General features: G+C 69.3%; 150 protein-coding genes, 1 tRNA gene and 33 pseudogenes. 93 read left to right on the forward strand and 91 right to left on the reverse strand.

The window, feature by feature from the left end; genetic code table 11:
* Positions 1–785, reverse strand: a pseudogene (locus SSOG_RS36105) (PD40 domain-containing protein); the annotation flags it as partial.
* Positions 786–1,056: 271 nt separating this feature from the next.
* Between SSOG_RS36105 and SSOG_RS36110 the strand changes: the two are divergent.
* A complete protein-coding gene (locus tag SSOG_RS36110) occupies positions 1,057–1,998 on the forward strand; it encodes an alpha/beta fold hydrolase (RefSeq protein ID WP_009719213.1) in 942 nt (313 codons plus the stop codon).
* 9 nt (positions 1,999–2,007) lie between these two features.
* Here SSOG_RS36110 and SSOG_RS36115 read toward each other — a convergent pair.
* Positions 2,008–2,935, reverse strand: a pseudogene (locus SSOG_RS36115) (transketolase family protein).
* A gap of 53 nt (positions 2,936–2,988) precedes the next feature.
* On the reverse strand, positions 2,989–3,681 hold the full coding sequence (locus SSOG_RS36120; protein ID WP_039939493.1) for a thiamine pyrophosphate-dependent enzyme: 693 nt from the start codon (positions 3,679–3,681) through the stop codon (positions 2,989–2,991).
* A 55-nt stretch (positions 3,682–3,736) separates the two neighbouring features.
* Between SSOG_RS36120 and soxR the strand changes: the two genes are divergently transcribed.
* The 3 genes from soxR (at position 3,737) to SSOG_RS36135 (ending at position 6,190) form a co-directional block, all read left to right on the forward strand.
* Positions 3,737–4,210, forward strand: coding sequence for a redox-sensitive transcriptional activator SoxR (gene soxR, locus SSOG_RS36125; RefSeq protein ID WP_009719216.1), 474 nt, complete (start codon positions 3,737–3,739; stop codon positions 4,208–4,210).
* Positions 4,211–4,320: 110 nt separating this feature from the next.
* A tRNA-Pro gene (locus SSOG_RS36130) sits at positions 4,321–4,397 on the forward strand.
* Positions 4,398–5,077: 680 nt separating this feature from the next.
* Positions 5,078–6,190: an integrase core domain-containing protein gene (locus SSOG_RS36135; protein ID WP_039942249.1), complete on the forward strand. Its 1,113-nt coding sequence runs from the start codon at positions 5,078–5,080 to the stop codon at positions 6,188–6,190.
* Between the two features lie 18 nt (positions 6,191–6,208).
* On the opposite strand, the gene SSOG_RS36140 is transcribed toward SSOG_RS36135, so the two are convergent.
* The 3 genes from SSOG_RS36140 to rpmF all read right to left on the reverse strand — a co-directional run bounded on the left by SSOG_RS36140 (position 6,209) and on the right by rpmF (position 8,173).
* The gene (locus tag SSOG_RS36140; RefSeq protein ID WP_208867394.1) at positions 6,209–6,670 is read right to left on the reverse strand and encodes a class I SAM-dependent methyltransferase; all 462 of its coding nucleotides are present in this window, start codon (positions 6,668–6,670) and stop codon (positions 6,209–6,211) included.
* A 104-nt stretch (positions 6,671–6,774) separates the two neighbouring features.
* Positions 6,775–7,995 carry a GTP-binding protein gene (locus SSOG_RS36145; protein ID WP_009719219.1) on the reverse strand — a complete coding sequence of 407 codons (1,221 nt, stop codon included), beginning with the start codon at positions 7,993–7,995 and terminating at the stop codon, positions 6,775–6,777.
* A gap of 7 nt (positions 7,996–8,002) precedes the next feature.
* Entirely contained in the window at positions 8,003–8,173 is a 171-nt protein-coding gene (gene rpmF, locus SSOG_RS36150) for a 50S ribosomal protein L32 (RefSeq protein WP_009719220.1), read from the reverse strand.
* A 207-nt stretch (positions 8,174–8,380) separates the two neighbouring features.
* On the opposite strand from rpmF, the gene SSOG_RS36155 reads away from it, so the two are divergent.
* Positions 8,381–9,565, forward strand: a complete 1,185-nt coding sequence (locus SSOG_RS36155; RefSeq protein ID WP_009719221.1) for a GTP-binding protein — start codon at positions 8,381–8,383, stop codon at positions 9,563–9,565.
* A gap of 35 nt (positions 9,566–9,600) precedes the next feature.
* Here the strand turns inward: SSOG_RS36155 and SSOG_RS36160 are convergent, their stop codons facing one another.
* The 6 genes from SSOG_RS36160 to rpmB form a co-directional block, all read right to left on the reverse strand.
* Complete coding sequence (locus tag SSOG_RS36160; RefSeq protein ID WP_009719222.1) at positions 9,601–10,320, reverse strand: ATP-binding cassette domain-containing protein; 720 nt, start codon at positions 10,318–10,320, stop codon at positions 9,601–9,603.
* On the reverse strand, positions 10,317–11,327 hold the full coding sequence (locus SSOG_RS36165) for an ABC transporter ATP-binding protein (protein ID WP_009719223.1): 1,011 nt from the start codon (positions 11,325–11,327) through the stop codon (positions 10,317–10,319). The genes SSOG_RS36160 and SSOG_RS36165 overlap by 4 nt, the downstream gene beginning before the upstream one ends.
* A 56-nt stretch (positions 11,328–11,383) precedes the next feature.
* Positions 11,384–13,120: an ABC transporter permease subunit gene (locus tag SSOG_RS36170; RefSeq protein WP_009719224.1), complete on the reverse strand. Its 1,737-nt coding sequence runs from the start codon at positions 13,118–13,120 to the stop codon at positions 11,384–11,386.
* Positions 13,117–14,607 carry an ABC transporter substrate-binding protein gene (locus SSOG_RS36175; protein ID WP_009719225.1) on the reverse strand — a complete coding sequence of 497 codons (1,491 nt, stop codon included), beginning with the start codon at positions 14,605–14,607 and terminating at the stop codon, positions 13,117–13,119. The genes SSOG_RS36170 and SSOG_RS36175 overlap by 4 nt, the downstream gene beginning before the upstream one ends.
* 195 nt (positions 14,608–14,802) lie before the next feature.
* Positions 14,803–15,108 (reverse strand): 30S ribosomal protein S14, encoded by a 306-nt coding sequence (rpsN, locus tag SSOG_RS36180; RefSeq protein ID WP_009719226.1) that lies wholly within the window; start codon positions 15,106–15,108, stop codon positions 14,803–14,805.
* On the reverse strand, positions 15,108–15,344 hold the full coding sequence (rpmB, locus tag SSOG_RS36185; protein WP_009719227.1) for a 50S ribosomal protein L28: 237 nt from the start codon (positions 15,342–15,344) through the stop codon (positions 15,108–15,110). Before rpmB ends, rpsN begins: the two co-directional genes overlap by 1 nt.
* Positions 15,345–15,433: 89 nt before the next feature.
* Between rpmB and rpmG the strand changes: the two genes are divergently transcribed.
* From rpmG to rpsR, 4 genes are read left to right on the forward strand one after another with little or no spacing between them, the layout of a single operon-like run.
* Positions 15,434–15,598, forward strand: a complete 165-nt coding sequence (gene rpmG / locus SSOG_RS36190) for a 50S ribosomal protein L33 (protein WP_009719228.1) — start codon at positions 15,434–15,436, stop codon at positions 15,596–15,598.
* Positions 15,599–15,603: 5 nt separating this feature from the next.
* Positions 15,604–15,858: a type B 50S ribosomal protein L31 gene (locus tag SSOG_RS36195; protein ID WP_009719229.1), complete on the forward strand. Its 255-nt coding sequence runs from the start codon at positions 15,604–15,606 to the stop codon at positions 15,856–15,858.
* Positions 15,855–17,021, forward strand: coding sequence for a CobW family GTP-binding protein (locus SSOG_RS36200; protein WP_039939496.1), 1,167 nt, complete (start codon positions 15,855–15,857; stop codon positions 17,019–17,021). Before SSOG_RS36195 ends, SSOG_RS36200 begins: the two co-directional genes overlap by 4 nt.
* A 31-nt stretch (positions 17,022–17,052) precedes the next feature.
* Positions 17,053–17,295, forward strand: coding sequence for a 30S ribosomal protein S18 (rpsR, locus tag SSOG_RS36205; RefSeq protein ID WP_009719231.1), 243 nt, complete (start codon positions 17,053–17,055; stop codon positions 17,293–17,295).
* Positions 17,296–17,344: 49 nt separating this feature from the next.
* Here the strand turns inward: rpsR and SSOG_RS36210 are convergent, their stop codons facing one another.
* Genes SSOG_RS36210 through SSOG_RS36235 form a run of 6 tightly spaced genes read right to left on the reverse strand, consistent with a single transcriptional unit; the run spans position 17,345 to position 20,849 of the window.
* Positions 17,345–17,680: an ArsR/SmtB family transcription factor gene (locus tag SSOG_RS36210; protein WP_039942253.1), complete on the reverse strand. Its 336-nt coding sequence runs from the start codon at positions 17,678–17,680 to the stop codon at positions 17,345–17,347.
* A gap of 4 nt (positions 17,681–17,684) precedes the next feature.
* Complete coding sequence (locus SSOG_RS36215) at positions 17,685–18,122, reverse strand: hypothetical protein (RefSeq protein ID WP_009719233.1); 438 nt, start codon at positions 18,120–18,122, stop codon at positions 17,685–17,687.
* A complete protein-coding gene (locus SSOG_RS36220) occupies positions 18,119–19,150 on the reverse strand; it encodes a WD40 repeat domain-containing protein (RefSeq protein WP_039939497.1) in 1,032 nt (343 codons plus the stop codon). The genes SSOG_RS36215 and SSOG_RS36220 overlap by 4 nt, the downstream gene beginning before the upstream one ends.
* Positions 19,147–20,169 (reverse strand): CobW family GTP-binding protein, encoded by a 1,023-nt coding sequence (locus tag SSOG_RS36225; protein WP_009719235.1) that lies wholly within the window; start codon positions 20,167–20,169, stop codon positions 19,147–19,149. Before SSOG_RS36225 ends, SSOG_RS36220 begins: the two co-directional genes overlap by 4 nt.
* Positions 20,170–20,343, reverse strand: a complete 174-nt coding sequence (locus SSOG_RS56615; RefSeq protein WP_245606445.1) for a hypothetical protein — start codon at positions 20,341–20,343, stop codon at positions 20,170–20,172. It lies immediately after the preceding gene.
* Between the two features lie 47 nt (positions 20,344–20,390).
* Positions 20,391–20,849 (reverse strand): Fur family transcriptional regulator, encoded by a 459-nt coding sequence (locus tag SSOG_RS36235; RefSeq protein WP_039939502.1) that lies wholly within the window; start codon positions 20,847–20,849, stop codon positions 20,391–20,393.
* 177 nt (positions 20,850–21,026) lie between these two features.
* On the opposite strand from SSOG_RS36235, the gene SSOG_RS36240 reads away from it, so the two are divergent.
* Both SSOG_RS36240 and SSOG_RS36245 read left to right on the forward strand, forming a co-directional pair.
* A complete protein-coding gene (locus SSOG_RS36240; RefSeq protein ID WP_009719238.1) occupies positions 21,027–22,106 on the forward strand; it encodes a permease in 1,080 nt (359 codons plus the stop codon).
* Positions 22,103–22,864, forward strand: coding sequence for a TIGR03943 family putative permease subunit (locus tag SSOG_RS36245; RefSeq protein WP_039939504.1), 762 nt, complete (start codon positions 22,103–22,105; stop codon positions 22,862–22,864). Before SSOG_RS36240 ends, SSOG_RS36245 begins: the two co-directional genes overlap by 4 nt.
* A 71-nt stretch (positions 22,865–22,935) precedes the next feature.
* Here the strand turns inward: SSOG_RS36245 and SSOG_RS36250 are convergent, their stop codons facing one another.
* Positions 22,936–23,328, reverse strand: a complete 393-nt coding sequence (locus SSOG_RS36250; RefSeq protein ID WP_009719240.1) for an SCO5389 family protein — start codon at positions 23,326–23,328, stop codon at positions 22,936–22,938.
* 49 nt (positions 23,329–23,377) lie between these two features.
* Positions 23,378–24,361 (reverse strand): ATP-binding protein, encoded by a 984-nt coding sequence (locus SSOG_RS36255; protein WP_009719241.1) that lies wholly within the window; start codon positions 24,359–24,361, stop codon positions 23,378–23,380.
* A 244-nt stretch (positions 24,362–24,605) separates the two neighbouring features.
* Here SSOG_RS36255 and SSOG_RS36260 point away from each other — a divergent pair, with 244 nt between their 5' ends.
* From SSOG_RS36260 to SSOG_RS36275, 4 genes are read left to right on the forward strand one after another with little or no spacing between them, the layout of a single operon-like run.
* Positions 24,606–25,574, forward strand: a complete 969-nt coding sequence (locus tag SSOG_RS36260; RefSeq protein ID WP_009719242.1) for a metal ABC transporter solute-binding protein, Zn/Mn family — start codon at positions 24,606–24,608, stop codon at positions 25,572–25,574.
* A 14-nt stretch (positions 25,575–25,588) separates the two neighbouring features.
* Positions 25,589–26,497: a metal ABC transporter ATP-binding protein gene (locus SSOG_RS36265; RefSeq protein ID WP_009719243.1), complete on the forward strand. Its 909-nt coding sequence runs from the start codon at positions 25,589–25,591 to the stop codon at positions 26,495–26,497.
* Positions 26,472–27,398, forward strand: a complete 927-nt coding sequence (locus SSOG_RS36270) for a metal ABC transporter permease (protein WP_009719244.1) — start codon at positions 26,472–26,474, stop codon at positions 27,396–27,398. The genes SSOG_RS36265 and SSOG_RS36270 overlap by 26 nt, the downstream gene beginning before the upstream one ends.
* Complete coding sequence (locus SSOG_RS36275) at positions 27,395–28,273, forward strand: metal ABC transporter permease (protein WP_009719245.1); 879 nt, start codon at positions 27,395–27,397, stop codon at positions 28,271–28,273. The genes SSOG_RS36270 and SSOG_RS36275 overlap by 4 nt, the downstream gene beginning before the upstream one ends.
* Before the next feature lie 20 nt (positions 28,274–28,293).
* On the opposite strand, the gene SSOG_RS36280 is transcribed toward SSOG_RS36275, so the two are convergent.
* From SSOG_RS36280 to SSOG_RS58615, 4 genes and pseudogenes are all read right to left on the reverse strand, one after another.
* A complete protein-coding gene (locus tag SSOG_RS36280) occupies positions 28,294–28,593 on the reverse strand; it encodes a hypothetical protein (protein ID WP_009719246.1) in 300 nt (99 codons plus the stop codon).
* Between the two features lie 98 nt (positions 28,594–28,691).
* On the reverse strand, positions 28,692–29,207 hold the full coding sequence (locus tag SSOG_RS36285; RefSeq protein WP_208867395.1) for a class I SAM-dependent methyltransferase: 516 nt from the start codon (positions 29,205–29,207) through the stop codon (positions 28,692–28,694).
* A 94-nt stretch (positions 29,208–29,301) separates the two neighbouring features.
* A complete protein-coding gene (locus SSOG_RS36290; protein WP_039939507.1) occupies positions 29,302–29,952 on the reverse strand; it encodes a site-specific integrase in 651 nt (216 codons plus the stop codon).
* Between the two features lie 140 nt (positions 29,953–30,092).
* A pseudogene (locus SSOG_RS58615) lies at positions 30,093–30,542 on the reverse strand (tyrosine-type recombinase/integrase); the annotation flags it as partial.
* A gap of 419 nt (positions 30,543–30,961) precedes the next feature.
* On the opposite strand from SSOG_RS58615, the gene SSOG_RS36295 reads away from it, so the two are divergent.
* Positions 30,962–31,498 carry a 5-methylcytosine restriction system specificity protein McrC gene (locus tag SSOG_RS36295; protein WP_342634371.1) on the forward strand — a complete coding sequence of 179 codons (537 nt, stop codon included), beginning with the start codon at positions 30,962–30,964 and terminating at the stop codon, positions 31,496–31,498.
* Between the two features lie 31 nt (positions 31,499–31,529).
* Here the strand turns inward: SSOG_RS36295 and SSOG_RS36300 are convergent.
* The 3 genes and pseudogenes from SSOG_RS36300 to SSOG_RS54225 form a co-directional block, all read right to left on the reverse strand.
* Positions 31,530–32,559 (reverse strand): annotated as a pseudogene (locus tag SSOG_RS36300) (integrase core domain-containing protein).
* Between the two features lie 654 nt (positions 32,560–33,213).
* Entirely contained in the window at positions 33,214–34,110 is an 897-nt protein-coding gene (locus tag SSOG_RS36305; protein ID WP_009719251.1) for an alpha/beta hydrolase, read from the reverse strand.
* A 39-nt stretch (positions 34,111–34,149) separates the two neighbouring features.
* Positions 34,150–34,302 (reverse strand): hypothetical protein, encoded by a 153-nt coding sequence (locus tag SSOG_RS54225; protein WP_167542528.1) that lies wholly within the window; start codon positions 34,300–34,302, stop codon positions 34,150–34,152.
* 646 nt (positions 34,303–34,948) lie between these two features.
* Between SSOG_RS54225 and SSOG_RS36315 the strand changes: the two genes are divergently transcribed.
* The 4 genes from SSOG_RS36315 to SSOG_RS36335 all read left to right on the forward strand — a co-directional run bounded on the left by SSOG_RS36315 (position 34,949) and on the right by SSOG_RS36335 (position 38,490).
* Positions 34,949–35,671, forward strand: coding sequence for a flavin reductase family protein (locus SSOG_RS36315; RefSeq protein ID WP_009719253.1), 723 nt, complete (start codon positions 34,949–34,951; stop codon positions 35,669–35,671).
* Positions 35,632–36,888: an alpha/beta fold hydrolase gene (locus tag SSOG_RS55065; RefSeq protein ID WP_009719254.1), complete on the forward strand. Its 1,257-nt coding sequence runs from the start codon at positions 35,632–35,634 to the stop codon at positions 36,886–36,888. The genes SSOG_RS36315 and SSOG_RS55065 overlap by 40 nt, the downstream gene beginning before the upstream one ends.
* 65 nt (positions 36,889–36,953) lie before the next feature.
* The gene (locus tag SSOG_RS36330; protein ID WP_009719255.1) at positions 36,954–37,742 is read left to right on the forward strand and encodes an enoyl-CoA hydratase/isomerase family protein; all 789 of its coding nucleotides are present in this window, start codon (positions 36,954–36,956) and stop codon (positions 37,740–37,742) included.
* Positions 37,743–37,863: 121 nt separating this feature from the next.
* Complete coding sequence (locus tag SSOG_RS36335; RefSeq protein WP_009719256.1) at positions 37,864–38,490, forward strand: CGNR zinc finger domain-containing protein; 627 nt, start codon at positions 37,864–37,866, stop codon at positions 38,488–38,490.
* Between the two features lie 263 nt (positions 38,491–38,753).
* Here SSOG_RS36335 and SSOG_RS36340 read toward each other — a convergent pair whose 3' ends face one another.
* A complete protein-coding gene (locus tag SSOG_RS36340) occupies positions 38,754–39,230 on the reverse strand; it encodes a TetR family transcriptional regulator C-terminal domain-containing protein (RefSeq protein ID WP_009719257.1) in 477 nt (158 codons plus the stop codon).
* 14 nt (positions 39,231–39,244) lie between these two features.
* Here SSOG_RS36340 and SSOG_RS49360 point away from each other — a divergent pair.
* Positions 39,245–39,415 (forward strand): annotated as a pseudogene (locus SSOG_RS49360) (prephenate dehydratase); the annotation flags it as partial.
* 99 nt (positions 39,416–39,514) lie between these two features.
* Here the strand turns inward: SSOG_RS49360 and SSOG_RS36345 are convergent.
* On the reverse strand, positions 39,515–40,144 hold the full coding sequence (locus tag SSOG_RS36345) for a P-loop nucleotide/nucleoside kinase family protein (RefSeq protein WP_063631613.1): 630 nt from the start codon (positions 40,142–40,144) through the stop codon (positions 39,515–39,517).
* Positions 40,131–40,772 (reverse strand): bifunctional 4-hydroxy-2-oxoglutarate aldolase/2-dehydro-3-deoxy-phosphogluconate aldolase, encoded by a 642-nt coding sequence (locus SSOG_RS36350; RefSeq protein ID WP_009719260.1) that lies wholly within the window; start codon positions 40,770–40,772, stop codon positions 40,131–40,133. Before SSOG_RS36350 ends, SSOG_RS36345 begins: the two co-directional genes overlap by 14 nt.
* Before the next feature lie 168 nt (positions 40,773–40,940).
* On the opposite strand from SSOG_RS36350, the gene SSOG_RS36355 reads away from it, so the two are divergent.
* The 9 genes from SSOG_RS36355 to SSOG_RS36395 all read left to right on the forward strand — a co-directional run bounded on the left by SSOG_RS36355 (position 40,941) and on the right by SSOG_RS36395 (position 49,302).
* A complete protein-coding gene (locus SSOG_RS36355) occupies positions 40,941–41,936 on the forward strand; it encodes a Gfo/Idh/MocA family protein (RefSeq protein WP_009719261.1) in 996 nt (331 codons plus the stop codon).
* The gene (locus SSOG_RS36360; RefSeq protein WP_009719262.1) at positions 41,929–42,927 is read left to right on the forward strand and encodes a LacI family DNA-binding transcriptional regulator; all 999 of its coding nucleotides are present in this window, start codon (positions 41,929–41,931) and stop codon (positions 42,925–42,927) included. The genes SSOG_RS36355 and SSOG_RS36360 overlap by 8 nt, the downstream gene beginning before the upstream one ends.
* Complete coding sequence (locus tag SSOG_RS36365) at positions 42,924–43,463, forward strand: VOC family protein (protein WP_009719263.1); 540 nt, start codon at positions 42,924–42,926, stop codon at positions 43,461–43,463. The genes SSOG_RS36360 and SSOG_RS36365 overlap by 4 nt, the downstream gene beginning before the upstream one ends.
* Positions 43,463–44,374 carry a sugar phosphate isomerase/epimerase family protein gene (locus SSOG_RS36370; RefSeq protein ID WP_009719264.1) on the forward strand — a complete coding sequence of 304 codons (912 nt, stop codon included), beginning with the start codon at positions 43,463–43,465 and terminating at the stop codon, positions 44,372–44,374. Before SSOG_RS36365 ends, SSOG_RS36370 begins: the two co-directional genes overlap by 1 nt.
* Entirely contained in the window at positions 44,371–45,354 is a 984-nt protein-coding gene (locus tag SSOG_RS36375; protein WP_009719265.1) for a Gfo/Idh/MocA family protein, read from the forward strand. The genes SSOG_RS36370 and SSOG_RS36375 overlap by 4 nt, the downstream gene beginning before the upstream one ends.
* A gap of 243 nt (positions 45,355–45,597) precedes the next feature.
* On the forward strand, positions 45,598–46,926 hold the full coding sequence (locus SSOG_RS36380) for an MFS transporter (protein ID WP_208867397.1): 1,329 nt from the start codon (positions 45,598–45,600) through the stop codon (positions 46,924–46,926).
* On the forward strand, positions 46,923–47,687 hold the full coding sequence (locus SSOG_RS36385) for an SDR family NAD(P)-dependent oxidoreductase (RefSeq protein WP_009719267.1): 765 nt from the start codon (positions 46,923–46,925) through the stop codon (positions 47,685–47,687). The genes SSOG_RS36380 and SSOG_RS36385 overlap by 4 nt, the downstream gene beginning before the upstream one ends.
* 202 nt (positions 47,688–47,889) lie before the next feature.
* Complete coding sequence (locus SSOG_RS52710; protein ID WP_154686015.1) at positions 47,890–48,105, forward strand: hypothetical protein; 216 nt, start codon at positions 47,890–47,892, stop codon at positions 48,103–48,105.
* An 84-nt stretch (positions 48,106–48,189) separates the two neighbouring features.
* Positions 48,190–49,302 (forward strand): integrase core domain-containing protein, encoded by a 1,113-nt coding sequence (locus SSOG_RS36395; RefSeq protein ID WP_039939512.1) that lies wholly within the window; start codon positions 48,190–48,192, stop codon positions 49,300–49,302.
* A gap of 449 nt (positions 49,303–49,751) precedes the next feature.
* Here SSOG_RS36395 and SSOG_RS36400 read toward each other — a convergent pair whose 3' ends face one another.
* Both SSOG_RS36400 and SSOG_RS36405 read right to left on the reverse strand, forming a co-directional pair.
* Positions 49,752–50,057 carry a helix-turn-helix domain-containing protein gene (locus tag SSOG_RS36400; protein WP_009719269.1) on the reverse strand — a complete coding sequence of 102 codons (306 nt, stop codon included), beginning with the start codon at positions 50,055–50,057 and terminating at the stop codon, positions 49,752–49,754.
* Positions 50,054–50,437, reverse strand: coding sequence for a type II toxin-antitoxin system RelE/ParE family toxin (locus tag SSOG_RS36405; protein WP_039939513.1), 384 nt, complete (start codon positions 50,435–50,437; stop codon positions 50,054–50,056). The genes SSOG_RS36400 and SSOG_RS36405 overlap by 4 nt, the downstream gene beginning before the upstream one ends.
* Before the next feature lie 816 nt (positions 50,438–51,253).
* Between SSOG_RS36405 and SSOG_RS36410 the strand changes: the two genes are divergently transcribed.
* Positions 51,254–52,345 carry an integrase core domain-containing protein gene (locus tag SSOG_RS36410; RefSeq protein WP_009719271.1) on the forward strand — a complete coding sequence of 364 codons (1,092 nt, stop codon included), beginning with the start codon at positions 51,254–51,256 and terminating at the stop codon, positions 52,343–52,345.
* A gap of 30 nt (positions 52,346–52,375) precedes the next feature.
* Here the strand turns inward: SSOG_RS36410 and SSOG_RS56620 are convergent.
* A pseudogene (locus SSOG_RS56620) lies at positions 52,376–52,576 on the reverse strand (B/F/G family RNA polymerase sigma-70 factor); the annotation flags it as partial.
* A gap of 335 nt (positions 52,577–52,911) precedes the next feature.
* A complete protein-coding gene (locus tag SSOG_RS36415) occupies positions 52,912–53,793 on the reverse strand; it encodes a LysR family transcriptional regulator (protein WP_245606447.1) in 882 nt (293 codons plus the stop codon).
* Between SSOG_RS36415 and SSOG_RS36420 the strand changes: the two genes are divergently transcribed.
* The 9 genes and pseudogenes from SSOG_RS36420 to SSOG_RS36455 all read left to right on the forward strand — a co-directional run bounded on the left by SSOG_RS36420 (position 53,767) and on the right by SSOG_RS36455 (position 61,150).
* The gene (locus tag SSOG_RS36420; RefSeq protein ID WP_039939515.1) at positions 53,767–54,654 is read left to right on the forward strand and encodes an EamA family transporter; all 888 of its coding nucleotides are present in this window, start codon (positions 53,767–53,769) and stop codon (positions 54,652–54,654) included. The genes SSOG_RS36415 and SSOG_RS36420 overlap by 27 nt on opposite strands.
* A 44-nt stretch (positions 54,655–54,698) precedes the next feature.
* Positions 54,699–55,081, forward strand: a pseudogene (locus SSOG_RS56625) (DUF2267 domain-containing protein).
* A 137-nt stretch (positions 55,082–55,218) separates the two neighbouring features.
* Positions 55,219–56,313 carry an NAD-dependent epimerase/dehydratase family protein gene (locus SSOG_RS36425; protein ID WP_009719276.1) on the forward strand — a complete coding sequence of 365 codons (1,095 nt, stop codon included), beginning with the start codon at positions 55,219–55,221 and terminating at the stop codon, positions 56,311–56,313.
* Between the two features lie 984 nt (positions 56,314–57,297).
* Positions 57,298–57,564 carry a hypothetical protein gene (locus SSOG_RS57965; RefSeq protein WP_342634372.1) on the forward strand — a complete coding sequence of 89 codons (267 nt, stop codon included), beginning with the start codon at positions 57,298–57,300 and terminating at the stop codon, positions 57,562–57,564.
* Positions 57,561–57,901, forward strand: a pseudogene (locus tag SSOG_RS56630) (MBL fold metallo-hydrolase); the annotation flags it as partial. The gene SSOG_RS57965 and the pseudogene SSOG_RS56630, both read left to right, overlap by 4 nt.
* A gap of 399 nt (positions 57,902–58,300) precedes the next feature.
* Entirely contained in the window at positions 58,301–58,504 is a 204-nt protein-coding gene (locus SSOG_RS36440) for a cold-shock protein (protein WP_009719280.1), read from the forward strand.
* Between the two features lie 345 nt (positions 58,505–58,849).
* Positions 58,850–60,342: pseudogene (locus tag SSOG_RS36445) on the forward strand (DEAD/DEAH box helicase).
* Between the two features lie 46 nt (positions 60,343–60,388).
* Positions 60,389–60,835, forward strand: a complete 447-nt coding sequence (locus tag SSOG_RS36450; protein WP_009719282.1) for a CBS domain-containing protein — start codon at positions 60,389–60,391, stop codon at positions 60,833–60,835.
* A gap of 6 nt (positions 60,836–60,841) precedes the next feature.
* Positions 60,842–61,150: an SCO5918 family protein gene (locus tag SSOG_RS36455; protein ID WP_009719283.1), complete on the forward strand. Its 309-nt coding sequence runs from the start codon at positions 60,842–60,844 to the stop codon at positions 61,148–61,150.
* 101 nt (positions 61,151–61,251) lie between these two features.
* Here SSOG_RS36455 and SSOG_RS36460 read toward each other — a convergent pair whose 3' ends face one another.
* Both SSOG_RS36460 and SSOG_RS36465 read right to left on the reverse strand, forming a co-directional pair.
* Entirely contained in the window at positions 61,252–61,611 is a 360-nt protein-coding gene (locus SSOG_RS36460) for a hypothetical protein (RefSeq protein ID WP_009719284.1), read from the reverse strand.
* A 76-nt stretch (positions 61,612–61,687) separates the two neighbouring features.
* A pseudogene (locus SSOG_RS36465) lies at positions 61,688–62,172 on the reverse strand (helix-turn-helix domain-containing protein); the annotation flags it as partial.
* Positions 62,173–62,513: 341 nt separating this feature from the next.
* Here SSOG_RS36465 and SSOG_RS58620 point away from each other — a divergent pair.
* Positions 62,514–62,648 (forward strand): annotated as a pseudogene (locus tag SSOG_RS58620) (integrase); the annotation flags it as partial.
* 325 nt (positions 62,649–62,973) lie between these two features.
* Entirely contained in the window at positions 62,974–63,249 is a 276-nt protein-coding gene (locus SSOG_RS58625; protein ID WP_245606660.1) for an integrase core domain-containing protein, read from the forward strand.
* A 142-nt stretch (positions 63,250–63,391) separates the two neighbouring features.
* On the opposite strand, the gene SSOG_RS36470 is transcribed toward SSOG_RS58625, so the two are convergent.
* Positions 63,392–63,778 (reverse strand): ATP-binding protein, encoded by a 387-nt coding sequence (locus SSOG_RS36470; RefSeq protein ID WP_009719287.1) that lies wholly within the window; start codon positions 63,776–63,778, stop codon positions 63,392–63,394.
* An 875-nt stretch (positions 63,779–64,653) separates the two neighbouring features.
* Between SSOG_RS36470 and SSOG_RS36475 the strand changes: the two genes are divergently transcribed.
* The 6 genes from SSOG_RS36475 to SSOG_RS36500 all read left to right on the forward strand — a co-directional run bounded on the left by SSOG_RS36475 (position 64,654) and on the right by SSOG_RS36500 (position 71,038).
* Positions 64,654–64,992, forward strand: a complete 339-nt coding sequence (locus tag SSOG_RS36475) for a MerR family transcriptional regulator (protein WP_009719290.1) — start codon at positions 64,654–64,656, stop codon at positions 64,990–64,992.
* A 496-nt stretch (positions 64,993–65,488) separates the two neighbouring features.
* Entirely contained in the window at positions 65,489–66,613 is a 1,125-nt protein-coding gene (locus SSOG_RS57975) for an integrase core domain-containing protein (protein WP_039942269.1), read from the forward strand.
* A gap of 180 nt (positions 66,614–66,793) precedes the next feature.
* The gene (locus SSOG_RS36485) at positions 66,794–67,897 is read left to right on the forward strand and encodes a 4Fe-4S binding protein (RefSeq protein ID WP_009719292.1); all 1,104 of its coding nucleotides are present in this window, start codon (positions 66,794–66,796) and stop codon (positions 67,895–67,897) included.
* 75 nt (positions 67,898–67,972) lie between these two features.
* The gene (locus SSOG_RS36490) at positions 67,973–69,271 is read left to right on the forward strand and encodes an SNG1 family protein (protein WP_009719293.1); all 1,299 of its coding nucleotides are present in this window, start codon (positions 67,973–67,975) and stop codon (positions 69,269–69,271) included.
* A 110-nt stretch (positions 69,272–69,381) separates the two neighbouring features.
* Positions 69,382–69,951, forward strand: coding sequence for a TetR/AcrR family transcriptional regulator (locus SSOG_RS36495; RefSeq protein WP_009719294.1), 570 nt, complete (start codon positions 69,382–69,384; stop codon positions 69,949–69,951).
* A gap of 271 nt (positions 69,952–70,222) precedes the next feature.
* Complete coding sequence (locus tag SSOG_RS36500; RefSeq protein WP_106516510.1) at positions 70,223–71,038, forward strand: oxidoreductase; 816 nt, start codon at positions 70,223–70,225, stop codon at positions 71,036–71,038.
* Positions 71,039–71,258: 220 nt separating this feature from the next.
* Here SSOG_RS36500 and SSOG_RS55070 read toward each other — a convergent pair whose 3' ends face one another.
* The 4 genes from SSOG_RS55070 to SSOG_RS36520 form a co-directional block, all read right to left on the reverse strand.
* The gene (locus SSOG_RS55070; RefSeq protein ID WP_050800065.1) at positions 71,259–71,477 is read right to left on the reverse strand and encodes an alpha/beta hydrolase family protein; all 219 of its coding nucleotides are present in this window, start codon (positions 71,475–71,477) and stop codon (positions 71,259–71,261) included.
* Positions 71,478–71,981: 504 nt separating this feature from the next.
* Complete coding sequence (locus tag SSOG_RS36510) at positions 71,982–72,689, reverse strand: nitroreductase (RefSeq protein WP_009719297.1); 708 nt, start codon at positions 72,687–72,689, stop codon at positions 71,982–71,984.
* An 87-nt stretch (positions 72,690–72,776) separates the two neighbouring features.
* A complete protein-coding gene (locus tag SSOG_RS36515; protein ID WP_245606448.1) occupies positions 72,777–73,538 on the reverse strand; it encodes an NADPH-dependent F420 reductase in 762 nt (253 codons plus the stop codon).
* An 86-nt stretch (positions 73,539–73,624) separates the two neighbouring features.
* Positions 73,625–74,221, reverse strand: a complete 597-nt coding sequence (locus SSOG_RS36520) for a TetR/AcrR family transcriptional regulator (RefSeq protein WP_009719299.1) — start codon at positions 74,219–74,221, stop codon at positions 73,625–73,627.
* 199 nt (positions 74,222–74,420) lie between these two features.
* On the opposite strand from SSOG_RS36520, the gene SSOG_RS36525 reads away from it, so the two are divergent.
* The 3 genes from SSOG_RS36525 to SSOG_RS36535 are packed head-to-tail and all read left to right on the forward strand — an operon-like array spanning position 74,421 to position 77,196.
* Positions 74,421–75,122, forward strand: coding sequence for an SDR family oxidoreductase (locus tag SSOG_RS36525; RefSeq protein ID WP_009719300.1), 702 nt, complete (start codon positions 74,421–74,423; stop codon positions 75,120–75,122).
* 30 nt (positions 75,123–75,152) lie between these two features.
* Positions 75,153–76,184, forward strand: a complete 1,032-nt coding sequence (locus SSOG_RS36530; protein WP_039939517.1) for an alpha/beta fold hydrolase — start codon at positions 75,153–75,155, stop codon at positions 76,182–76,184.
* A complete protein-coding gene (locus SSOG_RS36535; protein WP_245606449.1) occupies positions 76,177–77,196 on the forward strand; it encodes an NmrA family NAD(P)-binding protein in 1,020 nt (339 codons plus the stop codon). Before SSOG_RS36530 ends, SSOG_RS36535 begins: the two co-directional genes overlap by 8 nt.
* A 40-nt stretch (positions 77,197–77,236) precedes the next feature.
* On the opposite strand, the gene SSOG_RS36540 is transcribed toward SSOG_RS36535, so the two are convergent.
* The gene (locus tag SSOG_RS36540) at positions 77,237–77,875 is read right to left on the reverse strand and encodes a TetR/AcrR family transcriptional regulator (RefSeq protein WP_009719303.1); all 639 of its coding nucleotides are present in this window, start codon (positions 77,873–77,875) and stop codon (positions 77,237–77,239) included.
* Between the two features lie 51 nt (positions 77,876–77,926).
* Here SSOG_RS36540 and SSOG_RS36545 point away from each other — a divergent pair, with 51 nt between their 5' ends.
* From SSOG_RS36545 to SSOG_RS36560, 4 genes are all read left to right on the forward strand, one after another.
* Positions 77,927–80,356 carry an MMPL family transporter gene (locus SSOG_RS36545; protein ID WP_245606450.1) on the forward strand — a complete coding sequence of 810 codons (2,430 nt, stop codon included), beginning with the start codon at positions 77,927–77,929 and terminating at the stop codon, positions 80,354–80,356.
* 896 nt (positions 80,357–81,252) lie between these two features.
* A complete protein-coding gene (locus SSOG_RS36550) occupies positions 81,253–84,975 on the forward strand; it encodes a DNRLRE domain-containing protein (RefSeq protein ID WP_009719305.1) in 3,723 nt (1,240 codons plus the stop codon).
* Between the two features lie 128 nt (positions 84,976–85,103).
* Positions 85,104–85,730: an SMI1/KNR4 family protein gene (locus SSOG_RS47085; RefSeq protein ID WP_154686016.1), complete on the forward strand. Its 627-nt coding sequence runs from the start codon at positions 85,104–85,106 to the stop codon at positions 85,728–85,730.
* Between the two features lie 315 nt (positions 85,731–86,045).
* Positions 86,046–87,158 carry an integrase core domain-containing protein gene (locus tag SSOG_RS36560; protein ID WP_039942277.1) on the forward strand — a complete coding sequence of 371 codons (1,113 nt, stop codon included), beginning with the start codon at positions 86,046–86,048 and terminating at the stop codon, positions 87,156–87,158.
* A gap of 210 nt (positions 87,159–87,368) precedes the next feature.
* On the opposite strand, the pseudogene SSOG_RS36565 reads toward SSOG_RS36560, so the two are convergent.
* Positions 87,369–88,467, reverse strand: a pseudogene (locus SSOG_RS36565) (integrase core domain-containing protein).
* A 124-nt stretch (positions 88,468–88,591) separates the two neighbouring features.
* Here SSOG_RS36565 and SSOG_RS36570 point away from each other — a divergent pair.
* Together SSOG_RS36570 and SSOG_RS36575 are read left to right on the forward strand one after the other, a co-directional pair.
* Positions 88,592–88,975, forward strand: a pseudogene (locus SSOG_RS36570) (transposase); the annotation flags it as partial.
* A gap of 281 nt (positions 88,976–89,256) precedes the next feature.
* Positions 89,257–90,456 carry a serine hydrolase domain-containing protein gene (locus SSOG_RS36575; RefSeq protein ID WP_039939520.1) on the forward strand — a complete coding sequence of 400 codons (1,200 nt, stop codon included), beginning with the start codon at positions 89,257–89,259 and terminating at the stop codon, positions 90,454–90,456.
* A gap of 244 nt (positions 90,457–90,700) precedes the next feature.
* Here the strand turns inward: SSOG_RS36575 and SSOG_RS36580 are convergent, their stop codons facing one another.
* Both SSOG_RS36580 and SSOG_RS36585 read right to left on the reverse strand, forming a co-directional pair.
* Positions 90,701–91,291: a transposase gene (locus tag SSOG_RS36580; protein WP_039939521.1), complete on the reverse strand. Its 591-nt coding sequence runs from the start codon at positions 91,289–91,291 to the stop codon at positions 90,701–90,703.
* Complete coding sequence (locus SSOG_RS36585; protein ID WP_167542529.1) at positions 91,288–91,779, reverse strand: winged helix-turn-helix domain-containing protein; 492 nt, start codon at positions 91,777–91,779, stop codon at positions 91,288–91,290. The genes SSOG_RS36580 and SSOG_RS36585 overlap by 4 nt, the downstream gene beginning before the upstream one ends.
* Positions 91,780–91,916: 137 nt before the next feature.
* Here SSOG_RS36585 and SSOG_RS36590 point away from each other — a divergent pair, with 137 nt between their 5' ends.
* From SSOG_RS36590 to SSOG_RS36620, 6 genes and pseudogenes are all read left to right on the forward strand, one after another.
* Positions 91,917–93,077, forward strand: a complete 1,161-nt coding sequence (locus SSOG_RS36590; protein WP_039939524.1) for an IS701 family transposase — start codon at positions 91,917–91,919, stop codon at positions 93,075–93,077.
* 341 nt (positions 93,078–93,418) lie between these two features.
* A pseudogene (locus tag SSOG_RS36595) lies at positions 93,419–94,555 on the forward strand (IS701 family transposase); the annotation flags it as partial.
* Positions 94,556–95,341: 786 nt separating this feature from the next.
* The gene (locus SSOG_RS36600) at positions 95,342–95,716 is read left to right on the forward strand and encodes an SPDY domain-containing protein (RefSeq protein WP_009719314.1); all 375 of its coding nucleotides are present in this window, start codon (positions 95,342–95,344) and stop codon (positions 95,714–95,716) included.
* Positions 95,717–95,800: 84 nt separating this feature from the next.
* The gene (locus SSOG_RS36605) at positions 95,801–96,091 is read left to right on the forward strand and encodes a hypothetical protein (protein WP_009719315.1); all 291 of its coding nucleotides are present in this window, start codon (positions 95,801–95,803) and stop codon (positions 96,089–96,091) included.
* 15 nt (positions 96,092–96,106) lie between these two features.
* Positions 96,107–96,926, forward strand: a pseudogene (locus SSOG_RS36610) (SPDY domain-containing protein).
* 861 nt (positions 96,927–97,787) lie between these two features.
* Positions 97,788–100,649 carry a tetratricopeptide repeat protein gene (locus SSOG_RS36620; RefSeq protein ID WP_245606451.1) on the forward strand — a complete coding sequence of 954 codons (2,862 nt, stop codon included), beginning with the start codon at positions 97,788–97,790 and terminating at the stop codon, positions 100,647–100,649.
* Between the two features lie 387 nt (positions 100,650–101,036).
* On the opposite strand, the gene SSOG_RS36625 is transcribed toward SSOG_RS36620, so the two are convergent.
* From SSOG_RS36625 to SSOG_RS36630, 3 genes are all read right to left on the reverse strand, one after another.
* A complete protein-coding gene (locus tag SSOG_RS36625; RefSeq protein WP_009719319.1) occupies positions 101,037–101,831 on the reverse strand; it encodes an integrase core domain-containing protein in 795 nt (264 codons plus the stop codon).
* Positions 101,774–102,100 (reverse strand): integrase, encoded by a 327-nt coding sequence (locus SSOG_RS56660; protein ID WP_245606662.1) that lies wholly within the window; start codon positions 102,098–102,100, stop codon positions 101,774–101,776. The genes SSOG_RS36625 and SSOG_RS56660 overlap by 58 nt, the downstream gene beginning before the upstream one ends.
* Positions 102,101–102,502: 402 nt before the next feature.
* Positions 102,503–102,946 (reverse strand): AAA family ATPase, encoded by a 444-nt coding sequence (locus tag SSOG_RS36630; RefSeq protein ID WP_009719321.1) that lies wholly within the window; start codon positions 102,944–102,946, stop codon positions 102,503–102,505.
* A gap of 46 nt (positions 102,947–102,992) precedes the next feature.
* On the opposite strand from SSOG_RS36630, the gene SSOG_RS36635 reads away from it, so the two are divergent.
* Complete coding sequence (locus SSOG_RS36635; protein WP_009719322.1) at positions 102,993–103,562, forward strand: hypothetical protein; 570 nt, start codon at positions 102,993–102,995, stop codon at positions 103,560–103,562.
* Here the strand turns inward: SSOG_RS36635 and SSOG_RS36640 are convergent.
* A complete protein-coding gene (locus SSOG_RS36640; RefSeq protein ID WP_039939532.1) occupies positions 103,548–103,811 on the reverse strand; it encodes a hypothetical protein in 264 nt (87 codons plus the stop codon). The two genes, SSOG_RS36635 and SSOG_RS36640, sit on opposite strands and share 15 nt — an antisense overlap.
* A gap of 1,052 nt (positions 103,812–104,863) precedes the next feature.
* Positions 104,864–104,992: a hypothetical protein gene (locus tag SSOG_RS57625; RefSeq protein ID WP_281048144.1), complete on the reverse strand. Its 129-nt coding sequence runs from the start codon at positions 104,990–104,992 to the stop codon at positions 104,864–104,866.
* A gap of 522 nt (positions 104,993–105,514) precedes the next feature.
* Between SSOG_RS57625 and SSOG_RS56665 the strand changes: the two are divergent.
* The 3 genes and pseudogenes from SSOG_RS56665 to SSOG_RS36660 form a co-directional block, all read left to right on the forward strand.
* Positions 105,515–105,724: pseudogene (locus SSOG_RS56665) on the forward strand (integrase); the annotation flags it as partial.
* Between the two features lie 204 nt (positions 105,725–105,928).
* A complete protein-coding gene (locus SSOG_RS36655; RefSeq protein WP_009719326.1) occupies positions 105,929–106,393 on the forward strand; it encodes a hypothetical protein in 465 nt (154 codons plus the stop codon).
* A 76-nt stretch (positions 106,394–106,469) separates the two neighbouring features.
* Positions 106,470–109,847, forward strand: coding sequence for a CHAT domain-containing protein (locus SSOG_RS36660; protein ID WP_106516513.1), 3,378 nt, complete (start codon positions 106,470–106,472; stop codon positions 109,845–109,847).
* A 6-nt stretch (positions 109,848–109,853) separates the two neighbouring features.
* On the opposite strand, the gene SSOG_RS36665 is transcribed toward SSOG_RS36660, so the two are convergent.
* Both SSOG_RS36665 and SSOG_RS49410 read right to left on the reverse strand, forming a co-directional pair.
* Entirely contained in the window at positions 109,854–111,026 is a 1,173-nt protein-coding gene (locus SSOG_RS36665; protein WP_039939539.1) for a serine/threonine-protein kinase, read from the reverse strand.
* Positions 111,027–111,303: 277 nt separating this feature from the next.
* The gene (locus SSOG_RS49410; protein WP_009719329.1) at positions 111,304–111,654 is read right to left on the reverse strand and encodes an integrase core domain-containing protein; all 351 of its coding nucleotides are present in this window, start codon (positions 111,652–111,654) and stop codon (positions 111,304–111,306) included.
* Between the two features lie 278 nt (positions 111,655–111,932).
* On the opposite strand from SSOG_RS49410, the gene SSOG_RS56670 reads away from it, so the two are divergent.
* Positions 111,933–112,145, forward strand: a complete 213-nt coding sequence (locus SSOG_RS56670) for a hypothetical protein (RefSeq protein WP_009719331.1) — start codon at positions 111,933–111,935, stop codon at positions 112,143–112,145.
* Between the two features lie 301 nt (positions 112,146–112,446).
* Positions 112,447–112,893, forward strand: a pseudogene (locus tag SSOG_RS36675) (IS5/IS1182 family transposase); the annotation flags it as partial.
* A 13-nt stretch (positions 112,894–112,906) separates the two neighbouring features.
* On the opposite strand, the gene SSOG_RS52715 reads toward SSOG_RS36675, so the two are convergent.
* From SSOG_RS52715 to SSOG_RS36715, 8 genes and pseudogenes are all read right to left on the reverse strand, one after another.
* Complete coding sequence (locus SSOG_RS52715; RefSeq protein ID WP_154686017.1) at positions 112,907–113,077, reverse strand: hypothetical protein; 171 nt, start codon at positions 113,075–113,077, stop codon at positions 112,907–112,909.
* A gap of 761 nt (positions 113,078–113,838) precedes the next feature.
* Positions 113,839–114,396 (reverse strand): hypothetical protein, encoded by a 558-nt coding sequence (locus SSOG_RS52720; protein ID WP_154686018.1) that lies wholly within the window; start codon positions 114,394–114,396, stop codon positions 113,839–113,841.
* A gap of 189 nt (positions 114,397–114,585) precedes the next feature.
* A pseudogene (locus SSOG_RS36685) lies at positions 114,586–115,683 on the reverse strand (integrase core domain-containing protein).
* A gap of 188 nt (positions 115,684–115,871) precedes the next feature.
* On the reverse strand, positions 115,872–116,180 hold the full coding sequence (locus tag SSOG_RS36695) for a helix-turn-helix domain-containing protein (protein WP_009719337.1): 309 nt from the start codon (positions 116,178–116,180) through the stop codon (positions 115,872–115,874).
* Positions 116,181–116,197: 17 nt separating this feature from the next.
* Positions 116,198–116,620: a PIN domain nuclease gene (locus SSOG_RS36700; protein ID WP_009719338.1), complete on the reverse strand. Its 423-nt coding sequence runs from the start codon at positions 116,618–116,620 to the stop codon at positions 116,198–116,200.
* Positions 116,617–116,820 carry a hypothetical protein gene (locus SSOG_RS36705; RefSeq protein WP_009719339.1) on the reverse strand — a complete coding sequence of 68 codons (204 nt, stop codon included), beginning with the start codon at positions 116,818–116,820 and terminating at the stop codon, positions 116,617–116,619. Before SSOG_RS36705 ends, SSOG_RS36700 begins: the two co-directional genes overlap by 4 nt.
* Before the next feature lie 671 nt (positions 116,821–117,491).
* Positions 117,492–118,395, reverse strand: a pseudogene (locus SSOG_RS36710) (integrase core domain-containing protein).
* A gap of 263 nt (positions 118,396–118,658) precedes the next feature.
* Entirely contained in the window at positions 118,659–119,888 is a 1,230-nt protein-coding gene (locus SSOG_RS36715; protein ID WP_009719341.1) for a glycosyltransferase, read from the reverse strand.
* Between the two features lie 572 nt (positions 119,889–120,460).
* Between SSOG_RS36715 and SSOG_RS55075 the strand changes: the two genes are divergently transcribed.
* Positions 120,461–121,198, forward strand: a complete 738-nt coding sequence (locus SSOG_RS55075) for a transposase (RefSeq protein ID WP_208867398.1) — start codon at positions 120,461–120,463, stop codon at positions 121,196–121,198.
* A 72-nt stretch (positions 121,199–121,270) separates the two neighbouring features.
* Here SSOG_RS55075 and SSOG_RS56675 read toward each other — a convergent pair.
* The 4 genes and pseudogenes from SSOG_RS56675 to SSOG_RS36740 form a co-directional block, all read right to left on the reverse strand.
* A pseudogene (locus SSOG_RS56675) lies at positions 121,271–121,517 on the reverse strand (hypothetical protein); the annotation flags it as partial.
* Positions 121,512–121,640, reverse strand: a pseudogene (locus SSOG_RS51545) (IS982 family transposase); the annotation flags it as partial. The pseudogenes SSOG_RS56675 and SSOG_RS51545, both read right to left, overlap by 6 nt.
* A gap of 129 nt (positions 121,641–121,769) precedes the next feature.
* Complete coding sequence (locus SSOG_RS36735; protein WP_009719344.1) at positions 121,770–122,267, reverse strand: FBP domain-containing protein; 498 nt, start codon at positions 122,265–122,267, stop codon at positions 121,770–121,772.
* Between the two features lie 53 nt (positions 122,268–122,320).
* The gene (locus tag SSOG_RS36740; RefSeq protein WP_009719345.1) at positions 122,321–123,880 is read right to left on the reverse strand and encodes an MFS transporter; all 1,560 of its coding nucleotides are present in this window, start codon (positions 123,878–123,880) and stop codon (positions 122,321–122,323) included.
* A 743-nt stretch (positions 123,881–124,623) separates the two neighbouring features.
* Between SSOG_RS36740 and SSOG_RS58630 the strand changes: the two are divergent.
* A pseudogene (locus SSOG_RS58630) lies at positions 124,624–125,038 on the forward strand (transposase family protein); the annotation flags it as partial.
* A 100-nt stretch (positions 125,039–125,138) separates the two neighbouring features.
* Here SSOG_RS58630 and SSOG_RS36750 read toward each other — a convergent pair.
* Positions 125,139–126,013: pseudogene (locus SSOG_RS36750) on the reverse strand (IS1380 family transposase); the annotation flags it as partial.
* A gap of 18 nt (positions 126,014–126,031) precedes the next feature.
* Between SSOG_RS36750 and SSOG_RS36755 the strand changes: the two are divergent.
* Positions 126,032–126,364 carry a hypothetical protein gene (locus tag SSOG_RS36755; RefSeq protein WP_050800068.1) on the forward strand — a complete coding sequence of 111 codons (333 nt, stop codon included), beginning with the start codon at positions 126,032–126,034 and terminating at the stop codon, positions 126,362–126,364.
* 141 nt (positions 126,365–126,505) lie between these two features.
* Here the strand turns inward: SSOG_RS36755 and SSOG_RS36760 are convergent, their stop codons facing one another.
* Together SSOG_RS36760 and SSOG_RS36765 are read right to left on the reverse strand one after the other, a co-directional pair.
* Entirely contained in the window at positions 126,506–127,183 is a 678-nt protein-coding gene (locus tag SSOG_RS36760) for a response regulator (protein ID WP_009719349.1), read from the reverse strand.
* Complete coding sequence (locus SSOG_RS36765) at positions 127,184–128,368, reverse strand: sensor histidine kinase (RefSeq protein ID WP_009719350.1); 1,185 nt, start codon at positions 128,366–128,368, stop codon at positions 127,184–127,186.
* A 287-nt stretch (positions 128,369–128,655) separates the two neighbouring features.
* Between SSOG_RS36765 and SSOG_RS36770 the strand changes: the two genes are divergently transcribed.
* A complete protein-coding gene (locus SSOG_RS36770; RefSeq protein ID WP_009719351.1) occupies positions 128,656–130,107 on the forward strand; it encodes an alpha/beta hydrolase in 1,452 nt (483 codons plus the stop codon).
* Positions 130,108–130,120: 13 nt separating this feature from the next.
* The gene (locus SSOG_RS36775; protein WP_009719352.1) at positions 130,121–130,774 is read left to right on the forward strand and encodes a hypothetical protein; all 654 of its coding nucleotides are present in this window, start codon (positions 130,121–130,123) and stop codon (positions 130,772–130,774) included.
* Positions 130,775–130,863: 89 nt separating this feature from the next.
* Here SSOG_RS36775 and SSOG_RS36780 read toward each other — a convergent pair whose 3' ends face one another.
* From SSOG_RS36780 to SSOG_RS36820, 9 genes and pseudogenes are all read right to left on the reverse strand, one after another.
* Positions 130,864–131,427, reverse strand: a complete 564-nt coding sequence (locus SSOG_RS36780; RefSeq protein ID WP_245606452.1) for a hypothetical protein — start codon at positions 131,425–131,427, stop codon at positions 130,864–130,866.
* Positions 131,428–131,557: 130 nt separating this feature from the next.
* Positions 131,558–132,514: an integrase core domain-containing protein gene (locus SSOG_RS36785; protein WP_039939550.1), complete on the reverse strand. Its 957-nt coding sequence runs from the start codon at positions 132,512–132,514 to the stop codon at positions 131,558–131,560.
* Positions 132,515–132,668: 154 nt separating this feature from the next.
* Positions 132,669–133,244, reverse strand: coding sequence for a hypothetical protein (locus SSOG_RS36790; protein ID WP_039939551.1), 576 nt, complete (start codon positions 133,242–133,244; stop codon positions 132,669–132,671).
* 222 nt (positions 133,245–133,466) lie between these two features.
* Positions 133,467–133,916: a hypothetical protein gene (locus SSOG_RS36795; RefSeq protein WP_009719356.1), complete on the reverse strand. Its 450-nt coding sequence runs from the start codon at positions 133,914–133,916 to the stop codon at positions 133,467–133,469.
* On the reverse strand, positions 133,913–134,785 hold the full coding sequence (locus SSOG_RS47095; RefSeq protein ID WP_154686019.1) for a hypothetical protein: 873 nt from the start codon (positions 134,783–134,785) through the stop codon (positions 133,913–133,915). Before SSOG_RS47095 ends, SSOG_RS36795 begins: the two co-directional genes overlap by 4 nt.
* Positions 134,786–134,846: 61 nt before the next feature.
* A complete protein-coding gene (locus SSOG_RS52725) occupies positions 134,847–135,929 on the reverse strand; it encodes a hypothetical protein (protein WP_009719358.1) in 1,083 nt (360 codons plus the stop codon).
* A complete protein-coding gene (locus tag SSOG_RS36810) occupies positions 135,930–136,271 on the reverse strand; it encodes a DUF6507 family protein (RefSeq protein WP_009719359.1) in 342 nt (113 codons plus the stop codon). It lies immediately after the preceding gene.
* Positions 136,272–136,716: 445 nt separating this feature from the next.
* A complete protein-coding gene (locus SSOG_RS56680; protein WP_009719360.1) occupies positions 136,717–136,908 on the reverse strand; it encodes a hypothetical protein in 192 nt (63 codons plus the stop codon).
* A gap of 299 nt (positions 136,909–137,207) precedes the next feature.
* Positions 137,208–138,108, reverse strand: a pseudogene (locus SSOG_RS36820) (integrase); the annotation flags it as partial.
* 592 nt (positions 138,109–138,700) lie between these two features.
* Between SSOG_RS36820 and SSOG_RS36825 the strand changes: the two are divergent.
* Together SSOG_RS36825 and SSOG_RS36830 are read left to right on the forward strand one after the other, a co-directional pair.
* Positions 138,701–139,072 (forward strand): hypothetical protein, encoded by a 372-nt coding sequence (locus tag SSOG_RS36825; RefSeq protein ID WP_009719362.1) that lies wholly within the window; start codon positions 138,701–138,703, stop codon positions 139,070–139,072.
* A gap of 237 nt (positions 139,073–139,309) precedes the next feature.
* Positions 139,310–139,507: a hypothetical protein gene (locus tag SSOG_RS36830; RefSeq protein WP_009719363.1), complete on the forward strand. Its 198-nt coding sequence runs from the start codon at positions 139,310–139,312 to the stop codon at positions 139,505–139,507.
* Between the two features lie 616 nt (positions 139,508–140,123).
* On the opposite strand, the gene SSOG_RS58635 is transcribed toward SSOG_RS36830, so the two are convergent.
* On the reverse strand, positions 140,124–140,366 hold the full coding sequence (locus SSOG_RS58635; RefSeq protein ID WP_167542441.1) for a hypothetical protein: 243 nt from the start codon (positions 140,364–140,366) through the stop codon (positions 140,124–140,126).
* A gap of 495 nt (positions 140,367–140,861) precedes the next feature.
* Here SSOG_RS58635 and SSOG_RS36835 point away from each other — a divergent pair, with 495 nt between their 5' ends.
* Positions 140,862–143,834 (forward strand): hypothetical protein, encoded by a 2,973-nt coding sequence (locus SSOG_RS36835; protein WP_009719365.1) that lies wholly within the window; start codon positions 140,862–140,864, stop codon positions 143,832–143,834.
* Between the two features lie 133 nt (positions 143,835–143,967).
* Here SSOG_RS36835 and SSOG_RS47765 read toward each other — a convergent pair.
* Positions 143,968–145,065 (reverse strand): annotated as a pseudogene (locus SSOG_RS47765) (integrase core domain-containing protein).
* A 497-nt stretch (positions 145,066–145,562) separates the two neighbouring features.
* Here SSOG_RS47765 and SSOG_RS51560 point away from each other — a divergent pair.
* A pseudogene (locus SSOG_RS51560) lies at positions 145,563–145,688 on the forward strand (IS5-like element IS4811 family transposase); the annotation flags it as partial.
* An 87-nt stretch (positions 145,689–145,775) separates the two neighbouring features.
* On the opposite strand, the gene SSOG_RS54255 reads toward SSOG_RS51560, so the two are convergent.
* The 3 genes from SSOG_RS54255 to SSOG_RS36855 form a co-directional block, all read right to left on the reverse strand.
* Complete coding sequence (locus SSOG_RS54255) at positions 145,776–145,976, reverse strand: hypothetical protein (RefSeq protein ID WP_208867400.1); 201 nt, start codon at positions 145,974–145,976, stop codon at positions 145,776–145,778.
* A 95-nt stretch (positions 145,977–146,071) separates the two neighbouring features.
* Positions 146,072–146,419: a transposase family protein gene (locus tag SSOG_RS54260; protein ID WP_167542602.1), complete on the reverse strand. Its 348-nt coding sequence runs from the start codon at positions 146,417–146,419 to the stop codon at positions 146,072–146,074.
* A gap of 105 nt (positions 146,420–146,524) precedes the next feature.
* Positions 146,525–147,667: an FAD-dependent monooxygenase gene (locus tag SSOG_RS36855; RefSeq protein WP_009719371.1), complete on the reverse strand. Its 1,143-nt coding sequence runs from the start codon at positions 147,665–147,667 to the stop codon at positions 146,525–146,527.
* A gap of 171 nt (positions 147,668–147,838) precedes the next feature.
* Between SSOG_RS36855 and SSOG_RS36860 the strand changes: the two genes are divergently transcribed.
* The 3 genes and pseudogenes from SSOG_RS36860 to SSOG_RS36870 form a co-directional block, all read left to right on the forward strand.
* Positions 147,839–148,174, forward strand: coding sequence for an ArsR/SmtB family transcription factor (locus tag SSOG_RS36860; RefSeq protein ID WP_009719372.1), 336 nt, complete (start codon positions 147,839–147,841; stop codon positions 148,172–148,174).
* Between the two features lie 318 nt (positions 148,175–148,492).
* On the forward strand, positions 148,493–149,257 hold the full coding sequence (locus SSOG_RS36865) for an IS5 family transposase (RefSeq protein ID WP_009719374.1): 765 nt from the start codon (positions 148,493–148,495) through the stop codon (positions 149,255–149,257).
* Positions 149,258–149,360: 103 nt separating this feature from the next.
* Positions 149,361–149,834 (forward strand): annotated as a pseudogene (locus tag SSOG_RS36870) (integrase core domain-containing protein); the annotation flags it as partial.
* 303 nt (positions 149,835–150,137) lie between these two features.
* On the opposite strand, the gene SSOG_RS56695 reads toward SSOG_RS36870, so the two are convergent.
* Together SSOG_RS56695 and SSOG_RS49460 are read right to left on the reverse strand one after the other, a co-directional pair.
* Positions 150,138–150,998 carry a hypothetical protein gene (locus tag SSOG_RS56695; protein ID WP_245606453.1) on the reverse strand — a complete coding sequence of 287 codons (861 nt, stop codon included), beginning with the start codon at positions 150,996–150,998 and terminating at the stop codon, positions 150,138–150,140.
* 420 nt (positions 150,999–151,418) lie between these two features.
* Positions 151,419–151,670 (reverse strand): annotated as a pseudogene (locus SSOG_RS49460) (beta-galactosidase); the annotation flags it as partial.
* 119 nt (positions 151,671–151,789) lie between these two features.
* Here SSOG_RS49460 and SSOG_RS36880 point away from each other — a divergent pair.
* The 4 genes and pseudogenes from SSOG_RS36880 to SSOG_RS36895 form a co-directional block, all read left to right on the forward strand.
* Entirely contained in the window at positions 151,790–152,533 is a 744-nt protein-coding gene (locus SSOG_RS36880; protein ID WP_106516706.1) for an SDR family NAD(P)-dependent oxidoreductase, read from the forward strand.
* Between the two features lie 68 nt (positions 152,534–152,601).
* The gene (locus tag SSOG_RS36885) at positions 152,602–153,357 is read left to right on the forward strand and encodes a FadR/GntR family transcriptional regulator (RefSeq protein ID WP_009719379.1); all 756 of its coding nucleotides are present in this window, start codon (positions 152,602–152,604) and stop codon (positions 153,355–153,357) included.
* 179 nt (positions 153,358–153,536) lie between these two features.
* Positions 153,537–154,177 (forward strand): annotated as a pseudogene (locus tag SSOG_RS36890) (bifunctional 4-hydroxy-2-oxoglutarate aldolase/2-dehydro-3-deoxy-phosphogluconate aldolase).
* Between the two features lie 22 nt (positions 154,178–154,199).
* Positions 154,200–154,388: pseudogene (locus SSOG_RS36895) on the forward strand (sugar kinase); the annotation flags it as partial.
* Positions 154,389–154,519: 131 nt separating this feature from the next.
* Here the strand turns inward: SSOG_RS36895 and SSOG_RS36900 are convergent.
* The 6 genes from SSOG_RS36900 to SSOG_RS36925 form a co-directional block, all read right to left on the reverse strand.
* Complete coding sequence (locus tag SSOG_RS36900) at positions 154,520–155,806, reverse strand: DUF4380 domain-containing protein (RefSeq protein ID WP_009719382.1); 1,287 nt, start codon at positions 155,804–155,806, stop codon at positions 154,520–154,522.
* Positions 155,799–156,887, reverse strand: coding sequence for a zinc-dependent alcohol dehydrogenase family protein (locus SSOG_RS36905; protein WP_009719383.1), 1,089 nt, complete (start codon positions 156,885–156,887; stop codon positions 155,799–155,801). Before SSOG_RS36905 ends, SSOG_RS36900 begins: the two co-directional genes overlap by 8 nt.
* A 50-nt stretch (positions 156,888–156,937) precedes the next feature.
* The gene (locus tag SSOG_RS36910) at positions 156,938–157,951 is read right to left on the reverse strand and encodes an ABC transporter permease (RefSeq protein ID WP_009719384.1); all 1,014 of its coding nucleotides are present in this window, start codon (positions 157,949–157,951) and stop codon (positions 156,938–156,940) included.
* A 7-nt stretch (positions 157,952–157,958) separates the two neighbouring features.
* Complete coding sequence (locus tag SSOG_RS36915) at positions 157,959–159,494, reverse strand: sugar ABC transporter ATP-binding protein (RefSeq protein ID WP_009719385.1); 1,536 nt, start codon at positions 159,492–159,494, stop codon at positions 157,959–157,961.
* 78 nt (positions 159,495–159,572) lie between these two features.
* A complete protein-coding gene (locus SSOG_RS36920) occupies positions 159,573–160,571 on the reverse strand; it encodes a substrate-binding domain-containing protein (RefSeq protein WP_009719386.1) in 999 nt (332 codons plus the stop codon).
* Positions 160,572–160,943: 372 nt separating this feature from the next.
* On the reverse strand, positions 160,944–161,675 hold the full coding sequence (locus tag SSOG_RS36925; protein ID WP_342634373.1) for a TetR/AcrR family transcriptional regulator: 732 nt from the start codon (positions 161,673–161,675) through the stop codon (positions 160,944–160,946).
* Positions 161,676–161,686: 11 nt separating this feature from the next.
* Here SSOG_RS36925 and SSOG_RS36930 point away from each other — a divergent pair, with 11 nt between their 5' ends.
* The 4 genes and pseudogenes from SSOG_RS36930 to SSOG_RS36945 all read left to right on the forward strand — a co-directional run bounded on the left by SSOG_RS36930 (position 161,687) and on the right by SSOG_RS36945 (position 164,908).
* Positions 161,687–163,612: a glycoside hydrolase family 5 protein gene (locus SSOG_RS36930; protein ID WP_039939565.1), complete on the forward strand. Its 1,926-nt coding sequence runs from the start codon at positions 161,687–161,689 to the stop codon at positions 163,610–163,612.
* 110 nt (positions 163,613–163,722) lie between these two features.
* Positions 163,723–164,112 (forward strand): annotated as a pseudogene (locus SSOG_RS36935) (ATP-binding cassette domain-containing protein); the annotation flags it as partial.
* 270 nt (positions 164,113–164,382) lie between these two features.
* Positions 164,383–164,685 (forward strand): annotated as a pseudogene (locus tag SSOG_RS51580) (beta-mannosidase); the annotation flags it as partial.
* Between the two features lie 37 nt (positions 164,686–164,722).
* Complete coding sequence (locus SSOG_RS36945; RefSeq protein ID WP_009719391.1) at positions 164,723–164,908, forward strand: hypothetical protein; 186 nt, start codon at positions 164,723–164,725, stop codon at positions 164,906–164,908.
* Here the strand turns inward: SSOG_RS36945 and SSOG_RS36950 are convergent.
* Together SSOG_RS36950 and SSOG_RS36955 are read right to left on the reverse strand one after the other, a co-directional pair.
* The gene (locus SSOG_RS36950) at positions 164,895–166,052 is read right to left on the reverse strand and encodes an acyltransferase family protein (protein WP_039939567.1); all 1,158 of its coding nucleotides are present in this window, start codon (positions 166,050–166,052) and stop codon (positions 164,895–164,897) included. The genes SSOG_RS36945 and SSOG_RS36950 overlap by 14 nt on opposite strands.
* Positions 166,053–166,300: 248 nt before the next feature.
* Positions 166,301–167,059 carry a 3-hydroxyacyl-CoA dehydrogenase gene (locus tag SSOG_RS36955; RefSeq protein WP_009719393.1) on the reverse strand — a complete coding sequence of 253 codons (759 nt, stop codon included), beginning with the start codon at positions 167,057–167,059 and terminating at the stop codon, positions 166,301–166,303.
* Between the two features lie 629 nt (positions 167,060–167,688).
* Between SSOG_RS36955 and SSOG_RS36960 the strand changes: the two genes are divergently transcribed.
* The 4 genes and pseudogenes from SSOG_RS36960 to SSOG_RS36975 all read left to right on the forward strand — a co-directional run.
* On the forward strand, positions 167,689–176,037 hold the full coding sequence (locus SSOG_RS36960) for an SDR family NAD(P)-dependent oxidoreductase (protein ID WP_078510491.1): 8,349 nt from the start codon (positions 167,689–167,691) through the stop codon (positions 176,035–176,037).
* Positions 176,038–176,052: 15 nt separating this feature from the next.
* On the forward strand, positions 176,053–185,262 hold the full coding sequence (locus SSOG_RS36965; protein ID WP_009719395.1) for a non-ribosomal peptide synthetase: 9,210 nt from the start codon (positions 176,053–176,055) through the stop codon (positions 185,260–185,262).
* Positions 185,263–185,288: 26 nt separating this feature from the next.
* Positions 185,289–193,542: pseudogene (locus SSOG_RS58640) on the forward strand (type I polyketide synthase).
* Positions 193,539–197,075: type I polyketide synthase (locus SSOG_RS36975; protein WP_425385472.1), on the forward strand; the 3,537-nt coding region annotated here is incomplete at its 3' end. The pseudogene SSOG_RS58640 and the gene SSOG_RS36975, both read left to right, overlap by 4 nt.

Raw genomic sequence — 197,075 nt, forward strand, 5'->3', positions numbered from 1 at the left:
CCTGGGCGCCCGTGGTCGCGTGGGAGCACGACGGTCACCGCCCCGGTGCCGTCCGCGCGTACGGAGGCCACCGTACGGGCGTCCAGCGCGGTGGCGCCGGGCACGCCGCGCACGAACAGCACGCGCTTGCCGTCCGGGGACCAGGTGGGGTCGAAGTCCTCCCAGGCGCCGCCCTGGAGCGGCCCGTCCTGGCCGGGGAGCCCGGTCAGCCGGGTCAGCTCGCCACTGGCCAGGTCCAGGACCCACACCCGGTACGGGCTGCCCGCCACCGGATCGCCGCCGCGCTCGGAGGCGAAGGCGATCCGGGTGCCGTCGGGCGACCAGGCGGGGCCGCGGTCGTCCCACGGCCCGTCCGTGCGCTGCCGCAGACCGGAACCGTCGGGGCGCAGCGTCCAGATATGGAAGCCGCCGCCCCGGTACGCGCACACGGCCAGCAGCTTCCCGTCGGGGGAGTGGACCGGACGGGTGGGCTCCAGATCGGGCGGGGTGAGCGCGACCGCGTCGCCGCCCTTGCGGGGAACGGACCACAGCACGTTCTGGACCTCGGCGATCAGCCGGTCGCCGGAGGGGGAGAGGGACGCGGCGCCGTTGGTGGCCGCCGTGAAGGAGAGCGAGACCCGCCGCGCCTCCGCCCGGGCCGCGGCCTGGGCCACCGCCTCGGCGGGCAGCGCGGCGGTTCCGGCGGCGACGGCGGTGCTCACGGCGGCCGCCTGGAGAAAGCGCCGTCGGGAGAAGGGGGACGGGGTCTCGTCGGACGCCTCGTCAGGTGCTTCGTATGTAGCCAACGATCCTCCTGGTACAGGGAATTGCACGGTTCAGGAGTTGCGGGTGGTACGGAAAGCGCTTGATCGTTACACACCGCCCGTGCTCCCGGTCAACACCCCGTCAGCACCTTGTCGGCGCCGCGTCAACACCGGCCCGTACCGGCGACGGCCGCCCGCCCGTACCGCCGACAACCCCCGTCCCTGGCCTTGGCTTGGCGGCCCGGCGAGGGGAGAGTGGGATTCCGCCCTCGCCACGAGGGCGCCATCCCCACGGCCCAGGAGACGGATACGCATGCCAGCTGGCGGCATCACCCACCGCACGGACCACCTGACCGCCCCGGACGGCGTGCGCGTCGCGACGTACACCTGGCAGCCGGAGTCGATCCCCGCGCGAGCGATCGTCCAGATCGCCCACGGCGCCGCCGAACACGCCCGGCGCTACGACCGGTTCGCCCGCTTCCTGGCGGGCCACGGCTACGCGGTCGTCGCCTCCGACCACCGCGGCCACGGGGCGACCGCCGAGTCCACCGGCGGCCTCGGGGTCGTCGGCGAGGCGGGCGACGGCTGGCGGGCCATCGTCGCGGACCTGCGCGCCATCGGCGACCGCGCCCGCGCCGACCACCCCGGACTGCCGCTGATCCTGCTCGGCCACAGCATGGGCTCCATGCTGGCCCGCGACTGCGCCCAGGAGTACGGCGGGGAACTGGCCGGGCTCATCCTCTCCGGCACCTTCCGCTCACTGCCGGGCGCGGAGATCGAGGACGCGATGGCGGAGATCGAGCGGGAGATCGCGGACCGCGGCCGTACCGCCCTGTCCACCTTCGTCCCCACGCTCTTCGCCTCGTTCAACGACCCGTACGAGTTCGGGACGGGCTTCGAATGGCTCTCCCGGGACCGGGCCGAGGTCGCCGCCTACGCCGCCGACGACCACTGCGGCTTCCCCTTCAGCGCCGGACTCTCGCTGGACTGGCTGCGCGCCGTCCGCAAGGTCAACGACCCGCGCCACCAGGCCCGCGTCCCGGACGCGCTCCCGGTCCACCTTGCGGTCGGCACCGAGGACCCCTGCAACCAGCGGATGACCCTGGTCTACGAACTCCTGGAGGACTTCCGCTACGGCGGCACCCGGGAGCTGACCTGGAAGGGCTACCAGGGCGCCCGGCACGAGATCCTCAACGAGACCAACCGCGACGAGGTACAGCAGGACCTCCTGGACTGGCTCGACAAACACCTCTGAGGCCGCCGGCTACCGCCGCCCGTCCAGGAAACGGGCGATGCTCTCACGCAACGACCCCGGATCGAGCCCCTGCCCCGCCAGATGCTCCTCCATCGTCCCGTAGCGCCGCAGCTCACGCCGGGCGATGCCGAGCCCGAGCACCCGGTGCGGAACGTCGGCGAGGGCGTCGTTCGCGGCCGCCGTCGACGTGCCCGCGAGGTACGGCTCGACGAGTACGACGTCCGTACGGGCGCCGTCCGTACCGGCGGCGGCCGCGCCGGTGGCGGCCCGTAGCGCGCGCCCCGTCGAAGGGGCGCACGGTGGTGGCGTACAGCACGGTCACGTCCAGCCCCTCGACGGCCGCGAGCACGCCGTCGAGCATCGGCCCGACCGCGACCACCACCCCGTCGCGCCCCTCCCGCACGGTCAGGAACCGCCCGGGGGCGACGTCCCGCGGCGCCGCGTTGGCGTGCGCCGACAGCCGTACGTACACCGAGTCGTCCCCGGCCGCGGCCGCGTCCCGCAGCAGCGCCTCGGCCTCGTCGGGGTGGCCGGGGACGTGCACCGTCCAGCCGTCGAGGGTGTCCATCAGGGCGACGTCACCGGGCGCCATATGGGTGAAGCCGCCCGCGGGCCAGTCGTACGACCCCGCCGCGCTCACCAGCACCCCGCCCACCCCCTGATGCCCGAAGTCCAGCTTCACCTGCTCGAAGGCCCGCTCGACCAGAAAGCTGGCGAAGGTGTGCACGATCGGTCGCATCCCGGTCAGCGCCAGTCCACCGCCCACGCCGACGAGCAGCTGCTCCCGAATGCCGACGTTGATCACCCGGTCGGGGTGGGTGCGCCCGGCGTCGGCGAACCCGTCCTTGCCGATCTCCGCCAGGACGACCGCCAGCCGGGGGTCGTCGTCGAGGAGACGGGAGGCGGTGGAGGCGAAGCGCTCACGCATGGTGTCCACGAAAGAATCCCCTTAAAAACAATTGGGCCGAAAGATACGGAACCGAACAGACCTCACCCCTCCTTGCCCTCGACCCGGGCGACGACGGCGCGCGGCCGCCCCGGATGCGGTGCGGTGAAGGCGTCGTACAGTGCGTCGTGGTCCCGCCCGTCGACCGTCGCCGTGGACCAGCCCGCGGCCTCGAACCGGGCGGCGATGCCGCCGGGGCGGCCGTAGGTGGCGGAGGCGTTGTCGACGACGAGCGTGTGCAGCCGCTCCAGCCCGGCGGCGCCCGCGTACGCGATCGCCTCGTGGTTGCTCCCCTCGTCCAGCTCGGCGTCGCCGATCAGCACCCACACCGCGGGCCCGCCGCCCCCGTCGAGTCCCTGCGCCCGCAGCCCCAGCGCCGTCCCCACCCCCAGCGGCAGCCCGTGCCCGAGCGAACCACTGCTGATCTCGGCCCCCGGCACCAGCACCCGGTCCGGATGGTGGCCGAGCGGCGAGTCGTACGAGCCGAACCCCGGCAGCAGCGAGTCGGCGAAGAACCCCTTGGCCGCGAGCACGGCGTAGTACGCCATGGGCCCGTGCCCCTTGGACAGCAGAAACCGGTCCCGCCCCGGATCGTCCACGCTCTCCGGCGAGACGCGCAGCACGCGGTCGTACAGCACCCAGAGCGCGTCGAGCGTGGAGGTGGCGGCGGGCCCGTGCTTCTCGTCGCCGGTCATCAGGCTCATCAGCCTCGGAAGGTCGGTGAAGGTCGAGGTCATACGGAGAGCCTGCAACTTCAAGGCGACTTGAAGTCAAGGGCTAGGCTCACCGTCCATGACCTCGTCCTCCGATCGCCTCACCATCGGCGAGCTGGCCGCCCGCAGCGGCCTCGCCACCTCGGCCCTGCGCTACTACGAGGAACTCGGCCTGATCCACTCCGAACGCACCGTCGGCCGCCAGCGCCGTTACCCCCGAGCCACCCTCCGCCGCGTCGCCTTCATCCGGGCCGCCCAGCACGTCGGCCTCACCCTCGACGAGGCCGCCGCGGCCCTCGCCCGCCTCCCCGCCGACCGCGCCCCCACGGCCACCCAGTGGAACGCCGTCGCCCGCACCTGGACCCACCGCATCGACCAGCGCATCGCCGACCTGGAACGCCTGAAGGCAAAGCTCACCGGCTGCATCGGCTGCGGCTGCCTCTCCCTGCGCAAATGCGCCCTCTACAACCCCTCCGACACCGCCTCCACCCACGGCCCCGGCGCCCGCTACCTCCTCGGCGACACCCCGCCACCCCCCGAGAACACCCCGTAACCCCGGGCCGCCCCGAGCCCCCGCCCAGGGGTGGAGGCGAGCACCCCCTGAGGTGCGGTATTGTTCTTCATGCGCGCCCGGCAAGGGGAAAACCCAAGCCGGACAAGCACCGGGACGTGGCGCAGTTTGGTAGCGCACTTGACTGGGGGTCAAGGGGTCGCAGGTTCAAATCCTGTCGTCCCGACCAGCGTTTTCGCAGGTCGGAGGCCGTTTCCGCGGGTAGCGGAAGCGGCCTTTGTCGTGTCTGGGCTGGGAGCGATGGGGAGCCCTCTGGGAGCCCTCGTGCTCCCAACTCGCAAACAGGTCAACGGTGTCCGATTCAATCGTCACCCGATCCGGTAGACCTACAGTGCCGTACCGCGCCCCTGTACGCTGTCGTCAACCGTAGGCCCCTGAGGTCACCCCATCGATCCGGATGCTCTCTGCATCGAGAGGCATAAGAACCCCTTGTCGGCTCCCGACCCCCTTTCCGGGTGGGAGCACGGCATCGTGCTCCCCATGCGACAGGGGTGGGGTGAACCACTGGTGATCCCTCCGGGCCGGTTTCCGCAGGCAGCTCGCGCGCGGGTGTCCTGGTCGCTATGGACGGCCTGCGTCAAGGCACGGCAAAGCCCCTTGGCGTCCGTCGGCAGATAGGGCACTCCCAGAGTGTGAGCGCCGTATCCGGCTCTGTAGCGCCGTAGCGAGACAGCCCGTGGAGATCTCACTAGAACAAAAAGTGTGCCAACCGAGCAAGGTCCTAGTAGGGCACCGGGCACTAGATGAGCGCGGTGCCGAGGTGGCCTCTGGCTGAAGGGTGTCTTTATTGCCGTACGGTGGTTGACTTGGGGCTTTGCGCTCGCCCAAGTGTGGGCATGATCAGTGATCGTGGGTCTGCGACTGCTGTACCTGATCTTCTGCCGCCTGCTGGGCTGCTTCCTGTTGCTGGGCGGGTCGGCCGCCGCGAACAACGCCGAGATCCTTGGCCTTCGTCATGAGGTCGCTGTGCTTCGCCGGCAGATCGGGCGGCCGCGGCTGTCATGGGCTGATCGTGCCGTGCTCTCCGCTCTCGCACGGCATCTGCCACCCGTCTTACGTCGCCATCGGCTGGTTACCCCGGGCACACTGCTGACCTGGCACCGTCGTCTGGTGCGCTGGAAGTGGCGCCAGACGGCGGTCGGATCCGGTCGTCCGCCGTTGCCGGAAGAGACAGTCGCGCTCATCCAGCGCCTGGCGAGAGAGAATTCGACCTGGGGCTACGTCAGGATTCAGGGTGAACTGCGACGGCTTGGCCATAGGGTTGCCGCCGCCACGATCCGGCGCGTTCTGCGCCGCTCCGGTCTGCCGCCCGCACCGCAGCGCGCCTCCCAGCAGACCTGGCGCTCCTTCCTCCGCGCCCAGGCCCACACGCTGCTTGCCTGCGACTTCATGCACGTGGAGACCGTTTTCCTTAAACGTCTCTATGTCTTCTTCGTCATGGAGATCGCCACCCGGCGCGTCCATGTCCTGGGTGTCACCGCGCGCCCTACAGGCGTATGGGTCACCCAGCTCGCCCGCAATCTGCTCATGGATCTCGAGGAGAGGGCTGGGTGCTTCCGGTTCCTCATCCGGGACCGGGACAGCAAGTTCACTGCTGCGTTCGATGCTGTCTTCGCCGGCAACGGCACAGCCGTCATCCCGACCCCGCCGCAAAGCCCCCGGTCCAACACGTTCGCCGAACGATGGATACGCACAGCCCGCGCCGAATGCACCGACCGACTCCTCATCACCGGCGAACGTCACCTGCGCACGGTCCTCGACCAGTACGCCGAACACTACAACGCAAGACGGGCCCACCGCGGCCTCGACCTACGAGCGCCCGACGACGACCCGAACGTCATCCCCCTGCCTGCTGCCGCGGTCAGGCGCCGACAGGTACTTGGTGGAGTGCTCAACGAGCACCACACCAGGCCACCCCTACCACCTCACCATCCGCAGGAAACGCCCAGCTCAGCAGCCTGATCGGAATATTGACACCCTTCAGGGGGCGGTCGGCGGGGCGAGGTTGAGGATCACGCGGCCCCCGGGGGCCAGGCGTGGGGCGACCCTTGCCCACAACTCCTGCCGCTGGCCCGGCGGAAGGTGGCCAATCATGTTCATCGCCAGCAAGGCGCGGATGCGGTCGGGGAGCGGGGTGTTCAGGGCGTCGCCCGAGTCCACGGTGACGCGTCGGCGTAGCCGCGCGTCCTCGTGGACCCGGGCGAGCAGGACCGCCCGCAGGGCCGGGGAGGGTTCGACGGCCAGGACCGGGGAGTCATCGGGGAGAGCGGCGCACACGGCGCGGACGCCCCTCCCCGAACCGGCACCCAGATCGACAATCGTCCCCTCGACGGCATCGACACCTCCGAGCGCCTCGGCCAGTGAGGGGTCGAAGGCATCCCATGCATCGGCGATCATGATGTCGATGTACTCGGCCGACCGTTCGTAAGGGTCGTTCATCATCGGCTCCTCGGTGGAAAGCGGTGGTGGATCAGTGCGAGGGGTGAACTGGACCCGGCCCGACCCCGCACGTGGCACCGCTCGGAGTGCGCCGAGTGTGCTGTACTTCAGTGCACCGGTAGGGGTTCGGTCTCGTGTGGACCGTGCTCGTGGTCACACGTCTCGTCGAGGCCGTAGGTCTCCCAGGCGGGGAAGGGGTCGTCCCAGGCCGACCAGCCCCGGGCGCCCAGTGCGTGCTCATCGTCGGTGAGTAGGCATGCGGACAGGGCGTGGTGCAGGGCGGTGGGGCGCAGTCCGGTGCCGATGAAGACGAGTTCCTGGCCGCGCTCGGCGGCTTCACCGGCCTCGCTGTGGCCCTCGCGTGCTCCGGAGGGTTCGAACCGGGCGACGGCGCCTGCCTGTGACCACAGTCCGGTCACCCGCGGGCGGGTGGCCAGCCAGAAGAAGCCCTTGGAGCGCAGGACGCTGCCGTAGGCCCCGGTGTCCAGGTCCGTGGCGACGAAGTCCCACAGCCGGGTGGGATGGAAGGGCCGGGTGGCCCGGAAGAGGGTGCTGGAGATGCCGTATTCCTCGGTCTCCGGCACATGGTCGCCGTTGAGTTCCCGCACCCAGCCGGGAGCTTCCTGGGCGCGTTCGAGGTCGAAGCGGCCGGTGCCGAGCACGTCCGTGGGGGAGACCCGGCCGTGGGTTGCGGGTACGAGATGGGCGGCCGGGTTGAGCCGGGACAGCGTGGCCGCCAGCCGTTCGGCTGTGTCGGGGGTGACCAGGTCGAGTTTGTTGAGGACGATGACGTCGGCGAACTCGACCTGGTCCATGAGGAGGTCGCTGACGGTGCGTTCGTCGTCCTCGTACTGGTCGAGTCCCCGCGCGACCAGCTCGTCGCCGCCGGTCAGCTCCGGGAGGAAGTTCGCGGCGTCGACGACCGTGACCATGGTGTCGAGCCGTGCGACCTCGTCCAGCGTTGCGCCGTCGTCGCGGGGGAAGGTGAAGGTGGCGGCGACGGGCATGGGCTCGGAGATGCCGCTGGACTCGATGAGGAGGTAGTCGAACCGTCCCTCTTTCGCGAGCCGGTCCACCTCCTCCAGCAGGTCGTCGCGCAGGGTGCAGCAGATGCAGCCGTTCGTCATCTCGACGAGGCGTTCTTCGGTGCGGGAGAGAGCCGCGTCGCCGTCGCGGACGAGTGCGGCGTCGATGTTCACCTCGCTCATGTCGTTGACGATGACGGCGACCCGCAGCCCGTCGCGGTTGTTGAGGAGGTGATTGAGGAGGGTGGTCTTGCCGGATCCCAGGAAACCCGACAAGACCGTCACCGGAAGCTGGTCGGCCATGGCGCGGTCAGCCCTCGGGGCGCAGCAGACCGCGCCGGTAGGCGGGGACGAGCCGTCGTGGCACCTGGTGTTCGAGGCCGTCGATGGTGATCGTCACCAGCTCCGGCGCGCTTGCCTTCCACTGCGCGCGGCGGTGGCGGGTGTTGCTCCGGGACATCTTCCGCTTGGGCACGGCCATGACGTACGGGTCCTTTCCTGCTCAGTGTCGCTCGACGTTGCCCCGCACCATACATGAAAATGGGTGCCGTTTTCATGTAGCGTTTTGCTGGGTGCTGTGAGGCCGTCGGTCAGGAGGAAAAATGCCGTTGGTGATGTTGCGGGTGCGCAGGAGCGCTTATGGGCTCGTCACCGCCCTCGGGCGGGGGCCGGAGTGAGGGGCCGCGGCTTGCTGGGTCTGGTGTCCGGCAACACCCCGGAATCCCGGGGCCGCGTCCTGGACCTGCTGCGGCTCGCCTCGCCCGACGCGCTGGTGCTCTCGGTCTCGGTCCACGGTGGCGGGGCGGGGCGGTACCCCTTCGTGCAGCGCCTCGTCGCGGGCGGTGACGAACAGCAGCCCGCCTCGCTGTCTCAAGCGGCCACAGGCGACCCTGCGGTGATTATCCGTCAGGACCTGGACACCATCGCCCGCACCGCCACATCCCCGCATGTCGTGCTCGCGCTCCCCGACAACGTCGACGCCGTGTCGTTTCTGGCCGAGCTGTGGCGGACCCCGCTGGGCAGGACCCCGCTGTCCGACCACTACGACCTCGCACCCCTCGCCGCCGGTGTCGACCCCGGTCGGCTGCTGAGCGACCTGCGCTGCGTGCACCGCTCCGCCCACGTTTTCGGCGACCGTCCGCAGGCCGTGCCCCTCACGGTCGCCGAGGCCGCCGCCCGGTTGGTGGAGGCCGCCCACATGATGGTCGTGCGGGACGGCCGGGGGGAGGACGGCAGCCGCCTTGAAGGCTCCCGCGCCCTGCTCGCCCATCTCAACCCGTCCGCGGAGATCCTCCTCGACGCGGGAGACCGTGACAGCGCTCCACTGACGACTCTGACGCGGTCCGATTCCACGTGGGCCGCGGGCGGACTGGCCGACCGGCTCGACCCCGTCGCTTCTGTCGTGCGCCGTCGCGGCATCGATCACGGCGTGGCCTCGGTGCTGTGGCGGTCCCGGCGCCCGCTGCATCCTGAGCGGCTGGCGGAGAGCCTGCCCCAGGTCATGCCTGCGGTGGTGCGCAGCCGAGGGCACGTGTGGATGGCCACCCACCCGGGCACGGTCATCTCCTGGCGCTCGGCCGGTCGCCACCTCGAACTGCGAGAGGCCGGACGCTGGCTGGAGGACGGCGATACGGAAGGCTGGCGCGCCGCCTCGCCCCAGCGCCGGACGCTGGCCTCGTGGTATTGGGACGACTACTACGGCGAGCGCCGCAACGAGATTCTGCTCACCGGCGCTGAACTGGACGAGGACCGGCTGCGGGCCGCACTGGACGCCGCCGTGCTCGACGACCGTGAACTGGCCCTCGGCGCCGAGCACTGGGCTTGCCTGCCCGATCCGTTGCTCGGCGCCGCGGCGCAGGACCCGGAAGGCTGACCGGTAGGAGGGGGGAACCCGGCCCACGACGGGGGCTACGCAGGACCGCTGTCGAGTGCGGTGAGGCTCAGCTCGCGGGCAGGCCGGGTATCGACGATCCGGCCCTGCCGCATGACGGCGACACGGTGGGCGAAGTGGCGTACGAGCGCGAGGTCATGGCAGATGAACAGGTACGCCAGGCCCCGGTCCTCCTGGAGGGCGGTGAGCAGGTTCAGCACGCCCGCGCGCACCGACGGGTCGAGTGCCGACACCGGCTCGTCCAGCACCAGCAACCGGGGCTCACCGGCCAGCGCCCGGGCGATTCCGACGCGCTGGCATTGCCCGCCGGACAGTTCGTGTGGCAGGCGGTCGCCCAGCGAGGTGTCGAGGCCGACGGTCTCCATCAGCGTCTCGACCTGGCCGGTTGCCGGTGGCCTCCGTTGTGCGCGCAGGGGTTCGGCGATCGCGTCGCGGATCCGCAGCCGGGGGCTGAGCGAGCCGTAGGGGTCCTGGAAGACCGGCTGGAACCGGGGCCGCAGCGGGCGCAGCTCGCGCTCCCGCAGGCCGGTGAGCTCGTGCCCCTCGAAGCGTACGCTCCCGCCGGCCGGGCGGCGCAGGGCGAGCGTGGCCAGGGCGGTGGAGGATTTTCCGCAGCCCGATGGGCCGATCAGCGCGAGTGTTTCCCCCGCGTGGATCTCGAAGGAGACCCGGTCGACGGCGGTGTGGCGGCCGTAGCGGACGACAAGGTCCGTCACCTTCAGCAGCGGGTCGCTCATGCTGTCGCCTTCCGTGAGAAGAGTCCGGTCGCCGGCACGGGAAGCTCCGTCGAGCGGTGGCAGGCGGCCAGCTGTCCCGGCTCCCCGGCGGGGGCCAGCGCGGGCTCCTCGTCCTCGCAGTTCTGCCGGGCCAGCGGGCAGCGCGGTGCGAAGGCGCAGCCACGTGGAAGGTGCGTCGGCGACGGCGGCGCACCGTCGATCGACGGCAGCCACCGGTCCACCGCGTCCACCTCGGCGGGCGGCAGTGAGGCGATCAGGCCCGCGGTGTACGGCGCTCGGGGTGCGCGGAACACCGGCTCCACCGGGCCCGATTCCACGGCCCGCCCCGCGTACATGACCACGACCCGGTCTGCGTGCCGCGCGACGATCCGCAGGTCATGTGTGATCAGCACCAGTGCCGCGCCGGTCGCTTCGCGGGCCGCCGCCAGGGCCTCCAGCACCTGGGCCTCGATTGCCGGGTCCAGTGCGGTCGTCGGCTCGTCGGCGATGACCAGCTCCGGCTCGTTCACCATCGCCATGGCGATCACCGCTCGCTGACGCATGCCGCCGGAGAACTCGTGCGGATACGCCCGCGCCCGCCGCGCGGCGTCCGCGATGCCCACGCGGTCCAAAGCTGCCACGGCGCGAGAGCGGGCCTCCTGGCGGGAGGTCTTCGCGACGGACCGCACGGCCGCGGTGATCTGGTCGCCGACCGTGTGGACCGGGCTGAGCACGGTCAGCGCGTCCTGCGGCACGAACGCCATCCGGCGGCCCCACACGCCCGCGTACGACTCTCCCATCAGCTCGCGCCCGCGCAGCCGTACGCTGCCGGTGACGCGGGCCCCGTGCGGTGGCATCCCGAGGACCGCCCGCGCGGTCAGGGACTTCCCCGCTCCCGACTCCCCGACGAGCGCGACGACTTCGCGTTGGTGCACTTCGAACGACAACCCCCGCACGGCGGGTACGGCGTGGCCCCCGCCTCTCAGGGTCACGTGAAGATCGCGCACTGCGAGGAGCGGTTCGGGCATGGGCGGTCACCTTCGGTGCGGAGGAATCGGACATGTATGCGGGGTGAGCGGAGACCTCACGGGCCGGTGTTGTGGCGCGTGCGCAGGCCCGCGGTCGACAGGGAGACCGCAAGCCCGGCCAGCAGGGCGAGTGCGAGTGCCGGCGCGAGGGCGGCCCATGGGGCCCGCTCGACGTACAGCCGTGATTCGTCGAGCATGAGGCCCCATTCGGGAGCGGGGGGCTGGGCGCCGAGCCCCAGGAAACCGAGCGAGGCCAGGGCCAGCGCGATTCCGGGGAGCCGCAGTACCGCGTGGCGGGCGACAGGACCGGCGACTGCGGGAAGTATGTGCCGGGTGAGGATCCACAACGGCCGTGCGCCGATGGCCCGTTGCGCGGTCAGATAGGCCGCTGCGCGCGTCTCCGTCACCAGCGCTGCCGCATGTGCGGCCAGAGGGGGCCAGGAGACGAGGGCGACGGCAAGCGATGCTCCCGCCGTGCCGGGGCCGAGGACGGCGGCGACGAGGATTCCGACGACGACCGGGGGCAGGGCGTTGGCGATGTCGGCGGCGCCGGTCGAGACGTTCGGCAGGAAGCCGAAGGCCAGGGCAAAGAGATAAGAGACCACGCACACGGCGATGGCCACGCCGACCGTAGCGGCGGCGCCGTGTCCCAGCCGGGCCAAGACGTCGCGGCCCAGTGCGTCCGTGCCGAGCGGGTGGGCGAAGGACGGCACGGCCAGGCGCCCATCCGTGTCCAGACGGTACGGATCACCGAGCAGCCCCCAGCCGATGGCGGCCGTCAGGAGCGCTGCCAACAGCACCGGCATCGCCCGGCGCAGCCGTGTCGGCTCGGCGACAACGGGCGCGGGCAGGGCCAGCGCCGCGTCCTTCAGCCCCGGTCCGAGCAGCCGGCCACGTACGAGATGTGCCACTGCGCCGGCAGCCAGCCCGAGCGTGAGCAGGGCGAGCACGGTGCCCTGCAGCAGCGGCAGGTCCTGGGACTTGGCAGCGCCGAGGGCGGTGCGCCCAAGGCCCGGCACGGCGAAGACGGTCTCGACGGCGACGGCGCCACCCGTGAGGCCGACCACTACCAGGCCGAGCTGCGGCACCAGCGCGGGCATGGCCCGGCGCAGTGCCGCGCAGGCGATCCGGCCTCCTGTGATCCCCGAGGCCCGCCACAGTCCTGCCCACCGCTCACCGAAGGCGGCGGGCAGCGCGTCGTCGATGAGCCTGCCGACGATGCCTCCCGCCGGGACGCCCATGGCGAGGGCGGGCAGCACCATGTTCACGGGTCCCTGCCAGCCGGAGGTCGGCAGCCAGCCACACCACACCCCGAGCACGATCAACAGCACCGTCGCCAGCAGGAATTCGGGCACGGCTGCCAGCATCGCGGCCATCGCGCCACCGCCCCCGCGCACCGTGCCCCGCGCGCCTCGCACCAGCGCCGGAGCACACACCGCGGCGGCGACCAGCAGCGCCACCATCAGCGACGCGCCCATCAGCGAGAGGGAGACGCCGAGCCCGGAGAGTACCGACGGCAGTACATCGGTGCCGGAGACCCAGGACTGTCCGAGGTCTCCGCGTACCAGCGCGCCCGCCCAGTCGCCGAGCAAGCCCAGGGCTCCGGCGTCCAGCCCGAGATCCCGCCGTACGGCCGCCAGCGCCTCGCGTGTCGGCTCCTGTTCAGCGGACCGGGCGCGCAGCACGGTGAGGGCCGGGTCCCGGCCGGACAGCCACGGCAGCAGTCCGACGGCGGCGGTGACGGCGGCCAGGGCTCCCGCCCGGGTCAGGCCGGCCCGTAGGGCGGCGCTCACTTGACGTACGTCTCGTTGGTGACGAGTTCACGCTCGCGCGGGTCCTTGGCGGAGCCCACGACGTCGGTGGCGTCTCCCTGGATGACCCGCTCGTGCAGCATGGGGATCGCGGCGTCGGTGTTGAGAATCGCGGTCTCGGCCTTCAGGATCGCCGCACGCCGGGCATCGCCGGCCGCGGTGGCCTCGGCCTTTCGTACCGCGCCGTCGACCGTTTCGTCGTTGAGCTGGGAGATGTTGAAGGAGCCGTCGCCGGCGAAGTCGCTGTGCAGGTATGCGGCCGGGTCACCGGAGTCCAGCACGGTCGCCCGGGAGAGGATGAAGGCGTCGAACTTCCCCTTGAGCGCGTCGGATTCGATGTTGGCGTACTCGCGCACCTCCAGCTTCACCTTGAAGCCCGCGTCCCGCAGCTGCTGCTGCAGCACGGTGGCGACCTCGGGCAGCTCAGCGCGATCGGTGAAGGTGCCGATGGTGATGGACCGGCCACCCGGGTCACCGGCCTTGGCCGTCTTGGTACGGCCGTCCCGCTCCTTGGCCGCCCAGGGCAGCGCCGGACCCAGCAGCCCCCGCGCGACATCGGCGCGGTTCTCATAGACGCCCTTGACCAGCGCCTTGGCGTCAATGGCCCGGCGTGCGGCGGCGCGCAGCGCCGGGTCGGCGAAGGGGCCGTGCTCGGTGTTGAGATAGAGGGTGTTGGTCCGGGGCATGGGGACCTCGCTGATCTGGCCCTCGTCCAGCAGCGCCGCCTGGGAGACGGGTACGGCCTCGACGATGTCGGCATCGCCGCTGCGCAGAGCGGCGGCGCGTGCGGCTCCGTCGGGCACGAAGGTGACGTCGATGCCGGCGGCCTTGGCCTTGCCGCCCCAGTAGTCCGCGTTGCGGTCGAGGGTGGCCGAAGTGGTGCCGTTCACCTTCTTCAGGACGAAGGCGCCGGTCCCGGCGCCGACCGGGCTGACGGTCTTTCCCCGGTACGCCTTGGCGGCGAGGATCGACAGCTGCGGGGAGGACAGCCGCTGTGGGACGAGCGGGTCCGCCTCGGCGGTGGTGACGGCGACGGTGCTGCCACCGCTCGCCTTCACCTTCATGTCGACCCCGTCCAGGATGCGCGGCTTGGGCGCGGCCCGGGTGGCGGCGTTCAGGGACCGTACGACGGCCTGGGCGGTGAGCGCTGACCCGTCGTGGAATTCCACGCCCTGGCGGATGGTGAAGTTCCACGTCTTGTCGCCGGTCCGCCGCCACTTCGTGGCGAGGGCCGGTTGCGCGTCGCCGTCCTTGTCGAGGGTGACCAGGGTTTCGGCGGTGCTCCAGCGCGACAGTTTGAAGGCGTCGTCGCTGAGCGGGGACAGGGCGGATCGCGGCGGCTGCATCATCGCGACGCGGATGCGCTTGCCCTCGGAGGCGGATGGTGCACCGGAGGAGAAACAGCCGGTGAGCAGAAGCGAGGAAGCCACGGATATCGCGGCGAGGGGCAGGGTCTTGGGCAGGTTCACAGGAGTCTTCCTGAGGGCGGCGAGCTGGGAATTTACCTGCCTTTGAACTTAGCACACGATAATCATTGTCAAATTTGCTGCCGGAGAGACCGCTGAAATATGGGCGAACGCCGGCGCGACGGGGGTCGCGGTGCGGACGCTGTGGGCCGGAGTGCGGCATATGGCGTCCGCCCGCGTCAAGCGCCCCGGCGGGGGCTACCAGCTGCTCTTGGTCACGCCGGGAAGCTCGCCCGCGTGCGCCATCTGGCGCAGCCGGATCCGGGAGAGGCCGAAGGCGCGCAGATGGCCGCGGGGGCGGCCGTCGACGGAGTCGCGGTTGCGTACGCGGGTGGCGCTGGCGTCGCGCGGCTGGCGCCGCAGTTCCCCCTGGGCGGCGAGGCGTTCCTCATCCGGGGTGCGGGGGTCGGCGATGATCCCCTTCAGCTCGGCGCGGCGCTCGGCGTAGCGGGCGACGATCGCACGCCGCTGCTCGTTCTTGGCGATCTTGCTCTTCTTCGCCATCAGACCTTTCCTCCCTTGGCGCGGATGCGGGTCACGGCGGCCTCGATGCCGATCACATCGACGGTCTTGATGCCCTTGGTGCTGAGGGTGAGCCGGACGTGGCGGCCCTCGCTCGGCAGCCAGTAGCGCTTGCGTTGGATGTTGGGGTCGAACCGGCGCTTGGTCCGGCGGTGGGAATGGGAGATCTTCTGGCCGAAGCCGGGCTGCCGGCCGGTGAGTTGGCAGTGGGCGGACATGGTTCCTCTCCAGGTGTCCAGGGGGTGGTGCGGGTGGCACAGTAGCAGCTTGATGAAAATGAAAACCAAGTTTATGTATGCTGTGGCTCATGGCACGCAACGAGCTACGCCCGATCATCAAGCTGAGGTCCACCGCGGGCACCGGCTACACCTACGTCACCCGCAAGAACCGGCGGAACGACCCCGACCGGATGACTCTGCGCAAGTACGACCCGGTCGTCGGCCGCCACGTCGACTTCCGAGAGGAGCGCTGACCGCCATGAAGCCCGGCATCCACCCCACTTACCGATCGGTCGTCTTCCGCGACCGGTCCGCAGACTTCGCCTTCCTCACCCGTTCCACGGTCACCAGCGACAAGACGGTCGAGTGGGAGGACGGCAACACCTACCCGGTCATCGATGTCGAGACCTCCTCGGCGAGCCACCCCTTCTACACCGGCACCCAGCGGATCGTGGACACCGCAGGTCGCGTGGAGCGCTTCGAGCGGCGCTACGGAGGGCGGAGGAGCCGGTGAACAGGGATGAGGCCCGGCTGCCCGTCGCGATCGTGGGCGGATTGCACGCCGACGCCCGCCGCGCTGCCGTCGAGGAGATCCTGCGAACGGTCCCCGGCTCCGTCGCCCTGCACCACGACCTGTCGGCCGCCACCGACCGTGCCGTGCGCCGCACCGTCCGGGACGCCACCGGCCCGCTCGACAGCGGCGAGGCGCCGCTGGTGAACGACTGCGCGTGCTGCGCGCTCCGTGAGGACATGGTCCCCGAACTGCTGCGCCTGGCCGCGGGCGGCGACCACCGGCTGGCCGTCGTGGAGCTGTGGGACTCGGTCGAGCCCCAGGCCATGGCCGCGGTCATCGCCGACGAGGACGCGCCTCTGCGGTTGACCGGAGTGGCCACCGCGATCGACCCGGCGCTGGTGTTGCCGTATCTGGCGAACGGCGACGATCTGGCGGACGTCGGTCTTGCCGCCGCCCCGACCGACCAGCGCACCATCGCCGACACCTTCGCCCGGCAACTCGAATACCCGACCGTGATCGCCGCCGTGGAGGGCACATCGGTCGACGAGCTCCCCGACGACGGGGACCACGCCCTGCTCGCCCAGCTCACGCCCGGCGCACGACAGGTACCTCTCGACGAAGGTGCCCTGGGGCCCGCCCTGCTGACCGGATTCGACGTGGAGGCCGCGGCCGCCCGTCAGCACCCGGCCTGCGCGCTCCTGCCCCAGGAGAGCGACGAGCACGGCGTGAGCACCCTCGTCTGGCGCCGGAGGCGCCCCTTCCACCCGGGGCGGCTCTACGATGCGCTGGAAGATCTGAGCTGCGCCGCCGCCCGCAGCCGGGGCCGCTTCTGGCTGGCGGACCGGGGCGACACGCTGCTGTCGTGGGACGCCGCGGGCGGCGCGCTGTGCGTGGAGTCGGCCGGACCGTGGCTGGCCGCGCTGCCCGACGCCGCCTGGGAGATGGTGCCCGCCGAGCGCCGCGTCGCCGCCTCCCTCGACTGGCACCCCGAACACGGCGACCGCTGCCAGCACCTCACCTTCACCTCACCCGAACTCGACCGCGACGGCCTCCTCGCTCTGCTCGACTCGTGCCTCCTCACCGACGCCGAGTACGCGGCGGGCCCGGACGGCTGGAAAGCGCTGTCGCGCGCTTTCGACGAACTGCTCGACCCGGTCGCCTGACCGAATCACCCCGTCCCGAAAGGATCCACTCATGGCCCGCCGCGCCACCTCCGACCGGCGGGGCGCCAAGCGCCCACGCGTCAATCCGCTCGACGCCGCCGGCATCACGTATGTCGACTACAAGAACACCGATCTGCTGCGGAAGTTCATCTCCGACCGCGGCAAGATCCGCAGCCCCCGGGTGACCCATGTGACGCGACAGCAGCAGCGACAGATAGCCCGTGCCATCAAGAACGCCCGCGAGATGGCCCTGCTTCCGTACGGCTCCCGGTAGCCGCCGCGCCCGGCCAGGGGGTCGTCACCGACGCCACCCCTGGCCGGGGTCAGTGCGGATCGTGGACGCCGAGGTGTTCGATGTGGTGGACGGCCTGGTCGAGGAGTTGGGCGACGTGATCGTCGTAGAGGCGGTAGACGATGCGACGGCCGTCACGGCGGCCGGTGATCAGGCCGAGGGTGCGCAGGAGACGGAGTTGATGGGAGACGGCGGACTGCTCCATACCGACCTCGGCCGCGAGTTGGGTGACGGAGTGCGGTGACTGCTGCAGCGTGGTGAGGATCAGCAGCCGGGAGGGCGTGGCCAGGGCCTGGAGCGTGGTGGCGACGGATGCTGCTGTGGCGTCGTCGAGGCGGACGGCAGCGAGGGCATCGCGGCCGCCCATGACCTCATCGGCGTGCACGGCCGCGTCCGCGGCCGCGTGCCCGCTTCCGGGCTTCGCCCGGTGGGCGGATGAACTGCAACTCGAGTGTGGCCGGTGGTTCGGCCAGACCCGGGCCGCCCGCGGCGGCCCAGCCGAGGATGTCGTCGGTGCAGTCGTCGTCCTTGGCCCAGCCGATCCACGTCGCGTGGCCGCCGCCCCGGCGTCCGGCGGCGGAAGGCTGCACCACGATGACGTTGGCCTGGTCGCACGGGCCGAGGCAGTCCGTTGTACGGACGGCGAGGCGACCGCCCGAGTCGGCGGCCGCGGCGCGCAGCCGGTCGAGCTGCCATTGGTGGTCGGTGCCGGGGTGCTTGCGAGGGTTGCCACAGCAGCAGCCACGGCAGACGACCAGGGTGCACGGCCGGTCGCGGGCGGCGCCGATCGTCGCCGTGCGGGGGCTCACAGAGTGGTCCCGGAGGGCAACTGGTGGGCCCGTACGCTGCCGTCCCGGTATGCCGCTACGAGTAGTTCCGGCCCGGCCCAGGCCAGTGATGCGACCGCCGCGTCGCCATCCAGGGTGCGGGCGGGCGAGAGCCGGGATCCGGGCCGACCGGCGGTGGCGGGCCACACCGCGACCGTTCCATCGTGGCCGCCGCTGGCGAGATGGCCGTCCCCGCCGGGCCGCCAGGCCAGTGCGGTGACGTTCTGGTGGCAGCGCAAGGAGCGGGGGGCCGTGCCGGCGGGGCCCTTGCCGGAGAAGTCCCAGACGGTCACGTCGGGTGCGCCGTCGGCGGCGAGCCAGAAGCCGGTGTCGTCGAAGGCGAGGCGGGAGACCTTTCCCGGGTAGCCGGACATGGTGAGTTCGCTCGCGTCGCGGGTGCGCCAGATGTGGATGGAGGCGTCTTGGTTGCCGCTGCATATCCACCGCCCGGTGGGGGCGACGGCGAGCGCGAGGTGCGAGCCGATGTAGGGGTAGGTCGCCACTGGTTTGGGGGTGTGCCGCTCGTGGCAGCGCACAGCCCCGTAGGCGGCGATGGCCAGTCGGCGTCCCTGGCGCAGCCAGGCGAGGTCGGTGACGGTGCTGGCAGCGGGCTCGGTCGCCCACCGTTCATCGCCGTCCGGGGTGAGGACATGCGCGCGGCGACCGGAGGCGATCGCGACCCGTTCGTGGTTCGCCCATACAGCGGCCGACGACCAGGCTCCGGTGTCGCGGACCGTTGTACGGCTGTCCTCCCTGCGCCACAGGGCGTAGCCGGTCGGTCCCGTGGCGGCCGCGTGCCGGGCGTCCGGGGCCAGGGCCACGCTCAGTGCCCCGCCGGGCAGTTCGAAGGTGTCGATGCCCGCCCCGGTGGCGGCGTCCAGGACCCAGACCATGCCCGAGGCGCCGGCGACGGCGAGCAGGCCGTGGCGTGCGCTGAGGGCGACGGGCGCGTCGTCGACGGTGGTGTCCCAGGCGGTGGCGAGGCCGGCGTCGGGAGCGGTGATGCTCATGCGGCGGCTCCGGCGGTGGCCAGACAGTCGGCGAAGCCGCGCTCCAGTGCGTCCCGGTCGAGGTTGCGGCCGATGAAGACCAGCCGGTTACGGCGCTCCTCTCCCTCGCGCCAGTCGCGGCCGAACTCACCGTCCAGCAGCATGTGTACCCCCTGGAAGACGTACTGCCTGGGCGCCCCGGCGAGGGCGAGGATGCCCTTGGAGCGGAAGATGTCGACGCCTTTGGTCCGCAGCAGGGTGCCCAGCCACCGGTTGAGACGTTTTTCGTCGAGTTCGCCGGTCAGGTCGATGCCGACCGAAGTGACGGTGGTGTCGTGCTGGTGCTCGGTCTCGGTGAGGAAGGCCGGGTCGTCGGCGAGGACGCGCTCGAGGTCGAAGGCGCCGACGTCCAGCACCCGGGGGAGGTCGACCGCGGCGTGCTGGGCGGGGATGATCTGCACGCCGCTGTTGATGGCGCGGATGCGTGCGGTGACCTCGGCGATGGTCGTCTCGTCCACCAGGTCGATCTTGTTGAGGACGATCCGGTCGGCGAAGGCGATCTGCTCGACGGCCTCGTTCTCCACTCCTTCGGGCTTGACCTCGTCCAGGTGCTGGAGGACGTGCGCGGCGTCGACGAGGGTGACGATGGCGTCCAGCCGGAGCTGGGCGGCGATCTCGTCGTCCATGAAGAAGGTCTGCGCGACGGGGGCCGGGTCGGCGAGGCCGGTGGTTTCGATCAGGATGTGGTCGAAGGTCTCGCGCCGCCGCATCAGGGCACCCAGGATGCGGATCAGATCTCCGCGAACGGTGCAGCAGATGCAGCCATTGTTCATCTCGAAGATCTCTTCTTTGGCGTCGAGGACGAGGGCGTCGTCAACGCCGACCTCGCCGAACTCGTTCTCGATGACGGCGACCCGCAGGCCGTGCTGTTCGGTGAGGATGCGATTGAGCAGGGTCGTCTTGCCGGAGCCGAGGAAGCCGGTCAGTACGGTGACGGGGGTGCGCTCGTCGCGGGGTTCGTCGGGTGGTTGCGCGGTCATTCAGGCTCCTTCGGGTGGCGGGGCGAGCAGGGCGGCTCGCAAGTCGTCCTCGGTGATCTCTTCGGCGGTGGTGTGCAGGGTCCAGCGGCGGGCCCGGCCGTTCATGGGAAGGACGGCGATGACCGTCTCCAAGGGCGGGCAGCCGGGCTCGGTGCAGGCGAGTTGCCGGACCACTACAGCGGTGTCGTCATCGAGTCCGAGTAGGCGCCGTATGGTCCGCCTCAGCTCGCGCAACTGCGGACTCGGCCCTGGGCGGGCTCCCAGCGGCATGGCGATGGTTCTCCTCCATCGGTGACGGGTTGGCAGTCGGCGCAGATGCCGGTGAGTTCGACGGTGTGCTCCACCGCCGCGAAGCCGGTGTCCGTGCCGATGCGGTCGGCCCACCGCTCCACCACCTCGGAGTCCACCGGCCGACTGCGGCCGCAGCAGCGGCAGATCAGGTAGTGGCGATGCCCGTCGGCGGGCCGCGGGCGGTACAGCCGTTCGCCGGTGTCGTCGCGTACGACATCGAGACCGCCGGCCGCTTCCAGGTCCCGCAGGGCCCGGTAGACCGTGGTCAGCCCGATCGGGACGTCGGTGGCGGCCAGCAGCGCGTGCAGTTCCTGCGCGGAGACGAAGTCCTGACAGCCGGTGAGGACGCGCAGGACGGCGGTTCGCTGCCGGGTCGTCCGACTGCTCACGGCGGATCACCTCACTGGCGCTCGGCTGAAAGCGGATACCTGAATCGTAGATGAAAATGAAAGCCATGTCCATATGAATGATGGCTCATGTTTGAATGACGCGTGGGCCGCTCATCCGTCGCCGCTAAGGTGAGCTCCGCAGACCGCCGTGGCGAAGGACCCTGTGGGGGAGACGTGATGGACAGCGATGTCGACATAGCGCCGCCGCTGCGCGAACGCGGCGACGGCGACCGGGCGTCGCCGCCGCGCCATGACGGACCCGACCGAGTCGATGGGCTGGGCACGGCGGTCCGAGTCGCCTCGCACTCGCTGATCGCGGGCGTTCCGGTGGTGGTGCTCGGCGGTGCCGCCCTCATGTGGGGGCCGGATGTCACCGCCGCGCTCGACCACCGTGCGGTGGCGGCGTGGCGGACGGTGTTCACCGCGATCGTCATCCAGGGCGTGCCGTTTCTGCTGCTGGGCACCCTGGTGTCGGCCGCCATCAGCGCGTTCGTCCCGGCCCGGGTCTTCACCCGGCTGCTGCCGAGCAACCCGGCACTCGCGGTGCCGGTGGCGGGCGCGGCCGGGGCGGTTCTGCCGGGCTGCGAGTGCGCCTCGGTGCCGGTGGCCGGCAGCCTGATGCGGCGCGGGGTGACCCCTGCGGCGGCACTGGCGTTCCTGCTGTCGGCCCCGGCCATCAACCCGATCGTGCTGGTCGCGACCTATGTGGCCTTCCCCGGCAACCCCGGGATGGTCGCTGCCCGCCTCATCGCCTCGCTGCTCACCTCCGTCGCCATGGGCTGGCTGTGGCTCCGGGCGGGCCGCGAGGAGTGGCTGCGCCTGCCGAAGGGGCCCACCGGGCACACCCCTGGTGCCGGCCGTGCGGAGGAGTTCCGGGTCTCCCTCCAGCATGACTTCCTGCACGCCGGGGGCTTCCTCGTGGTCGGCGCGGCGGCCGCGGCCACCTTCAACGTCGCGGTGCCGCACTCCGTGCTGCGGCTCTTCTCCGACTCCCCGTGGCTGTCAGTGGCCCTGCTCGGGCTGCTCGCGGTGCTCCTCGCGGTCTGTTCCGAGGCCGACGCGTTCGTCGCCGCCTCGCTCACCGGCTTCTCGCCCACCGCCCGGCTCGCCTTCATGGTCGTCGGCCCGATGGTCGACCTGAAACTGATCGCCCTGCAATCGGGCACCTTCGGGCGCGCCTTCGCGCTGCGCTTCTCGTCGGCCACCTGGGTCACGGCGATGCTGTGCAGCGCCCTGGTGGGGTGGTGGCTGCTGTGAAGCGCAACATCCAGGTACTGCTGCTCCTGTTCCTCGGCGTCGGTCTGCTGCACATCTCCCTGCTGAGCGATCTGTATCTGCGCTACGTCCGCCCCGGACTTCAGCCCGCGCTCATCGCATCCGGTGTGCTGCTCATCGTGCTCGGCGCGGTCAGCGCCGCCCGCGACGGCTTCCCTTTCAACCGCCCCCGCACGCACCACGATCACGAGCACGGCCACGGACATGCGGGCGGTCCGCGGGTCGCCTGGCTGCTGTACGTACCGGCCCTGACCATTTTGTTCCTGGCGCCGCCCGCCCTCGGCTCGTACACCGCCGCCCGCGACGACGCGAAGGCCCCCACCGCCCCGAAGCCCTCCGCATCAGGCAGCAGTCTCTTCCCCGCCCTGCCGGCCGGCCAGGCCGTCGAGATGTCGCTGAACGACTTCACTTCCCGTGCGGTCTGGGACACCAGTGGCACCCTGAAGGGCCGCACCGTCCGCCTCACCGGATTCGTCACCCCCGGCCGCCACGGCACTTGGTACGTCAGTCGCCTGGCCATCAGCTGCTGCGCCGCCGACGCGACGGTGCGCAAGGTGCGGGTACACGCGGCCGCGGCGCCGCCCGCCGACGCGTGGGTGACCGTCACCGGAACCTGGCACCCCACCGGCGAGGTCGGTACGGACGGTGCCGCCCCGGCGCTGGACGCCACCGCCGTCCGGCGCGTCACCGAGCCGAAGGACCCCTACAACGATGTGGTGGCCACCTGGGGGCGTGGCTGAAGGCGCAGCCACGCGTCAGCCCCAGGCTGGTGGCCTGGGGCTGAGGTGTGTCGATGGGCTTGTGGTGATTCTCAGCAGTCGCGGAATTCGGGGGACTGGTTGAGGATCTGGGAACGCGTGGAGACGAACTTCGCGTAGCTGCGGCCCTCTTCGGTGCCGGGCCGGAACGCCGCCACCCGGTGGCAGTTCATGAAGGCCAGAGTGATGCCGAAGTGACGTTCCAGGCTGCCGCGGATGGCGTCGCTGGCCAGCGCCCGCAGCAGCTGCCCGCGTTCGGCCTCCGACGGAGGCGGGGTCTGGTTGTCGGTGAAATCGGAGTCACCCTCGCGGAGCTTGTCCGCCAGACCGGCGATGAGGTCATAGGCGTACGGCAGTGACGCACGGACGGTGGCGACGAAGTCCTGTTCCTGGATCTCGCCCTGTTCGGCCTGGGCGAGGAGCTCCGGTGCGACGTTCAGCGACATGGCGGTGCGGTGTCCAATCAGTCGACTTGCGGATGGCCGGGCGCGGTGTTCAGTTCGATACCGTGGTGACGGCGGTGAGCGGCTCGGACAAGGCTGCCGGTCCGTGCTGGAAGCCGGGGTCGACCTGGGTGCTCAGGTCCTGTCCGGTGGCCCGGTCGGCCCAGGCGCGGGCGTTGCGCAGATGGAACTCGATCGCCTGCCGCTGGAATTTCTCCCAGTCCTTGGTGCGGAGGTCCACGGCGGTGCGCAGTTCCTCCAGCGCCAGGCGGTGTTCGGGTTCCAGGTCTCCGGTGTGACGGCCCTGTTCGCGGGCGCGGACCCAGTCGGAGTGGCCGAAGCAGGCCAGCAGGTCGCCGCCGACGTGTTCTTTGAGGAAGAGCCGGTCGTCCTCGCTGGTCACCTTGTTGCCGACCACGGCGAGTGGCACGCCGAACTCGGCGGCGTGGTCCTTGTACTGGCGGTAGACGGACACACCCTTGCGGGTGGGTTCGGCCACCAGGAAGGTCATGTCGAACCGGGTGAAGAGCCCGGAGGCGAAGGAGTCGGCGCCGGCGGTCATGTCGACCACGACGTACTCGCCGGGGCCGTCCACGAGGTGGTTCAGATAGAGCTCGACGGCGCCGAGCTTGGAGTGGTAGCACGCGACACCGAGGTCCTCTTCGGCGAACACACCGGTGGTCATCAGCCGGACTCCGTCGATGTCCCGGACGTGACGGGCGTGTACCGGGTCGGGGCCGACCGGCCGCAGCAGGCGGGAGCCGCGTCCCGGGGGAGTGGTCTTGACCATGGCGTCGGCGGAGGCGATACGGGGGTTGTCGCCGCGCAGATACTCCTTGATCTCGCCGAGGCGCGTGCTGAGCGGGACGACCTCGCGCACCTCGTCCTCGTCCAGCCCAAGGGCCGTCCCCAGATGCTGGTTGATGTCGGCGTCGATGGCGACGACGGGGGCGCTTGAGCGGGCCAGGTGCTGGGCGAACAGGGCGGAGAGTGTGGTCTTGCCGCTCCCGCCCTTGCCGACGAACGCGATACGCATGGCGGCGCATCACCTCCAGATGAATATGAATGTCATGTGCGAGCTTGCAGACTTTCTGGCTCGCGGCTGCCCTGTCAAGTCGCCGCAGCTGAAGGGGAGATGGGTGTGGGGTGCCGCCGCATGCGGGGAGGCGTCAGGGTCAAACTCTGGCAATGGTTTTCATTTCTGAGGGGCTGCGAGTGGTTGTGGAAATCATTTTCACTTAGTCTCGTGGCGTTCGTTCCGCCTCTGAGGAGCTCACGCCATGAGATCTGCCATAGCCCACCGCATACGCCCCCGTGCCCTCGCCGGAGGCGTCGCCGCCGTAGCCGTGCTCGCCGCCACCAGCGCCTGTTCCACCGCGTCCTCGGACACGGCCGATGGCTCCGCCTCCGGCAAAGGGGATTCCGGCAAGGTGATCCAGGTCGTGGCGGCCGAGAACTTCTGGGGCAGCATCGCCCAGCAACTGGGCGGCAGCCACGTGCACGTCAAGAGCATCATCGACAACCCCGCCGCCGACCCCCACGACTACGAGCCGACCGCGGCCGACGGCCGCGCCGTCGCCACCGCCCGCTACTCGATCGTCAACGGCATCGGGTACGACTCCTGGGCCGACAAGCTGCTCTCGGCCAACCCGGGGAGCGACCGCACCGGGCTGAAGATCGGTGACCTGGTCGGCGTCAAGCCGGGCGGCAACCCCCACCGCTGGTACTCCCCGGCCGACGTCCACAAGGTGGTCGAGAAGATCACCGCCGACTACAAGAAGATCGCCCCGGCCGACACCGCCTACTTCGACGCGCGGAAGAAAGCCTTCGAGGCCACCACCCTGGCCCCCTACAACCGGCTGGTGTCCGGCATCAAGTCCACTTACGCGGGCACGCCCATCGGCGCCTCCGAGTCCATCGTCACCCCACTCGCCCAGGGCCTCGGCCTGAAGACGCTCACTCCCGAGTCCTTCCTCGACGCCATCAGCGAGGGCACCGACCCCACGGCGAAGGACAAAACCGCCATCGACCAGCAGATCAAGAACAAGAAGATCAAGATCTACGTCTACAACAGCCAGAACTCCACCCCGGACGTGCGGGCCCAGGTGAAGGAGGCCAAGGCGGCCGGCATCCCGGTGGCCACGGTCACCGAGACCCTCACCCCGGCGGGTGCCTCGTTCCAGGACTGGCAGGTCCGCCAGCTGAAGGGCATCCAGAAGGCCCTGGCCCAGGCCACGGGCAAGAAGTAAGGGCCGTGAGGACGATGGCCCGGATACGGGAGGCGGTGCGGCATCGCGTACCGCCGCAAGCCACGACTACCGGACGCCGCGGCGGCGGTGAGGACACCATGTCCCTGCGCGGCGCGGCCGTACGGGTCGGCGGACGCACCCTGTGGTCCGGGGTGGACCTGGAGGTCGGCGCAGGGGAGTTCGCGGCCGTCCTCGGCCCGAACGGTGTCGGCAAGTCCACCCTGATCAAGGTGGCCCTCGGGCTCCTGCCGATCACCGCGGGCGAGGTACGGGTACTGGGCGAAGCCCCCGGCCGGGCCGGGCACCGGATCGGCTATCTGCCGCAACGCCGCAACGTCGACCCGTCCCTGCGGATCCGCGGCATCGATGTCGTGCGCATGGGCCTGGACGGTGACCGTTGGGGGGTGCCGCTGCCGCTGCCCGTACGGTTCAGCGCGCGGCGCCGGGCGGCTCGGGACCGTATCGCCGAGGTCATCGACCTGGTCGGGGCGAGCGCGTACGCACACCGGCCGATCGGGGAGTGTTCCGGCGGCCAGCAGCAGCGGCTGCTCATCGCCCAGGCGCTCGTCCGCGGTCCCGAACTGCTGCTGCTGGATGAGCCGTTGGACAGTTTGGACCTGTCCCACCAGGGAGCGGTGGCGGCGCTCATCGGGCGGATCTGCCGAGAGGAGGGCGTCAGCGTGGTGATGGTCGCACATGACGTCAACCCCATACTGCCCTGGCTGGACCAGGTGCTGTACCTCGCCGAGGGTGGTGCCGCCGCCGGGCCGCCCCGGGAAGTCATCACCACGGAGACTCTGTCGCGGCTTTACGGGACCCCGGTGGAAGTACTGCGCACGGGCCATGGGCGGCTGGTGGTCGTCGGAGGCGGGCACCGCGCGGCGGGAGGGGGAGGCCATGGTCACCACCCTGAGCTTGGCTGACACCTACCCGGCCTGGTCGTGGAACCCGGTGACCGATCTGCGGGCGATGTGGGCGTTCCCGTTCATGGTCAACGCCTTCCGGGCCGGCACCATCGTCGCCGTCCTCGCCGGCGTCATCGGCTGGTACATGGTCGTGCGCCGGCAGAGCTTCGCCGGCCATACGCTCGCCCAGGTCAGCTTCCCCGGCGCGGCCTGCGCCACCCTGCTGGGCATCACCCCGGTCGTCGGATACTTCGCCTTCTGCGTCGGCGCCGCCCTGGTCATCGCCGCCATCCCGCGCGCCGGGCAGGGCGGCAGCGGGCAGGAGGCGGCCCTGACCGGGACGGTCCAGGCGTTCGGGCTGGCCTGCGGATTCCTCTTCGTCACGCTCTACAAGGGCTTCCTCGGCGGGATCAACTCCCTGCTGTTCGGCAGCTTCCTCGGCATCACCACCACCCAGGTGACCGTGCTCGCGGCAGTGGCGGCGGTGACGCTGACTACGCTGGCGGTGATCGCACGGCCACTGCTGTTCGCCTCGGCCGACCCCGACGTCGCCGCCGTACGCGGGGTTCCGGTGCGCGTCCTGTCCGTGACGTTCCTCGTGTTGCTCGGCACGGCAACCGCGGCGACCAGCCAGATCACCGGCACCCTGCTGGTCTTCGCCCTGCTGGTGATGCCCGCCGCCACCGCCCAGCAACTCACCGCCCGGCCCGCCGCCGGACTGGCCGTCTCGGTGCTGATCGGGCTCGTCGTGACGTGGACCGGGCTGATCGCCGCGTACTACTCCCCGTACCCGATCGGGTTCTACGTGACCACTTTCGCCTTCGGCATGTACGTCCTGGCCCGGCTCACGCGCCTCCTCGCGCAGGCCCTCGCCCGGCGTGCCCCAGCACCCGCCCGCCTCTCCGGGGGCGCGGCATGAGCGTGTTCCGCGCGTTCGACCACCCGTACTTCACGCACGCGCTGCTGGCCGGGACGGGGATCGCCGCGGCGGCGGGTCTGGTGGGGTACTTCCTGGTGCTCCGCGCGCAGGTGTTCACCGGGGATGCGCTCGGCCACGTCGCCTTCACCGGAGCGCTGGCGGCGCTCGCGCTCGGATACGACCTGCGGCTGGGACTGTTCGTGGCGACCGTCGTGTTCGCCGTGCTGATCGGCGCGCTCGGCCGACGGGGCCGCTCCGACGACGTGGCCATCGGCAGCGTCTTCGCCTGGATCCTGGGCCTGGGGGCCTTCTTCCTCACCCTCTACAGCACCCGCGGCGCCGCCCACGGCACCGCGGGGGTGAACGTGCTGTTCGGCTCGATCTTCGGCCTGTCGGCGGGGCAGGCGCGGACGGCGGCGCTGGTGGCCGCCGCGATCTGCGCCGTCGTGGCTCTGCTCGCCCGGCCGCTGCTGTTCGCCTCGGTCGACGAGGCGGTAGCAGCGGCGCGCGGTGTGCCCGTGCGGACGCTGGGCCTGGTGTTTCTGGTCCTGGTCGGGGCCTGCGCCGCCGAAGCCACCCAGGCGGTCGGCTCCCTGCTGCTGCTCGGCCTTCTGGCCGCCCCTGCGGGAGCCGCCCACCGGTTGACCGCTCGCCCGCATCACGCCCTGGCCTTGTCGGCCGGCCTCGCGGTGGCCGAGATGTGGGCCGGTCTCGGACTGAGCTACGCCGCGCCGCGGCTGCCCCCCAGCTTCGCCATCCTGGCCGTCGCCACCGCCGTCTACCTCGCGACACTCCTCACCGTGCGGCCCCGGCGGGACCACACGGTGACATCGGAGGAGGAACGGGACGACGTGCCGACGCCGTCACGGCTCTGACCGGCAGGGGACGGAAGCGGTCAGTGGTCGTCCCAGTGGTCCGCGTGCTGGGCGTGGCGGTGTCCGTCATGGACGTAGTCCACGTGGTCGCCGTGCGGTATGGCGACGTGTCCGCAGTCGGCATTGTGCTGGTGGTCGTGGCCCTCGTGGATGGCGTGGCCGGTGGGCTCGCACTCGTCTACGTGGTCCTCGTGCGTCCGGTGCACGTGGCCGTCGTGCACGTAGTCGATGTGGTCGGCGTGAGGTACGGCGACGTGTCCGCAGCCGCTTCCATGCTGGTGGTCGTGGTCCGTGTGGGGAGTGTGGGTGCTGGTTGTCATGAGGTACCTACTTTCTCCCCCCTGCAACAGGGTGCGCCTGGGGCGCCGCTGGCGCCATACCTCGGCAGAGAACTGTGTGGCTCGTGGTGCGTGGCGGTCTATCGGACGGCGACGAGGACGTGGCTGTTCCCGAACTGCCAGACGGGGCCCGCCTGGGCGAAACCCGCCTGCCGCAGCAGCTCGATGTGCCGGGGCAGGCACAGGCCATTGTGGCCGCCGCCTTCGCGGGACGCGGGCGGTTGCTTTCTGCGGCGCTCGGCGAGGAGGCCGGACAGCTCCGGATCCTTTGCGGTGGCCGCCCACCAGGCCCCCCAGTCTTCGTGGGTGAATGCGCGCAGCCGCTCGGAGCGCCGGTTGCCGACATGGGCCGCGAGCTGCGTCGGCTGAGTGTCGTCCGAGGGGAAGTGGTCGGCGTTGACGAGGACGCCGCCGGGGCGCAGCAGGGCCGCGAGATGGTGATAGGTCCGCCGCAGGGAGCCCTCGGCGAGGTAGTGCAGCGCCGTCGTGGAGACGGCGGCGTCCAGTGGGCGGTCCAGGTCCAGTGCGTCGGTCCATCCGGGCTCGCCGATGACCGTCTCAACGTTGTGCTGGGGGCCAAGGGGTCGCAGGTTCAAATCCTGTCGTCCCGACAATGTGACCAGCGGGTTTGCCAGTGATGGCAGACCCGCTGATTGCGTTCGTGTGACACGTGATGGCGACGTGATGACATCACGTGAGCGCTGCTCTCTGGCTGCCGCGGCGCCCTTGGCCGGAGGCGTCGTGGCAGGGAGAGGCCGCGGCAGGCCCCGAAAGGATTGAGGTCTCAGGCCGCCTGCTTTTCTGACGTGCTGCCAGGATCGGTGGCGAGATTCGCGAGCTGATCATGATGGTGGCGGCCGTGTGCCGCAGATCGTGCACCCCGATCCGCGGCAGACCGAGCTCAGCGGCCCGCCGCCGCAGCTCGACCAGTACACCCTGCGGACGCAGCGGGGATCCGTCCGGGTGGCAGAAGACCAGCCCCTCCAGCGGCGTCCCCTTGGGCTGGCCGGCCCGGGCGAGCGCCGCCTGGCGCTCGAGGGCGGCAACCACGCGCGGGGCCAGGCTCACCCAGTTCCGGCTGGCCTTGGTCTTGGGATGGCCGAGGTAGAGGCGGTTGTTGTTCACCGCCGTCAGGCTCCAGCGCACCAGCAGCATCCGCTCAGCCAGATGCACATCCGTCCAGTGCAGCCCAAGGGCCTCGCCGTGCCGCATGCCGGTGCCCAGTAACAGCTCGAAGAGGTCGGCCAGCTGGTCGCCGTAGTGGGTGTGGTTGCGCCGCAGGAAGGCCGCGGCCTGGGTGGGGTTCCAGCAGATCCGCTCCGGGGCGACCGGCCGGGGCAACAGGACGTATCGGCACGGGAGGCCGCGATCAGACGGGTCCGCACGGCATGCGTCAGGGCGCTGGAAAAGGTGGCACCGATCCGGTAGACGGCGGTGCGCCCGCGCCCCCGGGCGAGCTCGGCCTCACTCCAAGCGGTGATATGCCGGGCTCGCAGATTAGCCAGCTCCAGTTGTCCGAAGGACGGGATGAGGTCGGCGTGCACGTGATCGCGGTACCGGGCGAATGTGGTGGGCTTGAGCGTTTTCTCCTTGAGACGCAGCCACTCGGTCAGATACGTGGCCAGGGTGCGATCCTCGCTGCAGTCCAGGCCGGTGCGCTCGGACTCCAGGGCGCGCTCGAGTGCTGTCTCGGCGGCCTTCCGGGTGGCGAATCCGCTACGGCACAGGGGATGGCGCTTGCCGTCGGCCGAGGGCAGGTCGACGGCAAAGGCCCAGGAGCCGTGCCTTGAACCGTCTCGGAGCTTGGGGCAGCTGGCACCGAACTGCCGCCCGTCCGGGCGACGGCACCCGCAACGCCGGTAGACCCGACCGCGTTCAGACGATTGCGAAGTCACTGCGTTCACCTCCGGTGGGGGAGTGCGTGACTCCACCGTGGAGGCGCCGGTGCCCGGCGTAACAGGTGGCTGATCATGGCGTAGCAAGGGCGACTGCCATCACCTCGCCGTCACAAGAATCCCATCATGCACGCTGGCCAGCAGCGACCCCTTTGGAGAGTCGGCGGTGCCTGCCCCGAAGATGACGAACCTGGTTGCTCTGGCGTGAGCTGTGGAGGCTGGGTGCTTGCCGGGGTGACGTCAGGGCTGGGGCGCCGGAAGTGCGGGTGAGCTATCTGTCCAGGCTGCGTCGAACTGCTGGCAGGCGATGAAGTACAGGAGTCCGGGCGTACAGGCACGGGGAGTTCCTTCCGTGGGCGGAGTTGCTGTAGAAGGCGATGTAGGCAGCGCGGTCGGTTGCGATCACTCGGCAGGCGTTGGGGAGGTTGAAGCTGTGGAGCGCGAAGTTGCGTTGTGTGCTGGCGACCCGTGCCGTGCTGAGCGGGGCCATGGCCGAGCACATGCCCGGCGAGTTGCACATCGACGGGTTCCTGTTCGACATGAACAAGCTCTTCGAGGACTTCGTGACGGTCGCCCTGCGCGAGACCTTCCGCGGTTCGGCCCATACAGCCCGCCTTCAGGATCCCTGCCACCTCGATGATGGGGCCACCACACGTATGAAGCCGGACTTTGTGCTATACGGGCCGCACGGCAGCCCCTGCGCGGTGGCCGACGCGAAGTACAAGGCGGAGAAACGGGGCGGCTACCCGGACGCCGACCTCTACCAGATGCTGGCGTACTGCACCGCCCTGGGCCTGCGCGAGGGGCACTTGGTGTACGGGAAGGGCAATGCCTCGCATGCGGCCCACCGGGTACGCCACGCGGGCATCGTCATCCATCAGCACGCCCTCGACCTGGACCAGGATCCGATGGGGCTCCTCGCCGACATCGCGGAGGTCGCCCGGCGCATGACGGGCCCTGACACGATGCGTTCGATGCCCCCGCTGTCGTAACGTGTGCCGTTCGGAAACTCGTCGTTCCTGGTCAGGCGGCGTATCTGTACTCGTTGATCACGCCACCGAGTATTCGGGTGCGCAGAACCCGGTGAGCGGAGGGGGCGACCATGGACGTCGGGTGCTCCTGGAGGAGGGGAGGGAGCTGCCCGCGAGTCTGATGGGGGCGATGACCGTTGTAATGCTGGGCGTAGGTATCGAGGACCTGCCGAGCGTGCGTCTCGTTCCAGATCAAGAGGTGGTCGAGGACCTCGCGCCGCAGGGTGCCGATAACACGTTCGCAGTGCGCGTTCATCCGAGGAGCCCGCGGCGCGGTCCTCATGACCTGGATGTCGTCGGCTTTGAAGACCGCGTCGAAGGCCTCGGTGTACTTCGCGTCCCGGTCGCGGAGCAGGAAACGTAGCGATTCCACCCGAACACCCAACTCGACTGCGAGGTTTCTTGCCTCCCTGCGCCGCCCAGGGCCCGGTGGGATGGGCGGTCACTCCCGCGATGTGCAGCCGTCGTGTGCCGTGCTCGAGGAACACCAGCGCGTACACTCGGCGCAGATCGACCAGGTCAATGTGGACGAAGTCGCAGGCGATGATGCCTTGGGCTTGCGCGGTCAGGAAGTCGCGACATGTCGGGCTGCTGCGGCGTGGGGCTGGATCGATGCCCGCCACGGTAAGGATGTCCCAGACCGTCGTCGAGCCGACCGGGTGTCCGAGCCGGGCCAGCTCGCCCTGAATTCGTCGACAGCCCCAACGCGGATTCTCCCTGGCGAGCCGCAGCACCAGAGCCTTTACCGCACCCGCCGTCGAAGGTCTCCCGGGCCTGCGTGTGCGCTTGCTGTAGTCCCACTTCCGGGCGACCAGCCTGCGGTGCCATGCCAGCAGCGTCGCGGGCGTCACCGGAAACACCTGCGCCCACCGGTGCCGGGGGATCAGCGAGGACAGTGCTGCGAACCACAGCCGGTCCGCATGCTCGTAGCGCACCGGCCTCGTGAGCTGCCTGCGCAGCACCGCGTTCTCGTGCCGCAGCACGAGCAATTCCGCGTTCTTGGCTGTGGCCCGGCGCAGCAGCACCGCCGGGACCGTGAGCAGCTTCCGAGTTGCCTGGTATACGAGCGAAAACGTTCACCCGAACAGGGTTCCAGCAGACTGTGATGGCGCGCCAGACCACCCGCGAGCAGGAGCGATGAGTTTCCGAACGGCACAGGTGGCTCGTTCGACTGAGGCGGCGAGTCTGGGGGGCAAGGGGTCGCAGGTTCTGGGCTGAGCGTCGGGGGAACCAGTGCCCACCCGGTGCGCCTGGATGTCCGCCGCCGTTATGCGGTCTGTCAACCTGTTCCAACCCGGGAGTGTCTCAAAGCTTCGTTGCTGCCTGGCCGCGTGACGGGCAGTCGTGGGCCAGGCTGAAGCCGACGTTTTGTCAGGGGCGGTGGCGATGGTTGCTTCGGTGCGTACGACTTCGTCAAAGACGCCGTCGAGGTTGTACTCGGTGAGGGCCTGGCGCAGGTCGCGTTCGAAGGCGTCCTCGTGGCCGCCGAGTTGGGCAGGGCTGGAGTAGCTGTGTCGACCAGCCGAGTGCTTGGCTCGCGCGGCGGGGCACTGGCGGGGCTCTCTTGCAAGAGTCTGGCGCCACTTGCAACGACGTGGAGGTCGCCGCCGAGCTGGTCTGTTTGACCATCAGGTCGGGTGCTGACCTGGCCGATTTCCGCCGCGGGTGCACTTGTTCTATGCCTGCAGATGCTTCCGGAACCACTCGAGTGCTTTCGTGCTGGCGTGCTCGAACTGGGCGCGGTATGGGTCGAAGTGGCCACCGGGGATGAGGATCAGCTTCTTGGGTTCGAGGGCGTCCTCGTAGGCCTCGAGAGCGACGTCGGTCACCGTGAGGTAATCGTCCTCGGCAACGATCATCAGCAAAGGCGTGGGTGACACCCTCCGGATGAACAGCCCGGGTTCGTACATGCGCGCCATGCGGGTGGAGCGCACGGTCACCCGGTTCTCCCAGACCCCGTCGGGTAGCTCCTGGAGATAGAAGTCGACCGCGTCACTGGAGTAGTAGGACGCGCGGACCGCGGGATCGGCGCTGACGATCTGCTGGTAGTCGAGCGGTTCCCCGCGGGCGCTTCTGCGCTCCTCCTCCGCGAACCCCTCTTCGAGGGCGGGAACAAGATGCGGAGGAACCCGCCGAAGTGCCTGCTGGTAGCCACTGATGGTCGGGACCTGCGCGACGACGGCCTTCAGGCGCCGGTCCGTGGCACCGAGTACGATGGCGTGTCCGCCGGCGTAACTGCTTCCCCAGACGCCGATTCGGCCCGGGTCGACCTCGTGCTGAGCCTCCAGGAAGGAGATCGCCCGGCGCCAGTCCTCGGCCTGTTCCCAGGGATTGACGTCCTGACGGGGTTCGCCGTCGCTGGCGCCGAACGTGCGGTGGTCATGGAGCAGCACCGCGAAACCCGCATCGGCGAACCGCCGCGCAAAGCCCTCCAGGGCGTGTTCCTTGACGCCCGCGTAGCCGTGGGCCATCGAGATGGCCGGATGCGGACCTTCGCCTTCTGGTACGAAGTACCAGCCGCGCAGGGTCACCCCGCCCTTGGCGGTGAACGCCACGTCTCGCCTGTCAAGCATGGTCCATCATTTCCTCTCTGCGGTGCCGCACGTGTGGGATCAGTGCGCCCGGCCGTTGGCGAGCCACGGCTCGATCTGCTTCCAGCCCTCGGGCCACCCCGCGTCGAGCATCGTGTTGTGCCCGACGCCGCCGGTTTCCCGGATCTCCGCCCCATAGCGCCGCGCGGTGGCCCGCACTGAGACGAGTGGCACGAGGCGGTCCTCGGTGGCGGCCAGCACCAGGACTGGCAGCGCCGGTACCCGCTTGGGCAGGTGGAACAGGAACTGGTACTGGACGAGCGGGATCAGGAGTCAGGCGCCCGCTCAGCTCGGCCGTCGCCGGGTCGTCCGGCCGGGCGAAGAGCATGTGGGGCCCGAGCCGGAGAGGTCCGCCGCTGTCGTGTCCCGCCGCAGCCGCCGCGGACATCCGGTCCTCCCAGCACCATGCCTCCTGCCCCAGACCGTGCACGAACAGCAGGCGGGCCGATCCGGGCATCGCGGGACCCGTTGGCGCGGCATGGACATCTGTGCCGGCTCGCCGACGAGACCAGGAAGCATCATTGCTCTCATACGGCGGACCTTAGCAGTCATGTACATAGGCGCCAACGATTTGGTTATGTCGCCGACGGGTATCGCGGAACGACCGCCACGCCTTCTTGCGCCGACCGCCGCCCCCTGTGCCACAATGCGGACCACGACATAGCCATAAGTTCTATACCTCTGTACAAAGCAAGCGCTCGCACTGGTCGCCCCTGGACACCCCGGCGCAGGCGGCGAGCCGAACCTTCCATCGTCGCGGACGCCGCGGACGGGCCAAGCCCGGCGGCACATCCGCTGAGGCATTCAAACGGAGAGTGAAATGATCATCGATACGGCATCACTCGACGCCAGGTCGAGCTACAAACTCCTCATCGGCAGTGTGCTTCCGCGCGCGATCGCCTGGGTCAGCACCCGGTCGACCGCAGGCGTCGGCAACGTGGCCCCCGTGTCGTTCTTCACCGTCGTCGGCCGCCTCCCTCCGACGGTGTCGATCTCCCTGCAGCCCCGCTCCGACGAGGTCACCCTGAAGGACACGTTCGTCAACATCCGGGACACCGGTGAGTTCGTGGTCAACATGGTGTCCCTCGGCCAGGTCGACGAGGCGCACCGCTCCGCCTTCGAGTTCGAGTCCGAGGTCGACGAATTCGAAGCCCTTGGCCTGGAGAAGGCCGAATGTGAGGTCGTGTCGGCACCCCGGATCGCCGGTGCCCCCATTTCCATGGAGTGCGTGGTCGACCGGATCATCCCCATGCCTCCGCTGCCGGACCACGTGGTATGGGGACGGGTGGAGCGCTTCCACGTCCGCGATGACCTCTACCTGCCCGGTGGGCGCATCGACACCGGTGCCCTGGGTGCCGTCGGGCGCCTGGCCGCCGAGTACTCGCTCGTCAACAACATCTTCACCACCCCGCTCCCCGAGGAACTCGTCGAAGGCCTGCTCGCCACTCGCAGCGCACGCCTCGATGAGCGTCCGACTGACTTCTCCCCCATCGACACGGCGGAATGGTCGCCTTCCGGATCAACGAAGACAGGACCGAAATGACCAGCGACTTTGTTCACATCGACCGTGCGGCCACCTGTGGTGGCGAGGTGCTCCCAGGTGCTCCGACACTGCTGCTCGTGCACGGGTTCCTGGACGACGCCACCGTCTGGGACGGCTTCGTCAAGGCCCTGGACGGCTCGGTGGCGACGGCGCGGCTGGATCTTCCGGGTTCCGGGGCCCGCGCGTCCGCCCCTGTGGACACGGAGAAGCTGAGCCTGGCCCTGTTGGCCGACGAGGTCGCATCCGTCATCGACGACATCGAGGGACCAGTCGCCCTGGTGGGCCAGAGTATGGGAGCCCAGGTCGCCGAGCTCGCGGTTGCCGCTAGGCCCGAGCGGGTCGCAGGACTGGTCCTGCTCACGCCGGTCCCACTCGGCGGCACCCGTCTGCCCGAAGAAGCCGTCGCGCCGTTCCGGGCCCTCGGCGGGAACGCGGAGGGCCAGCGCGCCGTACGCAACCAGCTCTCGCCGACGCTTGACGAGGAGGCGCTGGACACGCTGGGCCGTAGCGGCTTGCTGGTCCCTCCGCTCGTGGCCGCACGTTACGCCGACCTGTGGAACAACGGTGTCGACGCGGCACCGGAGCAGAGCGCGTACCCCGGCCCCGTCCTCATCGTCCGCGGCGACAGCGACGGCTTCGTCACCGAGGAGCTGATCACCGGAGCCATCGCGCCGCGCTTCCCCGGTGCGCGCCTTGCGACCGTTTCCGGCGGCGGGCACTGGCTGCACGTGGAGTACCCCCATGCCCTGGTCCGCGAAGTCCTCGGCTTCCTCCAGAACCTGAATGCCGACGCTGCGGCTTCGGGCTGGCGCAGCGGCTTCTCGGAGCATTCCGCGAGCACCTTCGCCGAGGGCTTCGCCGAGGACATCGTGCTGGAGGCCAGCGTTCTTGCCCGGCCGATCGCCGGTCGGGCGCTCGTCGCCTCGACTGTCGCGGCTGCGAGCACGATCTACGAGTCGCTGGAGTTCACGGCCGAGGCCTCCGACGCAACCACGACCTACCTGCAGTGGAAGGCGACGGCGTTCGGCGGAGTGGAGATCTCCGGCATCACCGTTCTGGAGAAGAACGCAGATGGCGATGTCGTCCGGGCGGCGATCCACCATCGTCCTCTCGGAGCAGCCCTGCGATTCTCCGCCACGCTCCGCGACCGGCTGGTGGGCATCGTCCCGTCCGATCACTTCTATGCCGGTGACCCGCAGCCCGTTCCGGGCGCATAGCCGAGTCCCCCGTCTGTCCCGCACAGGCCACCTTGAGTAGCCGTGTTCGAAGGAATGGAGTACCGATGAGCCATTTGGGCTTCGACATCGACGACCACGTCGCCGAGATCGTCCTGGACAACCCGACACAGAACCGCATCGATGAACAGATGGCCGACGAGCTGCTCGCAGCGGTTGAGAAGGCGGAGTCATCGGGGGCGCGGGCGATCCTTCTGCGCGCCGAAGGGCCTGACTTCTCTTTCGGCGGGGACATCGTCACCTGGCCCGATCTCGACGTGCGGCAGTTGCGGCTGCTGTTCGAGCGGTACATGTTCGCGTTCAACCGCTTCGAGCGGATTCCCGTGCCGGTGGTCGCAGCGGTGAACGGCCTGTGCTTCGGTGGGGGCTTCGAACTCGCGCTGCGCTCCGATGTGATCTTCGCCGGCGAGGGGGCCCGGTTCGGGCACCCCGAGCAGACACTGGGCCTCGTCACACTGCTCGGCGGCATCTACCGATCGGCCGCTCGTGCGGGCCGTGCCAGGGCCTACGAGTGGGCGCTGACCTCGGAACAGGTGCCCGCTGCCACCATGGCGCAGGCCGGAGTCGTCAACCACGTCCTCCCCGATGACGAAGCCCTCGAAGCCGCTCGGGCGTTCGCGCGCAAGGTGGCCGCGGGGCCCACCCGGGCGCATGCCGCGCACAAGGCGCTGTTGCGGATGTGGGAAGCCGGGGGTGTGAACGCTGCCGACGACTCGATGTTCGACATCGCCATCCCGCTGTTCGAGTCCAAGGATGCGACGGGCGGTCTCACGTCGGCCGTGGCGGCCTACAAGGCCGGACGACCCCGACCCACCGTCGACTTCGCCGGGGAATAGGCTCCCTCGCGGGGCCGTCATGCAGGCGGCCCCGCCCCCGCGGTCTGGCCATGGTCACAAGTGAAAGCGATAGGCTCTTACAGAGGCGATGCAAGTACCCTGAAGGCACCAGGAGGACGAGATGAGTGCGGCGGTCCAATGGCCGGCCTCGGCTCGCTTTAAGGAAGTCGAGCACAGCGCCCCAGGCGGGCTGGGATTCGTACAGGACCTCTTGAACACAGCGAGCATGGGCAAGCCACGCCGGCCTGACCTCCTGGAGTCCGTCGACGCGGCGGAACAATGGCTCCAGTCCTCCCTCGCAACGCTCAGCAGTATCGACTCCAGCGCTCCTCCCGCGCCATGTCCCCTCGACGCACGCGGCCTCAGTCGCCTCCGGTCGCTGCGCGACGACATCCGCGCCGCGCTGGCCACCAGGCATGCCGACGAACCCTCCGCCGCCGTCGCCGCACCGTCGATCGAGACGACGGCAGCCGTCAGTCTGGACGCCGGAGGCGCGCGGCTGCATCCGCGCGGCAAGGGTGTCGAACTTCTCCGCTCGTACGTCCTGATCCAGCTGGCCGCCGCCACCTATGCCGACACGATGCGGCGACTGAAGGTGTGTGCGAACCCTCGCTGCCGCGGCGCGTTCTACGACCGCTCCAAGAACTGCTCGCGTGCCTGGCACAACGTCACCACCTGCGGGAACACTCAGAACGTACGGGCCTATCGGACCCGTTTGAAGGAACGCGGGCTCTCCTCGTCGCGATGATCCGATGGCATCCGCAGCGGACGCCGCCGCGCGCGGTGCGGGCGCGGCCCCAATCGGGCCGCCAGCGGCCGTCTCGTCCAGCTCGCGCATCACCAGATTGCTCGCGTACCTAATCGCCCGGACCGTGCGCTCTGTCAGGACAAAGGCCTGCCAATCTCGCTCAGGGGAGGATCAGGTCCCCCTTGGCGGGCCGCATATGCGTGTCGCGCGACACATTAGTCACACCACTGAAGGCCACGCGAACCGGCCGGTGACGCGCCCGGTCAGGGCGCAGGAGCGCTCGGGGCCGGCAGGAACGCGAGGTTGTCCCCGGACTGCCTCAGCCGTTCGAGGAGACGGGCGTTCTGGGTCTCCAGTTCAGCGTTGCGCAAGGTCAGGATCTGGATCTGGTTGGCGTAGGTGGCCAGAGTGTCCTTCAGCTCACGGATTGCCCGGCCGAAGAAGCGGTCGCGCAGCATGACGAGCGGCAGCGCGAAAACCTCCGGCGCGAGAGGTTCGGGGCCGAGCTCGCCACGTGCGCACGCGGGCTCGATGATGTCGCGGTCAAGCTCGACGCCTGCGGCTCCGCCGATCGCGCCGATCTCGTGCAGCAGCTCGGGGTCAGCCTCGCCCAGGAGAGCGCGGTAGTTCGGCTCGCCGACCTCTGTGGCGCGCGACTGCGCGGCCTCCAGCCAGGCGATGGCGTCCCCCTCAGGTTTCCGGTGCGCGGCGCCGGACCCACCTCGCCGAGTTTGGCCCACAGGGAGGCGAGGACGAGATGGGCGCGGGCCTTAACCCGAGCTGCTTCTACGTCGAGATCGAGGGTCATCTCGACGAACCCCGTGCCGCACTCGCGCTGCACGAGCTGCGCTTCTTCTCCTCCGAGGTCCGCGTGCTCGGCGTCTATCCCGCACATCCGCACCGGCTGCGGCAGCGGAGCGCGTGACGCTTGGCGGGCCGTCTCGGCCCGTTGGTGACAGCAGGAGGTAGCCACCTTGGTCGCTGGCGGGTCCTGCTGAGCCGTCTGCGCCTCTGCGACACCTCATTACACGGCGTGAACGGACTCCCGCTCAGCATTGCCCGCGAGCCCCACAACACCATCGAGGTCCGGTTCCCCGTCGTTGTCCACGACGATGTGCCGAGCGCCGGACCAGGTGCAGTCCTGGGTCCCCAGCTGTTGCCAAAATGCGGGCCAGTCGGCCAGTTTGGCCCGGTCGCGAGGCAGGCCTCGTTGGGTCAGTCTCGTGCGAACGGTCTCCGCGGAGGTCCGTACCTCGACCACGACGACGGGTGTCCCCGTGGGCCAGGAAGCTTGGTCGGCGGAGGCGGTCAAGAAGTCGGGGTCGGCCAGGTACGCCGCGAACGGTGCGTCCAGGACGACAGGGAGACCCAGCCGCAGGTTGTCCGCCGCCGTGGTGAACAGGGCTGCGTACTCGGTCGGCATCAACCGTTCGATGTACGTCGGGTCATCCTCGCGGCCCCCGGCCCGTCGACCGACCAGTTCGAGCGCGGCGTCCACGAGGTCGCCGGTCAGTGAGTCCTTGTCGAGGTAGACCGCGCGGAGCCGGCGTGCGAGCTCGCGGGCGACATGGGACTTTCCCGATCCCGCAGGCCCGATCGCGACGAATACCGGTGGCGTCCCGGAGGCGGGGGGCAGCGGGTCAGGCGCGGGCATCGGCCACCGCCTCGAGGAATGTCCGGGCCGCCGCACCGACCGGGTGCCGCTCGGTGCTTTCCCGCTGTGCCGCCTTGGTGATGAAGCTTCCGACTCCGACCGCCGCGACTCCGGCGTCGAACCACTCCGCCACGTTGTCCGGGGACACACCCCCGGCCGGGACCAGGGGGATGTGGCCGAGTGGTTCGAGGACCGCACGGGCGTAGTCGCGGTTGAGGACCGACGAGGGAAACAGCTTGACGAGGTCGGCTCCTGCCGTGGCCGCCTGGACGATCTCCGTGGGTGTCGCGGCTCCGCAGATGCTGGCGGCCTGGTAGCGGCCCGCGGTCTCCAGCATGCCGAGGTCGACGTGGGGGCTTACCAGGAAACGCGCGCCGGCCTGGATGCTCGCGTACGCCGATGTCGCGTCGAGCACGCTGCCGGCGCCGATCTCGGCCTCGGGGTACTCCGAGCCCAGCCGGCGGATCACGTCCAGGGCCCCCGGCGTCGTGAGTGTCACCTCGACCGCTCGTATCCCTCCCGCGATGGCCTCGCAGGCCACTTCGTACGACGCCTCGGCGGTGGGAAGGCGCACGATCAGCACCGTCCCGGTCTCGTACACGGCATTCAGGGTGCGCAGCTTGCGCATCGGTCACCTCAAGGGAAATCGGTGGGCTGGGGGTGTTGACGGAGCTTAGGACCCTCTGCTTCGGTGATGCAACCGATCTCAGCAATCGATCTCAGCACTTGATTGCAGTCCGGCTTCGGAGAGGGAGATCGGCAGTAGTTGCCCCATACCGAAGTTGGGAGGCGCGTCGTGAGACGTCCGCTCACAGCAGTTCTAGGCGCCCGCCACTGGCACGTACCCCTGTATGTCAGTGCCTGGGCGGATACTCACGATGTCGTGCTGGTCCAGGACGGGGAGCCCGATCAGATCACGGACATGGCCCGACGGCTCGACGCGTCCGTGTATGGGGACATCGAGGCAGCTCTGGACGCCGGACCCTTGGACCTGGCCTACGTTTTCGGGCCACACGACCGCATGGTGGACACCTGTCTGTCCCTGGTCGAGCGCGGCATCCCCTTCGTGGTCGAGAAGCCGGGCGGTCTGGGGGCCGAAGACGTGGAGCGGATTCGGGATGCCGCCGCTTCGGCAGGGGTCGCGGCGACCGTCCCGTTTGTCCAGCGCGGCGGCCCCGTGGATCACGCGCTGTCCCTGGCCGGCGCGCCGACGTACCAACGGGCGAGCTTTGTGGCCGGCCCGCCGGAGCGCTATCACGTGGCAGGCTGCTCCTGGATGCTCGTGCCCGCCCGCTCCGGCGGGGGGTGTCTGGTGAACCTGGCGCCGCACTTCGTCGACCTCTTCCTGCAGCGAAGCCGGGCCCGGCGCGTGGAACTGGTGGCGGCCAATCTCTCCGCAAGCCTGCACCGCGAGGCCGTCGAGGACCATGCAACGCTGGTGCTCGCGGGCGACGACGGCAGTGAGGCCATCATCGAGGTCGGCTATGCCTTCCCGTCGAGTCCCGCCAAGCGGTACTGCTCCTACACCAGCGCCGGCGACGGGGGATACGTCGACGTGGGTACCTCCGGCGACGTCTCCTGCACGCGCGCGTCGGACGGTGTCACCGTGTCGAACTCCATCGACGTGGACAGCGACCCGCTGTACGACGTGTTCGTCCGACAGGTGGCCGACACCTGGGCGGACGGCTTTCCCGGGCTGCCTACCTTGGCCGACCTTGCCGACACAATGAGCCTCATCTGGGCCGCGTACAGGCGGTCCCCCATTGCGTCTGTGGAGGTCAGCCATGGCTGAGGTGAGCATCGACGACGTCGCCGCCCGAGCGGGCGTGCATCGCTCCACGGTTTCCCGCGCCTTCTCCCGGCCGGAAGCCGTGAATGCCGCGACCCGGAAGCATGTCCTGGAGGTGGCGGAGAGTCTCGGGTACCGGGTAAACCCGCTGGCGCAAGCCCTGCGCCGTCGTGCGAGCAAGCTTGTCCCGCTGATCGTCCCGGACATCACCAACCCCTTCTACGGTGAGCTGGCGAGGACCATGGCGGCAGCGGCGGCCGACCGGGGTTACCAGTTGGTGTTGTGCGTGACCGGCGGTGAGGTGGCTCAGACCAACGCGTATCTGACATCCCTGCAGGAGATGTACGCGCCCTTCGGGATCGTCGCGCCGTCGACCACCGTGGACCTCGACGAGCTGCAGAACGTCGCGCTCGGCAGCAAGGTCGTCGTCGTCGACCGCGTCAAACAGGCACGGGTGCCGACCGTGACGGTGGACAGCGCCGAGGGCATCGCACTCGCCGTCGACCACCTGCACGGCCTGGGGCACCGGCGCATCGCCTACGTGTCCGGCATCTCCGGGGCGTACACATCCAGGGACCGCCTGGCCGCCTACGAGGGGCTGGCCGCGGAGCTGGACATGCCGGCGATGATCCTGGACGGGGGCACCGGGCCCGATGTGGGGGAGCGGGCCGCCGAGCGCCTCGTGCACATGACACGCGAGGAGCGCCCGACAGCGGTCATCGCGGCCAATGACATGGTCGCCTTCGCCCTCATCTCCGCTCTTGGTGTGCGAGGTGTGTCCGTCCCGGACGAGGTGTCGGTGATGGGCTTCGACGGCCTGGAGTTCGGCGCCCGGTTCAACCCGCGACTGACCACCGTCCGCCAGCCCATCGCCGACATGGGAGTGATCGCCATCGACCTCGCCGAGAAACTCCTCAAGGACGGGGAGACGGGACATGTCGTCCTTGCCCCCGATCTGCTGATCCGTGAGTCGACCGCGGAGGTGCCCCGATGAGCCTGCCCGCAGGGTTTCAACACGTCGACCATGTCGCCTTCACCGTGCCCGACCTCGGCGAAGCGGTCGCCTTCTTCGTCAACGCCCTGGGCGCCGAGGAGCTCTACCGCTCGACGCGCGGGCCCGACGCCCACTTCATGCCCGCACATTTCGAGGTCCCGACCGATGCCCGTCTGGAACTCGCCATGTTGCGCATGCCGCCCAACCTCAACGTGGAGCTGTTCCAGTGGTGGAGCACGGACCAGCGGCGCGACTACCCGCGCCACTGCGATCCCGGCGGCCACCACCTGTGCTTCACCGTGGCGGACGTCGACACGGCCGTCGAGCATCTCCGGTCGCACGGCGCCCGTGTCCTGGGCGGGACGAAGGAGGTCGGCCCGGACAGCCCGCTCGTCGCCGGAAACCGGTGGACCTACCTCCGGGCGCCCTGGGGCCTGTTGATCGAACTGGTCGACCGCTCCCGCGTCCACAACCCGCCACCACTGGTCGGGCCTGCTGACTGGACCGACCCCTCCCGAACTGGAAAGGACCTGTAGTGCGGATCATTGGCCACACCCTCGGCACGCCGGAACAGACCCTCCCCGAGGCGCTGGAGCTCTTCGCCGTCGCCGGTCTGGAGGGAGCGGAGGTCATTTACCAGAACGACTACCGCAGCGGACTGCCGGTCGGGGACGACGTGGCAGCGGCCGAGGCGGCCCGCGTGGCGGACGATCTCGGCGTACCGGTGGTGGGGCTCGCTCCGTACACCACGGGGCTCAACCACGAGGACCCGGCGCAGCGCCGCGCCGCGCTCGACGAGCTGCGGGCGACGGTGGACTGCGCTCATCGCGTGGGAGCGACCCGGATCCGCGTGTACGCGGGTTCCTGGGGAGCCGATCGAACCGACCACGCCGGACACTGGGAGCGCCTACGCGCGAGCCTTTCGGAGCTGGCGCCGCTCGCCGCCGACGCCGGAGTGCGCCTGTGCGTGGAGAACCACTTCGGAACCATGACGCAGTCGGCCAAGGAGACCGCTCGGCTGATACGCGAGGTGGACTCGCCTGCCGTCCGAGTGCTCTACGACCAGGCGAACCTCACCTTCACGCACGACGAGGCATGGCCGGAGGCGCTGCGGGAGCAGGGCGACCTGATCGGGCACGTCCACGTGAAGGACCTCGTCTTCACCGACCCGGACGCCCCCTTCGTCGCTTCTGAGACGGCCCGGGTGAAGGCGGACGAGCGGGCCGTGCGCTCGCGCGTCGTCGGCGACGGCATCGTGCCCTGGTCCGACATCCTTCGGGCGGTCAAGCAGCACGGATACGACGACGTCCTCAGCCTCGAGTACGAATACCGCTGGCACCCGCAGGATCTCCCGGCTCCGGCTGAGGGCTTCGCCCGGGCCGCCCGCGTGCTGCGTTCACTCCTCGACGAGGCCGCCGGCCTCACGCCCGCGGAGGTGTCCCGATGAGCTGGCCCCCGCTGCGCGTCGGTGTAGTCGGCGCCGGGAACATCGCGCACATCGCGCAGTTGCCCACCCTGGTGGCGCGGGACGACGTCGACCTCGACGTCCTGGTGTCCCGGCGCGAGGACCCCTCCGAACTGGTCCGTCGATGGGGATTCTCCACCGCGGTCCCGACGATCGAGCAGGCCCTCGAACGTGACCTGGACGCCCTGTTCGTCCTGACCCCGAGGTCGGAGCATTTCGCCGGTGTGAGCTGCGCGTTGGAGGCGAGCGTCGACGTCTTCTGCGAAAAACCCCTCGCGACCGCGACCAGCGACGCGGAGCGGCTCGCCGACCTCGCCGACGAGCGCGACCGCGTGCTGATGGTGGGGTTCAACCGCAGGTTCGCGCCGTCCTACGTCGCCGCTCGTGACGAGTTCGGGGACGCCGGCGCCGCCTTCTGTATCGCGCAGAAGAACCGTCGCGGCAGTGAATACCGCGCGACCTTCGAGAACGCCATCCACATGGTGGACCTGCTGCGCTGGTTCTGCCCGGGCGAACCGGTCGACGTCGCCGCCCACGCCGCCGGTGACGACCCCTGGCAGGAGGACGGCGTCTCCGCCCTGATCCGATTCGCCGGCGGCGGCACCGGCGTCCTGACGGCGGCACGGACCGCTGGCGCGTGGGCAGAAAAACTGGATGCCTACGGCGCCGAGCGCTCGGCCGAGGTGGTGGCTCCGGACACGGTGACCCTCACGCGGGACGGTGTGAGCACCGTGCGCTCGATGAGCCCCGAGGCATTCGGCTGGGCCACGGCGACGAACACCTTCGGGTTCGCCGCTGCCGTTCACCACTTTCTCGACCGCGTACGAGACCGTGGCGCGCCGCTGACGTCGGGGCGGGAAGCCGCCCGCACGCAGGCGCTCCTCGACGAAATCCTGCAGGCCGCCGGTCTCCCCGTGAAGGAGCAGGAGGGCCGCACCTGGTCCAGCCACGCGACGCGCTGAGCCTCGAACGGCCCCTCACCGCGGCTGGTGTCGGCAGCATCCACTCTCGAAGAAGGCTTCCGGAACCGCCGACATCGTCGACCGTAACAACCTGGTCCGCGGCGCCCTGACCCGCCGACTGTTCGCACAGATCCCATCCCTCACTGCACTGAGGAGCGCTCAATGGCGAACGCACCAAGAATAGCCTCACCGAAGTCCCCCTCCGCCACGAACAAACGGGACGTCCCACCCCGCAGAAGGCGGTTGAACATCCTGGCCGGTACTGTCGGCCACTTCATCGAGTGGTACGACTGGTACATCTACGGCCTCTTGGCCGCCGTCTTCTCAAGCCAGATCTTTCCCGGTGGCAGTTCGGCGATGTCGCTGATCAGCGCCCTGCTGACCTACGCGGTCGGGTTCGTGGTGCGTCCGCTGAGCGGCATCATCATCTCCCCCCTGGCCGACCGCTACGGCCGCCGTGTCGTCCTGGCCACCACCATCGGTGGCATGGCCGCGGGCAGCCTGATCCTCGCGCTCACCCCGCCGTTCTCCGCAATCGGATACGCGGCGCCGCTGCTGTTTCTGCTCGCTCGCGTACTGCAGGGCATCTCGGCCGGCAGCGAGATGCAGAGCGCCATCGCCTACATGGTGGAGAACGGCTCGACCGACCGGCGCGGCCTGTTCGGCTCGTTGTCGAATGTGGCCAGCGGCCTGGCGACGCTGGCCGCCACCGGCATGGGGGCGATCGTCACCTCGACGCTGAACACCCATGACCTGGAGACGTGGGGCTGGCGCATCCCGTTCGCCATCGGCGGCCTCCTCGGCGTGGTCGGTCTGCTGCTGCGATCGCGCGCCGACGAATCCCCGGAGTTCGAGGCCGCTGTCGACTCCGCCGCCGACCGGCAACCTGAGAACCTGCGCCTGCGGGAACTGCTGCGCAGGCACCCCAAGGCACTGCTGCAAACCGCGGCTCTGTCCGCCCCGGCAGTCGCCTACTACACGTGGGCCACCTTCCTGCCCACCTACGCGCACCTGACCACCGGTCGTGACCTGGACTCCGCCTTGGTCGGTAATACCATCGGGCTGGGCCTGCTGGTGATTATCGTGCCGCTGTGCGGCGCCCTGTCCGACCGCATCGGCCGTCGCAAGCCCTTCCCCATCATCGGGGCCGCCGGCATGGTGGTGCTCTTCTATCCGCTGCTGTTGTTGCTGCAGCGCCCCGGATTCGGCGTATACGTGACGGTGACCGTCAGTGGCTGGGTGGTCCTGGCGATCTGGCAGGGCGTTTACCCGACGATCCAGGCCGAACTGTTCCCCGCTGCCGTCCGTGTGTCCGGCATCGGCGTGGCCCACCAGATCGTCATCGCGGCCCTCGGTGGGACGGCACCGCTCATCGCCAGCGCCTTCATCGAGGCCGGCCACCCCATGGGCGTGGCGGTGTACATGACGGTCATCGTCCTTGTCTGCCTCATCGTCTACCTGACCCTGCCGGAGACGGGCCGCTCAGGCACGCACACCACCACACCACCCGCTGCTGCATCCGACGCCGAGAACAGCTCTACATGCATGGAATCTACGGAGGGCACCCCATGACCGCCCCATCCCAGATCGCGATCGTCACCGGATCCAGCGGAGGCATCGGAGCCGCCACCGCCGAACGCCTGCACGCATCGGGCGCGCTGGTCGTCGGCTGCGACCGCACGACACCGGAAAGCCGCCCGAAGTGGCTCGCGGACTTCCGAGAGCTCGACGTCACCGACGAGCAGGCGGTGCACGACACCGTGACCGGGATCAAGGCGGAGTTCGGGGCGATCGACGTCCTGGTGCACGCTGCCGGAGTCCTCGGCAACGAGCCGGACCTGCTCACGACCCCGAGCTCCGAGTTCGCCCGGGTGATGGCGATCAACGCCACGGGGGCCTTCTCCGTCCTGCGCGAAGTCGGCCTTGTGATGCAGGCCCAGCGCTCCGGCTCCATCGTCGCGGTGGCCTCGGTCGCCGCGAAGGAGGCCCGTCGCGCGTACGTGCCCTACAACGCCAGCAAGGCGGCCGTGTTGAACATCTGCTGGTCGCTCGCCCTGGAACTCGGCCCAGACAACGTTTCGGTCAACTGTGTGTGCCCCGGCCCGGTCAACACCGCCATGTGGGACCAGCTCGCCACCCGCGCCGCCGGCGGCCACCTCGAGGGAGACCAGCGCGCCCGCCAAGCCCGGGCCGCGCAGATCCCGATGGGCCGATTCGCCGAGCCAGAGGAGGTAGCGGCGACCATCGCCTTCCTCAGCGACCCGGCAAACCGTTACCTGACCGGTCTGAGCCTGGATGTCGCCGGCGGCGCCCGGCTCGGGATGGGGAGTTGAGGGGGCGATTGTGCCTGAGGGGTGCCTGTTGAGTCGGCACGGAGCGCGGTGCCGGTGTTGCCACCGGTCCGTTTCTCCGTGCCGCTCGCCGAACCCGGCGTACCCGTCTCCGAGTACCGGGCTCTCCCACGGACTCTGCCGTTCAGGCGTGATTGGGTGCCGGGTGACGCCGGCGATGTGCACGCGGCGGGTGCCGTGGTCGATGAAGAACAGCACGAACCAGCGCCGCAGGAAGACCGTGTCGATGTGGAAGAGGTCGGTGGCCACGATGGCGGAGGCCTGGGCTTTGAGGAAGGCGGGCCAGGACTGGTTGGTGCGCTGGGGTGCGGGGGCGATCCCGGCCTTCTGCAAGATCTCCCAGACGGTCGAGGTGCCGAGTTTGCGTCCCAGGCCGAGCAGTTCGCCGTGGATTCGTTGATATCCCCTGAAAGATGTCTTTATTGCCGTACGGTCGTTGACCTGGGGCTTTGTGATCGTCCACGTGTGGGCATGATCACTGATTGTGGGTCTGCGACTGCTCTATTTGATCTTCTGCCGACTACTGGGCTGCCTTCTTTTGCTGGGCCGGTCGACCGCCGCGAACAACGCCGAGATCCTCGCGCTTCGCCATGAGGTCGCTGTGCTGCGTCGGCAAGTAGTGCGGCCGCGGCTTTCATGGGCTGATCGTGCCGTGCTCTCCGCTCTCGCCCGGAACCTGCCACCCGCCTTGCGCCGCCATCGGCTGGTCACCCCGGGCACGCTGCTGACCTGGCACCGCCGTCTGGTGCGCTGGAAGTGGCACCAGACGGCGGTCGGCCCCGGTCGGCCAGCGTTGCCGGGAGAGATGGTCGCGCTCATTCAGCGTTTGGCGCGAGAGAACTCGACCTGGGGGTACGTCAGGATTCAAGGTGAGCTGCGGCGGCTTGGGCATAGGGTTGCCGCCGCCACCATCCGGCGCGTCCTGCGCCGCCTCGGTCTACCGCCCGCACCGCAGCGCGCCTCCCGGCAGACCTGGCGTTCTTTTCTGCGCTCCCAGGACCACACGCTGGTCGCCTGCGATTTCATGCACGTGGGGACCGTCTTCCGCAAGCGCCTCTATGTCTTCTTCGTCATGGAGATTGCCACCCGGCGCGTCCGTGTCCTGGGCGTCACCGCCCACCTGACCGGCGCATGGGTCACTCAGCTCGCCCGCAACCTGCTCATGGATCTCGAGGGCAGAGCCGGGTGCTTCTGGTTCCTCATCCGTGACCGGGACAGCAAGTTCACCGCCGCATTCGACGTCGTCTTCGCCGGCAACGGCACAGCCGTCATCCCGACTCCGCCGCAAAGTCCCCGGTCCAACGCGTTCGCCGAACGATGGATACGCACAGCCCGTACCGAGTGCACCGACCGCCTTCTGATCACCGGTGAACGGCACCTGCGTACTGTCCTCAACCAGTACGCCGAGCACGACAACGCGGGGCGGGCCCACCGCAGCCTCGGCCTACGTGCCCCTGACGACGACCCGAACGTTATCCCCCTAGCCGCTGCCGCTGTCAGGCGCTGCCAGGTACGTGGCGGGCTGCTCAACGAGTACCGCACCATGTCACCCCGGTTGCCTCATCATCCGCAGGAGACGCCCAGCTCAGCCGCCTGATCGGAGTATTGACACCCTTCAGGGTACGTCCACTGCAACGAGTGCAACACCGGTTCGGGTACTACCGAAGAGGGCTACGTAAAGGACATGGATGCCGACGGCCAGTGCGCCTACGTCTACACGACCCTCAATGGGAGCGGCACCATCCGCAACCAAGCTAAGGCGTGCCCCAAGGGCACGGAGACCTGCTTCAGCTGGAGCTACCCCGGCTACGCGCCCGTGCAGTGCAGGTATACCTCAGGGAGGCCTGAGCCAGTAGCACTGGGATGAATACGGCCGGGCAGCCACGAGACCCTTCTGTGGCTGTCTGGCAAAAAGGTCTGACGATGGCCCGGCAGTGCGTTCAGGAAGCGGCCGGCCAAGGCGCAGGTCAGCTGCAACCGCCAGTCCCACCCCAGTAATGCGTTCTATTGCTGACCCATGCAGGCGTCAGCAAACCGCCGGTGGGGTCAGGCCGCGTGGCCGATGGTGATGTGGAGGGGCTGGCCCAGGGCGGTGGCTACGCGTAGCAGGGTGCGGGTGGAGGGGAGGGTGAGGCTGGTTTCCAGGCGGGCGATGGCGGGCTGGGTCATGCCGGCGCGGCGTGCGAGTTCGGTCTGGGACCAGCCCAGTTCGGTGCGGCATCGGTGGACGGTGCGGCCGATTTCGATGGCCAGCCCGGTTTCGTCGTAGATCTGCTGGGCCTGGGGGGTGAGCCCGGTCTCCTCGTCGGCCAGTTCCTTGGCGCGGCGGGTCTTCCATGCGGAGTGGTTCATAGTTCCTCCTCCTTCACGTTGCGGTCGTAGATCTCGTGGTTCTGGGCAGGACGGTGTTTGGCTTCGCAGTGTTGCTGGGCGGTGTGGGCGCGGTCGACCTCTGCTGTTTCGCGCATGCGGGTTTTGTGGAACACGGTCAGCATCACGACGCGCCGGGCGGGGGCGAGCCAGTACGTGATGCGTTGTTCCCGGCGGTGCAGGGAGAACCGTAGTTCGCGTAGCTTGCCGCCCAGGTGGCGGGTCTGGGGTTCGCCGAGTGTCTCGGCGTGGTCGGCGAGGAGGTCGGCCAGCTTCATTACGCGCAGATAGTCGGCGGGTGGGAGCGTGTCCAGCCATTGCTGGACTTCTGCTTCAAGCTCGATGTCATACCGCTCACCCATACCAAAAATCATATACCGATGCCGTGAGTAGATCCACCGGCCGACTCGACATCGGTCTCTGCGGGAATGGAGTGGCGAGCGAGGTGAGGACCGGGCGCCGATATCGGTCGCGTGTCGGCCCTGCGACGCGCTGATCTGTTGGAACTGCCGCAGGCGACGGATCACGTTCGTTCGGGTACTCCCTCGCGGGTGGAGGCATACCGCTTCGTGCTGGGGCGTACTGGCGGCTACGATGCGATACGGATCGTCGCGGAGAGTTGCCACGCTGCTGGGGGTCAAGGGGTCGCAGGTTCAAATCCTGTCGTCCCGACCAGCGTTTTCGCAGGTCGGAGGCCGTTTTCTCAGAGATGGGAAAGCGGCCTTTTTCGTGTTGCTGAGGCTGGTGGTCGCATTGTGGTCGCAGTCGCTTGTTGAGGTCGGGATGCGGTGGGTGAAGTAGCGGTGATGGTGGGGGAGTAGGTCCGTTTCGTGGGGCGGTGGGGTCGGTTTCGGTGGTCGCGGTGTGGTCGCGGTGTGGTCGCGGCCGGGGTGGCCAGTGTCGGCGGATGCCACCCGTGTGGCCGGTGTCGGCTTTGGTGAGTGCTTTGTCGATGGCTTCTACGGCATCGCGGGCGGCTTGCCGGGTGAGGTGGGAGTAGATGTTGGCGGTGGTGGAGACGGTGGAGTGCCGCAGGGTCTTGGAGACGGTGAGGAGTGGGATTGCGGGTGCCGATAAATCGTCCACGCAGGTCGGGAGCCTGATCACGGATCTTCGGTTCTCCTCGACATTCGCCCAAGTGCCTTCACCCGCAAGGGGGGGCGGCATCATGATCTGTCGTGCTGCTGCGCCTGGCCTACCTCGCCGCGACCAACGCCCTGGCGTTCCTACGCCTCCTGCCGATGAGCGACAGAGAAAAGGACGTCGAGATCCTGGTGCTCCGGCACCAACTGCTGGTCCTGCGGCGTCAGGTGGGCAAGCCGAGCTTCACCGACAGCGACCGTGCCGTCCTCGCCGGCCTGCTCCACCACCTCCCCAAAGACAGACTGCGGCACCTTCTGCTGCTGGTCCGCCCCGAGACCGTCTTGCGCTGGCATCGCGAACTGCTCAGGCGGCGCCATGCCGCGCCCTGCGTACCCAGGCGACGTGGACGCCCGCGCACCCTACGGTCAATCCGCTCCATGGTCCTGCGCCTGGCCAGGGAGAATGCCTCGTGGGGGTATCGCCGGATCCACGGCGAACTCGCAGCGCTGGGGATCAAGGTCGCCGCCTCCACCGTCTGGGAGATCCTCCGCGAGCACGGCATCCCACCCGCACCCGAACGGCAGAGCACCACCTGGGCCGACTTTCTCCGCAGCCAGGCCAAGGCTCTTCTCGCCTGCGATCTTTTCGAAGTCCGCACGCTGACGGGGGCGCGCCTGTACGTCTTCGCCGTCATCGAGCACACCACCCGTCGTATCAGGGTCCTCGGCGCCACGGCACACCCCACCGGGGAGTGGATCGTGCAGCTCGGACGCAACCTCCTCATTGACCTCGAAGATGCTGGCAGCAGGGCACGGTTCCTGATCCGCGACCGCGACTCGAAGTTCACAGCCGCCTTCGACGCCCTCATGATCGATGCCGGTCTCAAGGTCGTCACCACCGGCATTCGGATACCGCGGATGAACTCGCTCGTGGAGCGCTGGATACAGACCTGCCGCAGGGAGCTGCTGGACCGGACCTTGATCTGGAACCAGAGCCACCTTCTCCACGCCCTGCGCGAGTACGAATCCTTCTATAACGAGCACCGCCCGCACAGGGCCCTGGAGCAGGCGGCCCCATGCCGCCCGCTACCCACGCCCATCACCCAACAAGCCCAACTCGCCCACCTGGCAGTCCACAGACAAGACCGACTCGGCGGAACCCTCCACGAATACCAGCACGCGGCGTGAACTGCACGGATGATTTATCGGCACCCGCACATCCAGGTTCTCTCCGCGGTTGCGGTAGCGGCCGGCGAGGCGGTGGGCCATCGGCAGCCACGCCCGGACCAGCTCCTCGGCCAGGAGATCTCGCTCGGGCCCGTCGGAGGCCGCGGCCAGTCGCTCGAAGTCGGCCGCGGTGTCGGGGGCGTCGTCGTGACGGCGGCGGGTGCGTGCGGGTGCGGCGCTCATCATTGTCATGTGCTCTGCTCCCTGCTCGTTGCTGTTCAGCAGCGCGGGAGGCCAACACGGCACATCTGGGGCCCACAGCGCGTACGCGCGTGGCTCCCGCCAGGTGTGCCTGCTTTCCGAAGCACCTCAGTCCCTGACTCTTCTAGCCCGGCTCACTGACGTCAAACCGTCGTCTTCCAGCTCTTGGCATCTCCTCTCGCATCTGCCACCCCTTCGGAGCCCGATGCGGGTGAGTGGCAGTACGGCACGGCGCTCAGTGCCATCCGGGGGACCGCGCAGTCTCACGTCAGCCCCCCGGCAGCGCTAAATTCCCCGCCACCTGCTCAGGGGCTCAGCAGAGTTACTCACCGACTCCCCACGCGCCAGCAGTCGTTGGCGGTGCGGGCCGACGCCGCCTCGCGCAGCGCGTCCAGTCCGGCCGTTACAAGAGGGTGTGCGGCGCTGCCGCGCCGTACGGCGGTCAACAACCGCCGTGCGGGAATCGGCTCGCCCCGCAAGGGGACCCGTGTGACCGCGTGCTGGGGAAGTGGCACGATCCTTGGTATGAGGCAGACGCCGAATCCTTCGGCGACGAGCGACGAGACCGCGTACCACTCTTTGAGCTGGTGGGCGATGCGGGGACTGAACCCGGCCGCGGCACACGCCGCCGTTACCAGGTGGTAGCTGTCGTTGTTCTGTTTCTTCACGATCCACGGCTGTCCGGCGGCTTCCGCGAGTTCGACTCCCTCGGGCCGGGCGAGCGGGTGCCCCTCGGCGACCAGCAGATCCTGGCGGTCGGTCAGCAACGGTGTCTGCTCGAAACGTGCGTCGGTGACGGGCGGCGCATCCGGGCCGGGCAGTACCAGGGCTACGTCCGCTTCGTCGGTGAGCAGCAGCCGGTAGCACTCGGCGCTCTCCTCCTCGAGGATCAGCGGCTCCACCAGCGGGTGCGTCCGCCGCAGTCGGGAGACGGCCGGGGCGGCGAGCGCGGCCAGCGCGGAGGACACCCCGCACAGCCGTAGCGTGCCCCGGGTGGCCACGCTCTGCTGGGCGAGTTCCGCCTGGGCGGCTTCCCACTGCGCCTGCAGCGTATCGGCGTGCCGGAGCACGATGTGGGCAGCCGGCGTCAGATACACGCGCCGCCCTTCCGGCCGCAGCAGCTCCACCTCCAGATCGCGGGCCAGTAGACGCAACTGCTGAGAGACGGCCGAAGGAGTCAGGTGCAGCGCGGCGGCGGTCGCCGTCACCGTGCCGTGCTCGGCGAGGCCATCGGCAAGCAGCTCTCCAGCACGGTCGGCGCGCCGGGAGCCGTGGCGCTGCGCCTCGGGTCGGCCGCGGTGATCCTGCTGCTTGTGTACCGGCCCTCGCTGCCGCGCAGCCGTACAGACGTAGTCCTGGTACTCGGCTTCGGAACGGCCATCGCCGGAATGAACCTGATCTATCCTGCACTGCTCCTCTTGCCGATGGGCCTGGCCAGCGCCCTCCAGCTCCTCGGTCCGATCACCCTCTCGCTGCTCACCTCGCGCCGCCTCCGTGACGCGGGCTGCGCCATCGTGGCCGGATGCGGGGTGTGGCTCTTCCGCACCCCGCACGGCGCCCGCTTTCCGCTCTCCGGTGTGCTCCTCGCCCTGGCTGCGGGGGCCGCTATGGCCGCCTACCTGCTGCTGAGCAAGAAGGCGGGAGCTCGCAACACCGGAGGCGGCCCGCTGGCCCTGGCAGTGGCATGGGCGGCCGCGCTGATGGTGCCGCTGGGTGTAGTGGATCAGAGGACAGAGTTGCTCGCCCCCCGGGTTCTGCTGGCCGGGGTCGCGGTAGCGGTGCTTTCGGCGGTGCTCCCGTACTCGCTGGAGCTCGCAGCCCTGCGGCGGCTGCCGACGCGGACGGTGGGGGTGCTGACCAGCTTGGAGCCCGCGAACGCGGGCCTGGCCGGAGTACTGGTTCTGGATGAACACCTGAGCGGGGTGCAGTGGGCGGCTCTGGCGTGCGTGGGCGCGGCGAGCGCCGGGACGCTGGTCCGGCCGGAGAGGAATCGCGGCCGGGCGGCTGCGAACACGAAGCCATCGACGAGCACCGCAGACGACAACGCGAGGGGGCATGGAGCCGCATAGAGGTGGGCGCGGGCGTGGCAGTGGCTTGGGCGGGCCAGGGAGCGCTGCCGCGGGCGCGGTCGGTGGGTTCATGGTGGCCGGAATGGTGGTGGGCGCGGTCATCCGTCCGCGCCGTGCTCACCGGCCTGGGTCGGCAGCTCACCGGCGACGAGCGGGTCGACCTCGCCGCCCGTCTGCCCTAGGAAGCGGCCCGGACGCTCGCCGACCAGGTTCCCCACCGTGAACCCCCCACCGACTGGGGCTATGTCAAGGACCTCGCCACCCGGGCGGGCGGCACTCCTGCCACCGCTCGCTGGGACACCGGCTCCGTCCTCAAGGTCGTCACACAACTCGCAGGAGACCGCCTGGTGGACCGCATCCTCGCCCAGCTTCCCTCCGGCTACGCGCCCTCCTGTTCGGCCGCATCGAGCTGACGCGCGCGGCCTGACACCCCTCTGCCCGGGCACCGTATTGACGCAGCCCGCTCCGGGTACTCGGGCGGTGAGTGGGGCAGAGCGGCGGACCGGGGCAGCAACGCCTTCGCGACGCTCCTCTCCTGCCCCACCTACCACGAAGGAGTGGCCGATGTCTGCTGATCGCCAGACACGGGAGCCGGGCGCGTCCGGGCTGCGGGTAGTCGTGGTGGGTGCAACCGGCAACGTCGGCTCCGCGGTGGTGCGGGCGCTGGGCGAGGAGGCGGCCGTCTCCTCGGTCGTGGGGCTCGCGCGCCGTGTTCCGGACTGGACGCCGGAGAAAACGGCGTGGCGTGCCGTGGACCTCGGTGACCCGGACGTGGACCTCGTACCGTACTTCCGTGATGCGGATGTGGTGGTGCACCTGGCCTGGCTGTTCCAGCCCACCCATGAGCCGGTCACCACCTGGCGCAGCAATGTGCTGGGCAGTGTCCGTGTCTTCGAGGCCGTGGCCGCCGCGGGTGTTCCCGCCGTGGTGTACACCTCGTCGGTGGGTGCGTATTCGCCGGGGCCGAAGGATCGCGCGGTCGACGAGTCCTGGCCCACCCATGGCTGGCCGGAGGCCGCGTACACCCGGGAGAAGGCGTATCTGGAGCGTTTCCTCGACGGCTTCGAGCGGCGCCATTTGGACCTGCGTGTGGTGCGGATGCGCCCCGGCTTCCTGTTCCAGCGGCAGTCCGCATCCCAGCAGCGGCGGCTCTTCGGCGGACCGCTGGTGCCGGGCAGCCTGGTGCGGCCGGCGCTCGTGCCCGTCGTCCCGGAGGTGCCGGGATTGCGCTTCCAGGTGCTGCACACCGAGGATGCCGCCGCGGCCTACCGGGCCGCGGTCGTCCGGGACGTACGCGGCGCGTTCAACATCGCGGCCGAGCCACCGGTGGACGCCGGCGTCCTCGCGGAGATCCTGGGCGCTCGGGTGCTGCGTGTGCCACGTCCCTTCCTGCGCGGCTGTGTCGCGGCCGCCTGGAAACTGCATCTGGCACCGGCCTCCGCGGAGCTCTTCGACGCGGTGCTGCGGATCCCGCTGATGGACACCACGCGCGCCCGCCGGGAGCTGGGGTGGGACCCGCGGCACACGGCCACCGAGGCCATCGGGGAGTTCCTGCACGGGCTGCGGCGGGGAGCGGGCGGCCCCACGCCGCCGCTGGCCGAGGACTCGCCCGCGGGCCGTGCCCACGAGGCGGCGACCGGAGTGGGCGAGCGGCCCTGAAACAGCCGCTGCCGAGGCCCGGCGGACTTCGCGCCCCGCCGGCAGGAGGGTGGTGGACGGCCCGCGCATTCGGGCCCGGGGGCGCTACGCGGGCCGCCGACCGGCGTCTGCGCCCGGGGACGGGCACGCCCACCAGGCGAGGAGCCATCCCGCTTCGACCACCGCGTCGAGGCCGTGAGCACGACGTGCCCGGCCGGCGGGTACGGAGATGACGTCGGCCACGAGCAAGGTGGCGCCCGTCCCCAGGCCACTGCGCCGGGCCTCAGCCAGGGAATCGGCGGTCGGACGCGCCCGCAGCTGACCCCACCCGGTGGTGACCAGCAGTCCGGCCACCGTCCTCACCAGCCAGTTCTGCTCCGGATCCGGCTGTGTGGGACCGAAAGAAACGCCTGAAGCCGGTCATGTGCAGCAACGGCCAAGCCCCGGAAGCGAGGTTGAACAGACCATGTGCCCTGGTGAGGAACAGCGGGGACACCATCGGTCTCGACCTGTGTTCGCGCCGTCGGGTCATGGCTCATACCGATCACTTCCCCTTGCCGTACGACTCGGTTTCCCCAGCGCGGCACGCGCTTTCCAGCCTAGTGGCATCCGTGTTCCGCGCACTCGGCGGCGGCGACGGACGAGGGGGAGGCTGGTTGAGGCGGCGGTGGCTGGGCACCCCGTAGGAGCACGTTGCCCGGTACGACCTTGCCCGATCCGGGAGGGCGATCATGAACGAGCCCAGCACATTCCCCCGCGTGCTCGGCATCTACCTCAACGACCATGCGGCGGGAGCGACGGGCGGAGCGGAGCTCGCTCGCCGGACGGCCCGCGAGCACCGGCAGTCGGCCTTCAGCGGCGACCTGGAGGACATCGCCGCACAGATCATGGAGGACCGGGAGGCGCTCCTGGACATCATGGCCGACCTTCGAGGGTGCCCGTACGCCCGCTACAAAGCTTCTGTGGGGGGCTGGCTAGGCGAGAAGGCCGGGCGACTGAAGCCCAATGGGCCGGCTGCGCCATCGTTCGGGGCTGAGCACGCTCGTCGAACTGGAGGGCCTGCGTATCGGAGTGGAGGGCAAGGCGATGCTGTGGCATTCGCTGCTGGCCGCGGCCGACCAGGACACCCGCTTGGACCCGGATCGGCTCACCGAGCTGCTGAACCGGGCGCGGCGGCAGCGCACGGTGCTGGAGTCGCTCCACCATGCCGCGGCCGCCGCGCTGTTCGCCCCCGGTCGGCCGGAAGCGCAGGAGACGGCGGTCGTCCCATGACGCCTCCGCCGGACGGGGCCGCGGACTTCCTCTTCGTTGGCAACGCCACTCTCCTCATCCGCTACGGGACGCTCACCCTGCTCACCGATCCGAACTTCCGCCACCGGGGCCAGTACGTCTATCTGGGCAAGGGGTTGGTGTCCCGACGGCTGACCGAGTCCGCCCTGGCCGTCGAGGACATACCATCTGATCTCGACGCCGTGGTGCTCTCGCATCTGCACGGCACCACTGGGATCGTGTGGCCCGTCGTCGGCTGGACCGTTCACTGCCCACCATCACCACTCCTCACGCCTCCCGGCGACACGGGTTCAGCCGGGCGATACCCCGACGCCACTGGCTCAAGATCTTCCCCTTCACCCCCGGCACCCTGCTTGCCTGGCACCGCAGGTTCATCGCCGCGAAATGGGACTACACCGCGCGGCGACGCGCAGAACGGCCACCCACCCCGGCAGCGATCAAGAAACTCGTCCCGCGGCTGGCGAGGGAGAATCCCACGTGGGGGCAGGCGTCTTACGGAAAGCCGCGTACGTCGTCCGACGCTGGGAGCTCTGGTGCCGTTGGCCACTCTTCCTGAAACGTTGCGCTCCGAGTGAATTAATATCTGTGCCCGGGGGATCAGATTTTGACGGACCGCGCAGTGGGAGTTTTTGTCGCGAACAGCGGCGGGGTAATCATCGCGGCGACACGGCGTCCGCGCAGTGCGGATGCCGATGCACTGCCCCAAAGGAGATATGACATGGCAGCTGGTACCGTGAAGTGGTTCAACGCGGAAAAGGGCTTCGGCTTCATCGAGCAGGACGGTGGCGGTGCCGACGTGTTCGCCCACTACTCGAACATTGCGGCGCAGGGCTTCCGTGAGCTGCTCGAAGGCCAGAAGGTGAACTTCGACATCGCGCAGGGCCAGAAGGGCCTGACGGCCGAGAACATCGTTCCGGCCTGACGCTCACGCACCATCTGTAGCTGGGGCCCGCATCCTTCGGGGTGCGGGCCCCAGCTGCACGTATCTCCCGCAGCGGTTTCACCCGCGGGACGACGCTGCGAAATCCGCAGTCTTACCACACGCGGCTCCTCCTTCAGGGATGCAGGCGCATCCTGACGAGCTGCACCGCAGCCGACGCCCGGATCTCAAGGTTTCCATCGCGTCACTCATTTCAGCACCTGCGCCCCGGAGATCTTCCGCCGGCCAGATCTGCTTTCTTTTGCCGCTGGTCCATACTTGTAATTCTCCATGTCGCTCATCGCTGCGGGAATTCCTTGATATGTGCCACATCGAGGAAGGCTCCGCATGAACCACACATACACGAACGACCGCCCCGCCCGCGCCCGTAATGGCAATGCCGACGCCGGAAAGGGCGGCAGCCGCAGGGCCTCGCAGGCACCGCGCTGTTCCGGCGGGCCTGCCCGTTCCGGTGGTTACGGCCGCCGGCCCGCCGCAGCGCAAGGTGAGTTCGCGCCGCCCAGGACGATCACCCCCGCGCTGCCCGCCGTTGAAGGCTTCGCCGACCTCGACCTGCCCGAGCACCTGCTGACCGAACTCGGCAGGCAGGGTGTGACCGCACCGTTCCCGATCCAGGGAGCGACGCTGCCGAACTCCTTGGCGGGCCGTGACGTCCTGGGCCGCGGCCGCACCGGTTCCGGCAAGACCCTGGCCTTCGGCCTCGCCCTGCTCGCCCGCATCGCTGGACAGCGTGCTGAGCCCCGCCAGCCGCTGGGGCTGATCCTCGTACCCACGCGTGAGCTGGCACAGCAGGTGACCGACGCGCTGACCCCGTACGCCCGCTCCGTGCGGCTGCGGCTGGCCACCGTGGTCGGCGGCATGTCGATCGGCAGGCAGGCCAGCGTGCTGCGCGGCGGAGCCGAGGACGTCGTCGCGACGCCGGGGCGGCTCAAGGACCTCATCGACCGCGGCGAATGCCGGCTGAACCACGTGGGCATCACCGTGCTGGACGAGGCCGACCAGATGGCCGACATGGGCTTCATGCCCCAGGTCACCGCGCTGCTCGACCAGGTGCGCCCGGAGGGGCAGCGAATGCTGTTCTCCGCCACCCTGGACCGTAACGTCGATCTGCTGGTGCGCCGGTACCTGACCGACCCCGTCGTGCATTCGGTCGACCCGTCGGCCGGTGCGGTCACGACGATGGAGCATCACGTCCTGCACGTCCACGGTGCCGACAAGCACGCCGCCACGACCGAGATCGCCGCCCGCGACAGACGCGTGATCATGTTCCTGGACACCAAGCACGCCGTCGACCGGCTGACCCAGGACCTGCTCAACAGCGGGGTACGCGCCGCCGCGCTGCACGGCGGCAAGTCGCAGCCGCAACGCACCCGCACGCTGGCGCAGTTCAAGACGGGCACGTCACTGTGCTGGTGGCGACCAATGTCGCGGCGCGCGGCATCCACGTCGACAAACTCGACCTGGTCGTCAACGTCGATCCGCCGACCGACCACAAGGACTACCTCCACCGGGGCGGCCGTACCGCCCGCGCCGGCGAGTCCGGCAGCGTCGTCACCCTCGTGACACCGAACCAGCGCCGAGGTATGGTCCGCCTCATGTCGGACGCCGGGATCCGGCCGCAGACCACGCAGATCCGCTTGGGCGACGAGGCCCTGAGCCGGATCACCGGCGCCCAGGCCCCGTCCGGCGTCCCGGTCGTCATCACCGCACCGGTGGCCGAACGCCCCAAGCGCAGCGCCTCCTCGCATGGCCGGCGCCGCCCCGCTTCGGCGAGCCGGCGCACCCCCGTACGCCAGTCCGGCTTCGGCGCGGTGGCCTAGAACTTTCGTGATCAGGAAGCTGACTCATCTCTGCAGGAGGCACCCTTTGACGCTGGTTCAGACGCAGCCCGGCCCGGCGGGCGCCAAGCCCGTGCGCAGGACGGTGGTCGAGGTCATGGACGCGGCCGGGCCGCAGGTCTGTGACGACATGAGCGTCGAGGTGGCGCTGGCCGTCATGGCCGCCGCCCGCACGGGCCGACTGGTCGTCTGCGACCTGGACGGCCAGTGCACCGGCCTGGTCACCCGGACCGAACTCGCCGCCGTCCGTGACAGCTCCGACTACACGGACCGTGTCCGCCTGCGCGACATCCTCGGCGACCACGGCTCGTTCACCTCACCCGTGACCACGATGGCCGAAGCCGAGCACGCGATGCGCGCCCGTCGGCTCGGTGTCCTGCCGGTGGTCGACGAGCAAGGCAGCGCCCTGGGCATCCTCCCTCTCCCGCTGAAACGCCTCGCCCCTGGTCGGACCGTTCTTCCCTTCTCTCTGTGAGGCCACATGCGCTGCGTCATCGCCCGCTTCCCCTTCGAGCTCACCAAGGGCGGCGTGCTGGAATCGATGAAGGGCGTCAAGCCCGAACCGGTCACCGGTGAATCGGTGATCATCGGCCGCCGCCACTACCCCGTCAAGCAGGTCGGCCAGGTCATCACGCGCCAGGACCGCCGTGACTTCAGTGCCGCCGAAGTCCTCCGGGCCATGGCTCAGCTCGGCTTCACCTGCCGCGCCGTTCCCAAGCCAGCGCCCCTGGGCATTCTCAGCCCGATGCAGCACGCCTCCGCGATGCTCGGCACCCCCGTCACGGTCTGACCGGGTAGACAGACACGAGCCGACACCTGGCCAGCAGTGTGGGTCCGACCGGTACGCCGGTCGGGCCCACACTGCGTGCAGCCGGTTTCCGTCGCCGTCGCTCAGTGGTCGGAATAGCTGAAGTCGCCCACGGTCCAGGCGCTGACGTCCTCAATCGCGACACGGTACATTCCGCCCGTCTCCGGGATCCCCACCGTGCCCTGCAGGATCCGGGCGACATGGAAGTGCAGATGCGTGGGTGGCCCGTCCTCCTTCACGGGGGCGTCGAAGACGGCGGCGAACTCGCCCAAGCGGTCCGAATCCGTCAGCACCTCCGACACCCTCTGCCTCCACACTGCTTCGGAAGCCAGCCGACCGGTGATGACAGCACCGCCGGTGACCACGGTCAGGGACATCTGATTGCTCCGCCCGGACTCCACCAAGGCGGCGACGTGAACCAGGAGCTCGTCAGGCTTTGACATGAGGCAGATTGTATTCACCGGCCATCCGGCTGCTCGAGCGGTGGCGCTACCGGGCAAGAAGGGCACTCACGGTCTTGCCGCCGGAGGCCCGGCAGGTGACTGCGGTGGGCCGGATCCCGAGGGGACCGAACTCGTCGAAGGCGAAGACCCGGTCCGGGAAGCGTTCCAGCACCTGCTCGATGCGGTCGAGCTTGGCGTCGCGTTCGGGGTCGGGGGACTCCTTCCAGGTCTTGGTGCGCTGGAAGGTGATGCCGCGGCGCAACAGCAGGCAGCGTAAGGCTTCCCGGCCGATGCGGATGACGCGTCCGTGCACGCGGCGCAGGTAGGCGGCGAGTTTGCGGAGCGACCAGCGGGTGAAGGGCTGGCCGAGCTTGGTGGGGCGGGTGGTGGCCGTTTGGATGACGACGTCCTCTCGTCAGTGCTGAGCAGGCGGGGACGGCCACCCGCCCATTGAGGGTCCAAACAGGCCAAACCGATCTCATTGAACCGGTGGATCACATCCCGCACCGTGTCCTCGTCGGCCTGCACCAGCAGCGCGATCACCGGCACCCGGTTCCCGCCCTGAAGAGTGTCTTTATTGCCGTACGGTGGTTGACCTGGGGCTTTGCGATCGCCTGAGTGTGGGCATGATCAATGATTGTGGGTCTGCGACTGCTCTACCTGATCTTCTGTCGACTACTGGGCTGCTTGCTCCTGCTGGGCCGATCGACCGCCGCGAACAACGCCGAGATCCTTGCCCTTCGTCATGAGGTCGCTGTGCTTCGCCGGCAGGTCGAGCGGCCGCCGTTTTCGTGGGCTGATCGTGCCGTGCTCTCCGCTGTCTCGCGGTACCTTCCCTCCGTCTTACGTCGCCATCGGCTGGTCACCCCAGGCATGCTTCTGTGACCTGGCACCGCCGTCTGGTGCGCCGGAAGTGGCGCCAGACGGCGGCCGGACCTGGCCGGTCGCCATTGCCGGAAGAGACGATCGCGCTCATTCAGCGTTTGGCGCGGGAGAACCCGACCTGGGGGTACGTCAGGATTCAAGGTGACCTCCGGCGGCTCGGTCATCGGGTCGCTGCCGCCACGATCCGGCGCGTCCTGCGCCGTTCCGGTTTACCGCCCGCACCGCAGCGAGCATCCCAGCAAACCTGGCGCGCGTTCCTCCGCGCGCAGGCCCACACGCTGCTCGCCTGCGATTTCATGCACGTGGAGACCGTCTCCCTCAGACGTCTCTATGCCTTTTTCGCTTCTTCCGGTTCCTCATCCGTGACCGGGACAGCAAGTTCACCGCCGCTTTCGACGCCGTCTTCGCCGGCAACGGCACAGCCGGCATCCCGACTCCGCCACAAAGTCCCGGTCAAACGCGTTCGCCGAACGATGGATACGCACAGTCCGTACCGAGTGCACCGACCGCCTCCTCATCACCGGCGAACGACACCTGCGCACCGTCCTCAACCAGTACGCCGAGCACTACAACGCGGGACGGGCCCACCGCAGCCTCGGCCTACGAGCACCCGACGACGACCCGAACGTCATCCCCCTGCCCGCTGCCACGGTCAGGCGCCGCCAAGTACTTGGCGGACTGCTCAACGATTATCACGCCATGTCACCCCGAGTGCCTCATCATCCACAGGAAACGCCCAGCTCAGCAGCCTGATCGGAAATTGACACCCTTCAGGCGTGTGCGGCGGGTTCACCGCGCAGCAGGTCGGGGTCCGCCGCAGGTAGAGCCGACGCGGCGCTGATGCGAAACTCTCGCATCGGGATGCGATGGATGAAGAGTGATCGTGGGTGGGTGACTATCGGGCGAGGAGGGCGCTTACGGTCTTGCCGCCCGCTTGGCGGGTCACGGCGGTGGCGCGGGCGAGGCGGTTGACCATGGGCCAGCCGAATCCTCCGGTGCCGTCGTTCAGGTCGGGGGTGCGCATGCGCGGCGCCTGCGGGCTGCGGTCGTGCACGGCCGTCTCGATGCTGTCCGGGTGCGCGGTCAGGCCCAGGGTGCAGGTGCCGCCGCCATGGCGCAGGGCGTTGGTGACGAGCTCGGAGACGACCAGGACCACCGTGTCGGCGGTCTCGGCCGCGATCGCCGGTACGAGCCCGTCGAGGAAGTCCCGGGCGCTCTCGCGTGCGCCGGCGGCGGATGTCGCGGAGCGGAGGGTCGCGACGTTGACGCTCATCGTGTCCATCAGGTCCCCCTGTCACTGGATCATCAATGCCCGGTCCTGCTCTGCCCGGGGCTTGTGCCCGGCCTGCGGCCCGCTAACCCGGGTTGCTCCCGCCCTCCTTCCTTGCTCGAGGTCGATTACCTCTCCGTCGACCGCGCGGAAATCTGTGTCGGCTGGAGTAGACATTGGGTGGCGGTGTGGTTATGGTTTCTCTCGTAGCCGAGATCAACGGGGCCTGGCAGAGACGAACTGCCGGCCAGCAGTACCCGCAGTAGCAGTTCGCAGGACGGTGCGGTGGTGGAGTTCCGAAGCCAGGGTTGTTGCAGGACGGCGACGGGACTGACGACCGGACCGGGTGGCCCGCAGTGCTCAGGGGCCGCCGTGAGCAGTACCGCAGTTCGGTAAGTGCAGTGCGCAGTACCCAGCAGTGAAGTTAAGTGAGCAGCACCTCGGTGAAGGCGTCGGCTGCGGACGCGCGCACCGGGAAGTTCGGCAGTGGGGTGCTAAGCCAGAGCAGACGCAGGACGGGCGACGGGGCTGGCTGCCGAAGAGTGGCGCTACGACAGGCCACCAAGCAGTTCGCATCACCAGCAGTACGCAGGACAGCAGTACCAGCAGTAGGTAAGTGATGGATCCCAGAGGGAAGAAACGGAGGAGCCAGGCGCCATCAGGATCGCCCGGGCGGACGTCTTGAGCCCGGGTACCGCAGGACATCGATAGTGAGGTGGTCTCCGGTCAAGCAACCGCGATCCCCGCACCCCCGACAGCATCTCGGTCGGGTCTGCGGAAACAGAAGGCCGGCGCAGTACCAGGGCCGGCAGATGGTGTAGCAGTTCCTTCGGGGCCCTGGTGCCAATGGCACCAGGGCCCCTCCACGCGTTCCACAGAGAGGTGCGATGACAGCAGACGACTCCTTCGGCCGTCTCGACGACGACGACTACCCCGCCTACACCATGGGCCGGGCCGCTGAAATGCTCGGCACCACCCAGGGCTTCCTCCGCGCCATCGGAGAAGCCCGCCTCATTACCCCGCTCCGCTCCGAGGGCGGCCACCGACGCTACTCCCGCTACCAGCTGCGCATCGCCGCCCGCGCCCGGGAACTCGTCGACCAGGGCACCCCCATCGAGGCCGCCTGCCGCATCATCATCCTCGAAGACCAGCTCGAAGAAGCCCAGCGCATCAACGCCGAACACCGCCGCACCGCCGGAACGGCAAACCCCCCGACCGCGGCCTGAGACGGCTGAGACCAACTCCCCCAGGAGCTTGCGGCTGCCGCCCACGCATGCTGCCCGGGACGCACAGCGTTCCGGGCAACTTCGCCTTCTACACCCCTGGGCCGAGAGTGACCCACGCACGGAGCGTCACCCTCATGGGCCGTCGGAGAAGGGCATCGACTGGGACCGTTGACCTTGCCCTTGCCGGAAACCTCATCCGTGCAGGTCACGCCGCATGCCGGTATTCGTGGAGGATGCCGCCGAGGCGATCGCGCCGACGTATGTTGAGGCGGGCTAACGTGTCCGGGTCGTCGCTCGGGGGGGCAATGGGTGCAGCGGTCTGGCGTTGGCGATGCCCTGGTGTGGTCGGTGTCTGCTGTAGTACTGCTCGAACTCGCGCAGGGTGTGGAGGAGTGTCGCTGGTTCCAGATCAAGGTCCGTGAAGGGTGTCTTTATTGGCGTACGGTGGTTGACTTGGGGCTTTGCGGTCGTCCAAGTATGGGCATGATCAGTGATCGTGGGTCTGCGACTGCTCTACTTGATCTTCTGCCGACTCTTGGGCTGCCTCCTCCTGCTGGGCCGATCGACCGCCGCGAACAACGCCGAGATCCTCGCGCTTCGCCATGAGGTCGCCGTGCTTCGTCGGCAGATCGAGAGCCCGCGGCTGTCATGGGCCGATCGTGCCGTGCTCTCCGCTCTCGCCCGCCAGCTGCCACCCGTCTTACGCCGTCATCGGCTGGTCACCCCGGGCACCCTGCTGAACTGGCACCGCCGTCTGGTGCGCTGGAAGTGGCGCCAACCCCCAACCGGCCCCGGCCGGCCACCGCTGTCGGAAGAAACTGCGGCGCTCATCCAGCGCCTGGCGCGAGAGAGCCCGACCTGGGGGTACGTCAGAATCCAGGGTGAGCTCCGACGGCTCGGCCATAGGGTTGCCGCCGCCACGATCCGACGTGTCCTGCGCCGCTCTGGTCTACCGCCCGCACCGCAGCGCGCGTCCCAGCAGACCTGGCGCTCGTTCCTCCGAGCCCAGGCCCACACGCTGCTGGCTTGCGACTTCATGCACGTAGAGACCGTCTTCCTCAAACGTCTCTACGTCTTCTTCGTCATGGAGATTGCCACCCGGCGCGTTCACGTCCTGGGCGTCACCGCCCACCCGACCGGCGCATGGGTCACGCAACTCGCCCGCAACCTGCTCATGGACCTCAAGGGCAGAGCCGGGCGCTTCCGGTTCCTCATCCGGGACCGGGACAGCAAGTTCACCACCGCATTCGACGCCGTCTTCGACGGCAACGGCACTGCCGTCATCCCGACTCCGCCGCAAAGCCCACGGTCCAACGCGTTCGCCGAACGATGGATACGCACAGCCCGCGCCGCATGCACCGACAGATTCCTCATCACCGGCGAACGACACCTGAGTACGGTCCTCACCAGGTACACCGAGCACTACAACTCCGGACGAGCTCACCGCAGCCTCGACCTACGTGCCCCAGACGACGACCCGAACATCATCCCCCTGCCCGCCGCCACGGTCAGGCGCACGCAGATACTCGGCGGACTGCTCAACGAGTACCACACCACGCCACCCCGACCACCTCACCATCCCCAGGAGGCGCCCAGCTCAGCAGCCTGGTCGGAATATTGACACCCTTCAGGGGCGACAGGTGCGGGGCAGGGGCAGGGACCATCACGGGACCACACGCCCTGCGGTCGGAGGACGGTCGGCCGCTTGGGCTTGCGTGCTGAAACTGATCGGTTTACCGTATTGGAAACTGATCGGTTTCTCGCTGTGGGAGATCGAAAACTGCACTCACCAGGGGATCGGATGACTACCGCGCACGACGCCGATCGGCAGAGGCCGGATCCGGAGCTTCCGGCGAAGCTGGCCGCGCACCCGTCGGTGCAGGCCGTACTCGCCCGGCGCAGGGCCGGTGACGCGGTGAGCCCGCCGACGGTGATCGACGCGGCCTGGCTGCGCGAACTATGCCTGGCGGCCGGTGCGGACGACGCGGCCGTGGTCAGCCTGGACCACCCCGACCTTGCCGGCGAGCGCGAGTACGCGCTGGCCGCGTTGCCCGGCACGCGCACCCTCGTCTCGATGGTGGTCCGGATGAACCGCGACAACTGCCGCTCCCCGGCCCGCAGCGTGGCCAACCGGGAGTTCCACCAGGCCGACGAGCAGGCCAACCACGCCGCCCGCAGTGTCACCCGAGCACTGCAGGACGCCGGCTACCGCGCGCTCAATCCTTCTGTCGGCTTCCCCCAGGAGATGGACCGCTTCCCCAGTGAGCGGATCTGGGTGGTGGCGCACAAGACCGTCGCGGTGGCCGCAGGGCTCGGCGTGATGGGCTTGCACCGCAACGTCATCCATCCCAAGTTCGGCAGCTTCGTGCTGCTGGCCACCGTCCTGGTGGATGCCCAGGTGAGCGAGTACGGGCAGGCGCTGGACTACAACCCCTGCATCGACTGCAAGCTGTGTGTCGCCGCCTGCCCGGTCGGTGCCATCAGCAAGGATGGAGACTTCGACTTCTTCGCCTGCACCACACATAACTACCGTGAGTTCATGAGCGGGTTCACCGACTGGGCGCAGACCGTGGCCGACAGCCAGGATGCCGCCGACTACCGCTCCCGGGTCACCGATTCCGAAAGCGCGTCCATGTGGCAGAGCCTGGCCTCTCCCCCCGGCTACAAGTCGGGCTACTGCCTGGCCGTCTGCCCCGGCGGAGAGGACGTCCTGGGCCCGTACCTGGAGGACCGCAAGACCTTCATGGACACCGTGCTGCGACCGCTCCAGGACAAGAAGGAAACCCTGTACGTCCTGCCGGGCTCCCATGCGCAGGAGTACGCGCAGCGCCGCTTTCCGCACAAGCCCGTCAAGGAAGTCACCGGCGGCTGGCAGCCCCCGGCGAAACGCCCCTCATCCTCCTGACCCGAGGGTTCTTCGGTGTACGACGCCTACGAGGGCTCTGTGCTCGCGCTCACGACGAACCCCTCGGAGTAAGTCATGAAGGAAATTCACCCCTTCCGCGTCCTGCGGGCCAAGCCGCTGTGGATCGTCAATGGCGTCATCACAGGTGTCCTCGCGCTGCTGTTCACCGTGTTCTACGTCGGTGCCAACATCGATCCGGTCGATCACATGAAGAAGTTGCCTGTGGGTCTGGTCAACGTCGACACGGGGGCCGCTGTCGGTGGCAAGCAGGTCAACCTGGGGGCGCGGATCACTGAGTCGATCAAGAAGTCCACTACGAGCGGGGACAAGATCGACTGGAGGGTGATGGACGAGAAGGAGGCGAAGGAGGAGCTCGGCGAGGGCAAGCTGTACGGCGCGCTCGTCGTGCCCGACAACTTCACGTCCTCCGTCACCGCACTGACCGGCACCGCAGCGACCAAGAGCCCGGTTCGCCCGACGCTGAAGGTGCTGACCAACCAGTCCGCCGGCAGCCTGGGCTCCAGCCTGGCCCGGACGGCTTCGACCGCGGCGGCCGAGAGTGCCTCGCTCCAGGTGGGCAAGGAACTGACCGCGCAGAACGGGGCCGGGCAGGCGAAGCTGCCCGCCGCGGCGCGCGTCCTGCTGGCCGACCCGGCCGCCGTCACGGTTGAGGACGGTCATCCGCTCCACTCGCACAGCGGCCTGGGCCTGACCGCGTTCTACTACGCGCTCGTCCTCGTGGTCTGTGGCATGCTCTCCGCCAATGTCATCAGCGGCCAGGCGGACCACGCCCTCGGCTACACACACAACGACATGGGCCCACTGCGCCTGCACCGCCCGCTGATCCGGGCGACCAGGGTACAGACCCTGGCCATCAGCAGCACGCTCATGATCGGTCTGTCGCTGCTGATGGGGACCCTGGTCATGGTCGGCGCGGTCGGCATCATGGGCATGGACGCCTCCCATCTACCGCTGCTGTGGCTGTACTCGGTGTGCGCCATCGCGGTCTCCGGGATCGGTGCGCTCGCCCTCCTTGCCGTGTTCGGCACGCCCGGCATGCTGGTCGTCACGCTGGTCTTCATCGGGATGGCGGTGCCGACGGCTGGTGCCACCACCCCGATCGAGGCGTTGCCGGGCTTCTACCGCTTCCTCGCGGAGTTCGAGCCGTTGCGGCAGATCGCCGACGGTGTCCGCTCGATTCTCTACTACGACGCCCAGGCCGACGCCGGTCTGGCCCGGGGGTGGGTGATGATGGCCGCCGGTCTCGTGGTGGCCGCGCTTTTCGGCTTCGGTGTGACGGGCTGGTACGACCGCAAGGGGCTGCACCGCATCCCCGCCGAGGCGAAGCCTGATGGGATCGCCGTCCCGGTGTAGCGGAACGTCGCCCCGGACGGGCTCGGCTGTGCGCGATGCCGGATATCGCCCCGACACACCCTGGAAACCGATCGGTTTTCATTTCAATGAAATCGAGTTACCCTCCGAGTATGACCACCGAGGCGAAGCCAAGTTCCCGAGAGCGGCTGCTGGAGGCGGCGGCCACGCTCACGTACCGAGACGGTGTCGGTATCGGTGTCGAGGCGCTGTGCAAGGCGGCGGGGGTGTCGAAGCGCTCCATGTACATGCTGTTCGACAGCAAGGAAGAGCTGCTGGCGGCGAGCCTGGAGGAGCGCGCCTCCGCCTTCGTGGCGAGGCTCCTGCCAGCGGCGGACGACGGCCACTCACCCCGCGAGCGGATCCTCCACGTCTTCGGGAATGTGGAATCGCAGGCGAGTGCTCCCGAGTTCCGTGGCTGTCGGTACCTCGCGGTGCAGATCGAGCTCAAGGATCAGAGCCACCCTGCGAGTCGGGTGGCGCACCGGATCAAGGGAAACCTGACGGCCTTTTTCCGTGCCGAGGCCGAACAGGGGGGCGCGAGCGATCCGGACCTGCTGGCCCGGCAGCTCAGTCTGGTCTTCGACGGCGCCAGTGCCCGTGCGGGGATCGGAGCCGACAACCTCACGGGGCTCATCGCGCCCACTGTGGTCACTCTGCTGGATGCGGCAGGCATGCGCTGACGCGTCGGCTCTTCGAGCGGGCTCGGTGACTGATGTGCTCCGCGGTTGGATTGGATACCCGTCCCTGGTGGCCCGAGTAGCTCCCACGGCTTCACACCTCCCGGTGTCCGGGAGGGAGCCCGAGGGGGCGTAACAGCGTGGATCACCCTGCCCTCCGGTGCTTGCCGCGATGACATGTCCCGGTGCGTGCCCTCCTTGGGCTTGCGCATGGAAACCGATCGGTTTACGGTGAGAAAACCGATCGGTTTTTCAATGGTTTCGGGAGTCCATGATGAGGAGACATCGGCCGGTGGCGCTCGTGACGGGTGCGTCATCCGGTATCGGGAAGGCGGCCGCGCTCGCGCTGGTCGAAGCGGGTTTCGACGTGGTCGGCACGAGCCGCGACACCTCACGCGTCGCCCCCCTTGACGGCGTGACCTTCCTCGACCTCGACGTGGCCGGTGACGCGTCGGTCACCGCCGTGGTCCAGCAGGTGGTCGACCGGTTCGGGCAGATCGACGTCCTGGTCAACAACGCCGGTATGGGCTTGATGGGTGCGGCCGAGGAGAACTCCGTCGCACAGGCCCAGGGCGTCTTCGACGTCAACGTCTTCGGCGTGATGCGTATGGTGAAGGCGGTCCTGCCGCACATGCGTGCCCGGGGACGCGGACGCATCATCAACCTCTCTTCCGTGCTCGGCTTCCTCCCCTCGCCTTACATGGCCGTCTACGCCGCGTCCAAGCATGCGATCGAGGGGTACTCCGAGTCCCTGGACCACGAGGTCCGCGAGCACGGTGTCCGGGTGCTTCTCGTCGAACCCGCCTACACCAGCACCGGATTCGAGGCCAACAGTCCGCGGCCCGACACGCCCCTGCCGGTCTACGCGGACCAGCGGCGCGCCTTCGACCGCATGATGGAAACCGCGATCAAGGACGGCGACGACCCCGGCATCGTCGCCAAAGTGATCGTCGCGGCGGCGACCGATCCGAAGCCGAAGCTGCGCTACACCGCCGGTCCGACGGCCGGACGCGCAAGCGCACTGCGCCGCTTCGCTCCTGCCGGTGTCTTCGACAAGCAGATCCGCAAGCTCAACCGGCTGGTCGGCTGACACCTGCCCGCACCCCAGCACACCCGCAAGAGTTCGACGTTCCGGCGCAGACGCATGACGGCACCGTGCCCCCAGCCGTCAGCCGAAGCCACGCAGCAACTGAGCTGCTTGGAGGTCTTGCGGGGGATCAGCGTGGCTCAGCCGTGCCACTACAACCTGCCTGGTCTTCCCGGCCGGCGGGCTCGTCGGAATGTGTCTGCCGGGTCCGGCCGATCGGCTGTCAGCCGAGGCCGAGGATGGCATCGACCAGTAGGTCCGGCTGCTGCTCCTGCAGGAAGTGACCGGCGTCGGGCACCGTCACGTGGTCCCGCCCCTGCGCGCCTGGGACGCGGGCTTGGAAGATCCGCTCAAATGCGAGCGTGACGTCTTCGTGTTCGGCGAAGGCGGTCAGGAAGGGTTTTTCGAAGGCTGCCAGTCCGGCCCAGGCGCGGTTCAGCATCGAGGCGGGCGGGTCTGTGGCGTCGAGTGGTACGAGCTGCGGGAACTTCCGTACTCCGGCGAAGTGCCGCTCGGACGGGAAGGGAGCGTCGTAACCGGCTGTGTCCTCCTCGGTGAGGACGTGGGCGGTCTGGTTGAGGGCGCTCTCGGGGCTGCCGACGGCCTACGAGGCGGTCAGGTCGGGCGACTCGGACTGCTCCCGCCAGCGCAGGAGTGCGCTGGCCGCAGGCGCGAACTGCTGCGGGGTGAACGCGGCCATGACGTCCGGGGCGGCGGTCATGCGGTCGGGCCCTGAGTGGTGGACGTCATCGGGGTCGTCCAGGATCCCCTTGGGCTGCGGCCCAATCGCGTAACCGAGGGACGCACGCTCTGGCGGTCTGCGCTACTCGTGGTGGGGTCGGGGGCTGTTGCCCGCACGACAGCCCCCAGCGGTGTGGACGCCTCGGCCGGCCGGTCGAGGCGTCGGCCCCGGCTTACGTGCCAGTGTCCCTTGTCGGTGGAGGATCTACTGCTCGTCGAGGACTCCGGGGGTCTCGTGCAGGACGACGCTGTGCTCGAGCGGCACTCGTCCCATGCGGAAGCTGTTCGCCGGTGCGGCCGGGTCCGCTGTGCCGAAGGAGATGCCGAACAACAGCTTGAGCTCCTCGGGAACGCCCAGGAATTCGCGGATGGTGTCGGCGTAGAACCCGAGCATGGTCTGCGGGATGCCGTCGAATCCCCGGGCGGTCAGCGAGAGAAGGAAGTTCTGCGCGTACATGCCGATGTCACCGGCCGCCCGCACTCCGTCTCCGAACACCGGCATGAAGAGAAGGGCGACATGGGGTGCACCGTAGAAGTCCAGGTTCTCGCGGGCCGCTGCCTTCCTGGCTGCCCGGTCCGAGCGCGGTATGCCCATGGCCTGATAGACGGTCGCGGCGTGGTTGTGCGCACGGTCGAGGTAGGCGCCGTCGCCGAAGTCGGCGTAGTCGAAGGTGAAGTCGTAGGAGAACCGCTCCTCCTCATCGGCCTGGAGCAGTTCCTTGCTCAGGGCATCCCGTGCCGCGCCCGAGACGACATGCACCGTCCACGGCTGGGTGTTGCAGTTCGACGGGGCAGCTTGAGCATCTTCCAGCACGCCACGGATCTCCGACGGGGACAGCGGGTCGGGCAGGAACTTCCGAACGGAGCGCCGGGACCGCACGATGTCGGTGAAGGGCGAAGCCGTGGTGGGCAAAGCGATTCCTCTCAAGTGTGCTCAGCGCGCGTGATCGCGGCTGTGCCTCATGGGGTTGGTTGCGGCCGGGTGGCGGCGCAGCGTGTGTCAGCGGTGGACGGAGCGGTTGAGCTCGACGACCTCCTCCAGCGTGGGTGCGGATGCGAAGGCGGCGAAGCGCTCCATCATGCGGTCACGGTTGCGCGGGGCCTCGGCCCGGTCGGCCGCCTCCAGGGCCGGTCCCAGGTCCTCGAGGGTCAGCTCGGTGCAGTAGGCGGGCGTCATCGGCTGCTGGCGCCAAGAGGCGGCCAGTACCCCGGCGTCGAAGGGATCGAAGCCGCTCTCGTCCACCAGGCGCATGCCCACACGCCGTGCCTCATCGGAGTCGGCTGCGACCGGGAGCGCGACGCGGCCCGGGGTCCCCGCCGGAACGCCCTTGGTCTGCAACGTGCCGGCCAGGGCCGCGTTCCACGCCTTCACCACGGGCCGCCCCAACTGCTCGGCAACCCACAGGCTCTCCACCTGGCCGCACTCCACCGCGTCGATGGGACCGCCCAGGTGGGGGAAGTAGTTGGAGGTGTCGATGACCACGGTCTCGCTGGGCACGGAGGCGAAGAGCCCTGCCACCGTCGGGATCCGCCCGAAGGGGATGGAAAGGATCACCACGTCCTTGCCCTGCACGGCATCGGCCGCAGTCGCCGCGTGCGCCTCGAATTCCAGCGCAGTGGCATCGATCGTCTCCGGTCCCCGGGAGTTCGCCACCTGAACGTCGTGGCCGCCCGCGCTGAACGTGCGCGTCAGCGTCTTGCCTATCGGCCCTGTACCGATAACGCCAATTCTCATGATTTGTCCCTCTTGAAGTTGCGCCACCCCCGAGGAAGGGATGGCGAGGTGTGATGACGGTGCGGCGCCGCGAGGTGTCCCGGCAGTCCGCTGTGAGGTGAGCGGCTGGTGGCCTACTCCTCGTTGTCCCGCTCGCGGTATCCGCTTTCGATGAGTGCGCGGAGGCGGTCGAGTGATTCCTCGTCGGTGGCGCCGGTGCCCTTGATCCAGGAAACGGACACGGTCGCGAGGAACAGGTCGTATCCCTTCACCGACGCTCTCGCGTGGCCCGCGAGCTGCGCGGCCCGCACGTACTCCTCGGTGGCGGTGATCAGGTAGTCGCAGGGAAGGGTCAACGGGTTGTCCGGCTCCTGCTCCCTGGCCGCGGCCATGAGCGGTTCCGGCAGCCCGCTGAAGGCGCTGAAGTACTCCTCCATGGCCCGCAGCCACTGCCGCAGCGCCTCGGAGGCGTCACCGAGTGGCGCGATCTCCGCCCGGCGGGCCACCAGCTCCTCGGAGCGCGTCTGCAACACGGCTGCCAGCAGCGCCTCCCGGGTGGGGAAGTGCCGGTACAGCGTGCCGGGCCCGACGCCCGCCTCCTTGGCCACCGCCTCCAAGGAGGCACCAATCCCAGACCTCAAGAAATGACGCTGCGCTGCTTCCAGGAGGGCCGCACGGTTGCGCTGGACGTCCACGCGCGGTTTGCGCCCCTGTTGCCCCTTGACGCTCATGCGCCCTCCTGCCTCACGTGATGTTGCGGTTCTGAAAAAGCGGAGGGTGTCTCCGTGCAGGGTCGAGCGTAAAACGGAGGCAGTGTCCGGTCAACTCGACCCAACGCCCCCGGCGTGGCAGCGCTCGGCTGCCTTGCGTGATGAAACCGATCGGTTTACGGTGAAGGAAACCGGTCGGTTTCTTGCTTTGGAGGTAGCCGTGACAGCGATCAAGGGCGCCACCGTCTTCGTCACCGGAGGCGGCCGCGGTATCGGCAAGGAGCTGGTCGAGGAGCTCTACGCGCGCGGTGCCGGCAAGGTCTACGCCACGGCCCGTGACCCGCGCACGGTGGCGCACCCCCATGCCGTTCCGCTGGCGCTCGAGGTCACCGATCCGGCGTCCGTGGCGGCAGCCGCCGAGCAAGCCCAGGACGTCACCATCCTGATCAACAACGCCGGCGCCTCGGTCGGCGCTTCGTACCTCGACTCCGCGATGGAGGACGTGCGCCGGGATCTGGAGACCAACTTCTACGGGCCGCTGCTGGTCACCCGGGCTTTCGCGCCGATCATCGAGCGCAACGGCGGGGGCCACATCCTCAACGTCCACTCCGCCCTGTCCTGGCTGGCTGACGGAACGCCCTACAGCGCGTCCAAGGCCGCCCTGTGGTCGCAGACCAATTCCTTGCGCCTGGAGCTGCAGCCGCGCGGCATCGCGGTGACCGGGCTCCACGTGGCCTATGTGGACACGGGCATGACGTCGGCTGTCGACGCGCCCAAGGCCGACCCCCGCGAAGTCGCCGTGGCCGCGCTGGACGGTATCGCGGCGGGGGCACATGAGGTGCTGGCCGACGACACCACCCGCCGGGTCAAGTTGCAGCTCGCTGCTGACCTGGAAGTGATGTACGCGCAGTTGGCCCAGTAGCACGCACTTACTGATGCAAAGGAAATTCTTGTGGAAGGTCCGCTCACCCACCGCTTCGTCGACGTGAACGGCGTCAGGCTGCACATCGCCGAGCAGGGGCAGGGGCCGCTGGTCCTGCTGCTGCACGGCTGGCCGGAGAGCTGGTACTCCTGGCGTCACCAGTTCGGGGCGCTGGCGGCGGCCGGGTACCGGGGCGTCGCCCCCGACCAGCGCGGCTACGCCCGCAGTGAGCAGCCGCCGGACGTCAGCTCGTACACCCTGCTCCACCTCGTCGGCGACGTGATCGCCCTCATCGAGGAGCTGGGGGAGGAGCGGGCGGTCGTCGTTGGTCACGACTGGGGAGCACCCGTTGCCTGGACCGCGGCGATGCTGCGCCCGGACAAGATCCGTGCGGTGGCCGGGCTCAGTATTCCGCCCATTCTGCCCGGCGGGATGGTCCCGCCCTCGATCACCCGCACCCAGTACGGCCAGGGCTTCTACCAGATTTACTTCCAGCAGCCGGGAGTCGCTGACGCGGAGCTCGCCAAGGACATCCCGGACTCCTTCCGTCGACTGTTGGTCGGTGCCTCAGGCGACAACCCGCTCGGCAGGGAACCCCGCCCGCTGGTCATACCCGACGGTCTGGGCCTCCTGGACACCATGCCGGAGTCGCCCGCCCTCCCCGCCTGGCTGACGGAGGAGGACATCCAGGTATATGCCGATGACTACTCCCTGCACGGCGCTCAGGCATTCACTGGTGCTTTCAACTGGTACCGGAACATCGAACGCAACAACGAACTACTCGCGCCTTTCCGCGGGCGCGGGATCGACGTCCCCGCACTGTACGTGGTGGGAGACCGTGACATGGTCACCGCGTTGCGCGGGCCGGAAGGAGGCGGCCCGCTGAGCGATCTTTTTCGTGGCCAGGGCGAGTCGGGCAACACGCTGAGCGCTCTCGCGCCACGACTGCACGACCCGGTGGTCCTGACGGGATGCGGGCATTGGACGCAGCAGGAACGTCCCGCCGAGGTCAACGCCGCGCTCCTCGACTTCCTCGCCCGCATCGATGGCTCGAATGTCTGACCAGCTGACCCACCCCAACCAGACAGAGGACACGACGATGCCAGAGCGCAATCCCATCCTGATCACAGGTGCCGCCGGTGAAATCGGTGGCGTGAGCAGAACGATGGTCGAGATGCTGCTTGAACGAGGGCACCCGGTACGTGCGTTCGTGCGACGGGACGACGAACGCGCGCACGCGCTCCGCCAGGCCGGGGCCGAGGTCTTCGTGGGTGACCTGCTGAACATCGCCGACGTGACCGCCGCGCTGCAGGGTTGCCGACGCATCTACTTCAGCATGAGCCTGTCGCCGTACTACACCGACGCCGTCAGCCTGATGGCCGCGGCGGCGAGGGCCCACGGCGGCATCGAGGTCTTCGTCAACATTTCCGAGTTCGAGCAGTCGTTCATGACGTTCGAGAAGATGACCGCCCCGGACGAAGAACGGCGTTCGTGGCTTGGCGGGCTCATCGCGGACTGGTCGCCACAGCAGCGGGCCCACTGGGTCGCCGAGCAGGTGCTGGACTGGTCCGGTATCCCGACCGTCAATGTGCGGGCGGCCATGTTCGTCGAGAACCCCATCCTGACCTGGCTGGCGCTGGGCCCGCTGAGCAACGGTGAACTGCGCCTGCCCTTCGGCCGCCGGCGGCTCGCGCCCATCGCAAGTTACGACGTGGCGGAACTGTGCGCGAAGATCCTGGTCGACCCGGCGCCGCACATCTCGAAGTCCTATGAGCTCAACGGTCCGGAACTGAAGGACATGCACGGGTTCGCGGAGGACTATGGGGCCGCGCTGGGACGACAGGTCACTTACGTTGCCGAAGAGGTCGAAACCTGGAACGAGACCTTCGTGGACAGCGCCCTGGCCGACCTTCCGCACACTGCGGAGCACTTGAAGACCCTGACCCGGCTGGTCGCGGGCGGGGGCTACCGCGGCGTCACCGACCAGCTGGAAACCCTGCTCGGGCGTCCGCCGAAGACCGTGCTGTGGGCGCTGGAGAACCATCCGCGCATCCGGAAGCTGGCGTCTGCCTGAAGCGCAGTCCCTCACGCCGCCGAGGGCCGGGGCTGGTGGATTACGAGCGTGCGACGTTACTGACCGCGGCACGCAGGTCGTCCTCCCCGGCAAGCAGCGGGGGCAGGGGGGTTGCGTTGGCGGGGTTGAGCGAGTCGAAGAGCAGGGCGATGAAGCGGGCCCGCAGAGAGGGCGCGGTACCGGGGAGGGCGAGACCGGCGACCGCCATGACGAGGAAACGCGGGATGTCTTCCGCGGTGAGGTCGGAGCGGATCTCCTTCTGTTGCTGCGCGCGCAGCAACAAGGGGTGGAGAGAGTGGCTGAGGCGCTGGAGAGCCTCCACGGCCACGTCGGTGAAATTGCTGGCGAAGGTGACCAGCCCCCGTTCCTCGGTGATCAGGTCGAGCAAGTGCGTGGCGATGTCCTGGAGGGACCGGCGCGGGTGGGGGGCATCGGCGGCACGGTCGATGCAGGGCAGAAGGTCCGTCTCGAGGATGTCGTCGAGGACGGCCCGGACGATCGCCTCCCGGTTGGGGAAGTGGCGGTAGAGGGTGGCGATGCCCACGCCGGCCTCGGCCGCGATCTGCTCCAGGGATGCCTCGCCGGTGGCGAGGACGGTCCGTCCGGCAGCGGTGATGCGCTCGGCGCTGGTGCGCGCGTCGACCCTGCGTCGGCGGGCGCGGTCCTTCGTAGTTGCCATCGACAGCTCCTCCCTGCTCTGCGATGAAGGCTATCCTCCCCCGCTTTGATAGTGTCCTATCACTTTGATAGGAGACTATTACTTCGCGTCTGGTGTGGTCTCGACGCACGGAAGAGGGAGAGAGCTGTGTCCGTTCTGCTGTACCGGCTGGGAAGGTTCGCCTACGGCAAACCCTGGTACGTCATCGGGGGTTGGATGGCCGTGGTGACGGCCGTGGCGGGCCTCCTCCTGGCCAACCCGGTCAAGCTCAGCAACGAGGTCCGTATCGACGGCACCCCGTCCCAGAAGGTCATCGACGAACTGGCCAAGTCCCTGCCGGAGGCGTCCGGCGGGCAGGGCATGCTGGCCTTCAGGGCGCCGGACGGTGCCCGGATCGACGACGCGAAGGTCCAGGCCGCTCTGGCCTCGGCAGTGGATGCCGTCTACCGTCACGACCACGTCATCGACGCCCGGAAGGTCATGGCTCAGCAAGCCGCCCAGGGGAAGAACAGCCCACTGATACGGGGCCAGGCGGCGGTGGCTCAGGCTGCCGGACGGCCGTCCTCCGGCAAGGCGCCCGTCCCGTTACAGGTGGACGGCCGACCGGTGCCGGGGGTCACTGTCTCCGCCGATGGCTCGACAGCACTGATGCAGTTCCAATTCGACGAACAGACCTACGAGCTTCCCTCCGGGACGATCGACAGCACCGTCAAGGCCGCCGAGCGTCAGGCCGCACATGGCGGCCTCGAAGTCCTGCCGTCCGCGGCGATGATGGAGATCCCCGAGATCGTCGGCATCGGAGAGATCGTGGGTGTCGTCGTCGCGGCCATCGTCCTGCTGGTCACCCTGGGGTCGGTCGTGGCGGCGGGGCTACCCCTGGTCATCGCCCTGGTCGGTGTCACGGTGGGGGTGGGGGGAGCCTTCACTCTCTCCGCCGTCTTCGAAATCCACTCGCTCACCGCGGTCCTGGCTCTGATGCTGGGACTGGCCGTCGGTATCGACTACGCCCTGTTCATCGTCAATAGGGAACGCCGGCTGATCCTGGAGGATGGCCTGGACTCGCGCGAAGCGACCAGCCGCGCCGTCGGCACAGCCGGGAGCGCGGTCTTCTTCGCCGGCTGCACTGTCATCATCGCCTTGATGGGGCTCCTGGTCGTCAGGATCACCCTGCTCAGCACGATGGCGATCGTGGCGGCTGCCACGATCGCCCTGGCCGTCCTGCTCGCCCTGACCTTGCTGCCGGCGCTGCTGGGGCTGATCCAGGAACGCATCGCTCCCGCCCGGACCCGGAACAGGGTGCGGCAACAGAAGGCTTCCGCCGACCACGCTCGGGCAAGTCGCTGGGCAGCGCGCCTGATCCGCCACAAGTACCCGGCCCTCGCGTCCGCGCTCCTGATCCCCGTGATCCTGGCCGTGCCTGCCGCAGACATGAAGATGGGCCTGCCCTCCGGGGCCAGCTACAACACCGACACCGCGCAGCGACAGAGCTACGAGCTGGTCAGCGACGCCTACGGGCCCGGCTACAACGGCCCGCTCATGGTCGCCGTCACCTCTACCGCCAAGGGACAGCCCCTCACCCCGGCAACTCTCGCCGCAATCACCTCCGGCATCAAAGGCATCAAGGGCTCGACCTCGGTGTCCCTGGCCGGAATGAACAGCACCGGCACCACGGCCATCCTCAGCCTCATTCCCGGCAGTGGCCCGAACGACGACGCCACCAAGGACCTCGTCACCGCCATACGGGACAAGAGCGCACAGATCGGCGAAGCGCACGGTGTCACCATCGGTATCTCCGGCTTCACCGCCCTCGCGATCGATGTCTCCGACCGGCTCGCCGACGTCCTGCCCATCTACGTGGCAACCGTGCTCGCGCTCTCCCTGATCGTCCTGCTCCTGGTTTTCCGCTCCCTGATGATCCCGGTGATGGCCACCCTCGGCTTCCTGCTTTCCATCGGCGCCACCTTCGGCCTGACCACGGCTGTCTTCCAGTGGGGCTGGTTCCAGGACCTGATCGGACTCGATGCCAGGGCCCCTGTGGTGAGCCTGCTGCCCATCATCATCACCGGCGTCCTGTACGGGCTTGCCATGGACTACCAGATGTTCCTGGTCACCTCCATGCGGGAAGCCCACGTCCACGGCGCCACTCCGCTCAACGCCACCGTCACGGGATTCGCACGTGCCAGCTCCGTCGTCGTCGCGGCGGCCACCATCATGGTCTCCGTCTTCGCCGGATTCATCTTCAACTCCCAGCCCATGATCAAACAGGCCGGCTTCGCCCTGGCCGCCGGCATCCTCATCGACGCCTTCGTCATCCGCATGACCCTCATCCCCGCCACCATGGCAATCGCGCAGCAGAAAGCCTGGTGGCTACCCGCCCGGCTGGACCGCCTACTGCCCGACCTCGACGTCGAAGGCGACAAGCTCACGCAGAAGATCCCGCTGACCCATCCCGCGCCCCACCAACCGCACCCCACCGCGCAAAAGACCGAGACCACCGACTGACCTAACAGAGGAGGGTTCAACGCATAGCCTTTCCTCACGCACCCAATCGGTCATCCACGGGATGTTTCTGCAGACCCTGAGTTGTACGTCGGGCCGGTCGGCCTGGTCGTCAAGAGCCGCTCGTGGAGGGTGGTTAGATACGGGCAGACATGTGCGAAACGTCTTGACTCTCCTGGGACCAGTTTGGGACCACGCGATGTGCGCGCACCTGAACAACACCCCCGTGGATACTGAGGGTCAAGGGGGCGCAGGTTCAAATCCTGTCGTCCCGACGATGTTATTGCAGGTCGAAGGCCGTTTCCTCCGGAAGGCGGGGGCGGCCTTTTCGGTTGGTGGTCATTGGGTGGTCGCAGATCGGGTCCGTGCGCTTCTGATGGTGAGGCCAGTGGGTCCGGCCGTACCGTCAGTGACGGCCAGGCCGCCCGGGGCATGTTGACCCTGCCGCCTCAGTAGCGTTCGGCTTTCGCGCCGCAAGATGCTCTGGCCGCCCGCAGTATCAAGTGCTCCGGAGGCACAGTCAGCGTCATCGCCGGCGAACTCGGCCGGTCCATCGACCGTACGGCGACCGAAGCCGCCACCCGGGCGCGGCAAGCCGACCTCGCTGATCGCCGCTCAGTTGCGGCTTCGTTGGCGCGTACAGGAACTGCTAGAAACAGGCCAGATCTTGGCTTATCTATGCCGTAACCTCGGGTAAACGTCACAAGAGTCATATCTGATCTGTGACTTACAGCCGGATCACACCAATTTGCGGCCCTTGCCTGTCGGTGGTCGCCGTACAAAGGTTCCCGACGTAATAGTTCGAACATTCGATCTATCAGCCCACTCCGTGACTTGGAGTAGGTAGAGGGGGACATTTCAGGTTGTCTGGGTTATCCAGAACAAGACGCAGACTGTCCATGGCTTTAGGCACGATTCTGCTGACCACCAGCGGCGTGGCCGTAGTGATCGTCCCGGCGGCAGATGCCACCCCGTCGGTGACTGGCAAGGCACCTGGCCATGCTCCGGAGCCGAGCGAGGCCGATGTCCGAGAAGTCGACTTCGCATGGGCGGCCAAGCACAGCAAAGGTGGCATCCCCTGGGCGCTGACCCGGGCGAAGAGTACGGGGAAGAAGACGCTCGTCCCTGACGAGACCACGGCGACGTCCGTCACCTACGCGCACGCCGACGGCACGCTCACCTCCGAGCTCACCTCCGGCCCGGCCCGCATGCAGCAAGACGGCCGGTGGGTGGACGTGGACGCCAGGCTGACAACGGCCGCGGACGGCGGCGTGAAGGCGAAAGCACACCCGAACGGGCTGGAGCTCAGCGGCGGGGGCGGCACGCCCGCGAAGTCGTTGAAGGCCGCCGAGGAGGCCACGGCCCGCGATCTGGTCACCCTCGGGGAGGGCAACGAGCAGGTCATCCTGCAGTGGAAGGGCGGCCTGCCCAAGCCCGACCTGGACGGCACCCGCGCCACCTACAGGGACGCGCTGCCCGGCGCCGATGTCATCGTCGAGGCCACCCGCACCGGCTTCGAGCAGTACGTGAAGCTGGACCAGCGCCCCGCCGGTACCTACAGCTACACGATGCCGCTGAAAGCCAAGGGTCTGAAAGCCGCTGCGCGGAAGGACGGCTCCGTTCTCTTCACCGACGCGAAGACGGGCGCCGAGCGGGCCGTGATGCCCGCTCCGGTGATGTGGGACGCGGCCGTGGACAAGACGTCGGGCAAGCACGAGAACCGGCACCCGGTGGACATGAAGGTGGTCGACAAGGGCAACGGCGACGTCGATCTCGTCGTCACCCCCGACAGGGCGTGGCTGGCCGACCCGGCCACCCGGTATCCGGTCACCGTCGACCCCTCGACGGCGAACCTGACGAACGTCTTCGATACCTACGTCCAGCAGGGCGAGGCCGGGGATCTGTCCACCGACGTCGAGCTGGACTTCGGCAACCCCGGCACGACCAACAGCGATGGCACGCCACGCACCGCCAGGTCGTTCATCACCTGGAACACCGCGGCGTTCAAGGACGCGCTCGTCACGAAAGCGGACGTCAGCCTGTGGAACTTCCACTCCGGCAACGATGATTGCAAGGCGTATGAGTGGACCATCTGGGACACCACCGCCTCCTCCACCGCCTCGCGGTGGACGAAGCAGCCGACATGGCAGCAGCAGTACCATTCGTCCACCCAGACCAAGGGCAACCCTGCCTGCACTGCCGCCCCGGATGGCTGGATCAGCGCGGACGTCACCACGCTCGTGCAGAGCTGGGCCTCTGCCCAGGACGGCAAGGGCCACATGGGTCTGCGTGCCACCACGGACGACATCAAGGCGTGGAAGCGCGTCAACTCCGCGAATGCCACGTCGAATCCGCCGAAGCTGACCGTCACCTGGAACTACCGCCCCGGAGATGGCACCGCGCAGCAGGCCGGCGCGCCGTTCAAGTCCTACGCCGGGGTATGGGCCGTGAACACCACCACTCCCACGCTGCGGGACAAGTTCTCGGATGCCGACGGCGACACTGTCAACGGCACCTTCCAGGTCTATGACGCGGCGACGAACAAGCCCATCACCACCCCGGCCGGAGAGGGCCTGATCGTCTCCGAGTTCGTCAAGCCCGGCGAGTGGGCAAGCGTGAAGGTGCCAGCCGGGCAACTGGTCGACGGCAAGACTTACAAGTTCCGCACGAACGCCTACGACGGCACCCACTACAACCTGAACTTCTCGCCGTGGCGGGAGTTCGTCGTGGACACCACCGCCCCCGGTGTGCCGAAGAGCGTCGCGTCGGAAACGTACCCCGAGAACCTGCCGGGCGGCGCCGTGGGCGAACAGGGCCGGTTCGATGTGGATACCGGCGTCGATGACGCCCGCGACGTGGAGTACCGGATCGGGCCAGCCGACACCGACGACGACGGAAACAGCGGTAACACCAGTGCTGATGGGTGGCAGCGCGCCCCGACGACCAACAACGGCTTCGCCGCCAAGGCATCGTTCTACGCCGCCCCTGCCCAGGACGGCAACCTTCAGGCGGAGGTCCGGTCAGTGGACCGGGCCGACAACACGGGCGCGACGCGCGTCTACGGGTTCGCCTCGCCGAGGCGCACCGACACGGGCCGCGCCAAGAAGATCGACATCAACCTTCCCACGCCGAACATCGGCGCGACCGCGCCGGGGTATCACGATGAGCCACAGCCCGCGTGGGATTGGGCGACCGTACAGCGTGACGGCACGGTCAGGGACGGCAAGCCGAAGGTGTACCGCAGCACCGGTCCGAAGAGCAGTTCAACGGTGACATTGACGCCGCTGGCGGAGATGAAGCGCAGCCCGGCGGAAGCGAAGGCGGCGCGGCGGCAGGTGCGACTGCCCGAATACCCGGACCCGATCATCAAGGGGGCGTGGTGTGACCCGACGCTGGTGAACATCGAGATGCAGATGACGCGGACCGAGGCGTGTCTGCCGATGCAGGTGAGCTTTGAGGTCACGGACAAGACGTCCCAGCCGCCGAAGGTGTACCAGCAGATGTTCGACGTGCTGTACATGGTGAAGACCGACCCGGAAGGTAACAAGATAAGGACGTGGATGCAGATCGACCCGAAGGATTGGTCGATCCCTGCTCCCAAGCTGCCGTTTCCCGGCGGAGCCAACGGGATGATTCTGCTCGATGTCCAGTCGTGGTGCCAATCCGATGGCTGCAACAAGCAGGCCCAGGACTGGGACTTCTACGGTGGGCGGTCCCGGTGGAGCGGCAACCAAGACCAGCACATCATCACCGGAGTCGCCGACTTCGAGTGGAACGGCAACGTCAACAACTCCTCTGGGAGCAAGGACAAGGACCTGTCCAAGGAGCTTCCACTGCGGTGGTGGATGGACTGGGATACGACCATTCCAGGTATCCCTGATTCGACTGGTCAGGACGAGGGGCCGTCATTGCCGGTGATGGCCCGCTGCGACAAGGTGATCTCCGGCAAGGACCCGGGGTGTGTCCTCCCGTCGTACAAGCCGGGGTACACCATCAACTCCGAGGCGTTCCCGGGCGCGGCGGCACACATCTGGCTGATCCAGAACAAGCACGCGAAGAAGCTGGGCAAATCCCCGCTGACGCCGCTGCACTATCTGCCGTCCAAGGCGCGCAACGCCCCCGGCCAGGAGCCGGAGAACAAGCTGGACAACGGCAAGCCGGGTAACCGTAAGGCGGTGTGCGGGCGCGCGTTCCGCAAGCACAATGACACCGCCACGATTGCGACCCCCAACGGTAGGCCCGATCCGATCTCGTGTGACGAGTTCCCGTTCGCGGCGACGTATGAGTCTCCCGGATTCCCCGCCGCCAACGGCGGCCTGAACCCGGCCAAGAACATTGACTACGCGGGTCTGGAGTGCGTGCAGACGGTAGTGGCGAAGGGTGACGGAACTCGCGAGCACCTGTACAACGACACCACCTACGACGACCCCAAGTGGCCGGCGCTGTGCGGCCGGTCGTCGATGTCGAACTACATCAACACACAGTCGATGCAGCCATTCGGCGTAAGCTTCGCCAAGCAGTTCCGGCTCCTGGACTACGACGAGTACTGGGTCGACCCGGCCAACCCCCGGTTCGCGGACTGCGACCCGTCCAAGGCTGAGGTCAAGTGCAAGATGAACTGACTGGCCGCTGAGCTGTGAAGGTTCTGATGGCCTGGCTTGTGTAGTCCGGCATGCGGGGGCACGACTACCCGGTGGACATCGGGTAGTCGTGCCCCTCTTCCCTCTCGTCTACGCCAATGGAGGACACCATGAGTGACGTTCTGCCCGCCTGGACCGCCATCGCTGACTGGCTGGCGGTGCACGCGCCTGCCTCGCACGCCACCTTACGGCCGGGCGCTGCCGTGGCAGACGTTCGATCCGCAGAGAACGAGTTGGGCATGGGTCTGCCCGCCGACTTGGTGACGCTGCTGTTGGTGTGCAACGGAACGGTCGACGCCTCAGCCCTTGACCGCGACCCTGACGAGTACGATCCGGGCTTGTTTCTCGCCCAGCACCATCTGCTGCCGCTTGAAGAGATCGCGCAAGTCCGGGGTGGCGAAGGAAACACCGATCAGTTCTGGGGTTTCTGGGTTCCTTTCGCCGTCACCGACTACTCCCTCTCCCCGTGGGGCGGCCTGGCAATCGACGCCGAAGGCCGCCTCGCCACATTCAGCCAGGACAGCGGTGAGCCGTCGTCGGCACCGCTCACCACCCCCGGGTACGGATGCCTCAGCGATTTCCTGGACTCCGTGGCTGAAGCCTTAACCCAGGGCACCGGCCCGTTGATGGCCGAGGCCACACCCGGCATCCACCGGGGCGCGCTCGTATGGGGGCCGTTGCCAGGTGACGGCGCTCCGTGGACGCCGGCGCACCCGGAGCACGGCTCCATAGCCTGAAGGACGGCTTTCAGACTGCCGGCGATGGAGGAGAAGTGCAGGTCGGAGAGTCCGGGACAGCCGCTCTTCCATCCCAAAGACGTCGAGCTGCTCGTGCTAGGCCACGAGAGTGCTGTGCTGCGCCGCAGCGCCCCGAGACCACTGGTGGACTGGGCCGATCGCGAAATCTTACGGGGTTGGAATATTACGGGGAGCAGTCGGTGGTGGTTTGATGCAGCTCGATGCCCGCGCCGAGGCCTGAAGGGTGTCTTTATTGGCGTACGGTGGTTGACTTGGGGCTTTGCGATCGTCCAAGTATGGGCATGATCAGTGATCGTGGGTCTGCGACTGCTCTACTTGATCTTCTGCCGACTCTTGGGCTGCCTCCTCCTGGTGGGCCGATCGACCGCCGCGAACAACGCCGAGATCCTCGCGCTTCGCCATGAGGTCGCCGTGCTTCGTCGGCAGATCGAGAGCCCGCGGCTGTCATGGGCCGATCGTGCCGTGCTCTCCGCTCTCGCCCGCCAGCTGCCACCCGTCTTACGCCGTCATCGGCTGGTCACCCCGGGCACCCTGCTGAACTGGCACCGCCGTCTGGTGCGCTGGAAGTGGCGCCAACCCCCAACCGGCCCCGGCCGGCCACCGCTGTCGGAAGAAACTGCGGCGCTCATCCAGCGCCTGGCGCGAGAGAGCCCGACCTGGGGGTACGTCAGAATCCAGGGTGAGCTCCGACGGCTCGGCCATAGGGTTGCCGCCGCCACGATCCGACGTGTCCTGCGCCGCTCTGGTCTACCGCCCGCACCGCAGCGCGCGTCCCAGCAGACCTGGCGCTCGTTCCTCCGAGCCCAGGCCCACACGCTGCTGGCTTGCGACTTCATGCACGTAGAGACCGTCTTCCTCAAACGTCTCTACGTCTTCTTCGTCATGGAGATTGCCACCCGGCGCGTTCACGTCCTGGGCGTCACCGCCCACCCGACCGGCGCATGGGTCACGCAACTCGCCCGCAACCTGCTCATGGACCTCGAGGGCAGAGCCGGGCGCTTCCGGTTCTTCATCCGGGACCGGGACAGCAAGTTCACCACCGCCTTCGACGCTGTCTTCGCAGGCAATGGCACTGCCGTCATCCCGACTCCGCCGCAAAGCCCACGGTCCAACGCGTTCGCCGAACGATGGATACGCACAGCCCGCGCCGCATGCACCGACAGATTCCTCATCACCGGCGAACGACACCTGAGTACGGTCCTCACCAGGTACACCGAGCACTACAACTCCGGACGAGCTCACCGCAGCCTCGACCTACGTGCCCCAGACGACGACCCGAACATCATCCCCCTGCCCGCCGCCACGGTCAGGCGCACGCAGATACTCGGCGGACTGCTCAACGAGTACCACACCACGCCACCCCGACCACCTCACCATCCCCAGGAAACGCCCAGCTCAGCAGCCTGATCGGAATATTGACACCCTTCAGGGCTGTCGACGGCGGTGACGACGAAGATGTCGACGTCGGAGGAGGGCGGCAGCTCGGCATCGTCCGGCAGGCCGACGGTCGAGCCGCTAAAGTACGCGCCCCGATAGCCGGCATCGGGTTGGGCATGCTGGGCGACCCACTGGACCGCGGCGGAACGTTGCGCTTGCCGAATACCTCATCCGTACAGGTCACGCGGCATGTCTGTATTCGTGGAGGATGCCGCCAAGGCGGTCGTGGCGTCGTATGTCGAGCTGGCTTAGCTCGTCGGGATCGTCGATTGGTGTGGGCAGTGGGTGTAGTGGTCGGGCGTTCGCGATGCCCTGGTGCGGTCGGTGGGAGTTGTAGAACTCTTCGAACTCTCGCAGGGCGTGGAGTAGGTGGCGTTGGTTCCAGATCAAGGTTCGGTCCAGGAGCTCGCGGCGACAGGTCTGTATCCAGCGCTCCATGACCGAGTTCATTCTCGGCATCTGGATGCCTGTGAGGACGACTTCGATCTCCGCGTCCTTGAGGACGGCATCGAACAGCTGGGGGAATTTCCCGTCCCGATCGCGGATCATGAATCGCGTCCGGCAGGCGACGTCCTCGAGATCCATGATCAGGTTCTTCGCAGCTTGCGTTATCCAGGAGGCGGTCGGGTGTGCGGTGGCGCCCAGGATCCGGATGCGGCGACTGCTGTGTTCGATCACCGTGAGTACGTACATCCGCGCGCCGGACAAGGTGACCGTCTCAAAGAAGTCGCAGGCCAGGAGGGCGTCGGCTTGGGAGCGCAGGAAGTCGGCCCACGTGCTGGAGTTCCGGTCGGGCGCTGGATCGACGCCAGCTTCCTTCAGGATCTTCCAGACGGTCGATGCGGCCACCTTCACCCCCAGCGCGAGCAGTTCGCCGTGCAGACGACTGTACCCCCAGTCCGGATTCTCCCTGGCCAGACGCAGCGCCAGAATCCGGATGGAGCGCACTGTACGAGGTCGACCAGGTCGCTTGGGTCGAGATAAGGCTGCATGGCGGCGTGCGGCGAGGGCACGATGCCAGCGCAGCACCGTATCAGGACGCACGAGCAGCCGCACACGCCGCAGGGCGGGCAACGGCAGCCGGTGCAGCAGCGCTGCCAGAAAGGCTCGATCGCTCGGGCTGAACCGAACTTTTTCCTTGCCGAGTTGGCGTTCGAGCACCGTGATCTGATGTCGAAGGGCCAGAATCTCCGCATCCTTAGTCCCGGTCGCTCATCGGCAGCAGACGCAACACCGCGAACGCATTCGTCACACCCAGGTAGGCCAGTCGCAGTAGCACGATCGATCATCATGACGCGTGGCCCACCGACTACGCGAGAGCGCCGACTCGAGCGACCGAGGACGGTGACTGTGGGGCGTGGTGCAGGCCTCCGATCAGGGCGGATGACATTCTCGGCAAGCGCAGGGCCGACGGTCGTAAGGGCTTCTCCTGGAAGGACTTACGGGACTTGCTCACAGCCGCCCACACCCAGCTCGGCGGACCGATCGTGCTGGTCTGGGACAACGTCGGCCTGCACCTCAGTCGCGCGATGCGCGCCTGGATCACGGCTCGGGACTGGCTCACGGTGTTCCAGTTGCCGGCCTATGCACCGGACCTCAACCCCGTGGAGGGGATCTGGTCCAGCCTGCGGCGCACCAGCCTGGCCAACATCGCCTTCGCCGATTACACGCACCTGGTCACCGCAGTCCGCCGGGGCCTACGCCAGATCCAGTACCGGCCCACCATCATCACCGGCTGCCTCATCGGCACCGGCCTCGCCATAGGCCCTGGCGACATCACGCATTAATCCTCAGTATGTCTTCTGAGGAGTCAGTTGTCGCACCTCAGTGATGAGTCAATGACCGTCGCGGTCTCTCCTCTTCCGACGGGCAGATGGCTGCCTTCGAAGCTGTACTTGGCCTCACCCAGGGGGTCGGCACCACTACCAAGCGGGGGTTACCCCCATTACCTGCCGTGCCTCCACTGCGTAGCGTGATCGTCGTTCCCAGTTCTGTTCGATTCGATGGAGGAATAGCGACAATGAGGTACAGGCTTCGTCGGCGGGGTGGTCAGCAAGGGAAGCGCCTCGTGGCCCTGGCGACGTTCACCGCGGCGATTGTTTCGGGGATGATGGTGTCGGGAAGTGGGCCGGCCGTCGCGCACGCAGTGGTGGAGCCATCCGTTCGCAGTGCCACCGCGTCACTGCGAAGTGACCTCAAGAAATATCTGGACGCTCAGGGCACTAAGGATCATTTCTCAGCGGTCTCCCTTCGGGTGACCTATGCCGATCAGCGACCTGATATCTCGGTCGATGCGGGGACGTCCCGCTACGGCGGTGGTCGACCGGTGAACAGCAAGGCGCTGTGGCAGATAGGCAGCAACGCCAAGGCCTTCACGTCCGTGCTGCTGCTTCAACTGGAGGCCGAAGGAAAGCTGTCCATACGGGACAAGCTGGGAAAGTGGCTTCCCCAGTATCCGGCGTGGCGCGATGTCACCATCAAGCAATTGCTGTCGATGACCAGCGGCATCCCCAGCTACACCGAGCAGAATGCGTTCCTGAAGGATTTCGACGCCAATCCCTCCACGCGCTTCACGCTGGAGCGCCTGATGTCCTATGTGGAGGGCCTGCCACTGGGTCCCGCGAAGTACGAGTACTCGAATACGAACTACCTCCTCGCGCAGATGATTGTCGAACGAGCGTCGCACGATACTTACCATGAGCGGCTCGCCGAGCGCATCATCGAACCTCTCGGAATGAACGACACCTGCCTCCCCCCGGACTGCCCTCCGGACACGGCCTCGCGCATGCCGACGCCGTACTCCACCCATTCCGTCCTGCCGAAGCATCTCAACAAGTCACTTCCTCGGCTCCGCCTGTCCTGGGCGCAGGGGGCGGGTGGCCTGGTGAGTTCACTGAGAGACATGACGGCTTGGGACAGGGCGCTGTACAGCGGTCGACTGCTGCCCTCAGCGCAGCAGCGCGAGCTGGAGTCCCTGGTCTCGGCGAAGACGAGTAAGCCCATCAAGAGCGTCACGGCCGACGATCCCATTGGTTTCGGGCTCGGTGTCGTGAAGTTCGTCCATCCTGTGGCCGGGACGGTCTGGGCCTATGAGGGGGCCACTTTTGGAAACCGGGTGCTGCACATGTACTTCCCGAAGACTGGCATGATCATTGCCATTGCTGTCAACAGCGCCGTTGGCGAAGGGGACACGCTGCCCGACCTCGCCGGTACCGTCTACAAGACTCTTTCGGCGCAGAAGGCACAGGCTCTCCCACGGCACCAGTAGCCCCGGAGCCAGCTGCGTGACTTCCAGGTAGCTGCACTGCGAGGTCTGAGCTCCCTTCTTCCTGAGCTTGGCCTTTAACGTCGCAGGTCACTCGGCCTGCTGAGGCCCCGGGAATCGGCAGGCCGTGATGCGGCCATTCTTCGCGGTGGCGACGAGGTACGACAAGCTCGCCGTCCGCTATGAGACGACCGTGCTGGTCGCGGCCATCAACGAATGGCTGTGACCAGCACTTTCGAAACACGCCCTACTGAGCTTTTCGTAAGTTCGGTGGGTGTGGTGGGTGGATGGTCAGGCCGGTGTGGGCGAGGAAGGACCAGGGCAGTTGCTGGATGCGGTTGATGCGGTGGATGCCCTGTTCGGTGGCATCGGCAACGTCGGCGAGGTGGTCGCCGGCGAGGTTGGCGAGTTCGCGCTTCTTGAGCGAGGACCACAGTAGTTTCACCGGGTTCAACTCCGGTGCATAGGCGGGTAATCGCTCCAGGGTGAGCCAGTCCTGTTCGGCGACCCAGGCTCGCATCGCCCGACTCCAGTGGGCGGACAGACGGTCCCAGACGAGGACTACCTGTTCTCCGCGGTAGAAGACCTTCACCTGTTCCAGGACCTCGATGAGGGCGGGAGTGTCGTAGGTTCCGGGCTTGAGGTGAAAGCACAGACGGGGACCGCGATCGGGGTCGCCGGCGTGGTAGCCCAGGGCCGCGGCCATCGACGCGCGTTTCCAGTTCAGTCGGTGTCGCAGGACAGGTGTGCGACCGCGGGGTGCATAGGTGCGGCGGACCTGTGGCAGCAGCGAGACGCCTGATTCGTCGAGGAACACGATCCAGGCACGTGTGTTCACCGCCCCTTTTTGATACGCGGCCACTCGTGCGCGATCCAGCGGGCGATCTCGGACTCCTCCCGCTCCCGGGCGCGACGCTCGGGCCGCTGCAGGCTCCACCCCAGCCGGCCGGTCAACAGCCGCCACACCGAAGCCCGCGACAACGACACCCCCGTCACCCGATCGACCACCACGCCGACCCGTTCCAAGGTCCACAGATCGGCCTCGAAACCATGGGCTCGGGCGCCCCGCTCCAACGCGGCCCGGACCGTCTCGACCTGGTCGTCGTCCAGCTTCGGCGGGCGGCCGGTGGCCGCACGGCGACGCAGGGCCGAAGCACCTTCTTCCTCCCACACGCGCCGCCACCGCCGCACGCTCTCGGAACACACGCCCACCGCCCGCGCGATCTCTGCATTCGAGGCGCCCTCCTCGAACAACTCGACCGCCCGAACACGACGCGCCTCCGCCAACTGCGGCCGCGACAAAGGAGGAACGGAAGAACCGGCCACGGAGGACGAAGGTCGATAAGCCACCCGGACAGCCTCTCACCGACGAAGACACCACACCCACCGAACTTACGAAAAGCTCAGTAGTACTGCAACGGTGCTTGCCGTGACTGGTGGCCAGTTGGCTCGTTGAGGCGGTTATGGGTGGGGACCTTGCTGATGTCAGGTTGTGGGCGGGTGAGCTCGAGGCGGTGCATGAGCGGTTTGTGCACCGGTTCAACAGGTCGGAGCCGCGGGAGTCGGCGTTGGCGTATATGCGGGGGCTGGTCGCGCCGCTGGAGCGGAAGAACGGCTGGACGCTGGCGGAGGAGGCCGGTCATGGCAGTCCCGATCGCATCCACCGGCTGCTGAACCGGATCGAGTGGGACGCCGACGAGGTCCTGGATGACGTGCGGGACTACGTCGTGGAACACCTCGGTGACCGTGAAGCCGTTCTGATCGTCGATGACACCGGCTTTTTGAAGAAGGGTGTCCGTTCGGCCGGGGTCCAGCGGCAGTACTCCGGCACCGCGGGACGCACCGAGAACTCCCAGATCGGGGTCTTCCTCGCCTACGCCACTGGCCGCGGACGCACGCTGATCGACCGACGGCTGTACCTGCCCACGTCGTGGACGGATGACCGTGAGCGATGCCGGCGGGCGGGCATCGAGGACAGCGTCGCCTTCGAGACGAAGGGGGCGATGGCCAAGGCGATGGTCCGCCGGGCCACCGCGGAGAAGATCCCGTTCGGCTGGGTGACGGCGGACGCCGCCTACGGCTTCAGCAAGGGCTGGCGGTTCGAACTGGAGCAGGCCGACGTCTTCCACGTCATGGCCACCACGCGGCACGACACCGTGGTCACCCGCTGGGCACTGGACCACCCCGTCCACGACCTGTTCCCCGCTCTGCCCCGGCAGAAGGGGAAACGCCGCTCCTGCGGTGAGGGAGCCCACGGCCGGCGGATCTATGACTGGGCCCGTGTCGAGGTCAGGCCCTGGCACCGCGAGGACCGCCGGCACTGGGTGATCGCCCGCCGCAGCGTGAGCAGGCCCGAGGAGATCTCCTACTACATCGCCTACTGTCCCGCCGACACCACGCTGGACGAGCTGATCCGCATCGCGGGCAGCCGATGGGCGGTCGAGGAGTGCTTCCAAACGGCGAAGCAGGAGTGCGGCCTGGACGACTACCAGGTCCGCCGCTATCCCGGCTGGCACCGTCACATGACCCTCGCCATGGCCGCCCACGCCTGCCTCACCGTTCTGCGGGCTCGCCAGCTGGACACGGAGAAAGCAGAAACGGATCCTCCCAGCTCGTTCGCCTGAGCCTCGCCGAGATCCGACGACTGATCACCCGGCTCACCGACCGTCGTCCCACCCCGGTCGGTCACATCCTGCACTGGTCGACATGGCGCCGCAGGCGCCAACACCAAGCTCGCCTCAGTCACTACAAACGGCGTGGCCACAGCCCCTGAAAACTGCCCAGCGATCAGAACAAGCACCGTTGCAGTACTAGTACTCCAGCAGCGTTTCGCTATCTGGCCTAGTCAGAGGCATCGTCGGGAGTGTAGTTGGCTGCTGGCATGTCAGGGGCGGTCTTGCCGGACCGCCCCTCCAACGAATGACATCGAGAACTGTCTGCGCGGTGATGAGGGCAGCCTCCCCGTGTGATCGACGACCTTGCCGACGCGACCTGGGACCGTGAACTCGACGACCTCTTCCTGCGCATCGGCCACCGTTTCGGCCGCGCCGACCTGCGACGCCGCATGCGTGACTACGTCCGCGCCCTGCTTGGCCCGGTCGGCCGCAAAAACAGCTGGCAACTGGCCGAACACGCAGGCCACTGCACCCCCGACGGCCTGCAACGGCTACTGAACGGAGCCACCTGGAACGCCGACGACGTCCGCGACGACCTGCAGACATACGTCGCCGACAAGGTCGGCGAGGCCGACGGAGTCCTCATCCTCGACGACACCGGCTTCATCAAGAAAGGCACCACCTCCGCGGGCGTGCAGCGCCAGTACTCCGGCACCGCCGGCCGCACCGAGAACTGCCAGATCGGCGTCTTCGCCGCCTACGCCACCACCCGCGCACGCGCCCTGGTGGACCGCGAGCTGTATCTGCCCAAGTCCTGGACGGACGACCGCGAACGCTGCCACGCCGCCAAGATCCCCGACGAACGGACCTTCGCCACCAAACCAGAGCTGGCCAGGGCAATGGTGCTGCGCGCACTCGCCTCCCCGCTGCCGATCGCCTGGGTGACTGCGGATGCCGCCTACGGCCAGGAGTGGCGCTTCCGCCAGATGCTGGAAGAAGCCGCGGTCGGCTACGTGCTCGCCGTCCCGAAGTCCCAGCCGGTGCCTCGCTTCGGCCGGATCGACTATCTCTTCAGCCAGGCGCCGGATGAGGCATGGGAGCAACGTTCGTGCGGCGACGGCGCCAAGGGCCCGCGCGTCTATGACTGGGCGGCCGTCCAGCTCCCGGTGACCGAGGACTTCGACGGTGAGCGGCCCACCCATCACCGCTGGGCGCTGGCCCGGCGCAGTATCAGCAGACCCGATCAGATCGCCTACTACCTCGCATACGCGCCGGTGGGCGCCGGCGTCGACCGGCTCGTGCGCGTTGCCGGGCGCCGGTGGGCGATCGAGGAATGCTTCCAGGCCGCGAAGAACGAGTGCGGCCTGGACCAGTACGAAGTCCGCCGCTACGTCGGCTGGATGAGGCACATCACCCTGGCCATGCTCGCGCACGCCTTTCTCGCGGCCACGGCGGCACAGGCAGCGGCAAAAGGGGGTGCAGAAACGATTCCACCATGGTCCCGCTCACCGTGGCAGAAGTCCGCCGGCTCCTGGCAACTGGCCTCGCACACCGACCCGCCCACCGCTTCGCACCCACGCAATGAGCTGGTCCCAGTGGCGGCGCAGACGTCAGGCCGTCGCCAGGCACTGCCACTACCGGCGACGATGTCATTCGTTGGAGGGGCGGTCCGGCAAGACCGCCCCTGACATGCCAGCAGCCAACTACACTCCCGACGATGCCTCTGACCAGGCCAGATAGCGAAACGCTGCTGGAGTGCTAGTTACTGTGCCTCGACACCGGCCCTCCCACAGGAGGCGCAGGCGCTGCTCGTGTGTGCGGCGGAGCCCACCGCGCCGACGTAGCCGACGGGCAGCGTGAGAGCCCGGCGCAGGAGAGGGAGTCGAACTTGGCGTCGTTGGTGAGGACGCAGATGGCTGTAGGGGCACTGACCATCGTGCGTTCCAGGTAGCGGTGGGGCCAGTCGACACGGACGCTGCTGACGCCCACCTGCGCTCTGCTTGCACGGTAATACCTCGACGTACGGCACGGCCCCGTCCGCCCCAGCAGGTACGGCCATACAAAACCCCAGCGCGCTCACCCCTCACGACTAGATTCACTGTCAGAGAAGCCGAGACGACTGGGTTCGATGTCAAACGACTCGATTGGATGACAGAGGACAGCAGTTCGCCGGGGGCAGAAAGGGAAGATCGCGGAAAGACTGGCAAGGCGGGCGGGAGCATGTCAACGTAGACGACCTTGCAAGAAACCCCAGGTCAGAGAGGTGATTGCCCGTGACCGTGGCGCCAGTGAGCCCCGGTTTCTCCACCACGATCGAGGCCCTGCGGCTTCGGGAGTGGCAACTCGGCCCCGGCCAGCCCACGCTCGTGACAGATCAGTTCTCTGCGGACGACTTCCACCTGATCGTGGACGACCGCGCGGACGTGCATGTCAGCTCGAAGGATGGGCGCTTCTACCTCGGGTGGTTTCCGAACGGCCGTCCCGGCACGGACGGAGAGGGATGGACGATCGCCGTCACCGGCACGGCCAAGGTGCGCGGCTTCCACATGTCGTTCGATACCGAGACGCCGGCCGATATCGTCGCGGCCGCTGTAGCGCGCGTGCTGGAGACCTCACGCCGCGTACGACAGCCAGGCACTCACGAGTAGTCCTCGCTTGGCGGTTGGCCGGCTGGCTGCCGGTCACCCGCTCCATTCATGGTTCACCGTTCCCTTCACCCCAGGAGGCTGTTCGTGACGTCCCCGGAGATGACCGTCGGCGATCTCATCGACTTGCTGTCCGCCTGCGACCGGAGCGTTCCGGTCCGTCAGGCCATGAACCCGTTCTTTCCGATGGCGCACTGCTTGGCGCAGGTCGTGCAGTCGGTGGACGAGACCGGCCGGACCGTCGTCTACCTCGCCGAAGGGCGGGACGAGGACGCGCAGCTTGGCCATCTGCCGCCCGAGGTCGCCGTCGCCCTGACCTGGCAGGGCCCGGTCCAGGCGCCCCCGCGCCGCCCCCGCCGCCGTGCCGGCGGCAACTAGACCCGCACCGAGCCCTTGGAGGCGCCCCTGTACCCCGACTTCCCGCTCGACCCGTCCACTCCGCGCGGCGGCCAGCCCGCGTTCTGGGTCGGTCCCCGGCACCTGGCCGGTGATGATGGGCGCCTCTACGACGCCGTCGCCGACACGCTTTCCGGTCTGGGTTGGACGAGCCTGACGATCGTCCGCGGTCGGCACGAGCCGGACGAGGAGCCGGAGGACCGTCAGGTCCTGCGCAGCACCGTCCTGCACATCAGCCCCGACACCCTCCGATGGGCGCAGTGGAGCCTTGCGGACGAGCCGTTCCACCTGGGGGAGCTGCCGATCGCCTGGCAGATCTCCGCCCGCGCCGAGACGAGCAGCCCGCTCGCTCAGTGGTCGGCCTACTTCACCCTTGATGTCCCCGGCGAGGCCGTGTCCGACTTCCTCGTCGCGCTCGACGCCCGCGACCAGCTCGCCATGCCGCTTGTCGGCCCCGAGCTGGTCCTTGACGCCGTCGCCGCACACGGGTGGCTCCGCGACATCGACCTGTCCCAGGAGGCAGCGACGGACCCGACGTTCACCTCGCACCTCAGCCTCGGCGAGGTGCCGCCGCTCATCCAGGACGCCGACCCGCGCGCCCTGACCACCGGGGCCGACGAGGCGGGACCGGCCGGATGGCAGGCATGGGCCGAGCCCGCGCTCGGCGCACCCTGTCTGTGGGCGGGCCTCCTTCGCCGCAAGCGTCCCGCACGACCTCGTGGCCGCCTTCGCCGCCTCCCTTAGCTCGCCCGCGCCGGTGCTGCGCCGCGTGCTGCCCGAGGCCACCCGAGAGCGACTGCTGCGGGCGCCGGCCTAGCGCTCGGCAGTGCCCTTCAGCTCGACGTTAGATGCCCGGTCCTCCCGAATGGGGGCCGGGCTTCTGGCATCTCCCTCCGGGGCTCGGGCAGGCCAAGGCGTTGGAGAACGACCTCGGCGACGAGCGCAAGGCCAAGATCACTGCAAGGACGCAACGGCGTAAACCACACGCGCGGCCGAGCAACAGGGCGCTACGCGCCGTCCCGGGAAACGCCCGATTCCGGGGCGGCATTTCATACGAATTGGTGGGCCGACAGCCGATCGGCGGGCATGCTGTAGGGAGAAGGGGAGGGCAGCATGACGCGGGGATGGAAGATTACGGTCATTGTGCTGGCGGCGGCGGGAGTGGTCTCCACGCCGCTGTTCTGGCTGCTGGGCAGTCCCGGTGCGGGCGATCTGGCCGGGGCCTCTATTCAGGCCGCCGTCGGTATCGCGGCCCTGGTCTGGGCGCTGTTCCAGCCCGCGGGAATCCGGACAGAGGATACGGCTATCCGGACCGGACCGGCGCGCGCGAGCAGTGGGGGCAGGGCGACCGCGGGGATCAGGCGCCCCCAGGGCCGTGGCAGCGGATCAGCGAGGGCGGAGGACACTGGGAACGCCACCGCGACCGGCGACGGCAGCAGTGCCACTAGCGGCATCGACTACACCTGATCGGCCCGTCCACAGCGCAGGCGGTAAGGACGAGGGAAGTGACGATCGCATGAGCCGAGAAGACGCGCGCCGGCCCGGTCGCGACGACGCCGGCCCACACATCACGGTGACCGGCACTGGGGACGCCACGGCCACTTCCGGGGGCATGGCGGTGACCGGATACCGCGGCCCGGCCCCGGGAACCGGCCGCGATCCTCTCCTCTCGGCACACGTGTCCCACACTGGGGACGGGAACGCCGCCACGGGCGGATTCGTCAACACCGGCTACATCGGTGCGCTGACCATGCAGCAGCGTGGACCCCAGGAACCGGCCGACTGGCCGCACCAGGTAGGCGTCATCCCGCCCGCGGCGCGGTCCTTCCTGCACCGTGCCGAGGCCGACCGCCTACGGGCGAGGGTCGACGGTGGCGGCACGGCCGTGCTGACCCAGCTGCTGACCGGCATGGGCGGGGTGGGCAAGACCCAGCTCGCCGCCGACTACGCCCGCACCGCCTGGGACGACGCCGGGGAGATGGGCGGTCTGGACGTCCTGGTCTGGGTCACCGCGAGCGCCCGCTCCCCCATCGTGACCGGATATGCCCAGGCTGGCGTCGAGCTGTGCCGGGCCGACCCCAACGACCCCGAACGGGCAGCGCGGACGTTCCTGGCCTGGCTGGCCCCGAAGGCCGGAGCGAAGCCATGCCGGTGGCTGATCGTGCTGGACGACGTCATCGACCCCGCCGACCTGCACGACCTGTGGCCCCCCGCCAGCCCTCACGGCCGCACCCTGGTCACCACCCGCCGTCGGGACGCCGCCCTCGACCCGGACGGCCGCCACACCATCACGATCGGCCTGTTCACGAAGGACGAAGCCCTCACCTACCTCACCACCTCCCTGACCGGCCGCGATGAACCCACCGACGAGCTCACCGCCCTGGCCGAAGACCTCGGGCACCTGCCCCTGGCACTCGCCCAGGCCACCGCCTACCTCATCGACACCGGCGAGAGCGTGGCCGCCTACCGCCGCCTGCTGGCCGACCGAACCACCACACTCGGCGCCATCGCTCCTGGCGCTTTGCCCGACAACCAGGTTCTCCCCCTGGACGCCGCCTGGTCCCTGTCCATCGACCGCGCGGACACCCTCCGCCCCGCTGGCCTGGCCCGCCCCATGCTCCAGCTCGCCGCGATGCTGGACCCCAACGGCATCCCGCACACGGTTCTGACCAGCGAGCCCGTCCTGACCTACCTCACCGCGCACCGCACGCGGGCCGGTGAGGGCCCCGTCGGGGAGCAGGCCCCGGTCTCCGCCCGGGACGCGGTGCATGCCCTGCGGGCCTTGCATCGGCTCAGCCTCATCGACCACACCCCCGACACTGCGCACCAGGCCGTCCGTGTACACCAGCTCATCCAGCGCGCCACCCGCGACGCCCTCACCCCTCACCAGCACGATCAGCTCGCGCGTACCGCCGCCGACGCCCTCGTGGCCGCCTGGCCCGACATCGAACGCGACACCGAACTCGCCCAGACCCTGCGCGCCAACACCACCGCCCTCACCGGCCACGCCGAAGACGCCATGTACCCATCCGACGGTGTCCATGGGGTGCTCATCTACGCCGGCTACAGCCTGGGCCATGCTGGCCAAGTTGCTGCCGCCATAGAGTATTTCCACCGCATGGCCGATGTCGCCCACGGCCGTCTGGGGCCGGACCACCCCGTCACCCTCACCATCCGGGGTGAACTTTTCCGCTTCCGGGGTGAGGCGGGGGATGCCGCCGGGGCCGTTACCGCCTTCGCCGAGCTATTGGAGGACGTGGTGCGCGTCCTCGGCGATGACCACGCTTACACCCTCGCCACCCGGCACCATCTCGCCCGCTCCCGGGGTGAGACGGGGGATGCCGCCGGGGCCGTCACCGCCTTCGCCGAACTGCTGAAAGACGTGGTGCGCGTCCTCGGCGATGACCACGCCTACACCCTTGCCACCCGGCACAACCTCGCCCGCTTTCGGGGGGAGATGGGGGATACTGCCGGGGCTGCGACTGCCCACGCCGAACTGCTGGAGCACAAGGTGCGAGTGTTGGGCCCGGACCACCCCGACACCCTCACCGCCCGGGGTGAACTCGCCCGCGTTCGGGGTCAGGCGGGGGATCGCGCCGGAGCCGCGGCCGCCTTCGCCGATCTGCTGGAGGACATGGTGCGGGTGTTGGGCCCGGACCACCCCGTCACCCTATCGACGCGGGGCAACGTTCTTCACTTTCGGAGTGAGGCGGGGGACGCGGCCGGAGCCGCAGCCGCCTACGCCGAACTGCTGGAGGACATGGTGCGGGTATTGGGCCCGGACCACCCCGACACCCTCACCACGCGGCACAATCTCGCCTACTGGCGGGGGGAGGCGGGGGACGCGGCCGGAGCTGCGGCCGCCTACGCCGAGGTTCTCGCCGATCGGGTGCGCGTGCTCGGCGATGACCACCCCTCCACTCTCACCACCCGGGGCAATATCGCCTACTGGCGGGGGGAGGCGGGGGACGCGGCCGGAGCTGCGGCCGCCTTCGCCGAGCTTCTCACCGACCGCGTGCGCGTGCAGGGCGACGACCATCCCGACACCCTCGACACCCGGCGCTACGTCGCCCGCTGGCGGGGAAGGGCGGGGGACGCGGCCGGGGCCGTCACCGCCTACGCCGAACTGCTGAAGCACATAGTGCCAGTGCTCGGCGATGACCACCTCGACACCCTCACCACCCGGGGCAATCTCGCCTACTGGCTGGCGGAGGCGGGGGACGCGGCCGGAGCCGCGGCCGCCTTCGCCGAGCTCCTCACTCACCGCGTGCGCGTGCAGGGCGACGACGATCCCAAAACCCTCACCACGCGGCACAATCTCGCCCACTGCCGGGGAAGGGCGGGGGACGCGGCCGGAGCTGCGGCCGCCTTCGCCGAGCTCCTCAGCGACCGTGTGCGCGTGCAGGGCGATGACCATCCCGACACCCTCGACACTTGGCGCTATGTCGCCTACTGGCGGGGAAGGGCGGGGGATGCGGCCGGAGCCGCGGCCGCCTACGCCGAGATGCTGAAGCACATAGTGTCAGGTGCTGGGCGATGACCATCCCGACACTCTCACCACCCCGCCCTATGTCGCCTACCGGCTGGGGACGCGGCCGTTGATGAATCGACCGAGTCCGGGACAGTCGCCCTCCAAGGCGGCCCGGCGGCGAAAGCCGTCTCGGAAGGCGTCCCGAAACCGCGGGAGGCCGGATGGAAGCGGTCGGGGTATTCGGGACGGCCGCGCGGTGGCCGGACGGGAAAGAGAACACGTGAACGGCTACCTGGACGAGAGCGCCCGCGCCGAGCTCATCGAACGCGAGCCCTGCCCGCGCCGCGGGACACCGCAGGGATCGGCGTGCCGGGCCAACTCCGGCCGTCGCCATCGACTACCCCCGTAGCGCTTCAGAATGGCTTCAGTGGTTGTGAGCTGGGATTTTTCCTATGGTCAGCTGGCTCGGTGGTACTCGTTGATGAGGCCTGCGACGGCTTGTCGGCGTTTGATCCGGGCTGCAGGCAGGGGGATGACGTTCGGATTGTCGCTGGGCGCGAGTTGGTCACGGCCTTGGTGCGGTCGGTGGCTGTTGAAGTGGTGTGCGTAGTCGTGGAGGATCTTCTCGGCGTGGCCACGGTCGAAGAGCAGGACACGGTCGGTGCACTCTTCCCGTGCTGAGCGGATGAAGCGTTCTGCGTGTGGGTTGCAGTTGGGGCTGCGTGGAGGGACCTTGGCCACGGTGATGTCCTCACTGGCGAACACGGCGTCGAAGGTGGCGGTGAACTTCGTGTCCCGGTCGCGGATGATGTGAGTGAATTCGGCGGCTCGATCGCCGAGTTGCCACAGAAACTGCCGGGCCTGCTGAGTGGCCCATGCGGCGCTGGGGTGGGCGGTGACGCCGAGGATATGGACGGTGCGGGTGCGCACCTCCATGATGAATAGCGCGTAGAGCCGCTGCAGGTCGATGGTGTCGACATGGAAGAGATCGGTGGCGAGCAGGCCGCTGGCCTGGGCTTTGAGGAACGCTGCCCACTCACCGCGCGCCGGCTGGCGGCGCGGCGCGGGACGGAGACCGGCGGCGCGCAGCACCCGACGGACGGTGGCGGGGCTGACCTTGTGTCCGAGGCGGCGCAGTTCGCCGTGTGCGCGTCGGAATCCCCATCGGGGGTTCTCGGTGCCGAGCTGGATGATCAGGTTGCGGATTTCCTTCGGCGGGGCGGTCGCCCGGTAGGCGGCGGCTGCTTCCACTTCTGCTTCACCAGACGCCGGTGCCAGGCCAGCAGGGTGCGCGGGGAGACGATCCGGCGTTCGCGCAGGGTTTGGGGGATCAGCCGGGTCAGAACGGCGAGCAGCGCGCGGTCCGGCCATCCGGGCTTGGGCGCGGTGACCTGTCGACGCAGAACCGCGAGCTCGTGCCGAAGGATCAGTATCTCCGCATTCTTGGCCGCAGAAGATCGAGACATCAGGAGCAGCCACGCGAAGATTCGCGTGCCGATGAGGTAGACAAGTCGAACCATCACGAGGGCTGATCATGCCGGGTACCTGCTGGTCAGTTGCGTTGCCTCAGGTCAAACCCGGTGAAGCCATTTTGGAGCCCTACGGCCTGGCCGATCACGGCGGAACCCGGCGAACGCTCAGCCGCAACTTCACGTGCGCGGAGAGGGTGCCGTGGGCGGCCATGTCGTCGATGGGTCGCCCGGTAGTCCCGATTTCTCGATGCCCCGAAGCCCCCCTCCCCTGGGGGACCCGTGCTGGTCGAACGCCTCGCGGACCAGTCGCCTACGCGGTGCGGTCACAGTGTGAGGTCGGTCCGGGGGAAGGAGACGCCCTGGACGTTGCGCTGACGATCGATGAGCCGGGGTGGCCTGAGTGGTCGGACGCGTACCCGCGGCTGACGGGCAGGGCCCTGTGGCTGCGGGTCACCAGTTCCGTGACGCTTGAGTTGTGACGGTGTGTGTACACGACTGGCGTTGCTGCTGTCGGTACCAGCGTGTGACTACGGCGTCCATGCCGGGCTGCCGCATGTCCCTGACCCTCTGACGTACTACCTGCTCGCCGGGGTCGACCACGATGACCTTGGCCTTGAGCCGCTTGTACTTCGCGAGAGCTTTGGCGCTCGGCTGGATGTGGTTGACGTACACATCGGTGGTGTCGAGGTGTTGGTACGCCTCGTTGAGGGCGGCGAACCTGGCGCGGTGCACGACCTTGAGCAGGGTCTCGCTGTGCGCGTGATGGTCAGCGCCGGGCCCGGCCATGGCGAGGGCCATCAGGTCCAGGTCGATGACTATGTCCTGGGGCTTGGCGTGCGCGCGGATCCAGCTGGATTTGCCAGCGCCGGGCGGGCCGGTGACGACGTAGAGCATCAGTTCACCTCGCCGCCTTGCGCTCCCCTGGTGTTAGATCGCCGTCATGGACGTGAGTACGGGGACCGCCGCCATGCGCGCCACAATGAAGGCCGCAAGCCTGCTCAAGCCGCATGCTGGGGGCGGCGCGAAGCTAGGGAGCCGCGCGGAGCGCCGGGAGGTCTACGCCCGGTTCATCGCTGCGTCGATCAGTTCGGTAGGGCTGGCACAGCACGCAGAGTTCCAGAAGACGCGCTATCCGTTCCTCATGCGGGACCGGGCCATAGACAAGCTGGAAGATCTGAAGCGGTCGGTCGGGGTGGAGATGATGCAGTCGTACGCCGAGGTGCGCCTTGTGGCCAACCCTGTGCCGCTGGAGGCAGCTGGACGGGTCATGGCCGATCTTGACCTTGTATTCCGTTGCGTGGACCGCAGCCAGCGGGAAATGGATGCGGCGTTGGATCGGCTCGCCCGGGCACAGGATACGTTCATCCAAGCCAGCCGGGATGACCTGTGGTACCTGCCGAGGTGGTGGCAGGTGTGGCGACCGGCGTGGTGGGGTGCTCGGTGGCGGGCGGTACGGGGCCCGAAGCGCATCGTGCTTGGTACGGAGGGGCAGTGGTCACCACCGTCGTGAGGTTCGGGGCTGGCGGACGGTGAGCCGGTTGCCGCGCGCGCTGTTGCACCGGCGGTGCGCGCTGCGGGGGTCGAGGAGGCTGCCCCCCTTGGACAGCGGCACGGCGTGGTCGAGGGTGAACGACCAGCGGTCGCGTGCGTCGAGGGTGGGGTCGATGTCGCGCCCGCAGACCCAGTACGGGAGGCCGAGGGCCTTCTGAGCGACGCCGAGGCGGCGGTAGCGGCGGCCGTTGCGGGGGTTGCCTGCCACGGCGCGCCTCCCTGCTGGGGGCGGTGTCACCCGGGCCGCCGCGGTCCCGGGTGACCCTTCACCGCCCCACTCGCCCGTGAGTGGTCTGGAACGCACTGCGGCCCCGCCTGGGGGTGGGCGGGGCCGCGGGGTGCGTCTGTGTCCGGGCACGCCGGACTTGCCGCCCACTGCGGGGCATGGGTGGGCTGGCGTGCAACTACATCGGCAGTGAGGGGATCGTGCCGCCGCCCCGCCGATGGTCGGCGGGGCGGGTGTCCGAGTCGTGATTGCGATGGAGCCCTGCTCGCGCTGCCGTAGTACAAGATGTGCCGATGGATCCGACTCTCGAAGGCGCGCTCATAGGCGCGGGTGCAACTGCCCTGGGCTCTGTCATCGCCTGGTTTGGTTCGCGAGCTCAGGCTCGGGCACAGCTGCGCTCGGTGACGTTGCAGTTTAGGGCGCAGCGATTCGACGTCCTGCAAGGGGCGCGGCGAGCGGCGTACGCCGAGTTTTTGCAGGCGGTTGAGCGGACTCGCGCATTGATCGGGGAGGCACACCAGGCCGAGTTGGACGACCGTGCCGAAGGGGTGCGTGGCGGTCGAGTTGTCAGGGTGCGCGCTGACGCGGCGCGCGAGTTGCTTGAGGACGCAATAGGTGAGCTACGCCGCCAGCAAGCCATGCTGAGGCTTTCTGTTACTAGGCAAGAGGCTGCTATTACTGACGGCCTGACCAGTCTGGTGCTTGGCGCTGTTTCGACTCTGGATGGGTGGCGGGCCGCTGAGTGGTCGAATGAGCCGGATCGATATGCATCGGATTGGGCAGACCCCCGCCTAGCTGTGCCGCAAGCCTTGGAAGAGATTGAGGAGAGAGTGGAGTACTTCGTCCAGGGGGCTCGCAGTTATCTGGAGGTCATCCCGGACCTCGAAGTACCGAGAGAGAGCACCTTGCAACGGTGGCGTGCGCGGAGGCTGGATCGCGAGTGGCGGCGTCAGGTTGGGGGGTAGGCCGATGCCCTTCGCGTGTGCTGAGGCCCTGCCGCGACGGGGGTGCGCGGCGGGGCCTCAGACCGGACGTTACTCGGCGTGGTCGCGCAGGGCGAGTACGACGGCGGTGGCGTCGTCCCGATAACCGTCCGCGTCCTCCCGGGCCGCGCTGACGAGGGCGGACGCGAGGGCCTGCGGATCCGCGGCGTACTCATGCACCAAGCGGACCAGGGCCCCGCGTCGTCCACCGCATCATGGACGCCCTCGCTGGTGAGGATGACGAGCGGGTCGTGCAGCTCGGTCTCGTACACCATGGCGACAGTCGCGTGAGCCAGCGTCGTCCGGACCCAGTTGGCATGCGCCTCGGCAACGTCCCACGGTGCGCCGTTGCACAGCAGGTGCTCCCGCATGCTGTGGTCCTTGCCGTACTGGCGGAGCCGCCGCCCGTTCCAGCCGTACGCGCGGCAGTCTCCCACCCAGGCGATCGTGGTGGTGCCGTCCGGGTAGCTGCGGGCGGCGATCCCCACCGCGTTGGGGGTGCTGTTGTCCGGGCCCGGGTCGGCCACGAGCTGGGCGGCGGACGGGAGCCCGGCGAGCGGGCCGCGCTGGGGGCGACGCCACGCGAGAGCGCCTACTCGAGCGACGAGGCCGACGACCGCCAGTCCAAGTGCAGGCTTCCGACCAGGGCGGATGACATTCTCGGCAAGCGCAACGTCTTCGCCGTCATCGAGCACACCACCCATGATCTGGAACCAGAGCCACCTTCTCCACGCCCTGCGCGAGTACGAATCCTTCTATAACGAGCACCGCCCGCACAGGGCCCTGGAGCAGGCGGCCCCATGCCGCCCGCTACCCCCACCCATCACCCAACAAGCCCAACTCGCCCACCTGGCAGTCCGTAGACGAGACCGACTCGGCGGAACCCTCCACGAATACCAGCACGCGGCGTGAACTGCACGGATGACTTATCGGCACCCGCAGAGTTCGGTGTTCTTCGGGATCGCCATCAGGTAGGAAATTCTGCGCTTCTCCAGGAAGGAGCGCAGTCCGGGTTCTGGCCGACCCCCTCGTCGGCAGCGAACAGACGCAGCACCCGTGGTGACAAGTCACCCGTAACCTACCCCCGCACGCCCCGCGGAGGAGCAGACTTGGCTCATGTCGCAGCGAGATGAGCAGGTACGCGAGATTCGTGAGCTCTCCGACGTGGAGGCCGTGCGGGCGTTGACGGTGCTGGTGGAGGACAGGGGGTTGCTGTCCTCGGCCATGAAAATCGCTTTAGCAGACGAGGAGTTGGGGGACGCTCTCAAGACTGCGGGAGTCGATTCTGGCGGTGGTGAAGGAGAAGGCGACGTCGCGCGGGCTGCGTTGGAGTATGTCGCGCTGAGCGGGGACAGCGTCGTCGGTGAGGCCGTGGAGTATGTGCGGTCGCCGATGGAGCGGTTCGACCCGGTGTCCGTGTCCGTGGGGGTGCTGGCCATCACGTTGTTGCAGACCGAGGTCGTGGTCAAGCGGGACGCTCGGGGGCGGTGGAGTGTGACCGTGCACAAGCGGGCCCTGAAGGACGCGGCTCTCGCGAGGGTGCTTACGGCTTTGCTCTCCCATCTCACCGACGGCAAGTAGGCCGGCGGTGACGGTCTCCACGAGGGCACCGTACGAGTGGTGTTGTGATCAGTGCGGCCGGCACCGTCAGGCGCCGGTGTGGCGCATCGTCGACAGCCGTGAGCGTGCCGATGTCCTCGAAAGTCGTGATGGGCCGGACGGGTTCGGGCCCGGGCTGCACTGGGTGGGCTGCCCCGGCTGCGGGACCCGGGCGCATATCGAGGCGCCGGTGCTGGTGCTGCGGGCCGGGGCGCTCGTACCGTCGTTGTTCGCCACCTCCGTCGCGGAGCTCCAGCACGATGCCACCGCGAGCGCGACCGCGCTGGTGGAGGAGGCGCGGCTCGCTGGGGCCTTCACCAGTGGGCGGTTCGGCGGGAACGTGGTCGTGCTACCGCGCAGGCTGCTGCCGTTCGTGCTGAGCCGGGACACGGAACGGGATCTGGCGGATCCCGAGGCGGCATGCGCGGAGTTGACGTCGTACGGGGCTCCGACGGTGGACAACTACCGGATCTTCCTGGGCAGTGTGGCGGCGGAGTCGGCGGGATCCGATGTCCGGAAGCTGCTGTACGCCGTCACCGTGACCATGCCGGACCGGCTCGCCGAACTGGTCCGGGCGCACCCCCGGCTCACCGAAGACACCCTGGTGCGCGACGCCGGGACGCTTGAGCTGCGCGAGGTCGCCGGCACCCCGCTGGAGGCACCGCTGCGGCTGCGGCAACGGTTACTGGAGGATCTGTGCGGGGGGCGTACGCCCGTGAGTACGGCGATCGAGCGCTACGCGGCGGCGCTGGCCGCCTTCGGGCAAAGGCTGCGGGCCCGGCTGTACGAGATGTGCGAGCAGGTTCGGGGCGCGGATAGCCCGGAGACCATCCCGCTCGCGCGTGAAGCGCTCGAACTCGCAAGGCAGACGGGTGACATGGGAGTGGAGGGCGAACTCGCCGCGCGGCTGGGTGGGTTGTTGGTGTCTTCTCTGTATACGGCCCATCCTGCCGATCCCGCCGAAGCGGTGAGCGTGCTTCAACTCGCCCTCACGCGAATGCCGGAGGGCACCGTCCAGTGGGCCGAGGTGGCCACCAATCTCGCCTCCGCCCAGTACTTCCGTGACGACGGCGACCACATCGAGCACTGGGAGTCCGCCCGCGATCTGCTCGCCCGCGCCGCCGCCACGGTGGACCGCCACGCCCACGGCGAGTTCTGGGCCCGGGTGCAGACCAACTGCGGGCTGGTGCTCGGTCAACGTCCGGGTGGCGGTCCCGCCGATCTGACCCTTGGTATCGAACATATCCAGGCTGGCCTGGGCGAACGTTCCCCCGAACGCAACCGCGTCGACTGGTCCTACTCCCTGATCAACCTCGGGCTGTTTCTGTTCCGGCGCGGCGAGACGGGCGACCTCGAGCGGGCTGAGCGGTGCTACCGGGACGCCCTCGGTCGGCTGCGCCCGGAGGACGACCCCGTGCTGTGGTCGCAGCTCCAGTGCAACTTGGCCGACCTGCTGCTCGCCCCCGAGCGCGATGCCGCCGACCCGCGCGGCGCCCATGCCGCGGCGACCGCCGTCGTCGCTTTCGACGCCGCGCACCCGGGGCTCCTCGACATCAGCCGCGCCACCTGGCTCCTGGCCCGGACCGCCGATCTGCTCGACGGTCCGGGGAGCGCCGAGGGCCTACGGCTGCGGCGCGCGGCGCTGGCCGCCGTACCGCCGCGTGTCTTTCCGTTCCTGCATCTGTCCATCGCCAGGGAGGCGGTCGACGCGCTCGCCGCGGCCGAGGGCTGGGGCGGCGCGGCCGATGTGGCGTCGGGCATGCTGACCGCCGTCCACGCACTCTACGACGCCCAGATCACCGCCGCCGGCCGCCGGGGCGTGCTCCTGCTGACGCGCGGAACCGCCCGCCAGGCCGCGTTCCTGCTGGCCCGCGCGGGGCGCCCGGAGCGTGCGGTGGAGGCAATCGAGCGGGGGCTCGCCTGTGAGTTGTCGGCGGTGGCCGGGCGGGACACGGTGGATCTGGCGGCGCTGGAGGGGGTCGATCCGCTGCTGGCCCGCCGGTACCGGGAGGCACGGGAGCGGTACCGGGTGGTGGTCGCCGGGGTCGAGGGGGCGGGCGCCGAGCCGACCAGGGGGTTTGCCGCCTTGGACGGGGGAGTCGTCACCTCGGACGGGGGGTCCGCCGCCCCGGCCGGTGGATTCGTCCCTGCGGCTGGAGGGTTCGTCGCCTCCGTGGGCGTGCAGGCTGCAGCCGAGCGCGGTGTGCGCACCGTGGTCGAGGAGATCCGGGCGATCCCCGGCTTCGAGGGATTTCTGCGAATGACCGAGGTAGCGGATGTCGTCCGGGCGGCGGCCGGGATGCCGCTCGCCTATCTGGTGAACTCGGTCTGGGGCAGCTGTGTCCTCGTGGTGCCGCGGGACGCGCGGGCCGGGGTGCGCGCCGTGTTCGTCCCCGAGGTGACCAGCTCGTCGATTGTCCGGCTCCTGACGCTGGACCTAGAGGTTCCGGAGGCGGGGCTGTTCCTGGTTCAGCAGGCCGGTGCGCTCAAGCGGCGGCGCGAACTGCCGGGCGCGGTGGACCGGTTGCGGGCGCTCGCCCCGTTGCTGCGGCCCCTCGCCGGGCTGCTGGCGGAGGATCCGCGGCACAATGTGGTCGTCGTACCGACCGGGCTGCTGGGGCAGGTGCCGTTGCAGGCCGTTCCGGTGGGGGAGGGTGGTGAATTGCTTGATGACCTGGGGACGTTGACGCTCGCTCCGTCGGCCGGGGTGTACGCCGCCTCCCGGGGCGCCGCCGATCGGCTGCCGTCGCCCGTGCCGCGGCTGGTCGCCGTCTCGGATCCCGACGGCTCGCTGCCCGGCGCGCGCAGTGAACTGGCCGAAATCCGGGGGCTGTTCGAGGTGGGCGGGGAGACCGTGTCCGCCGTGGGGGACGATGCCACGGTCGAGTGGCTGCTCGGGCATCTCGCGGAGGCGTCCTATCTGCATCTGAGCTGCCACGGGAACGCGGAACTCATGGGACAGGGCGGCAAGTTGGCGCTCGCGGACGGCATCCTGGATCTGGACGCGCTCATACGACGCCAACTCCCGCACTGTCGACTGGTGGTGGCAGGAGCCTGTCAGTCCGGGCGGTACGAGGTCATCGACGCGCCTGACGAGTTCACCGGGCTGCCGGGCGGCTTCCTCCAGGCCGGGGCCGCCTGTGTGATCACGAGCCTGTGGCAGGTGAACGACCTGGCGACGGCGCTGCTGATGACCCGCCTGTACGAGCTGCTCGCCCCCGTCGGCGGTGCGCACGGTGAGCCTCCGGTGTCCGCGCTGCGCGTGGCGCGGACCTGGCTGCGGCGGCTGACCTGGTACGGTCTCGCGCGGTACACCGACGCCCACCCCCACCTCGCGACCCTGGCCGGACGGTACGCCCGGCCCGAGCGCGACGCCGACGAACGTCCCTTCGCCTCCCCCGTGCACTGGGCGGCGTTCACGGCTTGGGGGGTGTGAGCGGGGTCAGCCCCGGTAGGTCGGGCCGAGCCGGTCGAGCGTGTATTGGGCGTCGGGGCCGGTGGGCGACTGCGGGGCCCTGATCTCCATGAGGGTGTAGCGGCCGCTGGTAAGGCCGGAGACGACGACTGTGGCGGCTGAGGTGACCTCCCGGCCGTCGGCACAGCTCGGCTGGCAGACCACCTCCGAGACGACGCCCTGCGCGGTGGCCGTGGCGCTGCCCCAGTCGGTCCAAATCAGGTCGTGCAGCGTGGCCTTGCCGTCCCCGCAGAACAGCAGGAGCGAGACGGGCTCGGTCAGGGGCTTGCCCGAGCAGTCGTTGATCGTCCCCGTCTGCCGGGTCCGCTGGGGGGTCGGGGCGGGTGGTGCCTGGCTGGTGTGCCTGGCGGGCTGGGTGGCCGGATCGGTGGAGGGGGTCTGCTCCTCGCTCGGCTCCTGCTGCGGGGTCGTCCGCTGTTGCGGTGTGTCGTCCTCGGTCGGTTGGAGCCGGGTCGGTCTGCTCGTCACCGGGGCGTCGGCAGTGCGGGTGCCGCCGTCGCGGCCCGGCACCAGGAGCAGCAGCGCCGTGACGACCACGCCGACGAGGACCGCGGCCACGACCACGAGGGCGAGCCGCGCCCCGGACAGACCGTGTGGCTCCGGGCGCGGCGGCGCCTCGACCGGGGTGTCCGAGGGCGGGGCGGCGTCGACGGGGCCGTCGGCGGGAGTGATCAGGTCGCCGACCTCCACCGTCCAAACGGGAACCTCGGGCTCTAACGCCCTTATCATGGCCAGCAGTTGGGCGGGCGTCGCCCGCTCCTCCGGATCCTCGGCCAGGCATACGGCGACGACCTGCCGCAGCCGCACCGGCAGATTGTCGAGGTTGGGCCGTCGGTTGCTGACGCCGGTGTACGCGGCGACCAACAGCATCCCCAGCGCGACCATGTCGGCCGCGGGCACGGACGCCCCGCCGCCCCGCCCCGGCGCGTCACCGGTCAGTCGCGGCCCGCCTCGCGTCAGCAGCACGTTCCCGGCCCGCACGTCCCCGTGCGCCCGCCCGGCCCGGTGCAGCACGGCAAGCGCCCCGGCTAGCCCCGCCGCGATCCACAGCACCGCGTCCTCCGACAGCCCTCTGGTGGTCCCGACGACCTCCGCGAGCGAGGGCGCGGGCCCGGCACCGACGGCATCCTTACGCGCCAACTCCCCACCGGACCACGCCCCCACATGCTCCGACCCGCCCCCTGCCGGATCACTGCCTGCCGAACGCCTCATCCCGCCCCCCTGGCTAGAAGAAGTTCCAGGACGAGTCTGGCCAAATCCGGCCTGGCCTACAAGGACTTGGACACCGGGGCCCAGCCCTTCACCACACCAACACGCACCGAGAGATGCCTCGACAGCGCCCCACCAAGATTAGGCCCACCAGTTGGAGAGCAACCGAAATCACCGGTACTGGATCTATCCCTGTAGTCGTAACGCTTCAGAATGGTTTCACTGGTTGTGAGCTGGGGTTTTCCTTATGGTCAGCTGGCTCGGTGGTACTCGTTGATGAGGCCTGCGACGGATTGTCGGCGTTTGATCCGGGCTGCAGGCAGGGGATGACGTTCGGATTGTCGCTGGGCGCGAGGTGGTCACGGCCTTGGTGCGGTCGGTGGCTGTTGAAGTGGTGTGCGTAGGCGTGGAGGATCTTCTCGGCGTGGCCACGGTCGAAGAGCAGGACACGGTCGGTGCACTCTTCCCGTGCTGAGCGGATGAAGCGTTCTGCGTGTGGGTTGCAGTTGGGGCTGAGTGGAGGGCCCTTGTCCACGGTAATGTCCTCACTGGCGAACACGACGTCGAAGGTGGCGGTGAACTTCGCGGGTCATGGGAGCAGCAGGAACGACACCGGAACCGGAAGCTCCAACGCAGAGTGGCCTCACGTTTCTGGGTGAGGTGGCGTGCCGTTATCAGGCGGATGAGATCGGCCCGGAGGACCTGCCGATGTTTGCTGCCGAGGCTCTGGCGACAGGGCTGGACACCCCGGCGTGGGCGGCCGAGTTGCGGATCGCCGCCCTCGCCTTGACATCGTCTCCGCCGATCGGCCCCGGCTGCTGACTCCGTCCTGACGGCATGAGCGAGCAGCACACGGCCCAAACCGGGCAAGCCGCACCCGCGCCATGGCCGGACCGGCTACCCCAGCTCTCCGTCCGCCCGCTGGACGGCGACGGGCCAGAGCGAGGGGATGGCCGCGATCCGCAGGGCTTCGCGGCCGTGCTCCAGGGGCTGATGGCCGATCGGGCCTGGGAGTTCCCGGCCGCCGGCGGCACGGTGGTGGACCGGTAGTCTGAGATCGCGGCCACGGTCGCCGAGCGCCCTGGCGCGGCTGCGGCGGCACCCGGAGGAAGGCGAATACGCGAAGCGACGACGCCGCGGCCCTCTTGGGCAGGGGGCGTCCCCGGTAGCCACCATGCTGGGCGCTCTACCCGCGCTCGTGCTCGTTCTCCCAGGGCCTGCTGGCACCATCAGGCGCCGCCAGGTACTCGGTGGACTGCTCAACGAGTACCACACCACGCCACTCCGATTGACTCACCATCGACAGAGAACGCCCAGCTCAGCAGCCTGATCGGAATATTGACACCCTTCAGGCACCCTGCTGCCGATCGACCGCGTCGCCGCCGACACTCCGTACTACTCGGGGAAACACAAACGCCACGGCATGAACGTCCAGGTCCTCACCGATCCGTTCGGACGGCTGCTCTGGGCCTCGCCCGCGCTGCCCGGCTCCACGCACGACCTCACCGCCGCACGACAACATGGCATCATCGAAGCCTTCGCCGATGCGGGGCTCAGATGCTGGGCCGATAAGGCGTATCAAGGCGCCGGCGACCTTGTCCGGGTGCCGTTTCGAGGCCGCCGTCTCAAGCGATGGAAGCGCCGCCACAACACCACCCACGCCAAGATCCGCTGTGTCGGCGAGCAGGCGATGGCCACCCTCAAGGGCTGGCGCCTCCTGCGGAAACTCCGCTGTAGCACCAACCGCATCACCGACGTCGTGAAAGCCGTCCTGGCCCTTCACCATGCATCAGCGTGAGGTTGGAAAACGCTCACTGGTCGGGGCAGGTGGCGAGGATGCGCCAGGGTGGGCCCTCGCCGAACTCGAGGGGAAGGCCCAGCATGGGACGTTCGGAGAACTCCCATTCCTCGTGCTGGCCGGGGGGTTTGCAGAAGGCGGGGCGGGTATCGGCGATCGGGAAGGCCCGCCTGAGCACTTCCACCAGCACTCGGTCGATGTGGTAGGCCCGAGCCCGCTTGTCCCGCTGGAGCAGCCGGGCCGAAGCTGTGGGCCACTGGCCCCTTCCCGGCCACAGCCCGGGCGGCTGCCAGTTCCGGACGGCGGGCGGTCACCACACAGCAGCTGCACCAGGACGTGACAGCCAGGGCATGGGCCCGCGAGCGTTGTGCTGGTCCCGGTCAGGTCGACCGGGACCAAGCACCGCTTCGCCGGTCCCGCGGAAGACTGTTTGACGAAGCTGACCTTCCACTGGGCAGCTCAGGCAGAAGGCGAACTGCCGGTGATCGGTCCGGGGTAAGCACCGACTCGGCATTGCCAGGTGCCTGATTCATGAGGGTCTTCCCAGATGACTTCGTTGTGCGTCAGGCGAGGTCTGGCTGGGCGGTGGCTACCAGGAACCACTGGAAGGCCCACGGAGCAGAGTTGGACATACGCCTCCGGGATTCTGTCGGCGAGCTGGTAGAGGATGCTCGCGTCCGTTCCACGGACGTCGACGGCGAACCCGAGACCCATCCCCGAGCTGTCGGAGACCAGTACGTCCACGTACCCTTCCCCTTCCCTGCTCGACTCGGAGTATGTAGTAGTTGGTTCCTCTGTGACGCCTGCCCAATGAAGGTCGTGCAGCACCTTCTCGGCGAGCGCTTCGATGCGGGACATCTCGTCTCCCATTCATGTTGGTACCGCACCATCTTCACGGGCCGGGACACGGTCGTCCCAAGGATCGAGCGCATGACCGCCGATTGGTCAGATCAGCGTGATCGTGAATTCGAACTCTGTGTGGATGGTGCGCGTTCGGTTGCCGGCCATGGGGAATTTATCGGTCGACTTGAGAACATAGTGCGCGGTCTTTGCCTTGAAGGATGAATGGACCAGGTAATTGGCCGCGATGTCTGGATGGGTGTCATGGTAGCCGAAACGCCGGCCGTTCTGCGTCGCCGTGGCGACTTCATCCATCAGACCGGTAGCAGTGGCTGCTGTCCTGCGGTTGAGCTTGTGACTCCACATGAACCGGATGCTGGAGGACCCGTACTTCACCTGCGCAGTGAAATGGCCATACTGGCTGTTCGCCCTGTAATCGGGGTTCTGTGGAGTGAAGAAATGAGTTGCCGCGCTTGTCGACTTCGTTGCGGGATCGGTCTTTCCCTTCGAAGTCACCCAGCTCTTGGAATGCTCGGCGATGGTCACTTGGTAAGCCCTGAGCGGGGAATGCTTGGACGACTCGGAAGCGGACGCTGTGCCGGTCAGCGGCAGTAACGTGAGCGTAGCGAGAGCGATGCTGGAAATGACTCGAACGTGCTTCACGGTTCCCCCTTGCGTGTTGCGGTCAAATGTCTCGTTCCTTGATTCACCCAACCGCAGGCGGGGAGTGGAGGGGATCGTCCCGGGTACTCAGATCCCCTAGGTAGCCGGGCCTACCCAACGTCGAGGAACGGCCGTCCAATCCGTGATCCGGCGCAGCACTGCCCTTGCCGGAAACCTCATCCGTGCAGGTCACGCGGCATGCCGGTACTCGTGAAGGATGCCGCCGAGGCGATCGCGCCGACGTATGTCGAGGCGGGTTAACGCGTTGGGATCGTCGATTGGCGGGGGCAAGGGGTGCAGCGGTCTGCCGTTCGCGATGCCCTGGTGTGGTCGGTGTCCGTTGTAGTACCGCTCGAACTCGCGCAGGGTGTGGAGGAGATGCCGCTGGTTCCAGATCAACGTCCGGTCCAGGAGCTCGCGGCGACAGGTCTGTATCCAGCGCTCCATGATCGAGTTCATTCGTGGCATCTGGATGCCGCTGAGCACGACGTCGATTCCCGCGTCCTTGAGGATGGCATCGAATAGTTCGGGGAACTTCCCGTCTCTGTCTCGGATCATGAACCGTGCCCGGCAGTCGAAGTCTTCGAGGTCCATGGCAAGGTTCTTCGCCGCTTGCGCTACCCAGGAGGCGCTCGGATGCGCGGTGGCGCCCAGGACGCGGATCCGGCGACTGCCGTGTTCGATCACCACGAGCACGTACATCCGCATCCCCGACAGGGTGACTGTTTCCATGAAGTCGCAGGCCAGCAGGGCATCAGCCTGGTTGCGAAGGAAGGTGGCCCAGGTACTGGCGTTCCGCTCGGGCGCCGGGTCGATGCCTGCGTCCTTCAGGATTTCCCAGACAGTGGAGGCGCCCACCTTCACTCCCAGCACGAGCAGCTCGCCGTGCAGGCGTTTGTACCCCCAGCTCGGGTTCTCTTCCGCCAGGCGCAGCACCAGGATGCGGATCGAGCGCACCGTGCCTGGTCATCCCGGGCGTTTGGGCCGGCAGGAGGCGGCATGGCGGCGCGCGATGAGGGTGCGGTGCCAACGCAGTATCGTGTCGGGGCGTACGAGCAGCTGTAACTGTCGCAGGACGTGCATCGGCAGCCAGTGCGGCAGCGCCGACGGGAACGCCCGATCGCTCGGCGTGAACCGGATCTTGTCCTTGCCGAGTTGGCGTTCCAGCGCGGTGATCTGGTGGCGCAGGGCGAGGATCTCGGCGTCCTTGTCTCGATCGGTCATCGGCAGCGGGCGCAGCATCGTGAACGCGTTCGTCACACCCAGGTAAGTCAGTCGCAGCAGCACGATCGATCATCATGACGCGCTGACGGCAACTGCGCGAGAGCGTGAGCTCGAGCGACCGCGGCCAGATTTCGGGAAACCCGAAGAACCTTTCCCACCAGGGCGGATGAGGTTTCCGGCAAGGGCAGGGTGCGAGGGCCGTCAGCGTGGAGAGTGACACCGTCACGTGAAGAAGCCTGCCTGTGTGCGTGTCAGCTTTCTGTGGGGTGTTGTTCGGGCCATGTGGTCTGGGTGACGTGGTCGTGGAAGTCGGCTCGCAGGGTCAGCTCGCCGCCGAGGGCGGTGATGTAAGCGGCCATGGTGTCGATCTGCGGGGTGCTGGCTCCGTTTTCGATCTGTGCGATCCGGGCCTGGCTGACGCCCAGTTCCCGGGCCAGCGCGCGCTGGCTCATCCCGCGGCTGCGCCGGGCTCTTTTCAGGAATGCCCCCCAGGTGTGGGTGGTGGTTTTGTCAGGCGGTGCCGCGTCGGTGTGCTTGGCCGGGTGTGTGGTGTAGTCCATGGTGGCCGTTGTCCTTGTCAGTCGATGCTGCCGCGTGGGGCGATCCACTGGTGGGGTTGTCCGGTCACTTTGGCGATGGTTTCGAAGTCCGCGTCGTAGTGCAGCAAGGTCAGTCCGCATAGTTCTGCGGTGGCGGCGGTCATCAGGTCGACTGCTCCTGGTCCCTGGTGCCAGCTTGTGGCGACGAGGAGATCTTGCACCTGCCGGGCCCGGGTGAGTGCACGGTCGGGTACGGGGGTCCAGCCGAAGGCGTCGTGGAGGTAGCGCTCCAGTACGGCCCGCTCGTCGCGGCCGCCGGTGGCGCGGACCAGTTCGAGTTCGGTGATCTCGCACACGGCCACTCGGCCCTCGTCCAGGATGCCCGCCCAGTGTCGTTCCACGGCGGGGCTGCGGAAGAGGCGGTTGCAGGCGCTGGTGTCGATCAGATAAGACTCGCTCACGCCGGGCGGGCCTCGCCGAAGGCGCCGCCCTCACCCGCGAGCTCGCTCAGTCGCTGCCGGGCCGCGCGACGCTGGTAGATCGCACCGACCGCAATATCCACCGCCTTGGCCACGACCTCGGTGTCATCCTCGGTGTGCAGGAGTTGCTTGGCCTCGGCGAGGCGCTCCTCGTCGATCTCAATGGTGATCTTGGCCATCATGTCCTCCCTGAATGCCTGGGCACCTTACCAATGATAACAAATCCCTTATCGGTGGTGCTGGCGCAGGTGTCGCGCGGTCGACGTCAAGGCGCCTCGGCTGGGATGCCCCGCGTCGGCTCCCATGAGCGGGGGGAGGGGGCTCGGGCCCACGCGGTCGAAGTCGCCGGACCGTGGTCCGCGTCATTTGAAGGAGAGACGCGTCGCCCGACTGCGTCCCGGGCGACGCCGGCTGGCGCGTAGTGTGCGGGGTGCGTACTTCTCGGGCTTCGTGTGGCGGCGTATGGCCCTGAACGGACTGCTGCAGAGTGGTACGGATGGTTGCGGAGAGTTGCCGCGCGGCTGGGGGTCAAGGGGTCGCAGGTTCAAATCCTGTCGTCCCGACCAGCGTTTTCGCAGGTCGGAGGCCGTTTCCGCGGGTAGCGGAAGCGGCCTTTGTCGTGTCTGGGCAGGGAGCGATGGGGAGCCCTCTGGGAGCCCTCGTGCTCCCAACTCGCGGACGTGTCAACGGTGTCCGATTCGTCCGCCACCCGATCCGGTAGACCTGCTGCGCCGTACCGAGCCCCTGCATGCCGTCGTCAACCGTAGGCCCCTGAGGTCACCCCATCGATCCGGATGCTCTCTGCCTCGAGAGGCATAAGAACCTGTGCCGTTCAGGAATCTGTCGCGGCAGGTCAGGCCGCGTGTCTGTACTCGTTGATCAGGCCGCCGAGAACGCGAGTCTGGAGCAGTCGTCGCGGAGTACTCGAGTCGGTCAATGGTGCGGTCCGGCTGTCGGTAAGGGGCGGACGTTGCCCTCGAGCCTGATGGGGGCGATGGCCGTTGTAGTGCCGGGCGTAGACATCGAGGACGTGGCGAGCGTGGGTCTCGTTCCAGATCAGCACGTGATCGAGGAGTTCACGCCGCAGTGTCCCGATGACTCTCTCGCAGTGCGCGTTCATCCGTGGGGCCCGCGGGGCGGTCTGGACGGTTTCGATGCCCTCAGCTTCGAAGACCGCGTCGAAGGATTCTGTGTACTGGCTGTCCCGGTCGCGGATCAAGAAGCGCAGCGACTCGAGGTGCACGTCCACCTCAAGAGCGAGGTTGCGGGCCTGCTGGGCCGTCCACTGCGCGGTCGGATGAGCGGTGACGCCGGCGATGTGGAGGCGGCGCGTGCCGTGCTCGAGGAAGACCAGCGCGTAGCCCCGGCGAAGGCTTGCCAGGTCGATGTGCAGGAAGTCGCAGACGATGATGGCCTCGGCTTGGGATGTCAGGAACTCGCGCCATGTCGGCCCGGCGCGGCGGGGAGCCGAGTCGCCACCAGCTGCCATCAAGATCTTCCAGACGGTGGAGGCGCCGATCCTGTGGCCCAGCCGGGCGAGTTCCCCCTGGATCCTGCGGCATCCCCAGCGCGGGTTCTCCCGCGCCAGCCGCAGCACCAACTCCTTCACGGCTTCCGCTGTCGCTGGCCGGCCCGGCCTGGTCCGGCACTCGCTGTAGTCCCACCTGCGTGTAACGAGACGCCGATGCCAGCGGAGCAACGTCCCTGGCGTGAGGTAACACCTGCGCCCAGCGACGCCGGGGTGTCAGCGAGGACAATGCCGCGAACTACAACCGGTCCGCCCACTGGTACCGCACCGGACTCGCAAGTTGCCTGCGCAGTACCGAGTTCTCGTGCCGGAGCACGAGCAATTCAGCTTCTCTGGCCGTCCGTCGACGCAGCAACACTGCTGGAACCGAGAGCAGCTTCCGTGTGACCTGGTAGACCAGTGAGACGATCACCTGGACATGGTCCCAGCGCGCCCGCAAACCCCGCCAGACCGCCTACGACCTGCAGTGACGTATTCCTGAACGGCACAGGTTCACGCTGACATGGCCGTTTCCTCTCGGCTGACCGTGTCGAGCAGCAGCTTCGCGGCCACCGTCGTTCCGTCGGAGCGGATCGTGCCGGCTACGGCGGTCGCTCGTGCGCGGGTCTCGGGTGTCAGGGCCGTCCTCAGCGCGGCCGACAGGGACTCGAAGGTCGGAGTCGGACCGTCATGTGCCGCGCCGATGCCCAACTCAGCCACCCTGCCTGCCCAGAACGGCTGATCCGCCAACTGGGGCACCACCACTTGGGGGGCACCGGCCCGGGCGGCCGTCGTCGTCGTACCCGCGCCGCCATGATGCACGACAGTGGCCACCCGGCCGAACAGTGCCTGATGGTTGACCTCGCCGACTGCGAAGCAGTCCTCCCGGCCGTCGATCAGCGTCAGGTCCGCCCAGCCGCGCCCAATGACGACGCGGCGGCCCTGCGCGCGGACCGCCTCGATGGCTACCTGGGCGACGTCCGTCGAGGCGTGCATCGGCATGCTTCCGAAGCCCACATACACCGGTGGTGCGCCGGCGTTCAGAAACGCCATCAACTCGGCCGGGAGCGGGCGTTCGTCCGGCACGATCCACGCGCCGGTCTGAACGACATCGAGGTCGGGTGTCTCCTGCCACGGGTCCAGAATCGGATCCGTCGCCAGCCATGGCCGGTCCCCGATGACGTAGTCGCGGACGTGCTTCACCGGAGGCAGACCGGCCGCCGCACGGTTCGTGTTGAGCGCCTCGCCGAACAGCGCGTCAATGTTCTGGGCGTCCAGATCCCACAGCGCCCGGATGTCGGTCACCTCCGGCGGGAACGGCCGCCCCGCATACGCCAGTGGCCGGCGGTGCGGCGCCGGCAAGGTGAGCTGCTGGAAGGTCACGGACACGGACCGGATGCCCAGCATCTCGGCCACCGACAGCGCACCGGCCGCGGCCGGCATCATCCCAGTCGCCACCAGCACATCGCATCCCTCGGCCGCCGCAGGTACTGCTTCGAACTGCCCGGCGATGACCTCGGCTGCGCTCTGCGGCAGGCTCGACGCCGGCGGGGCCTCCTTCGTCCACGCCCGCGCAGACCGGCTGACCGGCACCAGCGGCACGCCCACACCGTCCAACCGCCGCGCGAAGTCCTCGTCCGGCGGCGCGCACACCCGCACCTCCGCGCCGAGTTCCCGTAGCCGCACCGCGAGTCCCACCAGCGGTTCGACGTCCCCACGCGACCCATACGTCGACAACAGCATACGCACTTCGCGACACCCGTTTCCCCATAGATTCTGGCTTCGCCGGCGATTCTGCGGCACGACGGGGGCCTTGCCGCAAGCCCCCTGGTGCGCTATACGTTGAACATGGCAAGGAGTGGGCAACCTCCTTGCCTTCGCCTTTTGCAGTCCGTTGTGGACGGACTGTGTTCTTGCGAAGCGGCGGGATCACAACCAAGCCGCTTCCCCGGACCACCCCGCCGCAAGGCCGACGGTCGGCGGCGCACATCACCGGACCCGGCGGGCGGAGAAGCCGGACCAGCCGTGGCCCGGGGCATCTGAGCACAGCGGCCCATACAGCTGAGCCGCCCCCTCATGCCCCACTGCTGGCTGCGGGTCAGGATCAGGGCATGGGACCCCCGCGCGTACGACGCTCTCTACCGGCCCACCTTGAACCCTTCGGACCACCCGACCATCACCCGACGTCACTCACGAGCGAGGTCAACACCGCCAGCCTTCAGAAACAAGTTCTACTGAGCTTTTCGTAAGTTCGGTGGGTGTGGTGTCTTCGTCGGTGAGAGGCTGTCCGGGTGGCTTATCGACCTTCGTCCTCCGTGGCCGGTTCTTCCGTTCCTCCTTTGTCGCGGCCGCAGTTGGCGGAGGCGCGTCGTGTTCGGGCGGTCGAGTTGTTCGAGGAGGGCGCCTCGAATGCAGAGATCGCGCGGGCGGTGGGCGTGTGTTCCGAGAGCGTGCGGCGGTGGCGGCGCGTGTGGGAGGAAGAAGGTGCTTCGGCCCTGCGTCGCCGTGCGGCCACCGGCCGCCCGCCGAAGCTGGACGTCGACCAGGTCGAGACGGTCCGGGCCGCGTTGGAGCGGGGCGCCCGAGCCCATGGTTTCGAGGCCGATCTGTGGACCTTGGAACGGGTCGGCGTGGTGGTCGATCGGGTGACGGGGCCACTCGTGCGCGAAACCTACGACACTCCCGCCCTCATCGAGGTCCTGGAACAGGTGAAGGTCTTCTACCGCGGAGAACAGGTAGTCCTCGTCTGGGACCGTCTGTCCGCCCACTGGAGTCGGGCGATGCGAGCCTGGGTCGCCGAACAGGACTGGCTCACCCTGGAGCGATTACCCGCCTATGCACCGGAGTTGAACCCGGTGGAACTACTGTGGTCCTCGCTCAAGAAGCGCGAACTCGCCAACCTCGCCGGCGACCACCTCGCCGACGTTGCCGATGCCACCGAACAGGGCATCCACCGCATCAACCGCATCCAGCAACTGCCCTGGTCCTTCCTCGCCCACACCGGCCTGACCATCCACCCACCACACCCACCGAACTTACGAAAAGCTCAGTAGGCGGTTTCGTTTGGATCAGCGTGCTGACCAAAGGAAGATGCCTGCGACGTGGAATCCGGCCAGGTAGATGGTCGCGGAGTACGCCTTGTCGGCCAGGACCATGTCCGGCCTGAAGCGGGACCGTCCTCGTTGCCGGGGAACGCGCAGGCGGGCCTCACCTCCGCGAAGGCGGGCGCGTCACCGATGGCGTGGTTGTCCGGTTCGCCTGCCGGGGCCCCTTTTTGCGGGCCCCGGCCGCGCACTGGTGGGCGCGCACGATCGTGGAGTCCACCGAGACGGCCCAGTTCAGGTCCTCGTCCGCGCCGGTCTTGTGGTTGCGCCAGATAGCGGCGGCCATGGCGAGGATGCGCTGGGCGACACGGACGGCGACGCCCTCCAAGGTCCGTCCGCCGTGCTGCTCCAGGTCCAACTGCCCCTTGAAGGTGTCGTTCAAGGACTCCATCAAGGGCAATCTGCCTACTTCAAACGCCCTCTGAGGTCCGGCGCGTAAGGCCGGAGGAGCCGCGAGGAGACGGCGGTTCAAGGAGTGGACAGGGGCTCGGCGACGATGGCCGTCGAGCCCCTGTCGGCCTCAGTGGAAGACCCGCTCCACGAACGCGTCGAGGTTGCCGCGCAGGCGCTCGATCTGCTGCTCGACCGTGAGGGACTCCTCGATGCGCCCGCCCGGTGCCGCCTTCTTCCTGCCCCGTACGTACAACGAGCAGTCCAGGTCGGCGCAGATGTAGAGGCCCACCGAGTTGCCTTCGCGGCCGGCCGGGCCTGCCTTGGGGGCGGTCATGAGGGAGATGCCGCTGCCGGGATGCGTGGTCAGGCACGGCGAGCACAGGCTGCGGCGCAGGAAGCCGCGGTTGCCGGAAGCGGAGCGGAGGGACAGGCCGACGAGTTCATCGGCGCGTTCGATGATGAGATACCTGCGATCGGGCGCGGACAGATCGAACCAGCCCAGGAAGTCCAGGTCGTCCCAGTGGTCGAGGTCCGCCAGGTTCTTGGGCAGGGGGAGGCGTTTGGCCTCGCCCTTCGAGCAGTTGACGAACGAGGTACGGATGTCGTGCTCGGTCAGGGGTTTCATGGAGGATCCTTCGAGGGGTGAGGTGGGCGGTGGCGGGACTCGACCCCGGCTCGCTAGGCCGGTGCGTGGTTTCCGGCGTGCTTCGGCGTCTTGTGCCGTACGGTGAGGCCCGCTACCAGGGCGGCGAGCAGCAGGACGCCCGCCGAGCACCAGTAGGCGACGGAGAAGCCGTGCACCATGCCTTCGTTGAGGGTCGCGCGGCCGTGGGCCGGATCGTGCACGTGCGAGTGGACGTAACGGCTGGTGGCGCCGGTGGCGATGGTATTGAGCAGTACGGTGCCCAGCGAAGCGCCCATCTGCTGAATGGTGTTGAGGGCAGCCGAGGCCACACCGGCGTCCTGTGCGGGCACGCCGGCGGTGGCCGTCGCGTAGACCGGCATGAAGGTCAGGCCCATGCCCAGACCGAGCAGCAGCAGGGCGGGCAGCACGTGCGGGACGTACTGCGCGTGCACGGTCAGGCTGCTGAGCAGCACCATGCCGGCGGCGGCCAGCACCATGCCGGACGACATCAAGGTGCGCGGCGCCGTGCGTGGCAGCAGGCGGGCCGCGATCTGGGTCGCGCCGATGACGATGCCAGCCGAAATCGGCACGAAGGCCAGGCCCGTCCGCACCGGCGGGTAGCCGAGGACGACCTGCAGGTAGTACGTCAGGAACAGGAAGACACCGAACATGCCGATAGTCGCCAAGCCCATCGTCGCGAGCGATCCGGCCCGGACACGGTCCTTGACGATGCGCAGCGGCAGTAGCGGGCTCGCCGCGCGGCTCTGCCACCACACGAAGGCGACGAGCAAGATCACGCCGGCGGCGAGCAGCGTGAGCACCGACGGGCTGGTCCAGCCGCGAGGTTCGGCCTCGCTGAAGCCGTATACGAGGGCGACGAGCCCGCCGCAGCCCAGCAGCGCGCCCGGCACGTCCAGGTGCCCGCCCCGGCGGCCGGAGCGGTCGCGCAGGAAGGCCGGTGCGCCGAGCAGGGCGGCCAGCGCGATGGGCACGTTGACGTACAGGGACCAGCGCCAGTTCAGGTACTCGGTCAGCAGACCGCCCACGATCAGCCCGACCGCGCTGCCGCCGCCGGCCAGCGCACCGTAGACCCCGAACGCCCTGGCCCGCTCCTTGGGGTCGGTGAACGTCGTCGTCAGCAGCGACAGGGCCGAGGGCGCCAGGACCGCCGCGAACGCACCTTGCAGGGCCCGCGCCGCGAACAGCATCCCGGGACCGGTCGCCGCGCCGCCCAGCGCGGAGGCCGCGGCGAACCCGGCCAGGCCGATGACGAAGGTGCGCTTGCGGCCCACCAGATCGGCGATCCGGCCGCCGAGCAGCAACAGCCCGCCGAAGGCCAGCGTGTAGGCGGTGATCACCCACTGCCGGTCGGCGTCCGACATACCGAGAGCGCGCTGGGCGGAGGGCAGCGCGATGTTCACGATGGTGCCGTCAAGGATCACCATCAGCTGGGCGAGGGCGATGACGGCCAGCGCCCACCAGCGCTTCGGATCCGGTGCCGGTGCCGGTGCCGGTGCCGGAGTCGCGGCGGGAACCTCGCGGTCCGGGGAACGGTCGGTGGCCGTGGAAGGGGCGGACGGGAGGGATTCCCCTCCAGGACGTTTCTTGCTCATGGCGATCACGCACGTTTCGTGTCGAAGTGCTGTCGAGACAGCCGGCCAGGGACGGTCGCAGTGGTGACGACGGGCCGGTGTACGCAGCACGGGGACACGGCATGGCGGTGGGCAGCGGGAACCGCGGACAGCACCCGGGGCCTGCCTCACCAGCTGCGTGTCACTCACGCCGGCGCTCTTGCTGGTCGTGAGGCGGAGAGTGCCGAGATCACGGTGACCAGCAAAAGAAGGGCCCGTCTTCGGGCACGCGCCCCCGCGGCCCGCGCTGCGACGAACCGCGCAGGCCAGGACATCTCGTGACGCGGCATCTCAGGAAGATGCCGAAGACAAGAGACAAGAAGGGGGAAGAGTTACCGCGCGCCGCAGAGGAGGGAGGGCACACGGCCGGAGGCAACTATGGCCGCAACGCATTCGGCACGGTCCATGTCTCTCGCCTCCTTCCGGGCAGGGCACGCGGTGCGTGTCGACGCCGAGCGCGCCGAGCGGGGCGGCAGAGAACCTGCCGCGCGAAATCCCGGACAGGATAGCCGATCGACGCCACCGCGCGACCGGAATTGCCGACCGCCCGCACACAGGCGGGAAGCCGTTGACGATGTCTGACAGCTGCTGGTGCAGCCCCGACACGTATGCGGCCTGGCCACCGCGGGGCTTGATGTCCAGCACGACCCAGGTGCCGAGTAGTCCTGCTGCTCTCGCTCGACCAGAGCGCGGCGTTCCTCTGGGGTGACGTCGTCAGACAGGACGTCGACGAACGCGAAGTGCTCCAGGCCATGCTCGACGTCGATGAAGACCTGGTCGCCGACCGGCCCGGACTGCTGATCATCGCGGACAAGGGCTTCGCCTCCAAGGAGTTCGAGAACCTGGTCATGCGTGGGGCCGAACTGCTGCGGCCCTCGTTCAAGCGGGGAAGAAGCGCATGGGCGAGGGCCTGCTCAAGTCGGTGCGGCAGCTGATCGAGTCCGTGAGCGACACCCTCAAGGGGCAGTAGGACCTGGAGCAGCACGGCGGACGGACCTTCGAGGGCGTCGCCGTCCGTGTCGCCCAGCGCATCCTCGCCATGGCCGCCGCTATCTGGCGCAGGCCATGGCCGCCGCTATCTGGCGCAACCACAAGACCGGCGCCCCGAGCACGCGGTCGCTGGTCGCATTCGATCACTGAATACATCGGACTTTTGAGTGCCCGGCTGTCGCGTCGGGTGTGCGCCGGGTTCCACGACTCCGGTGGGCTGGTGCTGCTCGCAGGGACGGGAAGGTGCTGGTCAGCCAGGGTTCGGGAGGGCGGGGAGGGCGTGGAGCCGGTCCAGGGCATCGGTGATCACGTCGGTCCAGGGCCAGTGCTGGGCAAGGCGGAGGTAGCGGCGGCCAGTGGTGACGAGCTGGGCGGCGGTGGAGAGCAGCCGCAGGCGGCGGGGCTCCCAGAGCCGGGCGGCGCCGGTCAGGGCGAGCAGAGGCATCCAGGCCAGCAGGTCCAGGGCGATCTGGACGATCTCCAGCCAGACCTGGTTCTGCGCGGCGTCATGGAGGGGGAGGTTGCGCAGGCCGGTGGCGCGGGCGGCGCGGATGCGGTCCTCGGCACGGGCCCGCTGGCGGTGGCGCAATTCGAGGGCGGCGATTGCCTCGCTGGCCGTGTTGGTGGCAAAGCAGGTCAGCCGCATGCCGTCAGCGTCGGTGAAGCGCAACTGGGCGCCGGGGTGCGGCCGTTCCTTGCGCACGATCAGCCGCAGCCCTTCGGCCAGCCGGTCAGGCAGTCGCCGGCGAGTTCGGCGACCCAGGCGCCGTCGCGGATCTCGCCGTCGGGTTCCACGGCCGGTGTCCAGGCCGAGGCCGGGACCTTCAGGACGGCTTGGTGGATGGCATCGGTGATGGTCATCCCGACCGAGTACGACAGCCACCGCCCACGCTTGGTGAGCCAGGCGACGAACTCGTGGGTGCCGCCGCCGGAGTCGGTACGGATCAGCGTCTGCCGCCCCCGCCGGAGCCGCTTCGGCAGCTGGGCCAGGGCCGGCCTGGTGGCCTCGATGTGGTCGGCGGCGGTGTTGGAGCCCGCGTTGCCGGGCCGCAGCAGGCCCACCACCGGCTCACCGGACCCGCCGCGGCCGTGGTCGACGACCGTTGCAGTACTAGGGCCGATGCCGAGGAAGCCCAGCACCAGATGATCGAGGCTTCCTGGCGTGAGCGCGCGCTGAACACCGAAGATGCCCTCAAAGCCGCCCACGCCGAGATCGCCAACCAGCGCGAGCGCATCGCCGAACTCCTGGGCCAGATCGCCGAGCTGCAGCAGGACTGGACAGATGCCGACGTCGTACGCATCACCACCGCCAACGTGGCCCTGCGCCGTGAGATCAGCGCGTTGACGAACGACAACGAACGCTTCAGCAAGCGCCTCACGGCCGCCCGAGACAACGCTCGCTTCGCCGACCGGCGCATCGCTGCACTGGAGGCCAGCATCGCCGAGCAGCTCATGGCGCCGCCCGCCGACGGCTGAGAACGGCACGTCGCACCAGATGGTGCCCACGGCCCCGTCCGCCCGCGTAACCGCGCGGGCGGACGGGGCCGGCGCCTCACGCTGCCGGAGCGCATGAACATGCACGCTTCCGTGGTTCGCAGACGGCCGGCCACAGGCTGGTCATTCCTCTGCGTCGCGGACCAGGAGTGCGATCTGCACCCGGTTGTCGACCGTCAGCTTGGCGAACAGGCTGCCTGTGTGCGCCTTGACGGTCGCGATGCTGATGTGCAGCCGCTGGGCGATCTCTGGGTTGCCCAGTCCGTCCGCGATGGCCCGAGCGGTGTCGAGTTCTCGTTCGGTCAGGGTGGACAGCTGTTTCCGTGCGGCTTCGCGGGATGAGCTGCGAGCGTGAGAGGACTGCGGGCCGGTGGCTGCGGCGATCACCCGTGCCGTGGCTGCTGGAGACAGCACGGGGTTGCCGTCCGCGACTGTCCGCACCGCGTCGAGGATCTGCGGCGGTTGGGTGTCTTTGAGTACGAACCCGAGGGCTCCGGCGCGCAGGGCGCCGAGCACCAGATCGTCGGAGTCGAAGGTGGTCAGCATGAGCACCCGCGGCGGCGCCGGCCGGGTGAGGAGTTCCCGGGTCGTGCTGAGACCGTCGCGGCCGGGCATGCGCACGTCCATCAGGACGACGTCCGGCCGCTGCTCGTCCACCACGGTGAGCGCGGCGTCCCCGTCGGCCGCCTCCGCGACGACGGTCAGGTCCGGTTCGCCGTCGATGACGAGCCGCAGCGCCATTCGCACCAGCTGTTCGTCGTCGACGATGACGACGCGCACCGGCTCCCGCTCGCTGTCCACTCAGGTTCTCTTTTCGTGGGTGGGGTCCGGCCAGGGTAGTTGTGCGGTCAGGAGGTATCCGTTGTCGGGTGTGGGGTGGTGGTTGAGTTCTCCGCCGGCGAGGTTGACTCGTTCGGTGAGGCCGAGCAGGCCGAATCCCGATGCCGGTGATTGTGCGTTTTTTGTGGTCCCCGGGGAGTTGCGGACGCTGACGTTGAGTTTGTCGCCGGCCGTCCCTTCGAGGGTGATGTGTACGTGTGTGCCCGGGGCGTGTTTGGCGGCGTTGGTCAGTCCTTCCTGGACGATCCGGTAGCAGGTTCGTCCGACGACGTCGGACGGTTGTCCCGCCACGGTTGTGGTGAGCGTGACGTCCAGTCCGGAGGTGCGGGCGTCGGCCACCAGTTCGGGGATGCGGTCGAGGGAGGGTTGGAGTGGTTCCGGACGGCCCGAGTCGACCCGGAGCACACCGAGGACATCCCGTAGTTCTTCCAGGGCTTGGTGGGAGCCGTCGGCGATGCCGCGGACCAGCACGCGGTTTTCCTCTGCTGTGAGGTCGCTGCGGTGGTCCAGCACTCCGGCCTGCATGGCGACCAGGGAGATCCGGTGCGCGAGCACGTCGTGCATCTCGCGGGCGATCCTGTTGCGTTCCAGAGCCCGTGCCTGCGCCGCTCGCGCGGTCTGCTCCCGTTCCGCGCTCTCCGCCCGCTCCCGCAAGGACCGCACTTCGACACGCCGCGCGCCGACGGCCATGCCCACGGCCACCGCGATGCCCGCGGTCAGTGCCGGGAACGCGAGCTGAAACCACAACGAGCCGGGCGGGCTCCGGACCGGGTGGAGCCCGACGGCGAACTGTGACGCGGTCACGTAGGCCAGCCCGACGACCCCGATCTCCATCGGACGGCGACGGGTGGCGAGCGAGGCCAGCGCCAGCAGCGCAGCGCCGGTAGCGAGTGCCGACGCGGGCGAGGCGATCGCGACCGTCATGGCGACGGCGAGCGGGAACCGCCGTCGCCACACAAGCGCCGTCAGGCAGCCGAGAGCCACCAGCGGATCACCGGTGACGAACCAGGAACACGTATCGGTCGCGCACCCACGCGGCAGCAGCACACCGAGGGAGAGCCAGGTCGGTATGCCCACTGCCGCAGCCGCCACCAGCCGCCAGGTCTGCTGCCATCCCCCGAGCCGTGGCGCGACGTCTGTATACACCTGGCCATTGTCGCGAAGCCGTACGGCCGTTGGGTCAGACCGGGGGCTGATGTGTCCTTAGACCAGAGTCGAACCACCGTCTCGACTCTGGTCGAAGGCGATCCGAGCCGCCGGGCCGATGTGCCGGCGGCGCCGCACGGACAGACTCGTCGAGGCGGTCGGGATGGTGATCACAGCACTGTCCGCCCCAGCGGTGATCGCCCTCGGCGATCCCCCGCGGGGCCGTCCCGAGCACGCCCGTTCCGGCGCCCCCGTGCGCCCCCATGCACCCCTCAGGAGGACATCAGATGCACCGAACCTTGTCCCTAGCCCTCGCCGCCACCGCGGTGGCGGCGGCGACCGCGATGCCGGGAGTGTCTGAGGCGGCGACGCCGGACACCGTGCGGTGGGGCCCGTGCTCGGAGAAGGCCGCCTTGCCCCGTCTGGAGTGCTCGACGCTCGAAGTCCCCCTGGACTACCGGGATCCGGACGGCCGGCAGATAGAGATCGCGATCTCCCGGCTGGCGAGCAAGGAACCCTCGCAGCGCCGCGGCGTGCTGCTGACCAATCCGGGCGGCCCTGGCATCGCGGGACTCGGCTACCCGGCCGTTCTCGCCGGCTCAGGGCTGCCGCAGGAGGTGCTGGACTCCTACGACGTGATCGGCTTCGACCCGCGTGGCGTCGGCCGCAGCACGCCGGTGACCTGCGATCTGACGCCGGAGCAGCAGGCACGCGGCAACGTCGCGCCGTACGCGCACACCGCGGCCGATGTCGCGCGGGAGGCGGGGAACGCGCGGATCGTCGCCGAGCAGTGCGCCACCTCGCGGACGGCGTGGATGCTGCCGTACACCACCACCGCGAACATCGCGCGCGACATGGACCGGATCCGGGCGGCGCTGGGCGAGCCGACGCTCTCGTACCTCGGTGCCTCCTACGGCAGCTACCTCGGTGCGGTGTACACGACGATGTTCCCGAAGCGCAGCGACCGGGTCGTGCTCGACAGCAATCCGGGCCCCGGCGGCTACGACGTCACGGCCATGCGGTTGCTCGCCCGTGGAATGGAGGACCGGTTCCCGGACTTCGCGGCGTTCGCGGCCGCGCACCCCGAGTACGGTCTGGGCACCACACCGGAGCAGGTGAGGGCGAAGTTCTTCGATCTCGCCAAGCGGCTGGAAGCGAAACCGGTCCACGGCTTCGATGGGACGTCGTTCCGATGGATGACGTTCGAGGGCCTCTACAGCGATGCGGGCATGCCCCTGGTGGCCAAGACCTGGCAGGCACTCGACACGAACCAGCCGCCGCCCAGCCCGCCGTTTCCGAACATGGAGAGCCTCATGTCCGCCCGCTTTTCAGTGATATGCGGCGACGATCGCTGGCCGGAGACGGTCCGGGAGTATCAGCGCAACGTCGCGGTCGACCGGCTGAAATACCCCATGCTGGGCGGGTCCACGGCCAGCATCGGACCGTGCGCCTTCTGGCCGGACAAGCGGGTCGAATCGCCGGTGCGCATTGGTGACCGGGGCCCGTCGAACGTGCTCATGGCGCAGAACGAACGCGACCCGGGGACACCGCTGGCCGGCGCCCAGAAGCTGCGGCGGGCGTTCGGGAAGCGGGCCACGATGGTGACGGCCGACCAGGGCGGGCACGGCGTCTATCCGTCCGGCCCCAACGCCTGCGCGAACGACGCGGTGACCGCGTTCCTGACCACCGGGCAACGCCCGCCGCAGGACCTCGCCTGCGCAGCCGAACCCAGCAAGTAACAGGAGTGCGGGCATGCTCAAGGAACGGCGGCACCGTCGGGCCGTGCAGCGGGTCAAGCCCGGGGACGGGCGACCGTTGAAGCCTTTCCGCTGGTGGCAGATGCTCACCCGCGCACTGTTCCATCTTCGGCTGACGGACGATGCCGGCCGACAGATGGTCTACGCCGTCGACGTCAGGCACCAGAATCAGTCGGAGGGCTACGTCAAGGCCCACCTGTACCTCGACGGCAGGCATCACGCCGAGTCCAAAGTCCCTGCCGTCTTCCCCGTCCAGGGCGGCACCGTCGAAGTAAGGACGAGCGCCTTCGGGCTCAAGCGCTGCCACTACGTCACCGCCGAGGGGGCCGAGCACCAACTCGTCCCGGACCCCGCCTCCGCAGAAGGGCGCCGCGCGCGCCTCGACCGCGCGCACCCCGCACTGAGCCGCTGGATCGGTTTCCTCTCGTCGATCGTGCTCGTCATCGGCCTGGTTCTCCTGATCCTTCAGCTCGCCGAACAGGTCACCCGGGCGCCGGAGGGCGTCGCCCAGTACGTCGGGACCTTCACCTCGCCCATTGATCTATCGGCATGGGGCAACGTCGTGGTCGGGCTCGTTACTGTGGCAGCCAGCACGGAGCGGGCGCTGCGGCTGCGCTACAACTGGCTGCTCGACGGCGGGGCGGGCTGACCCGCTTCTTCGGACCGGTCGTTATGAGAGTCATTCCGTCGCTATGACGACCGCGATTTCAGCGGCCGAGGACTTGAGCACGGAGAACTTCACCTTTCAGGAGTCTGCTGGTCGCACGACGCACCGACGAGGACGCCCGATCGAGTGGAACGACGCAGAAGGGCGGGCGTCATCGCGAACATGTCCGCTACGTTGAGAGGGATCCGCGGACGGCGGCGTTCGTCGAGGGTGACGTGGACCTGGAGGTGTCCGGGATTGCTGCGCCGGATCGGGGTGGGGGCGGAGAGGCGGTAGTCGGTCAGCAGCCGCCGGTGCAGCAGGGCCGCGGCGGGGACGGGGTCGGCGGGGACGGCGATGCCGCGCGGGGCTTTGAGGCCCGTCACGTGCTGGTGGCTGGTGTTGGCGGGCAGCATCGGCAGCGCCAAGTACTCGCCGGGGCGGTGGGGGCGGGGCATAACGTACAGCTGCAGGCCCCAGTGGTGGGTGAGCACGCTGCGCTGGATGTTGTCCGTTTCGAACGCGGCGTATGGCAGGGGGCCGCTGTCCCAGATCAGGTCGCTGGCCGGGTCGGTGGCGATGGGCACCGTGGCCAGGTCGGGCTGCCGGCCGGGCAGGCGGTTGGCGAGTGCGCGGGTGAACTCCGTTATGTGCAAGGGCGATTCCTCAACCGGCGAGGCGTCGGGGCGGCTGGTCGCGACGGGGTCATGCATGGGCGTCGGTGCGCCGGCAGGTGTAGCCGATCAGTGTCGACTTTGTCCTTGCCGGAAACCTCATCTGTGCAGGTCACGCTGCATGTCGGTACTCGTGGAGGATGCCGTCGAGGCGATCGTGTCGGCGTATGTCGAGGCGGGTTAACGCGTTGGGATCGTCGATTGGCGGGGGCAAGGGGTGCAGCGGTCTGGCGTTGGCGATGCCCTGGTGTGGTCGGTGTCCGTTGTAGTACCGCTCGAACTCGCGCAGGGTGTGGAGGAGATGTCGCTGGTTCCAGATCAACGTCCGGTCCAGGAGCTCGCGGCGACAGGTCTGTATCCAGCGCTCCATGATCGAGTTCATTCGTGGCATCTGGATGCCGCTGAGCACGACGTCGATCCCCGCGTCCTTGAGGACGGCATCGAACAGTTCGGGGAACTTCCCGTCCCTGTCCCGGATCATGAACCGTGCGCGGTAGCCGAGGTCTTCGAGGTCCATGGCGAGGTTCTTCGCCGCTTGCGCTATCCAGGAGGCGCTCGGATGCGCGGTGGCGCCCAGGACGCGGATCCGGCGACTGCGGTGTTGGATCACCAGGAGCACGTGCATCCGTATCCCCGACAGGGTGACTGTTTCCATGAAGTCGCAGGCCAGCAGGGCATCAGCCTGGTTTCGGAGGAAGGTGGCCCAGGTACTGGAGTTCTGCTCGGGCGCCGGGGCGATGCCTGCGTCCTTCAGGATTTCCCAGACAGTGGAGGTGCCCACCTTCACCCCCAGTACGAGCAGCTCGCCGTGCAGGCGTCTGTACTCCCAGCTCGGGTTCTCCTTCGCCAGGCGCAGCACCAGGATGCGGATCGAGCGCACCGTGCGTGGTCGTCCTGGGCGTTTGGGTCGGCAGGAGGCGGCATGGCGGCGTTTGACGAGGTTGCGGTGCCAACGCAGTATCGTGTCGGGGCGTACAAGCAGCTGTAACTGTCGCAGGACGTGCATCGGCAGCAGGCGCAGCATCGCGAACGCGTTCGACACACCCAGGTAAGTCAGTCGCAGCAGCACGATCGATCATCATGACCCGCTGACGGCAGCTGCGCGAGAGCGCCAACTCGAGCGACCCGGCCAGTTTTCGGGAAGCCCCATGCACAGGCTCCCACCAGGACGGATGAGGTTTCCGGCAAGGGCAGTACGGGCTCGGGCAGCTGGGAAGCAGTACTCAGCCGGGGAAGCTGCGCAGGAGCAGGCGCCACGCCGCGGTCGACGAGACCGGCGTCAGGGTGGCCGTCCGGGCGTCCGCCCCGGTCACGGCCCACAGCCCGTCGGCGGTGTCGAGGACCCGCAGGGTGCCCGTGCAGGTGTTGCCCGACGCATCGGGCCACCGCGTCGCCGCCTCCCACCACCGCGCGCCGTCCGCGGTGGACGCGCCGACCGCCGCCAGCACCCGGAGCCCGGCCGGCGGACCGTCGTGCGGCGCGGCACCGGACAGCTCCTCGGGTGCGGCACCGAACAGGCCGTCGACCTCGGCGGCAGGCAGCGGCACCGGCACCGCGCCGGGCACCGGCCGCGGCCCGAGCCCGACGACCCGGGCCACCGCGGCCGGCACCGAAACGGGCACCAGGCAGGCCAATTCCACCAGGCCGTCCGGGGCGTCTTGCGCCTTCGAGGTGTCCGGGGGCTCCGGCGTGTCCGGGACCTCGGGGGCGTCCAGGAGCAGTGCCGCGGACTCGGCGCCCAGCCAGCCGACGCCGTGCACACCGCTGCCGTCCACCGCGGCACCACGGACGGACACCATGCACACGGGGTCGGCGATGGCTTCCGCCAGCGGCGCGACGGCCGGGGCGCCAGGTCAACTGGTCGGACGACACCGCGAGCAGCGCCCGCAGCCCCGCGCCGTCGGCCCGCTCGCCCTCCGCCCAGTCGTAAAAGGCCTCGAACAGCTCCGGGGACAGCCGCAGCCGCCCGCTGTCACGGTCGAAGTACGCAGTGGCCGTGCCGGCCGTACCGGCCCTACCGGTCACGCGGCCCCCTCCCGGAGCCGGAAGCGGCCCGCGACCGAGGCGAACAGCTCCGCCTTCGCGTCGTAGTCGAAGGTTGCGGCCGAGGCGGTCACGGTGAAGCCGCGCCGCCCGCTCGTCCACGCCCACTGTTCCGCGGTGATGGCCCCGGCCTCGGGGAGAACATGGTGGAAGAGCCGCCGCGTACCGGAGCCCGCAGGCTGCTCGTCCAGCAGCAAGTAGTCCTGGAGGTGGTCCGTCAGCGTCTGGCCCACGATCCGCTGCCACTGGTGCCCGTCGGCGACGTCCTCGGCCGTGACGACGACGTTCGCACGGAACGCCGCGCCGTCGCCCGGCTCCACCGCGATCAGGGCGACCGGCGGCCCCGGTGACTCGACCTGCTCCCAGTGCGCCGGCAGCGCGATGCGGAACTCCCGCTCCTCGTAAGGGCGCAGTTCGGTACTGGTCATGTGAGCTGCCCCGCCTGCTCCTTGATGAACGCGGCCACCTGCGGTGCCCTGCCCCTGGCCACGTCGAATACGTGGGCGTCGCTCGCGGTCCGCACGACCAGCCGGCGGAAGGGCGACCGCATCCAGAACCCCCGGCGCCGGCGGCCGTCCGCGCCCGCCCGCGCGGGCACCACCTCGACCCCGGTGATCTCCCCCGCGGGAACCGTCACCACAGTCGTCTTCCCGCGCAGCGAGTCCTCGCGCTTGGTGGCGGCAAAGCCGAGGCCCTGCGGGTACCAGGCCAACGTGCCCTCGACGGTTCCCTTGCGGGCCAACGCGTGATCCTGCTCGTCGGTGTCCGGATCACGCACCCACCCGCCCTTCCACTGCACCACGGGCTCGGCCACATGCCCGAACTCCCGCCGGACCTCTTCCTGGCTGAGCACGGCGGGGGGCGGCGCGGCGTAGGACTCGGTCAAGGTCGCCAGAGCGTCCTGCGGCTGCCTTCCCTTGCGGTCTTTCTTGTGCTCGCCCTTGCGGAACCATCGGGGGCCCCACCATTTCGGGGGGTCCTTCACGCCGATGAAAATCAGCACGAGGCAGAAAACGCTGACCAGGCCGAAAGGGAGGGCGATCACCATGGGGAGTCCGAAGAACGCAGCCGCCCCCACTCCGAAAAACGGGAATGCGAAGGCAGGGATACCGATGAGCGCGAGGGCGGGGCCGCGATTGATGGCTGCCCAGGCCCGAGCCGACGGTGTCCGGCCTGCCCAGCACCAGGCGAAATATGTGATCCCCACGCCACCGGTGATGGTGAAGAGCAGTCCGCTGATGCCCCAGGATTTGCCGTACTCGGCTTCCAGATAACCACCGAGGAACATCAAAGCCATCACGACGACGGGTGACCGGGGCGAGAAGACCGAGGGGGTTCGCTGTCGTGCCATCGCGCTATCACTTTCCAATCAAGCTGTTGAACCCGTCCGCGATCTTGCTGCCGACCCCGGAACCGGCCGCGGCACCGACGAGGCCGCCGACCACCGCGCCCACCGGCGCGCCGACTCCGCCGAACGCGGCACCCACCGCGGCACCGCCCGCAGCTCCGGCTTCCGCGCCACCCCACGCGCCGAGGGTCGCCCCGGTGGCTTTGGCCCCGGTGCGGGCGACACGCTTCCCGGTCGACATGTTGGGGTCCTGGGAGTCCTGGCCCCACTGACTCAGCCCTGAAGTGACGGCAGTGAGCCCCAGGCTCGCCCGGCCGCCCCACTTGCCGACGGTCAGCCACTTGCTCCGGCTTGCGGCGGCATAGGACTTGGCCTCCCAGTTACTGCTCCACATACGCCGGAAGGTGTTCTTCCACAGTGGTTCGTTCTTCCACGGCAGAAAGCGTCCACTACCGTTCTGCCACGGCAGATAGCCGGCTCTGGGGGCAAATTTGCCGTGCCTGTAGTAGCTCGCCCACGACACACTGGCACCGAGCCCAGTCGTCCCGAAACCACCCCACCCCAGGTACTGGCGCCCCTGCTCGGCCCAATTCGTGCCGGCGCCGTCGTTCGTCGCGTTGATCTTGTCCACCGCGGTCTGGCGCGCCTCGTCATGGGCGGCGGTCTTGATGCGTACGGCCGAGGCGATGCGGTCGTTCTCCTCGACCAGGTGCGGCTTGTTCCGCCAGCCTTCTCCCAGCGGCTTGGCCTGGGCGACGAGGCTCTCGGCGTCTCGCTTCAGCTGCTGGAGCGACTTCTTGACCGGCGCGCCGGCGTGGGCGTACTCCTGCAGAGCATCGGCGGCGGTCCGGGCGGCCTCGGCGAGCTTGCTCGCCTGCTGCTTCACGGGCACTGCCTTCTCGGCGAGGAACGCACCGTGCGGCGCACCGTAGTTCAGCGCAATGCCCTCGGCCCACGAAACATCGATTTCCCCGCCGCGGCGCTCCAGCCCGGAGGCGTTATAGCGAATTTTCTTGACCGCCGCCCCCAGATCATCGAAGTGGACGTCGTCCAGCGTCGGAATTTCCTCGGGATCGACCAGTGCATCCGTCATTCACCGACCACCCGGCCCGAGCCAGCCGGTTTCCGGGGAGTTCGTCCGGTCGATTCCCTGATGCGCGTTCCCCCGCATTTCGTGATCCCCGTCGTCGAATATGCCGGTCGCCTCGGCGGCGCCGTCCACCGTGCGCGTCACCCGGGACGACATGATGCCGGTCTTCTGCTGGACGTCTCCCGAGAGCCTGGTCAGGGCGCCGGCGACGGGAGCGTCGCTCGCCAGCCCCGCTTCGTCGAGGGCGTCGAGCAGCATCCGGACGTCCGTGTCGATGTCGTCGCCCTGCCTGGTGGCCTTCCGGCCCGTCTCATGCATCCCGGTCGGCGAAATGTCGAATTTCATGACTCGCCCTCAGCGAATTCCGTTCGACGCACTCTCGAATAGCCGTGCGCCAACGATTCGCTCCCCCGGCATCCCGCGGCCGCCCTCGGCAGCGGCAGGGACCGGCCGGCAGAGCGCGGACAGCGTCTCGCTTCTCCGGTTGAATTCGAGGCTCACCCCGTTGTCCTCTCGCTCGGGTATACGGATGCGTCCACCCGCACCGACCCCAGTGAACCCGACCGCGCGGCGCCCGGACAACCCCGGCCCGAAGGGCGCGCCTGCTATTGCCGGGGATGTCGGACACCGCCGGATGAAGTGCCCTGCGGACCCTGGACTACCGTCTCCAGCGGGTGCGGCGGCTCACCGATGTCGATCCCGGGTCCGCCCGTGGCGTCCGCATCCTGAGCGCCGTGGCCGCCAGGGACTCCTCCGGCGCCTGGACGACATGAGCCCGTTGCGCCGAGCCTCAGAGCTCGCAGTTGATCTCGACTTCGGCATCACGCCGGTCGATCCCGGGACCGCCGTTGGCGGCGTCGTAGCCGGGGCCGCCGACCAGGGTGTCGTTGCCGGAGTGTGAGGCGTTGTCGGGGCTGTCGCCGAAGAGGTAGTCGTTCCCGGTGCCGCCCGTGATGTTGTCGTTGCCGTTCTGGCCGCTCACGCCGAGCGGCGCCGGTGGCGGCCGCGGTGCAGGCCAGCAGCGCGGTGAGGCGTCTGATCCCGTGCCGGGGCATTCGGTGTTCCTCCTCGGAAAGGGTCGAGGAGCCTGAAGAAGGCGGCGTATGGGGACAACGGAGGCTCCCGCGGACTTCCAGCCGTAGCCCGAGCGGACCCTGTCCGTTCGGGCGCCTGCTGGCCGAAGCTGGACCGGGTCCCGGGTATGCGCGACAGGGCAGGCCGGGCCGCTGCAGACTGGTTCGCGTGAAGATGCCCTGAGTTGAGTGCAGTTGCTGCCATCGGCAGGATGCCGCCGAGGCGATCGTGTCGGCGTACGTCGAGGCGGGGTATCGCGTCCGGGTCGTCGATCGGCGAGGGCAAGGGGTGCAGCGGTCTGCGTTGGTGATGCCTTGGTGCGGTCGGTGGAAGTTGTAGAACTGCTCCAACTCGCGCAGCGTCCCCGCGTCCTTGAGGACGGCATCGAACAGGTCGGGGAATTTCCCGTCTCTGTCCCGGATCATGAACCGTGCCCGGCAGCCGAGTCTTCGGGGTCCATGACGAGGTTCTTCGCCGCTTGCGCTATCCAGGAGGCGGTGGGATGCGTGGTGGCGCCCAGGACGCGGATCCGGCGACTGCGGTGTTGGATCACCACGAGCACGTGCATCGGCATCCCCGGCAGGGTGACTGTTTCCATGAAGTCGCAGGCCAGCAGGGCATCAGCCTGGCCGCGAAGGAAGGTGGCCCAGGTACTGGAGTTCCGCTCGGGTGCTGGGTCGATGCCAGCCTCCCTCAGGATTTCCCAGACGGTGGACGCGCCCACTTTCACCCCCAGCACAAGCAGTTCGCCGTGTAGGCCTCTGTACCCCCAGCTCGGGTTCTCTTTCGCCAGGCGCAGTACCAGGGTGCGGATGGAGCGCACGGTGCGTGGTCGTCCCGGGCGTTTGGGTCGGCAGGAAGAGGCGTGGCGGCGTTTGACGAGGTCGCGGTGCCAACGCAGCACCGTGTCGGGGCGGACGCGTAGCCGTAATCTTCGCAGGGCGTGGGGTGGCAGCCGGTGCAGCAGCGCCGCCAGGAACGCTCGATCGCTCAGTGTGAACCGGATCTTGCCCTTGCCGAGTTGGCGTTCCAGCACGGTGATCTGGTGGCGCAGGGCGAGGATTTCCGCGTCCTTGTCCCGGTCGGTCATCGGCAGCAGGCGGAGCATCGCGAGAGCGCCAACTCGAGCGGCTGCGGTCAGATTTCGGGAAGCTCGATGCACCGGCTCCCACCAGGACGGATGAGGTTTCCCGCAAGGGCAGGCATGGTGAAGACCCACCGCGGTTCCGGCGACGGCGCGCGTGACGGTGGCTCGGCAGCCTCCCCGCCAGAGTGCCGCAAGCGGCCGAAAAGAAGCAGGGAATCAAGGTCGCCTTGATCCGGCGGCCAAGCCCGTGGCGCCGGGAGCAGTCGGCAGGATGTGCAGGGCCCGCACAGCAGCGGGCCGCCGACGAGCCGCGAGTTGTGTTGGCGTTGCAGGTTTCGGGCTCACCGAGCTTCGGCAGTGGCCGTGGACGTCCTGGACCAGCGGCTCGGCCGCGCGGCTGCGGCACGTTAGCCACACGGCAGCGAACGTTAGGTGCCGGTTAGTCAGTCATTACTGCCATCAGGCAAGGTGGGAATTGAGTTCACCAGGTCAGCAGCCGTTCTGGCCAGTGCCGCGGCGGCCACCGCCATCGGCATGGGGTCGGCGCAGGCGGGTGCGGCTTCGGTGTCTGCTCAAAACGGATACATCCACTTTCCGACACGATGGAGATGCTGTGAGTAACCACTTCGCTCGGCGTATCGCTTTCGGTGCGATGAGTCTGGCTGGTATTGCCAGCGCGGTCGCCGTGACCGCTCCAGCCGCCTCGGCCGCGCCGGCGGCCGACGGTAAGGTGCGTGTCTGCAACCACGCGAGTGGCTACCGTTCGTTCGTCGCCTTCACCACGAGGAAGCACACGACCGCGGTCGGTCCTGGCCACTGCTCTGCTTGGCGGCCTTCGATCAAGGTCGGCGAATTGGCGTATGTCCAGGGCCTAAAGAAGGGCGACGCTTTCCAGATGGGGTCGTACAAGGTGCCCACTGGTAGCTATCAGGTGGACACCCGCGGAACCCCCGGAACCGCGACGTTCCGCATCGTCCACAAGTAATCCACTGCCCGACAGTCGGAACACCGTCCTGCCGGGTACGTACCCGGCAGGACAGTTTCGGTCGTGGTGCCGTCTGCCAACAGGTCCTGCGCAGATTCGACCTGGAACACTGCGCCTGCCGAAAAACCCGTCCGCCCTGGTGGGAGGTGCTGTGCGAGGGTGTAGGGCGTCTCGTTGGAAGGCGCTCGCCCCGTGCCGTCGCGCGGCTATCGAGGCGTTGCGGGATGATGGTCGACCGTGCTGTCGCGACTGGGCTACCTGGCTGTGACCCACGCGTTCGCCGCGCTGCGGCTGCTACCGATGAGCGACCGCGGCAAGGACGCGGAGATCTTTGCCCTGCGCCTGAAGGGTGTCAATATTCCGATCAGGCCGCTGAGCTGGGCGTTTCCTGTGGACGGTAAGGCGGCCGGGGTGGCGTCGGGTGGTACTCGTTGAGCAGTCCGCCGAGCACTTGGCGGCGCCTGACCGTGGCTGCGGACAGGAGGATGACGTTCGGGTCGTCGTCTGGGGCACGTAGGTCCAGGCCGCGGTGGGCTCGTCCGGCGTTGTAGTGCTCGGCGTACGTGGTGAGGACCGTACGCAGGAGTCGTTCGCCGGTGATGAGGAGTCGTCGGTGCATTCGGTGCGGGCTGTGCGTATCCAACGTTCCGCGTAGGCGTTGGACCGTGGGCTTTGTGGTGGAGTCGGGATGACGGCTGTGCCGTTGCCGGCGAAGACGGCGTTGAATGCGGCGGTGAACTTGCTGTCCCGGTCCCGGATGAGGAACCGGAAGCACCCAGCCCTGTCGCCGAGGTCCATGAGCAGGTTGCGGGCGAGTTGCGTGACCCATGCACCGGTCGGGTGGGCGGTGACGCCCAGGACGCGCCGGATCGTCGCGGCGGCGACCCGATGGCCAAGCCTCGGAGTTCGCCTTGGATTCTGACGTATCCCCAGGTGGGGTTCTCTCTCGCCAGGCGCTGGATGAGCGCGACTGTCTCTTCCGGTAACGGTGGCCGACCGGATCTGACCGCCGTCTGCCGCCACTTCCAGCGCACGAGACGACGGTGCCCGATCAGCAGCGTGCCTGGGGTGACAGCCGATGGCGACGTAAGACGGGTGGCAGGTGCTTGGCGAGAGCGGTGAGCACGGCACGATCAGCCCATGAGAGCCGTGGCCGCTCGACCTGCCGACGCAGCACAGCGACCTCATGACGAAGGGCAAGGATCTCGGCGTTCTTCGCGGCGGTCGAGCGGCCCACCAGGAGGAGGCAGCTCAGTAGTCGGCAGAAGATCAGGTAGAGCAGTCGCAGATCCACGATCACTGATCATGCCCATACTCGGGCGATCGCAAAGCCCCAGGTCAACCACAGTAGGGCAATAAAAGACACCCTTCAGGAGCATCGCGAACGCGTTCGTCACACCCAGGTAAGCCAGTCGCAGTAGCACGATCGATCATCATGGCGCGCTGACGGAAGCTGAGCGAGAGCGCCAAATCGAGCGACTGCGGCCAGATTTCTGGAAGCTCGATGCACCGGCTCCCACCAGGACGGATGAGGTTTCCCGGCAAGGGCAGCGATGTAGTCGATACCGATGTTGCCCAGAAGCCGGCAGCATCCTGCGACGGCCACCTCGGCTTCCAAGCGCCTTCCCGCCGGTGAGGGTGCCCCCAGGCGGCCTCAATTGCCGTGAGTGCACAGGGATTGACGTAGAAATCGCTTACTGCGTACGGTCCTTCCGGAATTGCGGACACCTTTCGGTATTTCGAACGTCTGGCGTCGGTGCGCGCTACGAGAAGAAGGAGTCGGGGCGGGATGGGCACACAGCGAAGACTCGGCTGGATGTCGTTTGTCGCGGCAACCACCATGGCACTCGCGGCCGGAGTGATCACCGCCCCCGCTGGCCACGCCGCGGACGATCCGGTAGAGGTCGTGGTCAACGGGGACGACGTTCGCGCCGACAACGTGAACGGTCTGACCTACAAGGGTCTCGGCGTGCTCAGCTGCAACAGCACGAGCAACCTCCTGATGGACTACAAGGCGGAGCACCCCGGCCGGTACTGGCAGCTCATCCGAGTGCTGTTCGGTGGAAAGAACCCGCTGATCAACCATGTCAAGATCGAGATGGGTTCGGACACGAACACGTCGACCGGTTCCGATCCGGCGACCATGCGCACAGCGGAGGAACTCGCCGACGCGTCGCGTTCCCCGGGCTTCCAACTGGCAGCGGACGCCAAACAGGTCAACCCGAAGCTCAAGGTCTCGATTCTCCGCTGGGTCATGCCCCAATGGGTTCAGAACGAATGGAACAAGGGCGCCGGCGCCGACGAGATGTACAAGTGGTACAAGGAGACGATCCTCGACGCCTACGAGAAATACGGGTACATGGTCGACTACGTCGACCCGGACACGAACGAGACGCGGGATCCGAACGAGGCCTTCATCAAGTGGTACAAGAACGCGATTCTGGCCGACACGGACTTCGCTGATCCCCGCTACGGCATCCCGGCGGCGGAGCGCGAGAAGGCCGAGAAGGCCTACCACGACATCAAGATCATCGCCGCCGACGAGAACAACACCCTGAATATCGGGCCGTCCATGCTCAGCGATGCGGAACTCTTCGGCATCGTCGACGCGGTCGGCTACCACTACACCACCGAGGACCGGCACGACGGGGCCGCCGGCAGTGACACCGACTTGCCGTACACCAGGCTGGCGACCGGTGAGAACAAGTACGACGAGGACAAGGAAGTCTGGTACAGCGAGGGAACCGCCTCCTTCGGCTACACCGACTACCGCGTCAACAACACCGAGGGCGCGAACGGAACGAGCACCGGCATCGGCGGCGTCCAAAGTGCCCTCGATCTCGCGAACCGCTCTGTCAAGAGCTACGCCAACTCGAAGCGGACGCACTACATCTTCCAGCCGGCGATCGGCTCCTTCTACGAAGGCGCTCAGTACAGCCACAAGGAACTCGTCAGCGCGCGTGACCCGTGGTCGGGCTACCTCCACTACGACGCGGCCCTCTATGTGATGCAGCACTTCACCCAGTTCGCGAGGACCGGCTGGGAGAACGACACGAACACGGCGGGCATCTGGCGCACCGTGCCGGAGGCCAGTTACAGCGGGGTGAGCGGCACCGTCGACCTCGACGGCTCCAACGGGGCCCCCAGTTATATGACGCTCGCGGATCCCCGTAAGAAGGATTTTTCGACGATCGTCGTCAACGACAGCGACCAGCCCAAGACCTACCGGATCAAACCCCAGAACATGCGACTCGGTTCCGACCCGACCATGGAGACCTGGGAAACCCGCGGGCCGGACGCGGGCCGGCCCTACGACGCGAACTTCAAGCGCCTCGTCGACGAGATCCGGCCCGGCGGTGACGGGTATTACACCTACACGGTCAAGCCGCGGTCGATCGTGACCTTGACGACGCTCGACAAGAGCCACGACAAGGCGACGAAGCAACGCCTGCCCGAGTCCCGGGACCGTACGGTGCTGGACACCGACGCGACCGGCAAGAAGCACAACACCCGCGACAACGTCCTGTACGCCGACGACTTCGGGTACGAGGAGGAGGGCAAGGTCCGGGTCGGCACCGGCAACGGCGCGCACAAGGCGTCCCAGCCCTACCTGAGGTCGCGCGGCAATCAGCCTCGCTACATGGTCGACCAGACCGGCGCCTGGGAGGTCGGTGAGGACACCAGCGGCAACAATGTCCTGTACCAGTACATGGACCAGTCCATGAAGGACACCGGCGCCTGGAACCGCAACACCCCGAACACGACGGTCGGCGACTTCCGCTGGGAGAACTACCGGGCCACGGTCGACGTCTCGTTCCCGGACCCGGACGGCGGACTCGCCGCCCTGGGCGTCCGCCAGCAGAAGGGCATGGCGATCAGCGACGCCGCCTACAACGTGCGCATCAAACCGACCGGCGCCTGGACGTTCTACGAATACGGCACGGCCGTGGCGTCGGGAACGGTCGCGGCATCCGACAGCTACCGCCTCGCCATCGAGGCGAAGGGCGCGACGATCACGACCTACATCGACGGCAAAGCCGTCTCCACGTACCAGGACCCGACTCCGCAGGCCGAAGGCCGCGTCAAGCTCGGCACCGACTTCCACAAGACGGCGTTCGACAATCTGAAGGTCGAGAAGATCGACGGGTACACGCCCTACGCCCGCGCACAGCTCGACAACATGGACAGCTCGGTCACGTACGGCGGGACGTGGAACAGGAACGCCGCTCTCGGCGACGCGATGGACTGGTACCGGTCGACGTCGACCAGCACGACCGCCGGCGCGTCGTTCACCGTCCCGTTCACCGGCGCGGGCATCGATGTCATCGGCGGCAACAACGGCACCGCCGTCCTCGACGTCTACGTCGACGGGAAGCTGATCGCACGGGACGCGAAGACGGCCGCGACCGACAAGCGCCTCGCGACATACGCGCTCCGCGGTCTGCCCGACGGCGCGCACACGGCGAGGTTCGTCCTCAAGTCCGGAAAGATCGTTCTCGATGCGTTCAACGCCATCTCCGGGGACGTGGACAGTACTGTGGACACGACACCGATCCGAGGCGCCCTGGAGAAGATCGGACGTCCGGCGCGGGCGGACTACACGGCCGACTCCTGGGCCCTGTTCGACTCCGCGTCGTCGGCGGCGAAGGCTGCCGTGGCGGGACAGAAGGGCCTTGACGCGATCGGCGTCGAGCAGATCACGGACAGGCTCGAAGAGGCTCACGACCGGCTGGTGCGCAAGGACGGCACCGCCGCCCAGTAGGCGCCCTGGACCCGCAGGCCCAGTGCGTTCACCGTCAATGATCAAGGGGCCGTATCGGATTCCTCCATACGGCCCCTTGCCTGGGCGATCGGCGAGAGGGATGCTGCGCTTGCCGAATACACGTCCGTGCAGGTCACGCCGCATTCCGGTACTCGTGGAGGATGCCGCCGAGGCGATCGCGCCGACGTATGTTGAGGCGGGCTAACGTGTCCGGGTCATCGATCGGCGGGGGCAAGGGGTGCAGCAGTCTGGCGTTCGCGATGCCCTGGTGTGGTCGGTGTCCGTTGTAGAACTGCTCGAACTCGCGCAGGGTGTGGAGAAGGTGCCGCTGGTTCCAGATCAACGTCCGGTCCAAGAGCTCGCGGCGACAGGTCTGTATCCACCTTTCAATGATCGAGTTCATCCTTGGCATCTGGATGCCGCTGAGGACGACGTCGATCCCCGCGTCGTTGAGGACGGCATCGAAGAGGGCGGGGAACTTCCCGTCCCTGTCCCGGATCATGAACCGTGCGCGGTAGCCGAGGCTTCGGGGTCCATGACGAGGTTTTTCGCCGCTTGCGCTATCCAGGAGGCGGTGGGATGCGTGGTGGCGCCCAGGACGCGGATCCGGCGACTGCCGTGTTCGATCACCACGAGCACGTACGTCCGTATCCCCGACAGGGTGACTGTTTCCAGGAAGTCGCAGGCCAGCAGGGCATCAGCCTGGTTGCGAAGGAAGGTGGCCCAGGTACGGGAGTTCCGCTCGGGTGCTGGGTCGATGCCGGCCTCTTTCAAGATCTCCCAGACGGTGGACGCGCCCACGTTCACCCCCCAGCACGAGCAGCTCGCCGTGCAGGCGTCGGTATCCCCAGCTGGGGTTCTCCTTTGCCAGGCGCAGTACCAGGGTGCGGATGGTGCGCACGGTGCGTGGTCGTCCTGGGCGTTTGGGTCGGCAGGAGGCGGCATGGCGGCGCGCGATGAGGGTGCGGTGCCAACGCAGCACCGTGGCGGGGCGTACAAGCAGCCGTAACTGTCGCAGGACGTGCGGTGGCAGCCGGTGCAGGAGCGCTGCCAGGAATGCTCGATCGCTGGGCGTGAACCGGATCTTGTCCTTGCCGAGTTGGCGTTCCAGCACGGTGATCTGGTGGCGCAGGGCGAGGATCTCAGCGTCCTTGTCCCGGTCGGTCATTGGCAGCAGGCGAAGCATTGCGAACGCGTTCGTCACGCCGAGGTAAGCCAGTCGCAGCAGCACGGTCGATCATCTTGCCGCGGTGAGCGCCAGCCTCGCGAGAGCGCCTGTTTTGGCGACTTCGCCGGTCGACCTCCGGTACACCGCGCGCACCACCTCCCAACAGGGCGGATGACATTTTCGGCAAGCGCAGGCATGAAGACGCGCCGCCGGCACGTCCGTATCTGCAAGCAGACGAAGGACGTCAGCTTCACGCGAGAGCAGCCCCAGCGAGGCCTTCAAGAAGAACGGCTTGACGAACGACCGAAGCACAAGGGAGTACGGCTCCCCATTCCCCTCGACATCGAGGCGACGCATCCATGATGTCCAGCCCCTCGCAGCCTTGTCACAGCACAGACCCGGTCTCCGGGGCCCAGGCTCCGCTCCACCCACGCCCGGGTATTGGACCAGCCCAGGTCATCGACATCAGCCTGAACAACCGCCGTACTCTCGCCCTCAGCCATGACGACAGCCTATTGATCACGAAGGCGCGGACCGCGGTGAGCGTTCAAACAGACACTGAGAGGTCGCTGGCCTGGATCATGCACGCCCGCCGTCACGCCCGGGACTACGAACGGCTCGTCCAGCACTCCGAGAGCCTGATCACCTGGGCCGCCATCACCCTGATGACCAGGCGCCTCACGCGGCGCCGTCAGGTGAAGCCGCTGGCGCCGCCCTTGCCAGCACAAGCAACCTGACCACAGCGCTCCCGAGCGAACCGTCTTACGGAGAGCTCAAACGGACTGCCGCGAACGCCGAACCGCCGGGAAAGTAATACCCAAAACTCCGCCTACGCCACTGCCCAGCACCAGACCGATCCCTATGTTGTCGAAGACAGACAGCCCGAGAACGACCCCAATCGGAACGCCCACCAGCATGCCTACAACAAACCCTGTGGCAGTAGATGGCGTCCCGCCTTCGTCATTGTTTGTCACACGCTCATTGTGCCGAGCACCATGAGAAGCGGGTCCGTCACCGTCCCGATAGGGCCAACCTCCGAACACAGGTACTTACTGAGCCTTTTCCAACCTCAGGTTGAGGCGTGACGAAGGGCGGGGATGGTCTTCACGATGGCGGTGACTCGGTTGGTGCTGCAGCGGAGTTTCCGCGGGAGGCGCCAGCCCTTCAGGGCGGCCATGGCTTGCTCGCCGAGGCAACGGATTCCGGCCTGGGTGCTGTGGTGCCGACGTTGCCGCAGCTTGAGACGCCGACCGCGGACGGGCGCCCGGGTGGTGCCGCCGGCGCCTCGATACGCCTTGTCCGTCCAGCACTTCACCTCCGCGTCGCGGGGGGGGGAGTCACCGGCAGCACCCGTGTCGTGGCGAGCGCCGGGAACGGTGGGTGAGGCCGACAGCAGTCGACCTGCCGCATCGGCGATGACCTACCACGCCGAGCCGGGCTCGTCGGACATGGCGGCGCCGACCCGGTTGGGAGCTACAGGGGAGCTGCGCACCGACCGGTGACCGGTCGGTGCGGGCTCGGTCTACCGGTTCGCGGCTTCGCGAGAGGCGATCCGGTTCGTGCGACCGACCGCGCGGCCCACGGCGTTGCGCACCGCGAGGCCCGGCCGGGTGCGGGGCACCATGAGCCTGGAGAGCAGGCCGACGCGTCGCTGCCGCGGGCCTACCTCACGGCGGAGCCGCGACTCGTAGGCGGCGAAGGCGCGGGCGTGATCACCGGGATGGGCGGCGAGCTCTTCTGCGAGGGCGTACGCGCCCGCCATCGCCATGCTGGACCCGTCGCCCAGCAGGGCTGTCGCCGCCGCCGCGTCCCCGAGCAGTACGACCCGTCCGCGGGACCACGAGGGCACCCGGACGGTGGTCAGGGGGTCGAAGAACGGAGCCGGGTGGTCGAGGAACGCCGCCACGAGTTCCGGTGCCCGCCACCGCACGTCGGCGTAGGCGTCGGCCACGGTCTGCTTGTGAAGGGCGATGTTCTTGCGGTCGTGGGGCGCTAGCTGTGCGGCCCGAAAGGTGAAGATCGCGAGCGGAGTGGTCCGCGAGGGGTGGAGGACCAGCATCCGGTTCGGCACGGTCAGCATCGTCATCTCGGTCGGGTCCTCGATGGCGTCGGGTTTCAGCGGGACGGTCGCGCCGTACAGGCCCAGGTCGCTCGCGAACTGCCGCTCGGGGCCGAAGACCAGGCGCCGTACGGTGGAGTGCATCCCGTCGGCACCGACTACCAAGTCGAAGCGCCGTGGCGCGGACCGCCGGAAGGTGACATCGACCCCACCTTCGTCCTGATCGAGAGCGGTGACCGTGTCGTCGAACAAGAACTCGGCCTCGGTCTGCGCCGACCGGTGGAGCACCTCGGACAGGTCGGCTCGGGTCACTTCGACCGTCGGAGTCTTGTCCGAGGTGAGCGGGAGTTGCAGGATTCGCCTGCCGCCGGGGTCGAGCAGGGACAGTGACCGATTGCGGGTGGCGAGCCCGTGGAGCTGCGGGAGGATGCCCATGCGGTCGGCGACCGGGATCGCGGGCCCCTTCACGACGATCGCGCTACCACCGGAGCGCAGCTGCCGGGCGTGTTCGACGACCGTTGGCCGGTATCCATTCCGGGAGAGCCAGTAGGCGAGTGCGGGCCCTGCGATTCCGGCACCGACTATCAGCACCTCGGGTTTCTTCATGACGATGACCTCTCGGAGTGTCGATGACCAGGCCCCCGGTGAGTGCCGGGGCCGGGGCTCAGGGCGCGGCGGCACGGGGCAGCACAACCCGGGCAAGGTACGAAAGATTTCGTACCTAAGTGGAGCACGCCCTTCAGGTACGATGCAAGTCGTACTTGAAGGAGGTGCGGCGTGGCCGGGAGGAACCTGGTCGGCCCGGAGGCCGATGCGCTCGATCTGGGTGCGGTGTTTCGTGCCCTCGCCGACGAGCACCGTCGTTCGGTGTTGACGGAGTTGGCCGCCGACCGCAGCGACAGCGAGCGGGGCTGCAACTCGTTCGATCTTCCGATCTCGAAGCAGACCCAGACCCACCACTTCCGGGTCCTGCGCGAGGCAGGTCTCATTGACGAGATCGACTACGGCAACCGCAAGGGCATCCGACTACGACGCGCGGACATCGAGAAGAGATTCCCCGGGCTGCTCACGCTCCTGGGCGCAGAGTCCCCGGGCGGTACTGCTCCTCGCTGAGCACAGCTGAGCACACCGGAAGGAGTCCGAGTCGGCCCTGAGCCGCGAGCTCGGCCGAATCCAGCTCGCGCCCGGCGCGCAGGTAGCCGAGCACGACGCGGACACGAATGGGTCGGTGTCGCTTCGACCACCGTCCCGCGCTCGTGATCGGCGCCGAGCACTTCCGCGCGCGCTCCCTCACGCCCACACCCACTGACGTTTCCTCAACCTGCGTGCGGAGCAGGGCCACTGGGGGGTGAGGGTGGGGTCCGGGCGTGGAGAAGCTCCTGGTAGACGGGTGCGTGTCGAGTCCAAGCCATCCTGCCAGGAGCTTTCCGCGTGCTTGTCTACCCAGCCGGGGTCGATCTGTCCACCTCCGCTCTGCGCTTCCTCGCCCGTGAGTTGACCGCACGTCGTCTTGCGCAAGGGACACGATGGCGCCAGCTGGCCGCCGGACGGCAGGCACTGCTCGTGCTGGCTCATCTACGATGCGGCCATACCTACGCCCAGCTCGCCGCCGGATTCGGTGTGGGCACCACCACCGCCTACCGGTACATCGCCGAGGCCGTCGACATCCTGGCCGCTCTGGCTCCAACCCTCGCCGAGGCGGTGAGGACAGCCTCCGGCAAGGCCTTCGTGATCCTGGACGGCACGTTGCTGCCGATCGACCGGATCGCCGCCGACCGACCCTTCTACTCCGGGAAACATAAGAAGCACGGCATGAACGTGCAGGTGATTGCCGACCCGGCGGGACGGTTGCTGTGGGCCTCGGCCGCGCTGCCGGGATCTGTCCACGACATCAAGGCCGCGCGAACCCACGGCATCATCGGTGCCCTGGCGGGGGCCGGGGTGGATTGCTGGGCCGACAAGGGCTACCGGGGCGCCGGCGGCACCGTGCGAGTTCCCTACTGGGGACGCTGGGAGACTCTCTCCCCTGGTCAGCGGGCCGTCAACTGCTCACACGCGAAGATCCGTGCACTCGTCGAACAGGCCATGGCCACCCTCAAAACCTGGCGGCTCATGCGCAAACTACGATGCTCTACCAGCCGTATCACCAGCCTCGTCCAGGCCGTCCTCACCCTGCACCTGACATGCACAAACTGAGGTTGGAAAAGGCTCACTGTGTCCTGGTCGTGTAGAAGCCACGCGCCGATGCGGGCCGCGATCCCGTCGAGCACGGTTTCCAGGCCGAGTTGGAACGAGCCGTCGCAACGCCTACGGCGGCCCGAAGGTCGGATACGCATTCGTGTACACCGTCATCGACGACCACTCCCGCGTCGCCTACACCGAGGTCCACGACGACGAAACAGCCGTCACCGCCGTCGGCTTCCTGCACCGGGCTGTCGACTGGTTCGCTGACCGTGGCGTCACCATTGAGAGGGTCCTGTCGGACAACGGCGGCGCGTACCGCTCGTACCTGTGGCGCGACAACTGCGAAGCGCTTTCGATCACCTCGAAGTTCACGCGCCCTTACCGCCCGCAGACGAACGGGAAGGTCGAGCGCTTCCACCGCACCATGGCCGATGGCTGGGCCTACGCCCGCTGCTACACCAGCGAGCAAGAACGACGCGACGCACTGGCCGGTTTGCTCCACCAGTACAACCACCACCGGCCCCACACCGCGTGCGACAACCAGCCGCCATTCTCACGATTGATCAACGTGCCCGGTCAGTACAGCTAGGTGAGCCAGGGAAGGCCGGTGCCGGTGCTCTCGGCGTGCACGACGGTGGTGTGCCTGCTCTGCACACCGGGCTCGAGGGGTCTGGAGGCAACCACCCGTGGGGGTGCCCCCCCGAGCTGAGGCCCCGCGGTAGCCGGGCCCGGCCACGGTGGTCGGCATGACGATGATGATGCGCCGCTGGGCCACTGCCGTGACCACCGGGCTGGCCACGAGCAGTCTCCTCGCCTTCGGCTCACCGAGCTGGGCCGCCCCAGCACTCCGCCAGTCGCAGCAGCACGGTCGATCATCTTGCCGCGGTGAGCGTCAGCCTGGCGAGAGCGCCTGTTTTGGCGACTTCGCCGGTCGACCTCCGGCGCACCGCGCACACCCCCTCCTACCAGGGTGGACGACATTTTCGGCACTCAGAGTGGTGTAGGCCTCCAGCATGGAGGCCTCGGCACCGCCGTTGTGCTCCATCTGGGAGTAGTGGTCCATGACGGACAGCCATTTGACGCCCGCTGCCTCGGCTGCGGAGCCTGTGGGTGCCGGAAACTGTGTCGCCCTATGCGACCTGCGTGGATTCGTGGATGAGGCCGCCGAGTCGATCGCGTCGATGGATGCGAGTGTTGTGGGTGGCGGTACGGGGTCCGGGTCCGGTGAGGCGGTCCGGCGCGCGCTGTTCGAGGATCGGTGCGGCCTGTGTCTGTTGTCATGCTCCGCGTACTCGCTGACGACAAGGTGGAGGTGGCGCTCCTTTCGGCGGCATGATCCGATCCAGCGTTCTGCGGTGGCGTTCATCCGGGGCACCTCCGGCAGTGTCGGGATGCCCCGTACGCCGATCGCTTGGAAGACGGCGTCGAAGCTGTCGGTGGAGTACGCGCCGCGGTCACGGATGAGGAACCGGATCGACGCCGCGCGGTCGCCGAGGTCCATGAGGTAGTTGCGTGCCTGCCAGGTGATCCAGGGACCGGTCGGGTGTCGGGTGATGTGCATTCGTCGGGTGCCGTGGTCGATGAAGAACCGCACGAACCAGCGCCGCAGGAAAACCGTGTCGATGTAGAACAGGTCGGTGGCCGCGATCGTGGAGGCTTGGGCTTGAGGAAGACGGTCCAGGAGCGGTCCATACGCCGTGGCGATGGGGCGATCCCCGCGTCCAGACGGTGGAGGCCGCGACGTCACGTCCAAGGCTGAGGAGCTCTCCGTGGATGCGTCGGTACTCCCATCCCGGGTCCTCCTTCGCTAGACGCAGGACGAGTTGGCGTAGGGCCTCTGGTTTCGGTGGCCGACCTGGACGATGGGTTGGGTAGGTCCATTCCCAGGCGATGAGTCGTGAGTGCCAGCGCAGGACCGACCGCGGAGAGCCCAGCAAGGCCAGTTGTGATCGCCGCTGCTTGTTGACGAGTCGGAGCAGTGCCGCCATGACGGGCCTGTCGCTCCAGGAGAAACGGGGTTGTGGCTGGGCGCGTCCGGCGATGGCGAGTTACTGCCGAAGCATCAAGGTCTCTGCGTCCTTGGTTGCATTCGAGCGGGCGACCAGGGCAAGCCATCGGAAGGTCTGGCAGGCGAGTAGGTAGATCTGCTGTATCGACATAATTCCCGGCACTCACCCGCTCCGGCGAGGTTGTCCATGACCCGGTCGAACCAGGTGAAGTCGTACTCCCCGGGCCTCGGCTCCACCTTGGCCCACGAGAAGATGCCGGCCGTCACCAGGGAGGCTCCCGCCTCCTTCATCAGCGCGACGTCCTCGGCCCACCCCTCCTCGGGTCACTGCTCGGGGTTGTAGTCGCCACCGAAAGCGAGCCCGGCCGGACGCAGGCGCCGCCGGGCATCGATCGCTACCGCATGTGCCTGTTGCATGCGGGCCAGTGTTGGAGCGGGACCACAGGCCCGTCAAGATATATGCATTATTAATTGAAAGGGCTATGGTGGCCCTCGGCATCGAAAGGGGACAGCGCGCGATGACGGAATGCCGCAGGATGGCGGGGCGAGTCGCGGTGATCACCGGCGCCGCGCACGGTATCGGCGCGGCCACGGCCCGCCGGCTCGCGGCCGAGGGCGCGGCGGTCGTGGTCACCGACGTGGACGACGCGGGAGGGAAGGCGGTCGCGGCAGCCATCCTGGAGAGCGGAGAACGGGCGGAATACGTACGCTGCGACGTGACCTCCGCCTCCGGCTGGGAGGACCTGGGCCGCCACGTCGACCAGGTTTACGGGCGGCTGGACGTGCTGCACAGCAACGCCTTCGCCCAGCTGAACAAGCCCGCCCACGAACTGAGCGAGGCCGAGTGGGACGGTCAGATGGCCGTGCTGCTCAAACCGGCCTGGCGGGGAATGAAGACCTTCGCGGACCCGCTGCGCGAGGCATGCGGGTCCGTCATCCTCACCTCCTCGGTGCACGCGGTCATCGGCCTGCCCGGCCATGCCGCCTACGCCGCGGCCAAGGGCGCGCTGTGCTCTCTCGCGCGGCAGCTGTCGGTCGAGTACGGGCCGCACATCCGGGTCAACACCGTGCTGCCCGGCCCCATCCTCACCGCGGCATGGGAGGGGGTCTCCGAGGCCGAGCGGGCCCGCAGCGTGCTGGCCACGGCGGCCCAGCGGTTCGGGCACCCGGACGAGGTGGCCGCCGCGGTCGCCTTCCTGGCCTCGGCCGACGCCTCCTATGTGACCGGCGCCAGCCTTGTGGTTGATGGAGGATGGAGCGTCATGAAGGAGTCCTCGTGAGCGGTGGGCGCGAGGCGGTGAGCTGTGCGCGGGTCCCGCGCACAGGGCTTTGAGCGGAAACGGAGAACGTGGTGATCCATCTCGGTAAGGGGCTGCACGGCCAGGCCGTGGAGGAGATAGGCCGGCGCATCATCCGCGGTGACATCCCACCGGGCTCCGCGCTGCACCCGGACAAACTCGAAGCGGAACTCGGCGTCAGCAAGACCGTGGTGCGCGAGGCGATGCGGGTCCTCGCGTCCAAGGGGCTGATCGAATCCCGGCAGAAGCGCGGCACGACGATCCGGCCCCGTGCCGACTGGAACCTGCTCGACAGTGACCTGCTGCGCTGGCAGGGGAGCAGCGCTCCGAGCGAGGGCTTCCTGGAAGACCTCGCCGAGGTCCGCGCCATCGTCGAGCCCGCCGGCGCCCGGCTCGCCGCAACCCGCCGCACCGACGCCGACCTGGACGCGATACGGCAGGCGCTCGATGCCATGGCAGGGGCCGGGACGGACGCGGATGCGATGGTGGAGGCCGATCTGGCCTTCCACCGTGCCCTGCTGGACGCCGCGCACAACGAACTGCTGAGCCGGATGGAGGTCGTCATCGAGGCCGGTCTGCGCATACGGGACCGCATCGTGCACGGGGCCCAGCACACCTCCGACTCCCTGCCGGTCCACCGGGAACTGCTGCGAGCCGTCGAAGCGGGCGACCCGGATGCCGCCGTGGCGGCTGTCGAGTCGCTGCTCACTCAAGCATCCGAGGACTTGGCGGCCGTGCAGTCAGGGGACGAATGCGACGAATATGGCAAAGGTGCCACGGGGGCCGTGCGGGAAGAACCCTCGTGAGAACCACCGGGCTTGAGATATCCCTGGTGGGTCCCCGCCGACTGTTCCCGCGCATCGCCGCCGGCCCGGGACACCGTTGACGCAATCCCGATGGCGGCGCACCGACGGACCGTTCACCGGATGGTGACGCACCACAACCCCGCCCTCAGGCATCCCGCACACCAGGAGAGCCCCATCCGATGCAACTCGTGGAATCACTCCGAGCACACCGCCTTTTGTGCGATCGTGCGTGGCAATGTCCCCGACGCGGCACTGCGCACCGTACTCACCCTCGCCGAGGAGGGCATCGAGGCCATCGAGGTCTCGCTGACCACGAACGACGCCCCGGCGGTGATCGCGCGGGCGCGTACCGAACTCGGCCCCGAGGCGCTGGTGGGTGCCGAAACCGTGCGCACGGCCGACGACGCCGCCCGCGCCGTGGCCGCCGGCGCGTCGTATCTCGTCACCCGGTGCTCGTCGACGTCCCGCGGTCCGGCGACATCGGTGACGTACCGGTGCTGATGGGCGCCCTGACGCCGAGCGAAATAGAGGTCGCCCTCGCCCGGGGCGCCTGTGCGGTCAAGCGGCGGTCAAGCTCTTTCCCGCTTCCCTCGGTGGACCGGGCTACCTGCGGGCACTGCGCGACCCGTTTCCCGAGGTGCCCTTCGTACCCGTCGGGGGAGTGGACGCGGCGGCCGCCCGCGATTACCTCGACCATGGCGCGATCGCCGTCGGCGTGGGCTCGCCACTGATCGGCGATGCCGCCGCAGGCGGCGATCTCGGTGCGCTCCGTACCCGCGCGGCCGCGTTCCGCGCCGCGATCACGAGGGAAGCATCGTGACGTTCCCGGCCACTCGGACCGCGAACTCGGCGCGCTGGTGCTGCGTACGCTGCGCGCCGAGGGCGTCGACACCGATTACGCCGTCACGGACGACACCGGTCGCCCCACGGGGCTGCTGCTGACCGAACCCCGTATGGGCACGCTGACCCGCGTCAGCTACTCCCGCTCCGGCTCCGCGGGTTCGGCCGTCACACCGGCTGATGTGCTGCCCACGCCACGGGTCTTCGGCCACGAGCACGGCCGGCACGTCTGAGCGTCGTGACGGCGGAGACCGATAGAGCCGGCCACTCCTCGTCCACTGGGACGCCCTCATCCGCGGCACGGACCCCGAGCAGAACGTCATCATCTGCTGCCCCTGAGGAAGCCGAGGGTTGTCGCATCCGAGCCGTCCGGCGCCGAGGCGACGACCAACGCGTCCGCCCCGGTCGCCGCAAGCCGGCCGGGCTGGACATCGAACGCACATGCTTCCCCTGCGACCAGCGTGCCGCACTGGACCGGTTCGCCGTCTCCCCGGGACGGAAGTGCCGTCAGGGACCCGTCGCGGAAGGGCACGAATACCCCGGCCAGCCGTCCGTTCTCCAGCCGGGGGAGCCGTGACCAAAAGCCCCAGGAGGTCACCGTCTCGACCGGGCCCGCGGTGGCGCCGACACCGATCTCCATGGTCAGCCGCGTCGACTGCCCGGGAGCAAGCTCCTGAAGGGGGCCCAACGCCTCGCATTCCACGATCCGGTCCCGGGGACGCAAGCCTCCCAAGTGGTCCAGGGGTGCGTGCAGCGGATGCTCCAGCCACACTTCGACCCGCGAGTCGGCGTCGGGGTAGCGGGCCGTGGGGGAAACCTCGAACCGCTGGGTCAGCGTGCCCTGTGGAGCGACGTGTGCCAGCCACCCGGCAGCGTCGGGGAAGCCCACCTTGCCGACCACGTCCTGGTGCGGGACGTGCAGCGTGCCAATGCCGGTGCGGTGCACGTGCGGGCGGCCGGTGCCCGCGATCAGGCCGACCGTCTCCGGACGTCCGGAATCGGCGGTGCCCACGTAGACGCCCCCGGCGGGGTAGGACCCGGGAGCTGTGCCGGCCAACTGGGTCACATTCCACACCGCCCACCGTCGGGGCCGGTCCGACTCGTTGGTCAGGGTGTTCTCCAGGGTGAAGGCCGTCCGTCCCGCGGTGAGCGTGACGCGGCGTTCGATGCGCAGACCTGTTCGTGGTTCGACGCCGCTGGTCATGACCGCCTGGGCTGTTCCCCCCTGGACGGTGAGCCGCAGCTCGTACGGTCCCGAGTCCAGGACCGAGTCCGGTGGGCCCGACCATTGCCCGGGTCCGTCCCAGCCCTGCGGTGCGGGCCAGGTCTTGTCGCCGCCCCAGTTCAGCCAGGCCGACATCGGACCGTCCTGCGGGACCGGCCGGACGCCGGGGCGCGGGCGCAGGCCACCGTCCAGCAACCGCGCGTTGCGGTACAGGAATTCCCGGCCGTGCAGCGTCAACGACAGGAGCCTGCCGCCGAGCGCCGGCACGGCGGTGAGCTGTACCGCCCCCGCGTCGAGGCGGACCAGTTCGTAGGGGCCGACCGGGGTGCGGACCACCCTCACCCCGTCTCCACGCAGCGCCTGTCCGGCCGTCCGCTCAGCCATCGAGATCCGGCACCAGGACAACCTTGCCGCGTCCTGCCCCGGCCGCGAGCCGGAACGCCGTGTCCGCGTCGGAGAGGGCGAACCGGTCGCTGACCACGCTCTCCGGTCGCATCCCCCAACGCACCAGGCTCCGGGCAAGCTCCGACATGGCGGGCAGGGAGGTCACCCAGGAGGCATAGATCGTCACCTGCTTGTGCAGCAACGGATCCGACACCTCGGTCTCCAGCGTGCCGCCTTCCCCGACCAGCGACAGCCGGCCCCACTCGGCGATGTGCTCGATGGCCGTGGAACGCCCCGGGCGGCTTCCCGAGCAGTCGATCGCGGTACTCGTGCCCCGGCCCCCTGTCAGCTCCGCGACGACCGGGCCCGCCTCTCCGGGCGCCACGGTGGCGTCGAACACTCCGAGGCCGTCGGCCCACGCACGTCGTTCCTCGGACAGCTCCACACCGATGACGCGGCGGGCGCCGCGGCCGCGGCCGATCATGCCGGCGGCCAGTCCGACCGGCCCCAGGCCCACGACCAGCAGGTCGTCGTCGCCGCTGACGTTTATCCGGCGGATCCCCTCGTAGGCGGTGCCGAAGCCGCAGGCGATCAGCGCGCCGTCGACGAAACTCAGCTCATCGGGCAGCGCGATCAGCGTCGACTCGTCGGCGACGAGGTAGTCGGCGGCGGCGCCGTCGCGCTGCCAGCCGTAGGCGGCCCGCTCCGGGGAGGTGCAGTTGATGAAGTAGCCGCGGCGGCAGGCGTCGCACCGGCCGCAGCCGGCGATGTGGTACACCACCACCCGGTCACCGACACCGAACGCGCGCACTCCGGGTCCGGCGGCCACCACGGTGCCCGACGGCTCATGACTGGCGATCACACCTCGGTAGGCGGGGCCCTCGACACCTCGGTGCGTCTTGTGCTCCCGGTAGATGTAGCCGATGTCGCTGCCGCAGATGCCGGCCGCGCCGATCCGGAGCAGGACCTGACCGGGGCCGGGCTCCGGCACCGCGACGGAGCGCACCGAGGCGGTGCTGTCCCCGGGGAGATAGACGCCGCGCATCGTGGCGGGGAGAGAGGGTGAGGTGGTGGCGCTCATAAGGGTCCCTGAGGGGGTGTTGTCGGAAGCATGGGAGAACGGAGGAGGGTTCATGACACGCGCGTGGCGTTCCCCCGTCTGCCGATGATCACGTTGGCGAGGACAGCGGCGACGATGATCACGCCGCGTACGACGTTCTGCAGGAAGGGGTTGACGCCCAGCAGCACGAGGCCGTTGGCGATCACGCTGATGAAGATGACGCCGAGCATCGTCCCGATCAGGCTGCCCCGCCCGCCGGCCAGGGCCGTGCCGCCGATGACCACCGCTGCGATCACGTCGAACTCCAGCCCAGCGGCGGCGCCGCCGTTGCCCGAACCCAGCCGGGCGGCCAGAAGGATGCCGGTCAGCGCGGCCAGCACACCGGTTGTGGCGAACAGCGTGACCCGGATGCGCCGGATCGGGATGCCGGCCAGCTGAGCCGCCGCGGCGTTGCCGCCGGTGGCGTAGACGGAACGACCGTAGGCGGTGCGGCGGGCCAGGTACCAGAAGACGAAGAAGAGCACGATGAAGACGACCGCCGGAGTGGGCACTCCCAGGAACTTGCCACCGAGGCTGTCGATGAAGGAGGAGGCGGGCAGCGGGACGGGCAGCGCGTCCGTCGCATACAGGGCGAGGCCGCCGAGCGCGCTCCACAACCCGAGCGTGGCGATGAAGGAGGGCACCGCGAACCGGGCCCGCAGCCACCCGGCGAAGGCCCCCCACGCGATGCCCGCCACCAGGGTGAGGGCCAAGGCTCCGGCGATGCCCAGATGCCACTCCGACGCGCCCTTGGCAAAGATGACCGAGGCGAAGGCCACGGCCGGACCGATGCTGATGTCGATCTCCCCGGCGATGATCACCAGGGTCACCCCGAGCGCGGGAATGCCCACGCTCGCGGCGTCGCGGAGGATACCCAGCTGGTTCTGGGTGTCGAGGAACCCTCCGGCACTGGCGCTCAACGCGATGTACAGCACCACGATGGCGGCGAGCAGCCCCAACTCGTTGAGATGGAGCAGCTGCCGGGAAGTCGTGGTGCCCTTGGCGGAGGAGCCGCCGGGCTTGTGGGTCAGAGTCGTCGACGACATGGGTGCCTCACACTTCCACCGCCATGGTGGCGGCCATGATGTTGTCCAGGGTGATGTCGGGGGCGGTGAACTCGCGGTGTATCCGGCCCTGCTGCAGTGTCACGACCCGGTCGCACACCAGGGGCAGCTCCTCCAGCTCGCCGGAGACGAAGACCACGGCTGCCCCGTTGCCGGCCAGTTCGCGGACCAACCGGTAGATCTGCTGCTTCGCCTCGACGTCGACGCCGCGGGTCGGCTCGTCGAGCAGGAGGATGCGGCTGCGGGCGTGCAGCCACCGGCCGATCACGGCCTTTTGCTGGTTGCCGCCGCTGAGGTTGACGATGGGAGTGGAGAGCCGGGGTGTCTTGACCGACAGCCGCTCCACCAGGTCACGTCCGGCGCGTTCGGCCAGGGCGGGCGAGATGCTGCCGCGCCGGCTGACACCGCCGAACCACGACATCACCATGTTCTCGCCCACGCCCAGCATCGGGACGATGCCCGCGCCCTTGCGGTCCTCCGGGGTCATGCCCAGGCCGAGCTTCTTCATCGCCGCGGCGGTGGGCCGGGCGACCCGGGCCCCGTCCACCTCGATCACCCGCTCCGCCCGGGGCTCGAATCCGGCAATGGCGCGCAGCAGCTCGCTGCGCCCGGAGCCGAGCAGGCCGCCGATGCCAAGCACTTCGCCGGCGTAGAGGTCGAAGTCGACCCCGTGCAGTTTCGGCGGCAGTTTCAGTCCCCGCACGGACAGCAGCGGGGTGCGGGTCCGGTCCACCGTCCGGGGTTCCAGCGCTGCGGCCTCCTGGACGGTGGTGCCCAGCATGAGGGCGACGATCTGCGGTGTCGTCGCGTCCCGCACGTCGACGGTGTCGATCACCTGCCCGTCACGCACAACGGTGACACTCCCCGCGACCTGGCGGATCTCGTCCAGACGGTGGCTGACGTAGATGACGGCCACACCCGAGTCGGCGATCCTGCGCACGGCCGACAGCACCGTGTGGGTCTCCTCGGCCGCCAGCGCACTGGTGGGTTCGTCCAGGATGAGCAGCCGGGGGCGGCGGCGCACCGCCCGGGCGATCTCGATCAGTTGTTGCTCAGCCAGCGGCAGCGTGCCCACCAGCGCGCCGGGATCGACGGGGACCTCCAGCTCGCCGAGGACCTCGGCAGCCTCGCGCCGCATGCGCGGATAGTCGATCCCGGCAGCGCCGCGCCTGGGCCATTCGTTGAGGAAGAGGTTCTCGGCCACGGTCATCTCGGGCACCAGGCTGAGTTCCTGGTACACCGTGGCCACGCCGAGTTCGGCCGCGCGGCGTACTCCGCCGTCCCCCAGTGGCTCTCCACCGATGACCACCTCACCCGCGTCGGGCGTCTCGACGCCGGACAGCAGGCGGATGAGGGTGGACTTGCCGGCGCCGTTACGGCCGAGCAGGGCCCGTACCTCGCCACTGTGGATGGTGAATTCGACGGAGTCGAGGGCGCGGACGCCGGGGTATTGCTTGCACAGCCCGGTCGCGGTCGCCACCGGGGGGCCGGCCGGGCGGCCCGGCGCGGGCTCAGCTGATGTCATGGTGTCTCCACGGGTGCGGTGGGGAAAGCGGATTCGGCCCTGGTCCCTGCACGCTGCCGACCACGGCCTCAGTGCCGGTTACGGCAGGCCGTCGGGGTGCGCGGCGAGCCACTTCCGTGCTTGCCGGGGGGTGGAGTACAGCTCGACCGGCGCCGCGACGACCTGAGAGCCGAGTTTCCCGCCGCTGATCACCTGCGCCGTCGTGCGGGCGGCCAGCTTGCCCACGACCCGCCCGGAGATGTCGACATCGGCCTTCAGGATCCGGTTGTCGACCAGTTCGCGCGCCAGGTCGGTGGTCATGTCACTGCCGAAGACCACGGTCTTGCCGATGAGGCCGTGCTGGCGGACGGCTTTGACGGCCCCCATCGTTGCGCCGCCGGACTCGCCGTAGAAGGCGTCGAGGCCGTGGTGCGCGGTCAGCACCCGGTCGGCGACCTGGACCGCGGAGTCGATGGTCGTGCCCTGCTGGTTGGCGACGATGCGGGCCTTGGGAAGCCGGGCGGACAGCGCCTTCTGGAAGCCGGCCCGGCGTTGTCGGCAGACCTCGACCGTTTCGCAGTTGATGACGCCGATCCGCGGGGCGGTGATGTGGCGGGAGATGAAGTACTCTGCGGCCTTCGCCCCGGCCAGCTCCCCGAACTTGACCGGGTCGCCCAGGATCCAAGCGCTGACGTACTTGCGGGTGGCCGCGTCGGTGAGGCAGGTGTTGTAACAGATCACCTTGACGCCGCTGTCGTGGGCGAGCTTGGCCGCGGGGATCGAGGCGGTGGTGGAGACCGGTGACATGACCAGTGCCTTCACACCCGCCGAGCTCACCGTGTCGACGAACCTGCTCTCCTTCGAGGCATCGCCCTGGGCGTTGATTTCGAGGATCTGCACGTCCTCGCCCAGCTTCCGCGAGGAGTCCAGCATGCCTTTGCGTACGCCGGCGTAGTAGCCCTGGGCGTCCATATAGACCAGTCCCACTCGCCCGCCCTCACCCACGCGGCCACCGCATCCGGTCGCGCCGAGCCCTGTCAGGACCAGGGCGAGGACCACGATGGCGGCGTTGCGGGCACGATGTCTGGACAAACTCATAGCAACACTCCAGACCGAAGAGTAAGCACCGCAAAGAGTGCAGAACGGGGCACTGCGGTGTGTGCTCCGAGTATGAGCAGCGCTTTTCAGCCACGTCAAGATTAAATAATAATTAATGCCTACGGTTGGCTCGTTGATCGACTCGGCGCGGGCCCGCGCGGCGGCCGCACCGGTTGAGGATGCAGACAGGTTGAGCCGCGGGGCGGGTCGGAGCCCCTCCAGATGAGGGCGTCGGCCCGGTTGCCTGGGCGGGACGAGCGGTGGCGACCACCAGGCGGGCGGCGGCGTCGATGATGGGCTGCCCGGTTCGCGGCCTTCTGCGGCGGCCCACCTCGCTGGGGTGACCGCACGCCCAACGGCGCAGTGGACGGCTCAGGTGGCGGCGGAGCCGGGCGCGCGCTGTGTGGACTCGGTGTGTGTTTGTGCGGCGGCCTCGAGGGTGGCGCCGATCGCTTCAGGGCTCATTGACGACAGGTCCTCGAAGAGGTTGCTCGTGCGCAGGGCGATGACGCCGATCAAGCAGGAGATCAGGACCTCGGCCCGGCCGGCCGGATCGTCGGCGCCCTCGGCCGCGAGTCGGTTGGCGAGCGGAGATATCAGGCGGGTGCGCAATTCGTCTGCCGCGGCGGCACGTGCTTCGGGGACGTCGCTCCGGGAGAGGAGGGCCTGGACGAGAGGGCCCGGCGCGCCTCTACGGTCGGCTCGGTGCAGCGCCTCTACGGTGAAGGCCCCCAGGTCGAGCGTCTCGGGCGACACGGTCACGTTCCGGCTGTCCTCGTCCACCGCCGCCCGGTACAAGGCAGCCTTGCCGCCGAAATACCGCGCGATCAGGGCGGCGTCGACACCGGCGTGCTCGCCTATGTCCCGAACCGTCACCGCGTCATATCCGTGGCGGGCGAACAGGTCGCGGGCAGCGTCGAGCAGGGCGGCCCGCGTGGCGTCCGCATCACGCTTTCTGCCGCGCGCGTTCCGTCTTCGAGGTCCGCCAGCGACAGGAGCCGCGGCGGAGCCCGATGTCTGGACGGGGGCATGAGGAGCGGCCACTATGGCGCCCAGGCACGCCGGATCCGGCGGAGCCGCTTTCGGGCACCAGCCCCCTCCCACGGGAAGGCCACATGCCGACCAGGAGAACAGCCCGCTATCTGATGGGGATCGCGTCGATCCTCGCGCTGCTGGCCACGACGCCGGGACCGACCGCCACGGCTCAACAGCTCACGGCACAACGGCCCACCGCGCCGCCCGCCGCCACCCCCTTGGCCGACACCTGGCAGCCACCCCTGTCGACCCGTGGCCGGTACATCGTCGATGCCAAGGGTGACCGCTTCCGGCTGAAGTCGGCCAACTGGGACGGCGCCCAGGGGTCCTGGACGGGAAGTGGCGCCAAGGACGATCCCGCCAACCACCACTCCGGACAGAACTCCTACGGCATCCCCCTCGGCCTGGACCGTGTCCCGCTGGCCACACTGCTCGCCGACTTCCACCGGCTCGGCATCAACAGCATCCGGCTGCCGTTCTCCAACGAGATGATCCACACGAGCGCGTCCGTACCGGACCGCGCCGTCGCGGCCAACCTCCAACTGCGGGGAAAGACACCACTCCAGGTCTTCGACGCCGTGGTGTCCGCGCTCACCGGCGACGGGTTCGCCGTCATCCTCAACAACCACACCAACACCAGCCGCTGGTGCTGCGGAATCGACGGCAACGAGCGGTGGAACAGCGGCCAGTCCACTCAAGCGTGGACGGACGACTGGGTCTTCATGGCCCGCCGGTACGCCGACGATCCCCGTGTGGTGGGCGCCGATCTGTACAACGAGGTGCGCCGAGATGTGTTCGACGACCCCAACTGGGGGCTCGGCGACGAACACGACTGGTACGCCGCCGCGCAGCGCGCCGCCGACCGCATCCTCACCGAGGGCGACCCCGACCTCCTCATCGTGATCGAGGGCATCAACTGGACGGGACTCCCCGTCGACGGGCTGCCCCATGGGCGTCCCACCCTGGCCCCCGCGCGCACTCTCTCGCACACCCTGGTCGACACCCACAAGCTGGTCTACTCCGCACACTTCTACGGCTACACCGGTCCCCGCCACAGCGGCGCCACCGGGATCGGCGAAACCCATGACCCCCGCTACCAGGACCTGAGCCGTGAGGATCTGTTCCGCGTCCTCTCCGATCAGGCGTTCTTCGTCGCCGAGGACACCGGAAAGCACTACACCGCACCCGTGTGGATCAGCGAGTTCGGCATCGGCTCGGGCGAGACGGGTACCGCTTCCCGTGCCTGGTTCGCGAACATCACCGACTACTTCGCCGACCACGACGCCGACTTCGCCTACTGGCCGCTCGTGGGTTGGGAGGGCGGCAGCGACTGGTCGCTGCTGCGCTACGACGCCGCGGGCCGCCGCTACGGGATCCTGGACCAGGCGGACTGGCGCGCCACAGCGTGGCAGCGGCTGATGACGGCGCCCGGACGCTCCGGGCCGGTCGCCCCCGTCACCAGTTGGCGGATGCTCGACACCGACCACGGCGATCGTGTGCAATCGCGGATCGAGCGGGCTCGGGGCGACTGGGATCCGGGGGCCTACAAGGCCACCTGCCCCGACGGGCTGCGGCTGATCGGCCTCGGCCGCACCACCGGGCGCGGGCTGTGCACCGATGCCACCGCCGACGATCTGCGCGCGCCCGGCACCGCCCATACGGTGGTCACGGACGCGCGGTATGTGCCCGCCGGCGGCGACTGGGCGTCCGGCTACACCAAGTTCCAGTGCCCCACGGACACCTTCCTCATCGGCTACAGCCGCCGCGACGCCCGGGTGTCCGCGGCGCTGTGCGCCCCGGCCCGCGCCCCGCTCGGTACCACGGGGCGCACCGTGTGGTTCGATCGGTCCGACAACCGGCCGGCCGACGCCGCCGGGGGCGACTTCGCCCACGGCGACTACAAGGGCCAGTGCGCGGCCGGCGAATACGCCGCGGGCATCGCCTTCACCACCCGGGTGGGCAGCTCCGGGAGCCCGGACGCGCTGCTGTGCCGCGGCCTGACCTGAGCGATTCCCACGTCGCGGACTCACCCCGGGCTGCTCCGGCCCGCGGCGGCGAGGTGGAGATCCGCGCGCGGGCCGACGGCATCCGGCCGCGATGATCTCACAGGACTACTGCCGACTTCGCCGATGCCTACCCGGCCACTTTGTCCGGCGGGATGCGGCAGCGGGTGGCGATCGCCCGTGCGCTCGCGGTGGAGCCGGAGGTGCTGCTCCTGGACGAGCCGTTCGCCGCGCTCGACGCCCAACTGCGCACCATCCTCCAGCACAGCCTGGAGGAGGCCATCGTGCTCGGGGACCGGGTGGTGGTGATGTCGGCCAGACCCGGCCGGGTGATCGCCGAACCTCACCCGCCGTTCGAGCGCCCGCGCACCGGGGCGATACGCCGCGCCCCGCGGTTCGCCGCGCTCCAGGGCGAGCTGTGGGAGCTGCTGCGCGACGAGGTCCAGCGGACGGGTACCGGCGCCGCCGCCACTTCGGCGGACGCGGCGGGGAAGCCCTCATGAGCAGAGAGAGTGCGGCAGGTTCGACCCGGGCCGCGCAGCCCGCCCGGCGGCCCGGCGGGACGGACAGGGGGCCGGCCGAAACCGTGCTGGTACGGCGCCCCGGACCCCGGGAGCGCGATCCGGCCCGCGCCCACCGGCGGCGCCGTGGCATCGAGCTCTCCCTCCGGCGTTGTAGTGCTCGGCATACTGGTCGAGGACCGTCCGCAGGTGTCGTTCACCGGTGATGAGGAGTCGGTCGGTGCATTCCGTGCGGGGTGTGCGTATCCAACCTTGCAGCTCTCGTACGGGGTGGCGGAGCCCATCGAGGACGACCCTCTGGAGATGACGTTCACGCAGGACTTCGGCCCGCTGGCACCGGGGGAGACCCTGCGGTTCCCGGTGGCGGACGACGAGGACTCCCGCGCGTACCTCCTCGTCGTCCCCCGGGATGCCCGCGTGGTCGCCACCGATGCGCACGGCAGGCCCGCGCTCCTGGTCCACGAGACCAGCCGCAGCGTGCTGGCCACGTACCCGGTGCACGGATACCACCCGCCGGAGCGTTGTCCCCGCCGTTTGCCATCAAAGCTCAAAAGGGCTCTGGGGACAGGGAGTTCGGGTAGCGTCCCGGGGCATGAGCAACCAGATCAGCATTGACCGGGCCCCGGGTTCCTACGGCGGAATCAGCATCACCGTCCATCTCTCCGCGGCGGCCCTGAGCGCGCTCCAGACGGATGGTCAGTACTCCGAGGCGCTTTCCGAGGGCCAGGTGTCCGGCGCCGGACCCGTGCTGGAAAAGATCTCCTTCAAGGTGTCGTAGAGACGCTTGCAGGTCGGCCCGGGGCAGGAGTGCGACGGCTGCGTGCCCAGCGGCGCATCAGCGGGAGTTCCACGAACCGGAGCACGACCAGCGACAGGGCCACCGAGACGGCGATCAGCGCGAAGACGATCGCGAAGCCCGCGCCGGCACTCAGATCCGGGTCGGGACCGATGGCGTGGCGCACCGCCAGCAGCAGCGGGAAGTGCACGACGTAGAGGGCGAACGTGGTTTCGCCCAGGGAGACCAGAACGGGCCTGGCCAGCTGCCGGGAGCGGCCCTCGATGTCGGCGAGGGCCGTCCTCGCGATGGCCAGTGCGATGAGTGGCGCCATCGCCGTAGACATCACGTACTGCGGAGGCAGGGCGGGCAGCACACCGATGTACACCACGAAGGCGAGGATCACCGTCAGACGGCTGACGCGTGGCCAGGTGCCGGTCTGGATCAGGCGGGCGGTGGCGATGCCGAGCAGGAATTCCAGCAGGCGCACGGGCGGGAAGGCGGAGATGAACCACATGCTGCGCTCGTTGACCGGCATCCAGTCGTACAGCTGGGGCCCGGGGATGGCGGTGGCCACCAGTGGCATGAGGAAGATCAGCGCCGCCAGCGCCGTCCACACCCGGCGCAGCCGCTCCGTGGGGATCCTGCGTGCGGCCACGATGAGCGCCGGGAAGAGCGCGTAGAAGAACACCTCGCAGCTGAGCGACCATGCGGGTGTGTTGAAACCCGAGTACAGATCCGCGTCCGGCACCCAGTCCTGGACCAGGAAGAGGTTGGTGAGCGCCGCTGCCGCGTCGTGTGCGGGCGCGGACACCATGGGTACTTCCGTGGTGGTGACGGCGAAGAACACCAGGGTCGCCGTCCAGCTGAGCACATGGTTGGGGAAGATCCTGCAGGCCCGGCCGCGCCAGAACGCGACGGCCCGGGTGCCGGGCTTGTGGGCCCAGGTCAGCACGAATCCGGAGAGGACGAAGAAGAAGGTCACCGCGCCCGAGGCGAACGGGAAGACGGTGCCGAGCGATGTGTGCAGGGAACCGTCGAAAATCCCCGAGACATAGGTGACGTGGTACCAGACGACGAGGAGGGCGCCGAGAAAGCGCAGGCTCGTCAGCGACGGAAGACGGCCGGGAGAGGGCTCATCGGACATGGGCTTCCTGGTCTCCAGACTGTGAAGAAGCCGGAACTGGGATCCCGTGGCCACTGCCACGGGCAAACCGCTCGCGAGCGCTGTCGCACCTCGGATGGTCGTCAACGGAGAGGGCGGCACGGGCCATTCGGCACCCGAACGAAGCGCACAAGCTGGCGATCATCAAAACGGAAGACCGTTCCTGGAGGACAGACGGAATTCGGCCATCCATGAGGGGGTCGTGGCTGGAACTGGCCGAAAAGTGCCGGTTATCGCGGCGCCATTCTGAGGGCGCCGTCGAGCCGAATGGTCTCGCCGTTGAGCATCGGGTTCTCCACGATGTGCGCCACGAGCGTGGCGAATTCCGCCGGTTCACCGAGCCTGGCCGGATGTGGCACCTGCTGCCCGAGTGCGTCGAGCGTGGATGCCGGGAAGCCGTCGAACATGGGAGTGCGGAAAAGACCGGGGGCGATCGTGACCACGCGGATCCCCGACTCCGCGAGATCGCGGGCGATGGGCAGGGTCATGCCCACGATGCCTCCCTTGGAGGCTGCGTAGGCCGCCTGCCCGATCTGGCCGTCGAACGCGGCCGTCGAGGCGGTGTTGACGATGACGCCGCGCTCCTCGCCGTCTCCTTCGCGCTCGTGCATCCGTGCCGCGGCGAGCCGGATGACATTGAAGGTGCCGATCAGGTTGACCTGGATGACCTTGCTGAACGCGGCCAGCGGGAACGGCCCGGTCCTGCCCACCGTCCTGAAGGCGTTGCCGATGCCCGCGCAGCTCACCGCTATGCGCAACGGGCCAAGGGTCTCGGCCAGTTCGATGGCGGAGGCGATGTCCTCCTCGCTGGTCACATCGCCGGGGGAGTGGTGCACCCCGGGGCCCAGCTCCTCCGCCACTTCCTTGCCCGTGGACGACCGGCCGACGATGACCACGCGGGCTCCCCGGTCGCGCAGTTCACGTACCGCCGCCAGGCCGAGGCCGGACGCTCCACCGGTGACCAGCGCGACGCTTCCTTCGATACGCACGTATCGCTCCCCGTTCCGAAGCCGTGTGAAAGATCCCTGGCAGCCCCGGTCGGCAATCACGCTGAGCTGCCGCAACCGCTGTCATGCCATGGGCCGGAGGCGGCAGACGGCCGGCTCCGCGGGTGATGGGCGGTGATCCTATCCCGCATCTGCCGACTTCATCGGCTGATTCCGCATTCACCTGCCGCCGTTACGCTCCGCTTTCCGGCCGGAGCGGATGATCACGCTGTGTTCATTGCCTTTGGTCGCACGCCTTGGGTAGCGTTCCGGCTGCCGTACGGAACGGCGGACAGGAGCGATGAGCCTCATCGCGGAGCTTCTGTGCCAACGGGGGAAACGGGGAAATCGTGATTTTCGGCTGTATGTAGCGGGTTTACCACCTCTTTGAGCAGGTCGGTACCGCTGTGCTGTCCACCTGCGATGTTCACGGTCGTCCGGCGCATTTGGGCTATGTGGCCCCAGGGTTTCCGGGCCCGCCGACGCATTTCGCATTGCTTTGCGCTGACGCACGTACATGTAACTCCGGGACGACGTGTTCCCGTGGAAATTGTGCATGGAAAACGGACCGGACCCCATCGCCGGTTCGCCCTGCTCCGGGCTGGACAACGACTCACTGGGATGGATTACCTGTGTCCGACTCGCCGACGTTCGCCGCGACATTCACCGTGACCGCGGAGAACCCTCTGCTGAAGGGGCATGTCGTCCATGGACGCAGCCTGTTGCCCGGCGTCGGCTACGTCGACCTGGTGTTACAGGTCCTCGCCCGGCACGGCCACGCCATGCGGGACATCGAGCTGCGCAACCTCACCATCCTCGCGCCGCTCGTCGCCGCACCGGGCGAAGAGGTCCTGACCACCGTCGAAGGACGCCCCGCGCCCGCCGGAGGGTGGCGGATCGAGGTCCGCAGCAGGCGCCCGCAGGACCGGGCCGATGTCCTGCACGCGAGGGCGACGGCACACCGTTACACCGCCCCCGCCTTCCAGGAGCGACTGCCGCTCCCGCTGACCGCAGACCATCGGGCAACCACGCTCGACGACATCTACACCTGGCTCCGGCAGCAGGACCTGGTCCACTCGGGTCTGATGAAGTCCGAGGGCGTGGTGCACCGCCGCCCCGATGACTGGGTCGTGGAGCTGGAACTGGCCGCCGGACACCGCGAGGGCGCGGACGGTTTCCTCTTCCACCCGGCCCTGTTCGAGGCTGGGTTACTGGGCGGCAGCGTGGGCAGCCACATGCTCTACGAGGGGGACGCGGGGGAGGGCCTGTACCTGCCGCTGGTCTTCGAGTCGTTCCGGGCGGATGCCCCCTTGGGCAGTCGTTGCTTCGTCCGGGTCCCGGCCGCCTCGACACACCGGGACGACGAACTCATGCGTCTGGCGGTGGAGTTCTACGACGAGACCGGGGCGAAGGTCGCCGAGGTCGGCAGGCTCTCGGCCAAGCGGGTCCGGGACGTGTCGGCCCTCGACGTCCGGGAAGGGCCCGTACTGCACACCGCGGGGCTCTCCGCCCCTGCCGGAGACCCGGCCGGGCAGTCGGTGACCGTCGCGGCGGACCCCGGACCGGACGTGGTGGCCACGCTGCGCGAACTGATCGCGGCACGGCTGGACGTACCGACGGCGCAGGTCGACGTCGGGAGCGGCTTCTACGAACTGGGCCTGACCTCGGCGGACCTGGTGTCCCTGGTGCCCGATCTGGAAGACCGGCTGTCCCTGTCGCTCTCGCCGACCCTGATGTTCGAGTACCCGTCGGTCGTCGAAGTGGCGGCGTGGCTCGAAGGCCGGACCGCCGGGGTGCCGGACGGAAACGGATCGGCCGACTCGCCCTCCGCCACCCGCGCCGCGCTGACCGACGAGATCTCCGCGCTGCTGGGGGTACCGGCCGAGGAGGTGGACCCGGACGCGGCGTTCGAGGAGTTCGGGTTTGACCTGACGGGTCTGGCCCGGCTCGTCGCCCGGCTCAACGACCGCTACGGACTGGCGCTGACGCCCGCGGTGTTCGCCGAGCGCCCGACCGTGCGCGCGGTCGCCACGTACCTCGCCGAGGCCCTGGGCGGGACGACGGCGGTCACCGTGGACTCCCGCCCGGCGCCGGACGAGGAGACGCCGCCACGCCCGCACCCGATGCTGCACCGCGTCGAGCGGGACGGCGAGGGCGTGGTCGGCCATGCGCGTTTCGACGGTGACGAGCCGTTCCTGCGGGACCATCACATACACGGCGCCCGGGTGCTTCCCGGGGTGGCGCAACTCGAGATGGCGCGCGCCGCGGTGGCAAGTGTCCTCGAGGGGGCGGAGCAGGGCCGGGTGCGACTGACCGACGTGGTGTGGTTGCGGCCCGCGGTGTGCGGCCCGGAAGGGCTGGAACTGCGCGTGGACGTGCGCACCCTGCCCGGGCACGGCTGGGAGTACACGATCCACCAGGTGGGCGCCGACAGCGAACTCACCCTGTGCGGCCAGGGCCGTGCGGACCTGTCGGACACCGGCGACCGGAGCCTGCCGAGCCTGGACGAGCTGCGCACGGCCTGCGTCGAACGGACACTGGCCTCCTCCGACATCTACGGGATCTACGCCCGGGTGGGCATGGACTACGGCCCCGCGCAGCGCTCGCTGGCCGCGCTCGGCGTGGGCATGGACGGGGCGGGACGACCCCAGGCGCTGGCGGAGCTGCGGCTGCCCGTCGCGGCGGACCCGCTGGACGGCTATCGGCTCCACCCGGGCATCGTGGACGGCGCGCTGCAAGCCGTCATCGGTCTGCGGCTGGCAGCGGAACGATTCAGCGACTCGTCGTCGCGTCCTGCCCTGCCGTTCGCCCTCCAGCGCGCGGAGGCGTCCGCGCCCACCCCCGGGACGGCTTACGCCTGGATCCGGCATCAGCCGGGCAGCGGGCCCAAGGACACCTCGGCGCGGCTGGACATCACCGTGTTCGACGAACACGGCCGGGTGTGCGCGGACCTGGCCGGACTGAGCACCCGCCCCCTGACGGACGCCCCGGCGGATGGCGCGGTGGATGCCCCGGCGGACGCGTACCCGTCCACCGCTCCGGCGCCCGCCGCGACGGACATCGCCATCGTCGGTGTCAGCGGCCGCTATCCGGAGGCGGCGAACCTGGACGAGTTCTGGCGGAATCTCCGCTCGGGCCGGGACTGCATCCGCGAAGTCCCGGCGGAGCGCTGGGACCACCGGCGCCACGCCGATGTCGGCGGCTCCTCCTCGGGCAGATGGGGCGGCTTTCTCGAGGAAATCGACCGGTTCGATCCCCTGTTCTTCCAGATCTCGCTGCACGAGGCCGAACTCCTCGACCCCCAGGAGCGCCTGTTCCTCCAGTGCGCCCACCACACGCTCGAAGACGCCGGATACGCGGGCGAGCTGCCGGGCAAGGTGGGCGTGTTCGTCGGTGTGATGTACCAGGAGTACCAGCTCTACGGCGCACAGGCGCAGGACCGCGGCGTGCCCGCCGCCCTGTCGGGCAGCGCCTCCACCGTGGCCAACCGGGTCTCGTACTTCTACGACTTCACCGGCCCCAGCATGACCGTGGACACCATGTGCTCGTCCTCGCTGACGGCCATCCACCTGGCCTGCGAGGCCATCAGGAGCGGCCAGTGCGACACGGCGCTCGCGGGTGGAGTGAACCTCCACTCCCACCCGAACAAGTTCCTGATGCTCAGCCAGCGCCGTTTCCTCTCCAGCGACGGCCGCTGCCGCAGCTTCGGCGAGGGCGGCGACGGCTACGTGCCCGGCGAGGGCGTCGGCGCGGTGCTGCTCAAGCCCCTCGAGCGGGCCGTCGCCGACGGGGACCAGATCCACGGTGTGATCAAGGGGACCGCGCTGAACCACGGCGGGCGGACCTCCGGCTACTCGGTGCCCTCCCCGGCGGCGCAGGGCCAGGTCATCACCGAGGCGCTTGCCGCCGCGGGCGTGGACCCCCGCTCGCTCGGCTACCTGGAGGCCCACGGCACGGGGACGGCCCTCGGCGACCCGATCGAAATCGCGGGGCTGGCCAAGGCGTTCCATGCCAGGGGCGGTCTGCCGGCGGACCTTCCGATCGGCTCGGTCAAGTCGAACATCGGCCACTGCGAGGGCGCGGCCGGCATCGCGGGTGTCACCAAGGTGCTGCTGCAGATGCGGCACGGGGAGCTGGTGCCGAGCCTGCATTCCGGCGTGCTGAACCGGCACATCGACCTCACCGGCACACCGCTGAGCGTGCAGCAGCGGGTCGAGCCCTGGCGCCGACCGGTCCTGGAGGACGACGGAGAGCAGCGGACGCATCCGCGGACGGCGGGTGTCTCCGGCTTCGGCGCGGGCGGCTCCAACGCCCACGTCGTCATCGCCGAGTACGGACAGCCGGCTCCGCGCCGGGCGCGGTTCGACACACTGCATCGCCCTGCCCTGCTCGTACTCTCCGCCCAGAGCGAGGCCCAACTCGTCGAACAGGCACGCCGGCTGCACGCCCGGCTGGCGGAGCTGACCGAGGACGACCTCCCCGATGTCGCGTGGACCCTCCAGGTCGGGCGCATGGCACTGGAGGAGCGGCTGGCCTTCGCCGCTACCTCCATCGAGACCGCCCGGGCACGGCTGGAGTCGTTCGCCGCCGGCCCGGGGCGCCCGGGAGCCTGGGTACGGGGCACCGCGCCCCGGGGCCGGGGGCGGACCGCCGGGGCGGACGGCGACGCGCTACGGGCGGCCCTCGCCGAATGGACCGCCCATGGCACCCCCGACCGGCTGCTGGGCATGTGGGCGGAGGGAGCCGCCGTGGCGTGGGACACGCTGTACCCGTCGCCCCCTGCGGTACGGCGCATCAGCCTGCCAGGATATCCCTTCGCCCGGGAGCGGTGCTGGTTCGACCTCGACCTCGCTGCCGGGACCCGGACCACGACGGAGCCGCGCCAGACCGCCCCCGAGCAGGCCGCCACGGAACAGGGCTCCACCAACCAGGACGAGATGGTGCTGCTGCGCCCCGAGTGGGCCGAGCGCGGCCCCCGTCCTGGCGGCGACTCCGAGGACACATTCGCCGAACACCACGTCCTGGTGATCGGCCACCTCACGGCCGGGGGCCGCGATGTCCTCCGGGCCGCCCTGCCCGCCGCCGCGTGCCACTTCATGGAACCCGAGGACGGTGCGCTCGACCGCCAGTACGCGCAGGCCGCCGAGCGCGTGTTCACGCTGGCCCACGGGATCCTCGAGGGCGGGGTGCGACGGCCGGTGCTGCTCCAGGTCGCCCTCGTCGGCGCCCCCGCCACCGAAGCCGAACGGGACCGCCTCGCGTGTTTCGGCGGGCTGGCGGGCCTGCTGAAGACGGCTCACCAGGAGAACCCGCTCCTGCACACCGGATACGTCGAATGCCTCGACGCGCCGCCACCGGCCACCGTCGCCGCCCGACTGGCCGCTGAAGCGGTGCGCGACCCGGAACCAGAGGTGCGCCACCGCGACGGCCACCGGCTCGTCGCCACGCCGGTACCCATCGCTTCTCGCTGGGCCCAGGCTCAGCCGTGGAAGCAGGATGGTGTCTACCTCATCACCGGCGGCGCCGGAGGACTCGGCCGGATCGTGGCGAAGGAGGTCGCCGCGTCGGCAGGCCGGGCCACCGTCGTGCTCACCGGCCGGTCGCCCCTGAGCGCGCAGGCACGGGACTCGCTGAACGAGCTGCGTACGGCCGGGCTGACCGTCGACTACCAGCGCGCCGACGTGACCGACCGGGCGTCGGTCGAGCGTGTGCTGGCCCATGTGGCGGACCATCACGGGCCACTGACGGGCATCGTGCACAGCGCGGGGGTCATCGACGACGGCTTCCTCCTCCGCAAGAGCCCCGAGCGGCTGGCGCGCGTCCTCGCGCCCAAGGTCGCCGGACTGGTCAACCTCGACGAGCTGAGCCGGGACCAGCCACTGGAGGTGTTCCTGTGCTTCTCGTCGACCGCGGGGGCGTTCGGCAACCCCGGGCAGGCCGACTACGCCGCCGGAAACGCGTTCATGGACGCCTACGCCGCGTATCGCAACCGCCTCGTCGGCGCCGGGCTGTGCAGCGGCTCGACGGTGTCCGTCAACTGGCCGCTGTGGGAGGAGGGCGGCATGGACGGCGACGCGGTACGGGAGAGCCTGCGCGGCGCCGGTCTGGCACCGCTGGACACACTGCGCGGACTGGAGGCGCTGCGGTGCGCCATGGCCGCGCGGGACAACGGCCTCGCCGACGGCCGGTTGCTCGTCCTGGTGGGGCGCCGTGACGAGCTGCTGTCCCGACTGCCCGGCAACGCCCCGGAGCCCGCCGTCCCCGAGCCCGCCGTCCCCGAGCCCGCTGCGGCCGTCCCGCCCGAGGCACCGAACGACGAGGCGGACCGGGCCCTGGAGGACAGGGCGGTGGGCCATCTGCGGCGGCTGCTGGCATCGTCCCTGAAGCTCGGCCCCGAGCGCATCGCCGTCGACTCGCCACTGGAGCGGTACGGCATGGACTCCGTCATCGCGGTCAACGTGATCTCCCGGCTGGAGGAGGACTTCGGGCCGCTGTCCCGGACGCTGCTCTTCGAGGCCGAGACCGTACGCGAGCTGGCACGGTACTTCGTCGCCGACCATCCCAAGACCCTGCGTACGCTGCTCGGCGTCCCTGCTCCGCCGCTGGCGCCGCCCGTCCGGGACACCGCCACCACCGAGCCGGTGGCCACGGCTCCGCCGACCCCGTCGCACCGTACGGACACCGGGGACGAGACGGAGCCACGGATCGGGCGCGCGGACGTCCACCACCGCGGCGAGGACATCGCGGTCATCGGCATCACCGGCCGCTATCCGGGCGCCGAAGACCTCGACACCCTGTGGGCCAACCTGCGCGACGGCAAGGACGCCGTCACTGCGGTGCCGCCCGGCCGCTGGGACCACGAGTCGGCCGACGGCACCGGGGAGGGACCCGGTCCGTGGGGCGGATTCCTCGACGGCATCGACCGGTTCGATCCTCTCCTCTTCGGCATCTCGCCGCGCGAGGCCGCCGCGATGGACCCGCAGCAGCGGCTGTTCCTGGAGACGGTGTGGCATCTGCTGGAGGAGAGCGGCGTGACCCAGTCCGTCATCGAGCGACGGTACGAGCGGCGCGTCGGGGTCTACGTCGGAGCGGCGTACCAGCTCTACCGCGCCGACGCGTCGGACCCCGCGCTCGCGGCGGTCACCTCGGCGGCCTCGTACAACATGATCGCCAACCGGGTCTCGCACTTCTTCGGCCTGGAGGGCCCCAGCCTCGCCGTGGACACCATGTGCGCGTCGTCGGCCACCGCCATCCATCTCGCCTGCGCCGACCTGCGGCGCGGCGAGAGCGAACTGGCCGTCGCCGGAGGCATCAACCTCACCGTGCACCCGGACAAGTACATCGCCCTGGCCGAGTTGCAGCTGCTCGGCAGCCACCCGGGCAGCCGCAGCTTCCGCGACGGGGACGGTTACCTCCCGGCCGAGGCCGTCGGCGCCGTACTGCTCAAACCGCTGGCCGCCGCGGTCCGCGACGGCGATCGGGTCCACGCGGTCATCAAGGGCACGTCCTCGCTGCACGGCGGCCGGTCCAACGGCTTCATGCGGCCCAGCCACCGGGCCCAGGTGAAGGTCATGCGGCGGGCGCTGGAGCAGGCCGGTGCCGGACCGGACTCCATCGGGTACGTCGAGGCCGCGGCCAACGGGACCACGATCTCCGACGAGATCGAATTCCAGGCCCTGCGGGAGGTGTTCGACGGGGTGACCGAGCCGGTGGCGCTCGGCACGGTGAAGTCGAACCTCGGACACCCCGAGGCGGCCTCCGGGATCGCCCAGCTCACCAAGGTCATCCTGCAACTGCGCCACCAGGAGCTGCCTCCGCTGGTGGCGGCGGGCTCCCCCAACCCCCACCTCGACGCCGACGGCACCGCACTGCGGCTGTGCGACCGGCTGACGCCCTGGGAACCGCGTGGCGCCGCCGGTCCCGACAGCTGCCCGGCGCCCCGCCGCGCGCTCATCAACTCGGTGGCTGCGGGCGGAAGCCACGTCAGCCTGGTCGTCGAGGCTCCTCCACCGACCGGTGCCGCCGCGCCGGAGCCCGACGACCCCGCCCCCCAACTGGTGGTGGTGTCCGCCGCCACTCCCAAGCGGCTGCGGACGGCGGTACGGCGGCTCCATGCCTACCTGGAGGGCGACGGCCCGGCTGGCCTGGCCGACATCGCGTACACCTCGCAGCTGGGCCGCGAGGCGCAGCCCGAGCGGTTCGCCGTGGTGGCGGGCTCCTTGGAGGAGCTGAGGCAGGCCCTGGCGCAGCAGTCCGCGGGCCCCGCGGAGACCGGGGACGCGCTCGCGGACGGGGCGACCCCCGCCGTACCCGTCCACCGGGGCAACGCCGAGCACGACGCGGGCCCGCTGGGGACCGTACTGTCCGGGGCGCGGGGCGAAGCGTTCCTGGCCGGTCTGGTGGCCGACCGTGACCTCGACCACCTCGCCGAGCTGTGGGTGCGCGGTATCGACGTGCCGTGGGACGGCCTGCACCGCGGGACGCGCCGACCGGCGCCCCTTCCGCTGACGGCGTTCGAACGGGACAGGCACTGGGTCGGCCGCGCGGCCGGGACGCTCGCCATCCCCGAAACCGCAGCCGCCACCGATGCCGCCACTGACACCGAAGCCTTCACCGACCGCACCGAACCGCCGCGGGACCGGACACTGACCGAGGCCGAGCGGACCATTGCCGCCGCCTGGTCCGAACTGCTGATGATCGACACCGGCCAACTCGGCGCCAGGAGCAACTTCTTGTCCCTCGGCGGCAATTCGCTGCTCGCCACCCGCCTCATCAACCTGCTCGCGCAGCGGACCGGTGTGGAGCTTCCGGTGAAGGTCGTCTTCGACGCGCCCGGACTCGCCGAGATGGCAGCCGAGCTGGAACGCCGTACCCCCTCCGGGCACACCGCGGCACCGGACACCGAGCAGATCCTGCGGAGCATCGCCCTCATCGAGCGCATGAGCGACGAAGAGCTCGACGCGCTGGACATCGCGAACTGAGCAGACAGGACGACGATGAACACCATCCCCCAGGACCTCCGCCAGGAAGTGGTCCGAAAGATCCGGTCCCTCCCGGCCAAGCGGCAGCGCGCCCTGGCCGCGTTGCTCGGCAAGCAGGGCGTCGACCTGTCCGCGCTCGGCATCATCGCGCCGTCCCCCCGCCCGGCGGGCGAGCCCGTTCCGCTGTCCTTCACCCAGCAGCGCCTGTGGTTCCTGGCCCAGCTGGACGGAAGCAGCGCGGCCTACAACATCCCGATCGCCGTACGGCTGCGCGGACACCTCGACCGCGCGGCGCTGGTGGGGGCTCTGGAGGCCGTGGTGCGGCGGCACGAAGCCCTGCGCACCCGCTTCGTGGACCACGACGGCGTTCCCTACCAGCACATCGGTGACGGTGGCGACTTCACGGTCCACGAGGAGGACGTCGCCGACGAGACGGAGCTGTCCCGGATCTGCGCACGGGAGGCCGCCACCCCGTTCGACCTGGAGTCGGACCCGCTGATCCGCGCCCGGCTGCTGCGCCGGTCCGAGCGGGAACACGTCCTGCTGGTGACGATGCACCACGGGGTGTCCGACGGCTGGTCGGTCGGTGTGCTCTTCCGCGACCTCACCGCGTGTTACGAGGCATTACGCGACGGACGGCCCGCCCCACTGGAGCCGCTGCCCGTGCAGTACGCCGACTACGCGCGGTGGCAGCGCCAGTGGCTCGTTGACGACGTACGGGCGCGCCAGGTGGAGTATTGGAGGAAGCAGCTCTCCGGAGTCGACCCCATGCTGTCGCTGCCCACCGACCGCGAGCGTCCGCCGGTCAAGACGTACCACGGGGCGCGTGAGAGCTTCCGCTGCCCGCCCGCGCTGCTGGAGAGGGTCCGCGAGGCCGGTGCGCGGCACGACGCCACCTTGTACATGACGCTGCTCGCGGCCTGCACCATCGTTGCTGCACCGCTACACGCAGTGGACCGACATCGTCGTCGGCACGGCGGAAGAGCCAACCGCAACCGGCGCGAGGTCGAAGGGCTCATCGGCTTCTTCGCCAACACCCTCGCCATGCGCACCGACCTGTCGGACGACCCGGCCTTCCCGGAGCTGCTGGCCCGGGTGCGGAAGACCGCGCTGGAGGCGTACGACCACCAGGACGTGCCCTTCGAGGCCGTGGTGGACGCGCTGGGGCTGGAGCGCAGCCAGAGCCATTCTCCGGTCTTCCAGACGATGTTCGTGCTCCAGGAGGCGCAGACCGAGCAGGAGACCCGGCTGGGCGGACTGGAGCTGTCCCCGGTCGACTTCGACACCGACGTCACCAAGTTCGACCTCACACTCGACCTCCGCGAGACGCCGGACGGGCTCGTCGGAACGGCCGAGTACAACACCGACCTGTTCGACCCGGACACGGTACGGCGCTTCGTACGCCACTACACCACCGTGCTGGAGGCCATCGCCGACCACCCCCGGGAGCGGATCTCCCGGCTGGGCGCACTGGAGGCGGCCGAGCGGCAGCGGGTCCTGGTGGAGTGGAACCAGCGCCCGCCGGGCCTGGGCTCCCCGGACCGGTGTCTGCACGAGTGGTTCCAGGAGATGGCGGCCGCGACGCCCGATGCGGTGGCGGTGGAGTGCGAGTCCAGGTCACTGACGTACGGCGAGCTGAACGCGCGGGCCAATCGCCTGGCGCGCCACCTGCGCGGTCTGGGCGTCGGGCCGGGCGTGCTGGTGGCCCTGTGCCTTCCGCGGTCGGAACACATCGTGACCGGTGTGCTGGCGGTGCTGAAGGCGGGCGGCGCGTACGTCCCCCTCGACCCGGCCGTGCCGGTCGAGCGGCAGAACCATGTGCTGAGCGACAGTGCGCCGCGGGTGCTGCTGGTCGACGGCCCGGCCGCCGAAGGGCTGGAGACCTCGGGGGCCTCGGTCGTCGACCTGCGGGCCGACGCCGCATCGTGGGCGGACCTGCCGGACGGCGATCTGAGCCGCACCCAGGTGGGAGCGTCCCCGGCGGATCTCGCGTATGTCATCTACACCTCGGGGTCGACGGGTGTGCCGAAGGGGGTGATGGTCGAGCATCGCAATGTGGTGCGGTTGTTCTCGGCGACGCGGGGGTGGTTCGGGTTCGGGAGCGGGGATGTGTGGACGTTGTTCCATTCGTTCGCTTTCGATTTCTCGGTGTGGGAGATCTGGGGTGCGTTGCTGCACGGTGGGCGTTTGGTGGTGGTGCCGCAGGCGGTGACGCGGAATCCGCGGGAGTTCTATGAGTTGGTGTGTGCGGCCGGTGTGACGGTGCTGAACCAGACTCCGAGTGCGTTCCGGCAGTTGATCGCGGCGCAGGGTGAGGAGGGTGCGGCGCATCGGCTGCGGGTGGTGGTGTTCGGTGGCGAGGCGCTGGATGTGGCGGCGCTGGAGCCGTGGATGGGGCGTGCGGTCAACCGGGACACCCGGTTGGTGAACATGTACGGGATCACGGAGACCACCGTGCATGTGACCTATCGGCCGCTGGAACGCGCCGACACCGAGGGCACGTCCAGTCCCATTGGGCAGCGCATCCCCGACCTGCGCGTCTACGTCCTGGACGGCCATGGCGAGCCGGTGCCCATCGGCGCGGTGGGGGAGCTGTACGTCGGTGGCGAGGGCGTGGCCCGCGGCTACCTCAACCGCCCCGAGCTGACCCGCGAACGCTTCCTGACCGACCCGTTCCGCGGAGAGCCGGGGGCCAGGATCTACCGGACGGGCGATCTGGTCCGGCAACTGCCCGACGGCTCGCTGGAGTACCTGGGGCGCAACGACGACCAGGTCAAGATCCGCGGCTTCCGCATCGAACCGGGCGAGATCGAGAGCAGGATCGGCGAACACCCCGCCGTGCGCTCGTGCGTGGTCCTGGCCCGGGAGGACCAGCCGGGCAACAAGCAACTGGTGGCATACGTGGTCCGGGAGGACGGCCACGGCGACGCGGACCCGGCCCCCGAGCTGCGCCGCCACGCGGAGCGCACCCTCGCCGCGTACATGGTCCCCAGCGCCTTCGTCGTCATGGACGCCCTGCCCCTCACCGCCAACGGCAAGCTGGACCGCAAGGCCCTCCCGGCACCCGGCGCCGGCGCCTACGACCAGCGCACATACGTGGCGCCGAGCACCGACACCGAACGGGCGCTCGCGGCGGTGTGGGCCGAGCTGCTGGACTTCGACGAGACGCTCATCGGCGCCGACGACAACTTCTTCGCGCTCGGCGGCCACTCGCTGCTCATCACGGTCCTGGTGGCCCGGCTCAAGGGCCTCGGCTTCGACGTCCCGGTGCGCAGCGTGTTCGGCAGCCCGACGCTGGCCCGGCTGGCGGCGGAGATCGACGGGACCACTGCGGACCAGGCGTACACGGTGCCGCCCAATCCGATCCCCGAGAGCTGTGAACACCTGACCCCGCAGCTGCTGCCCCTGGTGGCGCTGGACCAGGCGCAGATCGACGCGATCGTGGCGACCGTCCCCGGCGGCGCCCCCGCCGTCCAGGACATCTATCCGCTCGCCCCGGCGCAGGAGGGCATTCTCTTCCACCACCTGCTGGACCCGGACAACGACCCGTACCTCGTCTCCGTGCTCCTCACGGCCGACGACGAGGCGGCGTGCACCGCCTTCACCGAGGCGCTGCAGACGCTGATCGACCGCCACGACGTCCTGCGCACCGCCGTGCACACCGCGGACCTGCCCGAACCGGTGCAGGTCGTGCGGCGCACGGCGCGCCTGGAGGTGGAGCGGACCCGCCTCGATCCGGACCAGGACGCCGAACGGCAGGCGCGTGCGCTGCTGGACCGGCCCCGGCGCATGCGGGTGGACCGGGCCCCGCTGCTGCGGTTGCTCATCGCCGAGGGCCCGCACGGCGACCGGCGCCATCTGCTGCTGAGCGCCCATCACCTCATCGAGGACGCCACCACCCTGCGACTGGTCCTCCAGGAACTCGCGGCGCATATGGCGGGCCGCGCCGACGTGGCGCCGCCCGCGCCGTACCGCGACTTCGTCGCGCACACCGTGCGGCGGATGGCCTCGGATGAGGTGGAGGCCCATTTCCGGTCCGCCCTCGCCGATGTCACCGAGCCGACCACCCCCTTCGGGCTGACGAACGTACGCGGCGACGGCCACCGCTATCCGCAGCTGCGGCGCGCGCTGCCCGCCGACCTCACCCGCGAGGTGCGTGCCCAGGCCCGGCGGCTGCGCGTCAGCCCGGCCGTCCTCTTCCACGCCGCGTGGGCCCGCGTGGTGGCCGCGTCCACGCAGCGGGACGACGTCGTGCTGGGCACCGTGCTGTCGGGGCGCCTCCAGGGCGTGCCCGGGGTCGAGCGGATGCTCGGCAACTTCATCAACACCCTGCCCCTGCGGGTGCGGCTGGCGGACCGTACCGTCCGGGACCTGGTCGCGGATGTGGACACCGGCCTGCGGGAGCTGATCGCCCGCGAGCAGACCCCGCTCAGTCTGGCGCAGGGCTGCAGCGGCCTGGACAACGACACCCCGCTGTTCAGCTCGGTGGTCAACTTCCGCCACTTCGAGCCCGGGGACGCGGCCGCCGCCCGCCTGGAGGAGCTGGGGATCCGGTGGGTCGCGGAGGCCGACGCGATCAACTACCCCCTCTCGGTGTCGCTGGACGACTTCGGCACCGAACTGTCCCTGCACATCCGGGTCGACGACGCCGTGGCGTGCGAGGCCGTGGCCGACTACGTCGAGACCGCGCTGTACGGCATCACCGGCGCTCTCGCCGCGGACGACGGAACCAGCACGCCGGTACTCGACGTCGACGTCCTGCCCGAGGCCGAGCGCCGGCGGCTCCTGGTGGAGGCGAACCGGCAGCCCGAGGGCGCGGACTCGCCCGAGCGGTGTGTGCACCGGTGGTTCGAAGAGGTGGCCGCCGGGTCGCCGGACGCGGTGGCGGTGGAGTACGAGGGCCGGTCGCTGTCGTACGCCGAGCTGAACGCGAGCGCGAACCGGCTCGCCCGCCATCTGCGCGGCCTCGGCGTCGGCCGGGACACCCTCGTGGCGCTCTGTCTTCCGCGCAGTGAGCACCTGGTGGTGAGCGTGCTCGCGGTGCTCAAGGCAGGCGGCGCCTATGTACCGGTCGATCCGGCGGTCCCGGTGGAGCGGCTGGCCCATGTGCTGGGCGACAGCGCGCCGCGGGTGCTCCTGGTCGACGGGCCGGTGCCCGAGGGCCTGGACACCTCGGGGGTCCCGGTCGTGGACATCCGGGCGGACGCCGGGCGGTGGGAGAGCGAACCGGACGGTGACCTGACCGGAGTGGCGGCCTCCCCGGCGGATCTCGCGTATGTCATCTACACCTCGGGGTCGACGGGTGTGCCGAAGGGGGTGATGGTCGAGCATCGCAATGTGGTGCGGTTGTTCTCGGCGACGCGGGGGTGGTTCGGGTTCGGGAGCGGGGATGTGTGGACGTTGTTCCATTCGTTCGCTTTCGATTTCTCGGTGTGGGAGATCTGGGGTGCGTTGCTGCACGGTGGGCGTTTGGTGGTGGTGCCGCAGGCGGTGACGCGGAATCCGCGGGAGTTCTATGAGTTGGTGTGTGCGGCCGGTGTGACGGTGCTGAACCAGACTCCGAGTGCGTTCCGGCAGTTGATCGCGGCGCAGGGTGAGGAGGGTGCGGCGCATCGGCTGCGGGTGGTGGTGTTCGGTGGCGAGGCGCTGGATGTGGCGGCGCTGGAGCCGTGGATGGGGCGTGCGGTCAACCGGGACACCCGGTTGGTGAACATGTACGGGATCACGGAGACCACCGTGCATGTGACCTATCGGCCGCTGGAACGCGCCGACACCGAGGGCACGTCCAGTCCCATTGGGCAGCGCATTCCCGACCTGCGCGTCTACGTCCTGGACGGGCGCGGCAAACCCGTACCGCCCGGCGTCGTCGGCGAGCTGTTCGTGGGCGGCGAGGGCGTGGCCCGCGGCTACCTCAACCGCCCCGAGCTGACCCGCGAACGCTTCCTGACCGACCCGTTCCGCGGAGAGCCGGACGCCCGCATGTACAAGACCGGCGACCTGGTACGCCAGACGGCGGACGGCTCGCTGGAGTACCTGGGGCGCAACGACGACCAGGTCAAGATCCGCGGCTTCCGCATCGAACTGGGCGAGATCGAATCCGCCCTCGCCCGGCACGAGGCGGTGGCCCACGGCGTCGTCGTCCCCCGGCAGTCCGCCGACAACCGCAGCCTGGTCGCGTACGTCCGCCCCACCGCCCAGTGGCTCGACTCCGCCGCCCGGGAACAGAACACCACGCTTCTCGACCAGTGGCAGCGGGTTTTCGACGACGAATACGCCGGTGCCACCGGGGACGCGGACACCGCAGACGACCTGAACCTGGCCGGCTGGGAGAGCAGCTACACCGGCGAGCCCATCGCCGAGTCCGACATGCGTGAATGGATCGACGGCACGGTCCGGCGCATCGAGGATCTGCGCCCCAAGCGGCTGCTGGAAATCGGCTGCGGCACCGGACTGCTGCTCTTCCGCTACGCCGAAGCCTGCGACGCGGTCCACGCCCTCGACCTCTCCGCCACGGCCCTCGACGACGTACGCCGGGGCGTGGCACGCCGCGGCTGGTCGCACATCACCCTGGAGCGGGGCGACGCCTGGTCCGTGACACATCTGCCCCGCGCCACGTACGACACCGTCGTCATCAACTCGGTCGCCCAGTACTTCCCCAACCGGGCCTACCTGGAGGAGGCCATCGCCCGGCTGCTGCCCCTCGTCGAGGAGGGCGGCCGCATCCTCATCGGCGACGTCAGGAACCTGGACCTGCTGCCGGCCCATCTGACCGCCGCCGAACGTGGCCGCGCGGGCGGCCGCACGACAGCCGCCGCGCTGGCCGCGCAGGTGCGCCACCGCCGTCGTCAGGAGAGCGAACTGCTCTTCAGCCCGACGTACTTCACCGGCCTGCCCGAGCTGTTCCCCGAGCTGGGCGCCGTCGACATCATGGCCAAGCGCGGCACCGGCGACTACGAAATGCTCGCCTATCGCTACGACGTGGTCCTGACCAAGGGCGCAGGCCCCGCCGACGAGTCCCTGACCTGGCTGGAGGCGACCACCCCGGCACAGCTGCGCGCCCTCCTGGAGGGCGCCCCCGACCGGTTCGGCGTCAGCGGCCTGACCAATCCGCAGGTCGAGGACGACGTCCGGATCAGCGACGACCTCACCCGCCTGCCGTCCTCGCACGAGGTGGAGCCGCTGACCGGAGGCGTCCGGCTGTCCCGCGCGGCGGCCGATGCCGTACGGGAACTCGACGCCGTGCTGCGCCACGCGGAACAGCTCGGCTACCGTGTCGAACCCACCTGGTCCCAGGACCGCCCCGACGCGCTGGACCTGGTGTTCGGCCGGGGCGAGCTGCCCCGGGTCCGCGCCCGCGCTCCCTACCGCGCGACACACCTGGCCAACACGGTGCGCATCGGCGACCTGGGCCCGTCGATGGCGCGCCTGCTCAAGGAACACCTGTCCGCGAGCCTGCCGGAGTACATGGTCCCCGGGGTGTTCGTGCTCCTCGAAGAGTTTCCCGTCACCGTCAACGGCAAGGTCGACAAGGGAGCGCTGCCCGCGCCCGACGAGGACGCCGTGGCCAAGGAGGCATACGCCGCGCCACGCACCGAAGCCCAGCGGACGCTGTGCCGCATCCTCCAGGAGGTGCTGGGACTCGGCCGCGTCGGACTGGAGGACAGCTTCTTCGCCCTCGGCGGGCACTCCCTGCTGGCCGTACGGCTCAACCTGCGCGTACGCCAGGAGACGGGCCGGGAACTGCCGCTCCAGCTCATCCTCACCGGTGCCACCGTGGCGGACATGGCCGCGGTGCTGGAGGAGGAGCCCGCCACGGAGGACACCGCGCCGCTGGTCCCCGCCGCGCCCGGCGCGGACGCGCCGCTCTCCCTCCAGCAGGCCGACCTGTGGTTCCTCAACCACCCCGGCCACCTGCCCGCGTCGTACGACAACGCTCAGCTCGCGTACCGGATGGCGGGCCACCTGGACCGGGACGCCTTCGCGGACAGCGCCCGCGCCCTGGTCGAACGGCACGCGATCCTGCGCACCAGCTACGTGCGCCACGACGGCACGGTCACCCAGCGCGTCAACGACGGTAGCGGCTTCCCCGTGCACATCGCCGAGCGGATCACCGGAGCCGACGCGCTCACCCGGTGGCTGCGCGACGAGCGGACCCGCCCGTTCGCACCGGACGACCCGTACATGGTGCGCATCCACCTGGTGCCGGTCTCGGAGCGTGAACACGTCTTCGTCCTCACCCGGCCCTGGGGCGTGTTCGACGGATGGTCGCTGACCATCGTGCTGTCCGAACTGCTCACCCTGTACCGCGCGCTGACCCGCAACACCCGGCCCGAGCTGCCGGAACTCCCGCTGCGGTACGCCGACTTCGCCCGCTGGCAGCGCGGCGCGGTCGACGGCGCGGAACTCGACCGCCAGCGCGCCTACTGGCGGCGGCAGCTGGACGGGCTGCCCGTGTGCCTGTCGCTGCGCACCGACCACCCGCGGCGCGCCGTCAAGTCCTACCAGGGCGCCTCGCTCCCCTTCGAGGTGGGGCCGGATGTGCTCACCGGGCTGCGGAAGCTGGGCCGGGAACGCGGCGCCACCCTCTACATGACCCTGCTGTCGGCGTTCGGCGTGCTGGTCGGCGGCCACAGCGACGACGACGAACTCGCGATCGGATCCCCGGTCACCCACCGGCCCCGGGCCGAGCTGGAACACCTCGTGGGTTACTTCGTCAACACGCTCGTGATGCGCCTGGACGTGGCCCCGGACCGGTCCTTCACCGAGGTGCTGGCCCGGGCCGGGCAGGTCACCGCCGAGGCCCACGCGCACAAGGACCTGCCCTTCGCCGACCTGGTCAGGAGCCAGGTGCCGGAGCCCGACCCGGCCCACTCCCCGCTGTTCCAGGTGATGTTCAACCTGGTCCCGAACCCGGTGCCGGAGCCGGACCGGACCGACGCCGACGACCTCGCGATCACACCCGTCGACCTCCACTCCGGCACGGCGAAGTACGACCTCGGCCTGACGGTGCGGGAAACGGCGTCCGGGCTGCTGGGATCCCTCGAATACTGCACCGATCTCTTCACCCGGGAGACGGCCGGCCGCATGGCCCGGTCCTACGAGCACCTGCTGCAGGAAATCGTGGCCGAGCCGGGCGCCGGTCTGGAGTGGCTGCGCGCACGGGCGTATCGGGCACGGGTGGATCGGGCACGGGCGGAGCGGGCACGGACGGACGAGTCCGAGTGACGGCGCGATCGGAGAAGGAACACCTCATGCCCACGAGTTATCCGACCGAGCGCGCGGTGGCCGTGGTCGGCATGGCCTGCCGCGTCCCCGGAGCCGAGGACCTGGGCGCCTTCTGGCGGCTCCTGCGGGACGGCGTCGACGCCATCACGGACGTTCCCGCGGGGCGGTGGGACCTGGGCGGTGTTCCCGGCGCCCTCGACGCGGAGGGGCTGCGGCGTGGTGGCTTCCTGGACCGGGTCGGCGATTTCGACCCCGGGTTCTTCGGCATCTCGCCCCGGGAAGCCGCGGCGATGGACCCGCGGCAGCGGCTGGCCCTCGAACTGAGCTGGACGGCACTGGAGCACGCCGGTGTGGTTCCGGACGGCCTGCGCGGCGGCTCGGCCGCCGTCTTCCTCGGCGCCACCGGCGACGACTACGCCACGCTCGCCCACCGCAACGGCCCGGACACCGTGTCCCACCACTCGCTGGCCGGACTGAGCCGCGGAGTGATCGCCAACCGGGTCTCGTACCATCTCGGTCTGCGCGGGCCCAGCCTCACCGTGGACGCGGCGCAGTCCTCGTCCCTGGTCGCCGTCCACCTGGCGTGCGAAAGCCTGCTCTCGGGAACCACCGGGTTGGTGCTGGCCGGTGGCGTCCACCTGAATCTGGCCCCGGACAGCACACTCGCCTTCGCCCGGGCGGGAGCACTGTCCCCGGACGGCCGCTGCCACACCTTCGACGCGCGCGCCAACGGCACCGTCCGGGGCGAGGGCGGCGGCGTGGTCGTCCTGAAGCGCCTGACGGACGCCCTCGCCGACGGCGACCCGGTGCGCTGCGTCCTGCTGGGCGGCGCCGTGAACAACGACGGCGGTGGCCAGGCCCTCACCGTGCCCGACGGAGCGGCGCAGCGACAGCTGTTACGGGACGCCTGCGCCCGGGCGGGGGTGGAACCGGCGCACGTGCGGTACGTGGAACTGCACGGCACCGGCACCAAGGCGGGCGACCCGGTCGAGGCGGAAGCCCTCGGAACGGTGTTCGGCGAGGGCCGGGCCGGCGAACAGCCCCTGCTCGTGGGCTCGGTGAAGACCAACATCGGGCACCTGGACGGCGCCGCGGGCGTCATCGGGCTGATCAAGGTGGCGCTGTCGCTCGGGCACGGGACCCTCCCGGCGAGCCTGCACTACACCCGACCGCACCCGTCGATCCCCATGGAGCGGCTGAAGCTCCGGGTGAACGCCGCCACCAGGACGTGGCCCGACGGCCCGCGGCTGGCCGGTGTCAGCTCGTTCGGCCTGGGCGGCACCAACTGCCACTTGGTGGTCGCCGAAAGCCCCAACGGTCCCACCGACCCCACCGGCGACGGCGCTGACGAGACCGCCGGCGTGCGCCCGGCCGCCCCGTTCCCGGTCGCGGTGTCGGGCCGGACCCAGGCGGCGATGCGGGCCCAGGCGGATCGCCTGCGCGCATGGGTGGCGGCCGACCCGGGCCTGCGCCCGGCGGACGTGGGGTATTCGGCAGTGACGACCCGTTCGGCGCTGGAACACCGCGCGGTGGTGGTGGCGTCGGACCGCGCCGAACTGCTGGACGGCCTGGCGGCGGTGGCATCCGGGGCGCCGTCCCCGAACGTGGCGGAGGGCGTGGCCGGTCATGTGCCCGGCGTGGTGTGGGTGTTCCCCGGACAGGGGCCGCAGTGGGCCGGGATGGCCCTGGACCTGTGGGAGTCGTCGGCCGTGTTCGCCACGCGGATGGACGAGTGCGCGCGGCTGCTGGACGGGCTGGTCGACTGGTCCTTGCGGGAAGTGCTCGCCGACGAGGCCGCGTTGGGGCGGATGGACGTGATGCAGCCTGCCCTGTTCGCGGTGCAGGTGTCGCTTGCCGAGGTGTGGCGCTCCGTGGGACTGGCGCCGTCCGCCGTGGCGGGCCACTCACAGGGCGAGATCACCGCTGCCTGCGCCGCGGGGATCGTGTCCCTGGCGGACGCCATGCGGCTGATGGTGGAACGCAGCCGGGCCATCGTGGCCCGGCTGTCCGGCCGGGGAGCCATGGCCCTGCTCGCGATGTCACCCGGGGAGGTGGACCAGAGCCGGGTGACCATCGGGGCGGTGAACGGCCCCGGCGCGGTCGTCGTCTCCGGCCCGGTCGACGTGGTGCGGGAGATGGTGGCCGAGTGTGAGGCCCGTGGCATACGCGCCCGTATGGTTCCCATCGACTACGCCTCGCACTCGCCGCAGGTCGAGGACATCCGCAAGGACGTCCTGCGGGCGGCCGACGGGGTCTCTGCCCGGGACACCGGTGTCGCGTTCTGGTCGACCGTCACCGGTGGCCGACTCGGCGCCGACCGGCTGGACGCCGCGTACTGGTACGCGAACCTGCGGGAGCGGGTGCGGCTGGAGGACACCGTCCGGGCGCTGGCCGAGGCCGGACACGGGGTGTTCCTGGAGGTCAGCCCGCACCCGGTGCTGACCATGGCCATGCGGTCCACGGTGGACACCGTTGACGGCGCCGCCGGGGCGGTGGTGCAGGGCACGCTGCGCCGCAACGCGGACGGCGCCCGGCGGTTGCTGCTGTCCATGGCCGAGGTGTACGCGCGGGGCGCGGCGGTGGACTGGAGGCCGCTCTTCGAGGGCTCCGGGGCCCGTACCGTGGAACTTCCCACCTATGCCTTCCAGCGACAGCCCTATTGGCTCTCCGGCGAGGCCCTTTCCCCGGCCGTACCGCGAACCGGTCCGTCGCCCGCGCCGCCGGAGGCGGAGTCCACCCCCGGGCCGTCCGGCCCGGGGGAGCCGGAACTGTGGACGCTGGTGCGCTCCCACGCCGCGGCCGTCCTCGGACACACCGCCCCCGGCACCGTCGAGGCCGACCGCTCGTTCAAGGAGCTGGGCTTCGACTCGGTCACGGCGGTGGAGCTGAGCGAGCGGCTGGGCCGCGCGACCGGTCTGCCGCTGCCCACCTCGCTGATCTTTGACCACCCCACCCCCGCCGTGCTCGTACGCCATCTGCACGACGAGCTGTCGGGACGCCTGGCGGACCGGCAGTGGGCCCCCGACGACTCCGCCGCCACCGACGACGACCCGGTCGCGATCGTGGGCATGAGCTGCCGGCTGCCGGGCGGTGTGTCCTCTCCCGAGGACCTGTGGCAGCTGGTCATGGAGGGTGTGGACGCCGTTTCGGCCTTCCCGGAGGACCGTGGCTGGAGCCTGGATCCGGCGGACACCGGACACGTCCGCACCGGCGGATTCCTGGCGGACGCCATGGACTTCGACGCCGACTTCTTCCGGATCAGCCCGCGTGAGGCCCGGGCGATGGACCCGCAGCAGCGGCTGTTGCTGGAGGTGTCATGGGAGGCCCTGGAACGGTCCGACATCGACCCCGCCACGCTGCGCGGCAGCCGGACGGCCGTCTTCACCGGCGTCATGAACCAGGACTACGTGCCCCGGTTGCACGAGACGACCGAGAGCTTCGCCGGACACGCGCTCACCGGCGGGGCGCCGAGCGTGGCGTCCGGCCGTGTGGCCTACACCCTCGGTCTGGAGGGTCCCGCGGTGTCCGTGGACACCGCGTGTTCCTCGTCGCTGGTGGCGTTGCACCTGGCGGCGCGGTCGCTGCGGTCGGGGGAGTGCACGCTGGCCCTGGCCGGGGGAGTGACGGTGATGTCCACACCCGGGATGTTCGCCGAATTCTCCCGGCAGGGCGGGCTGTCGCCCGACGGCCGCTGCAAGGCGTTCTCGGACGCGGCCGACGGCACGGGCTGGGCCGAGGGCGTGGGCATGGTGGTGCTGGAGCGGCTGTCGGACGCACGGCGCAACGGCCACCGCGTACTGGCCCTGGTGCGCGGTTCCGCGATCAACCAGGACGGCGCCTCCAACGGGCTGACCGCTCCCAACGGCCCGTCGCAGCAACGCGTCATCCGTGACGCGCTGGCGAGCGCCGGTCTGTCCGGCGGGGACGTCGACGCGGTGGAGGCACATGGCACCGGGACCGCTCTCGGCGACCCCATCGAGGCGCAGGCGCTGCTGGCGACGTACGGGCAGGAGCGGGAGCGTCCGCTGTGGCTGGGGTCGGTGAAGTCGAACCTCGGCCATACGCCAGGCGGGGGGCGGGCGGTGACCGGTGTGATCAAGATGGTGATGGCCATGCGCCACGGCGTGCTGCCGCGCACCCTGCACCTTCGACGAGCCGTCGCGGCACGTGGACTGGTCGTCGGGAGCGGTCGAGCTGCTGACCGAGCGGCGGACATGGCCCCCTCGGTGACCGGCCGCGCCGGGCCCGCGGTGTCGTCGTTCGGAATGAGCGGCACCAACGCGCACATGATCCTTGGAGCAGCCGCCGACGCCCGTAGAAGACACCGCAGCGGACACCACCGAAGACCGGCTCCCGGTGCCGGTCGTCCTGTCCGGCGCGACCGAGACCGCACTACGGGACCAGGCCGAGCGGCTGCGCCACCACCTGGAGAACGCCCCGGACCTGCGCCCGGCCGACATCGGCTGGTCGGCGACAAGGCGTACCCCCTTCCGCCACCGTGCCGTCGTCGTGGCCGCCGAACGGGACGGCCTGGTGGCCGGGCTGGACGCGCTGGCGCTGGGCCCGGACGCCCCGGGCCCGGTACACGGGGCGGCCCGCGACACCGGTGGCCGGGTGGTGTTCGTCTTCCCCGGCCAGGGCTCCCAGTGGGCCGGGATGGCGGTGGAACTCCTCGACGCCTCGTCGGTTTTCGCCGGACGTGTCCGCGAGTGCGCGGCCGCCCTGGCCGAGTTCGTGGACTGGGACCTGGAGGGCGTGCTCAGGCAGGTGCCGGGGGAGCCCACGCTGGAGCGGGTCGACGTGGTGCAGCCGGTGTCCTGGGCGGTGATGGTGTCGCTGGCGGCGCTGTGGCGGTCGTACGGTGTCGAACCCGCCGCCGTCCTGGGCCATTCGCAGGGCGAGATCGCGGCGGCCTGCGTCGCGGGCGCGCTGTCGCTGCGGGACGCCGCGCGGGTCGTCGCGTCGCGTTCGCAGGCGATCGCCAAGGGGCTGGCAGGGCTGGGCGGGATGATGTCGGTCGCCCTGCCGCGCGGGGAGGCGGAGTCCCGGCTGAAGCGGTGGGAAGGCCGCCTGCAGGTGGCGGCGGTGAACGGTCCCTCCGCGACCGTGATCGCCGGTGAGCCGCGGGCGCTGGACGAACTGCTCGCGGACTGCGAGTCGGAGGGCGTCCGGGCGCGCAGGGTGCCGGTGGACTACGCCTCGCACACCTCCCACGTGGAACGCATCGAGGACGAACTGGCCCGGGTGCTCGCGGACGTGCGCCCCGCCCGGCCCACGGTGCCGTTCTTCTCGACGGTCGAGCGGGACTGGCTGGGCGAGGAGCCGGTGGACGCGGGCTACTGGTACCGGAATCTGCGGCAGACGGTGCACTTCCAGTCCGCCGTGGAGGAGCTGGCCGAACAGGGCCACGACACGTTCATCGAGGTCAGCTCCCACCCGGTGCTCGTCATGAGCGTCCAGGAAACCCTGGAGGCCCGCGGGGACGCGGCCGCCACGGCGGTATCGGGAACGCTGCGGCGCGACGAGGGCGGCCCGGACCGGTTCCTCGCGTCGGTGGCGCAGGTGTGGACGCGCGGTGTCGCGGTGGACTGGACCCGGGCGTTCACCGGCCTCGGCGCGTTCGGCGTCGAGCTGCCGCCGTACCCCTTCCAGCACCGGCGCTACTGGCTGGACCCCGCGGCGGACCAGCCGCTGCTCGGACACGCGGTGGACCTCGCGGAGGGGTCCGGCACCGTTCTCACCGAACGGCTGTCGCCGCGCAGGCGGCCGTGGCTGGCCGACCACCGGGTGCTCGGCCAGGTCGTGGTACCGGGCACCGCGCTGCTCGAAATGGCCCTGCGCGTCGGCGACATGGTCGAAGAGCTGACCCTGCGCACCCCGCTGGTGATCCCGGAGCGCGGCGAGGCCGAGGTGCAGCTGACCGCGGCGCCGCCCGACGACGCCGGACACCGCGCGGTGCGCATCCACGGCCGGGTCCTCGGCGACACCGACGCGGCATGGCAGCTGCACGCCACCGGAGTGGTGGGCACTGCCGCATCCGACAGCGCGGGCATCGTGCCCGGCCAGTGGCCCCCGGCCGGGACGACACCGCTGGACCTCACCGACTGGTACGAGGAACTGGCCGCGCGCGGCCTGGAGTACGGACCGTCGTTCCGGAACCTGGTCCAGGTGTGGCGCGACGGCGACGACCTCCTCGCGGAGATGGCCCTCAGCGACGAGGCGGGCCCGTTCCGGATGCACCCGGCGCTGCTCGACGCGGCACTTCACCCGCTGGTGCTGGAGACGGGCCCCGGACCTGTGGTGCCGTTCTCCTGGGCCGGTGTGCGGCTGACGCGCGCGGGGGCGTCCCGGCTGCGCGTACGGATCAGCCCGACCGGGGACAACCGTGCGTCGCTGACCGTGGCCGACGACAGCGGGGTCGAGGTGCTGTCGGTCGGCTCCCTCACCCTGCGGCCACTCGACGCCCGGCGGGTCGACCCGAAACTCTTCCAGGTCGAGTGGCGCGAGACCGCCCTGCCCGGCACACCGGCCCGACCGGGCACCACCGTCGTCGTGCCGCCCTCGGCGCCGGACGCGGACGGCCTGCCCGCAGCCGCCCACACGACCGCGGAGTCGGTGCTGCGGGACGTACGGATGTGGCTGGAGGAGCACCAGGACGGCTCCTCCCCGCTGCTGGTCACCACCCGACGGGCCGTGGCCGTGGCACCGGACGAGGACATCGACCTCGCCGCCGCCACCGTATGGGGCCTGCTGCGCTCGGCCCAGACCGAACACCCCGGCCGTATCGTACTGGTGGACTCCGGAGCCACCGGTGAACCGCCGCCCGAACAGCTGGGACGCGCCCTGGCCACCGGCGAACCGCAGATCGCGCTGCGCTCGGAGGTCGCCTTCGTCCCCCGGCTCGCCCGTGGCTCCGTCCCCGCCCCCGAGCCAGGGCGGCCGGGTGCGGACCCCGATGGCACCGTGCTGATCACCGGCGGAACCGGGGGACTCGGCGCTGCGGTGGCACGCCACCTGGTGGCCCGCCACGGGGTGCGCCGCCTGCTGCTGGTGAGCCGCCGGGGCTCGGCCGCCGACGGCGCGGACGATCTCGTATCCGAGCTGACCGAGGCCGGTGCCGCGGTCACGGTGGCCGCCTGCGATGTGGCCGACCGGGTCGCGCTCGCCGACGTCCTCGCCTCCGTACCCGAGTCGGCACCGCTGCGTACCGTTGTGCACGCGGCGGGCACCCTCAGGGACGGCCCGGTGCTGTCGCTGACGCCGGAACACCTGCACGCCGTGCTGTCCGCGAAGGCCGACGCGGCATGGCATCTGCACGAGCTGACCCGCGGCCTCGACCTGTCGGCGTTCCTCATGTTCTCCTCCGTCTCGGCCACGCTCGGCCTCGCCGGACAGGCCAACTACGCGGCGGCCAACGCGTTCCTCGACGCCCTGGCCCACCACCGGCACTGCCAGGGGCTGCCCGCGGTGGCCCTGGGCTGGGGGCTGTGGGAACAGGGCACCGGGCTCACCAGCCGGCTCGCCGACGCCGACCGGCAGCGCCTGGCCCGCATCGGTCTGCGGCCCCTGGCCACCAGTGACGGCCTGGCCCTGCTCGACCTCGCGCTGGGCGCGGACCGGCCGCACCTGGTGCCCGCCTGGCTGGACATGTCCGCACTCCGCGACACCGAGCCACCCCCGCTCCTCCGCGGGCTGGCCCCGGCCCCGGCCGCCCGTGGCAGGCGGGCGCGCGAGGACGCGAAGCCGCTGCGCGAGCGGCTGTCGGCCCTGCCCGAGAGGGACCGCGAGCTGACCGTGCGGCGTCTGGTGCAGGCCGAGACGGCGACGGTGCTGGGCCGCTCCGGGCCCGGCGACGTACTCCCCGAGCGGGGCTTCACCGACCTGGGCTTCGACTCGCTGACCGCCCTGGAACTCCGTACCAGGCTCGGTACCCTGACCGGCCTCGCGCTGACCGCCACGGTGACCTTCGACCACCCCAGCCCCCACGCGCTGGCACAGCACCTGCTGGGGCGGCTCGCCCCGCAACCGCTCACGGACGGGCCGCCCGCTGCCGGGTCTGTGGACCCCGCCGTCCTCGCCGAGCTGGACCGGCTGGAGGCGAGCGTGACCGCCGCCGCTGACGACGGACTGCGGTCGGCCGTCACCACCCGGCTGTGGGAGCTGCTGGCGACGCTGAGCCCGGAGGACGACGCGGTGGACCCCGCCCTGGATCCCGAGGTGGCCGCGGCCGGCGCGGACGAGCTCTTTGCCCTGATCGACGATGAGTTGGGAAGGCCCTGAACACCATGAGCGACGAGAAGCTGCTCGCTTACCTGAAGCGGGTCACCGCCGAACTGCGCCAGACGCGCCGGAAGGTGGCGGAGCTGGAGTCGACGAGCCAGGAGCCGACGGGCCGGGAGCCGATCGCGATCGTGGGCATGGCGTGCCGCTTCCCCGGCGGCGTGTCCTCGCCCGAGGAGCTGTACCGGCTGGTGGCCGACGGCATCGACGCGGTGTCCGAGTTCCCGGTGAACCGCGGCTGGGACCTCGACGGGCTGTACGACCCCGACCCGAACCGGGCCGGTACGAGCTACACCCGGCACGGCGGGTTCCTGCACGACGCGGCCGACTTCGACGCGGCCTTCTTCGGGATGGCGCCCAAGGAGGCGCTGGCCACCGATCCGCAGCAGCGCCTGCTGCTCCAGTCGAGCTGGGAGGCGCTGGAGCGCGCCGGGATCGCCCCCGCGTCGCTGCGCGGCAGCCGCACCGGGGTCTTCACCGGGGTGATGTACGGCGACTACGGGTCGCGTCCGGAAGGCGCCGCCGAGGGCTTCGAGGGCCACCTGTTCACCGGCAGCCTGCCGAGCGTGGCGTCCGGCCGTGTGGCCTACACCCTCGGGCTGGAGGGCCCCGCGGTGTCCGTGGACACCGCGTGTTCCTCGTCGCTGGTGTCGCTCCACCTGGCGGCGCAGGCGCTGCGGTCCGGTGAGTGCGCGCTGGCGCTGGCGGGCGGGGTGGCGGTGATGGCGACGCCGCGGACGTTCGTGGAGTACTCGCGTCAGCGCGCCCTGTCGCCCGACGGCCGGTGCAAGGCGTTCTCGGACGCGGCCGACGGCACGGGCTGGGCCGAGGGCGTGGGCATGGTGGTGCTGGAGCGGCTGTCGGACGCACGGCGCAACGGCCACCGCGTACTCGCCGTGCTGCGCGGCTCGGCGGCCAACCAGGACGGCGCCTCCAGCGGGCTTACGGCCCCCAACGGGCCGTCGCAGGAGCGGGTCATCCGGCAGGCGCTCGCCTCGGCCGGGCTGTCCCCCCAGGACGTGGACGCCGTCGAAGCGCACGGCACCGGCACGGTCCTCGGCGACCCCATCGAGGCGCAAGCGCTGCTGGCCACGTACGGACAGGGCCGTACCGAACCGCTCTGGCTCGGCTCCCTCAAGTCGAACATCGGCCACGCCCAGGCGGCCGCGGGCGTCGGCGGCGTCATCAAGATGGTGATGGCCATGCGCCACGGTGTGCTGCCGCCCACCCTGCACGCCGACGTGGCCTCGCGGCACGTGGACTGGTCGTCGGGCGCGGTCGGGCTGCTGACCGAGCGGCGGCAGTGGCCCCTCGGAGACCGGCCGCGCCGGGCCGGGGTGTCGGCGTTCGGCGCCAGTGGCACCAACGCCCACGTGATCATCGAAGAGCCGCCCGCCGCGGAAGCCGACGAGACCGGACCGGCGGTGGCGGCCCCGGTGCCGGTGGTGGTGTCGGGCGCGACGGAGGCCGCACTGCGGGCCCAGGCGGCGCGGCTGCTGGAGCGGGCGGAGGCCGACCCGGACGTCACACCGGCGGACATCGGATACTCCACGGTCACGACCCGTTCGGCGCTGCACCACCGCGCCGTCGTCGTCGCCGAGGACCGTGCCGAACTCGCCGACGGACTGGCCGCCCTCGCCGCGGCCGAGCCGTCGCCGCGCGTGGCCGAGGGCTCCGTCGTCCCCGAGTCCGGTGTGGTGTGGGTGTTCCCGGGCCAGGGCTCGCAGTGGGCCGGGATGGCCCGCGAACTGCGGGATTCCTCCCCGGAGTTCGCCGCCCGGCTGGACGAGTGCGAGCGGGCGCTGAGCGGTCTGGTCGACTGGTCGCTGGGGGAGGTCCTGGAGGACGAGGCGGCCCTGTCGCGGGTGGACGTGGTCCAGCCCGCGCTGTGGGCGGTCATGGTCTCGCTGGCCGAGGTGTGGCGTTCGGCGGGGCTCGTCCCGTCGGCCGTGGTGGGTCACTCCCAGGGCGAGATCGCTGCCGCGTGCGTGGCCGGCGCGCTGTCGCTGGAGGACGGTGCGCGGGTGTCCGCACTGCGCGCCCGCACGCTGCGGGCCCTCGCCGGTGGCGGCGGGATGCTGTCCATCGTGGCCTCCGAATCCTGGGTGCGGGAGCGGATCGAACCCTTCGGGACCCGGCTCTCGGTGGCGGCGGTCAACGGCCCCACCACCGTGGTCGTGTCCGGCGACCCGGACGCCCTGCGGGAGCTGGGCACCGTCCTGGCCGGGGCCGGGGTGATGCGGTGGAACGTCGCGGGAGTGGACTTCTCCGCGCACTCCGCGCAGGTGGAATCGCTGGAAGCCGAGCTGATGGACGTCCTGGCCACGATTCAGCCGCGCCCCTCGCAGGTGCCGTTCTACTCGACGGTGACGGCGGGCCCACTGGACGGCACCGAGCTGGACACCGCGTACTGGTACCGCAACCTGCGGGAGCCGGTGCGTTTCCAGGAGACCGTACGGGCCCTGTACACGGACGGGTTCGGGGTGTTCGTGGAGGTCAGCCCGCACCCCCTGCTCGGCATGGCCGTCCAGGACACGGTCGACGACACCTCCGGCCACGGCGTGGTGGTGGCGGACACCCTGCGCCGTGGGGAGGACGTGGTCCGGCGCTTCCTGCTGTCCATGGCCCGGCTGCACACCCACGGCCTCGCGGTGGACTGGACGCATGCCTTCGAGGGCACCGGCGCCCGCACCGTGGAACTGCCCACCTACGCCTTCGAGTACCGGCCGTACTGGCTCCGGACACCGGAACCGCTGGTGGGCCCCGGCGTCGAGCTGGCGGACGACGAGCGGACCGTGGTGACCGGCCGGCTGTCGCTGCGTACCCACCCGTGGCTGGCCGACCACCGCGTACGGGGCCGGGCCGTCGTACCGGGCACCGTCCTGCTGGAGATGGCGCTGCACGCGGGCCCGGTGGTGGACGAACTGACCCTGCGGGCGCCCGTGGTGGTGCCCGAGCGGGGAGAGGTCGAGATCCAGCTGCTGGTGGACCCCGCCGACGACAGCGGCCACCGGCCCCTGCGGCTGTACGCCCGCGCCCCCGAGTCCGACTGGCAGCTGCACGCCACCGGCGCGCTCGCCGAGGACGCGGTAGCGCCTTCCGGGGACGCGGCGGATCTCGCCGCCTGGCCGCCTCCGGGCGCCGAGCCGGTGGACCTCGCCTCCTGGTACGAGGACCTGGACGCGCGGGGCCTGGAGTACGGGCCCGGATTCCGGGGGCTGCGGGCCCTGTGGCGGCACGGCGGCGAACTGTTCGCCGAGGTGCGGCTGCCCGAGCCTGTCCGCCCCGCGCTGCTGGACGCCGCCCTGCACGCAGCCCTGGACCCGGCCACCGACCCGGCGCTGCCGTTCTCCTGGAGCGGCGTCCGGTGGCCGGCCCCGGAGACCGCAGCGGGGATGATCGGTTTGCGGGCGCGGATCACCCCGCTGGCGGACGGTGCTGTGGCGCTATGTATCGCCGATGCCACCGGCCAAGGCGAACTGTCGGCCGACGCGCTGACGCTGCGTACGCTGGGCGACGCGCTCCAGGACGTT

This window comes from Streptomyces himastatinicus ATCC 53653 (genome assembly GCF_000158915.1).
GTDB classification, from domain to species: domain Bacteria; phylum Actinomycetota; class Actinomycetes; order Streptomycetales; family Streptomycetaceae; genus Streptomyces; species Streptomyces himastatinicus.

Coding starts and splice junctions, on each gene's coding strand:
- SSOG_RS52710 (WP_154686015.1), top strand. CDS start 47,890: ATGAAGAACAGCACGAACCAGCGCCGCAGGAAGACCGTGTCGATGTGG.
- SSOG_RS36695 (WP_009719337.1), bottom strand. CDS start 116,180: ATGGACTACACCACACACCCGGCCAAGCACACCGACGCGGCACCGCCT.
- SSOG_RS36905 (WP_009719383.1), bottom strand. CDS start 156,887: ATGAGCGCCACCACCTCACCCTCTCTCCCCGCCACGATGCGCGGCGTC.
- SSOG_RS36755 (WP_050800068.1), top strand. CDS start 126,032: ATGATCGAGGCTTCCTGGCGTGAGCGCGCGCTGAACACCGAAGATGCC.
- SSOG_RS57965 (WP_342634372.1), top strand. CDS start 57,298: ATGGGCCGGCTGCGCCATCGTTCGGGGCTGAGCACGCTCGTCGAACTG.
- SSOG_RS36265 (WP_009719243.1), top strand. CDS start 25,589: ATGGCCCGGATACGGGAGGCGGTGCGGCATCGCGTACCGCCGCAAGCC.
- SSOG_RS36500 (WP_106516510.1), top strand. CDS start 70,223: ATGAGGAGACATCGGCCGGTGGCGCTCGTGACGGGTGCGTCATCCGGT.
- SSOG_RS36655 (WP_009719326.1), top strand. CDS start 105,929: ATGTCGCAGCGAGATGAGCAGGTACGCGAGATTCGTGAGCTCTCCGAC.
- SSOG_RS36315 (WP_009719253.1), top strand. CDS start 34,949: ATGATCATCGATACGGCATCACTCGACGCCAGGTCGAGCTACAAACTC.
- SSOG_RS55065 (WP_009719254.1), top strand. CDS start 35,632: ATGGTCGCCTTCCGGATCAACGAAGACAGGACCGAAATGACCAGCGAC.
- SSOG_RS36335 (WP_009719256.1), top strand. CDS start 37,864: ATGAGTGCGGCGGTCCAATGGCCGGCCTCGGCTCGCTTTAAGGAAGTC.
- SSOG_RS36930 (WP_039939565.1), top strand. CDS start 161,687: ATGCCGACCAGGAGAACAGCCCGCTATCTGATGGGGATCGCGTCGATC.
- SSOG_RS36540 (WP_009719303.1), bottom strand. CDS start 77,875: ATGGCAACTACGAAGGACCGCGCCCGCCGACGCAGGGTCGACGCGCGC.
- SSOG_RS36945 (WP_009719391.1), top strand. CDS start 164,723: ATGAGCAACCAGATCAGCATTGACCGGGCCCCGGGTTCCTACGGCGGA.
- SSOG_RS36495 (WP_009719294.1), top strand. CDS start 69,382: ATGACCACCGAGGCGAAGCCAAGTTCCCGAGAGCGGCTGCTGGAGGCG.
- SSOG_RS47095 (WP_154686019.1), bottom strand. CDS start 134,785: ATGGCTTTGATGTTCCTCGGTGGTTATCTGGAAGCCGAGTACGGCAAA.
- SSOG_RS36770 (WP_009719351.1), top strand. CDS start 128,656: ATGCACCGAACCTTGTCCCTAGCCCTCGCCGCCACCGCGGTGGCGGCG.
- SSOG_RS36810 (WP_009719359.1), bottom strand. CDS start 136,271: ATGAAATTCGACATTTCGCCGACCGGGATGCATGAGACGGGCCGGAAG.
- SSOG_RS36775 (WP_009719352.1), top strand. CDS start 130,121: ATGCTCAAGGAACGGCGGCACCGTCGGGCCGTGCAGCGGGTCAAGCCC.
- SSOG_RS47085 (WP_154686016.1), top strand. CDS start 85,104: ATGAGTGACGTTCTGCCCGCCTGGACCGCCATCGCTGACTGGCTGGCG.
- SSOG_RS36260 (WP_009719242.1), top strand. CDS start 24,606: ATGAGATCTGCCATAGCCCACCGCATACGCCCCCGTGCCCTCGCCGGA.
- SSOG_RS36790 (WP_039939551.1), bottom strand. CDS start 133,244: ATGGTGTCCGTCCGTGGTGCCGCGGTGGACGGCAGCGGTGTGCACGGC.
- SSOG_RS36485 (WP_009719292.1), top strand. CDS start 66,794: ATGACTACCGCGCACGACGCCGATCGGCAGAGGCCGGATCCGGAGCTT.
- SSOG_RS36520 (WP_009719299.1), bottom strand. CDS start 74,221: ATGAGCGTCAAGGGGCAACAGGGGCGCAAACCGCGCGTGGACGTCCAG.
- SSOG_RS36400 (WP_009719269.1), bottom strand. CDS start 50,057: ATGAACCACTCCGCATGGAAGACCCGCCGCGCCAAGGAACTGGCCGAC.
- SSOG_RS36330 (WP_009719255.1), top strand. CDS start 36,954: ATGAGCCATTTGGGCTTCGACATCGACGACCACGTCGCCGAGATCGTC.
- SSOG_RS36165 (WP_009719223.1), bottom strand. CDS start 11,327: ATGCCCGAACCGCTCCTCGCAGTGCGCGATCTTCACGTGACCCTGAGA.
- SSOG_RS36345 (WP_063631613.1), bottom strand. CDS start 40,144: ATGCCCGCGCCTGACCCGCTGCCCCCCGCCTCCGGGACGCCACCGGTA.
- SSOG_RS36250 (WP_009719240.1), bottom strand. CDS start 23,328: ATGTCGCTGAACGTCGCACCGGAGCTCCTCGCCCAGGCCGAACAGGGC.
- SSOG_RS36920 (WP_009719386.1), bottom strand. CDS start 160,571: ATGAGTTTGTCCAGACATCGTGCCCGCAACGCCGCCATCGTGGTCCTC.
- SSOG_RS36795 (WP_009719356.1), bottom strand. CDS start 133,916: ATGACCAGTACCGAACTGCGCCCTTACGAGGAGCGGGAGTTCCGCATC.
- SSOG_RS36350 (WP_009719260.1), bottom strand. CDS start 40,772: ATGCGCAAGCTGCGCACCCTGAATGCCGTGTACGAGACCGGGACGGTG.
- SSOG_RS36270 (WP_009719244.1), top strand. CDS start 26,472: ATGGTCACCACCCTGAGCTTGGCTGACACCTACCCGGCCTGGTCGTGG.
- SSOG_RS36220 (WP_039939497.1), bottom strand. CDS start 19,150: ATGAGCATCACCGCTCCCGACGCCGGCCTCGCCACCGCCTGGGACACC.
- SSOG_RS36535 (WP_245606449.1), top strand. CDS start 76,177: ATGTCTGACCAGCTGACCCACCCCAACCAGACAGAGGACACGACGATG.
- rpsR (WP_009719231.1), top strand. CDS start 17,053: ATGGCCCGCCGCGCCACCTCCGACCGGCGGGGCGCCAAGCGCCCACGC.
- SSOG_RS36145 (WP_009719219.1), bottom strand. CDS start 7,995: ATGGCCGACCAGCTTCCGGTGACGGTCTTGTCGGGTTTCCTGGGATCC.
- SSOG_RS36915 (WP_009719385.1), bottom strand. CDS start 159,494: ATGACATCAGCTGAGCCCGCGCCGGGCCGCCCGGCCGGCCCCCCGGTG.
- SSOG_RS36375 (WP_009719265.1), top strand. CDS start 44,371: ATGAGCTGGCCCCCGCTGCGCGTCGGTGTAGTCGGCGCCGGGAACATC.
- SSOG_RS36835 (WP_009719365.1), top strand. CDS start 140,862: ATGGGCACACAGCGAAGACTCGGCTGGATGTCGTTTGTCGCGGCAACC.
- SSOG_RS36455 (WP_009719283.1), top strand. CDS start 60,842: ATGCGCTGCGTCATCGCCCGCTTCCCCTTCGAGCTCACCAAGGGCGGC.
- SSOG_RS36365 (WP_009719263.1), top strand. CDS start 42,924: ATGAGCCTGCCCGCAGGGTTTCAACACGTCGACCATGTCGCCTTCACC.
- SSOG_RS36910 (WP_009719384.1), bottom strand. CDS start 157,951: ATGTCGTCGACGACTCTGACCCACAAGCCCGGCGGCTCCTCCGCCAAG.
- SSOG_RS36120 (WP_039939493.1), bottom strand. CDS start 3,681: ATGACCTCGACCTTCACCGACCTTCCGAGGCTGATGAGCCTGATGACC.
- SSOG_RS36635 (WP_009719322.1), top strand. CDS start 102,993: ATGGACGTGAGTACGGGGACCGCCGCCATGCGCGCCACAATGAAGGCC.
- SSOG_RS36475 (WP_009719290.1), top strand. CDS start 64,654: ATGACAGCAGACGACTCCTTCGGCCGTCTCGACGACGACGACTACCCC.
- SSOG_RS36715 (WP_009719341.1), bottom strand. CDS start 119,888: ATGCTGTTGTCGACGTATGGGTCGCGTGGGGACGTCGAACCGCTGGTG.
- SSOG_RS36275 (WP_009719245.1), top strand. CDS start 27,395: ATGAGCGTGTTCCGCGCGTTCGACCACCCGTACTTCACGCACGCGCTG.
- SSOG_RS36405 (WP_039939513.1), bottom strand. CDS start 50,437: ATGGGTGAGCGGTATGACATCGAGCTTGAAGCAGAAGTCCAGCAATGG.
- SSOG_RS36210 (WP_039942253.1), bottom strand. CDS start 17,680: ATGGGCGGCCGCGATGCCCTCGCTGCCGTCCGCCTCGACGACGCCACA.
- SSOG_RS56660 (WP_245606662.1), bottom strand. CDS start 102,100: ATGGTTCGACTTGTCTACCTCATCGGCACGCGAATCTTCGCGTGGCTG.
- SSOG_RS36385 (WP_009719267.1), top strand. CDS start 46,923: ATGACCGCCCCATCCCAGATCGCGATCGTCACCGGATCCAGCGGAGGC.
- SSOG_RS36900 (WP_009719382.1), bottom strand. CDS start 155,806: ATGGCTGAGCGGACGGCCGGACAGGCGCTGCGTGGAGACGGGGTGAGG.
- SSOG_RS36705 (WP_009719339.1), bottom strand. CDS start 116,820: ATGATGGCCAAGATCACCATTGAGATCGACGAGGAGCGCCTCGCCGAG.
- SSOG_RS36305 (WP_009719251.1), bottom strand. CDS start 34,110: ATGCTTGACAGGCGAGACGTGGCGTTCACCGCCAAGGGCGGGGTGACC.
- SSOG_RS36255 (WP_009719241.1), bottom strand. CDS start 24,361: ATGCGTATCGCGTTCGTCGGCAAGGGCGGGAGCGGCAAGACCACACTC.
- SSOG_RS36855 (WP_009719371.1), bottom strand. CDS start 147,667: ATGAAGAAACCCGAGGTGCTGATAGTCGGTGCCGGAATCGCAGGGCCC.
- SSOG_RS55070 (WP_050800065.1), bottom strand. CDS start 71,477: ATGCTGAACCGCGCCTGGGCCGGACTGGCAGCCTTCGAAAAACCCTTC.
- SSOG_RS56670 (WP_009719331.1), top strand. CDS start 111,933: ATGAGCGAGCAGCACACGGCCCAAACCGGGCAAGCCGCACCCGCGCCA.
- SSOG_RS36550 (WP_009719305.1), top strand. CDS start 81,253: ATGGCTTTAGGCACGATTCTGCTGACCACCAGCGGCGTGGCCGTAGTG.
- SSOG_RS36110 (WP_009719213.1), top strand. CDS start 1,057: ATGCCAGCTGGCGGCATCACCCACCGCACGGACCACCTGACCGCCCCG.
- rpsN (WP_009719226.1), bottom strand. CDS start 15,108: ATGGCGAAGAAGAGCAAGATCGCCAAGAACGAGCAGCGGCGTGCGATC.
- SSOG_RS36740 (WP_009719345.1), bottom strand. CDS start 123,880: ATGAGCAAGAAACGTCCTGGAGGGGAATCCCTCCCGTCCGCCCCTTCC.
- SSOG_RS36240 (WP_009719238.1), top strand. CDS start 21,027: ATGGACAGCGATGTCGACATAGCGCCGCCGCTGCGCGAACGCGGCGAC.
- rpmB (WP_009719227.1), bottom strand. CDS start 15,344: ATGTCCGCCCACTGCCAACTCACCGGCCGGCAGCCCGGCTTCGGCCAG.
- rpmG (WP_009719228.1), top strand. CDS start 15,434: ATGGCACGCAACGAGCTACGCCCGATCATCAAGCTGAGGTCCACCGCG.
- SSOG_RS36160 (WP_009719222.1), bottom strand. CDS start 10,320: ATGAGCGACCCGCTGCTGAAGGTGACGGACCTTGTCGTCCGCTACGGC.
- SSOG_RS36735 (WP_009719344.1), bottom strand. CDS start 122,267: ATGAAACCCCTGACCGAGCACGACATCCGTACCTCGTTCGTCAACTGC.
- SSOG_RS36590 (WP_039939524.1), top strand. CDS start 91,917: ATGGGTGGGGACCTTGCTGATGTCAGGTTGTGGGCGGGTGAGCTCGAG.
- rpmF (WP_009719220.1), bottom strand. CDS start 8,173: ATGGCCGTGCCCAAGCGGAAGATGTCCCGGAGCAACACCCGCCACCGC.
- SSOG_RS36360 (WP_009719262.1), top strand. CDS start 41,929: ATGGCTGAGGTGAGCATCGACGACGTCGCCGCCCGAGCGGGCGTGCAT.
- SSOG_RS36630 (WP_009719321.1), bottom strand. CDS start 102,946: ATGCTCTACGTCGTCACCGGCCCGCCCGGCGCTGGCAAATCCAGCTGG.
- SSOG_RS36950 (WP_039939567.1), bottom strand. CDS start 166,052: ATGTCCGATGAGCCCTCTCCCGGCCGTCTTCCGTCGCTGACGAGCCTG.
- SSOG_RS52725 (WP_009719358.1), bottom strand. CDS start 135,929: ATGACGGATGCACTGGTCGATCCCGAGGAAATTCCGACGCTGGACGAC.
- SSOG_RS36195 (WP_009719229.1), top strand. CDS start 15,604: ATGAAGCCCGGCATCCACCCCACTTACCGATCGGTCGTCTTCCGCGAC.
- SSOG_RS36965 (WP_009719395.1), top strand. CDS start 176,053: ATGAACACCATCCCCCAGGACCTCCGCCAGGAAGTGGTCCGAAAGATC.
- SSOG_RS36280 (WP_009719246.1), bottom strand. CDS start 28,593: ATGACAACCAGCACCCACACTCCCCACACGGACCACGACCACCAGCAT.
- SSOG_RS36460 (WP_009719284.1), bottom strand. CDS start 61,611: ATGTCAAAGCCTGACGAGCTCCTGGTTCACGTCGCCGCCTTGGTGGAG.
- SSOG_RS36490 (WP_009719293.1), top strand. CDS start 67,973: ATGAAGGAAATTCACCCCTTCCGCGTCCTGCGGGCCAAGCCGCTGTGG.
- SSOG_RS36470 (WP_009719287.1), bottom strand. CDS start 63,778: ATGGACACGATGAGCGTCAACGTCGCGACCCTCCGCTCCGCGACATCC.
- soxR (WP_009719216.1), top strand. CDS start 3,737: ATGACCTCGTCCTCCGATCGCCTCACCATCGGCGAGCTGGCCGCCCGC.
- SSOG_RS36880 (WP_106516706.1), top strand. CDS start 151,790: ATGGCGGGGCGAGTCGCGGTGATCACCGGCGCCGCGCACGGTATCGGC.
- SSOG_RS36440 (WP_009719280.1), top strand. CDS start 58,301: ATGGCAGCTGGTACCGTGAAGTGGTTCAACGCGGAAAAGGGCTTCGGC.
- SSOG_RS36225 (WP_009719235.1), bottom strand. CDS start 20,169: ATGACCGCGCAACCACCCGACGAACCCCGCGACGAGCGCACCCCCGTC.
- SSOG_RS36425 (WP_009719276.1), top strand. CDS start 55,219: ATGTCTGCTGATCGCCAGACACGGGAGCCGGGCGCGTCCGGGCTGCGG.
- SSOG_RS36140 (WP_208867394.1), bottom strand. CDS start 6,670: ATGATGAACGACCCTTACGAACGGTCGGCCGAGTACATCGACATCATG.